Source organism: Acidovorax sp. FW305-C-20-28 (genome assembly GCF_058783375.1).
The window spans coordinates 1-219,312 of sequence record NZ_JBYSYM010000006.1 but is presented as its reverse complement, the minus strand read 5'-3'; the positions used below and the strand labels follow the sequence as shown (position 1 = coordinate 219,312).

Annotated in this window: 216 protein-coding genes and 6 tRNA genes (1 of these 222 only partly in view); 119 read left to right on the top strand and 103 right to left on the bottom strand. The window is 68.3% G+C overall.

What is annotated here, in order from left to right; genetic code table 11:
• On the top strand, window positions 1-245 hold the 3' portion of the coding sequence (locus tag AC3WOH_RS10030) for an ABC transporter ATP-binding protein (protein WP_492229210.1). The gene continues 490 nt to the left of window position 1, outside the view; 245 of the gene's 735 nt are visible here — the last part of the coding sequence; its start codon lies off the left edge, out of view; the stop codon is at window positions 243-245.
• On the top strand, window positions 242-898 hold the full coding sequence (locus AC3WOH_RS10025) for an ATP-binding cassette domain-containing protein (RefSeq protein WP_492229209.1): 657 nt from the start codon (window positions 242-244) through the stop codon (window positions 896-898). The genes AC3WOH_RS10030 and AC3WOH_RS10025 overlap by 4 nt, the downstream gene beginning before the upstream one ends.
• 4 nt (window positions 899-902) lie before the next feature.
• Here AC3WOH_RS10025 and AC3WOH_RS10020 read toward each other — a convergent pair whose 3' ends face one another.
• The 3 genes from AC3WOH_RS10020 to AC3WOH_RS10010 are packed head-to-tail and all read right to left on the bottom strand — an operon-like array spanning window position 903 to window position 3,507.
• Window positions 903-1,328 (bottom strand): RNA-binding S4 domain-containing protein, encoded by a 426-nt coding sequence (locus AC3WOH_RS10020; RefSeq protein WP_184861335.1) that lies wholly within the window; start codon window positions 1,326-1,328, stop codon window positions 903-905.
• Window positions 1,325-2,812 (bottom strand): sensor histidine kinase, encoded by a 1,488-nt coding sequence (locus tag AC3WOH_RS10015; RefSeq protein ID WP_492229208.1) that lies wholly within the window; start codon window positions 2,810-2,812, stop codon window positions 1,325-1,327. Before AC3WOH_RS10015 ends, AC3WOH_RS10020 begins: the two co-directional genes overlap by 4 nt.
• On the bottom strand, window positions 2,809-3,507 hold the full coding sequence (locus AC3WOH_RS10010; RefSeq protein WP_492229207.1) for a response regulator: 699 nt from the start codon (window positions 3,505-3,507) through the stop codon (window positions 2,809-2,811). Before AC3WOH_RS10010 ends, AC3WOH_RS10015 begins: the two co-directional genes overlap by 4 nt.
• 342 nt (window positions 3,508-3,849) lie before the next feature.
• Between AC3WOH_RS10010 and AC3WOH_RS10005 the strand changes: the two genes are divergently transcribed.
• From AC3WOH_RS10005 to AC3WOH_RS09995, 3 genes are all read left to right on the top strand, one after another.
• The gene (locus AC3WOH_RS10005; protein ID WP_492229206.1) at window positions 3,850-4,809 is read left to right on the top strand and encodes a Bug family tripartite tricarboxylate transporter substrate binding protein; all 960 of its coding nucleotides are present in this window, start codon (window positions 3,850-3,852) and stop codon (window positions 4,807-4,809) included.
• Between the two features lie 113 nt (window positions 4,810-4,922).
• Window positions 4,923-5,441 carry a tripartite tricarboxylate transporter TctB family protein gene (locus AC3WOH_RS10000; protein WP_492229205.1) on the top strand — a complete coding sequence of 173 codons (519 nt, stop codon included), beginning with the start codon at window positions 4,923-4,925 and terminating at the stop codon, window positions 5,439-5,441.
• 15 nt (window positions 5,442-5,456) lie between these two features.
• Window positions 5,457-6,974 (top strand): tripartite tricarboxylate transporter permease, encoded by a 1,518-nt coding sequence (locus tag AC3WOH_RS09995; protein ID WP_492229204.1) that lies wholly within the window; start codon window positions 5,457-5,459, stop codon window positions 6,972-6,974.
• Between the two features lie 81 nt (window positions 6,975-7,055).
• Here AC3WOH_RS09995 and AC3WOH_RS09990 read toward each other — a convergent pair whose 3' ends face one another.
• Window positions 7,056-7,934, bottom strand: a complete 879-nt coding sequence (locus AC3WOH_RS09990) for a LysR family transcriptional regulator (protein WP_492229203.1) — start codon at window positions 7,932-7,934, stop codon at window positions 7,056-7,058.
• Between the two features lie 100 nt (window positions 7,935-8,034).
• Between AC3WOH_RS09990 and AC3WOH_RS09985 the strand changes: the two genes are divergently transcribed.
• Entirely contained in the window at window positions 8,035-8,817 is a 783-nt protein-coding gene (locus AC3WOH_RS09985) for a class I SAM-dependent methyltransferase (RefSeq protein WP_492229202.1), read from the top strand.
• Between the two features lie 54 nt (window positions 8,818-8,871).
• Here AC3WOH_RS09985 and AC3WOH_RS09980 read toward each other — a convergent pair whose 3' ends face one another.
• Window positions 8,872-9,354 carry a MarR family winged helix-turn-helix transcriptional regulator gene (locus AC3WOH_RS09980; protein WP_492229201.1) on the bottom strand — a complete coding sequence of 161 codons (483 nt, stop codon included), beginning with the start codon at window positions 9,352-9,354 and terminating at the stop codon, window positions 8,872-8,874.
• Window positions 9,355-9,459: 105 nt separating this feature from the next.
• On the opposite strand from AC3WOH_RS09980, the gene AC3WOH_RS09975 reads away from it, so the two are divergent.
• Both AC3WOH_RS09975 and AC3WOH_RS09970 read left to right on the top strand, forming a co-directional pair.
• Window positions 9,460-9,876 (top strand): nuclear transport factor 2 family protein, encoded by a 417-nt coding sequence (locus AC3WOH_RS09975; RefSeq protein ID WP_492229200.1) that lies wholly within the window; start codon window positions 9,460-9,462, stop codon window positions 9,874-9,876.
• Entirely contained in the window at window positions 9,869-10,279 is a 411-nt protein-coding gene (locus tag AC3WOH_RS09970; protein ID WP_492229199.1) for a hypothetical protein, read from the top strand. Before AC3WOH_RS09975 ends, AC3WOH_RS09970 begins: the two co-directional genes overlap by 8 nt.
• A gap of 21 nt (window positions 10,280-10,300) precedes the next feature.
• Here AC3WOH_RS09970 and AC3WOH_RS09965 read toward each other — a convergent pair whose 3' ends face one another.
• On the bottom strand, window positions 10,301-11,047 hold the full coding sequence (locus AC3WOH_RS09965) for a DAPG hydrolase family protein (protein WP_492229198.1): 747 nt from the start codon (window positions 11,045-11,047) through the stop codon (window positions 10,301-10,303).
• A gap of 81 nt (window positions 11,048-11,128) precedes the next feature.
• Between AC3WOH_RS09965 and AC3WOH_RS09960 the strand changes: the two genes are divergently transcribed.
• Entirely contained in the window at window positions 11,129-11,773 is a 645-nt protein-coding gene (locus AC3WOH_RS09960) for a TetR/AcrR family transcriptional regulator (RefSeq protein WP_492229197.1), read from the top strand.
• Between the two features lie 47 nt (window positions 11,774-11,820).
• Here AC3WOH_RS09960 and AC3WOH_RS09955 read toward each other — a convergent pair whose 3' ends face one another.
• Window positions 11,821-12,126, bottom strand: a complete 306-nt coding sequence (locus AC3WOH_RS09955; RefSeq protein ID WP_492229196.1) for a hypothetical protein — start codon at window positions 12,124-12,126, stop codon at window positions 11,821-11,823.
• Between the two features lie 298 nt (window positions 12,127-12,424).
• Here AC3WOH_RS09955 and AC3WOH_RS09950 point away from each other — a divergent pair, with 298 nt between their 5' ends.
• The 13 genes from AC3WOH_RS09950 to AC3WOH_RS09890 all read left to right on the top strand — a co-directional run bounded on the left by AC3WOH_RS09950 (window position 12,425) and on the right by AC3WOH_RS09890 (window position 26,815).
• Entirely contained in the window at window positions 12,425-12,790 is a 366-nt protein-coding gene (locus AC3WOH_RS09950) for a VOC family protein (protein WP_492229195.1), read from the top strand.
• 221 nt (window positions 12,791-13,011) lie between these two features.
• The gene (locus tag AC3WOH_RS09945; RefSeq protein WP_492229194.1) at window positions 13,012-13,620 is read left to right on the top strand and encodes a DUF2325 domain-containing protein; all 609 of its coding nucleotides are present in this window, start codon (window positions 13,012-13,014) and stop codon (window positions 13,618-13,620) included.
• Window positions 13,621-13,656: 36 nt separating this feature from the next.
• A complete protein-coding gene (locus AC3WOH_RS09940; RefSeq protein WP_492229193.1) occupies window positions 13,657-15,174 on the top strand; it encodes a sigma-54 interaction domain-containing protein in 1,518 nt (505 codons plus the stop codon).
• A gap of 152 nt (window positions 15,175-15,326) precedes the next feature.
• Window positions 15,327-16,523, top strand: a complete 1,197-nt coding sequence (locus AC3WOH_RS09935) for a substrate-binding domain-containing protein (protein WP_492229192.1) — start codon at window positions 15,327-15,329, stop codon at window positions 16,521-16,523.
• Between the two features lie 162 nt (window positions 16,524-16,685).
• The gene (locus tag AC3WOH_RS09930; protein ID WP_492229191.1) at window positions 16,686-18,167 is read left to right on the top strand and encodes an extracellular catalytic domain type 2 short-chain-length polyhydroxyalkanoate depolymerase; all 1,482 of its coding nucleotides are present in this window, start codon (window positions 16,686-16,688) and stop codon (window positions 18,165-18,167) included.
• Between the two features lie 90 nt (window positions 18,168-18,257).
• Complete coding sequence (locus AC3WOH_RS09925) at window positions 18,258-19,031, top strand: ABC transporter ATP-binding protein (protein WP_492229190.1); 774 nt, start codon at window positions 18,258-18,260, stop codon at window positions 19,029-19,031.
• Entirely contained in the window at window positions 19,028-19,762 is a 735-nt protein-coding gene (locus AC3WOH_RS09920) for an ABC transporter ATP-binding protein (RefSeq protein ID WP_492229189.1), read from the top strand. Before AC3WOH_RS09925 ends, AC3WOH_RS09920 begins: the two co-directional genes overlap by 4 nt.
• A complete protein-coding gene (locus AC3WOH_RS09915) occupies window positions 19,759-20,793 on the top strand; it encodes a branched-chain amino acid ABC transporter permease (RefSeq protein WP_492229188.1) in 1,035 nt (344 codons plus the stop codon). The genes AC3WOH_RS09920 and AC3WOH_RS09915 overlap by 4 nt, the downstream gene beginning before the upstream one ends.
• 16 nt (window positions 20,794-20,809) lie before the next feature.
• Window positions 20,810-21,883 carry a branched-chain amino acid ABC transporter permease gene (locus tag AC3WOH_RS09910; RefSeq protein ID WP_492229187.1) on the top strand — a complete coding sequence of 358 codons (1,074 nt, stop codon included), beginning with the start codon at window positions 20,810-20,812 and terminating at the stop codon, window positions 21,881-21,883.
• Between the two features lie 76 nt (window positions 21,884-21,959).
• Window positions 21,960-24,116, top strand: coding sequence for a D-(-)-3-hydroxybutyrate oligomer hydrolase (locus AC3WOH_RS09905; RefSeq protein ID WP_492229186.1), 2,157 nt, complete (start codon window positions 21,960-21,962; stop codon window positions 24,114-24,116).
• Window positions 24,117-24,184: 68 nt separating this feature from the next.
• The gene (locus tag AC3WOH_RS09900; protein ID WP_492229185.1) at window positions 24,185-25,348 is read left to right on the top strand and encodes an ABC transporter substrate-binding protein; all 1,164 of its coding nucleotides are present in this window, start codon (window positions 24,185-24,187) and stop codon (window positions 25,346-25,348) included.
• A gap of 55 nt (window positions 25,349-25,403) precedes the next feature.
• Entirely contained in the window at window positions 25,404-26,381 is a 978-nt protein-coding gene (locus AC3WOH_RS09895; protein ID WP_492229184.1) for an alpha/beta fold hydrolase, read from the top strand.
• A 152-nt stretch (window positions 26,382-26,533) separates the two neighbouring features.
• On the top strand, window positions 26,534-26,815 hold the full coding sequence (locus AC3WOH_RS09890) for a hypothetical protein (protein ID WP_492229183.1): 282 nt from the start codon (window positions 26,534-26,536) through the stop codon (window positions 26,813-26,815).
• Between the two features lie 43 nt (window positions 26,816-26,858).
• Here the strand turns inward: AC3WOH_RS09890 and AC3WOH_RS09885 are convergent, their stop codons facing one another.
• Window positions 26,859-27,107: a hypothetical protein gene (locus AC3WOH_RS09885; RefSeq protein WP_492229182.1), complete on the bottom strand. Its 249-nt coding sequence runs from the start codon at window positions 27,105-27,107 to the stop codon at window positions 26,859-26,861.
• Window positions 27,108-27,309: 202 nt separating this feature from the next.
• On the opposite strand from AC3WOH_RS09885, the gene AC3WOH_RS09880 reads away from it, so the two are divergent.
• The 3 genes from AC3WOH_RS09880 to AC3WOH_RS09870 all read left to right on the top strand — a co-directional run bounded on the left by AC3WOH_RS09880 (window position 27,310) and on the right by AC3WOH_RS09870 (window position 29,897).
• Entirely contained in the window at window positions 27,310-28,221 is a 912-nt protein-coding gene (locus AC3WOH_RS09880; protein ID WP_492229181.1) for an alpha/beta fold hydrolase, read from the top strand.
• A gap of 175 nt (window positions 28,222-28,396) precedes the next feature.
• The gene (locus tag AC3WOH_RS09875; protein ID WP_492229180.1) at window positions 28,397-29,173 is read left to right on the top strand and encodes a hypothetical protein; all 777 of its coding nucleotides are present in this window, start codon (window positions 28,397-28,399) and stop codon (window positions 29,171-29,173) included.
• A gap of 61 nt (window positions 29,174-29,234) precedes the next feature.
• A complete protein-coding gene (locus tag AC3WOH_RS09870; RefSeq protein ID WP_492229179.1) occupies window positions 29,235-29,897 on the top strand; it encodes a glutathione S-transferase family protein in 663 nt (220 codons plus the stop codon).
• Window positions 29,898-30,098: 201 nt separating this feature from the next.
• Here AC3WOH_RS09870 and AC3WOH_RS09865 read toward each other — a convergent pair whose 3' ends face one another.
• Window positions 30,099-31,271, bottom strand: a complete 1,173-nt coding sequence (locus AC3WOH_RS09865; protein ID WP_492229178.1) for an ABC transporter substrate-binding protein — start codon at window positions 31,269-31,271, stop codon at window positions 30,099-30,101.
• Window positions 31,272-31,699: 428 nt separating this feature from the next.
• Between AC3WOH_RS09865 and AC3WOH_RS09860 the strand changes: the two genes are divergently transcribed.
• Both AC3WOH_RS09860 and AC3WOH_RS09855 read left to right on the top strand, forming a co-directional pair.
• Window positions 31,700-32,035, top strand: a complete 336-nt coding sequence (locus AC3WOH_RS09860) for a hypothetical protein (protein ID WP_492229177.1) — start codon at window positions 31,700-31,702, stop codon at window positions 32,033-32,035.
• A gap of 390 nt (window positions 32,036-32,425) precedes the next feature.
• Window positions 32,426-32,899, top strand: a complete 474-nt coding sequence (locus AC3WOH_RS09855) for a hypothetical protein (RefSeq protein ID WP_492229176.1) — start codon at window positions 32,426-32,428, stop codon at window positions 32,897-32,899.
• Window positions 32,900-32,920: 21 nt separating this feature from the next.
• Here the strand turns inward: AC3WOH_RS09855 and AC3WOH_RS09850 are convergent, their stop codons facing one another.
• A complete protein-coding gene (locus AC3WOH_RS09850) occupies window positions 32,921-35,386 on the bottom strand; it encodes a Lon protease family protein (RefSeq protein WP_492229175.1) in 2,466 nt (821 codons plus the stop codon).
• Between the two features lie 67 nt (window positions 35,387-35,453).
• A complete protein-coding gene (hemH, locus tag AC3WOH_RS09845) occupies window positions 35,454-36,563 on the bottom strand; it encodes a ferrochelatase (protein ID WP_492229174.1) in 1,110 nt (369 codons plus the stop codon).
• Window positions 36,564-36,666: 103 nt separating this feature from the next.
• On the opposite strand from hemH, the gene AC3WOH_RS09840 reads away from it, so the two are divergent.
• From AC3WOH_RS09840 to AC3WOH_RS09755, 18 genes are all read left to right on the top strand, one after another.
• Window positions 36,667-37,338, top strand: a complete 672-nt coding sequence (locus AC3WOH_RS09840) for an amino acid ABC transporter permease (protein ID WP_492229173.1) — start codon at window positions 36,667-36,669, stop codon at window positions 37,336-37,338.
• A gap of 12 nt (window positions 37,339-37,350) precedes the next feature.
• The gene (locus AC3WOH_RS09835) at window positions 37,351-38,004 is read left to right on the top strand and encodes an amino acid ABC transporter permease (RefSeq protein WP_492229172.1); all 654 of its coding nucleotides are present in this window, start codon (window positions 37,351-37,353) and stop codon (window positions 38,002-38,004) included.
• A 56-nt stretch (window positions 38,005-38,060) separates the two neighbouring features.
• Window positions 38,061-38,867: a transporter substrate-binding domain-containing protein gene (locus tag AC3WOH_RS09830; RefSeq protein ID WP_492229171.1), complete on the top strand. Its 807-nt coding sequence runs from the start codon at window positions 38,061-38,063 to the stop codon at window positions 38,865-38,867.
• 142 nt (window positions 38,868-39,009) lie between these two features.
• Window positions 39,010-39,786, top strand: coding sequence for an amino acid ABC transporter ATP-binding protein (locus AC3WOH_RS09825; protein ID WP_492229170.1), 777 nt, complete (start codon window positions 39,010-39,012; stop codon window positions 39,784-39,786).
• Window positions 39,783-40,526 (top strand): sugar phosphate isomerase/epimerase family protein, encoded by a 744-nt coding sequence (locus AC3WOH_RS09820; RefSeq protein WP_492229169.1) that lies wholly within the window; start codon window positions 39,783-39,785, stop codon window positions 40,524-40,526. The genes AC3WOH_RS09825 and AC3WOH_RS09820 overlap by 4 nt, the downstream gene beginning before the upstream one ends.
• Window positions 40,523-41,485 carry a sugar kinase gene (locus tag AC3WOH_RS09815; protein ID WP_492229168.1) on the top strand — a complete coding sequence of 321 codons (963 nt, stop codon included), beginning with the start codon at window positions 40,523-40,525 and terminating at the stop codon, window positions 41,483-41,485. The genes AC3WOH_RS09820 and AC3WOH_RS09815 overlap by 4 nt, the downstream gene beginning before the upstream one ends.
• Window positions 41,482-42,471: a 2-hydroxyacid dehydrogenase gene (locus AC3WOH_RS09810; RefSeq protein WP_492229167.1), complete on the top strand. Its 990-nt coding sequence runs from the start codon at window positions 41,482-41,484 to the stop codon at window positions 42,469-42,471. The genes AC3WOH_RS09815 and AC3WOH_RS09810 overlap by 4 nt, the downstream gene beginning before the upstream one ends.
• Complete coding sequence (locus AC3WOH_RS09805) at window positions 42,468-43,580, top strand: LacI family DNA-binding transcriptional regulator (protein WP_492229166.1); 1,113 nt, start codon at window positions 42,468-42,470, stop codon at window positions 43,578-43,580. The genes AC3WOH_RS09810 and AC3WOH_RS09805 overlap by 4 nt, the downstream gene beginning before the upstream one ends.
• Before the next feature lie 83 nt (window positions 43,581-43,663).
• Window positions 43,664-44,416 (top strand): HAD-IA family hydrolase, encoded by a 753-nt coding sequence (locus AC3WOH_RS09800; RefSeq protein ID WP_492229165.1) that lies wholly within the window; start codon window positions 43,664-43,666, stop codon window positions 44,414-44,416.
• 76 nt (window positions 44,417-44,492) lie between these two features.
• Window positions 44,493-45,338 carry a DUF2189 domain-containing protein gene (locus tag AC3WOH_RS09795; protein WP_492229164.1) on the top strand — a complete coding sequence of 282 codons (846 nt, stop codon included), beginning with the start codon at window positions 44,493-44,495 and terminating at the stop codon, window positions 45,336-45,338.
• A complete protein-coding gene (locus AC3WOH_RS09790; RefSeq protein WP_184861399.1) occupies window positions 45,335-45,547 on the top strand; it encodes a DUF2788 domain-containing protein in 213 nt (70 codons plus the stop codon). The genes AC3WOH_RS09795 and AC3WOH_RS09790 overlap by 4 nt, the downstream gene beginning before the upstream one ends.
• A gap of 60 nt (window positions 45,548-45,607) precedes the next feature.
• The gene (locus tag AC3WOH_RS09785) at window positions 45,608-47,119 is read left to right on the top strand and encodes a M14 family metallopeptidase (RefSeq protein WP_492229163.1); all 1,512 of its coding nucleotides are present in this window, start codon (window positions 45,608-45,610) and stop codon (window positions 47,117-47,119) included.
• Between the two features lies 1 nt (window position 47,120).
• Complete coding sequence (locus tag AC3WOH_RS09780; RefSeq protein ID WP_492229162.1) at window positions 47,121-47,447, top strand: hypothetical protein; 327 nt, start codon at window positions 47,121-47,123, stop codon at window positions 47,445-47,447.
• 46 nt (window positions 47,448-47,493) lie between these two features.
• On the top strand, window positions 47,494-47,745 hold the full coding sequence (locus tag AC3WOH_RS09775) for a hypothetical protein (RefSeq protein ID WP_492229161.1): 252 nt from the start codon (window positions 47,494-47,496) through the stop codon (window positions 47,743-47,745).
• 85 nt (window positions 47,746-47,830) lie between these two features.
• Window positions 47,831-49,012: a P-loop NTPase family protein gene (locus tag AC3WOH_RS09770; RefSeq protein WP_492229160.1), complete on the top strand. Its 1,182-nt coding sequence runs from the start codon at window positions 47,831-47,833 to the stop codon at window positions 49,010-49,012.
• Between the two features lie 28 nt (window positions 49,013-49,040).
• Window positions 49,041-49,451, top strand: coding sequence for a DUF6896 domain-containing protein (locus tag AC3WOH_RS09765; protein ID WP_492229159.1), 411 nt, complete (start codon window positions 49,041-49,043; stop codon window positions 49,449-49,451).
• On the top strand, window positions 49,448-50,164 hold the full coding sequence (locus AC3WOH_RS09760) for a hypothetical protein (protein ID WP_492229158.1): 717 nt from the start codon (window positions 49,448-49,450) through the stop codon (window positions 50,162-50,164). The genes AC3WOH_RS09765 and AC3WOH_RS09760 overlap by 4 nt, the downstream gene beginning before the upstream one ends.
• Window positions 50,165-50,192: 28 nt before the next feature.
• Window positions 50,193-50,513, top strand: coding sequence for a hypothetical protein (locus AC3WOH_RS09755; RefSeq protein WP_492229157.1), 321 nt, complete (start codon window positions 50,193-50,195; stop codon window positions 50,511-50,513).
• Between the two features lie 58 nt (window positions 50,514-50,571).
• On the opposite strand, the gene AC3WOH_RS09750 is transcribed toward AC3WOH_RS09755, so the two are convergent.
• The gene (locus AC3WOH_RS09750; protein WP_492229156.1) at window positions 50,572-51,288 is read right to left on the bottom strand and encodes a DUF899 family protein; all 717 of its coding nucleotides are present in this window, start codon (window positions 51,286-51,288) and stop codon (window positions 50,572-50,574) included.
• A 311-nt stretch (window positions 51,289-51,599) separates the two neighbouring features.
• Between AC3WOH_RS09750 and AC3WOH_RS09745 the strand changes: the two genes are divergently transcribed.
• A complete protein-coding gene (locus AC3WOH_RS09745; RefSeq protein WP_492229155.1) occupies window positions 51,600-52,184 on the top strand; it encodes an ABC transporter substrate-binding protein in 585 nt (194 codons plus the stop codon).
• Between the two features lie 5 nt (window positions 52,185-52,189).
• Window positions 52,190-52,735, top strand: a complete 546-nt coding sequence (locus AC3WOH_RS09740; RefSeq protein ID WP_492229154.1) for an ABC transporter substrate-binding protein — start codon at window positions 52,190-52,192, stop codon at window positions 52,733-52,735.
• 90 nt (window positions 52,736-52,825) lie between these two features.
• Here the strand turns inward: AC3WOH_RS09740 and AC3WOH_RS09735 are convergent, their stop codons facing one another.
• Window positions 52,826-53,359: a hypothetical protein gene (locus AC3WOH_RS09735; RefSeq protein WP_184861411.1), complete on the bottom strand. Its 534-nt coding sequence runs from the start codon at window positions 53,357-53,359 to the stop codon at window positions 52,826-52,828.
• Between the two features lie 295 nt (window positions 53,360-53,654).
• On the opposite strand from AC3WOH_RS09735, the gene AC3WOH_RS09730 reads away from it, so the two are divergent.
• From AC3WOH_RS09730 to AC3WOH_RS09720, 3 genes are all read left to right on the top strand, one after another.
• Window positions 53,655-53,972 carry a hypothetical protein gene (locus AC3WOH_RS09730; protein WP_492229153.1) on the top strand — a complete coding sequence of 106 codons (318 nt, stop codon included), beginning with the start codon at window positions 53,655-53,657 and terminating at the stop codon, window positions 53,970-53,972.
• A 160-nt stretch (window positions 53,973-54,132) separates the two neighbouring features.
• Window positions 54,133-55,647, top strand: coding sequence for a S1 family peptidase (locus AC3WOH_RS09725; protein ID WP_492229152.1), 1,515 nt, complete (start codon window positions 54,133-54,135; stop codon window positions 55,645-55,647).
• Window positions 55,644-56,639: an FHA domain-containing protein gene (locus AC3WOH_RS09720; RefSeq protein WP_492229151.1), complete on the top strand. Its 996-nt coding sequence runs from the start codon at window positions 55,644-55,646 to the stop codon at window positions 56,637-56,639. The genes AC3WOH_RS09725 and AC3WOH_RS09720 overlap by 4 nt, the downstream gene beginning before the upstream one ends.
• Window positions 56,640-56,739: 100 nt before the next feature.
• Here AC3WOH_RS09720 and AC3WOH_RS09715 read toward each other — a convergent pair whose 3' ends face one another.
• The 9 genes from AC3WOH_RS09715 to AC3WOH_RS09675 all read right to left on the bottom strand — a co-directional run bounded on the left by AC3WOH_RS09715 (window position 56,740) and on the right by AC3WOH_RS09675 (window position 67,334).
• Window positions 56,740-57,756 carry a Bug family tripartite tricarboxylate transporter substrate binding protein gene (locus AC3WOH_RS09715; protein ID WP_492229150.1) on the bottom strand — a complete coding sequence of 339 codons (1,017 nt, stop codon included), beginning with the start codon at window positions 57,754-57,756 and terminating at the stop codon, window positions 56,740-56,742.
• 8 nt (window positions 57,757-57,764) lie between these two features.
• Entirely contained in the window at window positions 57,765-59,210 is a 1,446-nt protein-coding gene (locus tag AC3WOH_RS09710; protein ID WP_492229149.1) for a sensor histidine kinase, read from the bottom strand.
• An 818-nt stretch (window positions 59,211-60,028) separates the two neighbouring features.
• Window positions 60,029-60,694 (bottom strand): response regulator, encoded by a 666-nt coding sequence (locus tag AC3WOH_RS09705; RefSeq protein WP_184861424.1) that lies wholly within the window; start codon window positions 60,692-60,694, stop codon window positions 60,029-60,031.
• 47 nt (window positions 60,695-60,741) lie between these two features.
• On the bottom strand, window positions 60,742-61,767 hold the full coding sequence (locus tag AC3WOH_RS09700; protein ID WP_492229148.1) for a Bug family tripartite tricarboxylate transporter substrate binding protein: 1,026 nt from the start codon (window positions 61,765-61,767) through the stop codon (window positions 60,742-60,744).
• 129 nt (window positions 61,768-61,896) lie between these two features.
• Complete coding sequence (gene hpnE / locus AC3WOH_RS09695; RefSeq protein ID WP_492229147.1) at window positions 61,897-63,210, bottom strand: hydroxysqualene dehydroxylase HpnE; 1,314 nt, start codon at window positions 63,208-63,210, stop codon at window positions 61,897-61,899.
• A complete protein-coding gene (locus tag AC3WOH_RS09690; RefSeq protein WP_492229146.1) occupies window positions 63,207-64,034 on the bottom strand; it encodes a hypothetical protein in 828 nt (275 codons plus the stop codon). Before AC3WOH_RS09690 ends, hpnE begins: the two co-directional genes overlap by 4 nt.
• 19 nt (window positions 64,035-64,053) lie before the next feature.
• The gene (gene hpnD, locus AC3WOH_RS09685) at window positions 64,054-64,893 is read right to left on the bottom strand and encodes a presqualene diphosphate synthase HpnD (protein WP_184861665.1); all 840 of its coding nucleotides are present in this window, start codon (window positions 64,891-64,893) and stop codon (window positions 64,054-64,056) included.
• A 111-nt stretch (window positions 64,894-65,004) separates the two neighbouring features.
• Window positions 65,005-66,318, bottom strand: coding sequence for an HD-GYP domain-containing protein (locus AC3WOH_RS09680; protein WP_492229145.1), 1,314 nt, complete (start codon window positions 66,316-66,318; stop codon window positions 65,005-65,007).
• A 119-nt stretch (window positions 66,319-66,437) separates the two neighbouring features.
• Complete coding sequence (locus tag AC3WOH_RS09675) at window positions 66,438-67,334, bottom strand: amino acid ABC transporter substrate-binding protein (RefSeq protein WP_492229144.1); 897 nt, start codon at window positions 67,332-67,334, stop codon at window positions 66,438-66,440.
• Window positions 67,335-67,545: 211 nt separating this feature from the next.
• On the opposite strand from AC3WOH_RS09675, the gene AC3WOH_RS09670 reads away from it, so the two are divergent.
• The 3 genes from AC3WOH_RS09670 to pdxR all read left to right on the top strand — a co-directional run bounded on the left by AC3WOH_RS09670 (window position 67,546) and on the right by pdxR (window position 71,577).
• Window positions 67,546-67,620 (top strand) — tRNA-Arg (locus AC3WOH_RS09670).
• A gap of 20 nt (window positions 67,621-67,640) precedes the next feature.
• Window positions 67,641-70,058, top strand: a complete 2,418-nt coding sequence (locus AC3WOH_RS09665) for a hypothetical protein (protein ID WP_492229143.1) — start codon at window positions 67,641-67,643, stop codon at window positions 70,056-70,058.
• A 79-nt stretch (window positions 70,059-70,137) separates the two neighbouring features.
• Window positions 70,138-71,577: a MocR-like pyridoxine biosynthesis transcription factor PdxR gene (pdxR, locus tag AC3WOH_RS09660; protein ID WP_492229142.1), complete on the top strand. Its 1,440-nt coding sequence runs from the start codon at window positions 70,138-70,140 to the stop codon at window positions 71,575-71,577.
• A 4-nt stretch (window positions 71,578-71,581) separates the two neighbouring features.
• Here the strand turns inward: pdxR and AC3WOH_RS09655 are convergent, their stop codons facing one another.
• The 3 genes from AC3WOH_RS09655 to AC3WOH_RS09645 are packed head-to-tail and all read right to left on the bottom strand — an operon-like array spanning window position 71,582 to window position 73,224.
• Window positions 71,582-72,043 carry a carboxymuconolactone decarboxylase family protein gene (locus AC3WOH_RS09655; RefSeq protein ID WP_492229141.1) on the bottom strand — a complete coding sequence of 154 codons (462 nt, stop codon included), beginning with the start codon at window positions 72,041-72,043 and terminating at the stop codon, window positions 71,582-71,584.
• Between the two features lie 39 nt (window positions 72,044-72,082).
• On the bottom strand, window positions 72,083-72,718 hold the full coding sequence (locus AC3WOH_RS09650) for an FMN-dependent NADH-azoreductase (protein ID WP_492229140.1): 636 nt from the start codon (window positions 72,716-72,718) through the stop codon (window positions 72,083-72,085).
• Entirely contained in the window at window positions 72,715-73,224 is a 510-nt protein-coding gene (locus AC3WOH_RS09645) for a GNAT family N-acetyltransferase (protein WP_492229139.1), read from the bottom strand. Before AC3WOH_RS09645 ends, AC3WOH_RS09650 begins: the two co-directional genes overlap by 4 nt.
• Before the next feature lie 400 nt (window positions 73,225-73,624).
• On the opposite strand from AC3WOH_RS09645, the gene AC3WOH_RS09640 reads away from it, so the two are divergent.
• Entirely contained in the window at window positions 73,625-77,065 is a 3,441-nt protein-coding gene (locus tag AC3WOH_RS09640) for a DEAD/DEAH box helicase (protein ID WP_492229138.1), read from the top strand.
• 51 nt (window positions 77,066-77,116) lie between these two features.
• Here the strand turns inward: AC3WOH_RS09640 and AC3WOH_RS09635 are convergent, their stop codons facing one another.
• On the bottom strand, window positions 77,117-77,548 hold the full coding sequence (locus AC3WOH_RS09635) for a hypothetical protein (RefSeq protein ID WP_492229137.1): 432 nt from the start codon (window positions 77,546-77,548) through the stop codon (window positions 77,117-77,119).
• Between the two features lie 146 nt (window positions 77,549-77,694).
• On the opposite strand from AC3WOH_RS09635, the gene AC3WOH_RS09630 reads away from it, so the two are divergent.
• Window positions 77,695-78,156, top strand: coding sequence for an SRPBCC domain-containing protein (locus AC3WOH_RS09630; RefSeq protein WP_492229136.1), 462 nt, complete (start codon window positions 77,695-77,697; stop codon window positions 78,154-78,156).
• Window positions 78,157-78,169: 13 nt separating this feature from the next.
• Here AC3WOH_RS09630 and AC3WOH_RS09625 read toward each other — a convergent pair whose 3' ends face one another.
• The 5 genes from AC3WOH_RS09625 to AC3WOH_RS09605 form a co-directional block, all read right to left on the bottom strand.
• Window positions 78,170-78,751 carry a hypothetical protein gene (locus AC3WOH_RS09625; RefSeq protein ID WP_492229135.1) on the bottom strand — a complete coding sequence of 194 codons (582 nt, stop codon included), beginning with the start codon at window positions 78,749-78,751 and terminating at the stop codon, window positions 78,170-78,172.
• A 67-nt stretch (window positions 78,752-78,818) separates the two neighbouring features.
• Window positions 78,819-80,219, bottom strand: a complete 1,401-nt coding sequence (locus tag AC3WOH_RS09620) for an L-serine ammonia-lyase (RefSeq protein ID WP_492229134.1) — start codon at window positions 80,217-80,219, stop codon at window positions 78,819-78,821.
• A 375-nt stretch (window positions 80,220-80,594) separates the two neighbouring features.
• Window positions 80,595-81,578, bottom strand: a complete 984-nt coding sequence (locus tag AC3WOH_RS09615; RefSeq protein ID WP_184861452.1) for an ABC transporter substrate-binding protein — start codon at window positions 81,576-81,578, stop codon at window positions 80,595-80,597.
• Window positions 81,579-81,613: 35 nt separating this feature from the next.
• Window positions 81,614-83,260 carry an ABC transporter permease gene (locus AC3WOH_RS09610; protein ID WP_492229133.1) on the bottom strand — a complete coding sequence of 549 codons (1,647 nt, stop codon included), beginning with the start codon at window positions 83,258-83,260 and terminating at the stop codon, window positions 81,614-81,616.
• Window positions 83,261-83,285: 25 nt separating this feature from the next.
• Entirely contained in the window at window positions 83,286-84,374 is a 1,089-nt protein-coding gene (locus AC3WOH_RS09605; protein ID WP_492229132.1) for an ABC transporter ATP-binding protein, read from the bottom strand.
• A 244-nt stretch (window positions 84,375-84,618) separates the two neighbouring features.
• On the opposite strand from AC3WOH_RS09605, the gene AC3WOH_RS09600 reads away from it, so the two are divergent.
• Together AC3WOH_RS09600 and serB are read left to right on the top strand one after the other, a co-directional pair.
• On the top strand, window positions 84,619-85,515 hold the full coding sequence (locus tag AC3WOH_RS09600; protein ID WP_492229131.1) for a LysR substrate-binding domain-containing protein: 897 nt from the start codon (window positions 84,619-84,621) through the stop codon (window positions 85,513-85,515).
• A 41-nt stretch (window positions 85,516-85,556) separates the two neighbouring features.
• Window positions 85,557-86,261, top strand: coding sequence for a phosphoserine phosphatase SerB (gene serB / locus AC3WOH_RS09595; protein ID WP_492229130.1), 705 nt, complete (start codon window positions 85,557-85,559; stop codon window positions 86,259-86,261).
• Window positions 86,262-86,309: 48 nt separating this feature from the next.
• On the opposite strand, the gene AC3WOH_RS09590 is transcribed toward serB, so the two are convergent.
• Window positions 86,310-86,783: a RidA family protein gene (locus tag AC3WOH_RS09590; protein ID WP_492229129.1), complete on the bottom strand. Its 474-nt coding sequence runs from the start codon at window positions 86,781-86,783 to the stop codon at window positions 86,310-86,312.
• Between the two features lie 34 nt (window positions 86,784-86,817).
• Window positions 86,818-87,975, bottom strand: coding sequence for an MFS transporter (locus AC3WOH_RS09585; RefSeq protein ID WP_492229128.1), 1,158 nt, complete (start codon window positions 87,973-87,975; stop codon window positions 86,818-86,820).
• A gap of 162 nt (window positions 87,976-88,137) precedes the next feature.
• Between AC3WOH_RS09585 and AC3WOH_RS09580 the strand changes: the two genes are divergently transcribed.
• Window positions 88,138-89,082, top strand: a complete 945-nt coding sequence (locus tag AC3WOH_RS09580; protein WP_492229127.1) for a LysR substrate-binding domain-containing protein — start codon at window positions 88,138-88,140, stop codon at window positions 89,080-89,082.
• Between the two features lie 7 nt (window positions 89,083-89,089).
• Here AC3WOH_RS09580 and hpnC read toward each other — a convergent pair whose 3' ends face one another.
• A complete protein-coding gene (hpnC, locus tag AC3WOH_RS09575) occupies window positions 89,090-90,001 on the bottom strand; it encodes a squalene synthase HpnC (protein ID WP_492229126.1) in 912 nt (303 codons plus the stop codon).
• Between the two features lie 162 nt (window positions 90,002-90,163).
• Between hpnC and AC3WOH_RS09570 the strand changes: the two genes are divergently transcribed.
• The 8 genes from AC3WOH_RS09570 (at window position 90,164) to AC3WOH_RS09535 (ending at window position 101,221) form a co-directional block, all read left to right on the top strand.
• Complete coding sequence (locus AC3WOH_RS09570) at window positions 90,164-91,372, top strand: efflux RND transporter periplasmic adaptor subunit (protein ID WP_492229125.1); 1,209 nt, start codon at window positions 90,164-90,166, stop codon at window positions 91,370-91,372.
• 9 nt (window positions 91,373-91,381) lie between these two features.
• On the top strand, window positions 91,382-94,567 hold the full coding sequence (locus AC3WOH_RS09565) for an efflux RND transporter permease subunit (RefSeq protein WP_492229124.1): 3,186 nt from the start codon (window positions 91,382-91,384) through the stop codon (window positions 94,565-94,567).
• 180 nt (window positions 94,568-94,747) lie between these two features.
• Window positions 94,748-94,834 (top strand) — tRNA-Leu (locus AC3WOH_RS09560).
• A gap of 72 nt (window positions 94,835-94,906) precedes the next feature.
• Window positions 94,907-96,220: a trigger factor gene (gene tig / locus AC3WOH_RS09555; protein WP_492229123.1), complete on the top strand. Its 1,314-nt coding sequence runs from the start codon at window positions 94,907-94,909 to the stop codon at window positions 96,218-96,220.
• Between the two features lie 119 nt (window positions 96,221-96,339).
• Window positions 96,340-96,948 carry an ATP-dependent Clp endopeptidase proteolytic subunit ClpP gene (clpP, locus tag AC3WOH_RS09550; protein WP_492229122.1) on the top strand — a complete coding sequence of 203 codons (609 nt, stop codon included), beginning with the start codon at window positions 96,340-96,342 and terminating at the stop codon, window positions 96,946-96,948.
• A gap of 205 nt (window positions 96,949-97,153) precedes the next feature.
• The gene (gene clpX / locus AC3WOH_RS09545) at window positions 97,154-98,419 is read left to right on the top strand and encodes an ATP-dependent Clp protease ATP-binding subunit ClpX (protein WP_492229121.1); all 1,266 of its coding nucleotides are present in this window, start codon (window positions 97,154-97,156) and stop codon (window positions 98,417-98,419) included.
• A 166-nt stretch (window positions 98,420-98,585) separates the two neighbouring features.
• Complete coding sequence (gene lon, locus AC3WOH_RS09540; RefSeq protein WP_492229120.1) at window positions 98,586-101,012, top strand: endopeptidase La; 2,427 nt, start codon at window positions 98,586-98,588, stop codon at window positions 101,010-101,012.
• A 133-nt stretch (window positions 101,013-101,145) separates the two neighbouring features.
• Window positions 101,146-101,221 (top strand) — tRNA-Gly (locus AC3WOH_RS09535).
• A 227-nt stretch (window positions 101,222-101,448) separates the two neighbouring features.
• Here AC3WOH_RS09535 and AC3WOH_RS09530 read toward each other — a convergent pair.
• The 3 genes from AC3WOH_RS09530 to AC3WOH_RS09520 all read right to left on the bottom strand — a co-directional run bounded on the left by AC3WOH_RS09530 (window position 101,449) and on the right by AC3WOH_RS09520 (window position 103,607).
• Entirely contained in the window at window positions 101,449-101,805 is a 357-nt protein-coding gene (locus AC3WOH_RS09530; protein WP_492229119.1) for a hypothetical protein, read from the bottom strand.
• Window positions 101,806-101,831: 26 nt separating this feature from the next.
• Window positions 101,832-102,488 (bottom strand): hypothetical protein, encoded by a 657-nt coding sequence (locus AC3WOH_RS09525; RefSeq protein WP_492229118.1) that lies wholly within the window; start codon window positions 102,486-102,488, stop codon window positions 101,832-101,834.
• Between the two features lie 102 nt (window positions 102,489-102,590).
• A complete protein-coding gene (locus AC3WOH_RS09520) occupies window positions 102,591-103,607 on the bottom strand; it encodes a GlxA family transcriptional regulator (RefSeq protein ID WP_492229117.1) in 1,017 nt (338 codons plus the stop codon).
• A 241-nt stretch (window positions 103,608-103,848) separates the two neighbouring features.
• On the opposite strand from AC3WOH_RS09520, the gene AC3WOH_RS09515 reads away from it, so the two are divergent.
• Window positions 103,849-104,946, top strand: a complete 1,098-nt coding sequence (locus AC3WOH_RS09515) for a DJ-1/PfpI family protein (RefSeq protein WP_492229116.1) — start codon at window positions 103,849-103,851, stop codon at window positions 104,944-104,946.
• Here AC3WOH_RS09515 and AC3WOH_RS09510 read toward each other — a convergent pair.
• The 5 genes from AC3WOH_RS09510 to AC3WOH_RS09490 form a co-directional block, all read right to left on the bottom strand.
• Window positions 104,939-105,526, bottom strand: coding sequence for a hypothetical protein (locus tag AC3WOH_RS09510; protein ID WP_492229115.1), 588 nt, complete (start codon window positions 105,524-105,526; stop codon window positions 104,939-104,941). The genes AC3WOH_RS09515 and AC3WOH_RS09510 overlap by 8 nt on opposite strands.
• Before the next feature lie 102 nt (window positions 105,527-105,628).
• Window positions 105,629-106,042, bottom strand: coding sequence for a hypothetical protein (locus tag AC3WOH_RS09505; protein ID WP_492229114.1), 414 nt, complete (start codon window positions 106,040-106,042; stop codon window positions 105,629-105,631).
• A 23-nt stretch (window positions 106,043-106,065) separates the two neighbouring features.
• The gene (locus AC3WOH_RS09500) at window positions 106,066-106,674 is read right to left on the bottom strand and encodes a hypothetical protein (RefSeq protein ID WP_492229113.1); all 609 of its coding nucleotides are present in this window, start codon (window positions 106,672-106,674) and stop codon (window positions 106,066-106,068) included.
• Between the two features lie 159 nt (window positions 106,675-106,833).
• Window positions 106,834-107,700, bottom strand: coding sequence for a helix-turn-helix domain-containing protein (locus AC3WOH_RS09495; protein ID WP_492229112.1), 867 nt, complete (start codon window positions 107,698-107,700; stop codon window positions 106,834-106,836).
• Between the two features lie 28 nt (window positions 107,701-107,728).
• Window positions 107,729-108,562: a helix-turn-helix domain-containing protein gene (locus tag AC3WOH_RS09490; protein ID WP_492229111.1), complete on the bottom strand. Its 834-nt coding sequence runs from the start codon at window positions 108,560-108,562 to the stop codon at window positions 107,729-107,731.
• On the opposite strand from AC3WOH_RS09490, the gene AC3WOH_RS09485 reads away from it, so the two are divergent.
• From AC3WOH_RS09485 to AC3WOH_RS09475, 3 genes are all read left to right on the top strand, one after another.
• A complete protein-coding gene (locus AC3WOH_RS09485; RefSeq protein WP_492229110.1) occupies window positions 108,561-109,280 on the top strand; it encodes an aspartate/glutamate racemase family protein in 720 nt (239 codons plus the stop codon). The genes AC3WOH_RS09490 and AC3WOH_RS09485 overlap by 2 nt on opposite strands.
• Window positions 109,281-109,328: 48 nt before the next feature.
• Window positions 109,329-109,402, top strand: a tRNA-Cys gene (locus AC3WOH_RS09480).
• A 171-nt stretch (window positions 109,403-109,573) separates the two neighbouring features.
• Window positions 109,574-110,089: a DUF1697 domain-containing protein gene (locus AC3WOH_RS09475; protein WP_492229109.1), complete on the top strand. Its 516-nt coding sequence runs from the start codon at window positions 109,574-109,576 to the stop codon at window positions 110,087-110,089.
• A 168-nt stretch (window positions 110,090-110,257) separates the two neighbouring features.
• Here AC3WOH_RS09475 and AC3WOH_RS09470 read toward each other — a convergent pair whose 3' ends face one another.
• Window positions 110,258-111,304, bottom strand: a complete 1,047-nt coding sequence (locus AC3WOH_RS09470) for a hypothetical protein (protein ID WP_492229108.1) — start codon at window positions 111,302-111,304, stop codon at window positions 110,258-110,260.
• Between the two features lie 441 nt (window positions 111,305-111,745).
• Here AC3WOH_RS09470 and AC3WOH_RS09465 point away from each other — a divergent pair.
• From AC3WOH_RS09465 to AC3WOH_RS09450, 4 genes are all read left to right on the top strand, one after another.
• Window positions 111,746-111,821 (top strand) — tRNA-Gly (locus AC3WOH_RS09465).
• Window positions 111,822-111,963: 142 nt separating this feature from the next.
• A tRNA-Leu gene (locus tag AC3WOH_RS09460) sits at window positions 111,964-112,056 on the top strand.
• 373 nt (window positions 112,057-112,429) lie between these two features.
• Window positions 112,430-113,020, top strand: coding sequence for a BspR family type III secretion system anti-sigma factor (locus AC3WOH_RS09455; protein WP_492229107.1), 591 nt, complete (start codon window positions 112,430-112,432; stop codon window positions 113,018-113,020).
• A gap of 122 nt (window positions 113,021-113,142) precedes the next feature.
• On the top strand, window positions 113,143-113,778 hold the full coding sequence (locus AC3WOH_RS09450; protein ID WP_492229106.1) for an RNA polymerase sigma factor: 636 nt from the start codon (window positions 113,143-113,145) through the stop codon (window positions 113,776-113,778).
• 591 nt (window positions 113,779-114,369) lie between these two features.
• Here the strand turns inward: AC3WOH_RS09450 and sctC are convergent.
• The 22 genes from sctC to AC3WOH_RS09340 all read right to left on the bottom strand — a co-directional run bounded on the left by sctC (window position 114,370) and on the right by AC3WOH_RS09340 (window position 130,928).
• Window positions 114,370-116,157 carry a type III secretion system outer membrane ring subunit SctC gene (gene sctC, locus AC3WOH_RS09445; RefSeq protein ID WP_492229105.1) on the bottom strand — a complete coding sequence of 596 codons (1,788 nt, stop codon included), beginning with the start codon at window positions 116,155-116,157 and terminating at the stop codon, window positions 114,370-114,372.
• A gap of 12 nt (window positions 116,158-116,169) precedes the next feature.
• A complete protein-coding gene (locus tag AC3WOH_RS09440; protein ID WP_492229104.1) occupies window positions 116,170-116,586 on the bottom strand; it encodes a type III secretion system chaperone family protein in 417 nt (138 codons plus the stop codon).
• Window positions 116,583-117,629, bottom strand: a complete 1,047-nt coding sequence (gene sctU, locus AC3WOH_RS09435; RefSeq protein WP_492229103.1) for a type III secretion system export apparatus subunit SctU — start codon at window positions 117,627-117,629, stop codon at window positions 116,583-116,585. The genes AC3WOH_RS09440 and sctU overlap by 4 nt, the downstream gene beginning before the upstream one ends.
• Before the next feature lie 15 nt (window positions 117,630-117,644).
• Entirely contained in the window at window positions 117,645-118,454 is an 810-nt protein-coding gene (gene sctT, locus AC3WOH_RS09430; protein ID WP_492229102.1) for a type III secretion system export apparatus subunit SctT, read from the bottom strand.
• Window positions 118,455-118,484: 30 nt separating this feature from the next.
• Window positions 118,485-118,754, bottom strand: a complete 270-nt coding sequence (gene sctS / locus AC3WOH_RS09425; RefSeq protein WP_184863353.1) for a type III secretion system export apparatus subunit SctS — start codon at window positions 118,752-118,754, stop codon at window positions 118,485-118,487.
• 15 nt (window positions 118,755-118,769) lie between these two features.
• On the bottom strand, window positions 118,770-119,417 hold the full coding sequence (gene sctR, locus AC3WOH_RS09420) for a type III secretion system export apparatus subunit SctR (RefSeq protein ID WP_492229101.1): 648 nt from the start codon (window positions 119,415-119,417) through the stop codon (window positions 118,770-118,772).
• Window positions 119,414-120,511: a type III secretion system cytoplasmic ring protein SctQ gene (gene sctQ / locus AC3WOH_RS09415; protein WP_492229100.1), complete on the bottom strand. Its 1,098-nt coding sequence runs from the start codon at window positions 120,509-120,511 to the stop codon at window positions 119,414-119,416. The genes sctR and sctQ overlap by 4 nt, the downstream gene beginning before the upstream one ends.
• Window positions 120,512-120,562: 51 nt before the next feature.
• A complete protein-coding gene (locus tag AC3WOH_RS09410) occupies window positions 120,563-121,168 on the bottom strand; it encodes a hypothetical protein (protein ID WP_492229099.1) in 606 nt (201 codons plus the stop codon).
• A gap of 22 nt (window positions 121,169-121,190) precedes the next feature.
• The gene (gene sctO, locus AC3WOH_RS09405) at window positions 121,191-121,697 is read right to left on the bottom strand and encodes a type III secretion system stalk subunit SctO (RefSeq protein ID WP_492229098.1); all 507 of its coding nucleotides are present in this window, start codon (window positions 121,695-121,697) and stop codon (window positions 121,191-121,193) included.
• Window positions 121,694-123,034: a type III secretion system ATPase SctN gene (sctN, locus tag AC3WOH_RS09400; protein ID WP_492229238.1), complete on the bottom strand. Its 1,341-nt coding sequence runs from the start codon at window positions 123,032-123,034 to the stop codon at window positions 121,694-121,696. The genes sctO and sctN overlap by 4 nt, the downstream gene beginning before the upstream one ends.
• A gap of 44 nt (window positions 123,035-123,078) precedes the next feature.
• Entirely contained in the window at window positions 123,079-123,720 is a 642-nt protein-coding gene (locus tag AC3WOH_RS09395; RefSeq protein WP_492229097.1) for an HrpE/YscL family type III secretion apparatus protein, read from the bottom strand.
• Complete coding sequence (locus tag AC3WOH_RS09390) at window positions 123,690-124,397, bottom strand: SctK family type III secretion system sorting platform protein (RefSeq protein ID WP_492229096.1); 708 nt, start codon at window positions 124,395-124,397, stop codon at window positions 123,690-123,692. Before AC3WOH_RS09390 ends, AC3WOH_RS09395 begins: the two co-directional genes overlap by 31 nt.
• A 22-nt stretch (window positions 124,398-124,419) precedes the next feature.
• Window positions 124,420-125,256 (bottom strand): type III secretion system inner membrane ring lipoprotein SctJ, encoded by an 837-nt coding sequence (gene sctJ, locus AC3WOH_RS09385; RefSeq protein WP_492229095.1) that lies wholly within the window; start codon window positions 125,254-125,256, stop codon window positions 124,420-124,422.
• Entirely contained in the window at window positions 125,253-125,690 is a 438-nt protein-coding gene (gene sctI, locus AC3WOH_RS09380) for a type III secretion system inner rod subunit SctI (RefSeq protein ID WP_492229094.1), read from the bottom strand. Before sctI ends, sctJ begins: the two co-directional genes overlap by 4 nt.
• A gap of 17 nt (window positions 125,691-125,707) precedes the next feature.
• Complete coding sequence (locus tag AC3WOH_RS09375) at window positions 125,708-125,980, bottom strand: hypothetical protein (RefSeq protein WP_492229093.1); 273 nt, start codon at window positions 125,978-125,980, stop codon at window positions 125,708-125,710.
• Window positions 125,981-126,110: 130 nt separating this feature from the next.
• Window positions 126,111-126,611, bottom strand: a complete 501-nt coding sequence (locus tag AC3WOH_RS09370) for a tetratricopeptide repeat protein (RefSeq protein ID WP_184863373.1) — start codon at window positions 126,609-126,611, stop codon at window positions 126,111-126,113.
• A gap of 25 nt (window positions 126,612-126,636) precedes the next feature.
• Window positions 126,637-127,500, bottom strand: a complete 864-nt coding sequence (gene sctB / locus AC3WOH_RS09365) for a type III secretion system translocon subunit SctB (RefSeq protein ID WP_492229092.1) — start codon at window positions 127,498-127,500, stop codon at window positions 126,637-126,639.
• A gap of 28 nt (window positions 127,501-127,528) precedes the next feature.
• Window positions 127,529-128,662, bottom strand: a complete 1,134-nt coding sequence (gene sctE, locus AC3WOH_RS09360) for a type III secretion system translocon subunit SseC family protein (protein ID WP_492229091.1) — start codon at window positions 128,660-128,662, stop codon at window positions 127,529-127,531.
• An 11-nt stretch (window positions 128,663-128,673) separates the two neighbouring features.
• Window positions 128,674-129,171: a SycD/LcrH family type III secretion system chaperone gene (locus AC3WOH_RS09355; protein WP_184863379.1), complete on the bottom strand. Its 498-nt coding sequence runs from the start codon at window positions 129,169-129,171 to the stop codon at window positions 128,674-128,676.
• Between the two features lie 46 nt (window positions 129,172-129,217).
• Entirely contained in the window at window positions 129,218-129,901 is a 684-nt protein-coding gene (locus AC3WOH_RS09350; RefSeq protein WP_492229090.1) for a hypothetical protein, read from the bottom strand.
• 34 nt (window positions 129,902-129,935) lie between these two features.
• A complete protein-coding gene (locus AC3WOH_RS09345) occupies window positions 129,936-130,592 on the bottom strand; it encodes a hypothetical protein (RefSeq protein WP_492229089.1) in 657 nt (218 codons plus the stop codon).
• A 36-nt stretch (window positions 130,593-130,628) separates the two neighbouring features.
• Window positions 130,629-130,928: a hypothetical protein gene (locus tag AC3WOH_RS09340; protein WP_492229088.1), complete on the bottom strand. Its 300-nt coding sequence runs from the start codon at window positions 130,926-130,928 to the stop codon at window positions 130,629-130,631.
• Between the two features lie 181 nt (window positions 130,929-131,109).
• On the opposite strand from AC3WOH_RS09340, the gene sctW reads away from it, so the two are divergent.
• The 5 genes from sctW (at window position 131,110) to sctV (ending at window position 135,660) form a co-directional block, all read left to right on the top strand.
• Window positions 131,110-132,216 carry a type III secretion system gatekeeper subunit SctW gene (gene sctW / locus AC3WOH_RS09335; RefSeq protein ID WP_492229087.1) on the top strand — a complete coding sequence of 369 codons (1,107 nt, stop codon included), beginning with the start codon at window positions 131,110-131,112 and terminating at the stop codon, window positions 132,214-132,216.
• Between the two features lies 1 nt (window position 132,217).
• Complete coding sequence (locus tag AC3WOH_RS09330; RefSeq protein ID WP_492229086.1) at window positions 132,218-132,598, top strand: CesT family type III secretion system chaperone; 381 nt, start codon at window positions 132,218-132,220, stop codon at window positions 132,596-132,598.
• 110 nt (window positions 132,599-132,708) lie between these two features.
• A complete protein-coding gene (sctX, locus tag AC3WOH_RS09325) occupies window positions 132,709-133,128 on the top strand; it encodes a type III secretion apparatus assembly protein SctX (RefSeq protein ID WP_492229085.1) in 420 nt (139 codons plus the stop codon).
• Window positions 133,129-133,134: 6 nt separating this feature from the next.
• A complete protein-coding gene (gene sctY / locus AC3WOH_RS09320; protein WP_492229084.1) occupies window positions 133,135-133,536 on the top strand; it encodes a type III secretion apparatus assembly chaperone SctY in 402 nt (133 codons plus the stop codon).
• 15 nt (window positions 133,537-133,551) lie between these two features.
• Entirely contained in the window at window positions 133,552-135,660 is a 2,109-nt protein-coding gene (gene sctV, locus AC3WOH_RS09315) for a type III secretion system export apparatus subunit SctV (protein ID WP_492229083.1), read from the top strand.
• Between the two features lie 74 nt (window positions 135,661-135,734).
• Here the strand turns inward: sctV and AC3WOH_RS09310 are convergent, their stop codons facing one another.
• Window positions 135,735-136,067 (bottom strand): STAS domain-containing protein, encoded by a 333-nt coding sequence (locus AC3WOH_RS09310; RefSeq protein WP_492229082.1) that lies wholly within the window; start codon window positions 136,065-136,067, stop codon window positions 135,735-135,737.
• A 113-nt stretch (window positions 136,068-136,180) separates the two neighbouring features.
• Here AC3WOH_RS09310 and sctD point away from each other — a divergent pair, with 113 nt between their 5' ends.
• From sctD to AC3WOH_RS09295, 3 genes are all read left to right on the top strand, one after another.
• The gene (gene sctD / locus AC3WOH_RS09305; RefSeq protein ID WP_492229081.1) at window positions 136,181-137,692 is read left to right on the top strand and encodes a type III secretion system inner membrane ring subunit SctD; all 1,512 of its coding nucleotides are present in this window, start codon (window positions 136,181-136,183) and stop codon (window positions 137,690-137,692) included.
• 14 nt (window positions 137,693-137,706) lie between these two features.
• Window positions 137,707-137,967, top strand: a complete 261-nt coding sequence (locus tag AC3WOH_RS09300) for a hypothetical protein (RefSeq protein WP_492229080.1) — start codon at window positions 137,707-137,709, stop codon at window positions 137,965-137,967.
• A 62-nt stretch (window positions 137,968-138,029) separates the two neighbouring features.
• Window positions 138,030-138,260, top strand: coding sequence for an EscF/YscF/HrpA family type III secretion system needle major subunit (locus AC3WOH_RS09295; RefSeq protein WP_492229079.1), 231 nt, complete (start codon window positions 138,030-138,032; stop codon window positions 138,258-138,260).
• Between the two features lie 107 nt (window positions 138,261-138,367).
• Here AC3WOH_RS09295 and AC3WOH_RS09290 read toward each other — a convergent pair whose 3' ends face one another.
• The gene (locus tag AC3WOH_RS09290; RefSeq protein ID WP_492229078.1) at window positions 138,368-140,467 is read right to left on the bottom strand and encodes a hypothetical protein; all 2,100 of its coding nucleotides are present in this window, start codon (window positions 140,465-140,467) and stop codon (window positions 138,368-138,370) included.
• 19 nt (window positions 140,468-140,486) lie between these two features.
• Window positions 140,487-140,939, bottom strand: a complete 453-nt coding sequence (locus AC3WOH_RS09285; protein ID WP_492229077.1) for a type III secretion system chaperone — start codon at window positions 140,937-140,939, stop codon at window positions 140,487-140,489.
• Window positions 140,940-141,199: 260 nt separating this feature from the next.
• On the opposite strand from AC3WOH_RS09285, the gene AC3WOH_RS09280 reads away from it, so the two are divergent.
• The gene (locus AC3WOH_RS09280) at window positions 141,200-141,649 is read left to right on the top strand and encodes a type III secretion system chaperone (protein WP_492229076.1); all 450 of its coding nucleotides are present in this window, start codon (window positions 141,200-141,202) and stop codon (window positions 141,647-141,649) included.
• Between the two features lie 156 nt (window positions 141,650-141,805).
• Here AC3WOH_RS09280 and AC3WOH_RS09275 read toward each other — a convergent pair whose 3' ends face one another.
• Entirely contained in the window at window positions 141,806-142,816 is a 1,011-nt protein-coding gene (locus AC3WOH_RS09275; RefSeq protein WP_492229075.1) for a Bug family tripartite tricarboxylate transporter substrate binding protein, read from the bottom strand.
• Complete coding sequence (locus tag AC3WOH_RS09270) at window positions 142,813-143,808, bottom strand: Bug family tripartite tricarboxylate transporter substrate binding protein (RefSeq protein WP_492229074.1); 996 nt, start codon at window positions 143,806-143,808, stop codon at window positions 142,813-142,815. The genes AC3WOH_RS09275 and AC3WOH_RS09270 overlap by 4 nt, the downstream gene beginning before the upstream one ends.
• A gap of 154 nt (window positions 143,809-143,962) precedes the next feature.
• Between AC3WOH_RS09270 and AC3WOH_RS09265 the strand changes: the two genes are divergently transcribed.
• The 7 genes from AC3WOH_RS09265 to AC3WOH_RS09235 all read left to right on the top strand — a co-directional run bounded on the left by AC3WOH_RS09265 (window position 143,963) and on the right by AC3WOH_RS09235 (window position 152,071).
• Window positions 143,963-145,414 (top strand): FAD-dependent oxidoreductase, encoded by a 1,452-nt coding sequence (locus AC3WOH_RS09265; protein ID WP_492229073.1) that lies wholly within the window; start codon window positions 143,963-143,965, stop codon window positions 145,412-145,414.
• Window positions 145,415-145,487: 73 nt separating this feature from the next.
• Window positions 145,488-146,330 (top strand): IclR family transcriptional regulator, encoded by an 843-nt coding sequence (locus tag AC3WOH_RS09260; RefSeq protein ID WP_492229072.1) that lies wholly within the window; start codon window positions 145,488-145,490, stop codon window positions 146,328-146,330.
• 51 nt (window positions 146,331-146,381) lie between these two features.
• Window positions 146,382-147,677, top strand: a complete 1,296-nt coding sequence (locus tag AC3WOH_RS09255; RefSeq protein ID WP_492229071.1) for an aconitase X — start codon at window positions 146,382-146,384, stop codon at window positions 147,675-147,677.
• Complete coding sequence (locus AC3WOH_RS09250) at window positions 147,674-148,135, top strand: aconitase X swivel domain-containing protein (protein WP_492229070.1); 462 nt, start codon at window positions 147,674-147,676, stop codon at window positions 148,133-148,135. The genes AC3WOH_RS09255 and AC3WOH_RS09250 overlap by 4 nt, the downstream gene beginning before the upstream one ends.
• The gene (ilvD, locus tag AC3WOH_RS09245) at window positions 148,132-149,832 is read left to right on the top strand and encodes a dihydroxy-acid dehydratase (protein WP_492229069.1); all 1,701 of its coding nucleotides are present in this window, start codon (window positions 148,132-148,134) and stop codon (window positions 149,830-149,832) included. The genes AC3WOH_RS09250 and ilvD (AC3WOH_RS09245) overlap by 4 nt, the downstream gene beginning before the upstream one ends.
• A gap of 131 nt (window positions 149,833-149,963) precedes the next feature.
• Complete coding sequence (locus tag AC3WOH_RS09240) at window positions 149,964-151,094, top strand: porin (protein WP_492229068.1); 1,131 nt, start codon at window positions 149,964-149,966, stop codon at window positions 151,092-151,094.
• A 14-nt stretch (window positions 151,095-151,108) separates the two neighbouring features.
• Window positions 151,109-152,071 carry a Bug family tripartite tricarboxylate transporter substrate binding protein gene (locus tag AC3WOH_RS09235; RefSeq protein ID WP_492229067.1) on the top strand — a complete coding sequence of 321 codons (963 nt, stop codon included), beginning with the start codon at window positions 151,109-151,111 and terminating at the stop codon, window positions 152,069-152,071.
• A gap of 30 nt (window positions 152,072-152,101) precedes the next feature.
• Here the strand turns inward: AC3WOH_RS09235 and AC3WOH_RS09230 are convergent, their stop codons facing one another.
• Window positions 152,102-152,692 carry an NADPH-dependent FMN reductase gene (locus AC3WOH_RS09230; protein ID WP_492229066.1) on the bottom strand — a complete coding sequence of 197 codons (591 nt, stop codon included), beginning with the start codon at window positions 152,690-152,692 and terminating at the stop codon, window positions 152,102-152,104.
• A 33-nt stretch (window positions 152,693-152,725) separates the two neighbouring features.
• On the opposite strand from AC3WOH_RS09230, the gene AC3WOH_RS09225 reads away from it, so the two are divergent.
• The 6 genes from AC3WOH_RS09225 to AC3WOH_RS09200 all read left to right on the top strand — a co-directional run bounded on the left by AC3WOH_RS09225 (window position 152,726) and on the right by AC3WOH_RS09200 (window position 157,856).
• On the top strand, window positions 152,726-153,448 hold the full coding sequence (locus AC3WOH_RS09225) for a GntR family transcriptional regulator (RefSeq protein WP_492229065.1): 723 nt from the start codon (window positions 152,726-152,728) through the stop codon (window positions 153,446-153,448).
• Window positions 153,449-153,739: 291 nt separating this feature from the next.
• The gene (locus tag AC3WOH_RS09220) at window positions 153,740-154,600 is read left to right on the top strand and encodes a fumarylacetoacetate hydrolase family protein (RefSeq protein WP_492229064.1); all 861 of its coding nucleotides are present in this window, start codon (window positions 153,740-153,742) and stop codon (window positions 154,598-154,600) included.
• An 83-nt stretch (window positions 154,601-154,683) separates the two neighbouring features.
• The gene (locus AC3WOH_RS09215; RefSeq protein WP_492229063.1) at window positions 154,684-155,655 is read left to right on the top strand and encodes a tripartite tricarboxylate transporter substrate binding protein; all 972 of its coding nucleotides are present in this window, start codon (window positions 154,684-154,686) and stop codon (window positions 155,653-155,655) included.
• Window positions 155,656-155,684: 29 nt separating this feature from the next.
• Entirely contained in the window at window positions 155,685-156,263 is a 579-nt protein-coding gene (locus tag AC3WOH_RS09210; RefSeq protein ID WP_492229062.1) for an amino acid synthesis family protein, read from the top strand.
• 2 nt (window positions 156,264-156,265) lie between these two features.
• Complete coding sequence (locus AC3WOH_RS09205) at window positions 156,266-157,276, top strand: zinc-dependent alcohol dehydrogenase family protein (protein WP_492229061.1); 1,011 nt, start codon at window positions 156,266-156,268, stop codon at window positions 157,274-157,276.
• Window positions 157,277-157,295: 19 nt separating this feature from the next.
• The gene (locus AC3WOH_RS09200; RefSeq protein ID WP_492229060.1) at window positions 157,296-157,856 is read left to right on the top strand and encodes a VOC family protein; all 561 of its coding nucleotides are present in this window, start codon (window positions 157,296-157,298) and stop codon (window positions 157,854-157,856) included.
• Window positions 157,857-157,866: 10 nt separating this feature from the next.
• Here AC3WOH_RS09200 and AC3WOH_RS09195 read toward each other — a convergent pair whose 3' ends face one another.
• Complete coding sequence (locus tag AC3WOH_RS09195; RefSeq protein WP_492229059.1) at window positions 157,867-159,336, bottom strand: sensor histidine kinase; 1,470 nt, start codon at window positions 159,334-159,336, stop codon at window positions 157,867-157,869.
• The gene (locus tag AC3WOH_RS09190; RefSeq protein WP_492229058.1) at window positions 159,320-160,018 is read right to left on the bottom strand and encodes a response regulator transcription factor; all 699 of its coding nucleotides are present in this window, start codon (window positions 160,016-160,018) and stop codon (window positions 159,320-159,322) included. Before AC3WOH_RS09190 ends, AC3WOH_RS09195 begins: the two co-directional genes overlap by 17 nt.
• A gap of 130 nt (window positions 160,019-160,148) precedes the next feature.
• On the opposite strand from AC3WOH_RS09190, the gene AC3WOH_RS09185 reads away from it, so the two are divergent.
• The 4 genes from AC3WOH_RS09185 to AC3WOH_RS09170 all read left to right on the top strand — a co-directional run bounded on the left by AC3WOH_RS09185 (window position 160,149) and on the right by AC3WOH_RS09170 (window position 163,624).
• Window positions 160,149-160,571 (top strand): tripartite tricarboxylate transporter TctB family protein, encoded by a 423-nt coding sequence (locus AC3WOH_RS09185; protein WP_492229057.1) that lies wholly within the window; start codon window positions 160,149-160,151, stop codon window positions 160,569-160,571.
• A gap of 7 nt (window positions 160,572-160,578) precedes the next feature.
• Window positions 160,579-162,093: a tripartite tricarboxylate transporter permease gene (locus AC3WOH_RS09180; protein WP_492229056.1), complete on the top strand. Its 1,515-nt coding sequence runs from the start codon at window positions 160,579-160,581 to the stop codon at window positions 162,091-162,093.
• 306 nt (window positions 162,094-162,399) lie between these two features.
• Window positions 162,400-163,038, top strand: coding sequence for a DUF6806 family protein (locus tag AC3WOH_RS09175; protein WP_184861553.1), 639 nt, complete (start codon window positions 162,400-162,402; stop codon window positions 163,036-163,038).
• A 49-nt stretch (window positions 163,039-163,087) separates the two neighbouring features.
• Entirely contained in the window at window positions 163,088-163,624 is a 537-nt protein-coding gene (locus tag AC3WOH_RS09170) for a M48 metallopeptidase family protein (RefSeq protein ID WP_492229055.1), read from the top strand.
• 18 nt (window positions 163,625-163,642) lie between these two features.
• Here AC3WOH_RS09170 and AC3WOH_RS09165 read toward each other — a convergent pair whose 3' ends face one another.
• The 4 genes from AC3WOH_RS09165 to AC3WOH_RS09150 form a co-directional block, all read right to left on the bottom strand.
• The gene (locus AC3WOH_RS09165) at window positions 163,643-164,302 is read right to left on the bottom strand and encodes a TonB family protein (protein WP_492229054.1); all 660 of its coding nucleotides are present in this window, start codon (window positions 164,300-164,302) and stop codon (window positions 163,643-163,645) included.
• A 1-nt stretch (window position 164,303) separates the two neighbouring features.
• A complete protein-coding gene (murI, locus tag AC3WOH_RS09160) occupies window positions 164,304-165,182 on the bottom strand; it encodes a glutamate racemase (RefSeq protein WP_492229053.1) in 879 nt (292 codons plus the stop codon).
• A 203-nt stretch (window positions 165,183-165,385) separates the two neighbouring features.
• Window positions 165,386-166,939, bottom strand: a complete 1,554-nt coding sequence (locus AC3WOH_RS09155; protein WP_492229052.1) for a fumarate hydratase — start codon at window positions 166,937-166,939, stop codon at window positions 165,386-165,388.
• A 134-nt stretch (window positions 166,940-167,073) separates the two neighbouring features.
• The gene (locus tag AC3WOH_RS09150) at window positions 167,074-167,961 is read right to left on the bottom strand and encodes a LysR substrate-binding domain-containing protein (protein WP_492229051.1); all 888 of its coding nucleotides are present in this window, start codon (window positions 167,959-167,961) and stop codon (window positions 167,074-167,076) included.
• Window positions 167,962-168,074: 113 nt separating this feature from the next.
• Here AC3WOH_RS09150 and AC3WOH_RS09145 point away from each other — a divergent pair, with 113 nt between their 5' ends.
• Genes AC3WOH_RS09145 through AC3WOH_RS09135 form a run of 3 tightly spaced genes read left to right on the top strand, consistent with a single transcriptional unit; the run spans window position 168,075 to window position 171,432 of the window.
• Window positions 168,075-169,490, top strand: coding sequence for an amidase family protein (locus AC3WOH_RS09145; protein WP_492229050.1), 1,416 nt, complete (start codon window positions 168,075-168,077; stop codon window positions 169,488-169,490).
• 47 nt (window positions 169,491-169,537) lie between these two features.
• Window positions 169,538-170,548, top strand: coding sequence for a tripartite tricarboxylate transporter substrate-binding protein (locus tag AC3WOH_RS09140; RefSeq protein ID WP_492229049.1), 1,011 nt, complete (start codon window positions 169,538-169,540; stop codon window positions 170,546-170,548).
• Window positions 170,549-170,595: 47 nt separating this feature from the next.
• Window positions 170,596-171,432, top strand: coding sequence for an inositol monophosphatase family protein (locus AC3WOH_RS09135; RefSeq protein ID WP_492229048.1), 837 nt, complete (start codon window positions 170,596-170,598; stop codon window positions 171,430-171,432).
• On the opposite strand, the gene AC3WOH_RS09130 is transcribed toward AC3WOH_RS09135, so the two are convergent.
• Window positions 171,429-171,785 carry a hypothetical protein gene (locus AC3WOH_RS09130; protein WP_492229047.1) on the bottom strand — a complete coding sequence of 119 codons (357 nt, stop codon included), beginning with the start codon at window positions 171,783-171,785 and terminating at the stop codon, window positions 171,429-171,431. The genes AC3WOH_RS09135 and AC3WOH_RS09130 overlap by 4 nt on opposite strands.
• A 168-nt stretch (window positions 171,786-171,953) precedes the next feature.
• On the bottom strand, window positions 171,954-174,107 hold the full coding sequence (locus AC3WOH_RS09125; RefSeq protein WP_492229046.1) for a putative bifunctional diguanylate cyclase/phosphodiesterase: 2,154 nt from the start codon (window positions 174,105-174,107) through the stop codon (window positions 171,954-171,956).
• A gap of 433 nt (window positions 174,108-174,540) precedes the next feature.
• Here AC3WOH_RS09125 and AC3WOH_RS09120 point away from each other — a divergent pair, with 433 nt between their 5' ends.
• Both AC3WOH_RS09120 and fumC read left to right on the top strand, forming a co-directional pair.
• A complete protein-coding gene (locus tag AC3WOH_RS09120) occupies window positions 174,541-175,176 on the top strand; it encodes a hypothetical protein (protein WP_492229045.1) in 636 nt (211 codons plus the stop codon).
• A gap of 205 nt (window positions 175,177-175,381) precedes the next feature.
• Entirely contained in the window at window positions 175,382-176,767 is a 1,386-nt protein-coding gene (gene fumC / locus AC3WOH_RS09115) for a class II fumarate hydratase (RefSeq protein ID WP_492229044.1), read from the top strand.
• Window positions 176,768-176,939: 172 nt separating this feature from the next.
• Here fumC and AC3WOH_RS09110 read toward each other — a convergent pair whose 3' ends face one another.
• Window positions 176,940-177,815, bottom strand: a complete 876-nt coding sequence (locus tag AC3WOH_RS09110) for an NAD(P)-dependent oxidoreductase (RefSeq protein ID WP_492229043.1) — start codon at window positions 177,813-177,815, stop codon at window positions 176,940-176,942.
• A 121-nt stretch (window positions 177,816-177,936) separates the two neighbouring features.
• Here AC3WOH_RS09110 and AC3WOH_RS09105 point away from each other — a divergent pair, with 121 nt between their 5' ends.
• Window positions 177,937-178,743 (top strand): helix-turn-helix domain-containing protein, encoded by an 807-nt coding sequence (locus tag AC3WOH_RS09105; RefSeq protein WP_492229042.1) that lies wholly within the window; start codon window positions 177,937-177,939, stop codon window positions 178,741-178,743.
• Here the strand turns inward: AC3WOH_RS09105 and AC3WOH_RS09100 are convergent.
• The 6 genes from AC3WOH_RS09100 to AC3WOH_RS09075 form a co-directional block, all read right to left on the bottom strand.
• A complete protein-coding gene (locus AC3WOH_RS09100; RefSeq protein ID WP_492229041.1) occupies window positions 178,740-179,627 on the bottom strand; it encodes an SMP-30/gluconolactonase/LRE family protein in 888 nt (295 codons plus the stop codon). The two genes, AC3WOH_RS09105 and AC3WOH_RS09100, sit on opposite strands and share 4 nt — an antisense overlap.
• On the bottom strand, window positions 179,605-180,417 hold the full coding sequence (locus AC3WOH_RS09095; RefSeq protein WP_492229040.1) for an NAD-dependent epimerase/dehydratase family protein: 813 nt from the start codon (window positions 180,415-180,417) through the stop codon (window positions 179,605-179,607). The genes AC3WOH_RS09100 and AC3WOH_RS09095 overlap by 23 nt, the downstream gene beginning before the upstream one ends.
• Window positions 180,410-181,141 carry a ribonuclease activity regulator RraA gene (locus AC3WOH_RS09090; protein ID WP_492229237.1) on the bottom strand — a complete coding sequence of 244 codons (732 nt, stop codon included), beginning with the start codon at window positions 181,139-181,141 and terminating at the stop codon, window positions 180,410-180,412. The genes AC3WOH_RS09095 and AC3WOH_RS09090 overlap by 8 nt, the downstream gene beginning before the upstream one ends.
• Window positions 181,142-181,149: 8 nt before the next feature.
• Window positions 181,150-182,349 carry a mandelate racemase/muconate lactonizing enzyme family protein gene (locus AC3WOH_RS09085; protein ID WP_492229039.1) on the bottom strand — a complete coding sequence of 400 codons (1,200 nt, stop codon included), beginning with the start codon at window positions 182,347-182,349 and terminating at the stop codon, window positions 181,150-181,152.
• Between the two features lie 15 nt (window positions 182,350-182,364).
• Entirely contained in the window at window positions 182,365-183,354 is a 990-nt protein-coding gene (locus AC3WOH_RS09080) for a Bug family tripartite tricarboxylate transporter substrate binding protein (RefSeq protein ID WP_492229038.1), read from the bottom strand.
• 94 nt (window positions 183,355-183,448) lie between these two features.
• Window positions 183,449-184,099 (bottom strand): GntR family transcriptional regulator, encoded by a 651-nt coding sequence (locus AC3WOH_RS09075; protein ID WP_492229037.1) that lies wholly within the window; start codon window positions 184,097-184,099, stop codon window positions 183,449-183,451.
• Window positions 184,100-184,201: 102 nt separating this feature from the next.
• On the opposite strand from AC3WOH_RS09075, the gene AC3WOH_RS09070 reads away from it, so the two are divergent.
• From AC3WOH_RS09070 to AC3WOH_RS09060, 3 genes are all read left to right on the top strand, one after another.
• Window positions 184,202-185,191, top strand: a complete 990-nt coding sequence (locus AC3WOH_RS09070) for a porin (protein WP_492229036.1) — start codon at window positions 184,202-184,204, stop codon at window positions 185,189-185,191.
• A 114-nt stretch (window positions 185,192-185,305) separates the two neighbouring features.
• The gene (locus AC3WOH_RS09065) at window positions 185,306-186,736 is read left to right on the top strand and encodes an aldehyde dehydrogenase family protein (protein WP_492229035.1); all 1,431 of its coding nucleotides are present in this window, start codon (window positions 185,306-185,308) and stop codon (window positions 186,734-186,736) included.
• Between the two features lie 79 nt (window positions 186,737-186,815).
• Window positions 186,816-188,372 (top strand): hypothetical protein, encoded by a 1,557-nt coding sequence (locus AC3WOH_RS09060; protein ID WP_492229034.1) that lies wholly within the window; start codon window positions 186,816-186,818, stop codon window positions 188,370-188,372.
• A gap of 119 nt (window positions 188,373-188,491) precedes the next feature.
• Here AC3WOH_RS09060 and AC3WOH_RS09055 read toward each other — a convergent pair whose 3' ends face one another.
• The 7 genes from AC3WOH_RS09055 to AC3WOH_RS09025 form a co-directional block, all read right to left on the bottom strand.
• Window positions 188,492-189,262 carry a Crp/Fnr family transcriptional regulator gene (locus AC3WOH_RS09055; protein WP_492229033.1) on the bottom strand — a complete coding sequence of 257 codons (771 nt, stop codon included), beginning with the start codon at window positions 189,260-189,262 and terminating at the stop codon, window positions 188,492-188,494.
• 117 nt (window positions 189,263-189,379) lie between these two features.
• Window positions 189,380-190,501 carry a DNA topoisomerase IB gene (locus tag AC3WOH_RS09050; RefSeq protein WP_492229032.1) on the bottom strand — a complete coding sequence of 374 codons (1,122 nt, stop codon included), beginning with the start codon at window positions 190,499-190,501 and terminating at the stop codon, window positions 189,380-189,382.
• Window positions 190,502-190,591: 90 nt separating this feature from the next.
• Window positions 190,592-191,728: an RDD family protein gene (locus AC3WOH_RS09045; protein ID WP_492229031.1), complete on the bottom strand. Its 1,137-nt coding sequence runs from the start codon at window positions 191,726-191,728 to the stop codon at window positions 190,592-190,594.
• Window positions 191,729-191,883: 155 nt separating this feature from the next.
• Window positions 191,884-192,891 (bottom strand): glycine betaine/L-proline ABC transporter substrate-binding protein ProX, encoded by a 1,008-nt coding sequence (gene proX / locus AC3WOH_RS09040; protein WP_492229030.1) that lies wholly within the window; start codon window positions 192,889-192,891, stop codon window positions 191,884-191,886.
• A gap of 31 nt (window positions 192,892-192,922) precedes the next feature.
• Window positions 192,923-194,137, bottom strand: a complete 1,215-nt coding sequence (gene proW / locus AC3WOH_RS09035) for a glycine betaine/L-proline ABC transporter permease ProW (RefSeq protein WP_492229029.1) — start codon at window positions 194,135-194,137, stop codon at window positions 192,923-192,925.
• A complete protein-coding gene (proV, locus tag AC3WOH_RS09030) occupies window positions 194,134-195,387 on the bottom strand; it encodes a glycine betaine/L-proline ABC transporter ATP-binding protein ProV (protein ID WP_492229028.1) in 1,254 nt (417 codons plus the stop codon). Before proV ends, proW begins: the two co-directional genes overlap by 4 nt.
• A gap of 568 nt (window positions 195,388-195,955) precedes the next feature.
• The gene (locus tag AC3WOH_RS09025) at window positions 195,956-196,528 is read right to left on the bottom strand and encodes a TIGR00645 family protein (RefSeq protein ID WP_492229027.1); all 573 of its coding nucleotides are present in this window, start codon (window positions 196,526-196,528) and stop codon (window positions 195,956-195,958) included.
• Between the two features lie 213 nt (window positions 196,529-196,741).
• Here AC3WOH_RS09025 and acs point away from each other — a divergent pair, with 213 nt between their 5' ends.
• The gene (gene acs / locus AC3WOH_RS09020; RefSeq protein WP_492229026.1) at window positions 196,742-198,736 is read left to right on the top strand and encodes an acetate--CoA ligase; all 1,995 of its coding nucleotides are present in this window, start codon (window positions 196,742-196,744) and stop codon (window positions 198,734-198,736) included.
• Between the two features lie 602 nt (window positions 198,737-199,338).
• Window positions 199,339-199,809 (top strand): LapA family protein, encoded by a 471-nt coding sequence (locus AC3WOH_RS09015; RefSeq protein ID WP_184861619.1) that lies wholly within the window; start codon window positions 199,339-199,341, stop codon window positions 199,807-199,809.
• 95 nt (window positions 199,810-199,904) lie between these two features.
• Here the strand turns inward: AC3WOH_RS09015 and AC3WOH_RS09010 are convergent, their stop codons facing one another.
• The gene (locus AC3WOH_RS09010) at window positions 199,905-200,210 is read right to left on the bottom strand and encodes a c-type cytochrome (protein ID WP_184861620.1); all 306 of its coding nucleotides are present in this window, start codon (window positions 200,208-200,210) and stop codon (window positions 199,905-199,907) included.
• 119 nt (window positions 200,211-200,329) lie between these two features.
• On the opposite strand from AC3WOH_RS09010, the gene AC3WOH_RS09005 reads away from it, so the two are divergent.
• Entirely contained in the window at window positions 200,330-200,572 is a 243-nt protein-coding gene (locus AC3WOH_RS09005; protein WP_492229025.1) for a TIGR04438 family Trp-rich protein, read from the top strand.
• Between the two features lie 130 nt (window positions 200,573-200,702).
• Here the strand turns inward: AC3WOH_RS09005 and AC3WOH_RS09000 are convergent, their stop codons facing one another.
• The 3 genes from AC3WOH_RS09000 to AC3WOH_RS08990 are packed head-to-tail and all read right to left on the bottom strand — an operon-like array spanning window position 200,703 to window position 203,881.
• The gene (locus tag AC3WOH_RS09000; protein ID WP_492229024.1) at window positions 200,703-201,575 is read right to left on the bottom strand and encodes a LysR family transcriptional regulator; all 873 of its coding nucleotides are present in this window, start codon (window positions 201,573-201,575) and stop codon (window positions 200,703-200,705) included.
• 51 nt (window positions 201,576-201,626) lie between these two features.
• The gene (locus tag AC3WOH_RS08995) at window positions 201,627-202,580 is read right to left on the bottom strand and encodes an ornithine cyclodeaminase family protein (RefSeq protein ID WP_492229023.1); all 954 of its coding nucleotides are present in this window, start codon (window positions 202,578-202,580) and stop codon (window positions 201,627-201,629) included.
• A complete protein-coding gene (locus AC3WOH_RS08990; RefSeq protein ID WP_492229022.1) occupies window positions 202,577-203,881 on the bottom strand; it encodes an FAD-dependent oxidoreductase in 1,305 nt (434 codons plus the stop codon). The genes AC3WOH_RS08995 and AC3WOH_RS08990 overlap by 4 nt, the downstream gene beginning before the upstream one ends.
• A 251-nt stretch (window positions 203,882-204,132) precedes the next feature.
• On the opposite strand from AC3WOH_RS08990, the gene AC3WOH_RS08985 reads away from it, so the two are divergent.
• Both AC3WOH_RS08985 and AC3WOH_RS08980 read left to right on the top strand, forming a co-directional pair.
• On the top strand, window positions 204,133-205,038 hold the full coding sequence (locus tag AC3WOH_RS08985) for an amino acid ABC transporter substrate-binding protein (protein ID WP_492229021.1): 906 nt from the start codon (window positions 204,133-204,135) through the stop codon (window positions 205,036-205,038).
• Window positions 205,039-205,131: 93 nt separating this feature from the next.
• Complete coding sequence (locus AC3WOH_RS08980) at window positions 205,132-206,811, top strand: N-acyl-D-amino-acid deacylase family protein (RefSeq protein ID WP_492229020.1); 1,680 nt, start codon at window positions 205,132-205,134, stop codon at window positions 206,809-206,811.
• A 90-nt stretch (window positions 206,812-206,901) separates the two neighbouring features.
• On the opposite strand, the gene ilvD (AC3WOH_RS08975) is transcribed toward AC3WOH_RS08980, so the two are convergent.
• Window positions 206,902-208,608 (bottom strand): dihydroxy-acid dehydratase, encoded by a 1,707-nt coding sequence (gene ilvD / locus AC3WOH_RS08975; protein WP_492229019.1) that lies wholly within the window; start codon window positions 208,606-208,608, stop codon window positions 206,902-206,904.
• Window positions 208,609-208,767: 159 nt separating this feature from the next.
• Between ilvD (AC3WOH_RS08975) and AC3WOH_RS08970 the strand changes: the two genes are divergently transcribed.
• A complete protein-coding gene (locus AC3WOH_RS08970) occupies window positions 208,768-209,724 on the top strand; it encodes a LysR family transcriptional regulator (protein WP_492229018.1) in 957 nt (318 codons plus the stop codon).
• Here the strand turns inward: AC3WOH_RS08970 and AC3WOH_RS08965 are convergent.
• A complete protein-coding gene (locus AC3WOH_RS08965) occupies window positions 209,721-210,890 on the bottom strand; it encodes an MFS transporter (protein WP_492229017.1) in 1,170 nt (389 codons plus the stop codon). The genes AC3WOH_RS08970 and AC3WOH_RS08965 overlap by 4 nt on opposite strands.
• Window positions 210,891-210,935: 45 nt before the next feature.
• Window positions 210,936-211,949: a GlxA family transcriptional regulator gene (locus AC3WOH_RS08960; RefSeq protein WP_492229016.1), complete on the bottom strand. Its 1,014-nt coding sequence runs from the start codon at window positions 211,947-211,949 to the stop codon at window positions 210,936-210,938.
• A gap of 259 nt (window positions 211,950-212,208) precedes the next feature.
• Between AC3WOH_RS08960 and AC3WOH_RS08955 the strand changes: the two genes are divergently transcribed.
• A complete protein-coding gene (locus tag AC3WOH_RS08955) occupies window positions 212,209-213,477 on the top strand; it encodes a hypothetical protein (RefSeq protein ID WP_492229015.1) in 1,269 nt (422 codons plus the stop codon).
• Between the two features lie 51 nt (window positions 213,478-213,528).
• Here the strand turns inward: AC3WOH_RS08955 and bfr are convergent, their stop codons facing one another.
• Window positions 213,529-213,996, bottom strand: a complete 468-nt coding sequence (gene bfr / locus AC3WOH_RS08950) for a bacterioferritin (RefSeq protein ID WP_492229014.1) — start codon at window positions 213,994-213,996, stop codon at window positions 213,529-213,531.
• A 236-nt stretch (window positions 213,997-214,232) separates the two neighbouring features.
• Here bfr and lgt point away from each other — a divergent pair, with 236 nt between their 5' ends.
• Together lgt and AC3WOH_RS08940 are read left to right on the top strand one after the other, a co-directional pair.
• A complete protein-coding gene (gene lgt, locus AC3WOH_RS08945) occupies window positions 214,233-215,072 on the top strand; it encodes a prolipoprotein diacylglyceryl transferase (RefSeq protein ID WP_492229013.1) in 840 nt (279 codons plus the stop codon).
• 7 nt (window positions 215,073-215,079) lie between these two features.
• A complete protein-coding gene (locus AC3WOH_RS08940; protein WP_492229012.1) occupies window positions 215,080-216,132 on the top strand; it encodes a serine hydrolase domain-containing protein in 1,053 nt (350 codons plus the stop codon).
• 49 nt (window positions 216,133-216,181) lie between these two features.
• On the opposite strand, the gene AC3WOH_RS08935 is transcribed toward AC3WOH_RS08940, so the two are convergent.
• Window positions 216,182-216,610, bottom strand: coding sequence for a GNAT family N-acetyltransferase (locus AC3WOH_RS08935; RefSeq protein ID WP_492229011.1), 429 nt, complete (start codon window positions 216,608-216,610; stop codon window positions 216,182-216,184).
• A 42-nt stretch (window positions 216,611-216,652) separates the two neighbouring features.
• Window positions 216,653-217,573, bottom strand: a complete 921-nt coding sequence (locus AC3WOH_RS08930; protein WP_492229010.1) for a LysR family transcriptional regulator — start codon at window positions 217,571-217,573, stop codon at window positions 216,653-216,655.
• Window positions 217,574-217,680: 107 nt separating this feature from the next.
• On the opposite strand from AC3WOH_RS08930, the gene AC3WOH_RS08925 reads away from it, so the two are divergent.
• Window positions 217,681-219,171, top strand: coding sequence for a M20 family peptidase (locus AC3WOH_RS08925; protein WP_492229009.1), 1,491 nt, complete (start codon window positions 217,681-217,683; stop codon window positions 219,169-219,171).
• Window positions 219,172-219,312: the final 141 nt, after the last annotated feature.

The following is a 219,312-nucleotide window of genomic DNA, read 5'->3' as shown; positions in this document are numbered from 1 at the left end:
GGCTGGTGCTGTTCGACGAGCCCAGCCAGGGCCTGGCGCCCAAGGTGGTGCAGGACGTGATGAAGACCATTGAGCGCTTGAAGCGCGAGGGCATCGCCGTGCTGGTGGTGGAGCAGAACGTGCAGAGCGCGCTGCAGGTGGCCGACCGGGCCTATGTGATGAACGCCGGCACCATCGTGCACGAAGGCCCGGCGCGCGAGTTGCTGGACAACACCACGCTGCGCATGCAGCTCCTGGGGGTATGACGATGGCCGCTGCTGCTGCAACAACAACGCCGCTTTTGCACGTGGACCAGCTGGCCAAGCACTACACGCGCGGCCTGTTGAACAAGGAGCGCACCTTCTCGCTGGCGGCCGACTTCGTGGTCGATGGCCCGCAGGTCGTGGGCGTGATGGGCCCCAACGGCTCGGGCAAGACCACGCTTTTCGAGCTCATCACGGGCAGCAACCTGCCCAGCGCGGGGCGGGTGCTGGTGAAGGGCCAGGACATACACCAGGTGCGCACGCGCGAGCGCGACCGCCTGGCCATCCACTACCACCAGTCCTACCAGGTGCGCTCGTTCCAGCGTGGCAAGCCCAATTTTCTGCTGCAGCATGCGGCCAGCGACTCACCGCTGGTGCACCTGTTCGACGAGCCGCAGTTCAACACGCAGGACGGCTACATCGGCTTCATGCTCGACTTCTTCGCCACGCTGCGCGGCAAGGGCAAGCTGGTCTTTCTGTGCCTGCACCCGAACGAGCCCTACCACGTGGACATCCTGCGCCAGAGCTGTGAGCGCTTCCTCTTCGTGAACAAGGGCGTGGTGAGCCACGCGCCGGACTTCGACACCCTGGCGCGCGACCCCGCGGTGCGCAGCTACCTGGGGGCGTTGGCACCCGCCCAGGCGATGGCCGCGTAGGGCATCACTCGTCGATCGACGCGCTCCAGCGGCTGTCCCAGTCCGGAGCGCTCACGCGCTCGATGTTGCGCCGGTCGCGCTTGGTCGGCCGGCCCTCCTGCAGTGTGGCGGCGGGCTCGGGCGCCAGGCGGCGCTGCTCGGCCGCGGCCTCACGGGCCGCAATGCTCTCGGCGGTCTCTTCGTACAGCAGCTGGGCCACGGGGGCGGGGCCGCGCATGCCGCTCAGGGCGCGCACGGTCACGGTGCGGGCCACGGGGCCCTGGCGCAGGGCCACGGTGTCGCCGGGGCGCACATCGCGCGCGGGCTTGGCGGCCTGGCCGTTGACGGTGACGCGGCCCTTGCCGATCTCTTCGGTGGCCAGGCCACGGGTCTTGTAAAAGCGGGCGCACCAGAGCCACTTGTCCAGGCGCATCGTCTCGGTGGGGGTCATGCGCCCGATTGTGCCCCTTCCGGCAAGCCCGCAGCGCCGGTGGTGGCGTCGGCCGAGGTGGCCAGTGGCAGCCGCACCACGGCGTCGAGCCCGAGCATGCGGCCGGCCTGGGTGCGGTTGGTCAATGCAATGCTGCCGCCGAGCGCCTGCACGATCTCCTGGCAGATGGCCAGGCCCAGGCCGCTGCCGGTGCGCACGTCGCCGGCCGAAAACGGCTGGAACAGGCGCAGCGCCAGCTCGTCGTCGATGCCGGGCCCGTGGTCGCTGACCGTGAGCGCGGCATGGCGGCCATCGGCGCGCAGCTCCACCGACAGCTCGCTGCCGGGCGGTGCGTGGCGCACGGCGTTGTGCAGCAGGTTGCGCGTGAGCTCGCGCAGCATCCACTCGTGCGCGACGATGGGGGCCGCATCGGTGTGGATGCCGAAGTCCAGGTCGCGCTGCGCGATCAGCGGCGAGATCTCCAGCGCCACGCCGCGCAGGATCTCGTCGAAGCGCGTCACGGGCGGGGCGCTCTGCTGGCGCAACTGCTCCACCTTGGCCAGGGCCAGCATCTGGTTGGCCAGTTGCGTGGCGCGGTCCACGGTGTCACGGATCTCGTGCAGCGCCTGCTCGGCCGGCATGTCGCCGCGCAGGGCCGACTGCACCTGGGTCTTGAGCACCGCCAGCGGCGTGCGCAGCTGGTGCGAGGCATCGCGCACGAAGCGCTTCTGGTGGCGCAGCAGGTGGCGCAGGCGCTGCAGGAACTCGTTCGTGCCCTCGATCAGGGGCTGCAGCTCGCGCGGTGCGGCCGGCGCGGTGATGGGGCTCAGGTCCCCCTCCTGGCGGGCCTGCAGCTCCTGGCTGAGCTGGCGCACGGGCTGGGTGGCACGCTGCACCACCAGCACCACGGTGATGCCGATCACGGCGATCAGGAGGGCCTGGCGCAGCAGGGTGTTGCGCAGGTTCTGCAGCGCCAGCGCCTCGCGCACCTCCAGCGTCTCGGCCACCTGGATCACGGCCATGGCGCGCCCGGTGGAACTGGCCACGGGTTGCAGCAGCACGGCCACGCGCACCGGCAGGCCGCGGAAGGTGTCGTCGTAGAAATCCACCAGTGCGGCGTACGGCGGGCGCGCGGGGATGGTGCCCTTCCACAGCGGCAGCTCGTCAAAGCCCGAGATCAGCTCGCCCTGCAGGTTGGAGACGCGGTAGTACATGCGGCTCTTGTTGTCCGCCTCGAAGGCCTCCAGCGCCGAGTAGGGCACGATGGCGCGCAGGTGCGCCGCCTCCTCGTAGCCCGTCACGTCCAGCTGCTCGCTGATGCTCTTGGCCGATGCCAGCAGCGTGCGGTCGTAGGCGGTGTTCAGCGAGGCCAGGGTCTGCTGGTAGGCGCTGATGGTGTTGTAGGTGATGAACACCACCACCGGCAGCAGAATGCCCAGCAGCAGCCGGCGGCGCAGCGAGTGGGGCCGCGGCGTGGGGGGGGCACCCGGGGGCTTTCGGGTCATGCATCCGTCCTGAGCAGGTAGCCCAGGCCGCGCAGCGTCATGAGCGTGAGGCCCGTGCCTGTGAGCTTCTTGCGCAGCCGGTACACCACGACCTCGATGGCCTCGTACTGCACGTCGAGCTGGCCAGGGAAGACCAGCTCGTACAGCCGCTCCTTGGTCACCGCGTGGCCGGGCTGGGCCAGCAGCGCGTGCATCAGCGCCAGCTCGCGCGGGGTGAACTCCATCACCTCGCCGTTCAGGTAGATGGCACCGCTGTTGGTGTCGTAGCGGATGGCGCCGATCTGCTGCACGCTCGGGGGCAGGGCGGTGCTGGCCACGGGGTCGGCGCTGCGGCGCACCAGGGCGCGCAGGCGGGCCTCGAGCTCGTCGAGGTCGAAGGGCTTGGGCAGGTAGTCGTCGGCCCCGGAGTTGAGGCCCATGATGCGGTCGCCCACCGTGCCGCGCGCGGTGAGGATGATGACCGGCGTGCGCAGCCCGCGGGTGCGCGCCTGCTGCAGCACCTGCAGCCCATCGAGGCCGGGCAGCGTGAGGTCCAGCACCACCGCGTCGGGCGGCTGGGCCGCCCACTGCGCCAGGGCCGCGCGGCCATCGCCCACGGGCGTCACCTCCATGCCCCGGCGGCTCAGCGCCCGGTGCAAGGTCGCCTGCATGGTGGGATCGTCTTCGACAAGCAGCAATTTCATGCGCGGGACCATATCACTCCGAGCGGGCTTTTGTGTGCTCTCGTGCAGGAACCCTTCGGGCAAACCTCGCGGCCACTGGTGGTGCGGATCGGGATGGGGCGCAAGGCGTCTTCTCGCCGCCAATAGCCCGGCTATTGGCAAGGGAAGCAACGCGGCGGACCGCCCGAGTCCGTGCCGCCAGTGGCCGCAGGGATTGGGCGGAGGGTTCCTGTGGCCGCCCCGCCGCAGGGGCGGCGTCCCCCTTGGGGGAAGACGCGAAGCGGCACAGGGGGTTTTCCCTAGGTTTATGGACAGCCGTTTGACAGGCACGGCGCGCATCATCGACAGGTTCGCCAATCATTCAAGGAGACAACGATGCGTCGCGATACCTTCCTCAAGTCCCTGGCCGCCATGGCGGCAGCCGGTGCCTTGCCGCTGACCGCCCAGGCCGCTGCAGCCATCAAGATGATGATCCCCGCCAACCCCGGTGGTGGCTGGGACACCACGGGCCGTGCCCTGGGCAAGGCCATGCAGGATGCAGGCGTGGCCAGCTCGGTGACCTATGACAACAAGGGCGGCGCCGCCGGTGCCATCGGCCTGGCGCAGTTCGCCAACGCCAGCAAGGGCGACCCCAATTCGCTGATGACCATGGGCGCCGTGATGCTGGGTGGCATCATCACCGGCAAGCCGCCCGTGGGCCTGGACAAGGTGACGCCGCTGGTGCGCCTGAGCAGCGAGTACAACGTGTTCGTGCTGCCCGCCAATTCGCCCTTCAAGACCATGAAGGATGTGGTCGACCAGCTCAAGAAGGACCCGGGCAGCGTGAAGTGGGGCGGCGGTTCGCGCGGCTCCACCGAGCACATCGCAGCCGCCATGATCGCCCGCGAAGTGGGTGTCGACCCGGCCAAGATCAACTACGTGGCCTTCCGTGGGGGCGGTGAGGCCACCGCCGCCATCCTGGGCGGCAACGTCACGGTGGGCGGCAGCGGCTACAGCGAGTTCGCCGAGTACATCGCCGCCGGCAAGATGCGCGCCGTGGGCGTGACCTCGGCCACGCGCCTGAAGGGCGTGAACGTGCCCACGCTCAAGGAGCAGGGCATCAACGTCGAGATCGGCAACTGGCGCGGTGTGTACGGCGCGGCCGGCATCACCGCCGAGCAGCGCAAGGACCTGATCGACGCGCTGTCCAAGACCTACAAGCACAAGTCCTGGCAGGACGCCATGGAGAAGAACGGCTGGACGCCGGCCTGGCTGGCGGGCGACGAGTTCTCCAACTTCGTCGACGCCGAGTTCGCCAGCCTGCGCGCCACGATGGTCAAGTCCGGGATGATCTGACCGGACCACGGCCGGGCTGCATGGCCTGGCCTGCTGTTTCCACCGTCGCACCCTCCTGCGGCGCGCAGTGCCTGCCACGGCCCTGCGCGCCGCGCTCCACGCGGGATAAAAACATGACACAACAACATTCCTCTCGCTCCACGGCCTTGCAGACGGCGGTGGGCGCGGGCACGCTGCTGCTGGGCTGCCTGCTGGCCTGGGGCGCCACCTCCATCAGCTCCGAGGCGGGCTATGGCGGCGTGGGCCCCAATTTCTTCCCCTGGGTGGTGGCCATCGTGCTCATCGTCTGCGGGGTGCTGGCCATCCTCCAGGCGCGCACGGGCGGCTTTCGCGACCTGGAAGAGGGCTCGGGCGACGAGACCGCCCACTGGAAGGGCTTCATCTGGGTCTCGGCCGGCCTGCTGCTCAATGCCATGCTGATCACCACGCTGGGCTTCATCCTGAGCTGCGCGCTGTGCTTCGTGCTTGCGGTGCGCGGCTTCAAGAGCTCCGAGGGCAAGCTCGATCTGCGCCCCATGGCCTGGCTCAAGGACCTCTTCATCGGTGTGGCCGTGGCCGCGCCGGTGTTCTGGATGTTTACCCAATTGCTGGCGATCAACCTGCCCGGCCTCACGAACACGGGGTGGCTGTAAAGCCAGCGCGATACCATGGATACCTGGAACCTCCTGCTGCAGGGCTTCATCACTGCAGCCACCCCCATCAACCTGATGTGGGCCTTCGTGGGCTGTGTCATCGGCACCGCCGTGGGCGTGCTGCCCGGCATCGGCCCGGCCGTGGCCGTGGCCATGCTGCTGCCCATCACCGTCAAGGTGGAAGCCACCGCGTCGATGATCTTCTTCGCGGGCATCTACTACGGCGCCATGTACGGTGGCTCGACCACCTCCATCCTGCTCAACACGCCCGGTGAGGCCGGCTCCATGGTGACCGCCATGGAAGGCAACAAGATGGCCAAGAACGGCCGCGCCGGTGCGGCGCTGGCCACGGCGGCCATCGGCTCCTTCGTGGCGGGCACCATCGCCACTGTGCTGGTGACCTTCTTCGCGCCCCTCGTGGCCGAGTACGCTGTGCGCCTGGGCCCGCCCGAGTACTTCATGCTCATGGTGCTGGCCTTCACCACGGTGAGCGCGGTGCTGGGCAAGAGCACGCTGCGCGGCATGCTGGCACTGTTCCTGGGCCTGGCCCTGGGGCTGATCGGCATCGACCAGCTCACCGCCCAGGCACGCTACACCTTCGGCGTGCCCGAACTGATGGACGGCATCGAGGTGGTGCTGATCGCTGTGGGCCTGTTCGCCGTGGGCGAGGCCCTGTACAACGTGATGTACGAGGGCAAGACCGACGAGACGCAGAACAAGCTGACCAGCACGCACATGACCAAGCAGGAATGGCGCCGCTCCTGGCCCGCCTGGCTGCGCGCCACGGCCATCGGCTTCCCCTTCGGCACCGTGCCCGCGGGCGGCAGCGAGATCCCGACCTTCCTGAGTTACGCGGCCGAGAAGAAGCTGAGCAAGCACAAGGAAGAGTTCGGCACTACCGGCGCCATCGAAGGCGTGGCCGGCCCCGAGGCGGCCAACAACGCGGCCATCACGGCCACGCTGATCCCGCTGCTCACGCTGGGCATTCCCACGTCGAACACCACGGCCATCCTGCTGGGCGCGTTCCAGAACTACGGCATCCAGCCGGGCCCGCAGCTGTTCAGCAGCAATGGGGCCCTGGTCTGGGCGCTGATCGCCTCGATGTACATCGGCAACGTGATGCTGCTGATCCTGAACCTGCCGCTGGTGGGCCTGTGGGTCAAGCTGCTCAAGATCCCCAAGTCGTACCTGTACGCGGGCATCCTGGTGTTCGCCACGCTGGGCGTGTACGGCATGCGCCAGAGCGCGTTCGACTTGGTGCTGCTGTACGCCATCGGCCTCCTGGGGGTGGTCATGCGCCGCTTCGACATCCCCTCGGCCCCGGTGGTCGTGGGCATGATCCTCGGCCCCCTGGCCGAAGCGCAAATGCGCAACGCCGTCGCCATCGGTGAAGGCAAGTGGACCATCTTCCTGGAGCGCCCCGGCTCGGTGACCCTGATCGTCATCGTGCTGGCCGTGCTGATCCTGCCGCGCCTGGCGCGCCGCTGGGCCGCCCGCAAGGCTGCGGCCGAAGGGATCACGGCTGCGGGCTGAGGCCCGACACTGTTTTGGGTAGTTGGGGCGGTATGGCAGGTTTCTGCCGTACCGCCCTTTTTTCTTTGGGGCGCGGGTGGCTCAGTCCCCCTGCAGCCCCTGGGCCAGTGCCTCGAATACCACCCGGATGCGCCGCGCCGTGCGCAGCTCGCGGTGGCTGACCAGCCAGATCGGAAAGCGCACGGGCGGCACCTCGTCCAGCACGCGGACCACGCCCGGCGTGTCCTGGGCGATCTCTTCCATCATGGCGCCTATGCCCATGCCCTGGCGCACCAGGGCCCAATGGGCCACCGTGTGGTCGGCATAGGCCGTGAAGTTCGCCTCGGTCACGGGCAGGCCGTGGCGCTGCAGGTAGGCCAGGTACTGGCCTGCGCGGTCCGAGCCCACGAAGGGCAGGTGCGCCGCTTCTCCGGCACGGCGCGGGTGGCCGTGGGCCTGCACCCAGTCTTCGGAGGCATAGAAATGGGCCGAGGCTTCGCGCACCAGCCGGGCGATCAGTTCGGGCTGCTCGGGTTTGGCGTGGCGCACGGCGATGTCGGCTTCGCGGCGCAGCAGGTCGCTGTAGGCATTGGACGGAATCACCTCGACCACGATGCCCGGCTCCTGTTCGCGCAGGCGCCGCACCAGCGGGGGCAGCAAGAAGCTAGCGACCGCATCGGTGGCCGAGACCGAAACGACGCCGCCGACTGCCTGCGAGCGGCCCGTGGCCGCCAGGCCCAGGGCCTCGGCGGCCGAGCCCATGGCGCGCACATGCTCCAGCAGATCGAGGCCGGTGGTGGTGAGCACCATGGACTTGCCCACGCGCTCGAACAGGGTCACGCCCATGCGCTGCTCGATGGCGGCGACCTGGCGGCTCAACGTGGGCTGGGTCAGGCCCAGCTTGCGGGCGGCGGCCGAGAGCGAGCCGGTCTCTGCGGTCTCCAGAAATGCCCTGAGCTGGTTCCAGTCCAATTTATCCATGCGTAAATGTATATGGCTACTGCAATTTCTGGCAGTTCTCGGGGTAACCATGCATGGATAGCATCTGTGGCTGTCCATCGCACCGCCCTTGTCCCGTCCCATGCCGACCCCTACCTCCACCGCAGCAGCCGCCAAGGCATCACCGCTCCCGCAAGCCAGTGCCTCTTCGGCCCGCAAGGCCTTGTTCTGGGACCGCATCGCGCCCAAGTACGCGGCCGACCCGGTGGCCGACGTGCCCGGCTACGAGGCCACACTGCGGCGCGTGCAGGGGCTGCTGTCTGCCGACCAGGAGGTGCTGGAGATCGGCTGCGGCACGGGTTCCACCGCGCTGCGCCTGGCACCGTTCACCCGGCGCATGCTGGCGACGGACGTCTCGGCCGGCATGATCGCCATTGCGCAGGCCAAGCTGGCGGCCCAGCCTGTGCCGCAACTGGGCTTCGCCGTGGCCGATGCCGAGGTGCCGGCCTTCGGGCGGGCCGCTTACGACGTGGTGCTGGCCTTCAACATGCTGCACCTGGTGAGCGACCTGGACCATACGCTGCAGCTGGCCATGCAGGCGCTGCGCCCGGGCGGCCTGCTGGTCTCCAAGACGCCCTGCATCGCCGAGATGAACCCGCTCATCCCCTGGCTGGCGATACCGCTGATGCGCGCCATCGGCAAGGCGCCTGCGGTGCTGAGCTTCGAAGGAACCGGGCTGCACGAGGCCATCGTCCGCCAGGGTATGGACATCGTTTCGGTCGAGCGGCACGGCACCCGGGGCAAGGACTTCAGGCTGTTCATCGTGGCGCGCAAGCCGCCGGAGCTTCCCCACTTCCTCGGCAAGCCCTTGCCCCGGCTGGAAGGCCGTGGCCCGGACAGCTTCATCAACCGCGAGAACCCCTGAACCCCGGGGTGGCCCTGGTGCCGCCGTGGCGCAGAGCAACCAGCAGCGGGGCACTCAGGCCGGCTTGGCACCGGGCCCCATGCGGCCGGCATCGGTGTCCAGCTGCGTGGCCAGCTCTTCCAGCAGGGCCCTGAGCTGGGCCATCTTGCGCTCGCCCAACAGGGTGCCGAAATGCGCCTCGTACTGGCGTGACAGTTCCAGTGCCAACTGCACCACCTCGTGGCCGCGCGGCGTGAGGCACACGGTGTTGGCGCGCCGGTCCTGCGCATCCGGCACCACCTGCACCAGGCCGGCTGCGGCCATCTGCTCCACCAGGTAGCCCATGCTCTGCTTGGCCATGCCGGCGCGCACGGCCAGCTCGCTCACGCGCGCGCCGCCGGCCGGCAGGTTGCGCAACACCGCACTGTAGGCCGGGCGCACGCCGTCATGGCCACGGCGGGCCAGTTCGGCGTAGAGCCAGGTGGACATCTGCTCGTAGGGCTGGCGCAGCAGGGCGCCCAGGCTCGCGCTGCTTTCGGTCAGGGATCGGTTCGTCATGGAACGCAGTGTATTGCAAAAGACAGAATAGCTGTCTATTATTGACAGACATTCTGTCTAAATGCGAATGCCAGTCCCACCCTTCGAATGAACCTGAAGCAATCCATGAACACCATCGAACACAACCTGGATATCGTCGACCGCCATATCCAGGGCGAGGCGCGCGACGTCGACTCCATCCTCGGCCTGTACACCGACGACATCGTGCTGGAGATCCCCGGGCGCGGCCTGCGCTTTGAGGGGCGCGAGGCCGTGCGGGCCAACTACCTGGCCATGTGGCCCGCGATGGCCGACGTGCGCATCACGCCGCTGGACCGCTTTGCCACCGAGCACCGCGTGGTCGATGACATGCTGGTGCACATGCATCTGGTGGGGCCAGGCATGGACAACGCGCCCCTGCCCATCGGTTCGCGCGTGGCGCTGCGCATCGTGCACCACTTCACCATGCAGGGTGGCCTGATCGCACGCGAGCAGGTGTTCGAGATGTGGCGTCTGCAGGGCGATGAAGGCGCTGGTGCGTAAGGCCTTGGCGGTCGCGGCGGTACCGCCCGGGGCCTGCGCGGGGCGCCTTGCTCGCCGTCTTTTCCTGGGCGCGGGGGTCTACGGGCTGATCGCGCTGCTACCCCAGTACTTCGTGGTGCTTCCGGCCCTCGGTACTGTGGCCGTGCTCACCCACCATGGCTTCGTGGGCGTGGCGCTGGCATGGCAGCTGGCTTTCCTGTTGATCGCCAGCGACGTGGTGCGCTACCGCCTGTTCATGCTGCCCGCCGTGGCCGAGAAGCTGGCCTTCGGCGTGCCGGCCGCGGTGCTTTGCCTGCAGGGCCGGGCCGATGGGGCCGTGGCCCTGGCGGGGGCGGTTGACCTTTTGCTCGCCGCGCTGTTCGCGCTGGCGTTTGCCGCCACGCGCAGCACCACCCGGGGGTGACACCCGGCGGTGGGGCCGGGCTCAGGCATCCAGCCCCGTCTCCTGCCGGTACAGGCCGGGCAGGAAATGCTCGAACAGGCCCACCTCCTCGATGTTGTGGCGCAGCCAGGCGGCGCCCTTGCCGCCGGGAAACGCCAGGCGCGAGAGCAGGGGATGCAGCCGGCGCGCGATGGCGCCTTGCCCGCCAAAGAGCAGGCAATTCTCGTACTGCGTGCCCTCGGCCACGGCCTTGAAGCGGTATTCCATGCGCGCCAGGCCGCGCAGGCCGTGGACCACAGGGTTGTGGATGAAGCCTTCTTCGTCGAGCTTTTCGATGTCGGTCACCACGTCCACGGTGTAGGCCGGGTTGGCGCCCAGCATCTCGCGCAGGTGGATGGCGGCGCCCGGGCCCACGCTGCCGTCGGGCAGGCGGCGCGCATAGCGGGCATGCACATGGTCGTAGGGGTGCCAGGCGCGGTAGCGGTCGATGCGCACGCCCCCCACTTCCACATCGCCCTCCAGGTGGGCGAACCACCAGGCCAGCATGCGCGGCGTCACGCCGCGCACCACCTCGTGGCGTATCCAGCAGCGCGTGCGGCCATCGGCCAGTGTGTCGATGCCGCTGGCGGCGCTGCCCAGGGGCTTGAGCGCCCAGGGCAGGCGCAGGGGCGCAGGCACGCCGCGAAAGCCCACAGGGTAGGCCGGCACACCGGCCAGGGGCTGGGGCGTGAGCAGTTGCGCGGGCAGCGGCAGGGCCTGGTAGCGGGCGGTGGGCAGGGCAAGGGCCATGGTTGGGGCTCCGAAAAATAGGTATAGCAATCACTTTACTAATTGCATTGTCAAAAGTAAAGCGATTGCTATACTTGACGCATGAATTCGCCAGAATTGCCATCCCGCGGCCGCCCGCGTTCCGACGCCCTGCATGCCGAGATCCTTTGGGCTGCCGCGCAGCTGTTCAGTGCCCAGGGCATCGACAGGACAACCACGCGCCAGGTGGCCGCCCATGCACAGACGACCGAGCGCACGCTGTTCAAGCACTTCGGCTCCAAAGAGGGGTTGGCGCAGGCGGTGATTGCCGAGGCGGTGCTGCCGCACTTGGCACCGGCCTCGCTGGCCGGTCTGACCGAGGCGATTGCGGCCTATGGCGGCAACCTGGTGGCTTGGCACCAGGCGCTGCTGGCCGCGCGGCTTGCGGCGCTGCAGGCCGCGCCCGAGCTCACGCGCCTGCTGCTCATCGAGCTGGTGCGCGACGAGGTGCTGCGCGCTCGCTTTGCCGCGCAGTGGCAGCCGGCGGTGTGGGGGCCGCTGGTGGCCCTTTTCGGCGGCTTGCAGCAGCAGGGTCTCTTGCGCAGTGACATCGCGGCGGAAGTGGCAGTCCGGCGGTTTCTGGCGCTCAATATCGGCTTCCTGGTCTCGCGGCTGGTGCTGGCCCCGGGGCTGGAACTGGACGACGATGCGGAGATCACCGCGATCGCGCAGGTATTCTTTGCCGGCATGTCCTCCGCGCGCGAATGAGGCCGCGCCGCCGGGGTCCACAGGCGGCCACGTGCGGGGCGTGGCGGCTAGTTGGGAGCGATGAGGTCCGTCGGTTCTTGCTGAGAGTCTACAGACATCCGCAGCGCGGAAGAGACGGAGATTCCCAGCCGGTGGCTCCAGAAGTCGAGATCGTCCCTGGAGCTGGCATCGTGCTGTTCGTCCCACGTGAGGGCGGCCACGAGAAGGTGGGGAAGGTCCAGCACCAGATCGAACGAACGGTCGCGGGCCATGGACCAATTGAGCAGCACCGCGTAGGCGTCGGTCGATGCCGTCACGCTGTGGGCAATCTGGTGTGTGCTGGCTCGCGTGAATTCAAACAGGGCAGTGATCACGAATCGGGTGTGGCAGCGGCTTCGGTGCATGGGCTGCACACAAGCCAGGTTGGAGGAGCGAGGGGCGACCCTTGTCCATGGACGGACTGGCGGAGCGCGTGCACCTTGCAGGAGTCGGGTGCATTGAAACGCAAGACGGTGGGGGCGGTACATCCCCCAAAAGCGGGAGTGGCTTGGCCGCCGTCTGCTGTGGCCATGTCCATCACACTGTATACCGGGGCGCTACAGTCAGTAGCGTTGCAGCGGTATCGCATGCGTGGGATACCTCTTGCCTCTTCGATTCCGATGGAATGGCCCGATGAATCCAGTGTCCTATTTTGAAATCCCGGTACGGAACATGGCTCGGGCCATCGGTTTCTACCGCGCTGTCTTTGGCGTCGAGTTCGAGCATGCGCAGGTGGACGGCAACGAGATGGCATTCTTTCCCTGGTCCGATGATGCCCGCGGTGCGAGCGGGGCGCTGGCCCAGGGCGACAGCTATGTGCCCGGCCGCTCCGGCGTCCGCATCTACTTCAGTGTGCCGGACATCCACGCCGCGCTGTCCAGGGCCGTCAATGCTGGGGGCGTGCTGCTCTATCCGGTGACCGCGGTGGGCAGCTTTGGGTTGGTCGCGGAAGTCGAGGACCTGGACGGCAATTGCATCGCCCTGCGTGCGGCCATGTAGAGTGGTGTGGCGATTGCTGTAATCCATGGTTTGCAGGGGTGGCGGGCAGGCCCTGGCGTACTTGGATGGTCCTGGGTACGCCCCGACCTTGCCCGCCCAGCAAACTTCGCAAGCCAGGCACCAGGGACTCGCCTCCCTGGGATGCCCCCCACCAGGCAGCTTGCTCAGACGGGTGAATTATACCATAGAATGCGAATCGTTCTTATTATCGAGGATGGTGCATGCATACCCTGTCCGAGGAGTTCCTGGTGCTGTGCCGCCAACTGGGCGAGGCGCAGACGCGTTGCAGCGAGGCGCTGGCCCGGCAGGCGGGTGAATTGGAGCAGCTGAGGGCCGAGGTGGTGCGCCTGCGTGGCGCCGTGGTGCTGCGCGACACGCGCCTGGCCATGGCGCAGGACGAACTGCAGCAACTGCAGGCCGCGCAGCCGGGGCTGAAGCGCCGGCGCGACATGGCACGCCACATCGCCACCCTGGTCGAGCGCATCGCCAGCCTCTCGCGCGAGTGCCTGCGCTGGCGCCTGCAGGCCGTGGCTGCGGCCACCGTGGCGCCGGCGCAGGCCGCCTCTGAGGTCGCTGCCCCGGCATCGCCGGCGCTGGACTCCAGCCTGGCCGCGGCCGACCTCGTGATCTGCCAGACCGGCTGCATCAGCCACGACGAATACTGGCGCGTGCAGGACCACTGCCGCCGCACGGGCAAGCCCTGCATCCTGGTGGACCAGCCGCTGGGCACAGGAGCTGCTGAAGCGGCCCAGCCCGTGGTGGTGCTGCGCATGGCGCGTGGGCTGCGTGCGGTGAGCGGGGTGCAGGCCGTGGAGTCCACGGCGGATTGACCCGCCGCGGGCGGCGGGCTTGCTACCATCGGCCCCATGCCCCCGCTCACCGAAGACGCCCCCGCACTGCCGCTGGATGCCCAGGGCATTCTGGAACTGGCGGCGCGGTCCATGTTCCACCTGTTCTCCAGTGTCAGCCAGGGCATGTTCCTGGTGGACCTGAGTGGGCGTATCGTTTGGGTGAACGAAGGCTACCAGCGCTTTCTGCCCGACCTGGGCTTTTCGTCGCTGGACCAGTTTCTGGGCCGCATGGTCGAGGAGGTGATCCCCAACACCGGCATGCGCCGCGTGCTGGAGACCGGCAACCCGGTGCTGATCGACCTGCTGACCAACAAGGCCGGTACCTTCGTGGTCAGCCGCATTCCGCTGCGCGACGATGGGGGCAGCGTCATCGGTGCCATCGGCATCGTGCTCTTCGACCACCCCGAGACCACCTTGCAGCCGCTGATCAGCAAGTTTGCGCTGCTGCAGCGCGACCTGGACGATGCGCGGCGCGAGCTGGCCAGTCAGCGCCGGCGCAGCCTGGTGGCGGCCGCGGCGGGCGATGGCGAGCGGCGCTCCAAGTACACCTTTGCCAGCTTCATCGGATCGAGCCCGGCCGCGGCCGAGGTCAAGCGCCAGGCGCGCCGCGCCGCGCAGTCCACCAGCCCGGTATTGCTGCTGGGCGAGACGGGCACGGGCAAGGAGCTGCTGGCCCATGCCATCCACGCCGCGTCGAGCCGCGCCAGCGGCCCCTTCGTGAGCGTGAATATCGCGGCCGTGCCCGACACGCTGCTGGAGGCCGAGTTCTTCGGCGTGGCGCCTGGCGCCTACACCGGCGCATCGGCCAAGGGGCGCGACGGCAAGTTCAAGCTGGCCGATGGCGGCACGCTGTTCCTCGACGAGATCGGCGACATGCCGCAGAGCCTGCAGGCCAAACTGCTGCGTGCGCTGCAGGAGGGCGAGATCGAGCCGCTGGGCTCGAACAAGCTGGTGCCGTTCAATGTGCGCATCCTCGCGGCCACCTCGCGCGACCTGGCGGCCCAGGTGCGCGAAGGGCGCTTTCGCGAGGACCTGTTCTACCGTCTGCACGTGCTGCCCGTGCGCGTGCCGCCGCTGCGCGCGCGGCGCAGCGACATCCCGGCGCTGGTCGAATCGCTGGGCGACGACCTGGCGCTGCGCAATGGCACGCCGCCGCCCGAGGTGCTGTCCGATGCCATGGCCCTGCTGGCGGGCCAGCCCTGGCGCGGCAATATCCGCGAGTTGCGCAACGTGATCGAGCAGGCCGTGATGCGCAGCGAGGGCCAGTCCATCGATGCCGCGCAGCTCGAACGCATCCTGCGCGAGGCCGGTGTGGAGCCCGCCGCGCCGGTGCAGGACACGAGCGCCGTGGTGGTGGCCGAGGCGGAGGACGAATCGCGCTACCTGCGCCCCCTGGCCGAGCAGGTGGCCGAGCTCGAACGCCGCGCCATCGCCGCCGCCATGAAGGCCCATGGCGGCAACAAGCTGGCCACGGCGCGGCAGCTGGGCATCTCGCGCGCCACGCTTTATGGACGTCTGGAAAACCCTGAATAAATTCCAGGCAAATGTCTGAAATTCAGACAAAATAGTTGTATTGAAATTGGACACACCATTCGAGGTGTCAGCAAAAGTTTCATAGAAATCAACGGTTTGTGCCTTGGCACGAACTGTGCACTGTTCAGGCATCACTACAAGGAGACATCGCCATGCACCGTCGCACCCTGGTCGCCCTCGCCACCGCTGCAGTCACCGCAGCCGCCACGCTTTCCGCCCCCGCGTTCGCCCAGTCCGGCGAGATCCGCATCGCCCACATCTACAGCAAGACCGGCCCGCTGGAGGCCTATGGCAAGCAGACCCAGACCGGCCTGCTGATGGGCCTGAACTACGCCACCGGCGGCAGCATGACCGTCAATGGCAAGAAGCTCGTCGTCATCGAGAAGGACGACCAGGGCAAGCCCGACCTGGGCAAGAGCCTGCTGGCCTCGGCCTACTCGGACGACAAGGCCGACATCGCCGTCGGCCCCACCTCCTCGGGCGTGGCCCTGGCCCTGCTGCCCGTGGCCGAGGAATACAAGAAGATCCTGCTGGTGGAGCCCGCCGTGGCCGACGCCATCACCGGCGACAAGTGGAACAAGTACATCTTCCGCACCGGCCGCAACAGCAGCCAGGACGCCATCTCCAACGCCGTGGCCATCGACAAGGCCGGCGTGACCGTGGCCACGCTGGCGCAGGACTATGCCTTCGGCCGCGATGGTGTGAAGGCCTTCAAGGACGCGCTCAAGAACGCCAAGCTGGTGCACGAGGAGTACCTGCCCACCACCACCACCGACTTCACCGCCGGTGCCCAGCGCCTGATCGACAAGCTCAAGGACGTGCCTGGCCGCAAGGTCATCTTCATCATCTGGGCCGGCGCCGGCAACCCCTTCAAGATCGCCGACCTGGACTTGAAGCGCTACGGCATCGAAATCGCCACGGGCGGCAACATCCTGCCGGCCATGGCCAGCTACAAGAACTTCCCCGGCATGGAAGGCGCCACCTACTACTACTTCGGCATCCCCAAGAACCCGGTGAACGAGGCCATGGTGGCCGCGCACTACAAGGAGTTCAAGACCCCGCCGGACTTCTTCACCGCGGGCGGCTTCAGCTCGGCCATGGCGCTGGTCACGGCCCTCAAGGCCACGAACGGCGACACCAACACCAACAAGCTCATCAAGACCATGGAGGGCATGAGCTTCGAGACGCCCAAGGGCAAGATGACCTTCCGCAAGGAAGACCACCAGGCCATGCAGAGCATGTACCACTTCAAGATCAAGGTGGACCCGGCTTTCGCCTGGGGCGTGCCCGAGCTGGTGCGCGAGATCAAGCCTGAAGAGATGCAAGTGCCGATTCGCAACAAGCGATAAACCGGTTCGCGTGGCCTTGGCGGAAGGGCAATCGCCCTCTCGCTGAGGATCCATCCCGCAGGGGCGGCCGCCCCTTTTTTTCCAGTGAATTGATGCATGAACCCCCGGATTTACACGGGGGCTGGGTCAGACTTTTTCAAAATTATTTGGAGACAAGACAACATGGCTTTCAATTTCATCCGGGCGGCCGCAGCAGGAGCTGCTTTTGCACTGTGCGTCGCAAGCGGCGCGTCTGCTGCCGTCAACCTCCCCGCGCTCAAGATCGACACCACGCAGACCACCGTGTCGGGCCTGTCGGCCGGCGGCTTCATGGCCGTGCAGCTGCACGTGGCCTACTCGGCCACCTTCGCCAAGGGCGCAGGCGTGGTCGCGGGTGGGCCGTTCTACTGCGCCGAGGGCTCCATCGTCAACGCCACCGGGCGCTGCATGGCCAGCCCTGCGGGCATTCCCACCAGCACGCTGGTGAGCACCACCAACACCTGGGCCAGCCAGGGCCTGATCGATCCGGTGGCCAACCTGCAGGCCTCCAAGGTCTACCTGTTTTCGGGCACGCTCGACAGCGTGGTCAAGCCCGGCGTGATGGATGCGCTGCGCACCTACTACAACAGCTTCGTGCCGGCTGCCAACGTGGTCTACAAGAAGGACATCGCTGCCGAGCACGCCATGGTCACCGATGACTACGGCAACGGCTGCTCCACCAAGGGCGCGCCCTACATCAGCGACTGCAACTTCGACCTGGCCGGCGCCATGCTGCAGCACCTGTACGGCACGCTGAGCGCGCGCAACAACGCCACGCTGCCCACGGGCAACTACATCGAGTTCAACCAGAGCCAGTTCATCACCAACCACGGCATGGCCACCACCGGCTGGGCCTACATCCCGCAGGCCTGCCAGGCCGGCGGCAGCGCCACCTGCCGCCTGCACGTGGTGCTGCACGGCTGCAAGCAGAACATCAGCGATGTGCAGCAGCAGTACGTGCGCAACACCGGCTACAACCGCTGGGCCGACACGAACAACATCGTGATGCTCTACCCGCAGACCAGCACGGCAGCCACCAACAGCTGCTTCGACTGGTGGGGCTACGACAATGCCAACTACGCCAAGAAGTCGGGCCCGCAGATGGTGGCCATCAAGGCCATGGTGGACCAGATCAGCAGCGGCGGCGGCACGACCAACCCGCCCACGAATCCCGCGCTGCCGGCCCCCACGGGTGTGAACACCTCGGGCGCCACGGCCAGCTCCATGGTGGTGGGCTGGGGTGCCGTCTCGGGTGCGGCCAGCTACAACGTGTACCGCAACGCCAACAAGGTCAACGCCCTGCCGGTGAGCAGCACCAGCTACACCGACACCGGCCTGGCTGCATCCACCAGCTACAGCTGGACGGTGCGCGCCGCTGACGCCAACGGGGCCGAGGGCGCCACCTCGGCCGCGGCCTCGGGCACCACGCTGGCGGGTTCGGGCGGCACCGCCACCTGCACCACGGCCACCAACTACGCCCATGTGCAGGCCGGCCGTGCCACGCAGACCGGTGGCTATGCCTATGCCAAGGGCTCCAACCAGAACATGGGCCTGTGGAACGTGTTCGTGACCACCACTTTGAAGCAGACGAGCCCGAACTATTACGTCATCGGCACCTGCCCATGACAATGCGCTGAACGCCGGGGCCCTGCCTGGAAACAGGGCAGGGCGCCCGGTACCCTGAAAGACGATACCCGTGAAAGTGACGCACCACCCATGAGCACCTTGGCCACCAAGGACTTGACCATCCGCTTCGGCGGCCACGTGGCGGTCAACGCCGTGACCTGCTCTTTCGAGCCGGGCACGCTGACCGCCATCGTGGGCCCGAACGGCGCGGGCAAGACCACCTACTTCAACCTCATCTCGGGGCAGCTGCGCGCCAGCGCGGGCAGCGTCACCCTGGGTGGGCAGGACCTCACGGGCCAGTCCGTCTCGGCGCGCACGCATGCGGGCCTGGGGCGTGCCTTCCAGCTCACCAACCTGTTCCCCAACCTCAGCGTGCTGGAGAACGTGCGCCTGGCCGTGCAGGCCACGCAGGAGGGCAAGCACCGCCGGGGGCTGAACCTGTGGAGCATCTGGAGCGACCACCGCGCTCTGACGGAGCGTGCGCGCGCCATCCTGCAGGCCGTGGCCATGCTGGAGCGGCAGGACACGCCCGTGGCCAGCCTGCCGCACGGCGACCAGCGCAAGCTCGAGGTGGCGCTGCTCATGGCGCTGGAGCCGCAGGTCTACATGTTCGACGAGCCCACGGCCGGCATGAGCCATGACGAGGCGCCCGTGATCCTGAACCTGATCCGCGAACTGAAGAAGGACAAGACCAAGATCATCCTCCTGGTGGAGCACAAGATGGACGTGGTGCGCGAGCTGGCCGACCGCATCATCGTGCTGACCAACGGCACCCTGGTGGCCGACGGCGTGCCCGCCGAGGTGATCGCCTCGCCCGTGGTGCAGGAAGCCTACCTGGGTGTGACCAAGGAAGCTGCCGCATGACCAACGCCACCAACAACCTGCTCGAACTTCGGGGTGTGCACACCCACATCGGGGCGTACCACATCCTGCACGGCGTGGATCTTGCCGTGCCCAAGGGCCAGCTCACCATGCTGCTGGGCCGCAACGGCGCGGGCAAAACCACCACGCTGCGCACCGTCATGGGCCTGTGGCATGCGTCGCAGGGCACCATCCACTTCGGTGGCAAGGACATCACGGCGCTGAACACGCCGCAGATCGCCGGCATGAACATCGCGTACGTGCCCGAGAACATGGGCATCTTCGCCGACCTCACGGTCAAGGAGAACATGCTGCTGGCCGCGCGCGGCGCCAAGAACGCGGCGCAGATGGACAGCTCGCGGCTCGAATGGATCTTCAAGCTCTTCCCGGCGGTGGAGAAGTTCTGGAACCACCCGGCCGGCAAGCTCTCGGGCGGGCAAAAGCAGATGGTGGCGGTGAGCCGCGCCATCGTGGAGCCGCGCGACCTGCTCATCGTGGACGAGCCCAGCAAGGGCCTGGCGCCGGCCATCATCAACAACATGATCGACGCCTTCGACCAGCTCAAGAAGAGCGGCGTGACCATCCTGCTCGTCGAGCAGAACATTAATTTCGCCAAGCGGCTCGGCGACACCGTGGCCGTGATGGACAACGGCAAGGTGGTGCATGCGGGCAGCATGGCCGCACTGGCCGAGGACGAGGCATTGCAGCGATCGCTGCTGGGGTTGGCACTATGAGCACCACGACGACAACGACGACGGCGGCGGCAAGCGCGGCCAGGACGTCCCTCCTGCGCGACTTCGACTGGAAGCCGCTGGCCCTGGTGCCGGCGCTGGCGCTGCTGGTGCTGCCCTTCATCGGCTCGCCCAGCACCTGGCTCACGCTCACGGTGGCGGGGCTGGCCATGGGCATGATCATCTTCATCATCGCCTCGGGCCTCACGCTCGTGTTCGGCCTGATGGACGTGCTCAACTTCGGCCATGGCGTGTTCATCGCGCTCGGTGCCTTCGTGGCCACCAGCGTGCTGGGTGCCATGGGCGACTGGACGGGCTCCGACCAGCTGTGGCGCAACCTGGTCGCCGTGCTGCCGGCCATGCTGGTGGCCATGGCCGTGGCGGGTGCCGTGGGCCTGGCGTTCGAGCGCTTCATCGTGCGGCCGGTGTACGGCCAGCACCTGAAGCAGATCCTCATCACCATGGGCGGCATGATCATCGGCGAGGAGCTGATCAAGGTCATCTGGGGCCCGCAGCAGATCCCGCTGCCGCTGCCCCAGGGCATGCGCGGCTCGCTGCTCATCGGCGACGCCGCCATCGAGAAGTACCGCCTGGTGGCGGTGGCCGTGGGCCTCCTGGTCTTTGCCGTGCTGGCCTGGACGCTGTCGCGCACCAAGGTGGGCCTGTTGATCCGCGCCGGCGTGCAAGACCGCGAGATGGTCGAGTCGCTGGGTTACCGCATCCGCCGCCTGTTCATCGGCGTGTTCGTGGTGGGCTCGGCCCTGGCCGGCCTGGGTGGCGTGATGTGGGGCCTGTACCAGCAGAACGTGGTGCCGCAGATGGGCGCGCAGGTCAACGTGCTGATCTTCATCGTGATCATCATCGGCGGCCTCGGGTCCACGGGCGGCGCCCTCATCGGCGCGCTGCTCGTGGGGCTGATGGCCAACTACACCGGCTTCCTGGTGCCTAAGGTGGCGCTGTTCTCCAACATTGCCCTCATGGTGGCGATCCTGCTCTGGCGCCCGCAAGGTGTCTATCCAGTGGCCAACCGTTGAAGAGGAGCCCAAAGACATGCTGAACCGACTTCTCTCCGGCGACTACCCGCGCAGCAAGGTGCTGGCGGCGATCCTCGTGGCCATCTTCCTGGGCCTGGCGTTCGCGCCCTTCCTGTTCCCTGGCGTCAAGGCGCTGTCCGTGGCGGCCAAGGTGCTGATCTTCGTGGTGCTGGTCGCCAGCTTCGACCTGCTGCTGGGCTACACCGGCATCGTGAGCTTCGCGCACACCATGTTCTTCGGCATCGGGGCCTATGGCATCGCAGTGGCCACCACGCGCATGGGGCCCACCTGGTCGGCGCTGGCCGTGGGCCTGGGTGGGGCGCTGGTGCTCTCGCTGCTGCTGTCGCTGGCGGTGGGGCTGTTCTCGCTGCGCGTGCGCGCCATCTTCTTCGCCATGATCACGCTGGCCGTGGCGGCCGCGTTCCAGACGCTGGCCTCGCAGCTGTCGGACATCACGGGCGGCGAAGATGGCCTGACCTTCAAGGTACCCGGCGTGCTGTCGCCGAGCTTCGAGCCCTTCGACGAGCCCTTCCTGGGCGTGACCATCGACGGGCGGCTGCTGTGCTACTACCTGCTGTTCGTCGTGGCCGTGGCGCTGGTGCTGGCGCTGCTGCGCATCGTGAACTCGCCCTTCGGCCGCGTGCTGCAGGCGATCCGCGAGAACGAGTTCCGCGCCGAGGCCATCGGCTACCGCGTGGTGATCTACCGCACCACGTCCAGCGTGCTGTCGGCGCTGTTCGCCTGCTGCGCGGGTGCCATGCTCGCGCTCTGGCTGCGCTACAACGGACCGGACACCTCGCTCAGTTTCGAGATCATGATGGACTGCCTGCTCATCGTCGTCATCGGCGGCATGGGCACCATCTACGGATCGGCCATCGGTGCCGTGCTGTTCCTGGTGGCGCAAAGCTACCTGCAGGACCTGCTGCGCCTTGGCAGCGAGGCCGCCTCGGGCCTGCCCTGGCTGTCGGCGCTGCTCTCGCCCGACCGCTGGCTGCTGTGGCTGGGCGTGCTGTTCGTCCTGTCCGTCTACTACTTCCCCACCGGTGTGGTGGGGCGCCTGCGCGCAGCAGCAGCGCGCAAGGTGGCGTGAGGGTCGGGCTCGCACGCCGGCCAGGGTAAAGCTGCGTTCCAGAAGTTCCAAAAAACACAACTCGGAGACAAACGCAATGAGAAGCCTGAAAGCAAAGACAACGCAAAGAACCGCGATGCTGGCCGTGTCCGCCGCAGTGCTCGCAGCCTGTGGCGGCGGGGGCGGTGACAGCGGATCGGGCGGCGGCACGAATGTGCGCCCGGCCTACCTGGGGCCCATCACCGAGACCCGCTACGACGGCACCGGCAACGACCTGCTCACGGCCGGACTGGGCGCGAGCGGCCTGGCCTCGGCCACGCCGCCGGCCTACGCCGATGCGACCAAACCTACGGGCGCCGAGCTGCGCCGCGCCGCCATCTACAACAACTACCGCGCCCTGCTGGACATGACGGCTGCCGGTGGTTACGGCACGCTCTACGGCCCCAACGTGGACGCCCAGGGCCGTGTGACCACGGGCGAGGGCAAGGTGCCCGGCACCGAGTACATCGCCTATGCCGACGACGGCAGCGGCCGCCAGAACGTGACCCTGATGGTGCAGGTTCCCGACAGCTTCAACCCCGCACGGCCCTGCATGATCACGGCCACCGCATCGGGTTCGCGCGGCGTGTATGGCGGCATCTCCACGGGCGAATGGGGCCTCAAGCGCGGCTGCGCCGTGGCCTATTCGGACAAGGGCACGGGCGCCGCCCCGCACGACCTGCAGAACGACACCGTGCCGCTGATCGACGGCACGCGCACCACGGCGGCTGTCGCCGGCAGGACCGCGGCCTTCAACGCCAACCTCACGCCCGCGCAGCTGGCGGCCTTCAACGCCGCCACGCCCAACCGTTTTGCCTTCAAGCACGCGCACTCGGGCCAGAACGCCGAGAAGGACTGGGGCACGACCACGCTGCAGGCGGTGGAGTTCGGCTACTACGTGCTCAATGAGCGCTACGGCGCGCTCACCAGCGCGGGCCAGCGCATCCGCACCATCACCCCGGCCAATGCCATCGTCATCGCGTCCAGCATCTCCAACGGCGGCGGCGCGGCGATTGCTGCGGCCGAACTCGATACCCAGGGCCTGATCAGCGGCGTGGCCGTGTCCGAGCCCGCGGTCGAGCTGCCCGCCAACCCCGGTGTCACGGTGCAGCGCGGTGCCACGCAGATCGCCGTCACGGGCCGCCCGCTGATCGACTACACCACCCAGGCGAATCTGTACCAGGCCTGCGCATCGCTTGCGCCCTCGGTCAGCACCAGCCCGTATGCGGCGGCCTTTGCCGCCGGCTTTGCCGGCGCGGCCTTGCCCATCGCCCCGGGGCGCTGTGCCGCCCTGCGTGCGCGCGGCCTGCTCACGGCCGACACCACGGCGGGCCAGGCCGAGGAGTCGCTGCAGAAGCTGCGTGCCTACGGCTGGGAGCCCGAGTCCAACGACCTGCACGCCTCGCTCGCCGCCTTCGAGGTGGCGCCCGCAGTGGCCGTGACCTTTGCCAACTCGCTCTCGCGCGCCAGCGTCCAGGACCACCTGTGCGGCTTCAGCTATGCGGGCGCCACGACGGCCGGTGCCGTCACGCCGCTGGCACCCCCAACGGCCCTGGCCGGCATGTTCGCCACGGGCAACGGTGTGCCTCCGGCCGGTGGCGTGCAGCTCATCAACAACCGCGCCAAGCAGGGGTCGGCGCGCGACTTCCTGTCGCTGGCCGACAGCGGCGCCTTCGACTGGAACACCGAGGGCGCGGTGTGCCTGCGCAACCTGGTCACCGGCAGTGATGCCGCGGCCCGCAAGCTGCAGGCCGGTGTCGATGAAACGCGCCGCAATGGCAACCTGCGCGGCAAGCCCGCCATCATCGTGCATGGCCGCGCCGATGCGTTGCTGCCCGTGAGCCACACCTCGCGCCCCTACACCGCGCTCAACAAGCGCGTGGAGGGCGCGGCCAGCAAGCTCAGCTATGTGGAAGTGGCCAACGCCCAGCACTTCGACAGCTTCATCGGCCTGCCCGCGGTGCTGCCCGGCTACGACACGCGCTATGTGCCGCTGCATGTGTACCTGAACCGCGCGCTCGATGCCGTGTACGAGAACCTCGCCAGCGGCAAGGCGCTGCCCGCCAGCCAGGTGGTGCGTACCGTGCCGCGCGGCGGCACGCCGGGCAGCGCGCCGGCCATCACCGCCGCCAACGTGCCGCCGCTGGCCGATGTGCCTGCCGCGGGCAACGCCATCGCCGTGACGGCAGCCGGAGCCATTGCCATCCCCGAATAAGAAGAACGACGACCCACCACAACAAAGCCGCCGGGCGCATGGCGCACCTGGCGGCACAAAGGACGGACATGAACACATGGATCACATGGGGCCGCCGCATGGGCGCGGCGCTCGCGATGCTGGGGGTGATGGGGCTGTTGGCGCTGCCGGCGGCGGCGCAGCTGCGCGGCGCCGAGCTGGTGGTGGGCCAGGTGGCACCGCTGTCGGGCGTGCTGGCCAGCACGGGCGCGCAGATGGTGCTGGGCGGCAAGGTCTATTTCGACGCCATCAACGCCCAAGGGGGCGTGCACGGCGCCACCATCCGCCAGTGGGTGGTGGACGACGGCTACAAGGTGCCCGACACCGTGCGCCTCACGCGCGAGATGCTGGCCCGGCCCGAGGTGGTGGCGCTCTACGGCTTTGCCGGCACGGCCAATATCACCCAGCTGCTGGCCGATGGGGTGCTGGAGCAGGGCGGGGCGGCGCTGGTGGCGCCCTACACGGGGGGCGAGTCGCTGCGCAGCCCGTTCAACCCCTGGATCTTCCACGTGCGCGCGGGCTACGGCGACGAGGCCGAGCACATGGTGCAGCAGCTCACCACGCTGGGCATGAACCGCGTGGCCGTGATGTACCAGGACGACGGCTTCGGCAAGGCCGGCCTGGCGGGCGTGGAGGCGGCGCTGGCGCGGCGCAACCTCAAGCTCGTCGTCTCGGCCGGCTACGAGCGCAACACCGACAAGGTGGACGATGCCGTCAAGGCTATCAAGGCCGCCGATGTGCATGCCGTGATCATGATCGCCATCAACAAGCCTGCGGCTGCCTTCATCCAGCGCTACCGCGAGCAGGGCGGCGGCGCGCAGCTGTACAACATCTCGGTGGTGGACCCCACCGAACTCGTGAAGCTCGCGGGCCTGAAGAACGCGCACGGCCTGGGCATCAGCCAGGTGGTGCCCTACCCCTTCCGCCCGCAATTGCCCGTGGTGCGCGAGTACCAGACCCTGCTCAAGAAGTACGCGCCCGAGGCCGAGGTCAGCTACACCAGCTTCGAGCAGTTCCTGGGCGCCAAGGTGCTGGTCGAGGCGCTGCGCCGCGCCGGCCCCGGGCCCACGCGCGCCAGGGTGGTCAAAGCCCTCGAATCGATGAACAACTACGACCTGGGCGGCATCAGCCTGGGCTATTCCCCCACCAACCGTGTCGGCTCGCGGTATGTCGAGGTCACCGTCATCGGCGCCAACGGGCGCCTCATGAAATGACCTGGCACGCCGCCATGCCGCCTTCCTTTCCACCTGACTCACAAGGTTGTCCACCATGACCCCGTTATCGCGCTATGCCACCTGCGCCGGCTATGAAATCCACTACACCGAATGGGGCGCGCCCGACGCCCCCGTGGTGGTGGCCTGGCATGGCCTGGCCCGCACCGGGCGCGACATGGACGAGCTGGCCGCCCACCTGGCGCCACGCTACCGCGTGATCTGCCCCGACACCATCGGCCGGGGCCTGAGCCAGTGGGCGCGCCAGCCGGCCGAGGAGTACCAGCTGCGCTTTTACGCGCGCATCGTGGCCGACCTGTTCGATGCCTTGGGCATCGCGCAGGCGCACTGGGTGGGCACCTCCATGGGCGGGGCCATCGGCACGGTGTGCGCGTCGGGCCTGTTCGAGCCCGGGCTCAAGGGCCGCATCCGCAGCCTGCTGCTCAACGACAACGCGCCGCGCCTGGCCGACGAGGCCCTGGGGCGCATCAAGGCCTACGCGGGCAGCCCCCCGGCGTTCGACACCGTGGCCGAACTCGAGGCCTTCTTCCGACAGGTCTACCAGCCCTATGGCTGGCTCAGCGACGCGCAATGGCGGCGCCTGACCGAGACCAGCACGCGCCGCCTGCCCGATGGCCGCGTGACGCCGCATTACGACCCGGCCATGGTGCAGCAGTTCACCCACCATGCCAACGACTACCTGATCTGGGACCACTACGATGCGCTCGACATCCCCGTGCTGTGCCTGCGCGGCGAGGACTCCGACCTGGTGCTGCGCGAGACCACCATCGAGATGCTGACCCGCGGCCCCGGCGCGCGCGGCCAGGCCCGCGTGGTCGAGGTGCCCGGCTGTGGTCATGCGCCCGCGCTCAACGTGCCCGAGCACTATGCGCTGGTGGACCGCTTTTTCGTGCACGGCGTGCAGGATCCCGGGCAGGAGGAACAGCCGGCGCTGGTGCGCACCGCGGGCGGGCCGGCTGCGAATGCGCTGCCCCGCTCGCAGTATCGCGCCCCCACCCGCTTGCAGTGGCCCTGACACGCTGAACGGGCAGCTCCGGAACGCTCCACCAGGGGGCAGCGGCCGATCCGCACAGCTTGCGGTGTTGGCCTACACGGCGCCGGGCCCAAGCTGGACATGATGCGAAGGCTTGCACCTATCGCCATCCCACCGACCAGCTCCCACTGCCGATGCGTACCCGATCCGAAACCCTCAAGTTCACCCGCGCTCGCAAGGTTTCCCACGGCCGCTTTGCCCACCCGCATACCGATGCCATCGGCGCCCTCCAGTTGTGGACGGCGCTCGGTGTGGGTCGGTCGGGCGAAATCCTGTCGGAGCAGGAAAGCGAGTGCCTGGTGGTCCGCGTCACCTACCCCCTGCAGCAGGGCATGCTGGCCACCAGTGAGTTGCAGCAGTGCTGCATGTCGCGCGGGATCGAGCGTGAAGCGGTGGACGACTGGGCCGGGCGCTGATACGAAAGTGGGATGCGGTGTGGCAGCGCCACGCTAGCGCCGCTCATTGCGCGGCGAAGATATCCACCGGCGAGGGTGCCAGGTGCTCCCTGAGTTTTTGCTCTGCGGTGTAGAGCGCTTCGGGGTAGCTGGCCCACTCGCGCCGCACGGTCAGCACGGGCGATCCGTCTTCTTCGAAGATGAAGACCCGGTCCGGCACATTGGCCGGTGCCGCCAGCGTTAGCGGCCTGACCAGGTAAGTCGATCCGGCGATTTGAAGGTTGGGTGGCCAGGGCAGACCGGTCGCGCGCATAGGTCAATTCAGGAGAGTTGAAACAATAGGTTCCATCCTAATGACGCCTGCGCCCAATACCGCAGGGCCAGGGCCAACACGCGGCAATGTCCTACGCAGGTGGTTGCGCCGAGGTGTGGATGAGGGATTGGCGGTGGCCTTGTGCTGCCGGCGCCGCCTGCCCGGGGTACCCATTCCGTAGAATGGACGCAAGGAGAGTGCTATGAACCGCATGGAACCCTTGCGCACGGTGCAGGCCGGTGTGCTGGATATCGCCTACGCCGAACAGGGGCCTGCCGAAGGACCCCCGGTGGTGCTGATGCATGGCTTTCCCTACGACATCCACAGCTACCAGGAGGTGGCTCCTCTGCTGGCCGCCGCGGGCTGCCGGGTGCTGGTGCCTTACCTGCGCGGCTATGGCGCCACCCGGTTTGTGGATGCGGCCACGCTGCGCTCGGGAGAGCAGGCCGCCCTTGGTGCGGACCTGCTGGCCTTTCTCGACGCGCTGCGCGTCGGGCGGGCGGTGCTCGCTGGGTACGACTGGGGCGGCCGGGCCGCCTGCGTGGTGGCGGCGCTGTGGCCCGAGCGCTGTGCGGGACTGGTCTCGGTGAACAGCTACAACATCCAGGATATCGCCAAGGCGATGCAGCCCGAGGCACCCGAGAAGGAACTGCGCCTGTGGTACCAGTACTACCTGCACGGCGAGCGCGGCCGCGCCGGGCTGGAGCAGAACCGCGCGGCGTTTTCAAAGCTGCTGTGGCAGCTGTGGTCGCCGACCTGGCGCTTCGAGGACGCGACCTTCGACCGCAGTGCTGCGGCCTTCGACAACCCGGACTTCGTGGACGTGGTGGTCCATTCGTACCGGCACCGCTATGGGCTGGTGCCAGGCGACCCGGCCTATGCCGGCATCGAGGCGCGCCTGGCTGCCCAGCCGGTGATCACGGTGCCCAGCATCACCCTGGATGGCATGGACGATGGCGTGCGCCCACCCGCCGACGCCAGCGCCCATGCCGCGCGCTTTGCACAGCTGCGTGCGCACCGCGCCATCGCCGGGGTGTGCCACAACCTGCCGCAGGAGGCGCCCGGGGAATTCGCCCAGGCGGTGCTGGAGCTGGTGCAGGGCCAGGGCCAGTGACCTTGGGGGCGAGAGGCGGCGCATCGCCAGGGTTGTTGCACTTTGAGCAAACTTCCTACAAATGGACATGTTTGGCCGGGGCACCCTTGGGGGTGATGACCATCGCCACCGATACACACCGTGCACCGGGTCGAAAGCCCATTGGAGGCTTTCCAACCCGGGACATCCCCTCTGTATGAACGCCAGGGACCCGGCAGTCCGTGCGCTTCTTCCTCAGTGGCCGTGGTCCGGTTCCCGCGCGTGGTGGCTGGCGGCCGCGGCCCTGGCCAGCGGGGCCGCCTGTGCGGACCCGGGCTACTACGTGGTCACCACCTACAGCAACCCTGGCACGAGGACCGTGGATTTCCGCTACTGGACCGTGTCCTCGCGCGGCTCGGCGCTGGCCAAGTGGCCCGAGGTCGGCCTGGGCTGGAACGTCAACAGCCGCTGGTACACCGCGGTGTTCGCCAGCTGGATCACCGCGTCGGACATGCCCACCACCCTGTCGAGCTGGAACTGGCAGAACGACCTGTTGCTGACCCAGGGCCAACTGCCGTTCGACCTGGCGCTGCACACCATGGTGTCGGCACCCCGGCACCTGGGGGAGGGCCACACGGTGGAGTTCGGCCCGGCGCTGCAGACCGACATCGACCGCACGCAGCTCAACTTCAACGTCTTCTTCGAGAAGGGCTACGGCGGCTTCAAGGCCCAGGGTACCCAGCTCAAGTACCAGTGGCAGGTGCGCCACCGCTGGAAGCCAGCGCTGCACTTCGGCGCACAGGGCTTTGGCGAGCTCGGCCGGTGGGACCGCTGGGCACCGAGCGAGCGGCAGTCGCACCGTGCGGGACCGGCGCTGTTCGGCAGCATGGCGCTGGCATCGGGCCAGATCGGCTGGCAGGCCGCATACCTCTGGGGCCAGACCTATGGGGCGCGTGGCAACATGTTCACCGCGCGCATCACCTACGATTTCTGACGGGGGTACAGCGGGCGGGCCGCCCGCACCTTGCGCCCACGCCCTTTGCAGGAGTGCCCGGATGCCACAAACCACCATCACCGCCTTCGAAAAGTCGCCCGACCGGGGCCGGGGCCTGGCGCGCGACATGCGCGTGCGCTGGGCACTGGAGGAGGTGGGGCAGCCCTACGGCGTGCGCCTGGTCTCCTTCGCCGCGATGAAGGCGCCCGCGCACCGTGCACTGCACCCCTTCGGGCAGATCCCCACCTACGAGGAAGACGGCCTGGCGCTGTTCGAGACCGGGGCCATCGTGCTGCACATCGCCGAGACGCACGCCGGCCTGCTGCCTGCCGATGCGCACGCGCGCTCACGCGCCATCATGTGGATGTTCGCGGCGCTCAACACGGTGGAGCCACCCATCGTCGAGTGGGGCGCGGCGAGGATCCTGGAGCAGGACAAGCCCTGGTACGCCCAGCGCCAGCCCATGCTGGACGACCGGGTGCGCACCCGGCTGGCCGATCTGGCGCAGCGCCTGGGCGACGCCGACTGGCTCGATGGCGATGCCTTCGGCGCGGGCGACCTGCTGATGGTGACGGTGCTGCGCCGCCTGGGCGACCCGTCGCCCCTGCTGCAGGAGCAGCCCAGCCTGCTCGCCTACATCGCGCGCGGCGAGGCCCGCCCGGCCTACCAACGCGCGTTTGCGGACCAGCTGGCCGTGTTCGCGGCCAGCCAGTCGGCCGGCTGATCCGTATCGGCTTTTCACTCCGCGTTCGTGGCGCCCACGGCGTATGAAACTGGCACGGCCAAGGCCAGTGCCCCCGTGCAAGGGCCGCCAAGCCGCATAGGCGGCGCTTCTCTTGTGTGCACCGGGGGCGTCCCCCTCCCGACTCGCGCAGCGAGTCGGGAGAGGGGTGAAGGCGCGAAGCGACTCAGGGGGTGCTTCACTTCAGCGCCGGAACCGCTCGCCGTTGAAGTACGACAGCTCGACGAAGTCCGTGCCGTTGTGGTCCTGCGGGCCATAGCGCAGCTCGAAGCCGCCCATGTCGTAGGGGCGCATGCTGTGCAGGGCCTCGACGAGCTTCTCGCGCGATGCGGTGCGGCCGGCGCGGCGCAGGGCCTCGATCATCAGACGTGCGCTCAGGTAGCCCTCCAGCGAAGAATAGCCCGGCTCGGCGCCGGCCGCGTGGGCCTTGAGCGCATCGCGGTAGGCCTTGACGATGGGCTTGGCGATGTTGTCGGGGTTTGGCGCCACCTGCGCCACGGTGATGCCGCGCGCCGACTCGCCGAGCGCCGCCAGCAGCGGCCGTGAACCCAGGAAGGAGATCGAGAACGCGGGCGCCTTCACGCGCTGGCGCAGCGCCTTGTAGAAGGGGATGCCGACCGCACCCACGGCCAGCGAGATCAGCGCCGTGGGCTGCCAGGCCGTGATCTCGTCCACCGTGCGTGCCACGCCCTCCTCGGTCTCGGGCAGCAGGAAGGCCTTCCAGTCCTTGTTGTTGTGCACCTTGGCCGCCGCGTCAAAGGCCGCCAGGGTGGCCTTGCCGAAGGGGTTGTCGATGTAGGCCACCGCGCATTTGGTGAAGCCGGTGGAGCCGAGCTGCTGCACGATCTTGTTCAGTTCCTGCGCATAGCTCGCGCGCGCATGGAACACGAGCGGGTTGAAGGGGCGCAGCGCGTCCGAGCCCGTGCCCGGCGCGATCACCGGCACCTTCGCCGCCATGGCCACGGGCAGGGCGCCCATCACGCTGGTGGTGCCACCGCAGGACAGCAGGGCGAAGACCTTGTCCTCCTCCACCAGCTTCTTCGCGTTGGCACCGGCCTTGGCCGGGTCGCCACCATCGTCGGCACTGGCGAACTGCAGCCGCCGCCCATCGATGCCGCCGCGCTCGTTCACCTCCTGGAAGGCCGCGGCAATGCCCTTGTTCATCTCCACGAAGGGGAAGGCCAGCGGCCCCGTGAGCGCGGCCGTCTGGCCGATGCGCCAGGGCTCGGCCTGCTGGGCCAGCGCCCAGCCGGGCAGCGCCACAGTGGTGGCCGCGGCGGCGCAGGACAGCACGCGGCGGCGTGTGGGTGCAAGGGACGGTGGTCGCGCCAGCGGCGCGCTGTGGTGGATGGGCATGCGGCGTTGTCTCCTGTCGGTCTTGTCGGTATGTGCCTCGACGGGCCTGCTGTGCAGCAAACGACCAGCCAACGAACAAGCAGGCAAGCAACCAACCAGACAGCATGCATGCGCGCGCACGGCTCCATCAACGGCAGGGCCAGTATCCAGCGCAGGCCGGCCTGGGGTTTGCGGGAAAACACGGGCAGGCGGTCACAAATCGTCACATTGGAGACTGTTCGCTGACCTGCCACGGCGTATGGGCCACTGGCGTATGCGGGCGCCCGAGCGCTGCTCCGTTCAAGCAAACAGACATCCCAGGGGCCACCAGACACTGATTTACGGCGCCATCGAAGTCCACCTCTCTGCGTCTCGAAGCCGATGCGCGCACCGCCCGTGCCCTGGATGCGTTGCCCAAAATGGATGAATGGCCGTTTCTGGTGCGCTCCATGTTCAGCCTGACCGCGAGCGAGCAGGGCACTGCGGCCTACCGCTGCCGCGTCATCCACTTTGGCGCATCTCTCAAGGCCGTTGAGCGGGAATGGGCCGAATGGTTCGCCAAGTTCGAGCAGCTGCTGTCGGGGCTCGACGGCATGACCGCCACCGTGCATCTGCAGACGGAACCGGTGGGCGGCCATACCTATGGGTGGCGGCGAACGAACGACGCGCCGGAGGGGGCTGGCCGCCGGTCTGGGCATTCCAGCGCGGGATGCGGTTCTCTAACTTTCTTTCAATCGCCGCCGAGATCCTTGGCGCCTGTTGGATCCCCGCCCTGGGTCCAGTAGAACCGCCACCCCCGGCTTTCCAGGTCCGCTGCGCGGGAGGCCATGAAGCGCATGCCCAGAGCCACTGCCTGCCATCCATCCTCTCCGAAAATCTTGTGCGGCGGTCCATCCACAGGGCTCAGTTCCACGAAGACGCCCCACTCGCCACCTGGCTCCTGGCGGGGCATGCCCACACGAAGGATCACCAGGCCTTCGCCAGCACCATCGGGTGCGACGGCGTACCACATGCGTTCGATTGCCGGCTCTGGGATGGACATATGCGATGGTCTTGCCAGACTCTCTTGAAGGTCTGCGTGGCTTGATGATGGCCTGAATCTACCGCACCGGTGCTCGATATGCAGCAGCGTGGCAAGCTATAAGACGGCCTTCGACCTTCTAAAGTGCGCCAGCATGCACATCACCCCCAACCTGTTTCCCGCCGCCAACCGCGCCATGGCTTCGGTGCTGCTGCTCTACTACCACCTGCTGCGCGAGGGAGGCTTCACGCACGACCAGACGGTGTACCTGGACCCGGCGCACTTCAACGCGCTGGACCATGTGGACGTGACGGTGGACGAGTCCGGGGCTGGTGAGATTGACGCGCTGCTGCTGCGCGAGGGCTCCGTGGTCTGTCTGCTCTGCGATCTGGACGACATGGTGGCCGAGCATGAGAACGACTACCTGCAGTGGCCCCTGACCCAGGCCATTCTGCGGGCGAATGCCCTGGGCCGGCTGGTGGCCGTGCCCGAGGCGGCGCTGGTGATCGCGCAGGTGGAGCGGGGCATCGCGCACCTGGACATGGCGCGCTACCGCGCGCTGCTGCAAGGCATCTATGAGAAGTATGTGGTGGGGCGCTGGCAGGCGCTGGGCCGCCTGCCGGGATAGGCCACCGCCTAGCCTGGCGCTTCAGCCGCGCCTACGGCCTCTGCCCGAGCGCCCCGCGCGCGTATGCCCCGCGCTCTGGCAGGCGCGGCGGTAGGCGCGCAGGGTCTGCTCCGCGCGGCCAAGCACCGTGTCGGCCACGTCGTCAGCGTCACCGGCCATGCCCGACGCCTGCCCCGTGAGCAGGGCGATGCCCTCGGCCACATGCTCTGCCGTGTAGACATGGAACAGGCCGCGCTCCACCGCATCGAGGATGGGGCGTGCCAGCATCAGGTGGCGCTTGTTGCGCGCGGGGATCAGCACGCCCTGCGTGCCGTCGAGCCCGGCGGCGGCGCAGGCCTGGAACCAGCCTTCGATCTTCTCGTTGATGCCGCCCACGGGCAGCACTTCGCCATGCTGGTTGAGCGCACCGGTCACGGCGATGCCCTGGCGCAGCGGCAGGCCCGACAGGCTGGACAGCAGCGCATACAGCTCGGCGCACGAGGCCGAGTCGCCCTCCACGCCGCTGTACTCTTGCTCGAACACGATGGAGGCATTCAGCGCCAGCGGGGCCACGTGGCTGAACAGGGCCGTGAGGTAGGCGTGCAGGATGAGCACGCCCTTGTCGTGGATGGGGCCGGACAGGCGGACCTCGCGGTCGATGTTGAGCAGCCCTTCCTGCCCGGCGAAGCTGCGCGCCGTGATGCGCACCGGAAAGCCGAAGCGGTAGTCCGTGAGGTCGATCTGCGACAGCGCGTTGACCTGGCCCACGGCCTCGCCCTGCAGGGTGATGAGGCATTCACCCTCGGCCAGGGTCTGGTGCAGCTCTTCTTCGGTCTGGTTGTGGCGCAGGCGCTGCGCGGCCAGGGCGGCCTGCACGTCGCAGGCCTGCACCAAGGCGCCGGCAGGGCTGCGCATGCTGCACTGGGCTGCAGCTTCGATCACCAGGGCCTCGGCCTGCGCGAAGCGGGCACTCTGGCGGCCCTGGTCGTCGGCCTCGCGGTGGCTCTGCTCGATCAGCAGGGCCACGGCCTCGGGGCCGAAGTGCGGCAGGCCGCGCTGCGTGCAGCACTGCGCCACGAAGAGCGCGGTGGCGCGGTGCGTGGCTGGTGTGGCGATGAAGCGGTCGGCAAAGTCCACCTTCACGCGAAAGCGCCGCGCGGCCTCGGGGTCGTTGTCCTGCAGGGCGTAGTACTCCTCCACCGAGCCGACGAGCACGATCTTCACATCCACCTCCACCGGCTCGGGCTGCAGGCCAGCCGGGGCACCGCCGCCACCGCCAGGGCCGCCGTTGCCGGCATCGTCGCTGATCTGCAGCCGGCGGCTGCGCAGGAAGCGGCGCACGCGCGGCCACAGGCCCTCTTCGGCGGCCAGGTCCTGCAGGTGCAGCAGGATGAAACCGCCATGCGCACGCAGCAGGCTGCCCGCGTGGATGGCCGACACGTCGGCCTGCCCCGGGTCGGCATCGTCGGCATTGGCGCCGTGGTCAATGCTGCCCATCAGCGTGCGCTGCTGCGGGTTGTCCTCCACGATCACCGGGGCGCCGCTGCGCCCGCCGTTGTCCACCGCCAGGTTCACGCGGCAGCGCGCGAGCAGGTCATCGAGGTCGTCCTTGCGGTCGGCTTCGGCATCGGCCTCGTTCTCGCCGTAGTAGGGCTCCAGCAGGTCGATGCTGTCCAGCATCGCGCGCTCCACCTGGTCCAGCCACTGGGCCAGGCGCGCGGCCTGCGGAGCGAGCTGGCGCGCGCCATGCAATGCCTGCTGCACCAGCGGCTGCACGACGGCACGGCGCAGCGCGGCCAGGGCGGCGTCGCGCTCGCGCTCCAGCGGGCGCATGGCCTGGGCAAAACGGTCGATCTCGGCGCGCAGGGCGTCCTCGTCGCGCGCGATGGCGGCGCGGCGCTCGGGGGGCAGCACGCGCGCTTCGGCCTCATTGAGCGGTTGGCCGCGCGGGCCCAGCGGGGTGATGGTCATCTGCCCGTTGGTGCGCACCAGGCGCAGCTGGCGCGCCAGCGCAAACGCGTCGAGCGCGGCCAGGGCGTCGTTCTCCTGCGCCTGCCAGCGCTGCTCCACGCGCGCCGCATCGGCCAGGAAGGCGGGGTTGGCCAGGTGCTGGGGCACTTCGGCCTCGAGCCGCGTGCCCATGTCCAGCAGGGCCTGGCGCAGCAGCCGGCCCTGGCCGGCGGGCAGGCGCAGGGCGCGCGGGCGCTCGGGGGCGTCGAAGTCGTGCAGGTAGCACAGGTCGGGCGGCACGGGGCGGCGGGCGGCCTCGGCCAGCATGGCCTGGTGCAGCAGCGAGGCGCGGCCGCTGCCCACGTCGCCCAGCACAAAGAGGTGGTAGTCGGGCTGCTGCATGGCCAGACCGAAGCGTGCAGCGGCCTCGGCGCGTTCCTGGCCGATCCAGGGCAAGGGCTGGCCCGCGAGTTCGGCCGTGCTGGCAAAACCCAGCGTGGCGGGGTCGACGGTGAGCCGCAGTTGGTGGGCAGGCAGGGCGCGGGCGGATGCGGACATGGGGGACGGCAATTCGGACAAACGGGGCAGGGGAGTTGTTAGGGACGTAAGGTGGTGTGGGCGCGCGTCAGCGGCCTGGCGGCACAGGGCCCTTGGGCGCACCGCCGGCCAGTGCGCGCTCGCGCGCATCAGCCTGGGCAGCCGTGTCGTCCAGCTCGGTGGGCCAGCCTGCCAGGTGCTGCTGCGCGATGCGGCTCAGCGCGGTGATCCAGTGGCTGCTGTCGTTCAGGCAGGGGATGTAGTGGAACTCCTGGCCGCCCGCATGCAGGAAGGCCTCGCGCACTTCCATGTTGATCTCTTCGAGCGTCTCCAGGCAATCGCTGGTGAAGCCGGGGCAGACCACATCCACCCGGCGCGTGCCGGCCTTGCCCAGGGCTTCGACCGTGGGCTGGGTGTAGGGCTCGAGCCACTTGGCCTTGCCAAAGCGCGACTGGAAGGTGAGCACATAGCGCTCGTCGCGCAGGCCCAGGCGCTCGGCCAGCAGGCGGCCGGTTTTCATGCTTTCGCAGAAATACGGGTCGCCCAGCGTGCGCGTGCGTTCGGGTACGCCGTGGAAGCTCATCACCAGCTTCTCGGGCTGGCCGTTGGCCTTCCAGTAGGCCTCGATGCTGCGCGCCAGCGCATCGATGTAACCCGGGTGGTCGTGGTAGCGGTTCACGAAGCGCAGCTCGGGCACGTGGCGTGTGCGTGCGGCCCAGTCGTAGACCGCGTCGAACACGCTGGCCGTGGTGGTGCCCGAGTACTGCGGGTACAGCGGCAGGATGAGGATGCGCGTGACGCCTTCGGCCTTGAGGGCGTCGAGCTGGCTGGCGATGGACGGGTTGCCGTAGCGCATGGCATGGCGCACCGCCACCTGGTGGCCGGCTTCGCCGAGCCAGCCGCGCAAGAGCGTGGCCTGCTTGGCCGTCCACAGCGCCAGGGGCGAGCCGTCTTTGGTCCAGATGCTGGCGTACTTGGCGGCAGATTGCTTGGGGCGCGTGCGCAGGATGATGCCGTGCAGGATGGGCAGCCACACGGGCTTGGGGATCTCCACCACGCGGTGGTCCGACAGGAACTGCCCCAGGTAACGGCGAACGGCCGGGGCCGTGGCCTCGTCGGGCGTGCCCAGGTTGCACAGCAGGATGGCGGTGCGTTCGGGCTGGCCGTGGGTGAAAGGGGGTTCGGTTTGGAAACGCATGCGGCATTGTGGCCCAGGCACCCCGGCCTATCTCCGAAAGCCGCTGGCTGTTCTCCGGGAAACCCCTCGTGCGCGCCTGAAACCGGTTTCATAGACTGGCGCCGTGAACTACCAATTCCAGTTCGAATCCGTTTTTGCCGCCTGGCCCCTGCTGCTCAAGGGCACCTGGATCACCGTGCAGCTCTCGCTCACGGCCACGGTGCTGGGGCTGGTGGTGGCCATTGCCTGCGCCTGGGGCAAGACCTCGGGGCCGGCCTGGCTGCGCTTTCTGATCAATGCCTACATCGAGCTGATCCGCAACACGCCGTTCATCGTCCAGCTGTTCTTCTTTTTCTTCGCGCTGCCGGCGGTGGGCCTGCGCTGGTCGCCCTACACGGCGGCGCTGACGGCGATGGTGGTGAACCTGGGTGCGTATGCGGCCGAGATCGTGCGCGCGGGCATCGAGTCGATTCCCAAGGGGCAGATCGAGGCGGGCCGGGCGCTCAACCTCAAGCCCTGGGACATCTTTCGCTTCATCGTGCTCAAGCCCGCGCTCAAGGCCATCTACCCGGCGCTCACCAGCCAGTTCATTTTGCTGATGCTCAGCTCCGCTGTGGTGTCGGTGATCTCTGCCGATGACCTGACCTCGGTGGCGGCTAACCTGCAGTCGCAGACCTTCCGCAGCTTCGAGATCTACATCGTCGTGGCGGCCATCTACCTGGCGCTGGCCGTGTCCTTCTCTGCGCTGTTCAAGCTGATCTACCGGCGCACGCTGCACTACCCCGACCGCCGCTGAGGACAGGCCACCATGCGCACCTTTGGAGTTTCCGAGTTCTGGTTCATCGTGCAGGCCGCGCAGTGGACGCTGGCGCTGTCGGCCATGGCCTTCGTGGGCGGCTCGCTGCTGGGCCTGCTGGTGGCGCTGGCACGCACGTCGGAGAACGCCGCCGCGCGCTGGTGTGCCAGCCTGTTCATCCAGGTGTTCCAGGGCACGCCGCTGCTGCTGCAACTCTTCTTGATCTTCTTCGGCGCGCCGGTGCTGGGCCTGGACATCAACCCCTGGCTGGCCGCAGGCATTGCGCTGGTGCTCAACAGTGCGGCTTTTCTGGGCGAGATCTGGCGTGGCTGCATCGAGGCCATTCCGCGCGGGCAGTGGGAGGCGGCGCAGGCGCTGAACCTCAACTACGTATCGCGCATGCGTTTCGTGGTGCTGCCCCAGGCCTTCAAGATCGCGCTGCCCCCCACCGTGGGCTATGTGGTGCAGATCATCAAGGGCACCTCGCTGGCCGCCATCATCGGCTTCACCGAGATCACGCGCGCCGGCCAGATCATCAACAACGCCACCTTCCAGCCCCTGCAGGTGTTCACCACCGTGGCGGCGCTGTATTTCATCATCTGCTGGCCGCTGTCGCTGCTGGCCGCGCGCATGGAGCGCAAGCGCGCCCGGGCGCTGGCGCGGTGATGGCCCCCATTTCTTCGTCGAGCGCGCATCCCACACCAACCTACAGGAGACATGCCATGACTTTCTCGCTCTACCGCCGCACCACCACCGCCGCCCTCGCGGCCCTGGGCCTCGGCGCCCTGCTCACCGCCTTCGCGCCGCTGGCGTCCGCGCAGAGCGTGGCCGACCTCAAGAAGAAGGGCGAGATCACCATCGGCATGCTGGTGGACTTTCCGCCCTACGGCACGACCAACGCGCAGAACCAGCCTGATGGTTACGACGCCGACGTGGCCAAGCTGCTGGCCAAGGACCTGGGCGTCAAGGTCAACCTCGTGCCCGTCACCGGCCCCAACCGCATTCCCTTTCTGCTGACCAACAAGGTGGATGTGCTGGTGGCTTCGCTGGCCATCACGCCCGAGCGCGCCAAGCAGGTGCAGTTCTCGCAGCCCTATGCGGCCGCCACCATCGTGCTGTACGGCAAGACCGGCACCAACATCAAGAGCGCGGCCGACCTCAAGGGCGTGCGCGTGGGCGTGGCCCGCGCCAGCACCCAGGACGTGGCCGTGACCAAGGCCGCGCCCGAGGGCACGGAGATCCGCCGCTTCGACGACGACGCATCGGCCATGCAGGCGCTGATCTCGGGCCAGGTCGATGCCATCGGCTGCTCGGTCACCGTGGCGGCCCAGATCGCCAAGCGCGTGCCCGCCAACACCTTCGAGAACAAGTTCAACCTGTTGCAGCAGGCCATGGGCATCGCCATGCGCCCCGGCCAGGAAGAGCTGCACAAGTCCATGGACGAGTTCGTGGCGCGCAACACGGCCAATGGCGAGCTGAACAAGCTGTACCGCAAGTGGCTCGAAACCGACCTGCCCAAGCTGCAGTAAGAGCGGCCAACAAATCTCTTCTGGCGTCGTTGCCGCGTCTTGTCGTACTACTCGTACTGCCTGCGACGCAGCGCCTAGCCAGAACCGCTTCGCTGAGCTTTGTTATCCGCTCTACCTACCAGGACCCCGGAGATTCATTCCCATGACGGACGCAGTCACGAGCACCCCCGGCACGCCGCCGATCATCCGCATGGAGGGGGTCAACAAGTGGTTCGACAGCTTCCAGGTGCTGACAGACATCGACCTGTCGGTGCGCGCCGGTGAGCGCATTGTGATCTGCGGCCCCTCGGGCTCGGGCAAGTCCACCCTGATCCGTTGCATCAACCGGCTGGAGACGGTGCAAAAGGGCCGCATCGAGGTGGATGGCATCGAGCTCACGGCCGGGGGCAAGAACGTGGACGCCGTGCGTGCCGAGGTGGGCATGGTGTTCCAGCAGTTCAACCTGTTCCCGCACCTGACCATTCTGGAGAACTGCACGCTGGCGCCCATGCGCTCGCGCGGCATGGGCCGGGCCGAGGCCGAAGAGGTGGCGATGAAGTACCTCACGCGCGTGCGCATTCCCGAGCAGGCGCACAAGCACCCGAGCCAGCTGTCGGGCGGGCAGCAGCAGCGCGTGGCGATTGCGCGCGCGCTGTGCATGGCCCCCAAGGTGATGCTGTTCGATGAACCCACCTCGGCCCTGGACCCGGAAATGGTCAAGGAAGTGCTGGACACCATGATAGCCCTGGCCGAGGACGGCATGACCATGCTGTGCGTGACGCACGAGATGGGCTTTGCCCGCAGCGTGGCAGACCGCGTGATCTTCATGGCCGACGGGAAGATCCTGGAGCAGGCGCCACCGGCCGAGTTCTTCGGCAGCCCGCAGCACGAGAAAACGCGCCAGTTCCTGGGGCAGATCCTCACATCCCACAACGCATGAAGCTCCTTATTTCCTTGTCTTCCTTCGGCGCGGCCGAAGTGGGGCGCCATGGCCAGCTGTGGTGCACCGAGCTCGCCCGCATGGCCGGTGCCGATGGCGTCGAGGTGCGCGGCGAGATGCTGCGCGACCCGGTGAACGAACTGGCCGCGCTGGCGGGCCGGGCGGCGGTGTTCTCCAGCCCCGAGGGGCTGTGGACGGCGGACGGCGCACTCGACGAAGCCGCCCTGGGGCGCGGCATGTCGGCGGCCCGCGTGCTCGGTGCGCCGCGGCTGAAGATGGCCATTGGCGGCTTCGGCGCGGCATCGCATGGCTCGCTGGCGCGGCTCAGGGAGCTGCTGGTGGGGGGGCCGGTCGAACTGGTGATCGAGAACGACCAGACCGCCACGGCCGGCACGCTGGCGGCGATGCAGGCCTTTTTCGACGCGCAGGAGCGTGCCGGGCTGGACCTGGGCATGACCTTCGACATGGGCAACTGGCACTGGCAGGGCGAATGCCCGCTGCAGGCCGCGCAGGCCATGGCGCACCGCGTGCGCTATGTGCACTGCAAGGGTGTGCAGCGCCTGCCGGGCAAATGGGTGGCGGTGCCGCTGGCCGATTCGGTGGCGCCCTGGCGCGCCATCCTGCGGGCCCTGCCGGCGGATGTGCCGCACGCCATCGAGTACCCGCTGGTCGGTGACGACCTGGTGGCGGTGACGCGCGCGCAACTGGCCGTGATCCGCGATGCACGGAGGCAGGCATGAGCAGCGCCGCACAGGAAACCGCCTTCGACGTGGCGCTGTTCGGCGAGGCCATGCTGCTGCTGGTGGCCAACGAGCCCGGGCCGCTGGAGCATGCCACGGGCTTTCACAAGCGCACGGCCGGGGCCGAGACCAATGTCGCCATCGGCCTGGCGCGCCTGGGCCTGAAAGTGGGCTGGGCCAGCCGCCTGGGCACCGATTCCATGGGCCGATCGCTGCTGGCCACCATGCAGGCCGAGGGCATCGACTGCTCCCACGTGACCTGCGACGCCACGCAGCGCACGGGGTTTCAGTTCAAGGAGCGCGTGACGGATGGGCGCGACCCCAAGGTGGAGTACCACCGCAAGGGATCGGCCGCGAGCCAGATGGGCCCGGCCGATGTGGATGAGCCCTGGCTGCGCAGTGCGCGCCACCTGCATGCCACGGGCGTGTTCGCGGCCATTTCCGAGACCAGCCTGCAGGCGGCCCTGCGCACGCTGGAGGTGATGCGCGCCGCGGGCCGCACGATCTCGTTCGACCCCAACCTGCGGCCTACGCTGTGGTCCTCGCCCGAGGTGATGCGGCACTGGATCAACGAGCTTTCGCGCTCTGCCGACTGGGTGCTGCCGGGCATGGAAGAGGGCGTGTTCCTCACGGGCGAGACCACCCCGGAGGGCGTGACCAGGTTCTACCGGGAACGGGGCGCCAAGCTCGTCGTTGTGAAGCTTGGCGCACAGGGCGCGTACTTCGATGGCGACGTGGCCGGCACCGGCCATGTCGCCGGCTTCCCCGTGGCCGAGGTGGTGGACACCGTGGGCGCGGGCGATGGCTTTGCCGTGGGTGTGGTCAGCGCCCTGCTGGCCGGCCGCAGCGTGCCCGACGCGGTGCGCCGCGGTGCCTGGATCGGCGCGCGCGCCGTGCAGGTGCTGGGCGATACCGAGGGGCTGCCCACGCGCGCAGAGCTGGAGCAGGCCGGCCTATGACGACCCGCAAGCAGGTGCTGGTGTTCCGCGACCTGCCGCCGGACCAGCTGGCCCGCCTGCAGGCTGTGCACGAGGTGACCGTGGCCGACCCGCGCAAGCCGGCGCAGCGCGCGGCCTTCGATGCCGCGCTGGCCGGAGCCCATGGCCTGATCGGCGCGAGCTTTCCCATCACTACGGAGCTGCTGGCGCGTGCGCCGCAGCTGCAGGCCATCTCCAGCATCTCGGTGGGGGTGGACAACTACGACCTGCAGGCCCTGCAGGCGCGCGGTATCGTGCTGTGCCATACGCCGGGCGTGCTCGACGAAACCGTGGCGGACACCGTTTTCGCGCTGATCCTGGCCACCTGCCGCCGGGTGGTGGAGCTGTCGCAGATGGTGCGCGAGGGCCGCTGGGACCGCAACATCGGTGAGGACCTGTTCGGCCACGACGTGCATGGCAAGACCCTGGGTCTGCTGGGCTTTGGCCGCATCGGCCAGGCCGTGGCGCGCCGCGCGGCCCTGGGCTTTGGCATGCCGGTGCTGTACCACGCGCGCCGCCCGGTGGACCTGGCGGTGCAGGCCCCCGCGCTGCAGGGCCGGGCCGAGCACGTGCCGCTCGGTGACCTGCTGGCGCGCGCGGACATCGTGGTGGCCATGCTGCCACTGTCGGACAGCACGCGCGGCCTGGTGGATGCGCGGGCCTTTGCGGCCATGAAGCCGGGCGCCATCTTCATCAACGGCGGGCGCGGCGCCACGGTGGTCGAGGACGACCTGCTGGCCGCACTCGACCACGGCACGCTGCGTGCCGCCGGGCTCGATGTGTTCGCCACCGAGCCGCTGCCGCTGGCATCGCCCCTGCGCACCCACCCGCGCGTGACACCGCTGCCGCACATCGGCTCGGCCACGCACGGCACGCGCCATGCCATGGCCCGGCTGGCGGTGACCAACCTGCTGCAGGCGCTGGCCGGTGAACAACCCACCGCGGTGTACCGGACAATCGGCGCATGAGCAGCAGTCGCAGCAAGCCACGCGCATCCACCGCCAAGGCGCCCGCCGCCGCCCCTGTCGAGACGCCTGGACGTGACCGGCCCACCATTGCTGATGTAGCGGCCGCGGCCGGCGTGTCCAAGGCGACGGTCTCGCGCTTTTTCAACCACCGCGAGCGCCTGCTCAGCCCCGACATCGCGGCCCGGGTGGAGGCCGCCATCGCCCAGCTCGGCTATGTGCCCAGCCCCATGGCCCAGGCACTCAGCCTCGGGCGCTCGCGCTTGATCGGCCTGGTGGTGGCGGACATCACCAACCCCTTCTCGGTAGCGGTGCTGCGCGGGGCCGAAGAGGCCTGCCAGGAGGCGGGCTACCTGGTGATGCTGTTCAATCTGGGCAATGACCGCCAGCGCGAGCGCAACGCCATCGACGCGCTGGCGAGTTACCAGGTCGATGGCTTCATCCTCAACACCCAGGGGCAGGACGAGGGGCACGCCGAACTCAGCTCCCTGCACGGCCGGCCGGCGGTGCTGGTGGACCGCAGGCATGCGGGCCTGGAGGCCGACTTCGTGTCATTGGACAACCAGGATGCCATGCGCGGCGCCTGCACGCATTTGATCGACCGTGGCTGGAGCGAGCTGCTCTACATCACCCAGCCTCCGGCCGGCGTGAGCTCGCGCCTGGAGCGGGCGGCCGCGTTCTCGCAGTGCGTGGCCTCGCACGGGCCGGGCGTGCAGGGCCGGGTGGTGGAATTGCTGGATGCGTCGGACGAGGTGCTGGATGCTGCGCTGCGCGCGCTGGGAAAGAAGCGGGCGAAGGGTGCACGCGGCGCCGTGGTCTCTGGCAATTCCGTGGTCACCCTGCGGGTGGCGGCTGCCATGGCACGGCTTGGCTGGTCTTTTGGCGCCGACATCGGCTTCGTGGGTTTCGACGACCCGGAATGGGCACCCCTGATCGGGCCGGGCCTGAGCACGGTGGCGCAGCCCACGGGCGACATCGGCCGCTGCGCCGCGCAGTGCCTCATCGAGCGCATGCAGGGCCTGCAGGCGCCTGCGCGCGAGCGGCTGCTGCCCGGCAGGCTGGTGGTGCGGGGCTCGTCCGTGGCGGTGGCCGCCGGCAAGAAACCCGCCTGACGCTGCAGCCGGGCCGCTGCAGTATCCTTGGCTGCGGGCCGGGTCGCTGGCCACGAATTTCTGTGTGCTTTGCCCTGCTTGCCATGCCTGCTTCTGCCCTTTCCCTGGATACCTCGCGCATCCGTGCCATCACCATCGACCTGGACGACACGCTGTGGCCCATCTGGCCCACCATCGCCCGGGCCGAGGCCGTGCTGCTGCAGTGGCTGACCGACCATGCGCCTGCCACGGCCACGCTGTTCTCGAGCACCGAATCGCTGCGCGCCATCCGCAACCAGATGGTGGAGCTCAGGCCCGACCTGGTGCACGACCTGAGCGCGCTGCGCCGCGAGTCCATCCGCCTGGCGCTCACCCAGGCGGGCGATGAGCCCGACCTGGCCGAGCCCGCCTTCGACCTGTTCTTTGCCGAGCGCCAGCGCGTGGAGCTGTTCGCCGACGCGCACGATACGCTGGCCTTTCTGGCCGCGCGCTACCCGGTGGTGGCCCTGTCCAACGGCAATGCCGATGTGCACCGCATCGGCATCGGCCACTATTTCAAGGCCAGCCTCAGCGCCACGGTGCTGGGTATCGCCAAGCCCGATGTGCGCATCTTCCACGCTGCGGCCAGCGCTGCCCAGGTGCAGCCGCACGAGGTGCTGCATGTGGGCGACGATGCCGCGCTGGACGTGCAGGGCGCACTGGCCGCCGGCATGCAGGCCATCTGGCTCAACACGCCCAACCACCCCTGGGCGCACGACCAGCATGGCGCGCCGCCGCATGCCACGGTAGCCAGCCTCACGGCCATCCGTGAGCTGCTCCAGGCCATCCCCGAGGCGCTGGCGCAGCCCCCACGCTGAGCATCGGCTGCGTTGCGGCGTTTTCTTGCCGTAGATCAAGGCGCGCACTGCGCTGGCGCGCGAGACTTGGGCCACCATGCGCCCCACGCCCCTTCCCACCCTGCCGCCCGTGCGCACCATCGGGCTGATGCAGCCCCTGGCCTGGCTGGCCCTGGCCTGGCGCGACATGGTGCGCACCGGCGGGCTCAGCTTTGCGCATGGCCTGGCGGTGGCGCTGTTCGGCGGCGTGTTGCTGGCCGTGGCGCACCACCGCTTCGGGCTGCTCGTGGGGGCCCTGTCGGGCTTTCTGGTGGTGGCGCCGGTGCTGGCCACCAGCCTGTATGCGCTGAGCCGTGCGCTGGAGCGTGGCGAGCCCGCCAATGCGGCCCTGGTGCGCCGCACCTGGCTCGACTGGCAGAACAGCCACCCCGCGAAGTGGGGCGACCACGATTACTGGTGCCTGGTGCAGTTCGGCGCGCTGCTGGCGCTGGCGGCCACGGGCTGGGTGCTCACTTCGGCGGCACTCATCACCTTGCTGGCGCCGCTGCCCGTGCGCACCCCGCTCGACTTCGTGCACCACGTGGTGCTGGCGCCCGATGGCCGGTTGTTCGCACTGTGGCTGGCGCTGGGCAGCCTGCTGGCCGCGCCCATCTTCGCCTCCAGCGTGGTGGCCATGCCGCTGCTGCTTGACCGCCGCGCCACGCTGCGCCAGGCGGTGCTGACCAGTTGGCAGGCGGTGCTGGCCAACCCGCTGCCCATGGCGCTGTGGGCGGCTCTGATCCTGGGCTTCACCTTACTGGGCCTGGCCTCGCTGCTGCTCGGGCTGATCGCCGTGCTGCCCATGCTGGGCCATGCGAGCTGGCATGCCTACCGGGATCTGGTCGATGCCTCGGGCCTGCCGGAGCGCGGCCGTGGCACGGGCGGGGTGGGGCGGCGGCCATGATCTTCGGCTTTACCGAGGCGCAGCTCTCGGGCTTTTTCCTCACCTGGGGCGTGGGCGCCTTCATCGTCTACATGCTGTTCATCATCGGCCAGCTGGCCTGGGAGTCCAAGGCCGGGCGCTTTGGCACCTTTGTGCTGTTCCTGGGGCTGGGCGTGGGCTTCATCGGCTTCATCGCCAAGGTGCTGATCCAATGGTGGCTGGAGCGGTGAGACCGTTTGCGACAAAGTGGTGATGGTGCAGTGGGTCGAACAGGTTCTAAGATCCGGCCCATGTCCTTACCCACGACCACCCCATTGCTCACCCGTGCCGAAACCAGCGGCTACACCGAGACTTCTACCCATGCCGATGTGATGGCCTATGTCCAGGGCCTGGCGGCCCTGGGCGATCCGCGCCTGCACATCACCGACTTTGGCAGCTCGCCCGAAGGGCGCAAGCTGCCATTGCTCGTGCTGTCGGCCCAGGGCCACCACACGCCCGAGGCCGCGCAGGCCAGCGGCCTGCCCGTGGTGCTGATGCTGTGCGGCATCCATGCCGGCGAGGTGGAAGGCAAGGAGGGCGTGCTGATGCTGGTGCGCAACCTGCTGCGCGGCGACCATGGCGACGACTTGCTGGCGCGCACCGTGCTGCTGGTGGTGCCGCTCTTCAACCCCGATGGCAACGACCGCATGAGCGCCGACAACCGCCCGCTGGACATCGCCCACCTGCGCGGGCAGGACGGCCCGGCCCTGGTGGGCACGCGCACCAACGCCGCGGGCGTGAACCTCAACCGCGACTACATGCGCCAGCAGGCGAACGAGATGCGCCTGTTGCAGCAGCGCGTGTGTCAGCCCTGGAACCCGCATCTCACGCTGGACTGCCATGCCACCAATGGCTCCATCCACCGCTTTGCGCTGACCTACGACATCCCCCACACCGAGCACACAGGCCGTGCCGAACCCGTGGCCTACATGCGCGAACGCATGATGCCGGCCGTGCAGGCCGCAGTGAAGCGCACCGAGGGGCTGGATACCTTCTGGTACGGCAACTTCGTGCGCGACGAGGGCGGCCAGGGCCAGGGCTGGATCACCTACACCCACCACCCGCGCTTCGGCTGCAACTACCGCGGCCTGACCAACCGGCTCGATGTGCTGCTGGAAGCGTATTCGTACATCAGCTACGAGGAGCGTGTTCAGGTCACCTACGCCGTGCTGCGCGAGGCCCTGGTCTATGCCGCCGCCAACGGCCAGGAGATCGTCGACCTGCTCGCCAATTGCGCCGAGCCGCCGCAGCAGGTCGCCATCCGCTACGCACTGGAGGCGGCCCCTGGCACCACGGTGGAAGTGCTCACGCGCGAGCCCTACACCCTGAGCGGCGACCCCGTGAGCGTGCAGGTGCCGCACTATGCCCACTTCGTGCCCACGGCCACGGTGCAGCGCCCCTGGGCCTACGCCATGCCCCAGGCCGTGGCCGACTGGCTGCAGGGCCATGGCCTGCAGGCCACGCCCGTGGCAGCCGGTACGCGGCTGGAGGTGGAAGTGCCCGTGATGCAGCAGCCCGTGGCCGAGCCCGGCCCCGCCATTCTCGAAGCCCAGGCCAGCACCCACTGGACCGCCACCCACCAGCGCACTCAGCGGGCCCTGCCCGAGGGCTGGTGCGTGGTGACCACCAGCCAGCGCTACGGCGCCATCGCCGTGGTGGCCTGCGAGGCCGAGAGCGATGACGGCGTGATTGCCAATGGCATCGTGGCCGAGCCGGTGGCGGGGGCGGAGTTGCCGGTGTGGCGGGTGGTACAGGCGGTGTGAGATGGCTGATTCCAGTCCACGCACATTGGGATGGAATTCGGCACAGTCGCTCGTGCTTGCTGCTGTGGCCTGTCTGATTGGTTTTGGTGCCGGAGTCGGCGTGACCCACCATCAGGCCAAGCAGTCTTATTGGGCCCAAGGATTCAATGACGGGTCCATCGAGGCGAGGTACCAGTTGATGCTGCGATTTGCCGAAGTAGCGGGCCCTCTCCCGGTGTGCTCGCCGGAACAACTGGGCCGCGAGGAGGAGGTGATTTCAGTCAAGGCGGACGCTGTGTTTGCAATCTCTCGCGGGAACGGCGTTGTGGCGATGTGCCGCGCGCAATGACCTGAAATCTCGGTGTTGGTTGTTCGGTCAGTGAGGACAGGGCAGCATGCTTTTTGAAGATTACCCTTTGGCTGCCAGCTTGCTGGTGTCACTTGGCTCACTCGGGGTGGGGGCGATAGAGGCCGAAGTCGTTAAATCGAAGGCGCCCGCTGCCTTGACATGGGGTCTCGGAGGATTTGCGTCGGTGCTGCCCATTGCTGAATCGAGCTATCCCTTGTCGATGAAGCTGATTCTCTTGACTGTGTTGATTCTGGGCTATGTCGGTGCGATTGTGTTTATTTGGAACAAAGCGCGTTAGCACGGACCTGGCTTGAGGAGCGGCTTCCCGATTTGGTTGATTTAGTCATTTGTGCTAATTATTTGATTTGACTAAAATAACCTAAATGGACCTTTTTCACCGCCCCGCACTGGCCGAGCAGATGGCCAGGCAATTGCTGGAACCCGGCCTGCTCGACCAGGGGTTGCGCTCGGGGCTCTTCCTGTCGGGCCTGCGCCGCACGGGCAAGACGACCTTTCTGCGCCAGGACCTGATCCCCGCGCTGGAGGCCAAGGGCGCCATCGTCATCTATGTCGACCTATGGGCCGACACCAAGGCCGACCCGGCCACGCTCGTGCATGCGGCCATCCGCCGTGCGCTGGCGGATCTGCAGTCGCCAGGCTCCGGCGTGCTGGGCCGCCTGGCGCGGCTCAAGGGGATCGACGTGGGGGCGGCGGGCTTCAAGTTCGGCTTTCAGCTCAGCGATGTAGGAGCCAAGGGCGGGGTCACGCTGGCCGAGGCGCTCACCGAGGTGATCGAGCTGGCGCAGACCGACCTGGTGCTGATCGTCGACGAGGTGCAGCAGGCCCTGGCTGGCGACGATGGCGCGCAGATGCTGCTGGCCATCAAGGCCGCGCGCGATGCCATCAACCCGCGGCCCGATACGCCCGGACATTTTCTCTTCATCGGCACGGGCTCGCACCGTGCCCAGGTGGTGGGCATGACGCTGCAGGGCAAGCATGCCTTTGCCGGCGCCACCTCGGTCGAATACCCCACGCTCGACGGCGACTACGTGGCCTATGTGCTGCAGGGCATTGCCGAGGAGGGCGCCCCCGTGCTGCCCAGCCTGCCCGTGGCGACCGCCGCCTTCAACCTGCTGGGCCGCCGGCCCGAAGAACTGATCCGCGCGCTGCGCCAGCTGCAGCGCGAAGACCCGGCCGAGGCCGACCGCCTGCTGCCCGTGATCGCCGCGACCCTCAAGGGCGCGGCGGCCGACGTGGAGCTGCGCAAGCTCGAAGACCTGGGCGTGCTGGCCGGCGCCATCTTCGACCGCGTGGCGCGCGTGGAGGGCGATGCCAGCGGCCTGTTCACTGCCGACGCCCTGGCCGAGTACACCACCACCGTGGGCCGCGAGGTCACGGCCGACCAGGTGCAGCGCGTGTCGGAAGAACTGCGCGATGCCAACCTCATCGTGCGCAAGGGGCATGGCACTTATGCTGTGACGGATCCGTTTGTGCAGCAGGCATGGCGGGAGCGCAAGGCTCTGGCAGGGCCAGTGTCCAAGCCCGATGGGATTGGGCAGGGCTGATTGCCAGACCAGTGCATATCGGCCGGACATGAACAAGCATTTTGAGGCGCTTCGCCTGCTGGCCACTTTGCAACGTCGACTCGTTGCGCGTCTTGCAGACGTTTATCCCGAGTACTTGAGGGGAGATCCTCTACTTTTTGGTGTGCCGTCCAAGTCTTCAATGGGTGTTGATGGCGTTCAGTGGAGTATTGCCAAGCACGGGGTCGGCGCATGTTTGACGCGCAATGCTCCATCGCCATCCCTCGTCGTGGATATGCATGTGGACATAGCGAATGCCTGCCGTGTGGATGCCTGGAGGCTGCAGCAGTTCATAGAGTCGCAGGGAGGCGAAATCACCTACGAGGAGGCTCAATCCGTGATTCACCATGCAGTTGAAGAGGGCCTTGTCGCATTTCGCGGTAGCGACCTGTTTGAGATAGTGGAGGTCGACACTCCATGACAACTTCAGACTTGATAGCCAGGATGCGCGCTGAAGGCCACACTATCGTCGAAACCATCAAGGCGGTGCGAAAGCAATTCAACCTGTCGCTCGGAGAAGCCAAGATCCAGGTGTCGAACCATCCCGCCTGGGCCGACGTCGTGAGGGCTGCGGAACCCTTGCATGATGCGCTTGAACGTGCGGCGGCCTGGGACGCATTCCGCGGGCTCCGCTTGGCTGAGATGGAAATCCACAGAATCCCATGGAGCACGCTGCGGCAGGCAGGCGGTACTGCAGAACAGGTGCCCCATGCCTTGATGGAACTGCTGCATGCACCCACCCCGGAACTGGCGACCCAAGCCTATTGGAGGCTGGAGAACCATGTGGTGGTCCAGGGACAGCTTTACCAGGCCGCAGAGCCGGCGGTGTCTGTTTTGATGGCGGCGTTGCTCGCTGAAGAGAGCCCTCGGCACGTGAGGCTTGGTGTGCTGGAATTGCTTTTCCAGATTCTGTCGGGCTCAGCGCACGACAGTGAAATTGCGCAGGGCAACAGGCGCTTGGACGAAGTCTGCCGTGACAGGGCCAGGGAAGGCCTGTGGATTCTGTACAGGGAATGGGTGTGTGGTGAGCGTGACGCTGCCGGGGAGGTCATCAAGTTGATCGAAGCCGATGGGACGCGGCTTGACGCCATCCGCAAGGTCGTCGAGGCATCGGATCACGAAAACCAACAATGACCTGCTCGCGGTCTGCCAAGAAAAGGACATGAACACCGTAAAGCCGCCTCGTTGGCCCAGCGGCGATTGCTGTGCGGTGCTCGCAAGCAAGCTGACAATGGACGAATTGCATCGGCGACAGCCCTTGCAATTGTTTCGTGCTCAAGACGATCTGGACTGGTTCACTGGCGCCCTGTTAGATGCGCCTTCCTTGGGTCCGTTGCTCTTGATGAGATATGACGGGAATCCCGATGGACTGATGGCCTTCTATGTGGATGCTCTGTGCGACGTAAAGGCTGCGCAAGCGTTTGTCATGGATCTATTTTGCTTGCGCGACGGAGAGATCGCCTGGGCTTTGGCATTGCGCTAAACATTGGCCCAGGCGGCTTGGCTGCCGACAGAGGCGGGTTCTGCCACGCTATGGCAATTCAGTACTTCAGCTTCGGGTACCAGCCCGCAGGCCGCCCCTCGGGCGTCAGATCCAGGATGGACCATAGCGATGCAATGTCCGGTGCATCGCGCGGGTCCTGCCCTGGGTCGGCCATGTCCTTGGTCATCTCGCTGGCCCAGAACAGGCGTACCTGGCCCTCGCCGTCGCGCTGGAACACCACCAGCGCCGGGTACTCGCTGCCGTCGTCCATGAGGATGCCCAGGTCCTTGGCGTAGTCGTCGCCGATGGTCTGCACGAAATTGAGGTCGCGCCAGCCGCGTTCCTGCGCGAAAGCGTACTGGCGCTCCACGGGCGAGCGGCCCAGGATCTTCAAGGCCACGCGCTGCTGGATGTCTGCGGCATTGCCCTCGACCGAGCCGAGCCAGTTGGTACACATGGGGCAGGGGCGCTCGCGCTTGGGGCCGTACATCCAGAAGTAGGTGACCAGGGTGTGCTTGTCGCCGAACAGGTCGGCCAGGCCGACCTCGAAGCCCTGCTCGTCCTTGAACCGGTAGTTCTTGGCGATCACCGGCCCGGGCGGCAGGGCCTGGCGCTGCGCGACCAGGCGCGTCATGTGGCGGCGGAACTCGATCTCCTCGGCCAGCAGGGCCTTGCGCGCGGCCTCGTACTCGGCGGAGGCGCCGGGGAAGGGGGTCTTGGCGTGCCCAGCCAGTTGACTGGCTGGCTTCAAGGCCTGGTCGGCATGGGTTGACATCCTAGGTCTCCTGGGGCCAGCGGCTGGCAATGAAAGCCTGACTGTGCCGCAACGCAAGGCCGCTGTGGGTAGGAGAAATGCCTGCTTTGCAAGGAGGCGCCGAGGGCGGCGGACCGGCTGCTCCAAGCTGCATGTGGGGGCACTGCAGCAGCCCGTGCGGTACTCCTGCTGGGGCGGTATGCGAGACAGGCGGTGATGCCGGACCCGGCGCGCCATGCCGTGAAAGCGAATTGACAGCCTCCCTTCCCTAGAGTGCGCTTCTGAAACAACGCCCATAGAAGGCGCATCAGCAGACGGGATGAGGAGACGATATGAATCGACGTATTTTGATGTGCGTGGTCTTGTTCCTGCAGGTCTTGGCCTGGCCCCACCTGGCCCGTGCCGAGACGGGGGTCGAGAAGTCCAGGATACTGATCGGCATGTCCAGCGAGCTGAGCGGCCAGGCGATCGCCCGGGAAGGGCTGGACAGTGCGCAGGCCTACTTTGCGCATGTCAACAAGCGCGGCGGCGTGTTCGGCCGGCAGATCGAACTCAAGGCCTACGATGATGGCCGCGATACGGAGAAAACCGCAGAGAACACGGTGAGGCTGATCACCCAGGACAAGGTCTTTGCCTTGTTCGGCTACCGGTCCACCCCCAACATCGAGGCAGCAATACCCATAGCGACCCGCCACGGGGTGCCGTTCATGGGCTTGTTCAGCGGAGCGTCATCGATACGTACGCCCTTCAGTCCAGTGGTTTTCCACCTGCGTGCCAGCTACCAGCGCGAGGTCGCGGCCATCATCGATCACCTTGCCGTGATGCGGATAGGGCGTGTGGCCGTGCTCTACCAGGACGACAGTTTCGGCAAGGATGTGCTGGAGGGGGTCAAGAATGCCCTGGCACGCACCAGCTGACGGCCGTGGCGGCCGCAAGCTACAGCCGCAAGGACCTCCAGGTCGAGGCCGCAAGCAAGGCCCTTGCCGACGCCTCTCCGGCTGCCATCATCATGGCGTGCACACCCAAAGCTTGCACCGATTTCATCCAAAAGACCAAGGCGCGGTTGAAGGGGGCCCAGTACTACCTTCTGTCCAACGTCAATTCCAAGGAGTTCGCAGCCAGCCTGGCCCGGGACCGGGATGGGGTCGTGGTTGCGCAGGTCGTGCCCTCGCCATCCAACGCCATACTGCCGCTGGCCCGGGAGTACCGGGAGGTGATGGCGCAGGCGGGTAACGCCCTGGCCACCGGCTATGCGGGGTTCGAAGCCTTCATCGCGGCAAAATTGCTGGTTGCCGCGCTGGAACGGACCGGCCCGGATGTGACCCGCAGCAGGTTCCTCACCACCCTGGAGTCGATGCGCGAAGTCGATCTGGGCGGCATGTTCATCCGGTTCACGCCATCCAATCACCAGGGCTCTTCGCTGGTCGAACTGACCATGATCAACCGCGATGGTAAGTACGTGCGCTAGGGCTGCGGTCCCGTAAGGACGCGGCTTTTTGGTACCACCTGTCTGTGGGAGCGCGCGCTGGGAGGCCCCTCTGGGGCGGTGCCGGCCTGGCTATTCGCCCGCGACCGCAATCGTCTCCAGGCTCTTTCTCAGCTCTTTCTCCACCGCTGGAAAGTCGCCCTTGGTGGAGTTGAGGTTGAGCACCAGCATCCGGCCCCGGTGCGGGGTGACCAGCATGATGTTGTAGATGTCGGCCTCGCTGGCGCGCGAGGTCATCTCCAGGTAGATCCACTGCTGGCCCTGCATGTCGATGAGCTTCTTCTGCTTCCAGTCGATGCGGGGGATGACGCGGTCGAACAGGGTTTCGAAGGAGGCCTTGACCTGGGGCAGCTTGTCCTTGGTGAGGGCCTGGGGTTTGAGTTCCAGGGCAATGGTGGTGGTGCGCTGCGCGTTGCCGGCCACAAAGGTCGGCGCGCGCCCGGAGGCGTACTTGGCGCCGATTTCTTCGCTCGTCAGTTCGGTGAATCCTTCGGGCGCCTTGAACGAGACGCCTGCGTCGGGAATCTCGAAGGTGGCGGCCCAGGCCATGGGTGCTGTGGCTGCAGCACCGGCAGCCAGGCACAGGGTGGCGATCCAGTTTTTCATGGCGGTCTGGTGCATCACGAGCATTCAAGCCCAAGGCCTGTAGGCCTCTGGCCTCCCTCCTCGTTGCACCGGTTTTTGTGGAGACGCCAGTATCCACATGCATCGGAGTTTTGGTGGGTGGTTGCAGACTTTTACTATTTGGTAAGTGCGCAGTAGTTCACACAAATGGGGGATTGCATTAGCCCGCAGTGTCAACCAAAAGGTCGTCGGTCAGCGTGGCCAGGTGCTCAGGCCCAGATGTGCGGCACTCCGGGTTGCAGGTGGGCCGTATGCGTTTTGCGATACAAACGCTCCCATGTCCCTGAGTCCGACCCAGCCGCCTGTCTTCCAACCCACCTTCGTCCACGTGCCGCCCGGCCCTGTGGCGGGCCCTTTGCGGTTGTTGCCCATCAACGCCGCCGTGGTGGCCGTGCACACGGCCACTGGTGCACATGTGGGCTCGCTCAAAAAGGTGGGTGGGACCTGGAAGTTCAAGGCCATGGGCTACGGCGCTGCCGGAGGCATGGAGCCGGGCCACGGCCCGCTGACGGACCAGCACAACATGCAGTTCGACGCGCCCGATGCCGCCGAGGTGAGCGCCAGGTTGCTGGGCGCGCTGGGGAGCACCTTGTAAGGGCGGGTGCGCCACTGGCCGCGCCGTGCCGTGCCCCAGGCCTGGCCTGCGGTGCCGATGGGGATGCCTGGGTGTCTGGCATGGCTGACTTGCGCGACGGGGTGCGGGTGAGCTGCCCATACGGCGTGGGTGCGGTGCAGGGCGTTCATAGAATACCGCGATGCCTTTCCTTCTGACCCGACCGCTGCGGCTTGCCGCGGCACCCTTTCTCGTGCTGGCCTGTGCCCTGGCCCACGCACAGAATGCACCCCACTCTGCGACGCTCCTCAAGGCCGTGGCTGCCACCGCCAGCACGCCCGCCATTCGCGCCACAGGCGCAGCATTGCCAACGGCACCGGCATCCCAGGCGATGCCGACCGCTGCCGCGGGCGTCGAACCGGTGGGCAGTAGTGCGGCTGCATCGGCCGCACCAGCGACGGCGGCAGCGGCCGGTGCAGCGGCTGTGCCCGCTGCACCCCTGTCCCGCGATGCCCGGCGCATCTATGAACTGTCGCGCGAGAAACTGGTGCAGATCCGCACACTGCTGCGCAATGCGGGCACCCAGGCGTCGATCGGATCGGGCTTCTTTGTCTCAGCGGACGGCCTGATCGTCACCAACTTCCATGTGGCCAGCCAGCTGGCGCTGGAGCCCGAGCGCTACCGCGGCGTGTACGTCACGATGGAGGGGCAGGAAGGCGAGGTCGAGCTGCTGGCCTTCGACGTGCAGCGCGACCTGGCGGTGCTGCGCGCCAAGGCCCGCACCGCAGCGGCGCCGGTGCTGGGCTTTCGGTCCGCAGCAGAGCCCCTGGCACAGGGCGAGCGCATCTACTCGCTGGGCAACCCGCTGGACATCGGCTTTGCCGTTACGGAGGGCACCTACAACGGCCTGGTGCGGCGCAGCTTCTACCCGCGGATCTTCTTTGGCGGCACGCTCAACCCCGGCATGAGCGGGGGCCCCTCGGTGGACGATTCCGGGCGGGTGCTGGGCGTCAACGTGGCCAAGCGGCTCGATGGAGAGCAGGTCAGCTTTCTGATCCCTGCCGAGTTTGCGCAGGTGCTGGTGCAGCGTGCGGCCAGCGCTGAGCCCATCACGCAGCCCGCCTACGCGGAGTTGACGAGGCAACTGACAGGGCACCAGCAGGTGCTGACCGAGCGGTTTCTGAAAGATCCGTTTCGTGAGCAGCGCCACGGCAACTACCGGGTGCCGGTGCCCGACGATGCGTTGGCGCGGTGCTGGGGATCGGGGCGCGACCCGAACTTCCCGGGTTTGAACCTGGAACGCACGCAATGCCAGGCCGACAGCGATGTCGTGGCCGGCGACTACAGCACCGGTACGGTGCGCCTGTCCTATGAGGCCTACAACGCTCCCACCATGGGTGCGGCACGGTTTGCCCGGGTGTTCTCGCAAAGCTTTGCCAACGAGCGGTTCCAGACGCGTGGCAATCGCCACCAGACGGCCGTCGAATGCAGCGAGCGTTTTGTCGACTCCGGCAGCCTGACGCTGCGGGCGGTGGTCTGCATGTCGGCCTACCGCAAGCTGCCCGGCCTGTACAACATGACTGTGCTGACGGCCTCGGTCAACCAGCCTACGCAAGGCATCCTGGGCCGCCTGGATGTGCAGGGCATCGCTTTTGACAACGGCATGAAGCTGGCCAGTCACTACCTCAAGGCGTTTCGCTGGGAGGCCGCACCATGATGCCCACCCTCGGTCTCATCGAAGCCTTTGACCGCCACGGCGCGCTGCTGGCACGCGCTCCCATCACCCGCTGGCCCGTGACGGTGGGCAGGGGCCTGGACTGTGACCTGGTGCTGGACGATCCGTTCGTCGCGCCCGCGCACCTGCGCATCGGCCGCCTGGAAGAGGCCCCGCGCACGGTACAGGTGGAGGTTCTGCACACCCGCAATGGCGCGCGCCTGCAGCGCAAGCATTACGCCCAGGGCGAGCGCTTCGACTGGCCGGGCGGCACGCCCATCGACCTGGGCCACACCCATGTCGCGCTGCGCCTGGCCGATGCCCCCATCGCCGACGAACAGGCGCTGCCCCAGTTTCCGTGGAGCACGGTGGCCACCACGGCAGCGCTCATGGTGCTGGTGTTGGCGGCGGCCTTGGGGTCGGCGTGGCTGGAGGCCCGGGACGCGTCGCAGTATCTGAAGTCGGTTCCTGGCCTGCTGCTTGGCCTGCTGGCCAGCCTGGGTGTCTGGTCGGGCGCATGGGCGGTGGCCAGCAAGGTGTTCGGCGGCCAGCTTCGGTTCTGGCGCCATGTGCGCATCGCCTGCACTGCCGCGTTGGCGGTGGATGCGGTGCACCTGGTGGCGAACTTCGTGGCGTTCAGTTTCTCGTTGGAGTCCTTTTCGCGGTTTGCCAATGTGCTGGTGGCGCTGCTGGTGGCGGCGGCGTTGTATGCCCACCTGTCAACGGTGCTGCCGCGCCGCCGCGTGGGCTTGGCCTGGACGCTGGCTGCGCTGGTGGCATTGGGATTGCCGTCGTGGCTGGGTGCGCAGTGGCTGAACAACATGCGCCTGTCGAACAAGCTGTACATGAGCAGCCTGTTCCCGCCAGGCCTGCGCGTGGCCCCCGCCGTGCCCGTGGACCAGTTCCTGAAAGACACCGAGTCGCTGCGTGGCAAGCTGGATCGCCGGCTGCGTGATGATGGCCAGGCGGATGACAGCAAGGCCGACGATGAATGAGCGCGGGTAAAACAACCCAGCGAAGCGGTATGGGTGTCCAGCAGCAGCCGGCATGCGCGCACGCAAACCGGCGCCAGCTGCAGCCCGCGCTGTCAACGGATCAACGCGGCCAGGTGCGCAGGCCCAGGTCCTGCGCCATGCGCCGGTAGTCCTGCAGGCTGCGCTGCACGAAGTCGTCGAGCGCTGCGCCCGTGCGGGCAAAGGGGTACAGGCCATAGCGGCTGCACAGGGCTGCGTAGCCTGGTGCGGCGAGGGCCTGCTCGAAGGCGTTGGTCCAGGCGCGCACGGCGGCTTCGGGCGCGGTGGCGGCCATGTACAGGCCGCGCACGGTGGGCCAGACCAGGTCTACGCCCTGCTCGCGTGCCGTGGGCAGGCCGGCGAGCTGGCCCTGCAGGCGCTCGTGTGCGAGCACGGCCAGGATGCGCAGCGGCAGGCCCTGGGCCGCGGCCTGCAGGGCCTCGGCTGCATCGCCGGTGAAGATGTCGAGGTGACCGCCTTTCAGGGCCTTGAGTGCCTCGCCTCCGCCCTCGAAGGCGACAAAGCGCATCTTGCGGTGGTCCTGCCCGGCCGCACGCACCAGTTGCGCGGCCTTGATCCAGTCCTGGCTGCCGATGGTGCCGCCCGCGCCGAAGACCACGCGCGCCGAGTCGCGCTGCAGCGCAGCGGTCACCTGCGCCAGGGTCTGCCAGCGCGCATCGCGGTGCACGGCGATCACGCCGTAGTCCGTGCCCAGCGTGGCGATGAAGCGAACGGCAGTCACCGGGTGCGGGCCGAAGCGGCCCTGGGCGATGTTGAGCAGCGAGCCGCTGGAGAACGCCACCAGCGTGCCCGGCCCGCCCAGGCGCCCCGTGGCCACCTGGTCGAAGGCCACAGCGCCGATGCCGCCGGGCAGGAAGCGCGTGGGCAGCGGCGCGCGGCCCGGCCGCACAGCCTGGATGGCGTCGGCCGCGAGCCCGCAGGTCAGCCCGAAGCCGCCGCCGGGTTTGGACGGAGCGATGCACTCGCCGGGTTCGGTGCTGGCATCGGCCGGTGCCGTGGCCTGCGCACCGGTGGCCAGGCCGCCGAGCAGGGCCATCAGGGCATGGCGGCGCGAGAGCGAGTTGATGAATGGGGGCATGGGGACCGTCATGGTTTGGGCCACCAGAATATGGCCAACAGGCCCGGCCCGTGGGGCCGCGCCTCCAGCCGCAGCGCGCCCCGGTGCCGCTCGGCGATGGAACGCGCAATCGCCAGCCCCAGGCCCGAGCCCCCGGCTGCCGCCTGCGAGCCGCGCCGGTAGCGCTGGCCCAGCGCGGCGCGTTCCTCGGGCGCCATGCCGGGGCCGTTGTCCTCGACGTTCACGCTCCAGCCCAGGGCATCGCCTGCGGCCGACAGGGTGATGGTGCCGTGCGCGGGCGTGTAGGCAATGGCGTTGGCCGCGAGGTTGGTGACGGCCTCGCGCAGCAGGCCGCTGTCGGCCACGGCCATGAATTCCGGCGCGGTGGCGGCGTTGGGGGTGTGGATGCCGAAGTCGATTTGCTTGGCGCGCGCCTGGGGCAGCAGCTCCAGCGCCACGCTGCGCAGCAGGGCCGCCAGGTCGAACGGTGCGTATTCCACGGCGGCCGTATCGCTGCGGCCCAGGGCCAGCAGCTGCTGTGTGCTGCGCGTGGCGCGTGCGATCTCGCCGCCGATGGCGGCGAGGGCGTCCTGCACCTGCACGGGGTCGGGTTCGCGGCGTGCGTAGTCGATCTGCATCTGCAGCGTGGTCAGGTGCGTGCGCAACTGGTGCGAGGCATCGTCGAGGAACTGCCGCTGCTGCGCCACCAGGGCCTGGGTGCGCGCCATCTGTTCGTTGACGGCGGCTACCAGGGGGCGGATGTCGGCGGGCAGGTCGGTGTCGGCAATGGGCGTCATGTCATCGGGGCTGCGCTCCTGCACGCCGCGCGCCAGGCGCGACAGCGGGCGCAGCGCAATGGCCAGCGTGGCCGCTGCGCCCAGCACCATGAGGGCCAGCACCAGGCCATCGCGCAGGGCCGCGCGCTGCACGAAGCGGCGCGTGAATTCCTGGCGCGACTGCGTGCTCTCGGCCACCTGCACGAGCACGCTGCCGGGTTGTCCTTCGGCCGTGGCCGGTATGGCGCGGTCGGCGATATCGACGGTGCGCCGATAGGCGGCCAGCCGGACGGATTCACCGAAATACTCCGCATCGTAGAAGCGCGGCACGCCGGGCTCCAGCGTGCCCGGGGGCAGGGGCAGGTCGGCGTTGCCCAGTTCCACAAGGCCATCGGAAGACGCGACGCGGAAGTACACGTGGCCGCTGGCGGTGAGCTCGAAGAATTCGAGCATGGTGTAGGGGAGCTCGGCGGACAGGCCACCGGAGGCGGTGGAGATGTTGGCGTCTATGGATTTGAGGGCTCCCAGGAGGGAGCGGTCGTAGGCGGCGTTGGCGGCTTCGAGGGCGTCGTGGCGGGTCATCCAGAGTTCTACGCTGGTGACCAGGGTGAGGGTGGGGAGGAGGAGGAGGGCCAGGAGGCGCCAGAGGCTGGTGCGGCGCAGGTTCTTCCATGGGTTGTTGCGAATGTGTGAGGCCATTCAGTCGGGCCTCGAATGGTGTTGGGGCACTGTGCTGTGGTGGCTTCTGTTCTTGCTTTTAGGGCGGGAGCCGGGATGTGCGCCCGGCGGCGCACCTACTTTCTTTTGCGTCGCCAAAAGAAAGTAGGCAAAGAAAAGGCGACCCCCAGTCTGCGTCCCTCCGCTTCGCTGCGGGCAACCTGCGATGCTCGATCCTGGGGTGGCGTCGCAGAACTCACTGCGTTTGGCCGGCGGCCAAACTCCGTTCAAACATCTGCGACGAGCTAGATCACGAAGTGCGTGTGTCCTGCGGCACACGCACCCACCCCAGGCCCTGCGCTTCTCGGCGCAGCCAGAAGGGGTGGGGAGCGGGTACCACACGGCTGCTGCTGCGCAGCTACGCCGGGTGTCGGTCACGCGCGGCGCGCTGCCGACGGGCGGCGCAGCCGCCCTGCCCAGGCCGAGCGCAGCGACGGCACCCCGGGCCGAGCGAAGCAATGGCCCGTATGGGGCCCGATCCCCACCCCTTCTGACCGTGCCGAGAAGCGCAGGGCCTGGGGTGAGCGCGTGCCGAAGGACACGCGCATCGTTGTCTAGCTTGCCGCAGCTGTCTGAGCGGAGTTCGAAGAACGCAGCGAGTTCTGCGGCACACCCCAGGACCGAGCATCGCAGGCTGCCCCCTCGCCCCCGGGCGAGGGGGACGCGGGCAGCGGGGTCGCCTTTTCTTTGCCTTCTTTCTTTTGGCGACGCAAAAGAAAGAAGGTGCGCCGCCGGGCGCACATCCCGGCCTCCGCCCTCAATCAAGGCAAGCAGCAACCACAGAGAACGAGCCGAAGCCATCACTCCTGCTCCAACGCATACCCGAGCCCGCGCAGCGTAGTGATCCTCACCCCACTCCCATCCAACCGCTTCCTCAACCGATGCACAAACACCTCAACCGCTTCAGGATGCACATCCTCCTCATCCGAAAACACCCGGTCCAGTATCTGCTGCTTAGAAAACGGTTCCCCACTGCGCTGCACCAGCACCCGCAGCACCGCCTGCTCCCGTGGCGAGAGGGCCAGCGGCTCGCCGTGCAGCACGAACTGCTTGCGCGCCCCGTCGTACACCAAGGGCCCGCACGCCAGGCGCGGGTGCTCGGTGCCGCGCGCGCGGCGCACCAGGGCATGCAGGCGGGCTTCGAGCTCGGCCAGCTCGAAGGGCTTGGCGAGGAAGTCGTCGGCACCGGCGTTGAGCGAGCGCACGCGCTCGTCGAGCGAGTCGCGCGCGGTCAGGATCAGCGCGGGCAGGCGCTGGTCGCGCTCGCGCAGGCGCTGCAGCACGGCGTGGCCGTCCAGGCCGGGCAGGCCCAGGTCGAGCACCAGGGCGTCGTGGTCGCGCTGCTGCAGCGCGCGGTCGGCCAGGCGGCCGTCGGTCACCCATTCCACCTGGATGCCGGCGTGCTCCAGCGCGCGGCTCAGCCAGGTGCCCAGGGTGTGTTCGTCTTCGGCCAGGAGGATGCGCATAGTCGTAGTGGCCTGATGCTACCTGCCTCGCACGCAGGCGCGGCGCTTCAGTCCGGTTTCACCTTGGCGCGGAGCAGCACCTTCTTCCAGCGCGCCTGCTCGGCCGCGATGAACTGCGCGAACTGCGCGGGCGTGTCGCCGATGGCCTCGGCCGCATCGGCATTCAGCCGCTCCAGCGAGCCTTGCGACTTGACGGCCTTGGCGGTCTCGGCGGCCAGCTTGTCCAGGTTGGCGGGTGCCAGGTTGGCCGGGGCCAGCATGCCGTACCACTGCGTCATCTCAAAACCAGGGAAGCCCTGCTCGGCCACGGTGCCCACGTCGGGCAGCTGGGGCAGGCGCTTGGCCGATCCGGTGGCGATGCAGCGCACCTTGCCCGACTTGATGAAGGGCAGGATGGCCGCGGCACCTACGGCCGAGGCATCCACGCGGCCCGAGAGCAGGTCAGTCAGCATCGGGCCGGTGCCGCGATAGGGCACGTGCAGCATGAACACGTCGGCCGTCATCTTCAGGTACTCGAAGGCCAGGTGGCCGGCGCTGCCGTTGCCGGCCGAACCGTAGCTGAGCTTGCCGGGCTTGCTCTTCACGTAGGCGATGAACTCGCGCAGGTTCTTGGCCGGCACGTCGGGGTGCACCACGTACAGGCTGGGTACCTTGGCCAGCAGGCTCACGGGCTTGAAGTCCTTGTTGGGGTCGTAGGGCAGCTTGTCGAAGATGAAGGGGTTCACCGCCAGTGTGCCGATGTGGCCCAGGATCAGGGTGTGCTGGTCTTCCGCACGCGCCACTTCCGACATGGCGATGTTGCCGGCCGCGCCGGGCTTGTTGTCCACGAACACGCTCTGGCCCAGGGTCTTGGTCAGCTCGGCCGCGGTGGAACGCGCCACGATCTCCGAGCTGCCGCCGGGCGCGAAGGGCACCACGAAGCGCACGGACTTGGCGGGCCAGACAGCCTGGGCCTGGGCCATGCCGGGCAGCAGGCCCGCGAGGGCGGCGGCGCCGCCGGCGGACAGCAGCTGGCGGCGGCGCGCGTTCAGCGGAGAAAAAGCGGGGTCGTGGGGGGCGAGGAATGCATGCATGGGGTTGTCTCCGTCAGAAGCGGCTCGAAAGGAAAAAATGGCCTGCGCCAATGGTGGCGCGGGCCTGCTTTCGGAATGCTGTCAGTCGGCCCCCATCCTCAGCGTTTGGGGTGCTTGAATGCTCGGGGTTTACCCTGGTTCGGCAGCCAGCGCCGCCGCGGCCGTGCCACACAGCACGGCGCCTTCCAGCGTGGCGGGGTAGGGCCCGTCCACATAGTCGCCACAGGCCACCAGGCCGGGCGCCACGGCCATGCCGGGGCGCACCAGGCCGGGCGTGCAGGCAAAGGTGGCGCGCTTTTCCACCACGGTCTGCAGCGCCTGCAGGCCGGGCAGGCCCAGTTGCTTGCCAGCCTGGCGCAGCACCTGGTCCGTGACCACGGAGCGCTCGCCGGTGCTGGCACTCACCACGAAGGCCAGCACACCGTGCAGGCCATCGAGCTGCCCGCGGTCAAAAACGAACTGGGCAGGCAGTTCGGCGCTGTTGCGCAGTGCCACCATGGGCTGCGCCAGCCGCGCACCGGTGCCATGGGCGTACACCGTGGTGATGGCTTCGAAGCGCAAGCCATCGGCCGCGCTGCACCACTGCTGGCGCGCGGCATCGTGCGCCGCCGGCACACCCGTGGCTGCGGCGACCAGACGGCTTGCCTCCCAGGGCGGGCAGGCCAGGTTGATGTGGTCATAGGGGCCGTGGAAGTCCGTGCCCTGCAGTCCCCAGCGCCCATCGGGCTGCTGCGCGATGCCTTGCACGCGCTGCCCCGCATGCACGGCGCCGCCATGCTGCGCGGCCAGCCAGCGTGCCGCCGCCTCGGGGAACAGGGCGCCCAGGTTCTCGCGCGGCAGCAGCAGGTTGGAACCGCCCCGGCCGCTGAACAGGCTGTCGCGCAGCACGCGTAGGAAGACCTGGCCGCTGGCCTCGTGGGCGGGGGTGTTCAGGGCCGACACGCACAGCGGGTCGATGAACTCGGCCACCAGCCGCTTCGGCAGGCCGGCGCACAGCTGCGCCACCGAGGTTTCGGGCGCGCAGCGGAAACCGCCCAGTTGCCAGCCGCTGGCCGCGCGCAGCAGCGCGAGCTTGTCGCGCCAGCCCCAGCCGCGCGCGCGGGCAATGCCCAGCACGGCGTCGAAGGGCGGTGGCAGGTCGGGCAGGGCCAGGCCTGTGCCGTCGGGGAACCGCAGCGCCAACGGCAGGCGCAGCAGCGCTTTCTCGGCGTCCACGCCCACCAGGCGCATCAGGCGCAGGCTTTCGGTGTAGGCGCCAATCAGGATGTGCTGGCCGTTGTCCAGTGTGGCGGGTGTGCCGTCGGGCAGGGTCGCCGGCACCGCGCGGGCACGGCCGCCCACGGTGCGCGCAGACTCCAGCACGGTGACGGCATGGCCGGCCTGCGCGTGGGCGATGGCCGCGGCCATGCCGGCCCAGCCGGCGCCGATGACCGCGACCTTCATGTGGCCGCGGGCCGGGGCTTGGCGGGGGCTGCCGTGGCGCTGGCAGCCGCGGCCTTGCAGGCGGCCTGCACGTCGGCCGGCGCGGTGCGCAGCACGGCGGGGTCGGTGCAGCGATCGCGCAATTCCTTCTGCGCCGCGCGGTGGCCGGCCGATGCGGCATGCGCCAGCAGGCGCAGCCCGGCCAGGCTCATCTCGGCTGCGGCTGATGGCGAAGGGCCCGCTGCGGCCGGCGATGGCTGGGCTGTGGCGCCGGCCTTGACCGGCACCGGCACGGGCGGGGCGGGTTGCGGCAGCGTCTTGGCGCCGTGCACCTGGGGCATGCGCTCGATCACGCTGAAATCGCCGGTCTTGCCCGCTTGCGCCACCATGCGCTGGTACAGGCCCATCATGGCGGCCGTGTCGCTGCCCGTGAGGCTGGCAGCGGGCTTGGCCAGGTACACGGCCACCTCGGGCGGCAGCGCGGCATTGACGGCGCTGAACCCGTGCGCTGCGCCGCCAGCGGCGTCGGCTGTGCCGGCCGCCTTGCCACCGGCACGGGCCGCGTCATCGGCCAGCGTGGCGGCCCCGGCACCTGCGGCGGCTGCTTTTCCGGCCGTGCCTGCCGCGGTGGCCGCCTCGCCGGCGCCACCCGCGGCCCCGGCCGCACCCGCAGCCCCTGCCGCCTTGCCCGCGGTACCACCGGCCGCCTTGCCAGCACCACCGGCGGCCTTGCCGAGCAGGCCCCAGAAGGCGTGCGCGGGAGGGGGCAGCACGGTGGCGCCCAGGGCTATTGCGAGCAGGGCGGCGCCGGCCAAATGCGTGCGTATGGGGGCGTGGCGGTTCATGGCGGCTTTCCGTGGGGGACTACATGCGGCCCAGTGCCTGCACCTTCCAGGCCAGCCAGAACTTGCGCAGCGGTGTCAGGCGGATGCGCTGGTGCAGCACCTGGAAGTTGTCGCGTTCGATCTCGCGCAGCAGGGTGCGGTAGATGCTGGCCATCATCAGTCCGGGCTTTTGCGCGCGGCGGTCGGCGTCGGGCAGCAGGGCCAGGGCCTCGTCGTAGGTGCGGTGCGCGCGCTCGGCCTGGAACTTCATGAGCGCGGTGAAACGGTCCGAGTACTGGCGCTTGAGGATCTCGTGCGCCTTCACGTCGAACTGCTGCAGCTCGGCCACGGGCAGGTAGATGCGGCCCATCATCGCGTCCTCGCCCACGTCGCGGATGATGTTGGTCAGCTGGAAGGCGCGGCCCAGGGTGTGGGCGTACTGCGTGGTGCGCTCGTCGGTCTGGCCGAAGATGCGTGCCGTGACTTCGCCCACGATGCCCGCCACCAGGTGGCAGTACTGGGTGAGGCCGGCGAAATCCAGGTAGCGCGTCTGCTCCAGGTCCATCTGGCAGCCGTCGATCACGGCCTGCAGGTGGCGCTGCTCGATGCCGTAATCGGCCGCGAGCGGCATCAGCGCCTGCATCACGGGGTGGGTGGGCTGGCCTGCATAGGCCTTGGCCACCTCGGCCTGCCACCAGGCCAGCTTGGTGCGGGCCACCCCAGGGTCGCTCACCTCGTCGACCACATCGTCCACTTCGCGGCAGAACGCATAGAAGGCCGTGATGGCCGCACGGCGCGGCGCCGGCAGGAACAGGAAGGCGTAGTAGAAGCTGCTTCCGGAGGCGACGGCTTTTTGTTGTACGTACTGCTGCGGTGTCATGGGGTGTGATTGTCCCATGTCCGGGCGACTGCCCGGTGGCGGGCGGGATTTGGTGGCAGGGCAGTCAGCCGCCTGTCACAAAAGGATGGGCAGCTATGTTTTTGATACCGTTTACAGCCGCTCGCTTGCCCAGTCGCACCAGTTGGCCACGGCCGCGTCGCCCGGCGTGGCGCGCTTTCCCAGGTCGGGCCAGCGGCGGTGGCAGGCGTTGAGCACGCTTTGCAGCTGGAAGATGGCTTCGCGCCCCACCAGGGCCACCTCGGCCAGGCCCACGGCATCGCCCTGCAGCTGGGCCATCAGGTCGGCCTGGTGCTGCGGGTGCGAGCCGGCCTCCACCAGGGCCTTTTGCAATGCCATCAGCCGGGCATCGGTGAACGCGAAGGCGCTGGCGGGGGGCATGGCCTTGAGCATGGCCGGGGGCAGGGCGGTCTTGAGTTCGTCCCATTTCATGAAGGCATCGGCCAGCAGTTCGGCCTGGCGCGGGGCATCGTTGCCCAGCGGCATCAGGGCCGATTCGCGTGCCACCTCTTCCTGCAACAGCGGCAGGATGTGCCCCACCAGTGCCGACGGAAACTTGCGGTGGTTCAGGCGCAGCACCAGCGACAGGCGCTGCGCCGGCATGTCGTCGTATTTCTCGAAGAAGGCGGCCACCACCTCGGCCAGCATCAGGATGCGGCCCATGGACGAGATGCCCGCGCCCGCGAGGCCGCGTGGGTAACCTGTGCCGTCCATGCGCTCGTGGTGTTCCAGCACCGCGTCGGCCACGGCCTGGGGGTAGGCCTTGCTGTCGCGCACCATCAGCATGGAGGTGATGGGGTGGGCCACCAGGTGCTTGCGTTGCACGCCCACCACCTTGAAATCGGGGTCGTTCCAGGCCGGGTCCATGTGCAGCACGCCCAGGTCGTGCAGCAGGGCCGCGGCCGCCAGTGCGCCCAGGTCGCGCTCGGCGGTCTTGAGGCCCAGAAACACCGACACCATCATCATGCGCACGCTGTGCAGGTACAGCGCGGGGCGCTTGTCGCGCATCACCGTGAGCTTGCAGGCAATCGGCATGGGCAGGGCGACGGCGCGCAGCGGTGCCAGCAGCCGGGCGCCGGAGCCTATGGCCTCGGAGAGCAGGCTGCACAGGACATCCTGCTCGGCCAGGTCCTGCCCGGTGGCCACCAGGGCTTCCGCGTTCACGGGGTTTTCCACCGATAGGTGGCTGTCGATGGGCTCGCGCAGCTTGTGCTGCACCAGTCGGTCGTACAGGCGGCTGTCGATGCGCGCGCCCTTTTCCACCAGTTTGATGCCGTTGTCGGTGTAGATGGCCGCACCGGCCACCACCGTGCGCTCATCGGCCATGTCCGTCAGCGCGCGCAGGTAGTGGGGGCTGTCGCCCGCGTCCACACCGTCCGGCAAAGATGCGTCTGTCGTGCTCGTCATTCGATAGTTACAAATTATTGCTATCGACTATAAAGCGACCCAGGCCCGCCGCGCCCTGAATTTTGGCCGGTTGTCAGCAAGTGAAAGGAGGCTTGATCCGGATCAAGCCCCCAAGGCCACTAGAACGCGATCTGCTCGACCCCGATGTCGCTGGGCCGGCGCAGGGCTTCCTTCATGAAGATGCTCATCGGCAGCGTGCCCTGATCGGCGCTGAACCACTTCTTGTACAGAGCCGTCATCTCTCCGCCCTGGATCATGCGGCGCGTGACGCGGTCCACCAGTTCCTTGAACTTGGGGTCGCCGCGGCGCAGGCCGATGCTGTAGGGCTCCACCGAAAGGCGCTTTTCCAGGAAGACGTAGTCGTCCATGGACTTGCCCAGGCGGGTGAGCGGGATCCAGATGCCGGCGTCGTCGGCAAAGGCCGCATCGGCCTGGCCCTTGGCCAGCGCGTTCACGGCGTCCAGCGTGCTCTCCACCGGCACATACTCGAACTTGCGGTTGAAGGTACGCTCGTTGGCCTTGAGCAGGTTTTCGTTGGTGGTCTTGGCCTGCACGGCGATCTTCTTGTTCTGCAGGTCGTCCAGCGTCTTGATGCCCGAGTTCTTGCGCACCAGGAAGGCCGAGGACGCCACGAAGATGTGGTGGCTGAAGGAAATCTCCTTTTGCCGCGCCGCCGTGTTGGCCGTGCCGCCGCACTCCAGGTCCACCACGTTGTCCTTCACGTCGCTGATGCGGTTCTTGCCGTCCACCAGCAGGTACTTGAGCTTGAGGTCCGGGCGCTTGAGCTCCTTCTTGATCTCTTCATAGATCTGCAGGCAGATGTCCACCGTGTAGCCCTGCACCTTGCCGCTGGTGGCGTCCTTGTACGAGAAGGGCAGCGATTTCTCACGGTGCCCCAGGCGCAGCTCGCCCGCGCTGGCAATGCGCGCCAGCGTGTCTTCGGCCCAGGCGGGTGCATTGGCCAGCAACAGCGCCGCCATCAGCGCCCCATGGCGCAGCATCGAAACAGATTTCATGGAAGGAAGAAAAGAAAAGGAACCAGGCGGATACCCGAGGAAAAAGCGCCAGGGAACCTTGTGGGCCACCAGGCGGTGGGCGGATTGTGAAGCGGCTGTGGCCGCTTTGCCACTTTCTCGCCCCGGGGGCGTCGGCATTCCGCCACATCGGGGGTGCCGGACCGCCCATGGCCCTGTGATAAAAAGCAGGCGATTGCATGCCACCGATTGTTCCGGGGTAGTTCATCGGTAGAACGCTTGGCTCCGGACCGAGAGGGAGCTGGTTCGACTCCAGCCCCCGGATCCAGCCACACACCACCCACCGGAATGACACCAGAGCACCAGGGGCCGCCCGGCGCCGAACCACCTGCCGTCGGTACCGGCTACGCCACGGCGCAACTGGCCCGCGCCTTGTCGCGCGCCCAGCGCGAAACCGACCCCTCAGCCCAGCTCCAGGCCCAGGGGCATGTGGAGCGCTGGACGGCCGCGCTGCTGGGCCAGGTCGCGGGCACCCTGCAGCCAGGCGAGCGCACCCCTGTCAAGGACATGCCTGCCTGGGCCACGCTCGAGGTGGTGCGCGGCGGCTTTGTTACCGGCGCCGTGCTTTCTGGCGGACCGTTGCAGCCCCACGAGCACGATCTGCTGCTGGCGCTGGGCATGCAGCCCGCCACCGATGCCGATGCGCGCGAGGCCCTGAACGTGTGGTTCCTCACCGAGCCGGGCCAGGCACGCCTTGGGCAATGGCTGCAATCGGGCTGCTATGCCATCGACGTGCCCGAGGAGGGCGCGTTGCTCGCCGTGGCGCAGTTGCTGCGGCAAGGGCACGGGGATGCGGCGCGCCAGGTGGTGGATGCGCTGGCGCCGTACTTCAGCCGCCTGCGCTTTTATCCCCGCCCGGTGGCCACAGCGCCACCTGCCCAGGGCCGGCGCGTGCATCTGCAGGACGCGGGCACGACGGTGGGGCAATTGCAGGACACGCCTGCCAATCCGCGGGTGGATCGGCAAAAGGAATCCGTCACCGTCTGGACACCGCTGTACGACGAAATTGTGGCGCTCTTTCTGGACACCGTGGTGGGCGATCCACCCCGCGCGCGGCGCCAGGCCGATGGGGGCTGGCAGCGCACACCTGCCGGTGGCTTTGTCATCGATGGCGGCTGGCCCGCAGAGCACTACCCCGAGGGATGGGAGGTGCGTGCCCACGCGCTGCTGCAGCGCTTCGAGCAGTTGCAGCAGCACACGCTGTGCAGCCGACCGCATCGCAGCAAGACCAGCCTGGGTTCGCTGCTGGTGCTGCTCGCCCAGCGCCTGCGCACACCCGAGCGCTTTGCGCGCCGCGAGGCCGGGCGGGTGCGCCTGGTGCTGGCGCGCTACGTGTCCACCCATGGCTTGCCGGCTTCGCGAACCTGCCAGCACCAGCGCGCCTTGCAGTGGGGCCATGCCAATGCGCCCAGCCACCGCCAGATCGCCCGGCAGGTGGCTGCGCGCCTGCATGCCCACCCCGCGGATGAGGGCCTGGACGACATGGGCGGTGTGCTCTTGCCGGTGCAACCGGAAGAGACCCGGGCCAGCGGCCTGCCGGAGGGCCCCCTCGTGCCTGCGTCGGTGCACAGGAAGGTGCAACGCTGCCTGGCGGCCCCGCTGCAGGAGCTGGTACGCCTGGGGGTCGTCACTTCGGCCGAAGTGCTGGCCACCTTGGTTCCGCAGATCACGGCGCGCCTGCGTGCAGAGGCCATGGTCGACGAAGCCTGCGGCCGGCTCTACGCGGCGATCTATGCGGCGTTTCGCCAGCGGCGCTCCCTGCTGCTGCTCAACCTCGCCCGGCAGGTGCAACTGGAGGAGTTGCCCTGGCTGGCGGCACTTGGCCGGCATTCCAGCCGCAAGGCCGATGCCCATGGCGAAACGGACCCTGCTGCGCTCCAGGTACTGCGCGAGGTGGTGGTGCTGTCGCTGACGGCGTTTCCCTTTGCCATCCTGCCCAACAAGCTGGTTCGAGAGCTGGATGCCCTGGCCCGCACCGCCGGCCTGGGGGACTTGCCCCTGACCGAGGAAGTGGCCGCCGACATCTTCATGGGCCGCTTTTCTGCCAAGTACGCCAGCGCCGCATTGCAAGCCTGGCGCGTGGTGCAAGGCACCATCTATGCGCGCTACTACGGTATCGAGCTCGATGCCGAGCTGGTCACCTCCAGCTGGCTTGGTCGTTTGAAAACGGGCAAGGTGCAGCCGCCTTCCCTGGATGAGCAGTTTTCCGACCTTTGCACCCGGCGTGCGGGCACGGCGCCCGGCAAGGGGTTCAGCGTGGCCCGCAACGGCACCATCATTGAGCAGCAGCAGGTGCTCACCACGCACAACCTGGCGGTGCTGGTGGGGCAGTTGGGCCTTCAGCAGCCAATGGCGGCACACTTCATGTCCATGGCGCAGGAGTGCTTTGCCTGGGTCTTGCAGCGGCTGCAGGTGCGGGTGCATGCATCGGACTGGCACAGCCGCCTGGTGCATACCAAGAACGCGGCCTATGCCTGGCGGCAGATGGTGTTCTTTCTGGCCATGTTGGAGCCGTTGGAGCGCAAGGGCGAAGCGGTCGAGGACTTCTTGCGCTGGGCCCACGAGCAACTGGCCGCCCAGCCCCGGGCTTTTGCGGCGCGGCTGCGTCCCGCCCTGGTGGGGCTGGCGCAGTCCGCGTCCGGCCCCGTGCGCGAGGATGGGCGTGTCTTTCTGGGCTGGAGCCAGGGCGTGCACTGGCTGGGGTGATGCCCGGTCGCTGGCATGATCGACGGCCAGCCGTTGCCTCAGTGCCCTTGCCCGGCGTGCGCGCTCCCGCTCCATGACCATGCCCCACACCGTTTCTGCCCCACCCGCACCTGCCCTGCACCTGGCGCTGGACCGCAGCGCGCGCGAGCCCGTCACCGAGCAGATCCGCAAGGCGCTGCATGCCGCCATTGCCCAGGGGCGGCTGGCGCCGGGCGCGCGCCTGCCGTCCTGGCGCGACCTGGCCTCGCAGCTGGGCGTGGCGCGCGGCACGGTGCGTGCGGCCTACGAGGCATTGATCGATGCGCAGCTCATCGTGGCCCTGGGCGCGGCGGGCACCTTCGTGGGGCGCCACGGGGTGTCTGCACCGCCGCCTGGGGCGGTGGCCTCTGCGACCGCCGTGCTGCGCGACCCGGTGGCCAACTACCCGCGCAGCGTGAGCGGCGTGTTCCAGATGGGGGTGCCCGCGCAGGACGCCTTTCCGGCCAAGGTGTGGGAGCGCACCGTGGCCCGCGCTGCCCGGGAATCGGCCCATGCCCCGCTGCGCTACCCCGACCCGCGCGGCGAGGCGCTGTTGCGCGCGGCCATTGCTGCCTACCTGGCGGTGGCACGCGGCATGGCCTGCAGCGCGGCGCAGGTGTACATCACCAGCGGGCACACGGCAGCCATTGCCCTGGCGGTGCAGGCCCTGGGCCTGAGCGGCCAGGCCTGGAGCGAAGACCCCGGCTACCCGCTCACGCGCCGCACGCTGGCGGCCCTGGGCCTGGCCTGCGTGCCGGTGCCGGTGGATGCGCAGGGCCTGGATGTGGCGGCCGGAATGGCCGTTGCGCCCCAGGCGGCGCTGGCGGTGGTTACCCCGGGGCAGCAGGCGCCGCTCGGGGCTGCGCTGTCGGTGGAGCGCCGGCAGGCCTTGCTGGGCTGGGCGGCGCAGGCCGGCGCCTGGGTGCTGGAAGACGATTACCTGGGCGAGCTGCAGCTGCCGCCCGGCCGGGCCCTGTCGGCGCTGGCCGCGCGGGACCCGGCAGGGCGTGTGCTGCATGTCGGCACTTTCAGCAAGACCATCAACCCGTCGCTGCGCCTCGGATTTCTCGTTGTGCCGGCCGCCCAGGTGGCGCGCTTCGATGAAGCGGCGGCGCTGTTCGGTTCGGCGCCGGGGCCGCTGCTGCAGCACGCGGTGGCGCAGTTTCTGCAGGGCGGCCACCTGTTGCGCCACCTGCGCCGCATGAAGCAGCTCTATGCCGGGCGGCGCGATGCCATTCTCTGCAGCCTGCGGGCCGAGGGGGCGACCTGCCGTGCGGCAGGGCTCGCGGTGCTGCTGCGCCTGCCCCCGGGCATGGACGATGTGGCGCTGACCCTGCAGGCCCGCCAGCAGGGTCTGGCACCGGTGCCGCTGTCGCCCTGGTATGCCGACCCGCAGCCCCACCACGCCGGCCTGGTGCTGGGCGTGGCCAATGTGCCCGAGGGCGAGGCCGCCGCGCACTGCCGGCAGCTGTTGGGCTTGGTTGGGGGCAGCCAGCCCTGATCGCTCAGGCGGCCGCTGCAGCCGCCGCCTGCGGTACCAGGCGCATTCCCACGCCCAGGCGGTTGAAGGCGCTCATCAAACAGATGGCCATGGTCAGGTCCACCACTTCGCGCTCGCTGAAGACGCGGGAGACCGCGGCAAAGTCTTCGTCGGGGGCTCCCGTCTGGTCCACGCGCGCCAGCACCTCGGCCCAGGCCAGCGCAGCGCTCTCGCGGGCGTCGAACAGGGCACCGGCCTCGCGCCAGGCAGGCACCAGCACGAGCTTGTCCACGCTGACACCGTGCTTGAGCAGATCGCGCGAGTGCATGTCAATGCAGTACGCGCAGCCATTGATCTGGGACACGCGCAGGTAGACCAGGTCGATCAACACGGTGGGAAGGCCGCACTGGGACACATAGGCGCTGGCGGCATAGAAGCCCTTGGCGGCGTTGGGGGCGATCTTGGAATGGTCAAGGCGTTGGGTCATGGAAATTTCTGGAAGAAAAGGGACAAAAAATGGGGCTGCTCAGGCAGCCAATGCATTGGCGCCTTGGGGCGCCAGCACGGCATCCAGCACCGCCGTGGCTTCGCTCCAGGCCTGGGCCACGCGCTCGGGGCCGAAGACCAGGCCCTGCAGGGGAAAGAAGTGCAGCGTGCGCAGGCCCATGGTGTTGAGCGCCGCCTGCAGGTAGGGCGTGACGAAGTCGGGCTGGTTGGCGCGTGCGCCGGTGTAGAAGCCGCCCGAGGCCACGGCGATGTACACCGGCCGGTCGCGCAGCAGGCCGCGCTTGCCCTCGGGCGAGGGGACGAAGGTGTGGTGGATGCGCAGCACATGGTCCACCCAGGCCTTCAGGCACGAGGGGATGGTGTAGTTGTGCATGGGCAGGCCGATCACGATGGCGGTGGCCGCGTCCAGCTCGGCAATCAACTGTTCCGACCGGGCCAGGCTGTCCAGGGAACCCGCGTTGCGGGTGTCGGCCGGCCTGCCCGCCAGTGCGTGGGCGTATGGACCGTCTACATGCGGCAGAGGGGCCCAGGCCAGGTCGCGCAGGGTGACTTCGGCCGGCTGCAGGCGCTCCACGATGCGGTAGGAGAAGCGGGTGCTCTGCGAAGCCTCGGCGCGCGCGCTGCAGGTGATGTGCAGGATGTTCCGCGCGGTCATGCGGCCGCCTTTCCCAGCGGACGTCCAAAGCGCATGGCCTGTGTCAGCAGCCCCTGGCGGAAGTAAAAGCGCTGGGCCAGTGCATTGGACAGGCCGGTGTCCAGCACCAGGCAGGTGCAGCCCTCCTGCTCGCCAATGCGCGCCATGGCGTCCATCAGCGCCTGGCCCCAGCGCGCGCCGCGCGCCGTGTCCAGCGTGACCAGGTCATCCACGTACAGATAGCGCCCATAGATCAGGTTCTCTGCCAGGCGGTAGCCGCCCAGCGCCACGGCGGTGTGGCGGTCCTGCCATGCGGCCAGGATGCGGTAGTGGTCGGCGCGCATGCGGTGCACGCGCGCGATGAAGTCCTCGGCATTCGGCAGCCGGGGGCGCAACTGCTGCACTACGGGCCAGCAGGCCAGGAGGTCGGCGTCGCTGTCGGCATGGCGCAGCGCCGGGCCGGGAGATGCTTCGCCGGCCTCAGGCGGTGCCAGGCGGCTCGGGGGAGGGGGTGTGTGAAGGTCCATGGGGTGGACTGTAAGCAGGCACCCGGCCCGGCGGTAGCACCAAGAATTGGCGTTGGGCATGGACCATGCGGTGCCTGCCGCCGGTCTGCGCGGCGCTGCGTGCCAGGCTTTTTTGTGGTGTGGCGGCACCAGGTGCAGGCCCCTGCTTCGGCAGGGGGGCTGGGAGCGGCGCCCAGTCGCATGTAACATGCTTGGCTGCGCGCATTTTTGGATAGCCATGCCCTCCCTCCCAGCCAACCGCCCTGACGCCGGGGAGGGCACCGCCGATCTGTCCATGCCGCACGAAGCCACACAGGGTACGAGGGAGGTCGCCCATGCCATTGCCGCAGATCAGGAACATCGCCCGCCGGCCCATGCCGGTCCACACCCGCCGCCTGCGCTGAACGGGCTGCCTGCTTCCGTGGACCGCGCTCCGTTTTCCCTCTCGCTCCCCGCCGTGGCGCCCCGGCCGGCGGGCGCACGTGCGGGCCAGCCGGCGCCTGCGGCACCCGCCGGGCAGGTGTCGGTGCCCGTGCCGGCCGCGGTGCAGGCCCAGGCACAGGCGGGTGATGGCGAGGCCCGGGACGCCCTGGCCGCGCTGGAGTCGGCTTCCTCCGCGAGCCTGCATGCCGCGCCGGACTCGGCCCACGCCATCCTGTCCGCCTGGTTGTCGCTCGAGGTGCTGGCCCCGCTGGCCTACACCGATCCGGCAACCCTGGTCGGTGGCGACCGTGCCTCCATCGCCCGGGTCGATGGCGAACCTCTGCCGTGGCAGCGCGGTGAGCAGTCCTACAAGCCGCCCTTCCGGCTGTTCTACCTGGTGGTGCTGGGCGAGGTCAGCATGGAAATGTGCATGACCGACCTGCTGTCCTCGTTCGGCAAGGACGAGGAGACGCGCACCTACCAGCGGCACCGGGCGCCGATCGCCATGGCCATCGTGGACCAGGACGGCCAGCTCGCGGGGCCCGATACGGTGTCCATCTCCAGCTTCGCGTGGGGCGTGCCGGCGGTGTTGCGCGGCAAGGCCGGCGCGCTGGCGCGCTGGCCCGAGGCCGAGAAGCTGCTGCGCGAGCAGCTGCAGCGGCGCCTGGCCCGCGTGGACGGCGAGGGCCGGCCCCTGCCGCTCGACCTGAGGACCATCAACGACAGCCATGGCTGGTTGTGCGCCACCCTGGGCCTGCGCCCCGACCATGTGCTGCCGCCCAGCTTCGTGGCGCGGCTGTACCGCCACCCCAAGCTGGAGGGCGCGCCGGACTCGCCGCCCATCAACTCCTTCTACCTCGACGACCTGGCCAAGGCGCGCGCCATGGTGGATGGCGGGGCCGCGCCCGAAGCCCTGCTGCGCTACCTGTCCGTGCTGAAACCCGCGGCCGTGGGCGATCTGCTCAAGGACACGGCCGGCATTGCCGAGCTGATCGCCCCCGCGCGCTTTCCGCCCGCACGCTGGCCCAGCCGGGGCAGCCACCCGGTGGTGACGCTGCAGCAGGCGGCCGTGAACGCGGCGCGTGCGGAGTTCGCTGGCGACAGGCAGGGCATTCTGGCGGTGAATGGACCGCCCGGCACCGGCAAGATGACCTTGCTGCGCGACCTGGTGGCCCACTGCGTGGAGAGCCGCGCGGCCCGGCTGGCGGAGTTCGACGATCCGAACAAGGCCTTCATCCCCACGGGCCAGAAGTTCCAGCTGGGCGATGGCGAATTTCTCCACCTGCACGGGCTGGATCCCCGGATCAAGGGCTTCGAGGTGCTGGTCGCGTCGAGCAACAACAAGGCGGTGGAAAACGTCAGCCGCGAGCTGCCTTCCGGCCGCAGCATCGAGCCCGGCCCGCGCTACTTTGCCGCCACCGCGCGGGCCCTGCTGTATGGCGAGGAGCGCAACTTCCCTGCCGACCCTGCCGACCATCCCTGGGGGCTGATGGCTGCGGCCCTGGGCAACAGCCGCAACCGCCGGGATTTTCGCCAGCGCTTCTGGCTGCACGAGGATTTCGGTTTTTCCACTTACCTCAAGGCGGCGCGCGGGCTGGACGTGTCGCGGCCGGAGCCCGCCGCCGAAGGCCAGCCGCCGCGCATGGTGGCCCCCCGCATCGTCGCTGCCGAACGGCCGCTGAGCGGCGATGCTGCAATGCAGCAATGGAAGCGCACCCGCAAGTCCTTCATCGACCTCAAGCACTCGGTCGAAGGCATCCTGGCCCGGCTGGAAGAGGCGCGCACCCTGGCGCCCCGCCTGACCCGGCTGCGCGATGAGGTCAACCAGCTGTACACCCGGCACAAGACCGTCGCCCGGTCCCTGAGCACGGCGGCGGCGGCCTATGCCCTGGCCATCGAGGGATCGAGCAAGGCCCGCGCTGCTGTCCTGGCGGCCGAGCGCGAGCTGCAGGCCCTGCAGGCGGCCCGCCCCGGTGTCTCGGCGCGGGTGTTCGTCTCGGAGGCGTTCCGGCGCTGGATGTCGGAGGCCTCCGCGCGCGAGGGCGTGCACCGCGAGGCCGTGCGCGCCGAAGCGCAGGCCCAGTCCGAGCTGGAAGCCGCCGCGCAGCGACAAAAGAGCTTTGCCGAGGACCTGGGGCTCACCAACGCCCAGCTCGAGACCGCGCAGCGGGAGGTCGAGAGCCTGGGCGCCCAGCTCCGGGAGGCCTATGCCCGCATCGGCGACCGCTTCGTCGACGAATCCTTCTTCGAGCGTGGCCACGAGGCCTGGAACCTGGCCGTGCCCTGGCTCGACGACCAGATCCACCAGCAGCGTGAAAAACTGTTCGTCGCCGCGCTCGACGTGCACAAGGCCTTCGTCACCGTGGCCGCGCACAAGATGGAGCACAACTTGGGGGTGCTCATGGCGGCCCTGCAGTCGGGCACCTTCCCGGATGCGGCGCGGCGCCAGCTGCTGCCGGACCTGTGGTCCAGCCTGTTCCTGGTGGTACCCGTGGTGTCCACCACCTTTGCCTCCGTCCACCGCATGCTGGGGGATCTGCCCGCGGCATCGTTCGGCTGGCTGCTGGTCGACGAGGCCGGGCAGGCCACGCCCCAGGCGGCCGTGGGCGCGATCCTGCGGGCGCGGCGCGCGGTCATCGTGGGCGACACGCTGCAGATTCCTCCCGTGGTCACCATTCCCGAGAACCTGGTCAACCAGATCTCGCTGCAGCAGCGCGTGGACCGCAGCCTCTGGTGTGCACCGCAGGCCTCCGTGCAGACCCTGGCCGACAGCGCCAGCACCATCCAGGCCTGTTTCCGCACGCCCGAGGGCACGCGCACCGTGGGCCTGCCGCTGCTGGTGCGCCGCCGCTTCCAGGAGCCCATGTTCGGCGTCTCCAATGCCATTGCCTATGACAACCGCATGGTGCCGGCCATGGGGCCCGACAGCGTGGGCGATGTCGCCGACATCCTGGGCCCCTCGGCCTGGTTCGACCCCGACACCAGTTCCACCGCCAGCGCCCCCAAGTGGAGCGCCGAAGAAGGCCAGGTGGTCATGCGCATGCTGCGCAAGCTGGCCCGCGCGGGCGTGCAGAACCCCGACATCTACGTGATCTGCCCCTTCCGCGTGGTGGCGCAGGAGATGCGCCTGCTGCTGCGCGCCGAACCCCAGCTGTTCGAGCTCTTCGGGGTCGATGCGCGCAAGTGGCTCGACGAGCGCGTGGGCACCATCCATACCTTCCAGGGCAAGGAAGCCGAAGCCGTGATCGCTGTGCTGGGCGCCCCCATGGCGGGCGAAAAGAATGCCCGCCAGTGGGCGGGCGGCGTGCCCAATATCCTCAACGTCATGGCCTCGCGCGCCAAGTCACGGCTGTACGTGGTGGGCTCGCGCACCGCCTGGGGCAGCGTGGGCCATTTCGCGGAACTGGCACGGCAGGTGCCCAAGCGGACGTTCGGGTGAGTGCAGCAGGTGCGGGTCCGCACCTGCAACTGCAATGGGCGGACCGCCTGGCTATTTCTCTTTCGCCCCCTCCTTGAGCGCCACCTGCACCGTGTGCAGCATGTCCTCCAGCGGCTGGGGCTCTTCGCCTTCATACGACACCACCGCGCCGAAGTCCTGCGCCAGTGCGCAGCTGACCATCATCACGCAGGCCAGGTCCTTCATGCGTCCACCCCAGGTCATGGTGATGCAGTAGTCGCGTCCATCGGCCATGGCGGCGAAGCCGTCGTCGTCGCCCACCACGTCCTGCGCCGGGCTGTAGTGGATCTCGAAGCCCGGTCCTTCCACGCCATGGAGCGTGAAGGGCAGAAACCCCGAGTCGTCGAAGCGGGTGAAGTCCGGGTGCAGCGTGAGGTCGAAGCCGAGCCGGTCCAGCGAAGCCTGCAGCGCCGCGCGGTCGGGAACGGAGCTGCGTGGGAGAAAGGCGAACTGGCTGTTGGACATGGGGTTTCCTGGACAGTGGGGGGCGGTGTTCGACCGGGGTGGCGGCCCGTGGGAGTCTAGCTTCCCTGCCTTGGGCCGTACCCATGCCAGAAGCATGGGGTGGTGGCCGCTTGCCGCCGACAGGGTACCCCGCTACCCTTGGACCCATGGGTTCCACCCGTATCTCCCTGAAAATCCCCGCCCCGCGCCCGCGCGTCTATGCCGCATTGGTCGATGCCGACGCCATTGCGCAATGGAAAGTGCCCGACGGCATGGCCATGGTGGTGCATGCCTTCGATGCGCGCGAGGGCGGGCGCTTTCGGATCTCGCTCATCTACCAAGAGCCCGGCCTGGCCGGCAAGACCTCGGCACACACCGACACCTACCACGGTCATTTCCAGGAACTGGCCGTGAACGAGCGGGTGGTCGAAGTGATGGAATTCGAGACCGCCAACCCCGCCATGCAGGGCCGCATGACCTCCACGGTGGAGCTCTCGGACGAGCCGGGTGGCGGTACCCGGCTGGTCGCGCTGCACGAGGGCCTGCCGCCTGGAGTGGCGCCCGAAGACAACGAGGCAGGCTGGCGCATGTCGTTGGCCAAGCTGGCCGGGCTGGTCGCGGCGGGTTGATGGGGCAGGCTGTCTAGGCGGGCACGCGCGTGTAACAGGCCCTGCGCTGCAGCATCTCGTCGGTCTGGCGTGTGGCGATTTCCAGGTCGTAGGAGGTGTGCGGCGGTGGCGACGGTGGTGGGGGGAAGATGGCCAGCACGACAGCGTAGAACGCTGGGCACATGAAATCTCCCTTGAGCGCCCAGCGGCCATAGGGTTTGCTGTCGGCCGAATCCTGCGTCCAGTGCCCCCAGAAGACGGCAAAGGAACCGGTGGAGGCCGTACGCCGTACCACGAGTGAGGTGGCCGTCTCCGGCGGGAGGAGCCGCACCGTGCCGCTGCCTGTGCAGTCGCCGCTGGCATAGCTCACTGCACCATAGGACTGGGTAAACAGCGTGGCGTCCTGGCGCACCACGCGCAAAAGGCCGCGTTCACTCAGGCGGCTGCCGATCACCGTGCAGCCCTGGGACTGCCAGTCGCCCACTAGCAGGGCCACGTCCTGCGGGGGCGGGGCGTCACTGCTGCCACCGCAGCCGGCCAGTGCGGCGGCGAGGGCGAGCAGCGAGAGTCGGGTGAGGGGGGCAGTCGGTGAAATGGCAGACAACAGTGTGGTCATGGCAAAAAACCCGATTCTGTGGGCCTGTCCGGTCCATGAGAACCCTACCGGAGTAGGGGCGGTCTCCTCAGCACTCGACGACGTTCACCGCCAGCCCGCCGCGCGAGGTTTCCTTGTACTTGATCTTCATGTCGGCACCGGTCTGCATCATGGTCTTGATCACCTTGTCGAGCGAGACCACGTGCTGGCCATCGCCGCGCAGCGCCATGCGGGCGGCGTTGATGGCCTTGATGGCGCCCATGGCGTTGCGCTCGATGCAGGGGATCTGCACCAGGCCGCCCACGGGGTCGCAGGTCATCCCGAGGTTGTGCTCCATGCCGATCTCGGCGGCGTTCTCCACCTGCTCGGGCGTGCCGCCCATCACGGCGGCCAGGGCACCGGCGGCCATGGAGCAGGCCACGCCGACCTCGCCCTGGCAGCCCACCTCGGCGCCCGAGAGCGAGGCGTTTTCCTTGTAGATGATGCCGATGGCGCCCGCGGTGAGCAGGAAGGTGGCGATGCCGTCCTCGTTCGCGCCGGGCAGGAAGTTCACGTAGTAGTGCAGCACGGCGGGGATCACGCCGGCCGCGCCGTTGGTGGGGGCGGTCACCACGCGGCCGCCAGCGGCGTTCTCCTCGTTCACGGCCATGGCGTAGAGGTTCACCCAGTCCAGCATGGACAACGGGTCGCGCAGCGCGGCCTCGGGCTGGGCCTTGAGGTTCTTGTGCAGCTCGGCCGCGCGGCGCCGCACGTGCATGGGGCCGGGCAGGGTGCCGGTGGCCGCGCAGCCACGCTGCACGGCGCCCGCCATGGTCTGCCAGATGGCCAGGAGCCGGCGGCGCAGCTCGGCCGCGCTGTGCCAGTGCTGCTCGTTGGCGGCCATGAGGGCGGCGACCGACAGGCCGGTGGCCTGGCACTGGGCCAGCAGTTCGGCGCCGGTGTGAAAGGGGTGGGGCAGGCCCTGGCCGTGGCCTGCGGTGTCGGCTGCGGCGCCGGCGCTGGCGTTGAGCACGCGCTCGCCCGCCGCATCGGTCACGAAGCCGCCACCCACCGAGTAGTACTCGCGCTCGGCGAGCTTCGCGCCGTGGGCGTCCAGCGCATGGAAGGCCATGCCGTTGGGGTGCAGCGGCAGGCTCTTGCGGCGGAACAGCAGGTGTTCTTTTTCCACGAAGGGCACGCTGTGCACCCCCAGCAGGGCCAGGCTGCGGCTGGTGCGGATGCCCGCCATGGTGGGCGCGATCTGGTCGGGGTCGATGCGATCGGGCTCGTGCCCGGCCAGGCCCAGCAGCACGGCGGTGTCGGTGCCGTGGCCCACACCGGTGGCCGAGAGTGAGCCGAACAGCTCCACCACCACGCCGTGCACGGCCGCCAGGCCCACCGTGGCCTGCAGGTGGCAGGCGAACTGGCGCGCCGCGATCATGGGGCCCACGGTGTGCGAGCTGGAGGGGCCGATGCCGATCTTGAAGAGGTCGAAAACGCTGACGGACATGGATGCTGTGCCTTCAATGGGATGCCGGTGGGTTCGGTCAACAGCGAAGGCCGCATGCCGACGGCCTGCGCAAGGCAGCGATGGCGCGGGTGGCGCCATCGCTGGCTGGGCGATCATGGTCTAGGCAGCATGCGTCTTCGCACTGCCTGCATTCTTGGTGCGGGCGTGATGCCAAGGCTAACCCCGCGGCCGGGTCCCGGTACGGGCGTTATCCCTGAGAGCCCTCGCCAGACCGCCGGTCTGGCGCCTTCAAGACTTTGATTGCTATTGATTGGATAGCAATCAGGCTTTATGAGGCGGTCACCTTCGCCATGGGGTCACGAGTCGCTGGCCGGGCTTGCCGCCCATGAATGTTTCTTACATTCGCACGCGCCTTCAGCGCGCCTTGGTGACCGCGAGGTTCCACAGCGCCACGAGCTGTTCGTATTCCTGCGAGGCCTTGTCCTGGTCCAGCGGGAAGATCTTGATCGCCTTGAGGTCGGGCAGCGCGGTGAGCTTGGAGACCGCGATGTCCGTGCGCGTGGGGCGGCGGAAGTTCTTCACCAGCAGGGCTTCCTGCACCTCCTTGCTCAGGAGGCCGTTGTACAGCGTCTTGGCGGCTTCCATGTTCTTGGCGCCCTTGACGATGAACATGCCCTCGGGCGCCAGGTAGCTGCCTTCGGCGGGATAGACCAGCTTGATCTCCTTCTGCCCGCCGGCCACGTACTCCTGTGCGGCGTACTCGATGGTCAGGCCCACGGGGTACTCGCCCGCGGCCACGCCCTTGTAGGTGGTGCCCGAGGACGAGGTGACCACGGCGTTGGCCGCGATCTTCTCCAGCCCGTCCTTGCCGAACTGCTTGAGCAGGCCGTACACCAGCATGTAGGCGGTGGCGCTCTTGCTCGGGTCGGTGATGGCGAACTTGCCCTTCCACTCGGGCTTCATCAGGTCCGACCAGGTCTTGGGCGCGGCCAGGCCCTTGAGCTGGCGTTCGTTGACCATGAGCACCATCACGTGCAGGTTGGTGCCCACCCACAGGTTGCCGGGGCCGCGGAATTCGGCCGGAATGGCGGCCAGGTCGGGCGACTTGTAGGGCTCCAGCAGGTCCTTGTAGGCGCCCATGGTGCCGAAGCCGCCGCTCCACAGCACATCGCCGCGCGGGTTCTTGGCCTCGGCCTGGATGCGCTTCATGAGCGAGCCTGTGCCGCCGGTGACCTGCTGCACATTGAGCGAGCCGGCCTTTTGCTTGACCACGTTGAGCGCGGTCTCGATGGTCTCGGTGTTGTTGGAGGAGTACAGCACCACGGTCTGCGCCTGGGCCAGGCTGGCGGCCAGGCCGATGGCGGCCAGCGTGCATTGCAACAGGGTCTTGATCTTCATGGGAGGCCTCTCGGTGGTGAAAAGATGGATGGGGCTTACTTGCTGGAAAACAGGTTGATGCGAAAGACCTTGATGGCGACCACGATGGGCAGCAGGATCACGCTGACCAGCGCCGCCCCATAGGCCGAGGCCAGTCCCAGCCGCCCGCCATCGACCTGGCGGAAGATGGCGATGGGCATGGTCTCCAGGCCGCCGGTGTAGACCACCACCGAGGCCGAGAGCTCGGAGATGGTGGTCACCCACATCAGGATGGCGGCCGAGATCAGCGAGGCCTTCATGGCCGGCAGGATGACCTTGAAGAAGGTCATGAAGGGCGACACCCCGAGGCTGATGGAGGCCTCCTCGATCGAGTCCGGAATGTTGAACAGCGTGGACGATGCATTGCGCACCGCAAAGGGCAGTCGGCGCACCGTGTAGGCCAGCACCATGATGCCCGAGCTGCCCGCCAGGATGAGCCAGCCGGTGTTGAAGGTCTGCACCAGCGCGATGCCGAGCACCGTGCCCGAGATGGTGAGCGGCAGCACCACGATGTAGTCGAGCGCCTGGGTGAAGGTGTTGCGCTTCTTGATGGTGAGGTAGCTCACCAGCAGCGCGAAGGACACCCCTGCCAGCGTGGCGATGGACGAGAACTTGATGGAGTTGATGATGGGCTCGGGTGCGCCCTGCAGCGCGCGCTGCAGGCTGCCCAGCGACCAGCTGCCCCAGCGCATCACCGGGCCGCTGGTCTCGGTGAAGGCGCCCACGAACACGATCACCAGCGGCAGCATGGAGGCCAGGATGACCAGGCCCACGGTGACGGTGAACAGCAGCGCCGCGCCCGAGCGCACGCGCACCGGCGCCGGTGCGCGGCCCTGGGTCATGGTGTACATCTTGCGCTCCACCACGCGCTTCTGGAAGAACAGCACGATGGCCACGATGGCGATGGACACCACCGACATGGCGCTCTGCAGTGCGGGGCTGCCGCCCATCTCGCTCACGAAGGTGTTGTAGGTCATCACCGACAGCAGCGGCACGCGGCTGCCCAGCAGCATGGACAGCGCGAAGTTGCCCACCACCAGGGTGAACACCACCAGTGCGTTGACCAGCACGGCGGGCAGCATCACCGGCACCAGCACGCGCATCTTGGTCACGAAGGGCGAGGTGCCCAGGCTCAGGCCCGCTTCTTCGAGCGCGCCGTCGAAGCCGCGCAGCGCCGCCAGCACGCCCAGGTAGATGTAGGTGTAGTACACCAGCGTCATCGAGAAGACCATGCCCGTCCAGCCGTAGAACGAGGGCAGCTCGATCCCCAGGTCGGCGAAGAAATTGGTGAGCAGGCCGTTGTTGCCCAGGATCAAGAGCCACGACTGGCCGACGATGATCTCGGGGATCACGATGGTCATGATGGGCAGCACGGCCACCAGGTTCTTGAGCGGGAACTCGTAGCGCGCCACCATGTAGGCGAAGGGCACGCCCACCAGCACGGTGCAGGCGGTGACGGAAAAGCCCAGCACCAGCGTGTTCCTGAAGGCCAGCAGGTACTGGCTGTCGCGGGCCAGCGTGGCGAAGGCGGCCAGTGAATAGCCGCCGCCGTCGTCCACCACACTGTTGCCGAACAGCACCGCCAGCGGGTACAGCACGAAGAAGCAGAGCAGGACCAGGCTGACCAGCGTCAGCACGCCCCAGGGCCACCAGTTGATTTTCATGGCTTGCTTTCGGGGGATGCGGCGCTCACGCGCCCACCACGCGGCTGTCGGCGGGCACCAGCACCTGCACGGCATCGCCGGCCTGGAAGTCGGCCACGGTGTTGCCGGCATGCAGCTCGACGCGGATCTCGGGGCCGCCCTGCAGCGCAATGCGGTAGGCCGTCTTGAAGCCCAGGTACTGGCGGCGCAGCACCTGGCCGTGCAGGGCATTGGGCACATGCGGGGCCGGGGCCATGAGCGACAGGTCCTCGGGCCGGGCGATGAGCACGCTGTCGCCGGCAAGCTGCGGACTGCCCTGCACGCCGTCGAGCTCCTGGCCCGCCAGCTGGTAGCGCACGTGGGCGGGCGCGCCGGCGGCGCTGCTGCCCTCGTCCATGCGCCGGGCCGCGACGGGGATCACGTTGGCCGAGCCGATGAAGTCGGCCACATAGGCATTCACGGGCGTGCCGTAGAGCTCCTCAGGCGTGCCCAGTTGCGCGATGGAGCCGCGGTCCATGATGGCGATGCGGTCGGACATGGCCAGGGCTTCCTCCTGGTCGTGGGTCACGAAGACGGTGGTGATGCCGGCCTCGCGCACCAGGTCCAGGATCACATCGCGCATCTGCAGGCGCATTTTGGCGTCCAGGTTGGACAGGGGCTCGTCCATCAGCAGCACGCGCGGGCGTATCACCAGGGCGCGGGCCAGGGCCACTCGCTGGCGCTGGCCGCCGCTCATCTGCGCGGGGTAGCGCTCGGCCAGGGCCGACAGGCCCACCTTCTCCAGCGCCTCGCCCACGCGCCGCGCGATCTCGGGCTTGGTCACCTTGCGCGCGCGCAGGCCGTAGGCCACGTTGTCGAAGGCCGACTTGTCGGGGAACAGCGCGTAGTCCTGGAACACCATGCCGATGTCGCGGTGGTGGGTGGAGACGCGGGTCACGTCGTCCTTGTCGAACAGCAGGCGCCCACCATCGGGTTCGTAGAAGCCGGCAATGCAGCGCAGCAGCGTGGTCTTGCCGCAGCCGCTGGGGCCCAGCAGGGTGTAGAAGGCGCCGTCGGGGATGTGCAGGGAGAGGTTTTGCAGCACGGTCTGGCCGCTGAACTGCTTGACGATGCCGTCGATGGTGATGGATGCCATGGCGTGTGGGGGAGGGGCGGTGACCGCTGGTGGGCCATGATAGGCAGCGGGGTGCCACAGCCACCAGCGGTTTTTTATGGGGCATGCGGTTAGTTTTTCTAATGGGGACCTCCCCTAAGATGCAAGAGATTGTTTTGTCTTCCTGCGTTGAAAGCCGCCCCGCTGCCCATGCCCCGCCTTGTCGTTTGCCAGATGGTTTTGCGCATGCGCCGCACAGCGCCCGGGCAGGGCTGAGGGCGGCCGCATGGCGACGCGCGTGCTCCCGCCGCTCAAGGCCCTGCGTGCCTTCGAGGCGGCTGCGCGCCATGCCAACTTCACCGCGGCGGCCGAGGAGCTGAGCATCACCCACAGCGCGGTGAGCCAGCAGATACGCATCCTCGAGGACTACCTGGGCCAGCCGCTGTTCACGCGCGAGGCGCGCGGCGTGGTGCTGCTGCCCCATGCGCGCGAGTACTTCACCGAGGTGCAGGCCAGCCTGGACCGCATTGCCGCGGCCACCAGCGCCGTCAAGTCGCCGGGGGCACGGCGCACGCTGCGCGTGTGCACCTCGCCCTCGCTGGCCATGAAGTGGCTGATACCGCGGCTCGGCGGCTTCCAGGCCCTGGTGCCGGGGGTGGATGTGCAGCTGTCCACCATGGGGCGCCAGTTCATCGAGCGCGCCGACGCCAGCAACGACGTGGTGATACAGCGCATGCCCATGCAGCGGCCCGAGCACACCTGCGTGCGCGTGCTCGACGACTACCTGCTGCCCGTGGCTTCGCCGCGCTTCATCCAGAACAACCGCCTGCACACCGTGGCCGATTGTCTGGGCCACCCGCTGCTGCAGGTCAGCGGCGGCATGGACGCGTGGCCGCAGTGGTTCGGCCTGGCCGGGCTGCAGGTGCCGGCGCAGCTGCCGGGCCCGGTGTTCGATCACCAGTTCCTGTGCATGCAGGCGGCCATGAACGACCTGGGCATTGCCCTGGTGCCCTGGTGCCTGCTGCAGGAGGATGTGCACGCCGACCGGCTGCGCCCGCTGTTCGCGCGCCCGCGCCTGCAAGGCCCGGGCGTGTATGCGCAGTACCGCACGGACAGCCCGCTGGCCGCCCTGGCGCGCCAGTTCATCGACTGGCTGGGCCTGCAAGGGCATGCAGGTGCGTGACCCCTTGGCCGTTTTCCCCGCATTTCTGGAGACCTGAGCCCATGCTTGACTTTGCCCCCGGCCTGCAAGTGCGCAGCATGGCGCTGCCGCAGCGCCTGTCCGACTACCGCCTGATCGCGTTCGACATGGACTCCACGCTGATCGCCATCGAAACCGTGGACGAGCTGGCCGATCTGGCCGGCTGCCGCGCGGCCGTGGAGGCCATCACCGAGGCCGCGATGCGTGGCGAGATCAGCGACTACAAGGAGAGCCTGCGCCAGCGCGTGGCCCTGCTCGCGGGCCTGCCTGAGGCGGCGCTCGATGAGGTGTACGAGCGCCGGCTGCGCCTGAACCCGGGTGTGCAGGCGCTCATCGGTGCCTGCAAGGCGGCGCGGCTGCGTTGCATCCTGGTGACGGGCGGCTTCACCTGCTTCACCGACCGGCTGCAGACGCGCCTGGGCCTGGACGAGGTGCGCGCCAATGTGCTGGAGGTGGTGCAGGGCCGCGTCACGGGCCGCCTGCTGCCCCAGCCCTGGGGCGACATCGTCGATGGTGAGGAGAAGAAACGCAAGCTGCTCGCGGTGTGCGCCGAGATGGGCATTGCGCCCGCGCAGGCCATTGCCATGGGCGATGGCGCCAACGACCTGCCCATGATGGGCGCAGCCGGCCTGGCCGTGGCCTACCGGGCCAAGCCCGTGGTGCGCGCGCAGGCCCATGTGGCGATCAACGAAGGTGGGCTCGACCGCCTGCTCGAAGTGCTGGGCTGAAGCCCGGCCGGGCGCCGGGGCGGGCCCGCAGGCCCTTGGAGCAGGCGCTTACAGCGCCGTGCCTGCGCCGGCCCTGTGGGCCACCACCAGCGCCACTTCCACCAAAGGCGTGGCCACGGCGCCCGTGGCACCGGGCAGGGGCCGCGCCGGCGCATGGGCATGCACGGCCGGTGGTATCACCTGGGGACGGGACAGGCCGCCGGCCATCCAGCCGCTCAGCATGCGCCGGGCGTCCGCCATGTGCATGGGCTCGCGCACGAACAGCTCGCACGAGAGCACCCGGTGCCGGTGGCTGCCGGCCTCGCGCAGCAGGCGGTCGGCGGCGGCCAGCACCTGGGCCAGGGTGTGTTCCAGGTCCTGGGCGGGCGGCGGGATGGCGGCCGTGCCCAGGCCGGCGATGCGCAGGCACAGCGAGTTGGCCGCATGCCGCACGCCCACACGCAAGCGCACCGCCACACGCGGTGCGGCGGCCCTGGCCGGTGCGGCGGCGGGCGGGGCGGTGGTGCTGCCATCGGTGGCCATGGGGGTGTGACTCCGGTCCTGCCGCGGGGTTCCGTCAATGCACGGCGCCCAGGCGCCGGGCACTGGCGGCCACACCCGCCAGCAGCGCCACCAACACCAGCATGGCGGCCACCAGGCTGGTGCCATGGGCGACGAAGCCGATCAGCGCAGGCCCCATGAGCACCCCGGCATAGCCCATGGTGGCGATGGCCGGCACCGCCAGGCTTTCGGGTATGGCGCGCTGCCGGCCTGCCAGGGAGAACAGCACGGGCACGATGTTCGAGCAGCCCAGGCCCACCAGGGCGTAGCCGGGCAGGGCCAGCGGCCAATGGGGCGCCAGCGTGGCCAGCGCCAGGCCGGCGGCCGCCAGTGCTGCCCCTGCGAGCACGGCGCGCCGTGGGCCGACGCGCTGCACCCAGTGGTCGCCCGCAAGGCGCCCCCCGGTCATGGCCGTGGCAAAGACGGCATAGCCCAGGCCGGCGCGCTCGGCGGGCAGGCCCTGCACGTGCGAGAGGAACACGGCGCTCCAGTCCAGCATGGCGCCCTCGGTCAGAAAGAGGATGAAACACAGCGTGCCGATGAACAGCACCACACCCGTGGGACGCGCGAAGGCCGGGCCCCTGGGTGCGCTGCCTTGTGCGCTGCCCTGTGCGCTGCCCCGGGTCAGAAAATGCGGCCCCGCGGCCGCCAGCAGCACCAGCACCAGGGCCGCCACGGCGCTGGTGGCCTGCCACAGCGATGCACCGAGCAGGCCCAGCAGTGCGGTCATGCCGCCGGCCCCCGCGACACCGCCCAGGCTGAACAGGCCATGGAAGCCCGACATCATGGGCCGGCCGCAGGCCCGCTCCACCAGAACGGCCTGGATGTTGCCCGCACAGCCCAGCCCGCCGATGCCGGCGCCGAACAGGAACAGCGCCACCCCCAGCCAAGGCGCGCTGGGCACCAGGGCCAGCAGCGGCAGGGCCAGGCTGGCCAGCAGGGCGGCTGCCACCAGCACGGGCCGGCAGCCCCAGCGTGCGCTGAAGGCGCCGGCCAGCGGCATGGAGACGATGGAGCCGGCGCCCATGCACAGCAGCAGCAGGCCCAGCGTGGCCTCGCTGATGGACAGGCGGGTCCGGGTGAACGGCACCAGCGGCGCCCATGCGGCCATGGCCAGGCCGCTGATGAAGAAGGCCACGCGCGTGGCATGCGCCGCCGCCTGGCCGGTGACCACGGTGGGAGGCGCAGATGGGGGCGGGCATTCTCGAAAGGGGCGCGGCCCCGCCAGGTCGCCGGCCCGGCACACAATGAGCAAATCTAACCAGTTGTGACCTTGCATGGTGCCGATGCTACGCATTGGCGGTGCCGGCGACTATCGATAATAATTTGCACACCCATGAAATCAGCTCATGCCAAGTCGGGATCCGCCGGCGTGCCGCGCCGTCTGCCGCCGCTGAACATGCTGCGCGCCTTCGAGGCGGCGGGCCGCCTGCTCAGCGTGACGCAGGCCGCGCGCGAACTCAGCGTGACGCAAAGCGCGGTCAGCCACCAGATCAAGGCGCTGGAGGAGTGGCTGGGGGTGGCCCTGGTGCAGCGCGAGGGGCGGGGCCTGGCGCTCACTCCACCGGGGGCGGCCTACCTGCCGGGGCTGAGCAGCGCACTGGACCTGATGGCCCAGGCCACCGCCGGCATCGAGCGGCCCACGCGGCGCAACACCCTGGCGGTGAATGCCACCTCCACCTTCGCCACACAGTGGCTGATTCCGCGCCTGGCGGCCTTTTGCGCGCAGATGCCCGGGCTGGACGTGCAGCTCGTCACGACAGTGGGTCATCTCGATTTCGAGCCGGCGGACTACGACGTCTCCATCCGCTGCTTTGCCGATGGCGAGCTGGCCCTGCTGCAGCAGCGCACGCCCTGGCGCGGCACCAGTGCCGGCATCTTTCTGCCCGATGTACTCACACCCGTGTGCAGCCCCGCGCTGCTGGCGGGCGGCAAGGCGGTGCACCAGCCCGGCGACCTGGCGCGCCACACGCTGCTGCACAGCCGCTCCACCCCGCTGGTGTGGCAGCAGTGGTTGCAGGAGGCAGGCATCCAGGGCATCGAGCCCGCCGGCGACCTGGTGTTCGACCATGCCCACCTGAGCGTGCAGGCCGCCATCCAGGGCCTGGGCGTGGCGCTGGGCAACCCGCGTTTCCTGAGCGAGGCGCTGGCCAGCGGCCTGCTGGCCATGCCCTTCCCGGGACTGCTCTCGGGCGACAAGCAGTACTACTGGATGTTGTCGCCGCGCGCCGCGCAGGATGCAGCTTCGGTGGCGTTCTGCAATTGGCTGGCTGTGGCCTGACCGGTGCTCACATCACCAGCGCCCGGCCCAGCATCACGCACCAGTCCCAGGGGTTGAGCCGGGGGCGCGTGTGCAGGCTGGCGCCCTTCAAGGCCAGCACCTTGTCCAGGATGCGCAGGCCGCCCTGCACCACCAGGCGCAGCTCCCAGCCGGCGCGGCCGGGCAGGCGGTGCACCAGCGGGGCGCCGCGCAGCATGCTGGCGCGGGCCCAGGCGGCCAGGTCGAGGATGAGGCGGGCATTCTGCGGGTTGCTGCGCAATTCCAGCAGCTCGGCCTGGCAGGCGCCATGGGCGGCGCAGTCTTCGCGCGGCAGGTAGTGGCGCCCGCGCGGAATGTCCACGCTCAGGTCCTGCCAGAAGTTGGCCAGTTGCAGGGCGGTGCAGATGTCGTCGCTCTGTGCCAGGGCCTGGTCGCCGTCCACACCGTACAGGTGCAGCAGCAGCCGGCCCACGGGGTTGGCCGAGCGGCGGCAGTAGTCCAACAGCTCGGTGCGGTCGGCGTAGCCGTCGGCATCACGCGTCTTCTCCACATCCTGGGCGAAGGCGCTCAGCAGGTCGGCCAGCAGGGGCACGGGCAGGCGGTGGCTCACGAGCACGGCCTGCAGCGGCATGAACACATCGGCCCAGCGCGGCGAGGGGGCGTGGCCCTGGGCAACGGCATGCAGGTCGGCGTCAAAGGCGGCCAGGTCGGCCAGGCGCTGGGCGGGCATGGCATCACCCTCGTCGGCGATGTCGTCGGCCGTGCGCGCGAAGGCGTAGATGGCTGTGATCACCGGACGCAGGTGCGGCGGACACAGCAGCGAGGCAACCGGGAAGTTCTCGTAGTGTGTGACCGGCGGCGCCAGCGCGGGCGTGCCCTGCGAGGCGGGGGCGGCCGGGGGCGCGGTGGCGGCGGACGGAGAGGGCGGGTTAGGGTTCACGGCCGTGATTGTCGCTTGACAAGGCGGGGGCGTTTCTCATAGATTACTAACCAGTCAGTCAGTAACTTGTTGGTGCCAGTGTTTACCCTGACGCAGCCTGGGGGCTGTGGGGCGGTGCGCTGGCTGTTTTCCGTGTCGGCTTTTTCATTCACCGGATTTTCCATGCGCACACCCTCCGCCTCGCGGCCCGTTCACCGGCCATCCAGGTTTTTGTTGCTGGCGGCCTCGGCCCTGGTGCTGGCTGCCTGCTCCCGGCCGGCCCCGCCCGAGGAGCCGGTGCGCGCCGTCAAGCTGATGACGGTGGGCGTGGGCGCCCTGCAGTCGCAGGTGGAGTATGCGGGCGAGGTGCGGGCCCGGGTCGAATCGCGCCTGGGCTTTCGGGTGGCCGGCAAGATCGTGCAGCGCCAGGCCGAGCTGGGCCAGCGTGTGAAGGCTGGCGAGGTGCTGGCCCAGCTGGACCCGCGCGACTACCAGTTGGCGGCCGATTCGGCCCGCGCGCAGCTGGCCTCGGCCACCACCCAGCGTGATCTGGCCGCAGCCGACTACAAGCGCTACCAGACACTCAAGGACCAGAACTTCATCAGCGGTGCCGAGCTGGAGCGCCGCGATGCCACCCTGAAGGCCGCGCAGGCCACGCTGGACCAGGCGCGCGCCCAACTGTCGTCGCAGGGCAACCAGGCCACCTACACGCGCCTGGTGGCCGATGTGTCGGGCGTGGTCACCGGCATCGAGGCCGAGCCGGGCCAGGTCGTTGCGGCCGGCACGCCCGTGGTGCGCATTGCGCAGGATGGGCCGCGCGACGTGGTGTTCGCGGTGCCCGAGGACAAGGTGGCCCAGATCGCCGTGGGTTCCGATGTGGCCGTGCGCGGATGGTCGGGCGGCGCCGAGCTGGCCGGCAAGGTGCGCGAGGTGGCGGCCAGCGCCGATGCGGCCACGCGCACCTTCCAGGTCAAGGTGGCCATCGAGGGCAGTGAAGTGCCCCCGCTGGGCGCCACGGTCTATGCCCGGCCCAAGGCCCTGAGCCATGCCGGCGTGTCCGCCATCAAGCTGCCCACCAGCGCGCTGCGCCAGGAGGGCCAGGCCACGGCGGTGTGGGTGTACGACGCGGCCAGCAGCACGGTGAAGTCCCAGGTGGTGCAGATCGCCACGGCCGACGGCAACGATGCCGTGGTGGCCGGCGGCCTGGCGCCCGGCATGCAGGTGGTGTCCACCGGCGTGCATGTGCTCTCGCCAGGGCAGAAGGTCACGGTGTACCAGCCCAAGACGGGAGGGGCCGCCGCGGCCAAGGCGCAGACGGCGCCGGGCAATGTCGCCCTGCCGGCGGCTCCCACCGATGCGCCCGCGGCCGCAGCCCCTGCGGCGGCGAAGTAAGGGGGCGCCATGAGCCAGATCCAACCGAAAGAGGGGTTCAACCTCTCCAAGTGGGCGCTCGACCACCCCGCGCTCACGCGCTACCTGATGGTGGTGCTGATGTTGCTGGGCTTTGCCGCCTATTTCCAGCTGGGGCAGGACGAAGACCCGCCCTTCACCTTCCGCGCCATGGTGGTGCGCACCTACTGGCCCGGCGCCACGGCGCAGCAGGTGGCCGAGCAGGTCACCGACAAGCTCGAACGCACCTTGCAGGAGGTGCCCTACGCCGACAAGATCCGCAGCTACTCCAAGCCCGGCGAATCGCAGATCATCTTCCAGATCAAGGACTCGTCCAAACCCGGCGAGGTGGCCAACGTCTGGTACACCGTGCGCAAGAAGATCGGCGACATGCGCTACACGCTGCCTGCCGGCATCCAGGGACCGTTCTTCAACGACGACTTTGGCGACGTGTACGGCGTTATCTATGCGCTCGAATCCGAAGGCTTCAGCTATGCCGAACTCAAGAGCTTTGCCGACGACGTGCGCCAGCAGCTGCTGCGCGTGCCCGACGTGGCCAAGGTGGAGCAGTTCGGCGTGCAGGACGAGAAGCTGTTCATCGAGATCTCGCAAAAGCGCCTGTCGCAGCTGGGCCTGGACATGAACCAGGTGCTGGCCCAGCTGGGCCAGCAGAACGCCGTGGAAGGTGCGGGCGCCGTGCAGACCCCGCTGGACCAGGTGCAGGTGCGCGTGGCCGGCCAGTTCAGCGCGGTCGAAGACCTTGCGGCCATGCCCATCCGCGGCCCCTCGGGCGCGCAGCTGCGCCTGGGCGATATCGCCGAGATCAAGCGCGGCTATGTGGACCCGGTCGCCGTGAAGGTGCGCCACCAGGGCAAGGAAGTGATCGCCCTGGGCGTTTCCATGACCAAGGGCGGCGACATCATCGCCCTGGGCAAGGCGCTGCATGCCGCCACTGACCGCATCGGCAGCTCGCTGCCCGCGGGCGTGAAGCTGGTCAACGTGCAGGACCAGCCCAAGGCCGTGGCCACCTCGGTCAATGAGTTCGTGAAGGTGCTGATCGAGGCCGTGGTCATCGTGCTGGCCGTGAGCTTCATCAGCCTGGGCTTTCACAAGCGACCGGGCAAGAACCCGCTGTGGAAGCGCTGGTACATCGACCCGCGCCCCGGCCTGGTGGTGGGCATCACCATCCCCATGGTGCTGGCCGTGACCTTCCTGGGCATGTGGTACTGGAACATCGGCCTGCACAAGATCTCGCTGGGTTCGCTGATCATCGCCCTGGGCCTGCTGGTGGACGACGCCATCATCGCGGTGGAGATGATGGTGCTCAAGCTCGAAGAGGGCTATGACAAGGTGCGCGCCGCCACCTTCGCCTACGAGCTCACGGCCATGCCCATGCTCACGGGCACGCTGATCACGGCGGTGGGCTTTCTGCCCATCGGCATCGCCAAGTCGACCACCGGTGAATACACCTTCGCGATCTTCGCGGTGACGGTGATCGCGCTGGTGCTCAGCTGGATCGTCTCGGTCTACTTCGTGCCCTACCTGGGCACCCTGCTGCTCAAGGTGCCGGCCCACGTGGCCCATGCCCAGGAGCACCATGGCGTGGAGGCGGGCGGGCACGAGGTGTTCGACAGCCCGTTCTACAACCTGTTCCGTCGCCTGGTGACCTGGTGCGTGCGCCACCGCTGGATCACCATTGCCTTGACCGTGGGCACGTTTGCCCTGGGCATCTTCGGCATGGGCAAGGTGCAGCAGCAGTTCTTCCCCGATTCGAGCCGCCCCGAGATCATCGTGGACGTGTGGTTCCCCGAAGGCACTTCCTTCGCGGGCAACGAAGAGGTCACCAAGCGCGTGGAGGCGCGCCTCCTGGCCGAGCCGGGCGTGACCACTGTGAGCACCTGGGTGGGTTCGGGCGTGCCGCGTTTCTACCTGCCGCTGGACCAGGTGTTCCCGCAGAGCAACGTGTCTCAGTTCATCGTGGTGCCGCAGGACCTGAAGCTGCGCGAGAGCCTGCGCATCAAGCTGCCGGCGCTACTGGCCCAGGAGTTCCCCGAGGTGCGCGGCCGCGTCAAGCTGCTGCCCAACGGGCCGCCTGTGCCCTACCCGGTGCAGTTCCGCGTGGTCGGGCCCGATCCGCTGGCGCTGCGCGCGCATGCCGACGAGGTCAAGGCCGCGCTGCGCGAGAACTCGCAGATGCGCGGTGTGAACGACAACTGGAACGAGTCCGTGAAGGTGCTGCGCCTGGAAGTGGACCAGGCCAAGGCGCGCGCCCTGGGCGTGACCAGCCAGTCCATCGCCCAGGCGAGCAAGACCATCCTGTCGGGCACCACCGTGGGCCAGTTCCGCGAGGGCGACAAGCTCATCGACATCCAGCTGCGCCAGCCGCTCGATGAGCGCAACGCCATCACCGACATCGCCAACGCCTACCTGCCCACGGCCTCGGGCAAGTCGATTCCGCTCACGCAGATCGCCAAGCCCGTCTTCACTTGGGAGCCGGGCGTGATGTGGCGCGAGAACCGCGACTACGCCATCACCGTGCAGGGTGACGTGAGCGAGGGCGTGCAGGGTGCCACCGTGACTGCGCAGCTGCTGCCGGGCCTGCAAGCCATCGAGAAGAAATGGCGCGATGCAGGGCAGGGCGCCTACCGCATCGAGGTGGCGGGTGCCGTGGAGGAAAGCTCCAAGGGCTCGGCCTCCATCGCGGCCGGCCTGCCCATCATGCTGTTCATCACCTTCACGTTGCTCATGCTGCAACTGCACAGCTTCAGCCGTGCGATGCTGGTCTTCCTGACTGGGCCGCTGGGCCTGGCCGGTGTGGCGGGCGCGCTGATTCTGCTCAACCGCCCCTTCGGCTTCGTGGCGCTGCTCGGCGTGATCGCGCTGATGGGCATGATCCAGCGCAACTCGGTGATCCTGATCGACCAGATCGAGCAGGACCGTGCCAAGGGCGTGCCTGCATGGGACGCCATCGTCGAGTCCGCCGTGCGCCGCCTGCGCCCCATCGTGCTCACAGCGGCCGCCGCTGTGCTGGCCATGATCCCGCTGTCGCGCAGCGTGTTCTGGGGCCCGATGGCCGTCGCCATCATGGGTGGGCTGATCGTGGCCACGGTGCTCACGCTGCTGGCCCTGCCGGCGATGTATGCGGCCTGGTTCCGCGTGAAGCGGCCGGAGGACGAGCGGCGCCTCGCCGCAACCTGATGCCGGGGCTTGGGCAATCCCCTGCCTGTGGCAGGGGTTATGCCTGGGGGCAGGGTAGATCCCAGCACGCCATGTGTATGCGGAAATTGGAGCACCCTGCTTTACAGGTTAAAATCAAAGGTTGACCGATTTCACACAGGCGGCGGGCATACCTGCCGCCTGTTTGTTTGTTGTTGAATCGCGCGGGTGGCGAAATTGGTAGACGCACCAGGTTTAGGTCCTGACGCCAGCAATGGTGTGGGGGTTCGAGTCCCCCCCCGCGCACCACCATGTGAAACCTTGCGGAACACTGCGCTGCAGCGAGCACGATCACATTCTTAGAGTCTTAGAGGAATAGCCATGTCCGTTACTGTTGAAACCCTTGAGAAGCTCGAGCGCAAGATCACGCTGAGCGTGCCCCTGACCGTGATCCAGACCGAAGTCGACACGCGTCTGAAGCGCCTGGCGCGCACCGTGAAGATGGACGGCTTCCGTCCCGGCAAGGTGCCCATGAACGTGGTCGCCCAGCGCTACGGTTACTCCGTGCAGTACGAAGTGCTCAACGACAAGGTCGGTGAAGCCTTTGCCGTGGCCGCCAACGAAGCCAAGCTGCGCGTGGCCGGCCAGCCCCGCATCACCGAGAAGGAAGGCGCTCCCGAAGGCCAGGTGACCTTCGATGCCATCTTCGAAGTGTTCCCCGAAGTGAAGATCGGTGACCTGTCGAGCGCCGAAGTCGAGAAGCTGTCGGCCGACGTGACCGATTCGGCCATCGACAAGACCGTGGACATCCTGCGCAAGCAGCGCCGCACCTTCGCCCAGCGCGCCCAGGGCGCCGCTGCCGAAGACGGTGACCGCGTGTCCGTGGACTTCGAAGGCAAGATCGACGGCGAACCCTTCGACGGCGGCAAGGCCGAAGACTTCCAGTTCCTGGTCGGCGAAGGCCAGATGCTCAAGGAATTCGAAGAAGCCGTGCGCGGCATGAAGACCGGCGAAAGCAAGACCTTCCCGCTGGCCTTCCCTGCCGACTACCATGGCAAGGACGTGGCCGGCAAGACGGCTGACTTCCTGGTCACGGTCAAGAAGATCGAAGCCGCCAACCTGCCCGAAGTGAACGACGCCCTGGCCAAGTCGCTGGGCATCGCCGACGGTTCGGTGGAAGGCCTGCGCGCCGACATCAAGAAGAACCTGGAGCGTGAAGTCAAGTTCCGCCTGCTGTCCCGCAACAAGCAGGCCGTGATGGACGCCCTGGTGGCCAAGGCCGAACTGGACCTGCCCAACGCCAGCGTGCAGGCCGAGATCGCCCGCCTGCTGGAAGGCGCCCGTGCCGACCTCAAGCAGCGCGGCCTGAAGGATGCCGACAAGGCCGAGATCCCTGAGGACGTGTTCCGTCCTCAGGCCGAGCGCCGCGTGCGCCTGGGTCTGGTGGTGGCCGAGCTGGTGCGCGCCAATGAACTGCAGGCCAAGCCCGAGCAGCTCAAGGCCCACATCGACGAGCTGGCCGCCAGCTACGAGAAGCCTGAAGACGTGGTGCGCTGGTATTTCGGCGACCGCCAACGCCTGGCCGAAGTGGAAGCCGTGGTCATCGAGAACAATGTGACCGACTTCGTGCTGGGCAAGGCCAAGGTGGTCGACAAGGCCGTCTCGTTCGACGAACTGATGGGCCAGCAGGGCTAAGATTTGTGCATGAACCATCCCTTGCGGAGGGTTCGGCATCGGTCTGACACAGGGGCTTGTGCTTTCGTGCGCAAGCCCCAATTCATTTCTGGGTACAGTACGCCCTGACTGGAGAAAAAATGAGTTCACTGGATACACAAGCCCTGGGCATGGTCCCCATGGTCATCGAGCAGTCCGGACGCGGTGAGCGCTCCTACGACATCTATTCGCGCCTGCTCAAGGAGCGCATCATCTTCCTGGTGGGCGAGGTCAACGACCAGACCGCCAACCTGGTGGTGGCGCAGTTGCTCTTCCTGGAGAGCGAGAACCCCGACAAGGACATCTCGTTCTACATCAACTCGCCCGGCGGTAGCGTGACGGCCGGCATGGCGATCTACGACACCATGCAGTTCATCAAGCCCGACGTGTCGACCATGTGCGTGGGCTTCGCGGCCTCCATGGGCGCCTTCCTGCTGGCGGCCGGCGCCAAGGGCAAGCGCTTCTCGCTGCCCAACTCCAAGATCATGATCCACCAGGTGCTGGGCGGCGCACGCGGCCAGGCGACGGACATCGAGATCCACGCCCGCGACATCCTGCGCACCAAGGACCAGATGAACCGCATCATGGCCGAGCGCACCGGCCAGCCCCTGGAAAAGGTCAAGAGCGACACCGAGCGCGACTACTTCATGACGGCCGACGAGGCCAAGGAGTACGGCCTGGTGGACCAGGTGATCGCCCAGCGCCCCTGACCGGGGCTGCGTGATCGCGCGGCGGCGCTCGTTTCCCTGACTTGCCTTGGCGCTGTGCCGGGGGTAAGTTATGAAAACTGTCCGAGGCCTGGAGTGGGTGCACGGCATTCACCCCTGGCTGGCGGGGCGGTTTCCCCGGGAAAGAGCGCCGCTTTTTATTTGGTTATCATCTGTCGACAACTTTCCGTAACAAGGCATTGCCCCCATGGCCGAGAAAAAAGGCTCCTCCAGCGAGAAAACCCTCTACTGCTCTTTCTGCGGCAAAAGCCAGCACGAAGTGAAGAAGCTGATCGCCGGACCGTCCGTCTTTATCTGCGACGAGTGCATTGACCTGTGCAACGAAATCATCCGTGACGAACTGCCTGCGGGCGAGCTCGCCAAGGACGCCAAGAGCGATCTGCCCACGCCGCTGGAGATCAAGTCCAACCTGGACAACTACGTCATCGGCCAGGACCTGGCCAAGCGCACGCTGGCCGTCGCGGTGTACAACCACTACAAGCGCCTGCGCCACAAGGACAAGGCGCACAAGGACGATGTCGAGCTCTCCAAGAGCAACATCCTCTTGATCGGGCCCACGGGCTCGGGCAAGACGCTCTTGGCCCAGACCCTGGCGCGCATGCTGGACGTGCCCTTCGTGATGGCCGACGCCACCACGCTGACCGAGGCCGGCTACGTGGGCGAGGACGTGGAGAACATCGTCCAGAAGCTCCTGCAAAGCTGCAACTACGAGGTCGAGCGTGCCCAGCGCGGCATTGTCTACATCGACGAGATCGACAAGATCTCGCGCAAGTCGGACAACCCCTCCATCACGCGCGACGTGTCGGGCGAGGGCGTGCAGCAGGCGCTGCTCAAGCTGATCGAAGGCACCATGGCCAGCGTGCCGCCCCAGGGCGGGCGCAAGCACCCGAACCAGGACTTTTTGCAGATCGACACGACCAACATTTTGTTCATCTGCGGCGGCGCGTTCGCGGGCCTGGAGAAGGTGATCGAGAACCGCACCGAGGCTTCGGGCATCGGCTTCGGTGCATCGGTCAAGAGCAAGAAGCAGCGCTCGCTGACCGAGGTGTTCACCGAGATCGAGCCCGAAGACCTGATCAAGTTCGGCATCATTCCCGAACTGGTGGGCCGCATGCCCGTGGTGACGGCGCTGGCCGAGCTCAGCGAAGACGCCCTGGTGCAGATCCTGACCGAGCCCAAGAACGCCTTGGTCAAGCAGTACAGCAAGCTGTTGGCCATGGAAGGTGTGGACTTGGAGATCCGCCCCGCGGCGCTCAAGGCCATCGCCCGCAAGGCGCTGGCGCGCAAGACCGGTGCGCGCGGACTGCGTTCCATCCTGGAGCAGTCGCTGATCGGCACGATGTTCGACCTGCCCAACCAGAGCAATGTCGAGAAGGTCGTGGTGGACGAGTCCACCATCGAAGAGAGCAAGCCGCCGCTTCTCGTCTATCGGGAAGCGGCCAAAAAGGCCTGAGGCCCCTGAGGTCTGAGATGTCCTGGCGGTGCGCACAACTGACTGCATGCACCGCTCCGGGCGGCCGTCTGCGCTGCCCCTCAACCCTTCTTCCGGTACGGCTGGAAAAAGGGGTTGAAAATCCCCGCTTGTGGACCATATGCCACAGAGTTAACTGAGGATTTCCATGTCCGGACATACCCCCCTGCCAGCCACCCCCATCGACCTGCCGCTGTTGCCCCTGCGCGACGTGGTGGTGTTCCCCCACATGGTGATTCCGCTCTTCGTGGGCCGCCCCAAGAGCATCAAGGCGCTGGAGCTGGCCATGGAGGCCGACCGCCGCATCATGCTGGTGGCCCAGAAGGCCGCCGCCAAGGACGAACCCTCGGTCGCTGACATGTTCGATGTCGGCTGCGTCTCCACCATCCTGCAGATGCTCAAGCTGCCCGACGGCACCGTGAAGGTGCTGGTCGAGGGCCAGCAGCGCGCACTGGTGACCTCCATCGAGGACGCCGAATCGCACTTCACGGCCACCGTGACGCCCGTGGAGCTGGCCGCCGACGCGAACAAGCCCAGCGAGATCGAGGCCCTGCGCCGCGCGGTGATGCAGCAGTTCGACCAGTACGTCAAGCTCAACAAGAAGATCCCGCCCGAGATCCTCACCAGCATCTCCAGCATCGACGACCCGGGCCGCCTGGCCGACACGATTGCCGCGCACCTGCCGCTCAAGCTCGAGAACAAGCAGATCGTGCTCGACCTCTCGGACGTGAAGGCGCGCCTCGAGAACCTGTTCGAGCAGCTCGACCGCGAGGTCGACATCCTCAACGTCGACAAGAAGATCCGTGGCCGCGTCAAGCGCCAGATGGAGAAGAACCAGCGCGACTTCTACCTCAACGAGCAGGTCAAGGCCATCCAGAAGGAACTGGGCGAAGGCGAAGACGGCGCGGACATGGAGGAGATCGAGAAGAAGATCAAGCTCGCCAAGATGCCCGCCGAGGCGCGCAAGAAGGCCGATGCCGAGTTCAAGAAGCTCAAGCTCATGTCGCCCATGTCGGCCGAGGCCACCGTGGTGCGCAACTACATCGATGTGCTCACGGGCCTGCCCTGGAGCAAGAAGACCAAGATCAAGCACGACCTCATGAACGCCGAGGGCGTGCTCAACGAAGACCACTACGGCCTGGACAAGGTCAAGGACCGCATTCTCGAGTACCTCGCGGTGCAGCAGCGTGTGGACAAGGTGAAGGCACCCATCCTGTGCCTGGTGGGGCCACCGGGCGTGGGCAAGACCTCGCTGGGCCAGTCGATCGCCAAGGCCACGGGGCGCAAGTACGTGCGCATGGCCCTGGGCGGCATGCGCGACGAGGCCGAGATCCGCGGGCACCGCCGCACCTACATCGGCGCGCTGCCGGGCAAGGTGCTGCAAAGCCTGTCGAAGGTGGGCACGCGCAACCCGCTGTTCCTGCTCGACGAGATCGACAAGCTCGGGACGGACTTCCGCGGCGACCCTTCGAGTGCGCTGCTGGAGGTGCTGGACCCCGAGCAGAACCACACCTTCGGCGACCACTATGTGGAGGTGGACTTCGACCTGTCCGACGTGATGTTCGTCGCCACGTCGAACTCGATGAACATTCCGCCCGCCCTGCTCGACCGCATGGAAGTGATCCGCCTGTCGGGTTACACCGAGGACGAGAAGACCAGCATCGCCATGAAGTACCTGCTGCCCAAGCAGCTCAAGAACAATGGCGTGAAGGACGAGGAACTCGAGGTGACCGAGGCCGCCGTGCGCGACCTGGTGCGCTACTACACCCGCGAGGCGGGCGTGCGCTCACTCGAGCGCGAGCTCTCCAAGATCTGCCGCAAGGTGGTCAAGGGCCTGCAGCTCAAGAAGCTCGAACCCAAGGTCGTGGTCACGGCCGACAACCTGCCGGACTTCCTGGGCGTGCGCAAGTACACCTACGGCCGTGCCGAGGCGCAGAACCAGGTGGGCCAGGTGGTCGGCCTGGCGTGGACCGAGGTGGGCGGTGATCTGCTGACCATCGAGGCCGCGGCCATGCCCGGCAAGGGCGTGATCACGCGCACCGGCTCGCTGGGCGATGTGATGAAGGAATCGGTCGAGGCCGCGCGCACCGTGGTGCGCAGCCGCTCGCGCATCCTGGGCATCAAGGACGAGGCCTTCGAGAAGCGCGACATCCACATCCACGTGCCCGATGGCGCCACGCCCAAGGACGGCCCGAGCGCGGGTGCCGCCATGACCACGGCCTTCGTCTCTGCGCTCACGGGCATCCCCGTGCGCGCCGATGTGGCCATGACCGGCGAAATCACGCTGCGCGGCGAGGTGACTGCCATCGGCGGCCTCAAGGAAAAGCTGCTGGCGGCCCTGCGCGGCGGCATCAAGACGGTGCTGATCCCCGAAGAGAACGTGAAGGACCTGGCCGAGATTCCGGACAACGTGAAGAGCGGCCTGGAGATCGTGCCCGTGCGCTGGATCGACAAGGTGCTGGAAGTGGCGCTGGCCAGCCGGCCCGTGCCGCTGACGGACGAAGAGGTCGCGGCCTCCGTGGCGCCGGCGCCCGAGAAGGCCGGTGCCCCGGCAGCCGACGGGCTCAAGCACTGAGCGGCGAAGAAAAAATGGCGATGGAATGAAGAAATTGCACTTTTTTCTGGAGACCCCCAAAAAGTGCGCTACAATTCATTCCATCGCAGCACACAACGTACTAAACGATGTACAATGTAAGGCTTCGGTAAATGCGGGAATAGCTCAGTTGGTAGAGCGCAACCTTGCCAAGGTTGAGGTCGAGAGTTCGAGACTCTTTTCCCGCTCCATACATCGCAGGCTGCACACAAGTTGATGTGCAGCAGGCAAACGAAAAGGATCCTTCGGGATCCTTTTTTGTTTTCAGCGCCTGCGCTTTCCTTCGCGCCTGCCCCTGTCAGGGGCCATCGCGCAGCTGCTGTGCCAGCAAGGCAGCGCGGCGCTCGCGCGTGCTGGTGCTTTTGCCCGTGCGGATGTGCTCCATGGCGGCACGGCGCAAGGCATCGCTGCGCTTCTTTCATGCAGCAGCCAACTCCGGTGCCTGCGCTAGCAGTGCCTGCAGTTCATCGGGCACCTTGGTGTCCGCCCGAGTCAGCGCCAGTTGCAGCGCATCGCCCACGGCCACGCCGGCGCTCTTGCACCAGGGTGCGGTGAACTCCAGGAACCAGGGGGATTGGGGGGAGGCGTCCCAGCGCTTGAGCGTGCGCCGCCCCAGTGCATGGCCGTTGGCCGAGCCTTCCACCACCGTGGTGGCCTGCAGCTCCCAGGGCGCGACGACCGCATGCGGAATGACCACGTACACAGGCAGGCGCGGGTCCTTGCGGGCCAGGGTGGCGGTGCAGCACAGAACCGGGGCGGCAGGAGGCTGGGGCATGGCGGTCAATGGCAGATGGGGCAATGTCAGGGCCCGCCCCAGGTGCATGCAGTGAAGCCATGGAAGGCGGTGATGCGCGCACGCTGCGGGTAGGTGCCAGCTGCGGAGGTGTCGCCGACCAGCACCGAGAAATCGGACAGCTCGGCCGTGGCCTGGGCCTGCCAGCAGTCGGCCTTGGCCAGGCGCCGCGGTGGGGTAATGCCCACTGGGGGCTGGGCCGCGTCGAGCTTGATGCGCTCAAAGCGCGCGCGAAAGAACGGGCCGGTGCCGTGGAAGACTGCGCGGGCCGGGCGGAACTCCAGTGCCCCGCCATCGTTGGGCTCGAAGCGCAGCGTGCCCGGGACCTGAAGCCGGCCCGCGATCTGTACCGACCCATACAGGCTGGCCTGGTCGAGCGAAAGGGTTCGGGGCAGCTGCTGCACGGGCTGGCATACCGCAGAGCCGGCGTCGCCTTGGGTGGCGATGGCGCTGTGGCCGCGGATGGAGGTGATGGCAAAGCCCGCGGGCATGCGTGCCGTCAGCCGGGCGGGGCGGATGCTGCACTGCCCGTCGGGGCCGCAGTCCAGGCGCACGCAGTCCTGGGCCGATGCCGGGCTCGCCAGCACCGGCAGCAGTGCGGCCATGGCGAACGGCAACGCCATGCGCAATGCGCGGGCTGCCATGGTGGGCTGGGCGCCTGGCATGGTGTGGACTGCTCCCTCCGATCCTTCAAGCTGGTGGGCGGACTATAGACCACCGATTCCCATGCGGGGAGCGTGCGGCATGGTGCCCTGGTTGCACCGTGCTCAGCGGCCCGATGCCGGCGGACCGAAGCGCTCCCGATACTGCCCCGGGGTGATGCGCACGCGCTTCACGAAGGCGCGCTGCAGCGCGTCCACGCTGGCAAAGCCTGCGCGCTGGGCCACGCGGGCCAGCGGCCAGGCGGAACTCTCCAGCAAGGCCTTGGCACGTTCCACGCGCGCAGCCTCCACGAACTGCGCGGGGGTGAGCCCGGTCTCTGCGCGAAAGGCGCGCGCCAGGGTGCGTTCGGACATGCCCGCCCGCCCGGCCAGCGCTGCGGCGCTGCAATCGCCCGTGGGGTCGGCGAGCAAGGAGGCGACCAGGGCCTTGATGGGCGGGGCCGCTGCAGCCTGCACCTGCAGCCCCGCGCTGAACTGCGACTGCCCGCCCGGGCGGCGCAGGAACAGCACCAGCTCACGCGCCACCGCGAGCGCCGTGGCGGCGCCATGGTCGGCCTCCACCAGTGCCAGGCACAGGTCGATGCCGGCGGTGACGCCAGCCGAGGTGTAGACCGGGTGGCTGGCGACAAAGATGGCGTCGGGCTCCACCGCGATGCCCTGGCCCAGCGACTGCAGAAGGGCGCAGCGGTTCCAGTGCGTGGTGGCGCGGCGCCCGTCCAGCAGGCCGGCGGCGGCCAGCACCAGCGCGCCGGTGCAGACGCCCACCACGCGGCGGGCCGCCTGCGCGCGGGCCTGGATCCAGGGCTTCACCACGGGGTCGGCCGCGGCGGCCAGCAGGGCCTGCTCGCTGCCGCCCGTGACGACCAGCGTATCGGTGCCCGGCAGCAGGTCCTGCAAGGCCACCACCGGGCCCAGCTGCAGTCCCGCGTGGGTGCCCAGGGGGCGGCCGGTGGGCGAACCCAGCGTGAGCCGGTAGGGCCGCGCGTCGGGCGGCAGGTGCTCGTTGGCCACGGCGAACACTTCCATGGGCCCGGCCACGTCGAGCATCTGCACGCCATCGAAGGCGATGAACACCAAGTCGACAAAGGGCGGCGGTGGGCGGTAGTCGGTGTCAGAGGGCATGGGTGCGCATGCTATCGCGCCCCGGGGGGCGGAGGGCGGGGCCGGCAGCGCGGCATGTGGCAGGAACTGCAGGTGATTTGTCCAACGGCGCGGCGCCGGCCTGCCTATCGTCGCCGCATTGCATCTTCCTCGCAGACATCTGCCCTCGCCCATGCCTTTTGCTTCCCTTCTCAATCGTCGCCAGGCCTTGGCAGGCTGCCTGGCCCTGGCTGGCACCGCCTGCGGCTGCAGCACCGCCGATATGCCCGCCAGCCCTGCTGTGCCCGCGCAGCCGCTACAGGCCTTTGCCGATGCATTGCGGCAGGTGCTCCGTCCAGCGGGCGCATCGCGCCCTCCCGTGGTCGCGGTGCTTGCGCACAACGCAGGCACCGAGATCACGGACTTTCTCGTGCCCCATGCACTGCTCGCCCGCTCGGGCGTGGCCCGGGTGCAGGCCGTGGCGCTGCGCGGCGGGGTGGTGCAACTGGTCCCTGCGCTGCAGGTGCAGGTGCAGGTGCCGTGCAGCCTGGACGATTTCGATGCACAGCACCCCCAGGGCGCCGACTGCGTGGTGGTGCCCGCCATGCTGGTGGACGATGAGCCCGTGCTGCTGGCATGGCTGCGCCGCCAGGCTGCGCGGGGCGCGGCCATCGTCGGTGTGTGCTCCGGTGCGCAGGTGCTGGGCCAGGCTGGACTGCTCGATGGACGCCGCTTCACCGGCCACTGGCACGACCGCGCCACTCTGCTGGCGCGCCACCCCACGGCCATGCATGTCCCCAGCCAGCGCTACCTGATCGACAAGGGCGTGGCCACCACCACGGGGGTCTCGGCCTCCATTCCCGTGTCGCTGGCGTTGGTGGAGGCGCTGGGCGACACGGCGGCGGCGCAGGCCCTGGCGCAGCAGATCGGCATGGTGGATTGGGCACCGCACCACACAGGCCAGGCCTTTGGCCTCACGCCGCCGCGGGTGGCCGTGTACCTGGCCAACCGCCTGCGGGGCTGGGCCGGCGGGCAGATGGTGGTGCGCATCGCCGACGGCATGGACGACCTGCGCCTGGCCCTGGCCATGGATGCATGGAGCCGCACCCACCGCCTCGCCGGCCTGGTGGTCGAGCCGATGGCGGCAAGCCCAGGGCAGGGTGTGCGCCTGGCCAGCGGCCTGGCCGTGGCGGGGCCACCTGCAAGCGCGGGGGGTGCGCTGCTGCCCGCGCTGCCCCTGTACGCCGATGTGCCCCCGGCCCGGGTGCTCGATGCCGCATTGTGCGACATCGGCCAGCGCTATGGCGCGGGCACGCGCGACTGGGTGGCGCTGGAGATGGAGTACGCGCCGGTGCACACCTCGCGGTGCCGCGTCACTTGAAGGTGCTGCTCAGGATCACCCATTCGATGCCATCGCCATCGCCGCCCACGTCCTCGCGCGTGGCGATGTTGATGCCCAGCTCCGGGCAGTCCTTGCCATCGCCCAGCCACTGTGTATCGCGCAGTTGCAGTTTGGCTGCCTTGAAGCGCTTCTTCACGTCGGCAAAGGTGGTGCCGCCGTGCAGCGGCGCGCCCTGGTAGGCCAGCGCGCCACCCAGGAACTCGATGTCCTGCACCTTGTCGCCGGCGTCGTAGCGCACGCGGATGAAGGTGGCCTGGTCGGCGCTCTGGAAATCGTCTTCGTCCTGGTAGCGCTCGGGCTTGGGCGGCACGAAGCCGGCGGCCACCATGGCGCCGCGCAACGCCGCACGTGGCTGGCCGAAGTCGATCTTCAGGGCGCCGCAGGAGATGCCTTGGCGGGGCAGGAGTTGCCAGGTGGAAGGGCTCATGTGCTTGCTGCAGGGAACGGCCGGGCCGGTGGCGGTGGTGGTGCGGGTGGTGCCTTGCGCCTGTGCCCCGGTGCTGCACAGCACCAGGGCAACACAGCACAGCAGCGGGGCAGACAGGCGGAATGGGAGCACGATGCAGGCCTCTTGATCGGCGTTGGGGGATGGTGGTGGGCTGCAAGCATAGCCTTGCAGCGTGATGGCATGCACTGCCAAAGGGGTTTTACGGCGCAACGCTCAACCCGCGTGGCTGGCAAAGCGCACGATGCGCCACTGGCCCGGTTCTGTTTGCCGCAAGGTGATGCCGAACAGGCAGGGGCTGCCCTGGAACTCCACGGTGACCTGGGGCTCGTCCACATCGCGCCCCGCAAGCCAGCGCCGCAGGCGGTTGCCATGGGACTGGAAGGGCAGGGTGTGGCGCACCTGTGCGGGCGGGCACAGCTGGCGCGCTGCATGGGCTCGGAACTCTTCCGGCGTGGTACCGGTGGCCGCGTTGCGTGCCGTGCGCGCGTGGGCGGCCGCCAAGCGGCCTTGCTCTACATCGCGCACAAAAGCCTGGGCCTCGGCGATGGCACTGGCGGGTGTGTACGGCTGGTGTGCCAGCCACCAGGGCGCACCTGCCAGGGCCGGCACGGCCAAGGCCAGTGCCACAGAAGCGCGAAATCGCGTCCCTGTCAGGACGCCCACCAGTCCGCCACCAGGAAGGGCCGCGGCTGCCCCGGCACGGACACCATGATGTGGCCCCGCCCGCAGGTGGGGCCGCAGCGCTGGGCCAGGTAGCGGATGGCGACAGCGGGCACAGGCTGCCGGCTGCCCGCGGGCAGCACGGTGGCGGCGCCGCGCTCCAGGTGGGCGAGCACCACGAACTGGTCTTCGCCGTCCAGCGTCTGCATGACCTGGTGGCAGGTGCTCGGGCCGTCCTTGGCGGGCGTGGCGGCCTGCAGCAGTGCCGCGGCGCGGCGCCCCTCGATCAGGGCCATGCGCTCGGCCTCGGTCTTCCACGCGGTGGGCTTGGCGCTGGCCTGGCGGCTGAGTTCGCCGCGGTCCAGCAGCACGGTGACGCCCTCGAGCACCACCGACAGGCAGTCCACCGGTGCGCGGCTGCGCTGCACCACGCTGCGGGTTTCATCCACGTCGCCGCCGGCGGCCGGGCGCTCTGGTGCGGCGCTGGCGCCGTGGCCTGTCATGCTGCTGCCCAGGCCGATGGCCAGCACGCAAAGGGCCAGCCCACGGCGGAGCCTGCGGGCGGCGGGAGGCGGTGTCGTGGTGGATGGCGGCCGCATGGTGGGGCTGTCCTCGCGTGGTGGTGGGTGGTTGTCGTGGGTCCGTGCATCACAGCGCTCTGCGGGGCATTTGCGTGGCGTGGAAGAAGGCAGCGGGGCTTCCAGCATGGGGGATCTTAATGTGCCAGCGCCAGGCGATCCGGCAGTGCAGTCCCCGCATCAGTGGCCCACCAACGACGCCGGCTTGCCCGGCACATCGCCCAGGTTGGCCCGCGCGTAGGCCGCGGGGGAGCAGGCGGCAAAGTAGCGAAACTCCCGTGTGAAATGGCTTTGGTCGCTGTAGCCGCACCGGGCCGCCAGATCGGCAAGCCCGGCCGTGGGTGTGGCCAGCAGCAAGGCATGGGCGCGCGCAAAGCGCTGGCGCATGGCCGCGGCCTTGGGGGCCAGGCCGAAGTGGGCGGCAAAACGCTGGGCAAAGTGCCGTGCGCTCCAGCCGGTGTGTTCGCGCAGGGCTGCCATGGGCACCTGGCCGTGTTGCAGCGCCATCTGCGCCCAGGCCTGCTGCAGCCGCGCATCCACCTGCCGGCGGGGTGCCTGCAGGCGCCCGGCCAGGAAGTGCTCCACGCGCGCAAAGCGGGCCTCCCAGCTGGGCAGGCTGTTGAGCTCATCGGCCAGCGATCCTATCTGTGCCCCCCAGAGCTCGGACAGGTCCAGCAGGCCCGCGCCCACCGCGGCCCCGTCGCCCTGCAGCAGGCTGAAGGCGGACCAGGGCGGCAGGTCCACTTCGATGCAGGACTGCATCGCCGGGTGCTCCGTCGTCATCGCACTGCCGGCCATGCCGATCAGGAAGGCCTGGCAACTGCGTGCCGCGTCCGACGCACCGGGCGCGCCCGCGGGGGCCAGCCGGTAGCGGGCCTCGAAGCCGATCACCAGCCGCACGCGTGCACTGGCGACCTCCAGCCGCTGCACGGGCTGGCCCAGGTCCTCGCTGAACCCGGCCAGCCGGCAGTCCCAGTGCGAGAGCAAGGCGCTGTGGGGCGCCGGCAGGTATTGCCAGGTGGGCAAGGGCGTGGAAGGCCGAGCCATGGTGTGGCAAGCAGGCCGGTCAGGCGGGTCAGATGGGCGCAAGGCCCGCCAGGGCCCGCGCCCGGTAGCCTGCCGGCGTGAGGTGCAGTGCGCGCCGCATGGCGGTGCCCATGTGCGACTGGCTGGCATAGCCCGCCAGCGCCGCCACGTCGGCCAGCACGGCCTGCGGTGCTTGCAGTTCGCGACGCGCGCGCTGGAGCCGCCGTTCGTTGACATAGGCGTGCGGCGTCATGCCGGTCAACTGCTTGAAGTGCCGCAAGAAGGCCAGAGGTGCTTCGCCCACCTGGGCGCTCAGGGCGGCCAGGCTGAGGTCTTCCGCGGGGTGGCCGATTTCATCGTCGATGCGCTCCAGCACCTGCGCATAGGCCGGCCGCAGCGCGGCCCAAGGGGTGCGCGTGGGATCGGGCCTTTGCAGCAGGGCATCCACCCCTGCCAGCACCTGTTGCACCCGTGCCTCGATCTGCGAAGGTGGGGCCTGGCCCACGAGCAGCCGGCGCAAGGCCAGGGCCTGCTGCAGCAAGACCGCTGGCGCCGTCCGCTGGGGCCGTGACAGCGCGCGATGGCCGCCCTGGTCTCCCCCTTCGTCCCAGCGGATCGCCAGGTACTCACCCCCGGTGGCGGATTCCGAGAACACGTCCAGGCCCGGCGGGGTGAGGGACATGGTGCCCATCCAGGTGTCGAAGTCCTCGCGCCGGTCGCCGCCGATGGCGTGCACGCCGAGCTGGCGCTCCAGCGCGATGCCGAAGGTGGCCTGCAGCACATCGTCCCGTGCGCTGTAGGGCGCCCGCGCGAGCAGTTCCACGGTGACACAGCCGGGACCTGAAATTCCGTGATAGACGATGGAGTGCACGCTGCGGATCATGGCAGCTTTCCAGCAGGAGATCCATGTGAAGACCATTGGCCTGATCGGCGGCATGAGTGCAGAATCCACCGCCGAGTACTACCGCCTCATGAACCAGGCGGTGCGCAATCGCCTGGGGCCCTTGCGCTCGGCGCAGTTGCTCTTGCACAGCGTGGACTTCGGCCCCATTGCCCAGGCCCAGCACGAGGGCCGCTGGGACGATGCCGGCGCCCTGCTGGCCGACAGCGCGCGCCGCCTGCATGCCGCCGGGGCCGATGCCATCGTGCTGTGCACCAACACCATGCACAAGCTGGCCGGCACCATTGCCGCAGCCACGCCGCTGCCCTTTCTGCACATTGCCGACCCGGTGGGCGAGGCGGCGCGTGCGCGCGGCCTGCGCCGGCTGGGCCTGCTGGCCACGGCCTTCACCATGGAGCAGCCTTTCCTCAAGGACCGCCTGGCGCAGGCGCATGGCCTGGAAATCCTCACCCCGGACGCCGCCACGCGCGCCGAGGTGCACCGCGTGATCTACGAAGAGCTGTGCCAGGGCACCGTGCGCGAGGCCTCGCGCACCTTCTACCAGCAGGCCATCGCGGCGCTGCAGAGCCAAGGCTGCGAGGCCATCGTGCTCGGCTGCACCGAGATCTCGCTGCTGGTGCAGCAGGTGCACAGCCCCCTGCCGCTGCTCGATACCACCGCACTGCACGCCAAGGCGGCCGTGGACTTTGCACTGGCGTAAGTGCATTTTTCAGAACTGCCCCAAATTCGGTTAGAATCTAAGGCTCACGGCGCGATAGCAAAGCGGTTATGCCCCGGATTGCAAATCCGGTTAGACCAGTTCGACTCTGGTTCGCGCCTCCAGAATTTACCAAGCCAGTACTGAAAAGCCTGCTATCGAATCGGTAGCAGGCTTTTTCGCTTTTGGATCACTGGAGGGTCGGCTGGTCATGCCTGTCCCTGTGTTTTGACAGCCACCACCACCGGTGGGCGCTCCGACGGCAGTAGACTTTTGGCAAACCACCCGGAGTGATTGTGGAACGCTATGTCGCCTTTCTGCGGGGTGTCAGCCCCATGAACTGCAAAATGCCAGCGCTCAAGCGTTGCTTCGAGGCCGCCGGCTTTTGCGAGGTCAAAACGCTTCTGTCCAGCGGCAACGTGGCTTTTTCGGCGCAGCCCCAGATAGTTCCCATCCTGGAAAGCGCAGCGGAAGCCGCGATGGAAGAACACCTGGGGCGGATTTTTCAAACCATTGTCCGCCCGTCTTCATTCCTTCAGCGGCTTGTGGCGCGAGATCCGTTCGCGGGCTGCAAGCTCTTTCCCAAAGCGAAACCGGTCATCACCTTTCTTCGCAGACCTCATGAGGGAGAGATCGCGCTTCCGATAGAGCAGGCGCCAGCCTCCATCTTCAGGCTGGAGCGCACAGAAGTATTTTCGGCCTATGTTCCGGATGAGAAGGGCACTGCGCTCGGCGCTCTGTTGGAGAAGAAATTCGGCAAAGCCATCACCACGAGAACGCTGGAAACCGTGCGCAAGTGCGCTGCGTCTTAGGGGGCTGTGCCGCCTTCCGCAGCCGCCTGCCCGCACGCCCTGAACTTCGCGCCCAGGCGACCCACCGCAGCCAGGCCGCAGCAGGCAGGAGGTCGTGTGCCCTGCCTTTGCCCGCCGCGACCCGGGTGTCCAGGCGCCCACCAGACGGTGCGCGCTGGCATGGGCGTCTTACAGCCGCGTGTAGCAGCCCTTGCCCGCGATCGAAAGGTCGGCCGTGCGCTCGACGATGGCCGCGTCCGGCAGCACCGATGGCGTGCTGTCGGCCAGGATGCACAGCGATGCGCCCTTGCGCGCCCAGACTGCGGGTGTGACCACGGGGACAGCGGCCGGCACCGTCCAGGTGCCCCAGAAGGCGGTGGCTGTGGCGGTGCTGCCAGTGCGCGCGAGCACGAAGCTGCCGCCGCCGCCGGCCGGGCCGGGTGCCGCGGAGCCCGTGCCCGTGCAGTTGGCGCCGCTGTACATCACCAGGCCGAGTGTCACGTTCACGCGGGTCTCGCTCTCGCGCGTGATGCGCCAGAGGTTGCGGCCCCATTGGTTTGGCCGCACCTGGCTGCACAGGTCCTGCTGCCAGTCGCCGTCGGGCAGTGCGACGCTCGTGGCGCAGGCCACTTCCACCGCGCCGACATTCGCGCTGCCCACGGTGCCGCTGCCGTTGCGCACGGTGCAGCCCTGGCCGGAGGGCTGGGTGCGGATGGTGACGGCATAGGCCGCGCCGCCGGCCAGCGCCGTCTGGAAGGTGAAGCCCCCGTTGCTGCCCACGGCCAGGTCGTCGCCACCGTTGTTCTGCAGGGTGAGGCTGGTGCCTGCGGCCAGGCCGCTCACATTGCCGCCCACGGTGAAGCGCGCGGTCGGCAGGTTGCCGCACTGCACGGCGATGTTGCCCACGTTGCCGCTGGCCGTGCCGCTGCCCTGGGCCACGGTGCAGGTCTGGCCGGCCGGCTGGCTGCTCACCGTCACCGCGTAGGCGCTGCCGGCAGCGATGCGGCGGTCGAAGGTGAAGCCGCCATTGGCACTGACGGCGAGATCGGCGGTGCCGTTGTTCTGCAGCACCAGGCGGCCGTTCGCGGCCAGGCCGCTGACGCTGCCACCGAGCGTGTAGCCGTCGCCGACCGGGGGTGTGCCGTTGTCGTCATCGCTGCCGCCGCCGCAGCCTGCGAGGGCGAGTGCCATCGCCGTGGCGGCAAAAAGGGCAACAGGCTGTGTGCTGATGTGCATGGTCATTCCTTTGCAGATAGAAGAAGAACAACCGGCAATTGGAACGGCCCGCGGCTTGCCTGTGTTTGTCAGTTCTGACAGTAGACGAGGGCCTGTGTGCAGCGGGCGGGGGGCGCTCTTTCCGCGCCGACGCAGCGCAAACCCGTGGGGGTTGCTTCGTGAGCGAGCCTGCACACTGCACACCGGTTCCGTAGTAGCATGGAAGCGCCGCAGCACCAGCGGCTTCCTCCCTCGTGCCCGGCACGAGTTCAAGCCCGTCTCCATACGGGCTTTTTTCCGTGCGGAGCACGCCCAACCCGTGAGAAGCGCAGAGGGCTGGATGGGGGCAACACACCTCGTGCGCAAATTTTTTTGCGCCGAAGTTTGCAAGCCAGAAAAATGGCGCTATAATTTGAGTCTTGCTGATGCAGACTGACGGTAACGAAAGCGGCACAGTAAAATGCGGGAATAGCTCAGTTGGTAGAGCGCAACCTTGCCAAGGTTGAGGTCGAGAGTTCGAGACTCTTTTCCCGCTCCAGATTCAAAAGGGAAGCTTAGGCTTCCCTTTTTTCTTGGCGTTGCAAGGTGGCACCCGTGGCGCCGCCTTGTGACCGGATGCGACAGGGCACGACAGGCCTGCATGTGCGTGCCCACGCTGTGCTGCAGTGTCTGCAGCCAGCGCCCCGATGGTGAAATTGGTAGACACTGCGGACTTAAAATCCGCCGCTTTCCTTAAAAGGGGCGTGCCGGTTCGACCCCGGCTCGGGGCACCAACACACGTATTTCAATCTCTCTGATCTTCCCTGCAATGGGGAAAAACGATTGAAATCGAAGGGCTGCATCAGGCACGATGCGCTGCAATTCCGCAAAGTTCGGAATTGTTTGGCAGTGGCCCCCCGTTCTCCCCCCTGCAATCCCCCCCAATCGTGGCAACCCCTACCGAAGTCGTGTGAGCCACTCTCAATGGTGGTCTTTGATTCGGCTTGGCGGCCAAGAGAGGAGGCCTTCCTGAGAGACTCAGGCGTCTCCAGGTCTTGCCGTTTCGAGGTGCAATTCGACATTGCAGAAGTTTGACAATCCAGTTGGAACCGAACTCGGGCAAGCGTTACTAAACTGGCGAAATAACAGGTTGCCAACGCTCGCGTCGTGACGATTTCGAACTCCTTCCCTCTCCCTGGTGCTGCCGGTTCCGCCGAGCTGCCCTCGCTGGATGCATTCCAGTCGGCAGCCGAGCAGGGTAACTGGGTCCACGTGAGCCAAGACGGCTCGCAGTGGCAGGTTCGTGCGACCGGAACCACGCCATCCCAGCGATCGGTGGCCTGGGTTGAGCCGCAGTCCGATACCACCTCCACCTTCGTCGGAGCGCTCGGCCAATCCTTCTCCCGCGGCATACAGGCTGCGGTGGCACGCGAGCTGGGCCTGCAGCCTGCCCCAGGGCGCCCCCTGTCTGCCCGTACGGTGCTGCAGGCCATCGACATGGCGCAAACCAGCCAAACGGCGATGAGTGGCGTTGATTTCCTCACCCGGCTCAACGTCTCAGCCGCCAGCGGTTCGGCGGCATTCACCGAGGTCTGCCGCTTGGCGGGGCTGGACCCGGCCGCCTTCGATCCCCAGCAGCGCGCCGCTATCGACGCGCGCATGCAGCAACGTTTCGACGCCGCCTCCGCCCAGGGCCTTTCGCCGGTTTCCGAGCCACTGGCTCGCCAGTGGCTGGCAGAAGAACTCCGCCAAGGCTGAGATGCCCTTTTGGGGGATTGCGCGTAGCGCACTTTTGACTGTACAGCGTCGCAAGCGTCTGTAAAAATCTGCTGTAATTGTGCGCTGGAAGGCGCACGCATGCACCACGCAGCCAGATATCCGTGACTTTTCCCCTTCCTCTTTGTGATGCTTCGATCGCGGATGCCGACGCCCTGGCAAACGCCACCGCCTTGTCGCTCGAAGAGTGCGTGCCACTGGGGGAAGAAGACTCGGCCGAGCGCGATGCACTGTTCCGGACTCTGGTGCAAGCCCATGGCGTGCGTCTGCACCGGTTCATCATCAAGAACATCGGCCATTCCACCGACGCGGAGGATCTGGCACAGCAAGCCTTCCTCGAGGCCGTGCGCTCCTACCAGAGTTTCAAGGGCCAGTCGGAACTGTCCACCTGGCTGTACGGCATTGCGATGAACCTGGTGCGCAACCACCTGTCTCGCGCGCCGCACCGCCGCTACGACTTCGGCTCTGACGACGAACTGGCCGAGATGGCCACCGAATCGCCCACCCCCGCACAGAGGCTGGAGCAGACGCAGCACATGAACCACCTTCAGTCCGCGCTGGCCGAATTGCCCCAGGCCATGCGGGAAATCCTGCTCATGGTGGGGGTGGACGAGCTGTCCTATGAAGACGCAGCCGCCATGCTCACCGTACCCGTGGGCACGGTCCGCAGCCGGCTGTCGCGCGCCCGCACAGCGCTGCGAACCAAGCTGCAGGCGCGCGGCGTGGTCCTGGATTTCTGAAGTGAAGCACCCCCTGAGGCGCTTCGCGCCTCGGTGCCACCGCCGGAGGCGGCGGCTCTTCGGGCACGTCCAAGCCTGCGCAGGCAGGCTTGGAGCCGCGGCCCTCAGCCCCTCTCTCATATTGCTTCGCCATCTGGGAAGGGGACGCCCCCAGCGCAAGCGCTGGATACGCCGCCTTCGCGGCGGGGCGGCCCTTGCGCGGGGGCGCTGGCCTCAGAACCTGTTTACGATCTCGCAGGGGATCGCGTTGGAGCGCAATCGGGATGAGTGGATGCTTCGGATGCGCCGCATGGGCTCGTGCCCATGCAAGCAACCGGGGCGTCAAACATTCCGAGTTCATCGGCCCGATTTCGCTCCAACCCTTCAGGCAGTGGCCTTGGCGGGCGGTCTGCGGCGTTGCGGCGCTTGGTTGTGCCGGGCTATCAACTGCGCACCGCGCCTTGCATACCACCCGCCAAGGCCGCTGCGCGATCCCTGGGAGATCGTAAACAGGTTCTAAGGCGCGCCAGTTTCATGCGCCGCGGGTGGCGCTGCGCGATGAACGACTGGTACTCCGCGGCGCTGCCGCGCCCCGTCGATCCCGCCCTGCGCTTACTGGGGGCTCGGGCGCAGGGCCTCGACCGCATTGGCGGTGGATGCGGGCAGAGACACCAGGCGCGGCTTGATCATGAACAGGCGCTCGCGCGTCTGATAGTTGTTGGTCTTGTGCGAGAACAGCAGCCCCAGCAGCGGCACCTGGCCCACGATGGGCACGCGGTTGCTGTCATTGGTCTGCTGGGTGCTCTTGTAGCCTCCGATCAGCAGGGTCTGGCCTTCCCCAACGATAGCCTGGGTGCTCACCACGCTGCGCCGCACCGTGGGAATGGCGTCGACCCGGGTCTCCTGGATCTGGCCGTCTTCGATATCTACATCGAGCTGGATCACCGGGCCTTCGGCGCGCTGCACGAAGTGAGGCGTCACTCGCAGCGTGGTGCCTGCCGTGATGGGAGTGACGGTGGCCACGCGCTCGCCGACGCTGCGGATGTAGAAGGTCTCGGACAGGTCGAGCAAGGCGCCGATGTTGTCGATGGTCAGGATGGATGGGCGCGACTGGATGGATGCGTCACCCGTGCCTTCGAGCGCACGGATGCGGTTGACCAGGAAGTTGCCCGAGCTCACCACCAGGCTGCTTGGGTCGATAGAGGCGCCGCGCTGCAGCGCGCCGAGCACCAGATCGTTGCCGTCGCCCGTGGGTGCCATGTTGCCAAAGCCACCCACGGTGCCGCCCCTGCGGCCGGTCCAGGAGATGCCCAGCTCATCGAGCTTGGTGGAGTTGACGTCGATGATCATCGCCTCGATCTCGATCAGCGGTGTGGGCACGTCCAACTGATCGATCAGCGCCTTGTACAGCGGAATGCGCTCGGGCGTGTCCTGCACGATCAGGGCGTTCAGGCGCGAGTCGGCCTGGATGGAGGGCGCCAGGCGCCGCGGGTTGTTCACGCTGCTGCCCGTGTTGCCGGCCGCACCCCGTGCGCCTGCGCCCGCGGTGCTGGACGGCTGCGTGCGGGCCCCGGTGGCCGAGGCCGTGCCATTGGGCGATGCCGCCAGCGCCGCAGCCTGGCCGGAGCTGGCGGCGTCGAACGACAGGCCCGCCGTGTTGGCCGCCGAGGGCATGCCCTCGACCAGCGGCGCGGCGATGGACGAGATCAACGCGTTGTTCACGCCGGACGAACCGGTGCCGCCGGTGATCAGGTTGCGCAGCACCTGGGCCAGGCCCGGCGTGGTGATCTGCCGGTCGCGGTAGAGGATGGTGCGGTCGTCCACGGAGGCGTGCTTGAGGCGAAACACCGCCACCTGCTGCCCGCCTGCGGTGAGCGGCAGTGTGGCCATGGTGCGTTCGACCAAGGCCACGTAGGCCGGCGGACCCGACACCAGGGCAACGCCCTGCTCGGGTAGTTCGCCCCAGCCAAAGCGTGCATCGAGCACGCCCAGGCTGGTCAGCGCCTGGCGCACCGCAGCAATGCTGCTGCCGCCCGAGGTGATGCTGCGCGTGCTCATCTCTGTGGTGCGCGCGACGAACAGTGTGCCCGCATGGGTGAACCAGGTCAGCCCATAGACGCTGGCCATGCGGTCCATGAATTCGGTGGGGCTCTGCGCATTGAAGCGCCCGCTGACCTTGCCCTCGACCAGGGGCGAGAGCTCGAGCGACAAGCTGAAGCTGGCCGCAAAGTCGCGCAGCACATTGGCGATGGGGGCGTTGTCGGCGTAGTAGCTGTAGGGGGCGTCGGTCCATGGCACCGGGCCGGCGTGGGCGCCGGGCACGGTGGCCAGGGCCAGGGCGCAGGCCAGTGTGGTGGCCAGGCGGGACAAGAGCGGGCGGGTGGGGATGGTGCGGTGCATGGGGCTGCGGCGTCAGACGTTGGCGATGGCCTTGCTCCAGAAGGCCAGGCAGTTCACGAAACTTCCCACGGCATCGTCGATGTCCTGGGTGGAATTGGCGGAGGCGGCCTGCTGCAGCCAGATGGCGCGGTCGCGCTCGTCCACAGCGCAGGCGGCGGCGTGTTCTTTCATCGTGCCGCAGGCCAGGCGGGCCACGCCCAGCAGCAGGTCGTCGCGTGCGGGCCCTGGCTCGGGCAGGCTGCGCAGGCGTGAGCGCACGGCAATGCCGCCCTGCGGCAAGGCCTGCAGGCGGATGCGGTACTGCCCGTCCACCGTGAGCGTGACCGGTGCGCTGCTGCTGCCCGGGGCTGTATCGCCAGCACCGAACTGGGCGGCATAGGCCTGGAGCAGGCGGGCGGAGGCGGGATCGGCCGGGGCGGAGGTCATCATGGCGTAGGGCCTTCCATCTGTTGCAGCAGCCGCAGCACCTCGGCCACGGGTTCGACGAGTTCGGAGGGAATGTACTGGCCGGCCTGCGCGTGCTCGGTGAGCGCGCGCGCCAGCGGAATGTTCTGCATCACCGGCACGCCGGCTTCGCGCGCGGCCTGCATCATGCGTTCGGCCAGAGCGCCTTCGCCCATGGCCAACACCACGGGCAGCGGGGTTTCATCGGCGTCGTAGCGCAGGGCCACGGCCAGGTGGGTGGGGTTGGTGACGACCACGGTCGCCTTGCGCGAATGCTCCACGGCGCCGTGCTGCATCATTTCCTGGTGCAGGTGCTTGCGCTGGTGCTTGATGTGGGGGTCGCCCTCCATCTCCTTGTATTCCTGCTTGACCTCGTCCTTGCTCATCATCAGCCCCTTGCGGTACTGGTAGCGTTGCCAGGCGAAGTCGGCCAGGGATATGGCACCGTAGGCCAGGCCGACATTGATCAGCATGGTCTTCATGAGCTCGCCCACCACATGGCCCAGGCCCGCCATGCCGGCTTGCGGGATGCTGGTCATGATGGGCAGGGCGTCGGCGATGAGGATCCACAGCAGCGCCGAAAGAAAGCCGATCTTGAGCACCGACTTGAGGAACTCCATCAGGTTCTTCTTGGAGAAGACGTTCTTGAGGTTGTCCAGCACGTTGAGCTTCTTGGCCGAGGGCTTGAGCTTCTCGAACGCGAACAGGATGCCCACCTGCATGGTGTCGCCGAAGATGCCGGCCGCCAGCACGATACCGATGAAGGGCAGCACCACCAGTGCCATTTCACGCAGCACGGCGTCGATCAGGGCGTTGGCCGCGTCGTTGAAGCCCATGTGCAGCAAGGTGGCGGGCAGCAGGATCATCTGCCCCAGGCCTTCGACGATGCGCCCGGCACTGGCCAGCAGGTAGCCGAAGATGGCCAGGATGAGGAGCGTCTGCGTGAAGTCCTTGCTGTAGGCGACGTCGCCTTTCTGGCGCGAATCGCGCAGGCGCTTGCCGGTGGGTTGTTCGGTTTTTTCGCTCATGCGTGCTCCTTTGCGCTAGCGGTTGCCGAATGGGCCCCACTGCTCGCGCAGCAGGGTCAGGATGCGGCCCACGGCGTCCACCTGATCGGCACCGTAGTCGAACAGCGAGGCGGCGTACAGCATCAGCACCAGCATGGCCAGCGCACTCTTGATGGGCATGGCCATGAAGAACACCTGCAACTGCGGTGCAAAGCGGCTGACCAGGGCCAGGCCGATTTCTGCCAGGAACATGGCTACCAGCACCGGCGCGGCGAAGAGCACGGCCAATCGCACCAGGCGGTCGAGCTGGGACAGCATCACCGGCACCGACTCGGGCTGCAGCACCGGCATCCACTGCGTGATGCTCCACAGCGCGAAGCTGTCGTACAGCGTGCTCAGCAGCAGCGAAAAGCCGCCCGTGAGCAGAAAGAAGACGATGAAGGCCTGGTTGAACATCAGGCCCAGGGGCGACGAGTCGTTGCCGGTGAGCGGGTTCAGGGTGGAGGCGATGCTGGCGCCGCGCTGGTTGTCCACGAGAAAGCCCACGGCCTCGAAGATCCAGAATGGGATGGCTGCCAGGTAGCCGATGACGAAGCCGATGAAGGCCTCCTTGACGATGGTGCCCAGCACCTGTGCCGTGCCCCAGTCGGCGGCCGTGATCTGCGGCTGCAGTGCTGGCACCATCACCAGGCCCAGCGACCCGGCAATGGCAAAGCGCACCAGGCCGGGTACGAGCTGGGTGTTGAAAAGCGGCAGGACGAGGAACATGGCCAGGATGCGCGGCTGCGTCAAAGCCAGCGTCGCGACGAACGACTTGGCTTGATCGTAAGTAACCGGCAGGTCCATGGGGTTCCAGCGCAGGCAGGGCGGGCCGCGTTATTTTCCGAGCAAGGGCATCACGTCGAAGATCTGCAACGTGAAATTGAACAGCTCGCCCCCCACCCAGCGCGCCGTGAGCAAGAGGGTAATGGAGACGGAGATCAGCTTGACGCCGAACGACAGCGTCTGCTCCTGGATCTGGGTGAGCGCCTGGAACAGCGAGAACAGCGTGCCGACGATGGAGCCCACGATGATGGGCGGCAGCGACAGCCAGAGCACCAGGTACAGGGCCTGGGTGAAGAAGGAGACGACGTCGACGGTCTGCATGGCGGGCTCCGTATGTCAGGCGTAGGTCAGGACCAGGCCCTGGATCAGGCGCGACCATCCGTCCACCATCACGAACAGGAAGAGCTTGAGCGGCAGCGAGATGGTCACCGGCGACACCATCATCATGCCCATGGCCAGCAGGATGTTGGAGACGATCAGGTCGATCACCACGAAGGGCAGGTAGAGCAGGAAACCGATCTGGAAGGCCGCTGTCAGCTCCGACACCACGAAGGCCGGCATCAGCACGATGAAGTCGCGCTCGGTGACGTCCGCTGACAGCTTGGGGCCCCACATGCGCTTGGCCGTGCGCACGAAGAAGTCGCGTTGCTCGGGCCGGCTGTTCCTGGTCATGAACTCGCGCAGCGGCTCGGCGCCTTCGCGCACCCCGCCGATCAGCGCGGGCACGCTCTTGAGGGTGTCGGGCTGGGCGGTGAGCCGGTCGAACATGTTCACGCCCACGGGCGCCATCACGTAGACCGACAGGATGAGCGCCATGCCGTACAGCGCCAGGTTGGGCGGCATCTGCTGCACCCCGAGGGCATTGCGCAGCAGCGACATCACCACCACGATCTTGAGAAAGCAGGTGCAGACCACGATCAGGGTGGGCATCAGCGCCATCAGCGCCAGCAGTATCGCCAGCGTGATCGGATCGAAACTCGTCATCGCGCTGCGCCGTCGCCAAACAGGTGGCGGATGGACACGCCCAGCTGGCCATCGATCTCGACCAGGTCACCCTCGCCCACCAGGGCGCCGTTGGCCCGGATGCGCACGGCGCCGGCAAGCGGGTGGCCCAGGTCCAGCGTCTGGCCGGGTTGCAGTGCGCGCAGTTGCGCCAGGGTCAGGGACACCTCGCCCAGGTCGAAGGACAGGCGCACGGGCAGGGCGTCGAGCGCAGCGGCGGCAGCGCCGTTGGCGGGCGCTTCGTCAGCGGAAGAAACAGCGGGCATGGTATCGGTCCATGGGTGCAGAACGGTGAAGGAGGGCGGGGTCGCTGCGTTGCCGGCCGTCGGGGCCTGGGCTTGCGCATACGCCACGTGCAGGCCGGCCCGGGCCCCGGCGTTCAGCCAGAGCGTGCCCTGGCCGCCCAGGAAGCAGGTGTCCATCAGGACCACATCGCCCGGGGCCAGGCCCGACACCTCGTCCAGCGTGAGGCGGCAAAAGCCGAACTCGGCGCGCAGCGTGATCGGCACCTGGTCCTGCTCCAGGCCGGGGGCGGGGGGGCGCCGCGCCACCAGGCCCGCCAGCAGCAGCAGGCCCAGGCCGTCGGCATGCAGGGTCGCGGCGATGGCTTCGGGGCCGGCGTCTGCGCGCAGCACCAGATCGAAGGCATGGGGCGGCAGTGCCGTGGCGGGTGCCTCGTCAGCGGTCCAGTCCACCAGCTGCGGCGCGCCGCGGCCCAGGGTTTGCAGGGTGGCGAGCAGGTCGGCAAGGGCGGCTTCCAGAAGGGCCTGCGCCACGCCATCGGGCACGGCCGGCAGGGCGGCGCTGCCCAGGCTGGCGGCGAGCGTCTGCTCGATGGCCAGTGCCGGCAGGCGCAGGGTGAACTGGGCGCCGGCCCATTCGAAGCGCAGGGTGGTGCTGGGTGCCGGCACGGCGGCCGGGGTGGTGGCAGGGACCAGGCGTGCCTGCCAGGCGGCGGTGCCCAGGCGCAGCGGCAGGCCGGCGGCACGCTGCGCGATGGTTGTGCGCGCCTGCGCTTCATTGCGCGAGAGGCGCTGCGGCTGCAGGGGCTTGGCGTATGCGGGCTGGGCGGACATCGTTGCGGTGCAGAGGGCGGGCGGTGGGGTGGGGCGGGGCGGCAGGGGCGCTCAGGCGCCGGCGCGCGCCTCCACGGGGCAGGGGTCTTCGGGGTCGTCGGCGAGCACGCGCACGCAGACCGGCCGCCCCAGGCGCCCGGCCAGGCCGTCGGCCAGCCACTGTGCATTGCGCGCCAGGCGCTCGCGCGCGCCTTCGTGCGAACAGGTGAAGCAGGTCACGAGCAGGCCTTCTTCCTCGAACACGTCGAGCACCACTCCAGGCAGGTTGTCGTCGGCCAGCTGGATCTGCACGGCGCGGCGACCACTGCTGCCATCGCTGACCAGCAGGCGCTTTGCCATGCTCGCCAGGGTGTCGTCGATGCCGCCCGGCAGGTCCTGCGCGGTGGCCGGTGCCGTGGCTGGGGATGGTGCCGCAGGCTGGGCGAGAGGGCCGCCGAACAGGTCGAAGGGCCGCTGCGCCACGGTGGCCGGCGAGGCCGGTGCGGCGGGCGGGGCCTGGCGGCCGGCATCGAGCAGGGCGCGCAGCGCCTGGGCGTCGTCGTCCATCTGCTGCTGGCCGCGGGTATCGGTGGGGGGCTGCTCCCCCTTGCCGGCATGGACGTCGAAGGGTGTCGACGCGGGCATGCCCAGATCGAGGTGGATGGGGCGGTCGGTCACCGGAGCTGCTCCTGTGTCATGCTCATGCGATGGCCTCCGGGTCGTGGGCTTCCCAGTCTTCGCGGTCGCGCCTGACGTTGGCAGCCTCTTCCATCTCCAGGTCTTCCTTGCGTTCCACTTCGCGCAGTTGCGCGTCGGCGTAGTTGCGTGCGAGGTCGACGAACTTGGACTTCTGGCGCGAGGCCTCCTTGTGCGCGGCGCGGGCCGCGTCAAGCTTTTGGTTCTGCGCCTCCTGCGCGCGCAGGGCCGCATCCACGGCGTCCTGCTGCGCGGCCTCGCGCTGGCGCAGGCCCGCCACGGACAGTTGCACATCCTCGATCTCGCGCAGCCTCACGATGCGCGAGCACAGGTCGCGGTAGAGCGCGGTTTCGGTTTCCAGACCTTCCCGCACCAGGCGCGCGAGCAGTGCCTGGGCCGCCTCGCGGGCCGCCTGCGCATCGGCCAGCGCCTGGCGCTGTACGCGCACGGCACTTTCGGCCTGGCCTTCGCGGAAGGCCTTGATGGCGAGCAGGTCGCGGAAGATGCTCACTGGCGCACTCCCGATCCCACCAGGGCGGCCAGTTTTTCCAGCGTCTGCGGCATGCTGGAATGTTCGTCGGTGCGCTGGCGCAGAAAGGCGCGAATGGCCTCGACCTTGTCGATGGCCTCGTCCGTGGTCGGGTCGCCGCCACGCTTGTACTCGCCAATCTTCACCAGCAGTTCGACCTCTTCGTACTTGGCCATCAACTCGCGCAGGCGGCCGGCCAGCTTCTTGTGCTCGGGTGTGACGACGGCGTTCATCACGCGCGAGGCCGAGGCCAGCACGTCGATGGCCGGGTAGTGGTTGGCCGCGCCCAGCTTGCGCGAGAGCACGATGTGGCCATCCAGGATGGAGCGGGTCTCGTCGGCGATGGGCTCGGTCATGTCGTCGCCCTCGACCAGCACGGTGTAGAGCGCAGTGATCGAGCCCTTGTCATTCATGCCCACGCGTTCCATGAGCTTGGGCAGGGTGGCGAACACGCTGGGGGGGTAGCCGCGCCGCGTGGGCGGCTCGCCCGCGGCCAGGCCGATCTCGCGCTGCGCACGCGCGAAACGGGTGACCGAATCCATGAGGAACAGCACCTTCTTGCCCTGGTCGCGGAAGTACTCGGCGATGGCCGTGGCCACGTAGGCGGCCTTGGCGCGCTCCATCGACGATTTGTCGCTGGTCGCGCAGACGATCACGCTCTTGCGCCGGCCTTCCTCGCCCAGTTCATGCTCAAGGAATTCGCGCACCTCGCGGCCACGCTCGCCGATCAGCGCGACCACGGTCACGTCCACGTCCGCGCCCTTGACCAGCATGCCCATGAGGGTGGATTTGCCGCCGCCGGCCGCTGCGAAGATGCCCATGCGCTGGCCTTCGCCGCAGGTCAGCACCGAGTCGAGCGCGCGCACGCCCAGCTCCAGCGGCTCCTGGATGATGCGGCGCTTGAGCGGGTCGGGCGCCTCGGCGAACACGGGGTAGAACTTGCTCGCCTCCAGCGGGCCGCGCTCGGCCTCGTCGAGGGGGCGCCCCAGGCCGTCGAGCACGCGGCCCAGCAGGCCGAAGCCCACGGGCACCATGTGCGCGCGGCCGGTGGGAATCACCTCGGTGGCCGACGAGATGCCGTACATGTCGCCGATGGGGGTGAGCAGGGCCGCGTCGCGCGCAAAGCCCACCACCTCGGCCTTCATCTCGAAGTCTTCGCCGGGGTTGCGCAGCACGCAGACCTCGCCCACCTTCACCGTGGGGACCACGGCCTTGATGATGGTGCCGATCACCTGCGTGACGCGGCCCTTGATCTGCAGCACCGGCGTGTCGTCCAGCGCCAGCTGCATCATTTCGGCGATGTAGTCGAACTGGCGCACCGAGCGGGTGCTGCCCTGGGGCTGTGCCTTGGCGATGGCGGCGTTCATATGCGGCTGCCCAGCACTTTCTGGAAGGCGCCCTGCAGAGCGGCGATCTGGCCTTCGATACTGGCCTCGACCAGGCCGATCTCGCTGTCCAGGATGCAGGACTCGCCTTGCAGGCGCGCGTCGGGCACGATGTCCAGGTAACCGACCCCGGGGTAGGCCGCCAGCAGCTCGGTGACGCGCGCGCGCACGCCGTCCACGCGGGCGGGCGGCAGACGCAGCGTCATCTGCTTTTGGTTGCGCACCACGGCCAGCGCATTCTTCACGACCAGCAGCACGCGCTCTTCGTCGTCGTAGCCGTCGATGATCTTGCGCACCGCGTTCATCACCAGGGCGACCATGTCGGTCTCGACCTTGGCGAAATAGTCCACCGTGCGGCTCACGGTCTCGATCATCTTCTCAGCCTGCTCCAGCTGCGCTTCGGCCATGCCTTCGGCAAAGCCACGCTGGCGTTCCTCCTCGAACGCGGCCTGGGCCCCGGCGACGATGGCGTCGGCCTGCGCCAGGGCTGCGGCGAGCAGGCCCTCGGCATCCGCCCAGGCGGCCATTTCGGCCGCCTTGACGACGCGCACGCCCGGCGCGATGCGTGCGTGCAATGTGCGGGCGGGGGTCAACGGGTTGCGGGGAACGAGGAAAGCCATGGCGGGTCCAGTCGGGCCAGGAGTTGCAGGCACAGGCTGCGCGCATGCGCGGCATCGAGCCTGCTGGCCGCGCGCACGGGCGTCGCGTCGGCGTCGGGAGAGAGTTTCCAGTCGGCACGGCGGCGCAGCGGCGCCGGTGCATCGTGCCAGGCCTGGGCCAGCAGGCCGGCGCCCAAGTGGTCGGCCGCCTGGGCGTAGTCGGCAGCGCCGTGGCCCTTCAGCCAGGGGCTGGCGTCGTCGAGGCCAGGGTGCAGGCCGGCTGCTTCGGTGCGGGCCCAGTGCAATGCCTCGCTCCCCAGGCCTTCGCGCGCTGCCAGCACCTGCTCGCGCACGATGGCCTGGCGTAGTTGCCGGCCCAACAGCAGCACGCCGGCATCGCGCACCAGGCGCTGCAGCAGCGCGGGCGCCGCCAGCGCCAGCGGCAGTGCGGGGTGCATGAGGTCGGCCACGGGGCGTGCATCATCGCCCAACTGGTCCAGCAGGTGCTGCGACCAGCGCTTGTGCAGGCTGCGCTGCGCCGCCGGGTGATCGGCCAGCGGGCCGAGCGTGGCCGCCTCCGGAAACCACGCAGCGGTGCGAAGCGGGTGCAGCGTGTGGCTGGGCAGCAGATTGAACGCTTGCAGCCGCACGAACAATGCAGCCGTGGCGGGTGAGGAAGGCGTGGGCAGGGCGGCCATCAGGGTGGGGCAGCTCAGTCCGTCACACCGGGCGGGCGGTGGTGGCCACCGCGCCCAGCGGCTTGTTGCCGCGCGCGGGCAGCAGGTAGCGCCAGACCACGTAGCCCAGCCCTGCCAAGGCCAGCACGAGCAGTGCGACCAGGCTCCACAGCAGGGCCGAAAGACCGCCGACCGCGCTGCGCGACACGTCGAAGCCCCAGACGCTGGCGGTCTGTGCGGCGGCGGCTGCGGCCGGGGTGGCGCGCGGCTGGGCACCGACGAAGATGACCGACACCCGGTCGGCCGTGAGGCCGGGAATGCTGTTGGTCACCAGGCGGCGGATCTGCGGCTGGATGATGTCGAGGTTGTAGCCGTCCTGGTGCTTGATGAACACCGCCGCGGTGGAGGGCACGCCGGCTTCGCCTGCGGTGCCGCGCTCGGGCAGCACCACGTGCACGCGCGCGGCAAGCACGCCGTCGATCTTGGACAAGGTGTTGGACAGCTCCTGCGACAGCGCATAGATGTAGCGGGCGCGCTCTTCCAGGGGCGAGGAGATCAGGCCTTCCTTCTTGAACACCTGGCCCATGCCGGCGAAGCGCTCGCGCGGCAGGCCGTTCTCGCGCAGTATTTCGAGAGCGCGGCCCACCTGGCCCGAGTCGACCTGCACACCCACCTGGCCGTCCTTGCCGGGTGTTTTCTGCGCCGGAATGTCGGCCTTGAGGAGGGCTGCGAGCACATCGTTGGCCTCGTCCTCGGGCACGGCACCGAGAAGGTCGACACGCGCGCCGCAGGCGGCCAGCAGCAGCGCGCACAGCACCACCACCAGGCTCTGCCAAAGGCGCCGGGCAACCGGGAAGGAAGGCAGGGCGGGAGCGTTCATTGCAGGCGCAGCAGTTGGTCGAGGTTCTGGGTGGAGCGGCTCACGGCCTTGCCCACGAGGTCGTATTGCACCGACACCTGCACGAGCTGCAACTGCAGCTTGAGCAGGTCCTGCATGTTCATGTTCTTGTCGCTGGCGTCGAGCACCGTGGACACGGACTTCCAGGCCGACTGGAAGTCGCTGGAGACATTGTTCATGCCCGCCAGGATGCGCTCGCCCATGGAGCCCGGCGTGGTGGCGGCAACGCCGCTGCCCGCCGCGGCCGGTGCCAGCGCCGCCTGCACCGCTTCCGCCACCGGTGTGGGCTGGTGGCCCAGGATGGCGGAAAAGCGCGCTGCCGCAAGGCTGTCGGGCGCCGCCATGGGGGCAGGGGCAGCGCCCAGTACCGGCGTGGCAGAGGAAAGTGCGGCGAGGGGGCCAGTGATGGGGTCCATGGCAGGTGTCCTTGGCGTCAGGGCGAGAGAGGTGCGTGGCTGGCGGGAGCCTGGGGTTCGCCCAGCATGCGGCGTGCCAACCGCAGTCCGTCATTGTCGGCGTCTGGCGGGGCATTGTGCAGCAACTCGCGCAGCAATCTGGTGCTTTCGCTGGTGCGGCCCTCCAGCTGAAGCGCCAGCGCGCACAGCGCCGACGCGGTGTCGGCATCCTCGCCGGGGGCGAGCTGCGGCAGGGCGCGCTGGAGCTGCTGCGCGGCCTCGGCCGCGCGCCCGGCATTGAGCAGGGCCATGGCCGGCCCCACATGTGCGAAAGCGCGGTCAGGCCGCACGTGCGCAAGCGCGCCGAAGATGCGTTCGGCGCGTGGCACGTCGGCCTGGCCCGCGGCAAGAAAGCCGATCTGGGTCAGCAGACGGATGTCGTCAGGCTCCAGCAGGGACGGCTCCTTGGGCCGGGCCGCGCAGCAGGTCCATCAGTACCTGGGCGCGTTCGCCGGCCTTGGTGTTGGTGGTGGCGTTTTCCTTGCAGTACTGCAGCACCAGCTCGACGTTCTGCCGGGCTTCGTCGAACTCGCGTTTGAGCAGCAGGCATTCGACGATGGCGATGGTGTGGTCGACGTTGGCGGTGTCGATGGTGGCGAGGAACGAGTAGACGTTCAGTGCCTCGTCGTAGCGCTCCAGCATGCGGTAGCACAGGGCCAGGCCCTGCAGGTAGGTGACGTGGGTGGGCTTGTACAGCGTGAGCAGCGAGAAGTAACGGTAAGCCGTTTCGTAGCGGCCCTGCACCACCAACTGGTGGGCCAGGGCGTAGATCGCCTCGGTGTCGCTGTTGGACAGGCGCGAGCTGGATGGCAGCGATTCGAGTGCGTCCTTGAGGTCGAGGATCGACTGGACGGTGCTGCTGTCGTGGATGGGGTTCGACATGGCGGCGGGTTCCCTCGTTCGTTGGTCAGATATTGCGGGAGATGCCGCGGTTGGTCTCGATGGCGGACTGCTGGATCGATTGCAGCTTGTCGCGCACGTCGCGGATCACGTCCATCATCTGCTGCATCATGTCGTTGGCATGCTGTACCGCAGTTTCCTGGACCTTGGCCTGGGTTTCCAGCTGCATCTTTGCCGCGTCGGCCTTGTCGGCCGCCAGGGTGAAGCTGGCGCCGATCATGCCGCCCATGCCTGCGCTGATGCCGCTCATGGCCTGGCCGTAGTTCATCTGGGCCTGGCCCGTGGCAGTGAGCTTGGCCGCGTCGACCTTGATCCCCGTCAGCTGTACCGCCTTGGGGCTCATGCCATCTGCCTGGTTCTGCATCTGCGCACCTTTCACGGTGTTGTTGACCGAGGCGGCCGACATGCCTGCCTGCATGAGACCGCCTGCAATCTGCATGGCGCCTTGCGCAATGGCCGCCGAGAAGCGTTCTGCGGCCGCTGTCTTCATTTGTTCGGCGGCGTTCTGCAGCGAGGTGATCTGGGCCTGCATTTCGGTGGTGCGCTGGGTGCGGGCCGTGTCGCGCATCTGCTGGGCCATCTGCTGGAACAGCGCCATGAAGGCGTAGATATCGGCGCTCACCTGGTTGTCCCCCAGGCTGCCCAGCACCGACATCGCGCCGGTGATGGAGCCGCCATCGGGCTGCTTGAGGCCGTCGGCAGGGTTGCTGCGATTGTCGCCCAGCAGCTTGGATGCGTTCAGCAGCGCGGTGAGGTCGGTCTGCTGGTTGGTGCCTGCACCTTGGGCGCCGATCGGGCCGCCGGCCTGGCCGGCGTCGCCGACGCCGTAGAAGTTGGCGGCGCCGCCGCGGTTGATTCCGTCAATGCTCATGGGATGCTCCTTGTGCGCCGGCTGCGCGTCAAATGGTCTGCGTGCGGCCGGACAGATTGGCCGAGATCTGGGCACGGCTCTCGCCGGCCGAGTTGATCATCTGGCTCACGATGTTCATGCCTTCCATCATCTGGTCCATCACCTTCTTGATCTCTTCGCGGTCTTCTTCCATCTGCTTTTGCATCTTGGCGAGAACGGCGTCGATGCCTTTCTTGTCGGCCTGGATCAGGGAGGCCTGCTTTTCGTCGTAGGCGACGGCGATGTCCACGCCACCCTTGGCGGCCTGGGTGACGCCGCCAGCGATGCCGGCCACGGCCTGGCCGATGCGGCTGGCCGTGAGAACAAGCTTCTGCATGTCGCTCATGGCCGAGGCACCGCCGGTGAGCGCGACGGATGCCGCCACGAGGGCGATGGTGGCGACCACCGCGAACGTGGCCGAGACGATGGCGGCCTGCTGCTCGTCGGCGCCGAAGGCCTTGGCCAATTCGCCGAAGCCCTTGCCGATCAGCGAGGCGGGGTCCATCCAGCCGGCCACATCGTCAAAGCCCTTGCCGCCATTGGCCTTGTCGATCTCGCTGGCAATGCTCACGATCGACGTGGCCAGGCCAAGCACCGCCAGGGCGAGCAGGGGAGCTGCGGCGCCACCCGTGGCGGCTGTCGCCACGGCGGCGGCGACCACGGCGAACACGGCGGCAACGGCGGTGAAGATCTTCTGGAACCATCCGAGGATGCCGCCGGCCTTCTGCTTGGATGCGGCGTCCTCGCACTTCTTGATCCAGTCGTTGATCTTGTCCATCGCCTGCTTGTTTTTCTCCTCCATCTTCTTCTTGTTGGTCGTGATGCCTTCCTTGGCCGTGGACAGCTGGGCTTCCTGGGTCTTGCCTTGCAGCACCAGCAGAGCGGCGGCCATGTCCTCGGCCGAGAAGTTCATGGTGACGCCGTCGATCTGCGGCGCGCCGTTGGCGTTGGTGATGCTGTTGCCACCGCTGGTGCTGCCGGGCTGGCTCGTCTGCAGCACGCTGGCCAGTTTGGTGAGCTCCTTCAGCGCCTGCGTGGTATCGAGGTTGGCCTGCTGCAGCCGATCGGTCATCGCGGTGCTCAGGTCGCCTCCCTGGGAAGGGGTATAGGTCGGGGCGCCTTGGATTCTGGTGATGTCGGTCATGGAAACCCCCTTCAGTGCGTAGCGGTCTTGCCTGGGGCGCCGAGCAGATCCAGCATGGTCTGGGCGCGGGACTTGAGTTCGGCGCGCTCGGGCTCGTCGCTCTGCAGGAGCACGTAGTGCAGCGCTTCCTTGGCCTCGGTGGTGTAGCCCAGGGCGATCATGCATTCGGCCGTGTGGTAGGTGGGCAGGGGGTCACCCATGTCCATCAGCGAGGCCATCGAGTAGTACTTGATGGCTTCCTTGTAGCTCTTGAGCATCTGCAGGCTGGCCGCGAATGCATTCATGAACCGCTTTTCCATGTGGTTGTGGGTCACGAGGAACCCGAAGGTGCGCATGGCGTCCTGGTAGCGGGCCTGGCCGTACAGGCTGTGGCCCAGGGCGTACAGGACTTCGTAGTCGGTGTCGTCGTAGTTGTAGACGGAGCCGAGCGTCCCGCCGTGGGCCAGCAGCTCTGCGATCTGCTCGGGCAGGTTCTCGGGAATCGACGTGGGAAGCGTCTTGGTGGTCATGGTGTGCTCTCTCTCGATATAGGGGGCGGGCGCTTCGGCTCGGTCTTCAGCGCATGTTGCCGAGGATGGAGCTGCGGGCGTCCTGCATCTTCTTGATGAAGTTGGTCATCAGGTCGAAGGCCTCGTTGCGCTTGTTGGAGAGGCTTTGCAGGCGCAGCATGTCCATCTGCTGCGAATTGCTCATGCTGTCGATCTGCGACTTGACCTGCTGGATGTAGCCATCGAGCTGGCCCTTGTTCACCGTGGACGGGTTCTCGGTGATGGAGACGATGCCCTTCTTGCCGCTGTAGTCGCTGGAGCGGAACGCCCAGTTCTTGCTCTTGTAGTCGTCGGCTTCCTTCTTGCCGGCTTCGTCGACCTTGATGACGGAGCCGTCCACCAGCTTCACGTTCCAGGATTTGTCGAGGCCCTGCATGTCGGCAGGCAGGGTGATGCCGGCGCTCTGCGCGGCCGCCTTGATGTCGGCGGCGTTGGCCGAGGACAGGTTGACCGCATCGCCGGCCTTCGCATCGGTGGGCATGCTGGCCGCCGCCTTGTTGAGCGTGCCCAGGAGCTGGTTGAGCTTGGCGATCTGGTCGTTCTTGGCCTGCACCGAGGAAATCTGGTCCTTCAACTGCGCTTCCAACAGGTTGGCGCGGTTGCTCTGGACGGCCATCATCGCGCTTTCGAGGTCCATGCCCTGGATATTGATGGGCGTGGCACCTTGGACATTGTTGAGGTTGACTGACATGGGAGACTCCTCTGTGCAGGTGGTTGTATGTCGATCAACGCATGTTGCCGATGATGGAGCTGCGGTTTTCCTGCATCTTCTTGATGAAGTTGGTCATCAGGTCGAAGGCCTCGTTGCGCTTGTTGGAGAGGCTCTGCAGGCGCAGCATGTCCATCTGCTGCGAATTGCTCATGCTGTCGATCTGCGACTTCATCTGCTGGATGGCGCCGTCCAGCTCGCCCTTGGTCGTGCTGCCATTGATGCCGCCGGGGTACCAGGACGACTTCGTGACCGAGCCGTTGGCGTTCGTGACGTCTGCCGTGCTGTTCTTGTTGCTGTTGTTGTTCCAGGCCTCGGTGCGGCCGCCGCTGCCGTTGTTGCCGGTCATGGGGAACGGGCGGATGCCTGCAGCGTCCAGTGCACTATTGAGCTGCTTCTCGGCTGCGTAGTCGTTGGCGCTGATGGCGTTGGTGATCTTGTCGCCGGCCTTGGCGTCCGACGGCATCTTGGCCGCGATGGCGTTCATCAGGCCGAGCGCCTGGTTCAGCTTGGAGATCTGGTCGTTCTTGGCCTGGACCGAGGCGATCTGGTCCTTGAGCTGGGTTTCCAGCAGGTTGGCGCGGTTGCTTTGCACGGCCATCATGGCCGTTTCCAGGTCCATGCCCTGGATGTTCATTGGGGTGACGCCGCCGATGCCGCTGATGGATGACATGTTGTGCTCCTAGGTGAAAACGATAGCTTGTTGGGTTCAGATCATGGTGCGAGGGCGCTTCACGCCACCGGTGGGGGCGCCGTTGAACGACTGGCGCGCCTGCTCTTCGCGGACTTCCTGCTCCACGGCGGCCATGTCGGCATCGAAGGCCTTGCGGGCTTCGGCTTCCGTGTCGAAGGTGGCCTGGCCCTGGGATCGCAGCACCGAACGCACCTTCTCTGGGTTGAGGCCCTGGCTGCGGTAGAACTCGTCGCCGGCGGCGAGCTGGCCTTGCACTTCGTCGATCAGCGCCTGGGCGCGGGCCACGATGTTGTTTTGATCTTCTTGTCCTGGCATGTGAGCACTCCTTTGGGGTTTTGGGAGGGGAAGCTGGCGGTTGTCGGCCGCGACACCGGGTAAGTAACAGGCCTGTCGGGCCGGTTCCACGGGCATCGCAAATTTTTTGGTGTCCAGCCCAGGGAACCAAGTCGTCCGTGGCGTTACCCAGAGATACTTGCGTGCCGCACCGGATCCAGCCATGTCCCGAATAGATGCTTTCAACCCCGCCACGCCCTCCTTCGACACCGCCCTGCACCAGGGTGGAGCGCAGGGCGGGCAAAGCGCCGTGGGCCAGTTTGGCGGCCAGCAGGTGCAGGTGGACGATGCCAATTCGGTGCTGACCGACGCGGCCGAGGAAATCAGCCTGCACCACTCGGAGAAGGCCGAGTCCAAGCACTCGTCCGAGCGCCGGAAGGAAGCCACGCGCGCCATGGAGATGATGAGCCCCGAGGCCATCATGGCCTACATGGACGCCTCGCAGTCCCAGGGGGGGCCGGAGGAACTGGTGCAGCTTGCAAAGCGCATGCTGTCCGGCCAAGGCGACCCGGCCGCCCAGGCCAAGAAGGCCTTCGGCGAGCCGACGCAGCAGTTCATGGCGCTGCAATATGCGCTGCAGCAGGGCGAGCGCGAGGGGGCGGAGCCCGAGATCCTGGACGCCCTGCGCGAAGCGCTGGACGACCTGGAGATGGAGCACGGCCCGCGCATCCGGGCCGACATCAATACCATCGGCACGGCGGCCGAGGGTGCACAGGGGCACGCCGAGGTCAGCCAGTTCCAGGCCACCTACCGCGACGTGGTGCTGGGCAACAACAGCCTGTCCGGCACCCTGCGGCTGGCGCTCGAGCGCTTTGGCGACGGCGATTTCGCCGCGGGCCTGGCGCGCCTGATCAAGGCGCTGGGCAACGACCTGGCGGCGGCCCGGCCCTCGGGCGACGCCTCGCGCCTGCAAAGCCTGGTGCAGGACCTGTACCACCTGAGCGTGGCGGCCACCGTGCTGGACGACAGCCGGGCGCTGCTGGAGGGGCTGGCCGCCAAGCATGGTGTTGCCATGGGCTCAGCCTCCGGCCTGATGCAGGACCTGGTGGGCGTGAGTGCCGAAAAGTGGGTCGCGGGCACGCGTTTCACGGCCCTGGCCGAAAAGTTCGGTGCGGGCGGGGTCGAAGCGCAGATCCAGTTCCTGACCGGCGTGAAGCTGCTGCTGCGCGACATGCCGCCCAAGGTGTTCATCGACGCGGACCAGCGTCAGACCGTATTCCAGGCGGTGCAAGATGCACTGGACGCCGCCATCGACCGGGAGGATTATTGATATGGCCGATCTGCGGCAGGCATTGGCCGAACTGGGCCACGACATCGGCATTCCCGAACTGGCACCGGGCCCCCAGGGTGAGCTGCAGTTGCGTTTTCCCGACACGGGCGCCCTGCTCGGCGTGGCGCAGCACGAGGACACAGTCGTCGTGCATTACGCCGAGCCGGTGCGCTACGATATCGCCGCTCTGGTGCTGCGCGCCATGCGCCAGGCGGCCAAGGTGCCCGAGGCGTCGCAGGCCGTGCAGGTCGGCCTTCGCAGCACCACCTCGGGCGACTGGCTGGTACTGGCCACGCGGTTTCCCGTGCAGGAGGCGGGTGCGCGGCGCATCCGCCAGGCGGCGGACTTTCTGCGCCAGTGGCTGGCGACGCTCGAACCATGAATTTGCCCCCCGGCGTGCCCGCGGCATGGAACTTCCGGCGCACCACGGTTACCCACTGCACAGGCGCGGTGCGGTCCGGCGCGCTGCCCCCTTAGTTGCAAGGAAACACCATGTCCAACGTCTCTCTCGGCCACCTGGCCTTCGACCGGGGCATCGACAGCATCACCTACGCCCGCCAGGAAGGGCTGCAGGCCCTGCCCGAGCGCGAGGAGGCCCCGCCGCCCGATCTGGGTGCCCGGCCCCAGGTGGAAACCCTGCTGTCCCTGCTGACGCTCGACGATGCGCTGGAGTCGGCGATCCGCCCCCAGCTCGAAAACCGCGACCTGATGGTGCCTGCACGCTTTCGCCAGGCACTGGACGATGCGCTGGCGCGCCTGACCGATGCCGCCGAGCAGGCGCAGCTAGCCGGTGGGGACAACAGTGCAGGCGATGGCGCGCGCGTGCTCAACCGCGCCGTGCGCCTGCTCAAGGAGGAGTGCGGCCTGCGCGACCTGCTGCAGATGTACCGCAGCGCCCTGTACCAGGGTTGAGGGCGGATGGCTGACCTGACAACCGCCGCCGCGCCCGCCCTGGGCGCCGACATCGAGCTGATGGACCTGCTGGCCTACGTCTATCTGCAGAACAACCGGCCCGACAAGGCGGCCGTGTTGCTGGCTGCCCGTGACGTGCTGGCGCCCGACCACCCACGCGCCCTGCTGACCCTGGCGCTGGCCCAGGTGCGCGCGGCCAAGCCAGCCCGCGCACTCGATACACTCGACCGGCTGGCCCTGCTGGGTGCCATGGACGGCGCCTTCCACCTCGTGCGTGCCCAGGCGCTGCAGGCCCTGGGCCGTGCCGACGAGGCAGCCGGTGCCATGCGTGCCTTCATCTCCCTGCGCGGCGCCGAGGCCGCTATGGCCCCAGGCGCCGTCTCCCCTGCGACCCGCCATTCCGCATAAGAACAACCCCACTCCATGTCGCAGACCGCCACCGCCAACCGCCTGCAGCGCATTGTCCAGGTCGCCACCAGCCGCAACGACCTGGTGCTGGCCTTCTTCCTGGTGGCCGTCATCTTCATGATGATCCTGCCGCTGCCCACCTGGCTGGTGGACACGCTGATCGGCATCAACATGACCGTCTCGGCCATCTTGCTGATGGTGGCCATGTACCTGCCCTCGCCGCTGGCGTTCTCGTCCTTTCCCTCGGTGCTGCTGGTCACCACGCTGTTCCGGCTGGGCATCTCCATCGCCACCACGCGCCTGATCCTGCTGCAGGGCGATGCCGGGCACATCATCTTCACCTTCGGCAACTTCGTCGTGGGCGGCAACCTCGTGGTCGGCCTGGTGGTGTTCCTGATCCTGACCATCGTGCAGTTCGTCGTCATCACCAAGGGCGCGGAGCGCGTGGCCGAAGTGGCGGCGCGCTTTTCGCTCGATGCCATGCCGGGCAAGCAGATGTCGATCGATGGCGACATGCGCGCCGGCACCATCGATATGGAGGAGGCCAAGCGCCGGCGCACCATCGTCGAGAAGGAAAGCCAGCTCTACGGCGCCATGGACGGCGCCATGAAGTTCGTCAAGGGCGATGCCATTGCCGGCCTGATCATCGTGGCCGTGAACCTGCTGGGTGGCATCGTCATCGGTGTGATGCAGCGCGGCATGACGGCCGGCGAGGCGGCGAAGACCTATTCGGTGCTGACCATCGGTGACGGCCTGATCGCCCAGATCCCGGCGCTGTTCATCGCCATCTGCGCGGGCATGATCGTCACGCGCGTGCAGTCGGGTGACGGCCCGTCCAACGTCGGCAAGGACATCGGCCAGCAGGTGCTGGCCCAGCCGCGCGCGCTGCTGATCGCCGCCGCCGTGGCCCTGGGCATGGGCCTGATTCCCGGCATGCCGCTGCCGGTGTTCCTGATCCTCGCGGTTGTCATCGGCACCGTGGGCATCGTCATCATGCGCGGCACGCGCCGTGTGGTCGACGAGAAGACCGGCGAAGTCACCGAGGTGCCGGCCATGCAGCCCGCGGGCGAGAAGCCCAAGAAGAAGGCCACCGATGGCAGCGAGGAATTCGCGCCCACCGTGCCCCTGCTCATGGACGTGGCCGCGGGGCTGCAACAGGCTTTCGACGCCGATGTGCTCAACGAGGAATTGCTCAAGATCCGCCGGGCCCTGTATTTCGACCTGGGCGTGCCGTTCCCCGGCATCCAGCTGCGCTTCAACGACGCCCTGCCGCCCGAGAGCTACAACATCCTGCTGTCCGAGGTGCCGGTGTCGCAGGGGCGGCTGCGGCCGGGCTGGCTGCTGGTGCGCGAAAGCACGGCCAACCTGGATGCGCTGCAGATCGCCTACGAGAGCGACCGCAAGTTCCTGCCGCACATTCCCACGCTGTGGGTGTCGGCCGAACTGCGCGATACGCTGGGCCGCGCGGGCATTCCGTTCATGGACCCGAGCCAGGTGCTGACCTACCACCTGGCCTTCGTGCTCAAGAAGTACTCGGCCGATTTCATCGGCATCCAGGAGACGCGCTTCCTGCTCAGCGCCATGGAAGGGCGTTTCCCCGACCTGGTCAAGGAGTCGACGCGGGTGCTGCCGATCCAGAAGATCGCCGAGATCCTGCAGCGCCTGGTGTCCGAGGACATCTCGGTGCGCAATCTGCGCGCCATCCTGGAGTCACTGATCGAATGGGGCCAGAAGGAGAAGGATTCGGTGCTGCTGACCGAGTACGTGCGCTCCACCCTCAAGCGCCACATCAGCTACAAGTATTCGAGCGGGCAGAACATCTTGCCGGCCTACCTGCTTGCACCCAACATCGAGGACACGGTGCGCGGCGCCATCCGCCAGACCTCGGCGGGCAGCTACCTGGCGCTCGATCCGACGGTGAGCAAGCGCCTGGTGGACAACATCAAGAAGACCGTGGGCGACCTCGGGGCGAGCGCGCAGAGGCCGGTGCTGCTCACGTCCATGGACATCCGCCGCTACCTGCGCAAGATGATCGAGCAGGATCTGTACGAATTGCCTGTGCTGAGCTACCAGGAGCTCACGCAGGAGATCAACATCCAGCCGCTGGCGCGTATCGACCTGTGATGCACCACGCTTTTTTCACAGCCCGGACCACCCGGGCCACCCTGGGCCCCGGTGGCAAGCGGGGCCGTGGCCGCTCAGACCTTGGCCAAGCCTTCGTCCAGCGTATCGGTGACGGCAAACAGGGTCAGGAAGCCGCTCATGTCGAACACCTCGCGCACCATGTCGCGCAGGCCGACCAGCACCAGCTTGCCCTTGCTGGCGCGCAGCTTCTTGCCCGCAAGCAGCACCACGCGCAGGCCGGCGGAACTGATGTAGTCCAGTGCGGAGAGGTCGAACACCACGCGCTGCGTGCCCGCTTCGAGCTGCTCGGTGATCAGGCGCTCGAGTTCGGGCGAGCTGCTGCTGTCGAGGCGGCCGCGCGGGCGCAGGATCAAGATATCGTCGCGGCGCTCCTGTTCGAGGTTCATGGGCGCAATCCTTTGGGGCGGGGATGGAGGAAAGAAGTCCTGGGACTTCGGCTCTTTCCATTGTATGGGCCGCGCTGCGGTTCTTTGCGTGTGCTGCGCGCAGGAGCCTCGCAATGAGCGCGCAGCCCGACGACCTGGGCCAGGACACCGAGCTGCGCGTGCTCAGTGGCTGCCATGCCGGCGCCCGCGTGCCGCTGGCTGCGGCCCTGCGCATCGGCGCGGGTGACGATTGCGACCTGATCGTGAGCGACATGGCCCTGCCGCCCGGCGCGCAGGCCTGGTTGCTGGCCGCCGCAGGCCATTGGAAGGTGCTGGCCCAGCCGCGGCAGGCCGGCGCGGCCAACGACGCCACCGGCCCCGATGCTGCGGATGACGCCTGGGTGCCGCCCACCGCCTGGGGCGGTGTCGCACGGCTGGGCGGTGTGGCCATCACCGTGAGTGCGCCCCATGCCTCCTGGCAGGCGGTGCCTTCGGATGAGGCCGTGGCCATGGCCCCCGTACCGGCTCCCGTGGCGATGGCCGATGGGCCGGCGCCGTTGCCGGACGCCTCGGTGCAGGGCGCTGCGGCCCCGGCGCCCGCTCCAGGGGAGCCGCCCACACCCTCAACCGTGGACGCAGCAGCGCCTGCGGTCCTGGTGCAGACGCCGGTGGTGGCGCGGGCGCGCAACTGGCACCCCGCCTGGGTGGTGGGCGCCGCCCTGTGCGTGCTGCTGCTGGGCGTGTTCACTTCCCTGCTCACCGGGCGCGGCCCTGGACCCGCGGCGCCGTCCGCCGCAGCGCTTGCGGCAGGCGCTGCCTCTGTGGATGCGGCGCGCCAGCAACAGATGCTGCGCGACATTCAGCGCGCCATCGCGGTGGTGGATCCGGCCTTGCGCCTGCAGACCGACGTGCTGCCCGATGGCCGGGCGCGCGTGAGTGGATGGGTGGCAGGCATCGAGCAGTTCGACCGGCTGGCCGAAGGCCTGGCCGGTATCCGGCCCACGCCAGCACTGGCCGTGCGCACTGCGTCCGACCTGCTCGATGACCTGATGGCAGTGGGAAGCACCACGGGCGCATCGTTGCGCTTTGAACTGCTGGGCGCTGGCCGGGTCAAGGTCTTGGGTCCGGTGCTCACGACTGTGGAGCGCGACCGCGTGCTGGCGCAGTTGCGCGAGCGCCTGCCGGCGGGCATCGAGATGGTCGACGCGCTGCGCGTGGCCGAGCAGCAGGGCCCGGCCATACAGGACTGGCTGCGCCTGGCAGGATTCGGGGCGGCCGCTGCCCGCTGGGACGCCACATCGCAGCAGATGGCGCTGGCGCTGGACATTGCGCCTGGGCGACGCCCCGCGCTGGAGTCGCTGCTGGCACGCGAGGGCACACCGCTGTCGGGCATTGCGTTCACCTTGCTCGTGCGCGAGACCGCGCAGGCGGCCGCCAATGCGGCCGGCGCGCCACTGGTGCACGCCAGCGTGGCACCGCTGCCTTTTCGCATCCGTGGCGTGGTCGGCGGTCCAGCCCCCTACGTGGTGCTTGCCGATGGCAGCAAGCTGCAGCCCGGTGGCCAGCGTGCTGGCTGGCGCCTGGCCGAGATCGAGCCCGACCGCCTCGTTTTCGAGGGGCCGCGCCGCCTGGTGGTGCTGAGATGAACGGCGGTGGCAGCATGAAACTTCTGGTCCCCGGGGTCGACCGGTCCCTGCAGGCGTCGCCCGGGCCGCTGAGTGATCTCGAGCACGCCTTGCAGGGCGAGCATGCCGCGCAGGCGCGCGAACAGGCACTCGCCGCCCTGGATGCCATGGAGGCCCGGCTGCGCGGCGCCGCCGCCGCCGGCCTGCCGCCGGCCGACTATGCGGTGCTCAGGGCATTGCAGGACGCTTGTCAGGCGGCACGTGAAACGCTCACAATGCCAGTGCGCCGTCTGTAGAAAGCCTTTTTCCGCGTTTTACCCCGCGTTGTTCACCCCACCCCATCCTTCAGGAGTTCACTATGGCCGGTATCAACTTCAACACCCTCAACAGCACCCTGGGCAAGGTCTCCCAGACCCGCGAAGCCGAGCTGCAGACCACCATCACCGGCATGGACGACTCGGCAACGACCACGGATCTGCTCAGGCTGCAACAGCAGATCCAGCAGTGGACCATGTTCACGCAGATCCAGAGCACCGTGGTCAAGGAAGTGGCCGACGCCATGAAAGGTGTGATCCAGAAGGCTGCCTGAGCCCGGGCTGTACCGCCGCCGCAAAAAAAAAGAAGCCGCGCATTGCGCGGCTTTTTGTTGCCAGTCGCCGCAGCCCGGAGGCTGCGGCGCTGCCTGCGCTGTGGGCCTCAGCTGCGCAGCTGCACGTTGAAGCGCAGCGGATCGGCCACGCTGACGCTGTAGTCGGGTGCGATGCGCAGGCTGAAGGAGAAGGTCGCGTGGCTTTGCGCCGGGTCGACCGGCACGGAGGGAGAGCCGTCGAGCGGGCTCACGCTATCGACATTGGGGCGCGAATAGTCGAGGGTGAGCCGGATGCCTCCGGCAGGGTCGGCCTCCATCCGGTAGCCTGATACGCCCTGGCCTTCGGGCATACCGGGAGAGCCGTCGGGTGCCTGTATGCCCAGGTCGCCGCGCATCATGCTGGCCACCAGCGGTGCCATCGTCTGCTGGTTGGCGTACTGGCTCACCAGCATCTTCATGCGGTCGTCGCCACCGGTGAGGGTGTGCAGCAGGGCGGCCGACTGGGCAGCGTCGCCCTGGTGGACCGTCTGGCCGCCGATGGTCACCGTGGCGCGCGGCCAGTCCTTGCCGGCCTGCTCGCAGATGCCGTCCTGTGTGGCGGTGACCAGGCCGTGGCCCGAGGGCGGGGTCAAAACGTCCTGGTTGAAGGCCTGGGCGGCCGCGCCCGTGAGCGAGCCGGGCAGGTCCTGGGGCTGGTTGTCACGCGGGTCGATGGAGATGTGCACCTCGGCGCCGCGCCGTTCGATGCCGAACTTGTCCGACTGACCGCCCAGCTTGGCCGTGGCCTCGGCGATCTGCTGGCGCACGGCCATCACCTCGCGCAGGGTGCCCGCGTCGTTTTTCTCGGTCGCTGCATCCTGGATGCGGTTGAGGGCTTCTTCGATGAAGGGCAGGCCGAACTTGTGCACCGACTGGCCCACGGCCTTGGCCGAAGCGTCGATGGTGCCGGCGGCAATGGCGTTGTCCACCAGTTGGGCAAAAGGCCTGGCCACGTCGTTCTTGAGCGTGCCTTTGTAGATGTGCTCCTGGCGGCGCATCTCGTCCGACTTGCCCTGGAACATGCTGCCCAGGAAATTGGTGGCATGGCCGATATTGCGGTCCAGCGCCGAGAAGAAGCGCGCGATGCCCTGGCCCACGCCCTGGTGCGGTTCGGTGCGGAAGTAGGGCGGGCAGCCCACCGACTCGAACTTGACGAACAGGTCCTGCGTGCCATCCTTGGCGGCGAGCTTGTCGAACAGGATGGTGCCGCCCTGGCCGGGAAGCATGTTGCGGAAGTCCTCGATGCCGCGTTGGCTGGGCTTGCCGCTGGGGATCAGGCCGGCGATCTTGTGCTTTTCATTGTGGTCCACGCGCTCGCCGAAGTGGGTGGACATGCGCGAATCCGCCGTCGGGGCCGCCGCCAGGAAGCCGTAGATCTTGTTGCCCGGGTCTTTCATGACGAAGGAGCCCGAGGACGACATGTCGGTGACCTTCTGGCTGCCGATGGTGGCATGGTCCTGGCTCTGCTCGCGCTGCACGTCCTGCTGCGCGGCGGCGGCCATCATGTACCAGCTCAGGGCCCGTGTGGTGTGCACGCTGCTGTCCACCTGCACCGGTTGGCCGCCGACCTGCACCGTCACGGGCGAACCGCCGGCCGGGCTGTCGCGCAGCGCCTCGGCCAGGCGCTCGCCGGTGGCGACCATGTCCTGTATCTGTTGCGCGCTCATGGGCGTGCCCTGCGACTGGGCATGCGCCGTGAGCTTCTCCATCACGCCTGGATTGCTCAGAATGCCGCCCGGCAGGGGCTGGCGCATCTGCATGAGCTGCGGGTTGGCGTTTTCGAAGCGCCTGTCGGCGGCGGGCTCCAGCAGCTTTTCGTTGATCAGGCGCGGTACCTGCAGCAGCAGGCGCGTCGTGCCCACCAGGGCCAGCGCCGCCAGGCCCACCGGCAGGGCGATGGGGGCCAGGACGATGCCAGCCAGCACCTTGCCGGCGGTCTTGAAAAAGCCCTTGGCCTTGTCGGCCAGGCCCACGGACTGCTCACGGGGCTGGCCGTCGCCGACCTGGATCTGGCGGCCGGCCAGAGCGCCCGCGCCCATGCGTGCCGGGCCGACGCCCTGCGGCGCCTGGCCCTGGCCTTGGGGGGCTTGTACATGCCCCTGGAGACCCAGGGGGCCGATCCCGCCGAGGTTCGGCGGGGGAAGTGCGTGACCGATGGGACTGCTCATGGCGTGCTCCTCGGGCGGATCAGGCGCGAAGCCCCATGTGCGGGGGCATCAGCGGTGTGGTGCCGCCATCGGCCGGCGTGCCTTCGACGAAGGCCTTCCAGAACGCCGCGGTGTCGACGAAGCCGCTGAGCAGGGCGGCCAGGCTCTCGCCGGTCAGGGCCGCGTCGATGGCGATGCGGCCGCACAGCGTCACTGCGTTGGTTTCCTGCTGCAGGCCGATGGTGCAGCCGCCGGTGCCGACCCAGAAGTTGTTGGCTTGCAGCAGGGTGCGCGCGATGCGGTCCAGGTGCTCGGATGTGGGCGTGCCCAGGGTGGTGAAGAACAGCACGTCGCCGCTGACCGGGCTGCCTTCGAGCTGCAGGCCGATAGGGAAACCGTCGATGAGCACCTCCTCGGTGCGCAGCAGCGCTTCGCTGTCCAGCCCCACATGGTGCGCGAATTCCTTCAAGACGTCTTCGTAGCTCAGGCTCATGGGCACTCCAGTTCGGTTGGGGGTATCGTGGCGCAGGGCAGGCCCCATCGGGGACCCCGCGCTTTTCGCGTAAGTAACGGCAGCAGGGTGAAAGTTCCATGGCCTGTCGCCCCTCAGCGACCGGCGTCCGAAGATGGCGGCGTCCGGTCGGGACGAGGTGACCACCTCGACCTCCTTCACGGAGCACTGGCAAAGCGTGGAAGCGCAGTTTGAGCGCATCGAATGGCCGTCCTTTCGGCGCTTCGCCTTATACTTTTGCCATGTCCGAAGATGCTGTAGCCGCTGTGATTTCTGCGCTGGGGGAGTCAATCGGCATCCCTGGACTGCGGCCCGACGCCCATGGCTGCTGTCGGTTGCTGTTCGACGGCAATCAGGTGGTGGAGATCCATCCCTCCTCGGCGCAGGGACGCTGGCTGCTATCGTGCGTGCTGCGCGGTCGGCGCGCCGACGGCCCATCGGAGCTTCAGCTGCTGATGCAAGGCAACCATATGGGGGCGGGCTTCGGGGGCGGATGGGCTGCGCTGGATGGTCAGGGCCAGGCCGTGCTGCATCTGCCTGTACCGTGGGCGGAGGCCACTGCGTCGGTCCTTCTGCAAGCGATAGAAATGCTGCTGCAAAATGCTGAGCGCTGGATTCAGCGTCTTTCCGAAGGAGTGACAGGGGCGGTCTCGCTCTCTCACTCCCTGCGGGGCTTGCAACTGCGCGTGTGATTCACTGCCAGTGTGCTGTCCCGCAAATGGGTGGCAGAACTGGAACCGATGGATTTCGCGCCATGGCAAGGCGCAAACCGCAGCGATAGCCGGTGCCATCGCGAGGATTTGCAACGCAGCCATGGTGTGAAAGACCAGGGCAGGTTCTTCGCTTTGCTACTGCTTCGTGAGCCCGAGCTTGCGGATCGTTGCGCCCCATTGGTCGTAGGTCGCGCGGGTGAGCGCGGCGAGTGCGGCGGGGCTCGAGGATTCGGCCTCGTAGGCACCCTGGCGGAAAAAGTCGCGCGTGGCCGGCATGGCCAGCACCTGGGCCAGTGCCGCGTTGAGTTTGTCGAGCACCGGTGCCGGCATGTGGGCCGGCCCGTAGAAGCCGAGCCAGCTCGCCATGTCGATGCCGCTCACTCCCTGCTCGCCCATGGTGGGCACATCGGGCAGCAGGGGGCTGCGTTGGGGAGCGGCCACGGCCAGCATGCGCACCTTGCCGGTGGCAGTGTTCTGGATGGCGTTGGGCGCCGCATCGAAGTAGAACTGCACGCGGCCCGCAAGAAAATCCTTGGCCGCGTCGGCGCCGCCCTTGTAGGGCACGTGCACCGCATCCAGCCCGGCCTGGCGCACAAAGGCCTCGCCGTAGATGTGCGATGAGGTGCCGGTGCCGAAGGAGGCATAGCCGATCTTGCCCGGGTTGGCCCGGATGTAGTCCACCAGCTCGCGCACCGAGCGCGCGGGCACGCTCGTGTGCACGGTCAGCACCAGCGGCCCGCGTGCGCCCAGCGAGATCGGCGTCAGGTCCTTGAACGGGTCGTAGCGCACATTGGCCAGGGTCTGCGGGTTCTGCGCGACCACGGAAGAGGGCGCATACATCATGGTGTAGCCGTCGGGCGCGGCGCGTATTACCTCCTCGGTCGCGAGGATGAAGCTCGCGCCGGGGCGGTTTTCCACGATCACCGGGGTCTGCAGCACCTCGCCGAGTTTGGTGGCGACAAAGCGCGCCTGCGCATCCGAGGCGCCGCCCGCCGCCAGGCCCAGCACGATGCGGATGGTGCGGCCTTTGGCAGGAAAGGGCTCGGCGGCCAGGGCGCCCAGTGGCGGCAGGGCCGCACCGAGTGCACCGAGCGCCAGCGCGGTGGCCAGGCGGCGGCGGGCAAGGTCGTGGGGCAGGGTGCTCATTGCTTGGTCAACCCCACTTGTTGCACCATCGCGCCCCATTGCTCGTAGGTGCTGCGGGTGATGCTGGCGAACTCCTGTGGCGTGGTGCTGCCGGCCTCGTAACCGCCGTTGCGGTAGAAGTCGCGCACCTGCGGCATGGCCAGTACCTGGGCCAGCGCGGCATTGAGCCTGTCGACTACGGGCTGCGGCATGCGCGCCGGCCCGTAGAAGCCCAGCCAGCTGGGCAGGTCCAGGCCCGCATAGCCTTGTTCGGCGAAGGTCGGCACCTCGGGCAGCGCCGGGATGCGCGCATTGGCCGCCACGGCCAGGATCTTTACCTTGCCAGTGCCGGCCGTGATGATGGCCGACGAGGCCGAGTCGAACATGTACTGCACGCGCCCGCCGATCAGGTCCTTGGCCGCATCGGAGCCGCCCTTGTAGGGGATGTGCACCGCGTCAATGCCGGTTTTCTTCACGAAAGCCTCTCCATAGATGTGCGACGAGGTGCCCGCGCCAAACGATGCATAGCTGACCTTGCCGGGGTTGGCCTTCACGTAGGCAACCAGTTCCTTCACGTTGTTCACCGGCACGCTGGTGCTCAGCGACAGCACCAGCGGCCCGCGCCCACCCATCGAGATGGCCGTGAAGTCCTTGAACGGGTCGTAGGGCACCTGGGCGAAGGTGTGGGGATTCTGCGCCATCGTGGACGAGGGCGCATACATCAGGGTGTAGCCATCGGCAGGTGCGCGCGCCACCTCGCTGGCGGCCAGCATGGTGCTGGCGCCGGGCCGGTTGTCCACGATCACGCTGGTGCCCAGCACCTCACCGAGCTTCTGCGCCACGATGCGCGCCTGCGCATCGGTGCCGCCCCCGGCCGTGAAGCCCACGACGATGCGGATCGGCTTGCCGCGTGCCGGAAAGTCCTGTGCCATGGCCTGCGGCGCGATGCCCAGAAGGGCCGCGGCGCCGACGGCCAGGCCGAAGGCACGGCGGGTGCCGTGAAGTTGCTTCATCGATGTCTCCTTGGTTGTTGTTTATATTTTGATCTTTGAAATCACAAAAAGTCCATATATGTCCGGGAATACCCTGAATTTCGGCCTTTTTGTTTTGACAAAATGGAAGATGAAATCATAATTCAACGAAATAGACCACCAAGGCAGCTATTCCATGAAAACAGTCGTCCGCACCGACGAGCGCATCCTGAGCTCTGACATCTTCGACCGCGACAGCCGCACCAAGCGCCCTGACCACGGCAGCTGGGCCGAGCCCGGCAAGAACATCCCGGTCTACCACCGCTGCGGCGTGCTGGTGGTCGGCGGCGGCCCTTCGGGTACCGCCGCAGCGGCGGCGGCCGCACGCGCTGGTGCCGATGTGGCGCTGCTCGAGCGCTACAACCACCTGGGCGGCCTGTCCACCGGTGGCCTGGTGATCTGGATCGACCGCATGACCGACTGGGAAGGCCAGCTCGTGATCCGCGGCTTCGCCGAGGAGCTGTTCGACCGCCTGCCGGCCGACGCCATTGCCGGCCCGCTGCGCGAGGACTGGGGCTCGCAGGATGCGGACAAGGCCGCGCACTGGTCGCAGCGCACGGCCGCCTACCATGGCGTGGTCACCTGGTCGCCCACCGTGGACCCCGAGCGCCTGAAGCTGCTGAGCCAGGAGATCGTGCTGGAGCGCAAGGTCAAGCTCATCTACCACTCGTGGGCCGCCATCCCCATCGTGCAGGACGGCGCCGTCAAGGGCGTGGTGTTCGAGAGCAAGGAAGGCCGCATGGCCATCATGGCCGACGTGGTGGTGGACGCCACGGGCGACGGCGACCTGTTCGCCCGTGCGGGCGCGGCCTTCGTGAACGACATCGAAGAGGCCGATGTGCACCACTGTATGAACACCTCCTGGCTGTTCGGCGGCGTGGACATGAACCGCTGGATCGACTTCAAGGCCGGCCAGCCCGAGGCGTTCTCGGGCTTCATGGCGCGGGGGCGCGCGCAGCTCGGCCTGTTCGAGCGGCCCTTCGTCTCCTGGCGCAACGACGTGGCGCTGTTCATGGGGCCGCGCCAGTCGGGCTACTCGGCCCTGGACGTGGACGACCTCACCGCTGTGGAGGTGCGCTCGCACCGCGCCATGGCCGCGCACCTCGACTACTTCCGCGCCCATGCGCCCGGCTTCGAGGACGCCTTCCTGATGCTCAGCGCCCCGCAGATCGGCGTGCGCCATGCGCGGCGCCTGACCGGCGTGGGGGCGGTGCTGCGCAGCCAGTGGCCCGATGGCGTGGCGCTGCCCGACGAAATTGGCGTGACGCCTGCGGTGTCGCCCAAGTTCCCGAACATCTCCATCCCCTACGGCGCGCTGGTGCCGCAGCAGCTCGATGGGCTGCTCGCCTGCGGGCGCCACATCTCGTGCGACCGCAATTCGCACGGCTTCATGCGCGAGATCCCGCAGTGCTGGATCACCGGCCAGGCGGCCGGCGTGGCGGCGGCCCTGGCCTCGCAGGGTGGCATCGAGCCGCGCTTTGTCGATGTGGGGGCGCTGCAGTCCGCGCTGCTGGCGCAGGGTGTGTACCTGCGCCCCGGTGCCGGGCAGGGCGCCCAGGTGCCCGTGGCGGCCGAAGCCAGTGCGTGAGTGATTTGCCGTGCACCTGACCGATTCTCTTTCGCCAGCCTCTACAGTGCAGAGTCTTGCAAAGGGTTCCTCCATGTCCACTGACAAAAACGACGCCTCCTTTTCTTCCGCCGAATCGGCCGACGCGCGCGGTGACCGCTCCGACACCGTGAGCGCGCTGGAGCGCGGCATCTCGGTGCTGCGCTGCTTCAGCGAGGACCGCCCGGTGCTCGGCCATGCCGACATCGCGCGCATGACCGGCATCCCGCGGCCCACCGTCAACCGGCTCGTTGCCACGCTGCTCTCGCTGGGCATGCTCAAGCCCGCGCAGGCGGCCGACCGCTTCATGCTCGGGCCGGGCGTGGTGTCGCTGTCGCGCGTGTTCCTGGGCAGCCTGGACGTGCGCGCCGCGGCGCGCCCCAGCATGCAGGCCATGGCAGAGGAGGTGGGCGCATCGGTCTACCTGGCGATACGCGACGGCATGGAGATGGTGCTGATCGAGGCCTGCCGGCCGCGCTCGTCGATGCTCTCGGCGCGGCTGGACGTGGGCTCGCGCGCGCCGCTGGCCAACTCGGCCCTGGGCCGGGCCTACCTGTCGGCCTTGCCCGAGGCGCAGCGCAACCAATTGGTCGATTCCATGCGCCTGCTGCGCGGCCCCGAGTGGGACAGCATTGCCCCCGGCATGAACCGGGCCATCGGCGAAGCCCGGCGCCTGGGCTACTGCCTGTCGCTCGGCGAATTCCACCGCGAGATCAATTCGGTGTCGGTGCCCCTGATCGGGCCCGACGGCGAGGTGATGGCGCTCAACGGCGGCGGGGCGGGCTTCGTCTTCACCGAAGAGCGCCTGCGCAGCGAACTGGCACCGCGCCTGCATGACATCGCGCTCTCCATAGCGCGCGACATCGGCGGCCATGTGCCGTCACCCTCACCGGGCTAGCGGCCCGGCGGGGCCCCTTCCCCACGAACAGAAAAACGGAGACAACAGGCCATGTACCTGAGCGATGAAGAACAAGCCATGCTGGACGGCCGCGACGGGCCGGCCCTGCAGAAGGCGATGGACCTGCTGGTGCGCTATGGCGAGGCCCTGGGCGCCGAGCGCCTGGTGGAGACGCGCAACGTCTGCGCCAGCATCACCTCGACCACGCCCTTCCAGCGCGATTTCGCGCTCGCCAAGGGCGGCGGCATGGACGCGGTGTTCTCCGAATTCAGCCTGGACAGCCAGGAGACCGTGCAGATCCCCAAGTTCAAGGTCTTCACCAGCCACCTGCAGCTGGGCTTCGACCCCGGCCAGCCCGAGCGCATGGGCGTGAGCGAGGCGGTCGTGAACTTCTACCACGAGAGCGAGCGCCACGCGGCCTGCCTGGGCGCGCAGATCATGAACACCTGCACGCCCTACCAGGTGGGCAACATCCCGACGCGCGGCGAGCACTGCGCGTGGATGGAGTCGTCGGCCGTGGTGTACTGCAACTCGGTACTGGGCGCGCGCACCAACACCGAAGGCCGCGAGAGCACCGGCGCCGCCATGCTCACGGGCCGCATCCCCTACTGGGGCTACCACCTGGACGAAAACCGCCATGCCACGCATGTGGTGGAGCTCGACATCGAGGTGGAGTCGGTGCAGGACTGGGGCCTGCTCGGCTACTTCATGGGCGAGCATGTGCAGGAGCGCGTGCCCGTGGTGCACCGCAAGGGCGGCATCGGCCGCGTGCCCAACCTGCCGCGGCTCAAGCACTTCGGTGCGGCGGCTTCGTCCTCGGGCGGGGTGGAGATGTACCACATCGTCGGCGTCACGCCCGAGGCGCTGACGCTGGAGCAGGCCCTGGGCGGCCGCAAGCCGATGCAGGTGCTGCGCTACGGCGCCGCCGAGCGCCGCGCCACCTACGAGAAGATCAACGCCACGGGCAAGGACGCCGAGATCCAGTACGTGATGCTCGGCTGCCCGCACTACACCATCGAGCAGATCTGGGAGGCTGCGCAGCTCATCGAAGGCCGCAAGGTGCACCCCGATTGCGAGCTGTGGATCTTCACGCCGCGCGCCATCAAGTCGCTGGCCGACCGCAATGGCTACACGAAGACCATCGAGGACGCGGGCGGCATCCTCATGACCGACAGCTGCTCGGCCATGAGCCGCGCCGTGCCCAGGGGCACGAAGACCGTGGCGCTCGACTCGGCCAAGCAGGCGCACTACCTGCCCGCCATCCTCGGCGTGCAGGCCTGGTTCGGCAGCACGGCCGAATGCATCGACGCGGCCTGCACCGGCCGCTGGAACGGGGGCCGGGCATGAGCGGCAGCACCATCGTGATCGAACGCGCGCTGGTGATCCGTGGGCGCAAGGTGGTGGGTGGCGTGGCCGAAGGTGAGGCCCTGGTCACGCGCGACCGCATTTCGGGCTGGGGCGGCATCGACCCGCGCACCGGCACCGTCGTCGAGACGCGGCATGAATTGCGGGGCCAGAGCTTTGCCGGCAAGGTGCTGGTGTTCCCTGGCGCCAAGGGCTCGTCGGGCTGGTCGGCCATGTTCCACATGACACGGCTCATGAACGTGGCGCCCGCGGCCTTTCTGTTCAACGAGATGACGACCAAGATGGCGCTGGGCGCCGTGGTCACGCACGCGCCGGCCATGACCGACTTCGACCGCGACCCGCTGGCCTGCATTGAAACAGGCGACTGGGTGCGCGTGGACGCCGACCGCGGCCTGATCGAGATCACCAAGCAACGCCCCACCTCTGGAGACCGCCCATGACCCGCCCCCTGCGCAGCAATTTCCCGCGCGGCTCCTACCTCTGGTCGGTGCGCAACGCGCACTGGCGTGCCCTGGGCATCCCTGAAGAGGACTGCGAGAAGCCCAAGATCGCCATCGTCAACAGCTCCTCGGAACTGGCGGCCTGCTTCAGCCACCTGGACCAGGTGGCGGTCGAGATCAAGACCGCCATCCGTGCAGCGGGCGGCGTGCCCTTCGAGATCCGCACCGCCGCGCCCAGCGACTTCATCACCGGCGCAGGCGCACGCGGCGCCTACATGCTGGGCGCGCGCGACCTGGTGACCAACGACATCGAGGTCGCGGTCGAAGGTGCGCAGCTCGACGGCATGGTCTGCCTCACGTCCTGCGACAAGACCGTGCCGGGCCAGCTCATGGCGGCGGCCCGGCTCAACATCCCCACCCTGCTCGTGCCCTGCGGCTACCAGCCCAGCGGCGAGTACCGCGGCAAGCACATGGACATCGAGGAGGTGTTCATCGGCGCCATGCATGCGGTGACCGGCCACCTGCCGGTGGAAGAGCTGGTGGGCATGAGCCGCGAGGCCATCCGCGGGCCGGGCGTGTGCTCGGGCCTGGGCACGGCCAATTCCATGCACATCGTCTGCGAAGCGCTGGGCCTGGCCCTGCCCGGCAGCGCGCCGGTGGCCGCGCTCAGCAGCAAGATGATGGCCGATGTGCGCGCGGCCGGTGCACGCATCGTGCAGATGGTGCTCGACGACCTCAAGCCGCGCGACATCCTCACCCCCGGCGCCTTCGCCAACGCGGTGCGCGCGGTGCTGTCCATCGGCGGCTCGCTCAACACGGCCAAGCACCTGCAGGCCGTGGCGACCGAGGGCGAGACCGGGGTCGACGTGTACGGCCTGTTCGAAAGCCTGGGCCCGAGCACGCCGGTGCTGGCGGGCGTGCGCCCCATCGGCGAGCATTCCATCGAGGCCTTCGAGGCCGCGGGGGGCTGCCGTGCGCTCATGAAGCAGCTCGCACCCCTGCTCGACACCCGCGCCCTCACCGTGACCGGCGGCACTGTGGCCGACAACCTGCGCGATGCGCAGGTGCATGACGCCGAGGTGATCCGTCCCATCGGCAACCCCGTGGCGCCGCTGCCGGCCATCGTGCTGCTGCGCGGCAATCTCGCGCCCGAGTCGGGGCTCATCAAGACCGGCATCGTGGAGCGCAAGGTGCGCCGCTTCTCCGGCCCGGCGGTGTGCTTCTGGACCTCGGACGCGGCCATTGCGGCGCTCAAGAACGGTGACATCTTGCCCGGCCAGGTCGTGGTGATGCGCGGTGCCGGCGCCTGCGGCGGCCCGGCCATGGGCGGCGGCGCATCGCGCGTGGTGTTTGCGGTCGACGGTGCGGGCCTGGGCGACCAGGTCGCGATCCTGACCGACGGCCACCTCTCGGGCCTGGTCTGCAAGGGCCTGGTCGTTGCCGAGGTCTCGCCCGAGGCGGCGCTGGGCGGGCCGCTCGGCCTTGTGCGCGATGGCGACGTGATCACCATCGACCTCGATGCGCGGCGCCTTGATATCGCACTCAGCGACGCCGAGCTGCAGGCACGCCGCGCCGACTGGCAGGCGCCTGCGCCGGCGTTCGACACCGGCTGGCTGCAGCAGTACCGGCGCAACGTGAGCCCGCTGTCCAAGGGCGCAGTGCTGGTGCGCACCGAACGCACCGAGCTCTCGGGCTAAGCCCCCTTTCCCCCCGGCCATCGCCAACCGGTGCGGACCCGCGTCCGCCCCCGGTGGCGCAGCCATGCGCGATTTTCGAGTGAGTGAGTAGTTGTTCAACCAGAGAAGAAAGAAGCAGGAGACAAAGCACCATGAAGACAAAGCAACTGTGGATCTGTTCGGCCATTGCACTGGCCTCAAGCGCGGGGCACGCGCAATCGAGCGTCACCCTGTTCGGTGTGGTGGACCTGGGGGTCCAGTACACCAAGGGCGCGGGCGCCGGCTCGGTCAGGGCGCTGTCCAACGGCGGGCTGTCGACCAGCCGCATCGGCTTTCGCGGCACCGAGGACCTGGGCGGCGGCCTGCGCGCGGGCTTCTGGCTCGAAGGCAGCCTGAACCCCGACAGCGGCACCGGCCGCGCGACCAACACCAACAACCAGACCACGGGCGCGACCACGGCGGGGGGGCTTACCTTCGACCGCATGTCCTACGTGAGCCTGTCGCACGACAGCTGGGGCGAGGTCCGCCTGGGCCATGACTTCATTCCCACGCACTACAACAGCATCTATTTCGACCCCTTCAACGCCAACGGCGTGGCCCGGGCCGGCAACCTCACCTTCGCGGGCGTGGGCACCGGCCCCTTGCCCACCGCCATCACCGGCAGCAACACGGTGAGCTACTGGTTGCCGGGCAAACTCGGTGGCGTCTACGGCATGGCGATGGTGGGCACCGGCGAGAACGACTCCAGCGTGGCCAACAGCGACGACGGCAACTTCGCCGGGGCGCGCCTGGGCTATGCCTCGGGCCCGTTCGACATCGCGGCGGCCTTCACGCGCTCGCAGTTCAGCAGCACCGCCGCCATCGGCAACTACACGCATGCCAACATCGGCGGTACCTGGGATGCGGGCTTTGCCAAGTTCTTTGCGCTCTACAACCGGGTCACGGTCAAGCTCGCGGCCGGCACGGTGCGCAAGAACACGGCCGAGATCGGTGCGCACATCCCGGCCGGCGAGGTGGGCCGCATCCGGCTGAGCTATGCCATTCTGGACGACCGCAGCGGCAGCAGCCTGCGCACCGCGGGCGGCCAGGCGCGCAGCGGCGACGACGCGCGCCAGTTCGGTATCGGCTATGTGCACAACCTGTCCAAGCGCACAGCGCTCTACGGCACCTATGCCCGGATTTCGAACAAGGGCGAGGCGCGCTACGTGGTCAGCGGCGGCGCCGCACCGGCCAGCGGGCGCAGTTCGTCGGGCTGGGAATTCGGCGTGCGCCACCTTTTCTGAGAAAGGGGCGGCACATGCAACGCAGACACCTCATCACCCTGGCGGCCGGCGCAGCGCTGCCGGCGGTGCAGGTCTTCGGGGCCGAGCCATTTCCGGACAAGCCCCTGCGCATGATCGTGGGCTTTGCGGCCGGCGGTGGGGCGGACTCGCTCACGCGCATCATCGCCGAAGGCCTGTCCAAACAGCTGGGCCAGCAGGTGATCGTGGAGAACCGCCCCGGCGCCGATGGCGTGCTGGCCGCGCAGGCCGTGTCGTCCGCCAAGCCGGACGGCTACACCCTGCTCATGGGCACCAACACCGCCATGGTGGCGGCGCCCACCTTGCGGCCCACGCCGCCGTACGACCCGTTCAAGGCCTTCGCGCCCATCAGCTCGGCCGGGCAGTTCTCGATGTTCCTGGTGGTGCCTTCCAGCCTGCCGGCCAAAAGCGTGAACGAGTTGCTGGCCCTGGTGGCGGCCAAGCCCGGGGCCTACAACTCGGCGTCGAGCAACAGCGCCTCGGAGCTGGCCATGCTGCAGTTGCTGGGCGAGCAGCGCAAGGTGGTCAATGCACGTTACAAGGGCGACATGCAGGCCATGACCGACCTGCTGGGCGGGCAGATCCACATGATGTTCACCACCGGCACGCTGGCGCCGGGCTTTGTGAAGGAGGGGCGCATCCGTGCGCTGGCCACGCTGCTGCCGCAGCGCAGCGGCCTGCTGCCCGAGGTGCCCACGGGCGCCGAGCTCGGGCTGGGCTCGCTCACCATCACGCCCTGGGCTGGCTTCTTCGGGCCGCCGGGGCTGCCGCAGGCCATCACCGACAAGCTGTCGCGCGAGCTGCAGAACACCTTGAAGCGCCCCGAGGTGCATGCGCAACTGGTGCAGCAGGGCTTCGAGGGCTATGGCATGAACCCCGCGAAGTTCGCTGAGTTCTTCCGCACGCAGTACGACGCCTTTGGCGCCACGGTGCGCCAGCACAACGTGAAGTTCGAGTAGCGGGCCTGGCGGCATACCGGCGGCTGCGGGTCAACCCGGTGCGGCCTGGCGCCGCGCCAGCCAGTGGATCTCATCGATCAGCTCCAGCAGGCCGGCCTGGACGATTGCCCGCGTGGCTTCGTCCACCAGCCTGCCGTCCTGCATGCGCGTGGCCACGCTGGCAATGGCGATGTGCTGGCGCACCAGGGGCCGTGCCAACGTGGCGGCCAGGGCATCGCGGATCTGGGCCTGGGCGCGCACGCCGCCGGCCGTGCCGGGCGATGCGGTCATGACCAGTGCCGGCTTGCCCTTGAGGGGCGACGCGAACCCGGGGCGCGAAGCCCAGTCGATGGCGTTCTTGAGCACGCCCGGCATGCCGTAGTTGTACTCGGGCGAGCACAGCACCAGCCCATCCGCAGCGGCGATGGCGGCCTTGAGCTGCGCGACGGCGGCGGGAGGGTTGTCACCGTCGAGGTCGGCGTTGTACATGGGCACCTCGTCCAGCGGGAACAGCTCCAGCGTGGCGCCGGTGGGGAGCAGCGGTGCCAGGCTGCGCAGCACGGCCGTGCAGTGCGAGGCGCGGCGGAGGCTGCCGGAGATGGCCAAAAGGCGGACGGGGGTGGTTTGCGGGTCGGCGGTCACGGGGTCGGCTCCTTCTTTCAATGGTTTGAGTTTATGCATAAAATTCAAACCATGTACAAAAATGACACGCCCGCGCGCACGCCCCCCTTGGTGGACCAGGCCTTTGCGCAACTGCGCCGGGATGTGTTGAACGGCACCTACAGCGCGGGCGCCAAGCTCAAGCTCGACGAGTTGCAGACCGCCTACGGCTTTTCCAGCAGCCCCTTGCGCGAGGCACTCAGCCGCCTGGCGCAGGAGGGCCTAGTCCGCGCCGACGAGCGGCGCGGCTTTCGCGTGACGGCCATCTCGGCCGAGGACCTGGCCGACATCACGCGCATGCGTGTCATGCTGGACGTGCAGGCGCTGCGCGAATCCATCGCCCATGGCGACGATGCCTGGGAAGCCCTGGTGGTGGGCGCCTTCCACCGGCTGGAGAAGGTGGAGGGCCGGCTCAGCGAAGGGCCGGTGGTGCTGGACCCGGGGTGGACCGATGTGCACACCGCCTTCCACATGGCGCTGATCTCCGCCAGCCCGTCCGAGCGCCTGCGCAGCTGGAGCGCCAGCCTGTTCGACCAGGCTGAACGCTACCGCCGCTATTCGGCCCGCTTTCGCAAGACCTTCAAGCACAAGTCCAGCGAGCACCGCAAGCTCATGGACGCCACCTTGCGGCGTGACGCGGATACCGCCTGTGCGCTGCTCGAAGAGCACATTCTGAGCACCCAACGCAACGTGCTGGCCGTGCTCGACCAGGTGGAGCACCGCCAGCAGACGGGCTGAACCCGCTTTTCGCCACCTCGCGCTGCCCAACGCAGCGCTGCCCTCCCAAAGCCCCGCCGACGCGGGGCTTTGTCGTTCCGGGGCTCTCTGTCGCGTTTCTTCGCGCTGCCCAGGCCAAGGGCAGGGGCGATCCCCTCCCCACGGGTTGGTTCCAATTTTTGTGCTCGGTGTAAACCACTATGCATGAAGTAATTTTTATGCATAAAAATTACTTCATGCACTGAATGGACTGTGTCGGCAGATTGCCGGGCAGCGTGCGTCCGATCACTCCCATCCCCTTGAAGGAAAACCATGAAGCTGATGTCCTATTCGATCTCCGGCCGCGACACCTGGGGTGCCGTTGTCGGCAACGGCGTGGCCGAACTGGCCGCGCGCACCGGCCATGCCACGCTGGCCGACTTCATCGCTAGCCCCGACTTCGCGCGCCGCGATGCGCTGGTGGCGGGCCTGGCTGCCGACGCGCAGCTGTCCGATGTGGTCTTCCTGCCCGTGATCCCGCGGCCCGAAAAGATCGTCTGCGCCGTGCGCAACTACATGGACCACCACCAGGAGGTGCTGGCCGCTGGCATGCAGCGCGAGCTGTCGGAGCAGCCGCCGATCTTTCTGCGCGTGTGGCGCTCGCAGACGCCGCACCAGGGCCCCATCGTGCGCCCGCATGTGTCGGAGTCGCTGGATTGGGAGGGCGAGCTGGCCGTCATCATCGGCAAGCCTGGACGCGACATCGCCGAGGCCGATGCCTGGGACCACGTTGCCGGCTACAGCTGCTACAACGACGCCAGCGTGCGCGAGTGGCAGTTCCATGCCAAGCAGATCGCATCGGGCAAGAACTTCGAGTCCACCGGTGCCTTCGGTCCGTGGATGGTGACGGCCGATGAGATCGCCCCCGGCCGCGAGCTCAAGCTGGAGACACGCCTGAACGGCGCCGTGGTGCAGTCCAGCCACACCGGGCACATGATCTTCTCCATCCCGCGCCTGATCGCCTACGCCTCCACCATCTTCACGCTGGTGCCGGGCGATGTGCTCATCACCGGCACGCCGGCCGGCGTGGGCTGGAGCAAGAAGCCGCCGCAGTTCATGAAGCCCGGCGACGTGGTGGAGGTGGAGATCGAAGCCATCGGCCTGTTGCGCAACCCGGTGGTGGCGCAGGCCTGAACCTGCCGGTCCCCGCGTCCTATCTTCCACCACCTGGGCAGAGCCAGGCCCCACGCGGCCGCCGCCCCCTGGAGACAAGCACCATGCACAGAAGACAGATCCTGGCCGCCTGCGGTGCGGCTGCCCTGGGGTGGCCTGCGCTGCCGGCCCTGGCCCAAGGCTATCCGGAGCGGACCATCAAGCTCTACCAGGGCTTTGCGCCCGGCGGCAATGCCGACGCCATTGCCCGCGCCGTGGGCCTGGAGATGGGCAAGGCCCTGGGCCAGCCGGTGGTGGTGGAGGCGCAGTCCGGCGCGGGCGGCACCATCGCGGCCACCACGGTGGCGCGCGCCAGGCCCGACGGCTACACCCTGCTGCTGGCCACGGGCGGGCATGCGGTGGCGGGGGCGCTGTACAACACGCTGCCCTACAAATCGGTGGCCGACTTCGAGATGGTCTCCACCGTCACCTTCTTCCCCTTTCTGGTGGTGGTCAACGCTGCCTCCAAGGTGCAGGGCCTGCGCGAGGTGCTGGCCAGCGCGCAGGCCGCGCCCGGTACCATGGCCTACGGTACGGCCGGGGTCGGTTCCACCCACCACCTGGCGGGCGAGCTGCTGGCCAAGATGGCGCGTGTGAACCTGATGCATGTGCCCTACCGGGGCGATGCGGCATCGCTCACCGCGCTGCTCGGTGGCGAGGTGCCCTTCATCATCGCCCCGCCCACGGCCGTGATGTCCAACATCCAGGCAGGCAAGCTGCGTGCCATCGCCACCACCGGCCCGCAGCGCTGGCCGGGCCTGCCCAACGTGCCCACCGTGGCCGAACAGGGCGTGGCGGGTTACGACGTGCGCTCCTGGGCCGGCCTGCTGGCGCCGGCCGGCACGCCCCGGCCGGTGGTGGACCGCTTGAACGCCGAGGTGCTGCGCGCGCTGCAGGCACCGGTCGTGCGCCAGCGCCTGGAGGACATGGGCGGCGATGCGCGCGGCAGCACGCCCGAGGAGATGAAGGCCATGGTGAGCCACGAGATCGACAAGTGGCAGCAGGTCGTGGCCGACGCCAAGATACCGAAACAATGAAGCACCGATTTGACTGAAAGACTTTTCGCATGAGCCTGATCGCCATCCGCAAACGCAGCCTGAGCATCGAAACCGTGCACCACGAGGGCGGGCCCCCGGCCGACACGCCGCTGCGCGTGGCCTCGGCCTGCGCCGTGGTCCGCAACCCCTATGCCGGCCGCTACGAGCCGGACCTGCTGCCCTTCATGGCCGAACTGCGCAGCCTGGGCACCCTGCTGGCCGAGGAACTGGTGGCCACGCTGGGCAAGGACAACGTGCAGGCCTACAGCAAGGCCGCCATCGTCGGTGTGAACGGTGAGCTGGAGCACGGCGCCGTCTGGCACGAGGCCGGTGGCTGGGCCATGCGCCAGGTGCTGGGCGAGCCCAAGGCCATCGTGCCCTCGGCCAAGGCCGTGGCGGCCACGGGCTACCGGCTCATGGTGCCGCTGCACTACATCCACGCGGCCTATGTGCGCAGCCACTTCAACAGCGCCGAGGTGGGTATCCAGGACGCACCGCGCCCCGACGAGATCCTGTTCGCGCTGGTGATGGCCGATGGCGGTCGCATCCACGCGCGCCTGGGCGGGCTCACGCGCGAGCAGGTCTCAGTGCATGACGGGCAGCGCTGAACATGGCTGAACACACCACCATGCAGGCCGTGCAACTGCAGGCCACCGGCGGCCCCGAGGTTCTGTCCCTGGTCGACTTGCCCCTGCCCCAGCCCGGCCCGGGCCAGGTGCGCGTGCGCGCCCATGCCATTGGCGCAGGCGGGCCCGACGTGCTGATCCGCAACGGCACCTACAAATGGATGCCCCCGCTGCCTGCCGTGCCCGGCAACGAGCTGGCCGGCGTGGTGGACGCTGTGGGCCCCGGCGTGGATCGACTGGCCGTGGGCGAGCGGGTGCTGGTGAGCGCGCGCGAACTGCCCCAGCGCGGCGGCTGCTATGTGCAGGCCATCTGCGTGGACCAGGCCGTGCCCTTCGTGCTGCCCGCCAGCATCGCCTTCGATGATGCGGTGAGCCTGGGCAACTTCCAGCTGGCACTGGCGCTGTTGGCCAGCAACGGCAACCTGCCGGCCCAGGCCATCCTGGTGCCAGGGGCCGCCGGCGGCGTGGCCACGGCGCTGGCCCAGGTGGCGCGCTCGCGCGAGCTGCGCGTGATTGGCACGGCATCCAGCGCGGAAAAACAGGCCTTCGCGCTGGAGAACGGTGTCACCGACCTGGTCGATGGCGGCGATCTGCAGGCGCTGCCGCAGCGCGTGATGGAGCTCACGGGCGGGCGCGGCGTGGACTTGGCCTTCGACCACGTAGGCGCGCAGCTCTTCATCGCCTGCCTGCGTTCGCTCGCGCCCTCGGGCATGGCGGTGTCGTACAACATCCTGGCCGGCCCACCCTCGGCCGACGTGTTCGACGAGCTGCGCAAGCTCCTCGCCAAAAGCCTGGCGATTCGCACCTTCTCCATCCACGCGGTGGATGCCGACATCGTGCAGCGCCGCGGCCTGATGGAGCAGGCCATTGCGCTCATGGCCAGCGGCCAGGTGCGCGCACCCCGTGCCATGCGCCTGCCCCTGGCCCAGGCACGCCGGGCCCACGAGCTGCTGGACAGCGGCGGCACGCTGGGCAAGCTGGTTCTCGTCCCTTGATCTCTCGGAGCTTGTCCGTATGAACCCACCCTATACCGCCAACCTGTCGCACTGCGGCATCTTCTGCCGCGACCTGGAGGTGATGAAGCGCTTTTACACCGGCGTGTTCGACATGCAGGAGACCGACCGCGGCGAGGGCGTGACCTTCCGCTTCGAGATCGTGTTCCTGAGTGGTCGCGGCGACCAGCACCACCAGCTGGTGCTGGCCGGCGGGCGCGGCGCGGACTCGCCGAGCACGGTGATGCAGCTGTCCTTCAAGGTGCAGACCCTGGACCACCTGCGCGAGGCGCGCCGCCGTGCACTGGCCCTGGGCGCGACGAAGATGCGCGGGCTGAACCACGGCAACGCCATCTCCATCTACTGCATGGACCCCGAGGACAACACTGTGGAGGTGTACTTGGACACGCCCTGGTACGTGAGCCAGCCCCATGGCGACCCGCTGGACCTGGACCAGGACGACGCAGCCATCTGGGCCCAGACCGAGCGCGTGGTGCGCACCGACCCGAGCTTCATGCCGGTATCGGAATGGGCTGCGCGGTTCGCACAGCGCAGTGCCGCCTCGAAGCAGGCAGCACCGTAGAACGGGTTCTTCACGCGCCGGCCGCACCCGGGCCATCGGTGGGCCCAGTGATCGGCAGCCATGCGCTGGCGACCAGGCCCGGCCCGAGCGGCGCCGGCTCCAGCGTCAGCCGCCCGCCCATCAGCTGCGCGTAGCGGGCCACGATGGACAGGCCCAGCCCCGCGCCCTGGCCCAGGCGCACGCCATGGTCGCCCTGCGCCCAGCGCTGTTGCAGCTGCAGGGCCAGCGCGGCATCCACGCCCGGGCCGTTGTCGGCCACGCTCAGCACGGCTTGGCCCTCGCGCACCTGCAGTGCCACGGTAATGCGCGGCGGCTGGCCGCGCCCGTAGCGCAGGGCGTTGTCCAGCAGGTTGTTCAGAATACCTTCGATGAGTGCGGCGTGGGCGCGCACCTGCACGGCCTGTTCCAGGCCGTCGGCGCCCAGGTCCACCCCCAGGGCATCCGCGCGCGGCAGAAAGCGCAGCAGCACATCGCGCACCAGGGTGTGCAGCGGCATGGCCTGCAGGGCCAGCGCGGTGCCGCCCTCGGCCGCGCGGGCCAGCGCGAGCAACTGGTCCACCGTGCGGCTGGCGCGCTGCTCGGATTCGGCGATGCCTTGGAGTTCGCTGCGCCAGACTGCGGGATCACTCTGCGCCAGCGCGTGGGCGGCCTGCGCACGAATGCCGGCGAGTGGCGTGCGCAGTTCGTGCGCCACATTGCCCGCGAACTCGCGCTGGGCGTGCAGGCTGTGCTGCACCCGCGCGAGCAGGCCATCGAGGGCTTCGCCCAGGCGCTGCACGTCGCTGCTGCCGGCCTGCTGCGTCAGCGCCGGTGGCAGCGGCGTGAGATCGGCCGCGTCGCGCCGGTCCATGGCATCCTGCAAGGTGGTCAGCGGGCGCAACTCGCGATCGATGCCGCGCAGCAGCCAGGAGCCCAGCACCACCAATAGCCACAGCTGGGCCAGCCCCGCGTACACCAGCAGGCGGCGCAGCAGGTGCGTGCGCTCGGTCGTGGTCTGCGCCATGACCACGGTGAAGGAGGGGGTGCCTGCCGTGTGCAGGCTCACGCGGCGCAGGTCCTGGCCCGCGCGCAGCAACTGCGAGAACGCATGGCTGCTGCCCGGGGCGATGGTGCCGGGGGCCAGATCGTGGTCGCCCGCGATGAAGCGGCCATCGGGCCCGTAGACGGCGAACCACACGGTCTCGCTCTGGTCGAAGCGCAGCAGGTCCACCTCGCGTGGCGTCAGGTCCAGCCGCAGCGCGCTGGCGCCCGGGCCGTGGCGCTCGTCCAGGCCACCGCTGCGCACCAGGGCCGCCAGTGCATGGGCGTCGTCGAGCAGGGCCCGGTCGAAGGCCTGCGCCACGAAGTGGTTGCCCACGCCCAGCACGACGGCACTGCCCAGCCCCCAGATCAGGAGCAGCGAGAGCAGCACGCGCCGCCCTATGCGCTGGCGCAGTGCCGCAGGGCGCTGGTGCGCCGGGGTGCTAGGTGCTGGAGGCATCGTCCTCGAGCACATAGCCCAGCCCGCGCAGGGTGCGTATGCCGGCGCCGCTGCCCGCTATCTTGCGGCGCAGGCGCGAGAACGAGGCCTCCAGCGCGTTGTCGGCCACCGCCTCGCCCGCGTCCGACAGGCGCGCCGAGAGGTCGCCCTTGCTCAGTACACGGCCGGGCGGCGTCATCAGCTCCCACAGCAGATCGAACTCGCGCGCGGGCAGCTCCAGCGGCTGCCCGGCAATGCTCACGCGGCGTGCCTGCCGGTCCAGCGCCAGACGGCCCACGGTGACCCGGTCGGCCGTGCCGCTGGCACGGCGCAGCAGCGCGCGCAGGCGCGCTTCCACCTCTTTGAGCTCATAGGGCTTGCCCAGGTAGTCGTCGGCCCCGGCATCGAGCCCGGCGATGCGCTCCTCGGTGCTGTCGCGTGCGCTGAGCACCAGCACGGGTGTGCGGTCGCCGCGTGCGCGCGCCGTGCGCAGGGCGGTGAGCCCGCTGCCCAGGCCGCTGCGCGCATGGGCCGCATGGGGCAGGTTCAGGTCCAGCAGCACGGCATCGAAGGCCTGCACGGCCCACCAGTGCTGGGCCTCCTCGACGGTGTGGGCCAGCTCGACGCGGTGACCGGCGTTCTCAAGGCCCCGGGCCATGGTGCGGCTGAGCACGGGGTCGTCTTCCACCAACAGGAGGCGCATGGGAGAGTGCTACGTGGAATTACGCATGGCCGAGATCAGCCTGCGATCAGGTTCGATGGGAATAGTCGCCACGCCAGCATACCCCAGCCATGGGCGTGCTTCCTCAAACCTTCATGGAGACAACATTTTCATGGTCAACCGCAATATGGTCCGGGGCTTCGCCCTGATGGCCCTGGCGCTGGGCTTCGGCCTGCCGTCGATGGGCTACTCGCTGGGATCGCTCGGGCGCGCCGGCCCGGGGCTCTTCCCGTTCATCGTCAGCTGCATGCTGTTCGGCATCGGTGTCATCACCGTGGTGCGCGCGCGCCTGGTGGCGCCGGTGCCGATGGACTTCCACTTCCGCAACATCGCCATCATCCTCGCCAGCCTGTGCGGCTTTGCCGCGCTGTCGCACTTCGTGAACATGATCGCGGGCATCGTCTTCCTGGTGTTCTGCGCGGGCTTTGCGGGCACCTCGTACTCGGTGGTGCGCAACCTCAAGATCGCGGCGGTGCTGCTGTGCATCGCCTTCATGTTCCAGAAGCTTCTGGGCGTCAACCTGCCGCTTTACTGAGGTCGCCATGGACGTTCTTCACAACCTTGCGTTCGGCTTCAGCCACGCACTGACACTGCAGAACCTGATGTTCTGCGCCCTGGGCTGCACCGTGGGCACCCTGGTGGGCCTGCTGCCGGGCCTGGGCCCGCTGGCCACCATCAGCCTGCTGCTGCCGCTGACCTATTCCATCGACACCACCGGCGCACTCATCATGCTGGCCGGCATCTACTACGGGGCGCAGTACGGCGACAGCGTGAGCGCCATCACCATGAAGATCCCGCACGCCAGCTCCATCGTGGCGTGCATCGACGGTTACCAGATGACCTTGAAGGGCAAGACGGGCCTGGCGCTGTTCACGGCGGGGGTTTCCAGCTTCATCGGCGGCACGGTGGCCATCGTGGTGCTGGCCTTCCTGGCGCCCAGCCTGGGCGAGGTGGCCTTCCTGTTCGGCCCTGCGGACTACTGCGCGCTGATGCTGGTGGGTTTTGTGTGCGTGAGCTTCGTCACCACCGGCAGCCTGCTCAACGGCCTGGCCATGTGCATGGTGGGCGTGCTGCTGGGCTCGGTGGGCACCGACGTCAACAGCGGCCTGGCACGTTTCACCTTCGACATGCCCTTCCTGGCCGACGGCGTGGGCATCGTGAGCATTGCGCTGGGCTGCTTCGGCATTGCCGAGATCGCCAAGAACCTCGATTCGCGTGAGGAGCGCTCGCCCTTCAACGGCAAGATCAAGCTCATCCCCACCTGGCCCGAGTTCAAGCGCATCATCCCCAGCGCGCTGCGCGGCAGCGTGGTCGGCTCCATCCTGGGCATTTTGCCCGGTGGCGGCCCGGTGATCGCCCAGTTCGCGGCCTATGCCCTGGACAAGAAGGTCAGCAAGTACAAGCACGAGATCGGCAATGGCTCCATCGAGGGCGTGGCCGGCCAGGCTGCAGCCGACGAGGCCGCCGCACGCACCAGCTTCATCCCGCTGATGAGCATCGGCATTCCCGAGAACGCCGTCATGGCGCTGATGATGGCCGCCTTCATCATCAAGGGCATCCAGCCCGGCCCGAACATGATCGCCGGCCACCCCGAGCTCTTCTGGGGCCTGGTCGCCAGCATGTGGATCGGCAACTGCTTCCTGCTGATCCTGAACGTGCCGCTGGTGCGCTACTGGCTGTCGGTGTTCAAGATCCCGTACAACGTGCTCTTCCCGGCGATCCTGTTCTTCTGCTGCATCGGCACCTACAGCATCAACAACAACCTGGACGATGTGTTCATCACCGTGGCCTTCGGCGCCCTGGGCTATTTGTTCATGCGGCTGGAGATGGACCCCTCGCCGCTGATGCTGGGGTTCATTCTGGGCCCCATGCTGGAGGAGAACTTCCGCCGCTCCATGCTGCTGTCGCGCGGCAGCTTCGAGGTGTTCGTGAACCGCCCCATCAGCGGCACGCTGATCGGCCTGATCGCGCTGTTCATCCTGTGGCAGACGGTGTCGTTCTTCCGCCAACGCGGGGGCAGTGCCAAGGTGCTGGAGGCGGAGCCGGCGGCGACCTGAGACTTCGGTTTCGGTCGACGATGGAGATAAAAGGGCTGGCTGCCATAGCGGCCAGCCCTTTTGCCTTGCACGGGTGCCGGCCCTGCCGAAGGCGGCCTTGGCGGCGCCGGCCATGTCGTGCCGAGGTGTGGGGGGCCGTGCTTTGTTCCGGGTGCCCTTGGCGCCATGAGAAAATAGCGCTATCGTGGTGCTGAAAGGATGCGCCAACGCAGTCAACGCCCCCAGTTTCCTTGAGAATCCAGGGCAAGCCAGTAGGCATGGGGCTTGCCGATCCCGGCTCCGGGCACCATTACGATTCGAAAAATCATGTCAAGTTACAACGCACCCTTCGAAATCCACGTCCACGGACAGGTCCAGCTGCGCGCCGATGCCAGCTTCGAGCAGATCCAGGAGGCCCTGAAGCCCTTGTGGAAGTATGCGGGCGCGCGCTCGCTGGCCGATGGCGCCGCCAGCGCCTACGAAGAAGAGCCCGGCATCAAGTACGATGCCCAGGAGCACCTGCTGCAGATGTGCTGGACGGTGCGCGGCGACGAGGACTTTCGCCAGTCGCTCGACGAGATGTGCATGAGCCTCAACGAGCTGTCCGAACTGGGCGCGGCCATCGAGGTCACCTTCTACGACGCGGACTTCGACGAAGAGGACGAGGGAGCCGAAGGCGCCGAGTCGCGCGACGACTTCCTGATGCTCTTCGTGGGCCCCACGCCCGCCGCCATCATGCAGGTGCAGCGCGACCTGCTGGTGCAGGACGTGGTGAACATGATGGAACGCCATTTCGACGGCGCCGAGCTCGGCGGCGTGGTGGCCGAGATCGACAAGCTGTTCAGCCAGCGCTTCGACGCGCTGGTGAACTCGCTGGAGATCGGCAAGCCGCCACGCGGCGGCAGTGGCGGCGCGGGCGGCAGCGGCCATGGCGGTGGTGGCCGCCGGCCACGCCACCTGCACTGATTTCGATGGCCTGCCGCAGCCCCCTGCGCGGGCACCAGGGGCGTGGCGCGTGACGACGACCGTTCCCGCACAGCTGCCCTACCTGCAGTCCTACCCCGCGCCCCTGCAGCAGCAGGCGCGCGACCTGCTCGCCCAGGGCCGCCTGGGCGCAGCGCTGCTGAGGAAGTACCCCGACGCCCATGCCGTGCGCAGCGACAAGGCGCTGTACGACTACGCGCAGGAGCTGAAAAACCGCCACCTGCGCAATGCCGGCACCATCAACAAGGTGCTTTTCGACAACAAGATCCATGTGGTGCGGCATGCCCTGGGCCTGCACACCACCGTCTCGCGCGTGCAGGGCAACAGGCTCGCAACCAAGCACGAGATCCGCATCGCCGCGATGTTCAAGCAGGGCCCTGATGAGTTCCTGCGCATGATCGTCGTGCACGAACTCGCGCACCTGCGCGAGAAGGACCATGGCAAGGCCTTCTACCAGCTGTGCCAGCACATGGAGCCGCAGTACCACCAGTACGAGTTCGACCTGCGCATGTACCTGACCCATGTGGAGCACACGGGTGAGCGGCTTTGGGGTGGCGAGCCGGCGTGAAGATCCGCGCGCGCTAGCTCATTCCCACTTGCAGCGTTCCTGGGGTGGTACTGGCTCGGGGGCGGGTTTGTCGCTGTCGCGGTTGAAGTCGAAGCCCGTGATGACGACCAGGCGGCGGTAGCGTTGCGAGCCGTCGGCCATGGGCTTGGCGGGCGGCGTGCCGAAGGGGGCCGATGCCTGCACGACCTTGAGCATGTGCGCGTCCAGCGTGCGGTCTTGCGATGACTGCAGCACATCGGCCTGGATCACCGCGCCGTTGTTGGCCAGGGTGATGCCCACGATGCCCTGGCCATACAGCCGCTTCCCGTCTTTGCTCGGAAAATGGCGCGTGCCGCAGTCCTCGATGCGCTGCTTCATGCGCGCGTAGTAGGTCTTCATCGGCGCACTCATCTTGGCGCTGGGCGAGATGTACAGGTCCCGGGGCGGGTTGGCGCGGCCCTCGATCTCGGCAATGCGTGCGCGCAGCCGCTGCTTGCGCACGGTCTCGGGCATTTCCGCCAGCTGGCGCTTGAGCTCCTTGAGCAGTTCGCGCTGGGCCTGTTCCAGGTCCGCGAGTTGTTGGGCTTGTTCCGCAGGTGTGGCAGCCGGGGCCGCGGTGGCAGGGGCTTCGGTCTGCGCCGTGGCGCAGGCGGCTGCCAGCACCGCCGCCAGGGCCATGAGGGTCTGTCGGATCCGCATGCTAGGCAGCGCTGGGCTCGGTGGCCGGCGAGGGAATCGCCACCGTCTGGCATGACGCCGCGGGCAGCTCCAGCCAGCGCTGCGCGGCCGATTGCAACTGGGGCAGGCCGCCGGTGGTGAACAGCTGTACCTCAGGTGGTTGCGCTTGCGGCCCGGCCAGCAGGCCGGCCCCTTCGAGCAGGCGCCGCGTCTGGCGCGCCACGGCCTCGCCGGTCTCGATGAAGCGCACCTCGGGCCCGACCAAGGCGCGCAGGTCGCGCTCGGCAAAGATGTAGTGCGTGCAGCCCAGCACCAGGGTGTCCATCTGGCCTGCGGCGGTGCCGAAGGCACCCATGGCCTCGATGTAGCGTTCGCACAGTTCCCAGGTCTCGGTGCCTTCGGGGCTTGCAGGCACGGGACGGTCCACGCTGCGCTCGATGGCATGGGCCAGGCCGTCGCAGGGCTGCACCACGAACTCGGTGCTGCCCTGCAGGCTGGCCAGCAGCTTGCCGAACTTGGCGCTGGTGAGGGTACCGCGCGTGCCGATCACGCCCACCCGGCCGGTCTGCGTGGCCGCCAGCGCGGGCTTGATGGCCGGCTCCAGGCCCACCAGCGGCAGCGCCGGGTAGCGGCTGCGCACTTCGTGGATGGCCGCCGCCGTGGCCGTGTTGCAGGCCACCACCAGGGCCTTGATGCCATGCTGCTCCAGCAGGTGGCGCGTGATGGCATGGGTGCGTGCGCCCACATAGGTATCGCCGCGCTCGCCGTAGGGGGCATGGGCGCTGTCGGCCAGGTAGACAAAGCGCTCGTGCGGCAGCTCGGCGCGCAGGGCGCGCAGCACGCTCAGGCCGCCCACACCGCTGTCAAACACACCGATGGGCTGGGAATTCGGGGAGGTCATGGGAGAAAGGAATAGGGCGGGGCAGGCATGCGATCGATGCCCCGCACTGTAACGCTGCCGGGCCCTCCATGCACGGAAGGCGGCGCGAAAACCTGTGAGCGCTGCTGGACTCGCGCAGGGATGAGGGAGGCCTAAAAAAAATCCCCCGGCAGCGCTTGGTGCGCGACCGGGGGACCGTGGTTTCAGCCGGGGCTGTCAGCCGTTCAGGCCGCCGCTACCTCGATGCCGCGGAATTCACCGGTGGCAATGCGCTTTTGCCACTCGGCCGGCCCCGTGATGTGGGCGCTGGTGCCGCCTGCATCCACCGCCACCGTCACCGGCATGTCAACCACGTCGAATTCGTAGATGGCCTCCATGCCCAGGTCGGCAAAGCCCAGTACCTTGGCCTTCTTGATGGCCTTGCTCACCAGGTAGGCGGCGCCGCCCACGGCCATCAGGTAGGCGCTCTGGTGCTTCTTGATCGCCTCGATGGCCACCGGGCCGCGCTCGGACTTGCCGATCATGGCGATCAAACCCGTCTCGGCCAGCATCATCTCGGTGAAGCCGTCCATGCGCGTGGCCGTGGTCGGGCCGGCCGGGCCCACGGCCTCGTCCTTGACCGGGTCCACCGGGCCCACGTAGTAGATCACGCGGTTGGTGAAGTCCACGGGCAGCTTCTCGCCCCGGGCCAGCATGTCCTGGATGCGCTTGTGCGCAGCGTCGCGGCCGGTCAGCATCTTGCCGTTGAGCAAGAGGGTGTCGCCGGGCTTCCAGCTGGCCACTTCTTCCTTGGTCAGGGTGTCCAGGTTGACCTTCTTGCTCTTGTTGTAGTCGGGCGCCCAGTTCACGTTGGGCCACAGGTCCAGCGAGGGCGGGGTGATGTACACCGGGCCCGAGCCATCCATCACGAAGTGGGCGTGGCGCGTGGCCGCGCAGTTGGGGATCATGGCCACGGGCTTGCTGGCCGCATGGGTGGGGTACATCTTGATCTTGACGTCCAGCACCGTGGTCAGGCCGCCCAGGCCTTGGGCGCCGATGCCCAGGGCGTTGACCTTCTCGTACAGCTCCAGGCGCATTTCCTCGACCTTGTCGAGCTTCTCGCCGCGCGAGGACTTGGCCTGCAACTCGTACATGTTCAGGTCGTCCATCAGGCTTTCCTTGGCCAGCAGCACCGCCTTCTCGGCCGTGCCGCCGATGCCGATCCCGAGCATGCCCGGCGGGCACCAGCCGGCACCCATGGTGGGCACGGTCTTGAGCACCCAGTCGATGACGTTGTCGCCGGGGTTGAGCATGATCATCTTGCTCTTGTTCTCGCTGCCACCGCCCTTGGCGGCAACGGTGATGTCCACCGTGTTGCCGGGCACGATCTGGGCGAAGATCACCGCGGGCGTGTTGTCCTTGGTGTTCTTGCGATCGAACTGCGGGTCGGCCACCACGCTGGCGCGCAGCGTGTTGTCAGGGTGGTTGTAGCCGCGGCGCACGCCTTCGTTGATGGCGTCTTCGAGGCCGGCGGGGAAGCCTTCCCAGCGCACGTCCATGCCCACCTTGAGGAAGACGTTGACGATACCGGTGTCCTGGCAGATGGGGCGCTGGCCGGTGGCGCTCATCTTGCTGTTGGTCAGGATCTGGGCGATCGCGTCCTTGGCTGCAGCGCTCTGCTCGCGCTCGTAGGCGCGCGCCAGGTGGGCGATGTAGTCGGTGGGGTGGTAGTAGGAGATGTACTGCAGCGCAGCAGCAACGGACTCGACGAGATCGTCGTACTTGATCGTGGTGGTCATCGTGTTTCTGTCGTGGGCGGAGAGGAGCGCGTCTGTGCGCGCTGCTGGCTGTCCGGGGAAGACGCCAGACAGCGATTATCCCACCCGCGCGCTTACACCGTGCTGGCGCTTCGGCAAGCCCCCTGGAGATTGGCCTATCGGCAGTACCGCTGGAATAGCGTGGCCAGCTTGCCCGCAGCAAGCGACAGCGGCGAGGCCCTGAGCTTCAGGATGCCCAGCGTGAGCGCCGGCAGCTCCATGCGCAGGGGCACGCGCACGATCTGGCGGCAGTAGGGCTCGATGGACAAAAACCGCTCGGGCAGCATCAGCAGCAGGTCGCTGCGCGTCATCAGGCTCCACGACACGCCGAAGGTGTTGGCCTCGATCAGCCGCTGGGGCACGGGCAGGCCTTGGCGCACGAAGCGCTCGAACAGCACCGTGTGGTGGCTGCCCGGCGCGCGGTGCACCAGCCATTCGGCATCGACCAATTCTTCCCAGGTGGTGGCGCCCGCCAGGGGATGGCCGGGGCGGCAGGCCACCATCATCGGGATGGGGGCGATGGGCTCCAGCTCCAGGTCGGAGTCCAGCGAGTCTTCGACGGCGGCGGCCACGGCGAAGTCCACAAAACCCTCGCGCAGCTGCGGCAGGGCCAGCGGCATCAGGCCTTCGAACAGCCGCACCTGGGCCTGGGGCATTGCACGCTGGAATTCGCGCAACACCTCGGGCAGCGCGCCCATGAACACCACGGGCGTCACGGACACCGCCACCGAGGCCTGCTGGCCGCCCTGCAGCTGGCGGATGTCCTGGCGCGCCATGGCCAGCTGCGCCTGCACCAGGCGCGCGCGGATGGTCAATTGCCGACCGCATTCGGTCAGCTCCACGCCGCGGGAGCTGCGGTGCACCAGCGGCGCATCGACCTCGGCCTCCAGCTCGCGGATGGCCTTGGTCACGGCGGGCTGGCTCACGCCGAGTGCGCGCGCCGCGGCGCGGATGCTGCCGGCATCGACCACCTGCAGCAGGGCCTTGAGCTGGTAATCCTTCATCCTGGGTGACAACCTGTGGTTATTGCCAACGTGTTCAAGGCATCTTACGCGAGAGCCTGGGGCCTCGTACGCTGCGTCCATTCCACCCACATCCGACCAGAAGGACCTTGTTCATGTACGACACCTCCCAGGAACTCTGGCGCCTTGGCGCCGCGGAAACCGCCGCTGCGATCCGGCGCAAGGAGCTGTCGTGCCGGGAGGTGACCACCAGCGTGCTGGCGCGCATCCAGGCCGCCAACCCCGGGGTCAACGCCCTGACCGAGGTGCTGGAGCAGGCGGCGCTGGCTGCGGCCGATACCGCCGACCGCCAGGTGGCCGCGGGCGGGCCGCTGGGTGTGTTGCACGGCGTGCCGGTCACCACCAAGGTCAATGTGGACCAGGCGGGGCTGGCCACGACGAATGGCTCCGTGGCCCAGCGCGGGCTCATCGCGCAGGAGGACGCGCCCGTGGTGGCCAACCTGCGCCGTGCCGGCGCCATCCTCGTGGGCCGCACGAACACGGCCACCTACTCGGTGCGCTGGTTCACCGACAACGCGGTGCATGGCCGCACCCTCAACCCCTGGGATGCAGGCACCACGCCCGGGGGCTCCAGCGGCGGGGCGGCGGCGGCCGTGGCCTGCGGCATGGGCGCCATCGCCCATGGCAACGACATGGGTGGATCGATCCGCTACCCGGCCTACTGCTGCGGCGTGGCCGGCCTGCGCCCCACCGTGGGCCGCATCCCGGCCTACAACCCGAGTACGGCGGCAGAGCGTGGCATCACCGCGCAGCTGATGTCGGCCCAAGGGCCGCTGGCGCGGTCGGTGGCCGACCTGCGGCTGGCCATGCAGGCCATGGCGGTTTTCGACGCGCGCGACCCGAACTGCCTGCCCTGGCCGCTGGCTTCGGAGCCAGCGGCCCAGCAAGGCCTGCGCGTGGCGCTGTGCCGCTCCTACCCGGGCATTGCCACCCACCCCGCCGTGGTGCAGGCGCTCGACGAGGCCGCGCACTGGCTGGCCGATGCGGGCTATGCGGTCGAAGAGGTTCAGCCACCCGCGCTGCTGGACGCGGCCGAGCTGTGGCGCGTGCTCGGCGTCGAGGACGGCCGCCGCGGCATCAGCGCCGCCATCCGCGACCATGGGGACGAGGCCATGCGCGCGAGTCAGGGGTTCATGGAGCACGGCATTGCCGAGGGCGGGCGTGATGCCTTCCAGGATGCCCTGGCCCAGCGCGCCGGGCTGGCGCGGCAGTGGTCGGTGTTCCTGGACCGCTTCCCGCTGCTGCTCATGCCCGTGTCCTGGCAGCCCCCTGCGCCGCAGGACGAAGACACGCAGTCCTGGCCGCGCTTTCGCGCGCTGCTCGATGCGCAAAGCCCCCTGCTGGCCACGGCCTGCCTGGGCCTGCCGGGCATTGCCGTGCCCACCGGCACGCACGGGGCAGTGCCCATGGGCGTGCAACTGGTGGCGGGGCGTTTCCGCGACGATCTGCTGCTCGATGCTGCACAGGTCATCGAAGAACGCGCCGGGTTCGTTGCGCTGCTGAACCGTTGAATGCTTGTCTCCCCGTCTGTCCCATCCCCCACCCTGTGAGGTACCCCATGTCTGCTGACGATCTCTCCGTTTCCCCCGCCTTTGCCGCGCAGCGGCGCAAGCTGGCTCTGCTGGGCGGCATGCTGGCCGCGGCCGGCCTGCCGATGGGCGCTGGCGCGCAGTCCAGGGACTACGCCACCATGCTGATGCCGTTTCCGCCCGGCGGCGCGGGCGATTTTCTGGCGCGGGTGCTGGCCGACAAGCTCAAGGCCGAGCTGGGCCGCAATGTCGTCGTGGACAACCGGCCCGGCGGTGCGACGCGGATTGCCGGTGAGGCGCTGCGCAACGCCCCGGCCGATGGTGGTACGGTACTGCTCTCGCCCGTGGACCCGATGTTCATCGGCCCGGCGATCTACTCCGGCATGCGCTACGACCCGATGAAGGACTTTCGCCCCATCACCGACGTCGCCACGCTGCAGTTCGGCATTGCCGTGGGGGCCAATTCTCCCCACAAGACCCTGGCGCAGTACCTGCAGGCCGCGCGCACCCAGCCCGCGCAGGCCGACATCGGCATCTCGCTGATCGGCTCGCTGCTGCACTTCCTGGCCATGGACTTCATCGCCCAGTCTGCCACCAAGGGGCAGATCGTGCCCTACAAGGGCGGCACCCCCATGCTCAACGACCTGCTGGCCGGGCAGATTCCCGCAGGCATGGACGCCACCACCACCTTCATGGAGTTCCACCGGGCCGGCAAGATCCGCGTGCTGGCGGTGTCGGGCAGCCGCCGCGCGGCCAGCCTTCCCGACGTGCCCACGTTCGCGGAATCGGGCTTTCCCGACCTGGTGGCCACCTCGGGCTATGTGGTCTATGCGCGTGCCGACACCCCGCCCGCCGCCATTGCCCAATGGAACCAGGCGCTGCGCAAGGTGCTGGCCCAGGACGAGGTGCGCAGCAAGCTGCTGCACACGGGCTACGACGCGGTGCCGGGGTCCGAGCCCGCCGAGGTGGCCGCTGCCACCGAGCGCGCGGCGGCGCGCTGGCTGCCGGTCATCAGGAAGTCGGGCTTCAAGGGCGATTGAGGGACTTGCACCGTGGCGGCGGCCGGTTCCCGGTGACACTACCGGGCATGACCTTTCCCGCCACCGAACTCGCGTTTCTGGGGAGCGTGCTCGCCGACGCCGCCCACACGGAAATCATGCCCCGCTTCGCGCGCCTGTCCGGCGTGGACCGCAGACAAAAAACCTCGGCCTTCGACATCGTGACGGAGGCCGATGAGGCCGATGAGGCGGCGGAGGCGGCCATCCTCTCGGCCTTGCGTGCACGCCACGGCACCGGGGCCGCCTGCATCGGCGAGGAATCCGCCGGACGCGACCCTTCGCTGCTGCCGTCCATCGCCACGGCGGACCTGGCCTTCATCATCGATCCTTTGGACGGCACGAAGAATTTCGCCTCGGGCCTGCCGCTGTTCGGGGTGATGGCGGCGGTGACTGTGGCGGGCGAGGTGGTGGCTGCGGCGATCCACGACCCGGTGCGTGCGGACACGGCGTATGCGATCCGGGGTGGCGGGGCCTGGATGGAGTCGGCCGCTGGCGAGCGCACGGCGCTGCAGGTGGCGCCGCCGGTGCCGGTGGGCGAGATGGAATGCGTGGTCGGCACCAACTTCCTGCCCGAGCCCTTGCGCACCGAGGTCAACTCGCGGCTGTCGCGCCTGGGCATGAGCACCTGGTTCCGCTGCGCGGCGCACGAGTACCGGCTGGCGGCAGCCGGCCATGTGCATGCGCTGTTCTACAACAAGCTCATGCCCTGGGACCATGCGGCCGGCTGGCTGCTGCACCGCGAGGCGGGTGGGTGTTCGGGCCACTTCGATGGCAGCGGCTACCTGCCGTCCCACTCGACCGGCGGGCTGGTCTGCGCGCCCGACCAGCGCAGCTTCGACGCGGTGCGCGAGGCCTTGCTGGCTTAGGCGGGCTCGTCCTCGGCCCCGGGCTCTTCGGTTTCCTCTTCGGGGTACAGGTCCGCATCCACGTCCACGGGGGGCTCGGCCACCAACTCGCCGTCTCCATCGGCGTCGGGCGAGAAGGCCTCCATGTGGTCGGGCAGGATGTCGCGCGCCTCGCGGTGCAGGCCGGGTTCCACGCTGGCGCGCTCGCCGGTGCCGTAGCGGTCGGTGTCCATCTCGGGGTCGGCGCTGTACACGCCCGCGCTGTCGCTGCCCGAATCGGAGGCATCGCTGGGGCCCATGCTGTCGTTGCCGGTGGCGCTGTGCAAGGGCGGAAGGTTGTCGGCGTCGATGCCGAGCAGGCTGCTGGTGGCCATGGGAGTCTCCGTAATGGCTGGGTGCGCACCGGTCAACGTGAGTCGGCACGTCAATGGCGGTGCGGCCACTGTGGTGCCATGGTGCGCGCGTTGGGCCATGCGCACTGTAAGAACATGCCGATGATTTGCTACGGATGGTCACAGGGGCCCGGCATGGGCCTGCAGGGCTTACAAACTCCCGATGACGGAGGGGGTGAAGTCCACGGCGCCCTCGGGTTTTTCGCCCTGCGACCAGGCGAACAGCGAATCCGCCGGCATGGGGCGGGCAAAGAAGAAGCCTTGCAGTTCGTCACAGTCCATGGCCAGCAGGATGTCGCGCTGGCCCTCGGTCTCCACACCCTCGGCCACCACGCGCAGGCCCAGGGCGTGCGCCAGGCTCACCACTGCGCTGACCACGGCACGGGCGTCTTCGCTGTTTTCCAGGTCATTGACGAAGCTGCGGTCGATCTTGAGCTGCTGCGCAGGCAGTTGGCGCAGGTAGTTCAGGCTCGAATAGCCGGTGCCGAAGTCGTCGATGGACAGGAACACGCCGATGCGCGCCAGCCCGTCGAAGGTGCGCTGCGTGGCCTTGATGTCTTCCATGGCCACCGACTCGGTGATCTCGCACAGCAGCTGCGAGGCGTCGAGGCCATGGAACCTCAAGGCATGCCCGATGCGGTCGGCCAGGCCGCTCTCGCGCAGTTGGTGCACCGACAGGTTGATGGCCACGCGCATGCGCATGCCATTGCGAGCCCACTCGGCGGTCTGGCGGCAGGCCTCGTTGATGACCCAGTTGCCCAGCTTGTTGATCAGGCCGAAACGTTCGGCCAGCGCGATGAACACCATGGGGCTGACCATGCCGTGCTTGGGGTGGTTCCAGCGCAGCAGGGCTTCCACGCCGCTGATCTGGCCGCGTGTGCCGTCGATCTTGGGCTGGTAGTGCAGTGCCAGCTCGCCGCGCTCGATGGCCTGGCGCAGGTCGTTCTGCAGCTCCAGCTGTTCCGAGGCGTCCGAGCCCATGTGGGGCTCGAACAGGGCATAACAGCCGCCCCCGGCGCGTTTGGCGGCGTACATGGCGGCATCGGCATTGGCCACCAGCTTGGTGCGCTCGCCATGGTCGGGGTGCACCACGATGCCGATGGAGCAGGCGATCTGCACCTTCTTGCCCGACACCTCGAAGGGCCGCGACAGCGACTCCAGCACCCGGTTGGCCATGGTGACGCAGGCGGCCACGTCGCTCACGTCCTCCAGCAGGATCAGGAACTCGTCACCCCCCACGCGCGCCACGGTGTCGCATTCGCGTGCCTCCTTGCGCAGTCGGTCGGCGGCGCCGCGCAGGATCACGTCGCCCGCCGCATGGCCAAAGGAGTCGTTGATGGGCTTGAAGCCGTCAAGGTCCACGAACAGCACGGCCAGCCGGTCTTCCACGCGCAGGTGGTTGGTGCGGTCCAGGCGCAGCAGGGCGTGGATGAGCCGGTCTTCGAACAGCAGGCGGTTGGGCAGGCCGGTCAGGGCGTCGGCAAAGGCGCGCTTTTGTAGTTCGTCGTTGGCGGCCTGCAGGCGCGCATTGCTCTCCTGCAGTGAGCGCGTGAGGTGCTCGGCCGTAGTCTGCAGCCGTGCGTCCAGGATGGAGGTGAACAGCGTGCTCACCAGCAGCATGCCGGTGGCCATGAGCACCATGGCCGTGAGGCCCGGGCCGCCCAGCTCGCCCGCGCTCAGGCAGACCGAGCCCACGGCGAAGCGCGCCGCCGCCATGCCGGTGTAATGCATGCCGCAGATGGCAACGGCCATCACGAAGGAGGCGGCCAGCTGGTAGGGCAGGCGCTGGCGGGGCCGCACGCGGCGCAGCAGCTTGAAGATGAGCAGCGCCGAGGCCGAGGCCAGCACCGCGATCACCACCGACAGCACCACCACCCGGTGGTCCCAGACGATGCCGGGGTTCATGTCCATGGCGGCCATGCCGATGTAGTGCATGCCGCTGATGCCGGCGCCCATCACCAGCGCACCCATCACCAACTGGATGCTGCCGAACTGCTCGCGGCTGGCCAGTTCCAGCGCCACGGCCGATGCGGCCACGGCCGCCAGCCAGGACAGCAGGGTGGCACCGCCGGAGAACCCGATCTCGATGGGCAGCTTGAAGGCCTGCATGCCCAGAAAGTGCATGGACCAGATGCCCGTGCCCATGACGAGAGAACCCGCTGCCCACCAGGCCAGGCCCACGCGGCGCTGTGCCGTGCGCACGCGCCGGGCCAGGTCCAGCGTGACGTACGAGGCCAGCATGGCCATGGCAAAGGACGCTGCCACCACGAACAGGTTGTAGCTGAAGGGCATGAACGCGTTCATGGAGATGCTCAAGGTGTGTGCTGGTAGGCAGGTTGCGCCCGCGCACGCGCGCCGTCAAGAGGGGCGCGTGTGCGTGCGGGCAGGCAGGCGGTTGGACAATCCGGTTCGCGGTCTTTCGCGCGGCCGGGCCAAGGCCGCAGTGCGGCTTGGCGCGATGTACCAACACAAGATGGAGGGGACACGGGCAGGCACCGATGGCAGCGCCGGACGTCCGTGGAACGGTGTCCGGCCATGCCGAGGCACCGGGAGGGGATCGCGAACAGGATCTATGGGGTGAAAGTGTACCAATTTGTTGCGAGAAATGCTGGAGTGACGGCTCTAGCCCCGGTGGTCCCTGTCGCCCCGCTTGCGGCCTGGCCAGGCTGCTGAGACGATGCGCAGAGGAGGCGCAGGCGGCTTGCCTGCTCAGGGCATGGAAAACAGGTACTTCATCATGGCAATGGACGAGCGCCCGGGGTGTCCCACCGGGTTCTACCAATCCATTCTGGCCACCGCGGACTGCGGGCCCCATGGTGAATACGGGCTGCTGCCCTGGTATGCAGGCCCCAGGCGCTACGGGGGGCAGATCGCTGCGCTCCCAGAGGACGGGCTTGTCCTGACCGAGAAGCGCGACTATCTTTACGACGTGAGAGCCGGCTCGCCCTTTTTCTATGTGATCAGCCGGAAATTCAGCGATTGCCTGGGGCGGATCCGGCACAGCTTCTTTCAGCTGAAAGAGGTGGAGTGTGTGGATGCCGATGGCCGGCCAAGGCCGGATCGCCAGGTTGCGATCGCCGTGCCCCGGAAGTTCCTGCAGCGGGACTGCCTTGAGCCGGGCCCTGGCGCAAGCAGGGCAGCGGCGGGCCTGGAGGGCATGCAGGTGCGGCCCGGCTTCGGCTACGACCTGTTCGATTCCAGGGACATTCCCGTGGGCCAGGCCAGCCTGATCTGCTCGGAAAAAGCCCGGCGGGTCTTCGAGGAGGCCGGCGTCCATGGCATCCGATACATCGCGCTGCCCGATGCGAGTGCAGCCGGGGCTTTGGACATGGGCGAGTTGTACCGGCCCGTCGGGCTCTATGACCCTGTGTGATGCTGCCGGGACCATTCCCCCGCAGGCCCTGGCCGTTTGAAAGGTGGTAAATGAGAATTGTTCAATTTTGGCGTATGCTCCCGGGCGCGCCGGTTCTGCCCGGCCCGGATACTTCGCGTGAGCGGCACCATGGTGCCGCGGGCGCCCCGGTGGCTGCATGGCCCCATCTTCCTGTTCTGTTGTCTACCCTGGAGAACCGTTTCCCATGACCTCCCGTACCGAACGCGACACCTTTGGCCCCATCGAGGTGCCGGCCGACAAGCTGTGGGGCGCGCAGACGCAGCGCTCGCTGCAGAACTTCGACATCTCGGGCGAGCAGCAGCCGCGCGAAATCATCAAGGCGCTGGCCAGGGTCAAGCGCGCCTCGGCCGTGGTCAACCAGGCCCTGGGCCTGCAGGACGCGAAGAAGACCGAGGCCATCGTCGCCGCCGCCGATGAGGTCATCGCCGGCAAGCACCCGGGCGAGTTCCCGCTGGTGGTGTGGCAAACGGGCTCGGGCACGCAGACCAACATGAACGTCAACGAGGTGCTGGCCAACCGCGCCAGCGAGATCCTGGGCGGCGAGCGCGGCGAAGGCCGCCTGGTGCACCCCAATGATGACGTGAACCGCAGCCAGTCGAGCAACGACGTGTTCCCCACCGCCATGCACGTGGCGGCGGTGGAGGCGCTCACGCACAAGCTGCTGCCTGCCATTGCCAAGCTGCGCGCCACGTTGGACCAGAAGGCCAAGGACTTCGACGGCATCGTCAAGATCGGCCGCACCCATTTGCAGGACGCCACCCCGCTCACGCTGGGCCAGGAGTTCTCGGGCTACGTGGCCCAGCTCGACCATGGCGAGCGCCACGTGCGCGCAGCGCTGCCCCACCTGTACGAGCTGGCCCTGGGCGGCACCGCCGTGGGCACGGGCCTGAACGCCCCCAAGGGCTATGCAGAGCAGTCCGCCGCCGAACTGGCCCGCCTCACGGGCCTGCCCTTCGTCACCGCGCCCAACAAGTTCGAGGCCCTGGCCTCGGTGGACGGCCTGGTGCACGCCCATGGCGCCTTGAAGACCCTGGCGGCCAGCATGATGAAGATCGCCAACGACGTGCGCTGGCTGGCCAGCGGCCCGCGCAGCGGCATCGGCGAGCTCAGCATCCCCGAGAACGAGCCCGGCTCGTCCATCATGCCCGGCAAGGTCAACCCCACGCAGAGCGAGGCTGTGACCATGCTGGCGGCCCAGGTGTTCGGCAACGACGTGGCCATCAACTTCGGCGGTGCCTCGGGCAACTTCGAGCTCAACGTGTTCCGCCCCATGGTGGCGCACAACTTCCTGCAGAGCGTGCGCCTGCTGGCCGACGGCATGGTCAGCTTCAACGACCAGTGCGCCGTGGGCATCGAGCCCAACCGCGAGCGCATCACCGAGCTGGTGGACCGCTCGCTGATGCTGGTGACGGCGCTCAACACCCACATCGGCTACGACAAGGCGGCTTTCATTGCCAAGAAGGCGCACAAGGAAGGCACCAGCCTGCGCGAGGCCGCCGTGGCCTCGGGCCACGTCACGGGCGAGCAGTTCGACCAGTGGGTGGTGCCGGGCAACATGGTCGGGCGTTGAGAGGCTGACTATCTTTCGCCCATGCCCGCCTTGCACGCCAAAACACCCCGGCTCGTCGTTGCAAATGCTCGCCATAGCCCGCGCTATGGCTGTGCTTTGCGCCTAGATCCAGTGCGTTCTGGCGCGCCCCTCGGACACGGTCAAAAAATTCCCAGCCTCTGAATCCGTTCGCTCAGCGGTTCGCGCGCATCACCTTGACCACGGCGGCCGCTTCCTCGTCGGCATAGCCGGCTTCCTCGGCCTGGCGGAACAGCGTCTCTGCCAGTTCGGGCACGGCGGCGTGGATGCCGCTGTCGCGCGCGTGCTGCGCGATGCGGCGCGTGGCGTCGATGGAGATGCGCAGCGGGCTTTGCGTGATGGCGAAATCGCCGCTGTGGATCACCTGGCCCTCGTGCTGCAGGAATTCGCCGAACGAGGGCGCGATCTTGTTGATGATGGTGCCGTAGTGCGCGACGTCCAGGCCCTCGGTTTCCGCGATGCGGGCACCGTGGAAGAAGCCCAGGGTGGCGCCGTAGACATAGGACAGCGTGGCGAAGTCCATGGCCGAGGCGAGGGACGCGCGCTCACCGAGGTAGGCAATGCCGCCGCCGAAGACCTGGAGCACGGCCAGCGCGCTGTCGAAGGCCTGCCGTGCGCCCGACACCAGCACCGGGGTCGTGGGCGCACCCATCTGTTCGGGCGCGGCCTGGATGGCGCCGTCCAGGTACAGGGCGCCCTGGATGCGCACCCAGGCCTCCATCTCCAGCGCCTCCCGGGGGCTGCCGGTGGTCAGGTGGACCACGGTGCGGCCCTGGAGCGCCGCACCTGCGCCCGGTGACAGCAGGATGGCGTTGGCCACCTCGTAGTCCTTCACGCAGACCACCACCACCTCGCTGGCGGCGATGGCCTGGGCCACGTCCTGGTGCAGGGTGGCGCCCTGGCCGACCACCTCGGCGGCAGCGGCCGGCGAGCGGTTCCAGACGCTCACCGCATGGCCTGCCTGCAGCAGCAGCGCGGCCAGCTTCTTGCCCATCATGCCCATTCCGATCACGGTCGTTGTCTTCTTCATAGCAAAAGCCTTTCGTGGAGTAACGCCAAACCGCGGGCAAAAAGTGCGCTCGCGGCGACAAGCCAATAATCGGAAAAATCGCTGCGCCGGTCGCGCACGAACGGCTGTTTGGAGAGCACGGATGGACGAATCAGCTTTGGCGGTGGCACCCGGCCGCGCCGGCCTGCAGGTGGACCTGGTGGAGACACCGGGCGGTGTGGTCGAACTCAGGCCGCTGGCGGACCTGCGCATCCGCGTGCACTCGGGCGAGCCGGTGCAGGGCATCTGCGGCGCGCAGCGTTTTGTCTACACGCGTGGTGACGTGGACATCGTTGCCGCCGGGCAGGCCGACATCTGGCACGAAGACGGGCCCGGCCGCTCGGTGGTGCTGCGCTTTTCTCCGGCGCTGCTCGAGCGCACGGCGCAAGAGGCCGGCCTGCCCGCCGGCCGCGCCGCCCTGGCGCCACGCCACCAGTTCCAGGATGCGCACCTGGCCCACATCGCGTGGGCGCTGGAAGCCGAGCGCCAGGCCGGCTCCCCCAACGGCCGCCTGTATGCCGAGAGCCTGGGCACCGCCCTGGCCGTGCACCTGCTGGGCCGCTACACGCTCGCGAAGAAGGCACTGCCCAGCCTGTCCGCGGCGCAGCTGCGCCGGGTGGTGGACTACATCGAGAACCGGCTGGACGAAGACCTCTCGCTGCCGGTGCTGGCGAAGGTGGCGCACAGCAGCGTGTCGCACTTCAAGACCTTGTTCAAGCGCTCGCTGGGCGTGCCGGTGCACGAGTACGTGGTGCAGCGCCGGGTGGAGCGCGCCAGCGCGCTGCTGCGCCAGGGCCGGCTGCCGGCCAGCGAGGTAGCCCTGGCGGCGGGTTTTTCGCACCAGAGCCACATGGCGCGCAGCATGCGGCGCGTGCTGGGGGTATCGCCGAGCGCGCTGCGCGCGGCCTAGCGGGAAATCTGCAACCGGAGCAATGCGCCATCGTGCGCCGTGGGCTCCCAGCCGGGCCGCACCAGGCTCGTCACCCACAGGTCCTTGGCCGCGCCGAAGGCGCACATGGTGGGCGCGCGGCAGGGCAGGGCGATGCGACGGTGCCGCGTGCCATCGGGCGCCAGGATGTTGAGGGCCCCGGCCGACACACCGGCCGACCAGTAGCGCCCGGTGGCATCGACCTGCGCCCCATCGGGGCGGCCTTCGGCCTCGCCCAGGTCCGCGAAGGGGCGGGGCGCGCCCATCGTGCCCTCGGCCTCGTTCCACGCCGCCTGCCAGACCTGGCCGCGAAAGCTGTCCGAAAAGTACAGCGTGCGCGCGTCGGGGCTCCAGGCGATGCCGTTGGCCACCACCAGGCCGGCGTGCAGCTGGCGCACGGCGCCGCTGTCGCTCACGCAGTACAGGCCGCCGCTGGCCTGCTTGTCTGCCCGGTCGTCCATGGAGCCCACGACGAACCAGCGCCCACCGGGTGAGCGCTTGCCATCGTTGAGCCGGTTGCCTGGCGGCTCGTGCGGCGCCAGCGAGCACACCGTGCGGAATGCGCCCGTGTGCAGGTCCAGATCCACGATGCGCTGCTGCAAGGCCAGGCGCACGGTGCCGTCCCCCCACAGCGCCAGCGCGCCCACCACCTCGGGCAGCTGCCAGCGCGTGAGCCGCTGGCGCGCAGGTTCGAGCCGCAGCACCTGCTGGCCGCGCACGTCGATCCAGTACAGCGCCTGCTCGCCGGCGTGCCATGTTGGGGACTCGCCCACGCGGTTGCCCACGGGCCAGACCTCGATGGGGCCGCTGCCAGGGTGCTCCTGCACGCTGGGGGCGATGGGCTCAGAGGAATGGGGTGCGTGCATTGTCGAAGCCTGCGGCGGCAAAGCTGCCGCCCTGGAAATGCTCGGCGATGGGATCGCCCGAGCGAACAGACTCCAGCGCAGCGGTGTGCGGGTCGGCCGAATGGACCGGCCGGTAGCCCAGCGCACGGGCCCGCTCGTCGGCCCACCATGAACGGCTGTTGGCCGATGCGCCGTAGACGATCTCGTGCGTGTAGTCGGCCGTGAGGCCCACCTGCACCAGCTGGGCCAGGTCCTCCGGGTGGATCCAGTGGCTCAGCGCGCGGGCATCCGCAGGCGCGGCGCTGCAGTGGCCGATGCGCAGGCCGAAGCCGCGCACGCCGTGCTTGATGGCGTACATGGCGGCCAGCGCCTCCATGAAGACCTTGCTCACGCCGTAGCGGCTGTCGGGCAGCGGCGAGGCCGTGCCGTCGATTGTCTGGCTGCGCGGGTACAGGCCCACGGCGTGGTTGGAGCTGGCGTAGACGATGCGCTGCACGCCGGCGGCGTGGGCCGCCTCCCAGAGGTTGGCTACGCCCACGACATTGGCCGCCAGCAGCGTGTCCCAGCCGGCCTCGCGCGGGTAGCCCGCGAAGTGCACGACGGCATCGCAGCCCTGCAGGGCCTGCGCCAGCGCTTCGCGGTCCGCCAGGTCCAGCTGGTGCACCGTTTCGCGCGGGTCCTCGGCCTGCAGCGGGGCCATGTCCAGCAGGCGCAGCGCGCTGCACCCGGTCAGCAGGTGGGGTCGCAGGGCGCGGCCGATTCGGCCGGCCGCCCCGGTCAGGGCGATGGTGCGGGGCGGCGCATCAGTCATGGGCGAGCGGCCAGCGGTCGGCGTGCGCGGCCTTCCACGCTTCGTAGGCCTGGCGGCGCTCGGGGTCGATGAGCGGGTAGGTGCCGATCAGGCTGTCACCCGCGCCGATGCGCTCCTCCACCCAGGTTTCGTAGATGGTCTGCACATAGGCCTCGCGCGCCACGCCGTCCGCGATGTGGCGGGGGATGCACACCACGCCTTCGGCGTCGCCCACCAGCACGTCGCCCGGGTACACCGACACACCGCCGCAGGCGATCGGCAGGCCGATGTCGATGGCGTGGTGGCGGATCAGGTTGGTGGGAGCGGAGGGGCGCTGGTGGAAGGCCGGGAAGGGCATGGCGGCGATTTCCGGCGAGTCGCGGAAACCGCCGTCGGTCACCACGCCGGCCACGCCGCGGCGCATCAGGCGGGTGACGAGGATGTTGCCCGAGGACGCGGCCGTCGCATCGCCGCGGCTGTCCATCACCAGCACGTGGCCGGCGGGGCAGGTCTCCACGGCCACGCGCTGCGGGTGCGCCGGGTCGTCGAAGGCGTCGAGGCCGTCCAGGTCCTCGCGCGCCGGGATGTAGCGCAGCGTAAACGCCAGGCCCACCATGCGGGCGGTGGCCGGGTTCACGGGCCGCACTTCCTGCAGGAAGACGTTGCGAAAGCCGCGCTTGAACAGCACCGTGGTCAGGGTGGCGGTGGATACGAGCCCCAGGCGGGGCAGGGTGTGGGAGTGCAGTGCTTGCGTCATGGGTTCTTCAGGTCTCGTCCGATGCGTGCCCGGGGGCGACGCGCTTGCAGGTAAACAGATTCGTGGTCGGTGCCGGCATTCCAGCCGCCGGTGGCCAGGGCGACATTGCGCTGGCTCGGGTGTTCGGCAATGAAGTCTTCGCGCAGGCGCACATCCAGCCCTGGTGCCGCGCTGGCCTGCAGGAAACCGCGTTCCACGCGCAGGCCGCTGTCCATCACCTGGGGGCGCCCCTCCCAGTCCGGGTCCATGCGCTCCAGGATGAGCGCGTTGGGGATGGCGCTGAGCAGGTGCACCATGGCGACCTCGGCCACGGGCCCGAGCGAGCCCGAGTGGGGCGCCACCAGCACGGACAAGGCCTCGGCCATGCCGGCGAGCTTCTTTATCTGCGTGATGCCGCCGAAGCGCCCGCCATCGGGCTGGACCACATCGAGCAGGCCCTCGGCCAGGAAGGGCTGCATGTCCTGCAGCGTGGCCAGGCGCTCGCCCCCGGCCAGCGGCAGCGCGACCTTGTCGCGCACCAGCCGCCAGCCGCGCATGTCATCGGGCGCGACGGGCTCCTCCAGGAACAGCAGTTTTAACGGCTCCAGCTCGCGGCCGATGGCCACCGCGTCCGCCGGCGCCAGCCATGGCGGCCCGTGCAGGTCGCACATCAGGTCAATGTCGGGGCCGATGGCGGCGCGCACGGCATGGGCGCGCTCCACCACCTTGGCGATGCCGCCCACCTTGATGCCCTGCGCGCCCGCTGCCACGGCCGCGAGCGCCGCCTCGGGTGTGGCGGCATGTACGTAGAACGGCACCTTGCTGCGCGTGGCGCCGCCCAGCAGCTCATACAGGGGCACGCCCAACGCCTGGGCCTTCAAGTCCCACAGCGCCATGTCGATGGCGTTGATGGCGCCCATGCCGACCACGCCGGTCTGGCCATGGCCCATGCAGGCCACGCGCATGCGCTGCCACAGGCGTTCGATGCCACGCGCGTCCTCGCCCACCAGCACATGCGCGAGGTCCTGCACCGCTTCCGCCACGGCCCGAGGCCAGCCCGAGCCTTCGCCCGTGCCCACCAGTCCGTTGTCGGCCCGCACGGTCACGAACAGCCAGTTGCGCGAGGTTGCGAGGGCCGACTTGCCGGTACCCGTCCACCCCGTCTGCGGCGGGGCGCCCGCCTGCATCAGGTGGCAGCGTATTTCCTGGATCTTCATGGGTTTCCTTTGCTCTCACTCGGGCTTGATGCCCGCATCCTTGACGACCGTCTGCCAGCGCGCGAGCTCGCGCAGGTAGAAGGCCTGGAAGTCCTCGGGCTTGCCGCTGGTCACGACCTCGGAGCCGAGCTGCGCCACGCGGGCACGGAAGGGCTCGCTGGTGGCAGCGGCCACCACCGCGTCGTGCAGGCGCTTGACCACGGGGGCGGGCGTGCCGCCCTTGACGGCAATGCCCTGCCAGCTGCGGATGTGCGTGCCGCGCGGCAGCTTCAGTTCCTCGGCGCTGGGCACGTTGGGCAGGGACGGGATGCGGCTGGCCTGCATCACCGCCACCGGGGTGACCCGGCCCGAATCGATGGTGGCCTTGAGCGAGCCGGACATGAGGTCGAACATCAGGTCCACCTGGCCTGCCATCAGGTCCTGGTTGGCCGGGGCACCGCCCTTGTAGGGGATGTGCAGCATGTCGACCTTCATCTCGCGCTTGAACAGCTCCATGGCCAGGTGCGAAGAGGTGGCCACGCCACCCGACGCGGCCTTGGCGCCGCCCGGCGTGCGCTTGGCCAGGGCCACGGCGTCCGCCGGTGTCTTGATGCCGCTTTCGGTCGAGGCCACCATGAGCACCGGCACGCTGGTGATCTGCGAGACCATCTGCAAGTCCTTGGCGGGGTCGTACTTCACGCCGCCGATCCAGGGGTTGGTGGCGAAGTGGATGGCCGCGAAGACCAGCGAGTAGCCGTCCGCAGGGTTGTTCAGCAGCGTCTGCGTGGCGATGTTGCCCGAGGCGCCACCCTTGTTGTCCACGATGACGCGCTGGCCCAGGTTCTTGCCCATTTCTTCGGCCAGGGCCCGCGCCACCGTGTCTGCGCCACCGCCGGGTGCGAAGCCGATGTACAGCGTGATCGGCTTGTCCGGGAATTTCTGCGCCAGCGCGGGTCCGGCGCCTGCCAGCGTACCCAGTGCCGCCAGGGCGGCCAGCGTCAGGCGGCGGGAGTATCGGGGTGTCATGGTGGTGTCTCCTTCAGGTTTTTTGGGCGTAGGCAATCCCGCTCCCTGTCTGGCAGGGAGTGCAGCATTGCAGTTCTGGGGAAAAAAAGGGGCGCTACGGGGCGGGCAGCATGGCCAGCAGGTCCTTGCGCGACATCTCGGCGTGTTCGAGCGCGATCGCGGCGGCGGCCTTGCCATCGCTGGCGCGCAGGGCATCGATCATCTGGGCGTGTTGCAGCGTGACCATCTCCAGGCGCTCACCGCCATAACCCTTGCTGCGGCGCACGGCGTCGACCAGCGCTGAGCGGCCTTCCAGCATCTCCACCGCCATGCGGTTGCCCGAGATGCCGTCCATGTAGCGGTGGAACTCGCGGTTGGCGATCACGCAGGCGGCGATGTCCGAACGCTCGGCTGCGCTTCGGCGCGTCTCCTCCAGGTGCACCAGCGTGTCGATGTCGGCCGGCTTGGCCGCCGCAGCCGCGTCGGCGGCCAGCATGGACTGGATGGCCCCACGGATCTTGTAGAGCTGGTTGATGTAGAGCGCATCCACCGTGGGGATCACGGCGCCGCGGTTCATGCGCATGGCCACCACGCCCTCGCCCTGCAGCTGCAGCAGCGCCTCGCGCACCGGGTTCTGGCTCACCTGGTAGTGCCGGGCCAGTTCCGTCAGCGTGATGTGGGCGCCCAGGGCCCAGAGGCCTTCGACGATGTCATTGCGCAACTGTTCACGCAAACGAATGTAGGTGGGGGTGTTGAGTGCGTCCATGTTGCCAGTATATACTCCATTTCAGATTTTATAAAATCTAAAATCCACAATCCAGAACATCGGGATAGCAGCCCGGTTCACAACCCCAAGGAGACTTGAGACATGAAGAAGAAAACCACCGTTGTCCGCCACGGCGTGCTGGCCTGTGCCGCCCTGGCCTGCCTGCCCGCCCTGGCCCAGTCGTCCGTGACCATCTATGGCCGCGTCGACTTGGGTGTGTTCCACCAGAACGGCGGCACCACCCCCACCAATGGCGGCATCAGCCCCGCCGGCCCTGCCGCCAACATGTGGCAGGTGCGCCAGGGCTCGGCCGGGCGCATCGGTTTTCGCGGGGTGGAGGACCTGGGCGGCGGCCTGGAGGCGGGCTTCCAGATGGAGCACCGCTTCGATGCCGACACGGGCCTGGCGCACAACCCCTTCTTCGAGGCGCGCTCCTATGTGTATGTGGGCGCTCCCAAGGCCTGGGGCACGGTGTATGCGGGGCGCGAGTACATCCCGGCGTTCTGGGTGGCGCTCAAGGCCGACCCCTGGGGTTTCGACACGGTGGCCACGCCGGGCCAGCGCCATCTGCTGGCCAACTACGGCGTGCCGGTGAGCGGCATCCGCAGCGACAACACCATCGGCCTGCGCAGCGCCACCTGGGGCGGCTTCTCGACCAACGTCGCCTGGAGTGCGGGCGAGGGCACGCGCTCGAACAGCGCGGGCGCCAACATCGAGTACAGCGCGGGCCCGCTCTATGTGGGTACGGCCTACGACAGCACCACGGACCAGCAGAAGATGTGGATGGCCGCCGCGTCGTACGACTTCGGCATTGTGCGCCCGGCCCTGCTGTACGCACGCTCCAAGGTGAACAACGTGGACAGCAGCAACGTTTCGTTGACGGCACGGGTGCCGGTGTCCACCCACCTGGTGAAGCTGGCCGTCTCGCGCCTGGACCCGCAAGGCCCCGGCAACGCGAACACCAAGCTGTCGGTGGGTTATGAGCATTTCCTGAGCAAGCGCACGTCCATCCTGGCCAACATCGGCAGCGCCAAGCAGGACAAGCTCACGCGCACCACCTTGTTCGACCTGAGCCTCAAGCACAACTTCTGACACCCCAGGCGCCGCTGCGCGCTTGCCAAGGCCTTGCGCGCGCACCGTTGAGGGTGCGCGTGCTGCCCGTTGCCGACCGTTCCATTCCACACCGCTACCGCCACCGTCTCCGCCATGCATTGCGAATCGCCCATCTTCTCCCATGATCCTGCCGCCGACGCGGCGCTCGCCGCCCCGCTCTGGGCGGCCAGCGATCTACCGACCCGGGCCGCGCTCCTGCAGGCGCTGGCCCTGGCGCTCGAACAGCACCGCGAGCCCCTGGTGGCGCTGGCGCATGAGGAAACCCATCTGGGCGCCGCACGGCTGAACGGGGAGCTGGACCGCACCTGCTTTCAGCTGCGCGCCTTTGCAGACCTGGTGCTCGCGGGGCGCCTGCACGCGGTGGAGCACGACGGCGCGCTGGACGGGGCGCCGCCGCGCGGCCGGCCGGACATGGCCCGCGTCCTCGTCCCCCTGGGGCCGGTGGCCATGTTTGCGGCCAGCAACTTTCCCTTCGCGTTCTCGGTGCTGGGGGGCGACACCGCGTCGGCGCTGGCCGCCGGCTGCCCGGTGGTGGTGCGTGCCCACCCAGCCCACCCGCGCCTGTCGCGCGCCGTGTTCCACCGGGTGCAGCAGGTGCTGCAGGCGCAACGTCTGCCCAGCGGCCTGGTGGGGCTGGTGGACGGTGCTTCGGTGGAGCACGGCGCCGCGCTGGTTCGCCACCCTGCCATCCAGGCCGTGGCGTTCACGGGGTCCCAGCGCGGCGGACTGGCACTGCAGGCCCTGGCCGCGCAGCGGGCCGTGCCGATTCCCTTCTTTGGCGAGCTGGGTTCGGTCAATCCCCTGGCGGTATTGCCCGCAGCCTTTGCCGCCCAGGCGCCCGAGGCGCTGGCGGCCCAGCTGGCGGCGTCGGTGGCGCTGGGCATGGGGCAGTTCTGCACACGCCCCGGCGTAGTGGTGCTGGCCGATGGCGAGGCGCCGCGCCGTTTCATCGGTGAACTCGCCCGGCAGCTGGCGGCGGCGCCCACGCACCCCATGCTCACCCCGGCCATCGCCCAGGCCTACTTGGCTTCGGCGCAGGCCCTGCGCCGCAACGCCGCCGTGCATGTGCTGGTGGAACCCGCACCCGAGCACATGGGCCCGCTGCTTGCCACCGTGCAGGCCGAACATTTCATGCGCCAGGCGGACCAGGCAGCGCTGCGCCACGAAATCTTCGGGCCGGCGGTGCTGGTCGTCGTCTGCGAGGACGAAAGCGCACTGGCCCCCGTGCTCGCGTCCATGGCGGGCGCGCTGGTCACCACCCTCTGGGGGGCCGAGGCGGATTCCGCCCTGGCCCGGCAACTCGTTGCCGTGGCAACGGCCCGGTCCGGCCGTGTGCTCTTCGGTGGCGTGCCCACCGGGGTCGCGGTCACGCGCGCTCAGCAGCACGGCGGCCCCTGGCCTTCGTCCACCCAGCCGGCCTCCACCTCGGTGGGGCTGCACGCCTGCGAACGTTTTCTGCGGCCCGTGGCCTACCAGAGTGCACCCGCCTGGGTGCTGGCGGGCTTTCCACCGGAAAGGAGTTGACCCACCCAGAGCACTTCCCGCAACCACCCCTGGCCTTGCACACCCGCGGGCCACCCAAGAACGACTACAGGAGACAAGAATGATCTGGAATTTGAAAACCACCGCCCAGGCGCTCGCCCTCGCCGCCTGCGCCAGCACCGCCTTCGCCCAGCCGGGGCCCGGCTTCGGCCTCATCGGCGAGGTCAAGCCCCGCAGCACGGCCGACATGGTGGCTGCCGGCATCACCAGCCCCTTCGGCATCGGCGGCGAGACCACCGACCGGGGCTACAGCACCTTCGAGAACTGGAAGGACTACCTGGGGCCACTGGGCGCCTCCAAGGTGCGCATCCAGTCGGGCTGGCATTTCATCGAGCCGGTGATCACCAGCCCCGCGACCTACGACTTCAGCAAGCTCGACACCATCGTCAACGGCGTGCGCGCGCAGGGCGTCAAGCCCTTCGTGTTCCTGGGCTACGGCAACGAGCAGGCGGGTTGCACCAACTGCGGCACCAAAGGCCTGGGCGGTGTGCTGCCCACGGGCACCGGGCGGCAGAAGTGGCTGGACTTCGTGCGCGCCACCGTCACACGCTACAACCAGCCCACGGTCAAGGTCACGGACTGGGAGATCTGGAACGAGCCCGATGGCCATGTGCCCGCAGCCGACTACGCCCAACTGGCAGTGCAGACCGCGCAGCTGATCAAGAGCATCCAGCCGGGCGCCAAGATCACCATCGGCTCCTTCACCACCGGCGTGCTGGGCGGGGCCACGTCCGACGGCTACCTGTATGCGAAGTCGGTGGTGGACTATTTTGCCGACAACAAGGGCGCCACCGTGCCGGCGGCCGACGTCTCGGTGGGTTTCCACCCCTATTGGGGCCTGCCGGACTACGACTCCTACCCATCCCAGCTCACCAAGTTCGATGCGCTGCGCACGCTGGTCGAAGGCCGAGGCTTCAAGCTGCGCCAGGGCGAAAACGGTGCACCCTCCACCGCGTGCCAGTACTTCGCGCTGTGCGAGGGCGCGGCCTTCGACGAGACGAACCAGGCCAAGTACATGCTGCGGCGCATGCTGGGCGACTTCTGGCGCGGCATGGAGACCAACATCTTCACCATCGTGGACCTGCACTACGACTCGACCAAGAACACCAAGGGGCTGCTGCGCACGGGCACCTGGCAGTACAACCCCAACCCGGCCTCGGGCCCGAAGAACGGCGACCAGACGGTGCAGGCCCGCAAGATCGCTTATGGCTCCTACCAGAACGTGACGGCCATCTTCGACAACCGCCTGCAGCGCATAGCCAACCACGGCTGCACCGCGCCCTACGGCCACACGGTGCATGCCTACACCCGCAACGATGCGGGCGTGGTGCGCAACCTGCTGGTGGTGTGGAAGAAAACCACCGAGCTGCCCACGGCGACGGCGGGCACCGCGCCCATCACCATCAACTGCTCGGGCTTCCACTTTGCGCGCTATGCGCAGAGCAGCACGCTGCGCCCGCGCTTTGCCGACCTGCTCGACGGCAGTGTCTACCAGCTCACGGACACCAGCGTGGTGCTGAACAACAACGCGGGTGCCAACAGTGTGCAGGTGAAGAACCTGCCCGTGGGTGACTACCCAGTGGTGATCGCCGACCAGGGTCTGGTGATCTTCCAGTAAGAGCGGCTGACAAAACTCTTCTGGCGTCGTTGCTGCGTCTTGTCGTACTACCCGTACTGCCTGCGACGCAGCGCCTGGCCAGAACCGCTTCGCTGAGTTTTGTGATCCGCTCTGAGGCCTCAATCCTGGGCCAGCGACTCCTGCTGCGCCAGCGCTTCGAGCTGGGGCAGGTTGTGCACCACGATGTCGCGCTGGTGGATTCCGATGATGCCCTCGCGCTCCATCCACTTGAGCTCCATGTTGATGCGCTGGCGCGAGCCGCCCAGCAGTTGGGCCAGTTCGTCCTGCACCAGCGACAGGCCGATGGCGCCGCGCGTGCCGGGCACTGCGGCGCGCTCGCCGAAGCGGCGCAGCATGTGCAGCAGTTGCTTGGCCAGCCGTGCGCGCAGGGGCAGGGTGGCCATGTCCTCCATCATCCAGTACAGGTAGCGCATGCGCCGCGCCTGCAGGGTGAGCAGGGCTTCGCCGAACGAAGGGTGTTCGCGCAGCAGCTGGCGGAACACGGCCTCGGCCACGCTGAGCACGGTGGTCGGGCCGTGCGCATGGGCATCGTAGGTGTTGGCCCCCTGGTGCAGCACCTCGGCCTCGCCCACCCAGATGCCGGGCTCCACATAGGCCAGCGTGACCTGCTTGCCCGAGGGCGTGGTGCGCCGGAAACGGATCGCGCCGCTGGCGCAGGTGAACCAGTCGGTCGCGAGCTTGCCTTGCTCGACGATGACCTTGCCGTGCGCATAGCGTGTGATGCGGCCTAGGCGGAAGATGTCGTGCCGCAGAGAAGGCGTGAGCGCCGCGAACCAGCGGCCGCGGTTGATGGCGTCGCGCTCCTCCAGGCTCAGGAAGGGGCGCTGCTGTGCATTGCGGTCAATGCCGTGGCTCAGGGAATCCAGCATGGTGGGTGGCTGCTCTCGGGGCAAGTCGAAAGAAAGGCCCGGCGTTTGCCGCGCTGCAGCATTTTAGCGATGCTCCCAGGGCACCTGCGGCCCATGGGGCACCTTGGCGACAGGGGCTCAGTGGGTGCCGGCCTGCGGGCGGCGCGGATTGCGCAGAAAGGCCAGCAGCCGCCGCTCGGCCGCGCTCAGGCCCCGGGGCGCGGCGGCGCCGCCGATGCGCTCCCATACCGACTGCATGCCCGGGCCCGCATCGGACGCCAGGCGCGCGCCCAGCTCCAGCACCGCCGGGTGCACATACGACTTCCTGCACACGGCGGGGGTGTTGCCGAGCTGGCGCGCGACCTCGGCCAGGATGTCCTTGGCGCGGTAGGCGGGCTCGCCGGGCTCCCCGGTGCAGGCCAGCCGCGTGAGCTCCAGCGCCTGCACCGTGCCGTGCCAGGTGCGGAAATCCTTGGCGGTAAAGCGCAGGGCAGCGTCGCCCGCCTTGTCGGCACCCGTGATCTCGGCCAGGTAGTCGTTCACGTCGCCCGAGCCCACGGCATGGGGCTGGCCGTCATCGCCCTCGTACTGGAACAGCTCCTGCCCCGGCAACTGCTGGCAGCGGCGCACCACGCGCGCCACGCGCGGGTCGTCCAGCGCGGCCTGCTGCGGCACGCCGCTCTTGCCGCGAAAACTCAGGGTCAGTTTGCTTCCGTGCAGTTGCGCATGGCGCGTGCGCAGCGTGGTCAGGCCGAAGGAGTTGTTGGTGTTCGCATACTCCTCATTGCCCACACGTACATAGGTGGTGTCCAGCAGGCGCAACAGGGTGGCCAGCACCAGCTCGCGCGTGAGTGCCTTGCTGCGCGTGCCGGCCTGGAGCTCGCGCGCCACGCGGGCGCGGATACGCGGCAGCGCCCGGCCAAAGGCCTGCATGCGGTCGAACTTGCTCTCGTCGCGCTGGGCACGCCATTCGGGGTGGTAGCGGTACTGCAGCCGGCCGCGCGCGTCCAGGCCCGTGGCCTGCAGGTGGCCGTTGGGCAGCGGGCAGATCCACACGCTGGTGTAGGCCGGCGGTATGGCCAGTTTGTTGATGCGGGCGACCTCCTCGGGGTCCACCACCCAATGGCCGTCGGGGCTGCGGTAGCGGAAGGCCTTGCCGCGCTTCACACGCGTGAGGCCCGGCATGGCGGTGGTCACATAGCGCAGCCCGCCGGGCAGGCGGGGGCGGGTCTTGTGTGGGGTCGAAGGGGTCGATGCCATGCCCCGATCACACCGCGGCCCGCACCCCCTGACCGTAGGAGCCCGCTCGGCACGCGCGTGGGACGGCGCCGCAGCGCAGGCCGTGCTGGGCTACTTCGCCGCGCCCGCCACCGCGTGGCGGCAGCCGAAGGACAGGTTCTCGCGCGCGATGTCATCGCTGCCGCACTGCCACTTGCCCAGGTCGCTCTGGCCCTTGCGCTTCTTCATCGTGGGCATGTAGACCAGGTGCTTGCCATCCAGTGGCTCACCCGTGCCATCGGCAATGGTCAGCCGCACCACACCGTTGGCGGGCTCGATGGCCAGCGCCTTGAAGCCTGCCGGCAACTGCCCGGCCTGCGTGATGCCGATGGCCGCCGCATTGGCAGGGAAGCCGCCGCTGCTGCGATAGTGGTTTTCCACCAACTGCAGCACGGGGCGCGCGGACTTGTCCAGCTGGCGCACCTGTTCGCGGTGCGGGTTGGCCGGCTCGTCGCCCTGGTTCCACAGCGCCACGGCCACCATGACCGCAAAGCTGAAGGCCGACAGTGCGCCCAGCACCACCATGGTCTTGAGGAACCAGCCCGGTCCGCGCTCCAGCGCCACGGCCTTCTGGATGGCGGTATGGCTGGCGCGATTGGAGACCACGAAGGTGCCCGTCATCGAGCTGTGCAGGCCGCGCTCGCCGAACAGGGCGGTGAGCACGCGGTGCAGCAGGATGGGCACGGCCAGCGTGAGCCCCAGGGTCAGCGTGTACTTGAGGAAATGCCGCAGCATGGACCGCACGACGCCAGGGCGTTCGCCCGTGCCCGTGGCGACGCGCTGGCCCAGCAGGCGCTTGCCCAGCGAGCCAGGGCCCATGGCATCCATCAGCGCGGGAGAGAACAGGCCCAGTACCGCCAGTGCCAAGGCAGCGGGGTAGGCCGCGTTGGGTGCCGCGTCGAAGGCCGGGCGGGCAAACACCCAGGCCAGCACCATGGCGATGGGCACAAGCAGCATGAGCAGCCCGTCGATCAGCGTGGCGCCCAGGCGCGCCAGGGTGCCGGGAAACACCTCGACCAGTTCGGCCTGGTGCGATGGCGCAGGCGCGGGCCGGGGGGCTGGCGCGGGCGCCTTGGCCGTGGGGAAGCCGAACGGGGCGGGGGCTGGAGCTGCGCCCGCCTGCGCACCCGCCACCGGCAACGGCGCCTGGCAGCTGAAGCATTGGGTGTAGGAGGCGTGGTTCTGCCAGTTGCAGCGCGGGCATTGCATGGTGTGGTGGGCCACAAGGCGATGGCCGGGAAAGGTGGGTTGAAGCGGCCGGATTATGTGGCGCTTGCCCGGCAGTCTGCAGCCTGTGAACCCGCTTTGTGGCCTGTGCAAGACACACTCACCCGAAAGAGTGAGACTTTTTGCACACCGGCCGCCTACCGCGCTGCCGCCAGCGCCTGGGCGATCCAGCTGTCGAATGTGGCCTGGTGTGCCCGTATCCAGCCATCGGCATGGCGCGCCAGGTCAGCCTGCGTGTTCTGGCCATCGCGCATGGCCAGGTTCTGGGCATTGATGTCGCCCACGGGCAACTGCATCACTTCGAACAGCCTGGCGGCAGCCGGATTGGCATCAGTGAACTGCTTGTTGGCCACGATGCGCTGGTGGTTGGGGATGAAGCCGTAGTTCCTGCCATTGGGCAATTGCGTGTCCACCCCGGCCTGCTCACCCGGCAGCGCGGTGTGCGGCACCTGCAGCCACACGACTTCCTGTCCGGGGCGCAGCACGCCGCTGACCCAGTAGGGCGTCCAGGTGTAGTAGAGGATGGGTTGGCCCTGCTTGAAGCGGGCCATCGTGTCGGCGATCAGCGCCGAGTAGCTGCCCTGCACGTGGGTTACCGTGACGGTGAGGCCGTAGGCCGTGAGCTGGTGCTCGATCACGCCTTCGCAGCCCCAGCCGGGTGTGCAGCCGGTCAGGTCTGCCTTGCCGTCGCCGTTGGTGTCGAACAGCTTGGCAATCTGCGGGTCCTTGAGCTGGTCGATGCGGGTAATGCCGTATTGGTCGGCCGTCTTCTTGTCGATCAGGTAGCCCTGCACGGCGTTCTGCGAGTAGCTGCCGGTGCGCGAGAGCTTGGCGTCGCCGCCCGCGTTCCTGTAGAAGTCGGCGTGCAGCGGGTCCCAGTGGTTGGCCATGTAGGTGGCATCGCCCTGGGCGATGGCCACGTGCGCCGTGGGGTACTCCACCTCCTTGATGGGCTGCACGGTGTAGCCGAGCTTTTCGAGCGCGCGGCCCACCAGCAGGGTCTGGAAGCTCTCTTCGGCAATGGAGCTTTGCAGTGGCTGCACGGTGATGCCCTTGCCGGGCAGCTCGCCCTGGGCCTGTGCGCCGCCTGCCAGGGCGAGGGCGGCCAGCAGGGCTGCGATGCGATGGTTCTTGAAGAATTCCATGGTTCGGTGCTCCTTGTTCGTGAAAAGGCGTTCAGCGCCCGGCACGTGCCAGGGCCGCCTGGGCGGGCGATGCCTGGCCCGGCTGCGTTGAGTGGGCAGGTCGCAGCAGGCGCGCCAGCAGGCGCAGCGCCAGCCCTGCGGGGCCCCGGTGCCACCAGCGGCGCACGCCGCGGCGCGGCCGGCCCAGCGACTGGGTGATGCGGTCCAGCGTGATGGCCAGCAGCACGATGCCCAGGCCACCCACGGTGGCCAGGCCCATGTCCAGCCGGCCGATGCCGCGCAGCACCATCTGGCCCAGGCCGCCCACGGCGATCATGGAGGCGATGACCACCATGGACAGCGACAGCATCAGCGCCTGGTTGATGCCGGCCAGGATGGACGGCATGGCCAGCGGCAACTGCACCTTCACCAGCATCTGCAGCGGCGATGCGCCATAGGCGCGCGAGGCCTCGATCAGATCGGGCCGCACCTGGCGCAGGCCCAGGTTGGTCAGGCGCACCAGCGGTGGCAGCGCAAAGACGATGGTCACCACCACGCCGGGCACGTTGCCGATGCCGAACAGCATCACCACCGGCACCAGGTAGACGAAGGCAGGCGTGGTCTGCATGGCGTCGAGCACCGGGCGCATGAAGCGCTGGGCCCGGTCGCTGCTGGCCAGCATGATGCCCAGGGGCAGGCCGATCAGCACGCAGAAGGCCAGCGAGGTCAGCACCAGCGACAGCGTGACCATGGCCTCGGGCCAGATGCCCAGCAGCGCCACCAGCGCCAGCGACACCACGGTGCCCAGCGCCAGCGCACGGCCCGCGAACTGCCAGGCCAGCAGGCCGGCCAACACGATCATGGCGGGTGCGGGCAGGCTGGTGAGCAGGCCCTCCACCCAGCCGAGCGTGCCGTCGATGGGCGCGCGCACGCTCTGGAAGAAGGGGCGGAAATGCGCCACCGCCCAGGTCAGGCCCTGGTTGATCCAGGCTTCCACCGGCAGCGAGCCATCGAACAGCTGGTTCAGGTGCAGGCCGTCGGCGGCCGAGGGGTCCACGGCGGTGGCCAGATCAGCGGATGGTGCGGGGGCGTTGAGCCAGTCGGTGGACGCTGCAGTGCCGTCGCCGGTCTGCATGGATGCCTCCCACGGGTCGACGTAGGCGGCCGGTGCAGTGTCTGCACCCGGCAAGGTTTGCGCTGCGGTGGCCTCGCCGGCCCAGGGGCTGGCATCGGGCTGGGTGTTCTGGAGCAGGGTGGTTTCGTTCATGCGGGGCTCCCGGTGGTGGCGTTCGATGGGGTGGGGGCGGTGGCCGGGATGGGCGGCGTGTCCCGGTCCAGAAAGCGCAGCAGTGTGGTCTTGCTGATGGCGCCTTGCAGGCGCCCGTCGGCATCCACCACAGGCAGGGCGCAGGGCGCCTGGGCCACCTGGCCGAACAGCTCGGCCACCGGCGCCTGCGCGGTTATGGGCTCCACGCCGCCGATGTAGGCATGGTGCAGCCCCAGCGGCCCGGTGTGGCCGCACAGGGCCGTGCGCAGCGAGTCGGCCGACACGGTGCCCAGGTACTGTTTGGTGGGGCTCACCACATAGGCGAAGTCGTCGTCATGCCCCTCGATCAGCTGCAGCGCCGCGCGCGCGCCGCGGTCGCTGTGCTCGTTGACCACCGTCAGGCGCTGGCGCGCGATGTCGCCGGCCTTGAACACGGCGGCCGCGTCCACCCCGCGCACGAAGCTGCGCACGTAGCCGTTGGCCGGGGTGCGCAGGATCTCGTCGGGCGTGCCCACCTGCACCACCTCGCCGTCCTTCATGATGGCGATGCGGTCGCCGATGCGCATGGCCTCGTCCAGGTCGTGCGAGATGAAGACGATGGTGCGCCGGCGCACCTGCTGCAGGCGCAAGAGCTCGCTCTGCATCTCGGTGCGGATGATGGGGTCCAGCGCCGAGAAGGCTTCGTCCATCAGCAAAATGGACGGGTCGCTGGCCAGTGCCCGGGCCAGGCCCACGCGCTGCTGCATGCCGCCCGAGAGTTCGTCGGGGTAGCTCGCGCCCCAGCCCGCCAGGCCCACCTGGTCCAATGCCAGGGCGGCCTGGCGCTGGCGCTCGGCGCGGCCCACACCGGCCAGCTCCAGCCCGAAGGCGACATTGTCCAGCACCGTCAGGTGCGGCATCAGCGCGAAGGACTGGAAGACCATGCTGATGTCTTTGCGGCGCAGGGCGCGCAGTTCGCGGTCGCCCAGGGCGTTGATGTCCTGGCCGTCCACCAGGATGCGGCCGGCCGTGGGCTCGACCAGGCGGTTGAGCATGCGCACCAGGGTGGACTTGCCCGAGCCCGACAGGCCCATGACGACGAAGATCTCGCCCGCGGCAATGGTGAAGCTGGCGTCGAAGACGCCGATGGACTGGCCGGTCTGCGCCAGGATGTCCTTCTTGTCCAGGCCCTGGCGGGCGAGGTCCAGGGCGGTCTGCGGCGCGTCGCCGAAAACCTTGAAGACATGGTCGATGGTGATTTGCTTGGCCATAGGATGAGGCCTCCCTCGGTGAATGACGGTTCGTTCAACAGGCCCGGCCACCCGAAGGCGGCCCAGGCGCGGGGGCTGGAAAAGCAAAACCCTGATGCGGCAGCCGACCCGGCAGGCACGCGCAATGCAGTGCGTGCAGGGTCACGGAAACGGGGCTGGAAGAGATCGGCCCGAATGGCACGCGAAAGTGGTGCGCAAGGGCCTGGGTGCGCGCCGGAAGAGGTCTGGGCAGAGGACTTCCGGGGGCGCGGGCACTGGGCTGCCGCCAAGGGCGGCCCAGTGCGGCAAAGGGCATCAGGGCCGCAGATCCGGCCGAGGCGTCAGGGGCTGTCCATCACGGCGACAGCGGCCCGACAGGGCGATCCACCCAGCAGGCGACATGAATCGGGGGGTGGATTACCTGCGTTGCAGGTTGTAAAACACCCGTAAATTATATGTATTCAGTGCTTTTATGTCCAGAAAGCGGGCTTTCACGGCCATGGTATACGCGGGCGCGGCGCGCCCGGGGATTCTTTCGGGCATGAAAAAGGCCGCTCGAAAGCGGCCTGGGAACGGAGCGGGGCGGTGCTCAGTGGTGAGCGGATGGCGCACTGTGCGACATCAGGCGGTCCGTAGCGGCAATGGCCAGCGCGCTCAGCAGGAACACCACGTGGATGATGGTCTGCCACATCAGCACCTTGAGGTCGTAGTTGGCGGCGTTGATGAAGGTCTTGAGCAGGTGGATGGAGCTGATGCCGATGATGGCGGTGGCCAGCTTGACCTTGAGCACCGAGGCGTTCACATGGCTCAGCCACTCGGGCTGGTCGGGGTGGTCTTCCAGGTGCAGGCGCGAGACGAAGGTCTCGTACCCGCCCACGATCACCATGATGAGCAGGTTGGAGATCATCACCACGTCGATCAGCGCCAGCACCACCAGCATGATGATGGTCTCGTTGAGCGCGGTCACGTCGACGTCGCTCTTGTAGCCGATGCTGGAGACCAGCGACTTGAGCGCGGCCGTGTTGCCGAAGGCGGCCTCGATCAGGTGCACCAACTCCACCCAGAAGTGGAACACATACACCGCCTGCGCCAGGATCAGGCCCAGGTACAGGGGCAGCTGCAGCCAGCGGCTGGCAAAGATCAGCGAGGGCAGAGGGCGCATGGGGGCGGGCGTCAGGGGCGGCTTGGGAGCGGACATAAAGCGGGTGGAGTGGGGAAGACGCGCAATTTTAGGGGGTGGCGCGTGACAGGTATTCGACCGGCCCGCGGGGACTTGTCCGCCAGTTCTGTAAGCTTCGTGCCAGTCAGTGGCCTGTAAGTGCTGCGCAGGACAGTACCGGCCAAATCAATTCCATCAGACCCAGGAGACAAGAAGATGAGTGCATCCACATCCGCAATCGAGTCCGTGCTGGTCGAGAACCGCGTGTTCCCGCCCTCGGATGCCGTTGTGCGCGCCGCCCGCGTGTCCGGCATGGCCGGCTACGATGCCCTGTGCGCCGAGGCCGACCAGGACTTCGAAGGCTTCTGGGCCCGCCTGGCGCGCGAGAACGTGCGCTGGACCAAGCCCTTCACGCGCACGCTGGACCAGTCCAACGCCCCGTTCTTCAAGTGGTTCGACGACGGTGAGCTCAACGCCAGCGCCAACTGCCTGGACCGCCACATCGGCACCCCCACCGAGAACAAGGACGCGATCATCTTCGAGGCCGACGACGGCAGCGTGACCCGCGTGACCTACAAGGAGCTGCTGGCCCGCGTCAGCCAGTTCGCCAACGCGCTCAAGGCCCATGGCGTGCAAAAGGGCGACCGTGTGCTGATCTACATGCCCATGACGGTGGAGGGCGTGATCGCCATGCAGGCCTGCGCGCGCATCGGCGCCACGCACAGCGTGGTGTTCGGCGGCTTCAGCGCCAAGGCGGTGCAGGAGCGCATCATCGACGCGGGCGCCGTGGCCGTAATCACCGCCAACTTCCAGATGCGCGGCGGTAAGGAGCTGCCGCTCAAGGCCATCATCGACGAGGCCCTGGCCATGGGTGGCTGCGACACCATCCGCAACGTCTTTGTCTTCCAGCGCACGCCCACGGCCTGCAACATGGTCGCCGGCCGGGACAAGACCTTTGGCGAGATCCTCGAGGGCCAGAGCAGCGACTGCCCGCCCGTGGCCGTGGGCGCCGAGCACCCGCTGTTCATCCTGTACACCAGCGGTTCCACCGGCAAGCCCAAGGGCGTGCAGCATTCCACTGGCGGCTACCTGCTGTGGGCCAAGCTCACCATGGACTGGACCTTCGACCTGCGCCCCGACGACATCTTCTGGTGCACGGCCGACATCGGCTGGATCACCGGCCACACCTACGTGGCCTACGGCCCGCTGGCCGCGGGCGCCACGCAGATCATCTTCGAGGGCATTCCCACCTTCCCGAACGCCGGGCGCTTCTGGCAGATGATCGAAAAGCACAAGTGCACCATCTTCTACACCGCGCCCACGGCTATCCGCTCGCTCATCAAGGCCGCCGAGGGCGATGCCGCCGTGCACCCCGCGCGCTCGGACCTGTCGAGCCTGCGCATCCTGGGCAGCGTGGGCGAGCCCATCAACCCCGAAGCCTGGATGTGGTACCACAAGAACGTGGGCGGCGAGCGCTGCCCCATCGTGGACACCTTCTGGCAGACCGAGACCGGCGGCCACGTCATCACCCCGCTGCCCGGCGCCACGCCGCTGGTGCCCGGAAGCTGCACGCTGCCGCTGCCCGGCATCGCCGCCGCCATCGTCGATGAGGTGGGCAACGACATCGCCAACGGCACCGGTGGCATCCTGGTCATCAAGCGCCCCTGGCCCAGCATGATCCGCACCATCTGGAACGACCCCGAGCGCTTCAAGAAGGCCTACTTCCCCGAAGAGCTCAAGGGCTACTACCTGGCCGGCGACGGCGCCGTGCGCAGCGCCGACCGCGGCTACTTCCGCATCACCGGCCGCATCGATGACGTGCTCAACGTCTCGGGCCACCGCATGGGCACCATGGAGATCGAATCCGCCCTGGTCTCCAAGACCGACCTGGTGGCCGAAGCCGCGGTGGTGGGCCGCCCCGACGACGTGACCGGCGAGGCCATCTGCGCCTTCGTCGTGCTCAAGCGCGCCCGCCCCACGGGCGAGGAAGCCAAGCAGATCGCCAACGAACTGCGCAACTGGGTGGCCAAGGAAATCGGCCCCATCGCCAAGCCCAAGGACATCCGCTTCGGCGACAACCTGCCCAAGACCCGCAGCGGCAAGATCATGCGCCGGCTGCTGCGCAGCATTGCCAAGGGGGAGACCATCACGCAGGACACGAGCACGCTGGAAAACCCCGCAATCCTGGATCAGTTGGCCAAGGCCAACTGATCCAGGAGGCGCCGCGCACGCGGCGCCAGCGCGAAGCGCTTGCGGGGTTTGGGGACACTCATATCGCCGCAGGCGATGTGATGTGGCCACAGAATCCGGCAATCCTGGATCAATTGGCCCAGACCAATTGACCTAGGAGGGCGCCGCGCAAGCGGCGCTTGCCGGATTCGGGGCCACGTCGTTTGCTCACTGGGCGTGATCGACGCTGCGGGCCCATGGATCAAGAAGGGCGCCGCGCACACAGTGCCTGATTGCGCTCACCCGGGTCCGGCTCCCTTACAATTGGACTTGTTCGTTCGCGCCTGGCGCGAACCTTCCTGGTTTTGACGTTGCGAAGCCTTTCGGTTCCCTGGGGCCAACTGCCCTCCCGAAGCGCTGTATCTCCCTCCCTCTCTTTTTTCGTTTCGGGATGCTTCGCAACATTTTTCTACCGGCTGCCGGCCTGCATTTCGCGGGCCGGCTGCCTCCCTTGTAGGACAGCTTCGGCAAAGCGCTGCAAAGGCTGTGTTTGCCGCACCGCATGGGTTACAACCCGTTCAATCCACGCGCCAGTGCCCACCGCGGCCCTGGCGCCACGACGCAACGAACGAACGGAGGTTTCCATGCAATTGCGATCCATCGTGCTGGTGCTGACCATGCTGGCCATTGCCGCCCTCGCGGTGCTCAACTGGGGTGCGCTGTCCGCCCCTGTGGCCGTGTCCCTGGGGGTGACTACCCTGGAGGCGCCCCTGGGCCTGGTGATGCTGGGCCTCACCGCGCTGCTGGCCATCGTGGGCGTGGCCTATGTGCTGTCGCTGCAGGGTTCGGTGCTGCTGGAAACGCGCCGCCACACCAAGGAGCTGCAGGCCCAGCGCGAACTGGCCGACAAGGCCGAAGCCTCGCGCTTCACCGAGCTGCGCAGTTTTCTGGAAGCGCAGCACCAGCAGATGCATGCCGCATTGCTGGCGCGCATCGACCACCTCGAAACCCGCCTGGCCGCGCGCGCCCAGGAGTCGGACAACACCACGGCCGCCTACGTGGGCCAGTTGGAGCAGCAGCTGCGCGCACGCGGGGCGGACATGCACCTCGTGTAGAAACAACAACGGCACGGGCCCTGCGGCCTGGCCCCAAAATGCAACAGCCGCCCCTTGTGCAAGGGGCGGCTGTTCTTTAGGTGGATCGCAGCAGATTACTTGACCGTCAGCACCCAGGCGGCCAGCTTCTTCGCATCGGCTTCGCTGACCTGGGCGTTGGCGGGCATGGGCACGGGGCCCCACACGCCGCCGCCGCCCTTCATGATCTTGCCCGCGAGCTTGTCCACGGCGTCTTTCTGGCCGGCGTACTTGGCTGCCACTTCCTTGTAGGAGGGGCCCACCACCTTCTTGTCCATGGCATGGCAGGCCATGCAGCTCTTGGCCGTGGCCAGCGCCAGATCGGCCATGGCGGGGCCTGCCACCGACAGAGAAAGAGCCAATGTGATCAGAGTGCGCTTCATGGTGGGGATTTTCCTGTGGGTTGGGTTACAGTTCTTTTAACGGAATTGTAGTGACTTGGGTTGACCCCGGCCCCGCAGGCCGCCAAGCCCCTGCGCCACCGTATTGATTGGAGAATGCCATGTACCTGCTCGCCATCGCCGTCATCCTGTCGGCCCTCAAATACCTGGAAATCGGACCCGTGGCCAATATGTCGTGGTGGGTGATCCTGGGCTTCTATGGCGCCACCATCGTCTGGTGGGCCTGGGCCGATGGCACCGGCTACACCAAGCGCAAGGCCATGGAGCGCATGGAAGAGAAAAAGCAGGCGCGCATCAACAAGCACAAGGAAGCGCTTGGCATGGCGCCGCGCAAGCCGCGCTGAGGAGTCTTCGCAGTCGGCGGGGCTGTCTGGGGCCAGGCCCTGTGCGGCTGGCGACTGGCGCCCCTCGCACCATGACAAAAGCCCGTGCCACTGGGGTACGGGCTTTTTCATGCCTGCCGCCTGGCGGAAGTTACCCCAGCGCCCGCCCCATCTCCTCCACCAGCGCCCCGGCTGCCGCACTCCAGGGCAGGTCGCGCGAGCGCAGCGCATAGGCCACCGTGCCCACCTCGGGCGCCAGGGGCTGCACCTGCAGGCCCGGGTGGCGCCGGGCGTGCCAGGCCGACCAGCTGTCCACCAGGGCCCAGCCCAGGCCCTGGGCGGCCATCTCGATGGCGGCGTGGTAACTGGCGGTGGTGATGCGTGCAGCGGGCGTTACGCCGTGGGCGTCGTAGGCCATGTGCAGCTGGCGGCCGATGGGGTCGGCCGGGTCCAGGTCGATCAGTGGGTGGTGCTCCAGCGCTTGCAGGGGGATAGGGCCTTCGGGCAGGTCCCGGCCCACGCAGACCACGCGGCCGCGGCCGATGGGCAGGTCCACCGCGGCGGGGTGGTTCGAGGGCTCCAGCGCAAAGCCCAGGTCGGCTTCGCGGCGCACGATGGCATCGGCGATCTGGCGCGAATGCAGGGTGCGGAAGGTCAGGCGCACGCCAGGGTAGGAGCGGTTCCAGCGGCCCAGGGCCTGGGGCAGCACCTCCATCGACAGGCCGGGCACGCACAGCAGGCGCAGCACGGTGTCGGAGCCGGGGCCCAGGTTGGCGGCGCTGCGGCGCACGGCATCGAGCTGGCCGAAGAGCTGTTCCACATCGGGGAACAGGCGCTGGGCCTCCACCGTGGGCGTGAGCCGGCCGCGCACGCGCTGGAACAGCGTGACGCCGATGCTCTGTTCGGCCTGCTGCAGCAGGCGCGAGGCCGCGGGCTGGGTGATGTGCAGTGTGTCGGCGGCGCCCTTGACGGTGCCCGCGCGCATCACGGCATAGAAGATCTCGATGTGGCGGATGCGGAACATGGGCACCAAGCGTAACAGGCGCGCGGCGCCCGTGCCGGAGAACGGGGCGCGTCAGGCGCCGCCGTGCTCCGCCTGCCAGGCCTTCCAGACCAGGGCGGCGGCGGCCAGGTCGGTGAGGCCCACGCCCACCGACTTGAAGACCACGATCTCGCTGTCGGACTGGCGCCAGCGCGCGTCGGCCGCACCCAACTCCACCAGATCGACGATGCGCTCGGGCGGCAGTACGCCATGGGCCTGGCCGGTCACCACCTCGCCGGCCTCGACCAGGCTCTGGGGCTTCCACTCCACGATGAGGCGTGCTGCGCGTGCCAGGGTGGCATCGTCGAGCTCGCTGCCCGTAGGCAGGCTGGTGCCCACGGCGATCACGGTGGCGCCGGGCTTCAGGCTGCTGCCATCGAACACCGGCGTCTTGGAGCGCGTGGCGGTGACGATGACGTCGGCCCCGTCGACAGCGGCATCGGCCGCCATGGCGTGCACCGGCCGCTGCCAGCGCTGGGCTGCGGCAGCGCAGAACCCGCTGATGTCGCCCACGCCGACCACGCGCACTTCGTCGAAGGGCTGCTCGGCCATCAGCGCGTCCAGGTGGGCCGCGCCCTGCACGCCGGTGCCGAACAGGGCCAGCACGCGGCGGCCCGTGGCCAGGCGCGATACGGCGTGCACCGACAGCGCTGGCGTGCGAAAGCGCGTGATCTCGTTGCCCTGCACGGTGGCCAGGGGCCGGCCGGTGGCGGTGTCGAACAGGTTGCAGACGAAATCGAAGCGGCCCGCCACGGTGCCATAGGTCTTGACGGCAGCCAGGCCTTCGTCGAGCCACACCGCACCCATGGTGCTCAGCCGGAAGGCGCCGCACTCGATGCGCGTGCGCGCCTGGATCTGCGCACTGCCGGCCGCCAGGCTGGCAAAGGCGCGGGCGATGGCATCGCGCACCGCGGGCACCGTCAGGTGTGCGGCCACGAAGGCGTCGTCGATGAAGGGGAGGGCGGTGGGTGGGGTCGGGTTGCTCATGCGTTGCCTGCCGCCAGCGCGGCCGAAGAAGAGGAAAAACGGGAGACCGGTGCACTGCCCTCGAAATCAGCGGCCAGCCGGTCGGCCGAGCCAAAGGCCAGCGTGAAGCCCAGGGCCCCCTGGCCCGAGTTCACGAACAGGTTGCGCATGGCACCGGCGCGGCCGATGCAGGGCAGCCCGGTGGGGGTTGCGGGGCGCAGGCCGGCCCAGGGGTGCAGGTCGGTCGGCGCGCTGCGCAGGCCGAACAGCGTGCGCACGCTCTCCAGCAGCAGGGCAATGCGGCCGTGGTCGATGCGCGTGTCCTGCCCCACCAGCTCGGCAAAGCCGGCCACGCGCAGCCGGCGCGTAGGGCCTGCGCCCAGCGGGGCGAACACGGTCTTGGTGGCCGTGTCGGTCAGGCTGGTGGCGGGCATGCGCACGATGTGCTCGGCCGCCACGTCGATGCTGTAGCCCTTGAGGGGCTGGATGGGCACGCTGCCGCCCAAGCCCAGCGGGCGCAGCAGCCCGGGGGTCTGCGCACCAGCCGCGACCACACAGGCATCGAAGGCGATGCGCTGCTGCACGCCTTCGTGCTCGGCGAACAGGCCCGTGAGGGCATTGCCCTGGCGCTCCCAGCTCAGGAAGCGGTGGCCCCACAGCGCCGTGAAGGCCGGCCCGCTGGCCAGTTCATCGGCCAGCGCGGCGCACACCTTGGCGCAGTCGGCCACCTCTTCGCTCGGGGTCCAGATGCCGCCCGCCAGGGGGGCTGCGGGGTCCAGGGCGGGCTCGCGGGCACAGCACTCCGCGCCCGTCAGCACCTGCTGCAGCGGCCCGTGCATGGTCTGCTGCAACTGCACCTGGCGGCCCGCCGCCGCGAGGCCTGCGGCACTGCGGTAGAGCACCAGCTTGCCCTGGGTGGCATGTTCGATGCGCGCCGCCGGGACGTTGGCGCGCCAGCGCTGGAAGGCGCGGTGGCTGTCGCCGGCCAGGCGCAGCAACTGGCGCGTGGTGGCGTCGGCGCGCGCCTGGGTGCAGGCGGCCGTGAACTGCAGGCACCAGCTCCAGGCCGCTGGATCGAGGCCCGGGCGCAGGCGCAGTGGCGAGGTCGGCGAGAGCAGCAGCGAGGGCAACTGCGCGAAGATGGACGGCGCCGCCAGCGGCGCCACATAGGCATAGCTCAATTGCGCGCCGTTCTGGGCACTGGCACCGGCGGCCGGGCCGGGGGCCTGGTCCAGCAGCACCACTTCGTGGCCCTTGCCAATGAGGGCCCGTGCCGTCGCCAGGCCCACGATACCGCCACCGATCACTGCAATACGCAACAACGCCTGCTCCTTGGTATGAAAAGAGGGCGCATCATCGGCGTGGATGGCCGCGGCGTCGATTGCCGGAATGCCGATGGCCCATGCCCTGGCGGCATACACACCCGAGGGGAGGGCTTTGCACCAGAAAGGTGCCATCAGGCCCATGCCGCCAAGGCATACACCATGGCGAAATTGCTACTCGCGGCAAGGCAGCCGGGCCCGTACATTGCGAGTGTTCGCTGACCCCTTTACAACATTTCCGGAGAGCACCCATGAACCGCTGGACCCGCACCGCCCTTGGCGCCGCCCTGTCGCTGGCCGCCCTGTCTTCCTCCTTCGCCCAGCCGCAGCCCACGCTGGCCAAGATGGCGCAGACCGGGGTGATCAACCTGAGCTACCGTGATTCGTCGGTGCCGTTCAGCTACCTGAACGATGCCAAGCCCATCGGCTTCAGCATCGAGATCTGCGACCGCATCGTGGAGATGCTCAAGGCCAAGGTGAAGCGGCCAGACCTCAAGATCGAGCGCCAGCCCGTCACCTCGCAGAACCGCATCCCGCTGGTGATGAACGGCACGGTGGACCTGGAGTGCGGCTCCACCACCAACAACGTGGCGCGGCGCGAGCAGGTGGAGTTTGCGGTGAACTACTTCTACACCGGCACGCGCATGATGGTGAAGAAGACCTCGGGCATCGGCTCGCTGGCCGACCTCAAGGGCAAGAAGCTGGCCACCACCAGCGGCACGACCAATGTGCAGGTGCTGCGCAAGTACCTCAAGGACAACAGCCAGGACACCGAGATGCTGCTGGCCAAGGACCATGCCGACGGCGCCCTGCTGGCCGAAAGCGGCCGGGCCGATGCCTATGCCATGGACGACATCCTGCTCTACGGCCTGGTGGCCAATGCCAAGAACCCGGCCGAATGGACCATCGTGGGCGAGGCGCTGCAGGTCGAGCCCTACGCCATCATGCTGCGCAAGAACGACCCCGAGTTCAAGAAGGAAGTCGACGCTGCGCTGGTCTCGCTGATGAAGAGCGGCGAGTTCGAGAAGCTCTATGACAAGTGGTTCCTGCAGCCCATCCCGCCGCGCAATGTGCCGCTGAACGTGCCCATGAGCGCCGAGTTGAAGAAGAACCTCAAGGAATTCAGCGACCGCCCGGCAGCACCTGCCCCTCAGTGATTCCGGGCGGCCTGCCCGCACTTCCTTTTGATGCGCAAGTGCGGCCCATGGGGGCCGTGCGGCCTCTCTCTTTCTAACGATTGCGTGATCTCCATGACCCCATCCAAACCCCGACACCGGCTGACCGTGATCCTGGGCGCCCTCCTAAGCGCCGGTGTCCTGAGCAGTTGCAGCAGCCCCGGCGGCCCGACCGCCGTGCCCCCCGTGGTCGACTACCTGATCCGCGGCGCAGCGGTCTACACCGGTGACGGTGTGGAACCCCTCTCAGGCGATGTGGGTGTGGCGGGCGAGCGCATCGTCTTCGTCGGCAAGGCCCCGGCCGGCACGGTGGCGCGCCAGACCATCGATGCGCCGGGCATGGTGGTGGCGCCGGGGTTCATCGACGCCCACACCCATGCCGATGGGGACCTGCTGTCCGACTCGGCCGACAAGCGGATGAACCTGCCTTTCCTCACGCAGGGCGTGACCACGGCCGTGATCGGCAACGACGGTTTCGGCGGCTACGACATCGCCGGCCAGGCCCAGCGCCTGCGCACCCATCCGCCGGGCACCAACGTCGCCATGTTCGTGGGCTTCGGCCCCGTGCGCCAGAGCCAGTTGGCCAATGCCAACGCGGCGCCCACGGCCGCGCAGCTGGCGACCATGAAGCAACTGGTCGATGCGGCCATGTGCCAGGGGGCCCTCGGCCTGTCCACCGGGCTGTACTACACGCCGCAGAACTTCTCGACCACCGAAGAGGTGATCGAGCTGGCCAAGGTGGCTGCCGCGCACGGAGGCCTGTACGACAGCCATATCCGCAACGAGCAGACCAGGCAGGGCCTGCCCGCTGCGGTCGCCGAGGCCCTGCGCATCGGCCGCGAAACCGGGATCGCCGTGCACATCGCCCACATCAAGGCCCTGGGCGTGGACACGCAGGGCATGGCCGGCGAGCTGATCCGCATGGTCGAGGCCGCGCAGCAAAGCGGCCAGAAAGTCACGGCCGACCAGTACCCCTGGCTGGCGTCGAGCACCAACCTTTCGGCGGCGGTGATGCCGCCCTGGGCCAATGCGGGAGGGCGCGAGGCGCTGCTCAAGCGTTTTGACGATGCCACGGTGCAGGAGCGCCTGCGCAAGGATGTCACCGAGAACATGCGCCTGCGCAACGGGCCCGAGGCGATCCTGGTCTCCGCGGGCAACCCGAAATACGTGGGCAAGACGCTGCAACAGATCGCCAGTGCCAACGGCACCGATGCCGTGGCAGCCGTGGTGCAGGTGCTGCGCGAAAGCGAGGTCAAGATCGCCAACTTCAACCAGAGCGACGCCGACGTCCGCGCCTTCATGACGCGCCCCTGGGTGGTGACCTCGTCGGACTCGTCAGCAGGGCATCCACGTGCTGTAGGCTCCTTCGCGCAGAAGTACGCCGAGTATGTGGTGCGGCAAAAGCACATCTCCATCGGCCAGTTCGTGCGCAGCAGCACGGCGCTCACGGCCGACCTGCTGGGCATCGCCGAGCGCGGCCGCCTCAAGGCCGGGCATTTCGCCGACATCGTGGTGTTTGACCCCGCACGCTTCAAGGCCCGATCCACCTACATCGCGCCGACCCTGCTGTCCGAAGGCGTGGTGCTGACCATGGTCAACGGCAAGCCCGTGGTGCAGAACGACCAGGCCACGGGCGTGGCGGCAGGGCAGGTGCTGCTGCGCAAGACACGCGATGGCCTGTGCAGCGCGCAGTCGATGAAGACGGCCCTGGTACCTGCGGGTGGCCTGGCGGTGGCCCACGACCACGCGCATTGAGCCGGCAGTCGCCGCGCCAAGCAAAAAAGCCCGCGGCCGGAAGAGGCCGCGGGCTTTTTTTATGGAGGGTCGATTGGATCGACCTGGGCGTCAATACGCGTCCAGCACCGCACCCTTGCTCGCGCTCGATGCGTTGAAGGCGAACTTGGCCTGTACGCCGCGCGTGTAGCGCGGTGCGGGTGCCGTCCAGCCGGCGCGACGCTTGGCGATCTCTTCTTCAGGCACGTTCAGCTCCAGCAGCAGCTGGCGCGCATCGATGGTGATGCTGTCGCCCTCGTTGACGAAGGCGATGGTGCCGCCGGCAGCGGCTTCGGGTGCCACGTGGCCCACCACCATGCCCCAGGTGCCGCCGGAGAAGCGGCCGTCGGTGATCAGGCCCACGCTTTCGCCCAGGCCGGCGCCGATCAGCGCGCCGGTGGGGGCCAGCATTTCGGGCATGCCGGGGCCTCCCTTGGGGCCCAGGTAGCGCAGCACCATCACGTCGCCGGCCTTGATCTTGCCGGCCAGGATGGCTTCGAGGGCCGACTGCTCGTCGTCGAACACGCGGGCCGGGCCGGTGATCACGGGGTTCTTCAGGCCCGTGATCTTGGCCACGGCGCCTTCGGGGCTGAGGTTGCCCTTGAGGATGGCCAAGTGGCCCTGCTCGTACATGGGGTTGTCGATGTTGCGGATCACGTCCTGGTCGGCACGCGGCACATCGGGCACGTCCTTGAGCACTTCGGCCACCGTCTTGCCGCTGATGGTGATGCAGTCGCCGTGCAGCAGGCCGGCCTTGAGCAGCACCTTCATGACCTGCGGGATGCCGCCTGCGCGGTGCAGGTCCACGGCCAGGTACTTGCCGCTGGGTTTCAGGTCGCAGATCACGGGGGTCTTCTTGCGGATGCGCTCGAAGTCGTCGATGTCCCACTCCACGCCCGCGGCGTGCGCGATGGCCAGGAAGTGCAGCACGGCGTTGGTCGAGCCGCCGGTGGCCATGATCACGGCCACGGCGTTCTCGATGGCCTTCTTGGTCACGATGTCGCGGGGCTTGAGGTCCATCTTGATGGCCTCGATCAGCACCTTGGCCGATTCCTTGGCCGAGTTCATCTTCTCGTCATGGGGGTTGGCCATGGTGGACGAATACGGCAGGCTGATGCCCAGGGCCTCGAAGGCGCTGGACATGGTGTTGGCGGTGTACATGCCGCCGCACGAGCCGGTGCCGGGGATGGCGCGCTTTTCGATTTCCTTGAGGTCGAAGTCGCTCAGCTTGCCGGCGGCGTTCTCGCCCACGGCCTCGAACACGCTCACGATGTTCAGGTCCTTGCCCTGGTAGCTGCCGGGCAGGATGGTGCCGCCATACACGTAGATGGCGGGCACGTTGGCGCGCAGCATGCCCATGAGGCCGCCGGGCATGTTCTTGTCGCAGCCGCCGACCACCAGCACGCCGTCCATCCACTGGCCGCCCACGCAGGTCTCGATGCAGTCGCTGATGACTTCGCGGCTCACCAGGCTGTACTTCATGCCTTCGGTGCCCATGGCCATGCCGTCCGAGATGGTGGGCGTGCCGAACACCTGGGCGTTGCCGCCGGCTTCCTCGATGCCGGCAATCGCCGCGTCGGCCAGCTTCTGCAGGCCGCTGTTGCAGGGGGTGATGGTGCTGTGGCCGTTGGCCACGCCGACCATGGGCTTGACGAAGTCGCCTTCCTCGTAGCCCATGGCGTAGTACATGGAGCGGTTGGGCGCGCGCGACTTGCCCTGGGTGATGTTGGCGCTGCGGCGGTTGATGGGCTGGATCGGGATGGTCTTGCTGTCTGCCATGGTGTCGTCTTCCTCGTGAGGGGGCTCGTTGTGGTGGGCAACCCGGGTGCGCCGGGGCCAAGCTGTCGGGGTGCAAGTATGCGGGGTTTGGCGCTGCGTTTCCAATCCCTTTCATCGCGTCGATTAATATGCAAAACATATTACAGAGTCACCCGCGCCATGAAGGAAATCCTGATCGACGTCCGCGCCTGGCGCCAGTTCGTGGCCGTGGCCGAGGAGCTGCACTTCGGCCGCGCCGCCATCCGCCTGCACATGACGCAGCCGCCGCTGACCCAGGCGATTGCGCAGATGGAGCGCTCGCTGGGCGTGGTGCTGTTCGACCGCACGCGCCGGCGCGTGGCGCTGACCCCGGCGGGCGAGGCCCTGCTGCCCGATGTGCGCGATTTTCTGGAGCGCGCGCAGGCGCTGCCCGTGCGGGCGCGCGCCGCGGCGGCGGGCGAGGTGGGGCGGGTGCGGCTGGCCTTTGTCTCTACCATCGGTTTCGAGCGGCTGCCCGAGTGGGTGCGCGACTTTCGCGTGCTGTGCCCCCAGGTGGCGCTGGAGCTGGTGGAGGCCACGGGCGACGTGCAGCGCGCCATGTTCGCGCGCGGCGAGCTCGATGCCGGGCTGGTGCTGCATTCGCCCGGCGCGGCGCCGCCCGAGCTGGCGCGCCTGCCCGTGGCCGAGGAGCCGCTGGTGCTGGCCCTGGCCGAGCGCCACCCGCTGGCCCAGGCGCCGCGCCTCGACCTGGCCGCTGTGTTGGCCGAGCCGCTGGTGATCTTTCCGCGGCGCATCGTGCCCTCGCTGCACGACGCCATTTTTGCGCTGTACCACGCCGCCGGGCGGGTGCCCGTGGTGGCGCAGGAGGCGATCCAGATGCAGACCATCGTCAACCTGGTCTGGGGCGGCCTGGGCGTGGCCTGGGTGCCCGAGAGCGTGACCCAGTTCCGCCGCGAGGGCGTGGTGTACCGGGCGGCGAATGCGTTCGGCCCCAAGGCTGCCAAGGTGAAGGCCAAGGCCGCCGCCGCGCCGTTGCTGCCCGTGTGCGAGACCAGCCTGGTCTGGCCCGCCGGGTTGAACAACCCGGCGCTGGCGCGCTTTGTCGATTTCGTGCGTGAGCGTTCGGCAGCGGCTTAGGCCGCGGCCGCTGCGCGCCCGCGCACGAACAGCAGCCCCGCGGCGATGGCCAGCAGCGGCAGCGCCACGGCGTTGATGGCCGTCCAGCCCACGCCGGTGAGCAGGGCGCCCGAGGCGAAGGACATGGCCGCCGCCACGCTGCCATTGGCCAACTGCATCAGCGCCTGGGCCTGGCCGCGCTCTTCGGGCGCATGCGACTCGGCCAGCAGCGTGGTGCCGGCGATCACCATCAGGTTCCAGCCCGTGCCCAGCAGCAGCGAGCTGGCCAGGAATTCGGTGAACGAAATGCCCGACAGCGCCACCACCGCGCTGGCGGCCAGGCAGGCGGCCCCCACGGCGGCCACGGGGCGGCTGCCGAAGCGGTCCACCAGCGCGCCCGAGAACAGGGCGGGGAAGAACATGCCGATCACATGCCACTGGATGACATAGGCCGCCGACGCGGCCGAGAAGCCGCAGACCTCCATGGCCAGCGGGGTGGCGTTCATCACCAAAATCATCAGCCCATGGCCGATGGCCGCCATGACCACGGCGGCGCGCAGGCCGGGGCGCGCCAGCAGGGCGCGCATGGCCGCGATGCCGCCCGCAGCGGGCTTGGGCGCCACGCCCTCGCGCAGCCGCGCCATCACCAACCAGCCCAGCAGGGCTAGCGCCGCAATCGCCAGGTAGGCGCCGGCCAGCGGCGTGGCCAGCAGGTTGCGCGACCACAGCGCCAATGGCGGCGCAAAGACGGCCGCACACAGGCCTCCGGCCACCACGCAGGCCGCAGCGCGGCCTTTCTGCGCGGGGTCCACGGCCTCCAGTGCCGCATAGGTGTAGTAGCCCGACGATGCCTGGTAGGCCCCAATGGCCAGGGTGCCCAGGCAGAAGACGGCAAAGCTGCCCCACTGCACGCCCAGCATGCTGACGAGGCCGCCCGCCACACCGAACAGGGCCCCTGCCTGCAGCCCCGCGCGCCGGCCCCGGCGCTGCATGAACAGCGACAGCGGCTGCACCGACAGCAGGTTGCCCAGCACCAGCAGTGCCAGCGGCAATGTGGCCAGCGCAGGCCAGGGCGCCAGCCGCGCGCCCACGATGGAGGTGAGCGTGATGCCGATGATGGAGCAGCCCCAGTACAGGGCCTGGCCCGCGAACAACAGGCGAACGGAAGCATTGCGCACAAGCAGCATGGTGGTGGCTTTCGGTGGGGCGCCGCTCGGGCGCCAAAGAGGGAATCAGTCGGCCAGCACGCCTGTGCCAAAGCGCTGCGCATAGGCCTGCGGGCTCACCGCGCGGTGCTTGTGGAAGCTGCGGCGCAGGTTCTCGGGGTGCTCGAAGCCGCACAGCCGCGCCACGGTGGCCACCGAGGCCTGGGCCTGGGCGAGCAGGGCCGAGGCGGCCTCCACGCGCACCCGCTCCACATAGCGGCCGGGCGTGGTGCCCAGCTCGCGCTGGAACACGCGGGCCAGCGTGCGCGGCGGCATGCAGGCGCGCTCGGCCAGGGCATCGAGCGACAGGTCGCTGCCCAACTGAGTGGGTATCCATTCCAGCAGGGCCGCCAGCCGCGGCGCATGCCGCGTTTCGGGTGCCAGCAGCGCACTGAACTGCGCCTGCCCGCCCGGGCGGCGCATGAACATCACAAGCCGCCGTGCCACGGCCAGCGCCATGGGCCGGCCCAGGTCGGCCTCCACCAGTGCCAGGGCCAGGTCGATGCCGGCCGTCACGCCGGCCGAGGTGAAGAGGTGGCTGTAGACGGGGTGGGCCGCGTCGTAGGTGTGCAGGCAGTCCTCGTCGACCTGCACCCTGGGGTAGTCCCGGCGCATGCGCTCCATGCGGCACCAGTGCGTGGTGGCGCGCAGGCCGTCGAGCAGGCCGGCCTGGGCCAGCAGCAGGGCGCCCGAGCAGACCGAACCCAGGCGCCGCACCCGGGGTTCCGCATGGCGCAGCCACTGCAGCATGCCGGTGTGGCCGAGCTGCTCGGCCACGCCATCGCCGCCCGCCACCAGCACCGTGTCCAGGCCGGCGGGGTCGGTGGCGGCCCAGCTGCCATCGGCCACCAGCGCAAACCCTGCCGAAGTGGTGACCGGCCCCGCCGCCTCGGCCAGCAGGCGCAGCGCATAGGCGGGCGCCAGCCCGTGGCCCGTGCGCTCGGCGTTGGCGGAGCCGAAGACCTGCATCGGGCCGACGGCGTCCAGGCTCATCACGCCGGGGTAGAGCAGGCAGGCAATGGTGCGGGTGGGTTGGGGCATGGCGCCAGTGTCGGCGTTTGCGGGTGTGGCCGCAATGACAATCAGCCCACAGATATGGCCAGTGCGCCAGGAGGCCGCTGGCGGGGAAAAGGACGGCCCCGGCGGTGCCGCCAGCCTCGCTGCGGGGCGGATTGTCAAATATCCATAATTTGCTGGTCAGTGCCGGGGCTCAGGCGCTATCCTGCAACAAATAGGGTCGGCAAGCCGGGGCCCGCAACCCGGCCGGGACCTGTCCACTGCACGCTTTAGGAGACTGTGAATGCCTTTCCCCTTGCGGTTTCCCCGAGAGATGGAGTGCTTCCTTCAGGCGGCGCAGCTGCTGGGCACCATCCAGGGCGACCCTGGGCGGGTTGGGCCGGTCCTTGAATTGCAGAAACTGCTGCTCCGCCGCATCGCCAGGTCGGAGCTGAGCCACAGCCGCCTGCAGGATGCCCGGTTGCGCCTGAAGCAGCGCCTGGTGCGCGAGCGCCTGATCGGGGAGAAGGCGCGCGAGACGCGGGACCTGGTGCTAAAGATCCAGGAGCGCTGTGATGCGCTCGAACAGCTGCGTTTTCTGTACCGCTGCTTCGGGGATGGCATCGCCGCGACCTACCAGGCTCCCCTGCGCCACCGGTACTTCTACTTCGCGCAAAAGGCCCATGCCAAGGAGCGCTCCGGATTGCTTGCGCGCAAGGACAGCTTTCGCAGTCGCTACCGGGCCTTGAAGCTGGGCATCGGCATGGGCATCCCGGTGCTCCTGGCCGATGTGACGAATATGCTGGGGCAGGGCGATCTCTGCGTCCTGGCGGGTGGCGAACCCCAGCCCCTGGACCTGAAGTCCTTCATGCACCGGGGCCCTCCGGGCAGGCTGCAGCAGGAGGCTCTGCGGCGCACCATTGCGCTCCTGGCGCGCCAGGGCACCACGAGCGTGCCCGAGGGCAGCGCTCACGACAAGGCGCACAAGGCGCACCTGAACGACTGCGTGCGCCAGGCCATGGAGTCCGGAATTGCCCAGGCCTCGCCCGAGCCGGGCCTGCGCTATGTGGTCGTGCGCAATGACCACTACCGCAGCCACCCGGACTGCCTGCAGGTGCTGCACAAGCGGGTGCCCAAGTCGACCATGTCGGTGCAGGTGACGCCCGAAACCGCCTGGATACCGATGCAGCCCTTCACCCTGTCCATGAGCGCCGGCCATGCCGTGCTGTTCATGCAGGGGGTCTTCCAGCTGCTGGTCTATGTCGACATGAAGGTGCTGGTGTCGCACTTCGCGTCGCTGGGCATCCATGCCGTGGCCCTGATGGACGGCGTGACCGCGCTGCAGCTGTCCAACGACGTCGAAGACCTGGAACACGGGGTCTACCGGGTCAGCGAAGCCCTGTTTCAGCGCATTCCCTGCGAGTTCATGTCGCTGCGCAGCTTTGCGCAGGAGATGGCTGGCCTGCTGGAGCCGGCGCAGGCCCACAGCGACCAGGGCCAGCTTTTCGCGCCCCCGGGGGATTGGGGCGAGGCCCGGCACTACTACGAAGACGAGGGGCCGGCCCTTCATTGAGGCCCCGCTTGCGCCGCACGGTGGTGGCGCTGGCAAGGCCTGGCCCGCAACTCAGGCGGTCTGGGACTGCAGGTAGTTTTCAAGGCCGATCTTGTCGATCAGGCCGATCTGCTTTTCGAGCCAGTAGGCGTGGTCTTCCTCGGTGTCGCGCAGCTGGGCCAGCAGCAGGTCGCGGCTCACATAGTCGCCCACGCTCTCGCACAAGGCCATGCCATCGCGCAGGGCGGTGCGCACCTCGTACTCGGTGGCCAGGTCCTTGCGCAGCATTTCGGGCACGGTTTCGCCGGGGGTGAACTCCTTGGGGCGCATGTCGGGGCGGCCGCCCAGGAAGAGGATGCGGCGCAGCAGCGCATCGGCGTGCTGGGTTTCCTCCTGCATCTCGTGGTCCAGGCGGGTGTAGAGCTTGATGAAGCCCTGGTCCTCGTAGATGCGCGAGTGCGCAAAATACTGGTCGCGCGCAGCCAGTTCGCCGCGCAGCAGATCCTTGAAATAGTCGATGACTTGTGGGTTGCCCTGCATGTTCTTGTCCTTGTTACAGGCAGAAGTATCGCGCGCCCAAGGGGCTTTGTGGGGGAAAACCCCGGGGTGGCGCTCTGCATGCGTACAGGGATCAGAAGCGTTCTCATCGAGGCAGGGCGCCCACCGCCCGGGCATGGCCCTGCGCTGGTGCCGGTGCATCGCCGCGAGCAGCCTGGCCCGTACCGTAACAGGGCTTTCACGGGAGCCTGCAGCGGGTTGGGCACAATACCGCCCAAATGCTGACCTACCCCCAAATCGACCCCATCGCCCTGCAAGTGGGCCCGCTGGCCATCCACTGGTACGGCCTGACCTACCTGGCGGCCTTTGGCCTGTTCATGCTGCTGGGCATTGCGCGGCTGCGGCACCAGCCCTTTGCCTCCCTCACCGGCCCGGGCGCCTGGACGCGCAAGGACGTGGAGGACATCCTGTTCCTGGGCGTGGCCGGGGTGGTGATCGGCGGGCGGGTGGGCTATTGCCTGTTCTACAAGCCCGCCTACTACCTGAGCCACCCGCTGGAGATCTTCTATGTGTGGCAGGGCGGCATGGCCTTCCATGGTGGGCTGCTGGGCGTGATCGTGGCCATGCTCTGGTTCGCGCATTCGCGCCAGCGCCCCTGGCTGCAGGTGGCCGACTTCGTGGCACCCTGCGTGCCCACGGGCCTGGCGGCAGGCCGGGTGGGCAATTTCATCAACGGCGAGCTCTGGGGCCGTTTTGCCAGCCCCGACCTGCCCTGGGGCATGGTGTTTCCGCAAAGTGGCTCGATGCTGCCGCGCCACCCCTCGCAGGTCTACCAGTTCCTGCTCGAAGGGCTGCTGCTCTTTGTGCTGCTGTGGCTGTACGCGCGCCGTGAGCGCCGCCAGGGCCAGGTGGCGGCGGCCTTCCTGATCGGCTATGGCGCCTTCCGCTTCATTGCCGAGTACTTCCGCGAGCCCGATGCGCACCTGGGCATCCTCTCGCTGGGCATGAGCATGGGCCAGTGGCTGTGCGTGCCCATGATCGTGGCCGGCATCGCCATGTGGCTCTGGGCCGCCAGGCGCGAGGGCGGCGCGCCGGCGCTCACCACCTCCAAGTCCTGATCGGCCAGTGGCCATCACCCGCCGCCACCTCCTGCTGACCGGTGCCGCGGCCTCGCCGCTGCTGGCATCGTGTGCGGCGGACCTCACGCGCCACCAGGGCCGGCCCGTGGCTGAGGTGGCCGCCAGCCTGGGTGTCTGCGCCGCGGCGTTTGCCACGCTGCGCGCCGGGCAGGTGCAGACGGCCGCAGTGGCCGGCCATTGCAATGCAGCCCCCGACGCCATCTTCCAGGCCGCCTCGCTGACCAAGCCCGCCGTCGCCTATGGGGCACTGCGCCTGGTGCTCGCGGGCCAGCTGGACCTGCAGGCGCCGGTTGCGCACTACCTGCCGCGAGGCTATGTGCACTACCAGCATGCGCTGCGGCGTGCGCCGGGCGACGCCAGCGATACCGTGCCCGCCAGCACCCTGGCCCGCATCCCTGTGGCCAGCCTGCTCAACCACACCTCGGGCCTGCCCAACTGGACCAGCGGTACGCTTGCGCCCGCCTTCGACCCTGGCCAGCGCTGGCGCTATTCCGGCGAGGGCTATGTGCTGTTGCAGGCTGTGATGGAAGCCATCACCGGCACGCCCATCGGGCCATGGATGCAGGCGCAGGTGTTCGAGCCCCTGGGCATGCGCGATTCCAGCCTGGTCTGGCAACGCGCCTACGAAGGCCGGGCCGTGCATGGCAACGGTGCGGCTGCTGGCAGCCTGCGCTGGAATGCTCCTGTGGCTGCTGCCTCGCTCTACACCACGGCCGGTGACTTTGCGCGCCTGCTGGTGGCCTTCGTGTCCGATGAGCGGCTGCTGGCGCTGGTGCAATCGGCCCCCGTGGTGGCGGACAAGGCGCTGGGGCTGGAATGGGGCTACGGCTGGGGCATCGAACGCACCGCCGCCGGCCCCATGTTCTGGCAATGGGGCAACAACCCGGGCTTCCGCAACTTCGCCATGCTCTCGCCCGCGTCGCGCGACGGCTTTGTGCTGCTGACCAACAGCGATCAGGGCATGGCCCTGGCCGCGCCGCTGGCGCAGCAGGTGCTGCCCGGGGAGCATCCGGTGTTCAGGTCGCCGTTGCTGGGCTGAAGTTCCTTGTAGCCTGTTCACGATCCCCTGCGAGATCGCAAACAGGTTCTTATTCCAGGGATTTGCGCATCAGGGCCAGGTATTGGTCCTGGATGTAGTCGTCGATGCGCGCATATTCGCCGTACCCTTGCTTGAGATAGAAGTCGCGTGCCTGCCACTCGAATGTTTCGAGCTTGGCGTTCCTCGCACCCAGCGCTTTGCCCTGGGCCTCGGCCATGCCCAGCAGGCGTGCGCCCAGGCCTTTGCCACGCTGGTCCTCGGCCACCCAGAGCACATCGGTCTGCAGCCAGTAGACGAACACGTAGGAGCGTATGCCGGCTACCAGGCGGCCGTGGCGGTCGCGCACGTCCAGGCGCACGGGCTGCACCTGCGGATACTCGCCCACAGCGCGGTAATTGAACTCCCGCATGTGCTTGCCCAGCGTGCCGGCCTGCAGGTCTTCCAGGGTGGGTGGAGCAAAGGTGAACGAGAAGGCCATGGATGCGAGGGCGGAGCGGGATGGGGCGGCGATGATACCGGCTCAGCCGGGCGAACCCGCCTCCTGCAACCAGCCCAGCACCTGCTGGCGCAGGCCGTCCAGCACCGGATTGGGGGCCCGCGCCACGCGCTGTACCCAGGCGATGTGCGACTCCAGCCCCTGGGTGGGAATGTCGAGCGGCACCAGCCGCCCCTGGGCCAGCAGGGCCGCCGCTGGGGCCATGACGCCCATGTAGAGCGCATCCGTGTGGCAGGCCACGTCCAGCAGATCGGGCACGGACTCGCTGGCCAGGCTGATCAGCACCTCGGGGTGGGCCTGCATGCCCAGGCGCTGCACCAGCAGCCGCCCGACGGCCGCGCTCATGCCCGTGCAGGCCACGGGAAACTCCGTGAGCTCGGCAAACGCCAGCGGGCGGCGCCGGGCCAGCGGGTGCCCGGGGCGCACCAGCACCCCGGTGGGCAGTTGCACCAGCCGGTGCACTTCGAGGTCGGCGTGGGAGCCGGGCAGGGAGTGGTAGTCCGTCACCAGGGCATCCAGGGTGCGGTCGCGTAGCGCCTGGATCTGGTGGGACTGGGGGCCACCGCTCAACTGCAGTCGCATGCGGCCCGCGTCGCGCGCTGCCAGGCGCAGCAGGCGCGGGGCCAGCAGGGCGTGCGGCGTGGCGCTCATGGCCAGGCGCACGGAGCCGGCTTCCCCGCTGACCTGGTGGCGCACCACCTGGTGCAGTTCATCGGCCTGGGCCACCACTTGGCGCGCATGCTCCAGCACCGTGCGGCCTATGGGGGTGAGGGCATTGCGGTGGCCGCTGCGCTCCACCAGCTCTGCGCCCAGGTGCGCCTCCAGCATGGCGATGCTGCGGCTGAAGGCGGCCTGCGAGCGGCGCGTGCTGTCGGCCGCGCGCGTGAAGCTGCCGCTATCGGCCAGGGCGATGAAGTGGCGCAACTGGGCGATGGTGGTGCTCATGCGGAAAATCGAACAAAACGACTTAAATTATGCATTGGACCAACATTTGGTTACCGATTTAGCATGCGCCCCAGACCCCTCACCAACAAGAAAGAGACGCGAGCGACATGATCAAGAAACTTCTGCTCGGGCTGCTGGCCCTGGTGCTGCTGCTGGCCGTGGCCCTGGGCATCAACACCGCGCGCAAGGGCTCGCGCCAGCTGGCGGTGGCGCCCATTGCCAAACTGCCCGTGGACGATGCCGCCGTGGCCGGCCGCTTGGCCGAGGCCGTGCGCCTGCGCACCGAGTCGTCGCGCGACGATGCCAGCTTCAGTGCCGGCCAGTTCCTGCAGTTCCACGCCCTGTTGCAGCAGCGCTTTCCGCTGGTGCACGCGAAATTGAAGCGCGAGGTGGTGGGCGAGCTGAGCCTGCTCTACACCTGGCCCGGCAGCGATGCCAACGCCGCGCCCGTGATGCTCATGGCCCACCAGGACGTGGTGCCCGTGGCCCCCGGCACCGAGGGCGACTGGGCCCAGCCCCCGTACTCGGGCGCTATCGAGGGCGGCTTTGTCTGGGGCCGCGGCTCCTGGGACGACAAGGGCAACCTCATGAGCCAGCTCGAAGCGGTGGAAATGCTGCTGGCCGGCGGCTTTGTGCCCCAGCGCACCATCTACCTGGCCTTTGGCGCCGACGAGGAGGTGGGCGGCCTGCGCGGCGCCGCCAAGATCGCCGCGCTGCTGCAGGAGCGCAAGGTGCGCCTGGATTTCGTGATCGACGAGGGCCTGCTGATCCTGGACGGCGTGATGCCCGGCCTCTCCAAGCCCGCCGCCGTCATCGGTGTGGCCGAGAAGGGTTACATGTCGGTGGTGATGAAGATGTCGGGCACGCCCGGCCACTCGTCGATGCCGCCGCACAAGGGCAGCAGCGCCATCGCGATGATGAGCGACGCGCTCAGCCGGCTGGACGCGGAGCAGATGCCCGGCGGCATCCGCGGTGTGGCGGGTGAGCTGTTCGACACGCTCGCCCCCGAGATGGGCGGCGTGAATCGGGTCGTGCTGTCCAACCTGTGGCTGTTCCGCCCGGTGGTGCAAAAGCAGCTCGAAGGCGCGGCCAGCACCAATGCCATGCTGCGCACCACCACGGCGCTGACCATCGTGAACGCCGGAAACCGCGACAACGTGGTGCCCGGCCGCGCCGAGGCGACCGTGAACTTCCGCCTGCTGCCCGGCGACAGCAAGGAACAGGTGATCGAGCACATGCGCAGCAAGATCAGCGCGCCCACTGCGCAGTACGAGCTGAGCACGCTGCCCGGTGCGGTGGACGCCTCCAAGGTCGCGCCCACCGACTCCACCCAGTACCGCCTGCTCAACCAGACCATCCGAGAGATCTTCCCCGACGTGCTGGTGGCGCCGGGCCTGATGGTGGCGGGCACCGACTCGCAGCACTATGGCGCCATCAGCGACCACATCTTCAAGTTCTCGCCCGTGCGTGCTGACTCTGAAGACCTGAAGCGTTTCCACGGTACCAACGAGCGTTTGCAGATCGCCAACTACGCGGATGCGATCCGGTTCTACCACCGGCTGATCGGGCAGGTCAGCCAGGTGGGCATCAAGCCTTGAAGGGGTTGCTTCCTGGTTTTTGTGCTTGTGTTTGTGGGCATAGTTGCTGCGTGCTTTGGCTGTGGGCGGAGGCCGGGATGTGCGCCCGGCGGCGCAGTAACTTTCTCTTGGGCCGCCAAGAGAAAGTCACCAAAGAGAAGG

Coding starts and splice junctions, on each gene's coding strand:
- AC3WOH_RS10025 (WP_492229209.1), top strand. CDS start 242: ATGACGATGGCCGCTGCTGCTGCAACAACAACGCCGCTTTTGCACGTG.
- AC3WOH_RS10020 (WP_184861335.1), bottom strand. CDS start 1,328: ATGACCCCCACCGAGACGATGCGCCTGGACAAGTGGCTCTGGTGCGCC.
- AC3WOH_RS10015 (WP_492229208.1), bottom strand. CDS start 2,812: ATGACCCGAAAGCCCCCGGGTGCCCCCCCCACGCCGCGGCCCCACTCG.
- AC3WOH_RS10010 (WP_492229207.1), bottom strand. CDS start 3,507: ATGGTCCCGCGCATGAAATTGCTGCTTGTCGAAGACGATCCCACCATG.
- AC3WOH_RS10005 (WP_492229206.1), top strand. CDS start 3,850: ATGCGTCGCGATACCTTCCTCAAGTCCCTGGCCGCCATGGCGGCAGCC.
- AC3WOH_RS10000 (WP_492229205.1), top strand. CDS start 4,923: ATGACACAACAACATTCCTCTCGCTCCACGGCCTTGCAGACGGCGGTG.
- AC3WOH_RS09995 (WP_492229204.1), top strand. CDS start 5,457: ATGGATACCTGGAACCTCCTGCTGCAGGGCTTCATCACTGCAGCCACC.
- AC3WOH_RS09990 (WP_492229203.1), bottom strand. CDS start 7,934: ATGGATAAATTGGACTGGAACCAGCTCAGGGCATTTCTGGAGACCGCA.
- AC3WOH_RS09985 (WP_492229202.1), top strand. CDS start 8,035: ATGCCGACCCCTACCTCCACCGCAGCAGCCGCCAAGGCATCACCGCTC.
- AC3WOH_RS09980 (WP_492229201.1), bottom strand. CDS start 9,354: ATGACGAACCGATCCCTGACCGAAAGCAGCGCGAGCCTGGGCGCCCTG.
- AC3WOH_RS09975 (WP_492229200.1), top strand. CDS start 9,460: ATGAACACCATCGAACACAACCTGGATATCGTCGACCGCCATATCCAG.
- AC3WOH_RS09965 (WP_492229198.1), bottom strand. CDS start 11,047: ATGGCCCTTGCCCTGCCCACCGCCCGCTACCAGGCCCTGCCGCTGCCC.
- AC3WOH_RS09960 (WP_492229197.1), top strand. CDS start 11,129: ATGAATTCGCCAGAATTGCCATCCCGCGGCCGCCCGCGTTCCGACGCC.
- AC3WOH_RS09950 (WP_492229195.1), top strand. CDS start 12,425: ATGAATCCAGTGTCCTATTTTGAAATCCCGGTACGGAACATGGCTCGG.
- AC3WOH_RS09945 (WP_492229194.1), top strand. CDS start 13,012: ATGCATACCCTGTCCGAGGAGTTCCTGGTGCTGTGCCGCCAACTGGGC.
- AC3WOH_RS09940 (WP_492229193.1), top strand. CDS start 13,657: ATGCCCCCGCTCACCGAAGACGCCCCCGCACTGCCGCTGGATGCCCAG.
- AC3WOH_RS09935 (WP_492229192.1), top strand. CDS start 15,327: ATGCACCGTCGCACCCTGGTCGCCCTCGCCACCGCTGCAGTCACCGCA.
- AC3WOH_RS09930 (WP_492229191.1), top strand. CDS start 16,686: ATGGCTTTCAATTTCATCCGGGCGGCCGCAGCAGGAGCTGCTTTTGCA.
- AC3WOH_RS09925 (WP_492229190.1), top strand. CDS start 18,258: ATGAGCACCTTGGCCACCAAGGACTTGACCATCCGCTTCGGCGGCCAC.
- AC3WOH_RS09920 (WP_492229189.1), top strand. CDS start 19,028: ATGACCAACGCCACCAACAACCTGCTCGAACTTCGGGGTGTGCACACC.
- AC3WOH_RS09915 (WP_492229188.1), top strand. CDS start 19,759: ATGAGCACCACGACGACAACGACGACGGCGGCGGCAAGCGCGGCCAGG.
- AC3WOH_RS09910 (WP_492229187.1), top strand. CDS start 20,810: ATGCTGAACCGACTTCTCTCCGGCGACTACCCGCGCAGCAAGGTGCTG.
- AC3WOH_RS09905 (WP_492229186.1), top strand. CDS start 21,960: ATGAGAAGCCTGAAAGCAAAGACAACGCAAAGAACCGCGATGCTGGCC.
- AC3WOH_RS09900 (WP_492229185.1), top strand. CDS start 24,185: ATGAACACATGGATCACATGGGGCCGCCGCATGGGCGCGGCGCTCGCG.
- AC3WOH_RS09895 (WP_492229184.1), top strand. CDS start 25,404: ATGACCCCGTTATCGCGCTATGCCACCTGCGCCGGCTATGAAATCCAC.
- AC3WOH_RS09890 (WP_492229183.1), top strand. CDS start 26,534: ATGCGTACCCGATCCGAAACCCTCAAGTTCACCCGCGCTCGCAAGGTT.
- AC3WOH_RS09885 (WP_492229182.1), bottom strand. CDS start 27,107: ATGCGCGCGACCGGTCTGCCCTGGCCACCCAACCTTCAAATCGCCGGA.
- AC3WOH_RS09880 (WP_492229181.1), top strand. CDS start 27,310: ATGAACCGCATGGAACCCTTGCGCACGGTGCAGGCCGGTGTGCTGGAT.
- AC3WOH_RS09875 (WP_492229180.1), top strand. CDS start 28,397: ATGAACGCCAGGGACCCGGCAGTCCGTGCGCTTCTTCCTCAGTGGCCG.
- AC3WOH_RS09870 (WP_492229179.1), top strand. CDS start 29,235: ATGCCACAAACCACCATCACCGCCTTCGAAAAGTCGCCCGACCGGGGC.
- AC3WOH_RS09865 (WP_492229178.1), bottom strand. CDS start 31,271: ATGCCCATCCACCACAGCGCGCCGCTGGCGCGACCACCGTCCCTTGCA.
- AC3WOH_RS09860 (WP_492229177.1), top strand. CDS start 31,700: ATGTTCAGCCTGACCGCGAGCGAGCAGGGCACTGCGGCCTACCGCTGC.
- AC3WOH_RS09855 (WP_492229176.1), top strand. CDS start 32,426: ATGCACATCACCCCCAACCTGTTTCCCGCCGCCAACCGCGCCATGGCT.
- AC3WOH_RS09850 (WP_492229175.1), bottom strand. CDS start 35,386: ATGTCCGCATCCGCCCGCGCCCTGCCTGCCCACCAACTGCGGCTCACC.
- hemH (WP_492229174.1), bottom strand. CDS start 36,563: ATGCGTTTCCAAACCGAACCCCCTTTCACCCACGGCCAGCCCGAACGC.
- AC3WOH_RS09835 (WP_492229172.1), top strand. CDS start 37,351: ATGCGCACCTTTGGAGTTTCCGAGTTCTGGTTCATCGTGCAGGCCGCG.
- AC3WOH_RS09830 (WP_492229171.1), top strand. CDS start 38,061: ATGACTTTCTCGCTCTACCGCCGCACCACCACCGCCGCCCTCGCGGCC.
- AC3WOH_RS09825 (WP_492229170.1), top strand. CDS start 39,010: ATGACGGACGCAGTCACGAGCACCCCCGGCACGCCGCCGATCATCCGC.
- AC3WOH_RS09820 (WP_492229169.1), top strand. CDS start 39,783: ATGAAGCTCCTTATTTCCTTGTCTTCCTTCGGCGCGGCCGAAGTGGGG.
- AC3WOH_RS09815 (WP_492229168.1), top strand. CDS start 40,523: ATGAGCAGCGCCGCACAGGAAACCGCCTTCGACGTGGCGCTGTTCGGC.
- AC3WOH_RS09810 (WP_492229167.1), top strand. CDS start 41,482: ATGACGACCCGCAAGCAGGTGCTGGTGTTCCGCGACCTGCCGCCGGAC.
- AC3WOH_RS09805 (WP_492229166.1), top strand. CDS start 42,468: ATGAGCAGCAGTCGCAGCAAGCCACGCGCATCCACCGCCAAGGCGCCC.
- AC3WOH_RS09800 (WP_492229165.1), top strand. CDS start 43,664: ATGCCTGCTTCTGCCCTTTCCCTGGATACCTCGCGCATCCGTGCCATC.
- AC3WOH_RS09795 (WP_492229164.1), top strand. CDS start 44,493: ATGCGCCCCACGCCCCTTCCCACCCTGCCGCCCGTGCGCACCATCGGG.
- AC3WOH_RS09790 (WP_184861399.1), top strand. CDS start 45,335: ATGATCTTCGGCTTTACCGAGGCGCAGCTCTCGGGCTTTTTCCTCACC.
- AC3WOH_RS09785 (WP_492229163.1), top strand. CDS start 45,608: ATGTCCTTACCCACGACCACCCCATTGCTCACCCGTGCCGAAACCAGC.
- AC3WOH_RS09780 (WP_492229162.1), top strand. CDS start 47,121: ATGGCTGATTCCAGTCCACGCACATTGGGATGGAATTCGGCACAGTCG.
- AC3WOH_RS09775 (WP_492229161.1), top strand. CDS start 47,494: ATGCTTTTTGAAGATTACCCTTTGGCTGCCAGCTTGCTGGTGTCACTT.
- AC3WOH_RS09770 (WP_492229160.1), top strand. CDS start 47,831: ATGGACCTTTTTCACCGCCCCGCACTGGCCGAGCAGATGGCCAGGCAA.
- AC3WOH_RS09765 (WP_492229159.1), top strand. CDS start 49,041: ATGAACAAGCATTTTGAGGCGCTTCGCCTGCTGGCCACTTTGCAACGT.
- AC3WOH_RS09760 (WP_492229158.1), top strand. CDS start 49,448: ATGACAACTTCAGACTTGATAGCCAGGATGCGCGCTGAAGGCCACACT.
- AC3WOH_RS09755 (WP_492229157.1), top strand. CDS start 50,193: ATGAACACCGTAAAGCCGCCTCGTTGGCCCAGCGGCGATTGCTGTGCG.
- AC3WOH_RS09750 (WP_492229156.1), bottom strand. CDS start 51,288: ATGTCAACCCATGCCGACCAGGCCTTGAAGCCAGCCAGTCAACTGGCT.
- AC3WOH_RS09745 (WP_492229155.1), top strand. CDS start 51,600: ATGAATCGACGTATTTTGATGTGCGTGGTCTTGTTCCTGCAGGTCTTG.
- AC3WOH_RS09735 (WP_184861411.1), bottom strand. CDS start 53,359: ATGAAAAACTGGATCGCCACCCTGTGCCTGGCTGCCGGTGCTGCAGCC.
- AC3WOH_RS09730 (WP_492229153.1), top strand. CDS start 53,655: ATGTCCCTGAGTCCGACCCAGCCGCCTGTCTTCCAACCCACCTTCGTC.
- AC3WOH_RS09725 (WP_492229152.1), top strand. CDS start 54,133: ATGCCTTTCCTTCTGACCCGACCGCTGCGGCTTGCCGCGGCACCCTTT.
- AC3WOH_RS09720 (WP_492229151.1), top strand. CDS start 55,644: ATGATGCCCACCCTCGGTCTCATCGAAGCCTTTGACCGCCACGGCGCG.
- AC3WOH_RS09715 (WP_492229150.1), bottom strand. CDS start 57,756: ATGCCCCCATTCATCAACTCGCTCTCGCGCCGCCATGCCCTGATGGCC.
- AC3WOH_RS09710 (WP_492229149.1), bottom strand. CDS start 59,210: ATGGCCTCACACATTCGCAACAACCCATGGAAGAACCTGCGCCGCACC.
- AC3WOH_RS09705 (WP_184861424.1), bottom strand. CDS start 60,694: ATGCGCATCCTCCTGGCCGAAGACGAACACACCCTGGGCACCTGGCTG.
- AC3WOH_RS09700 (WP_492229148.1), bottom strand. CDS start 61,767: ATGCATGCATTCCTCGCCCCCCACGACCCCGCTTTTTCTCCGCTGAAC.
- hpnE (WP_492229147.1), bottom strand. CDS start 63,210: ATGAAGGTCGCGGTCATCGGCGCCGGCTGGGCCGGCATGGCCGCGGCC.
- AC3WOH_RS09690 (WP_492229146.1), bottom strand. CDS start 64,034: ATGAACCGCCACGCCCCCATACGCACGCATTTGGCCGGCGCCGCCCTG.
- hpnD (WP_184861665.1), bottom strand. CDS start 64,893: ATGACACCGCAGCAGTACGTACAACAAAAAGCCGTCGCCTCCGGAAGC.
- AC3WOH_RS09680 (WP_492229145.1), bottom strand. CDS start 66,318: ATGACGAGCACGACAGACGCATCTTTGCCGGACGGTGTGGACGCGGGC.
- AC3WOH_RS09675 (WP_492229144.1), bottom strand. CDS start 67,334: ATGAAATCTGTTTCGATGCTGCGCCATGGGGCGCTGATGGCGGCGCTG.
- AC3WOH_RS09665 (WP_492229143.1), top strand. CDS start 67,641: ATGACACCAGAGCACCAGGGGCCGCCCGGCGCCGAACCACCTGCCGTC.
- pdxR (WP_492229142.1), top strand. CDS start 70,138: ATGCCCCACACCGTTTCTGCCCCACCCGCACCTGCCCTGCACCTGGCG.
- AC3WOH_RS09655 (WP_492229141.1), bottom strand. CDS start 72,043: ATGACCCAACGCCTTGACCATTCCAAGATCGCCCCCAACGCCGCCAAG.
- AC3WOH_RS09650 (WP_492229140.1), bottom strand. CDS start 72,718: ATGACCGCGCGGAACATCCTGCACATCACCTGCAGCGCGCGCGCCGAG.
- AC3WOH_RS09645 (WP_492229139.1), bottom strand. CDS start 73,224: ATGGACCTTCACACACCCCCTCCCCCGAGCCGCCTGGCACCGCCTGAG.
- AC3WOH_RS09635 (WP_492229137.1), bottom strand. CDS start 77,548: ATGTCCAACAGCCAGTTCGCCTTTCTCCCACGCAGCTCCGTTCCCGAC.
- AC3WOH_RS09630 (WP_492229136.1), top strand. CDS start 77,695: ATGGGTTCCACCCGTATCTCCCTGAAAATCCCCGCCCCGCGCCCGCGC.
- AC3WOH_RS09625 (WP_492229135.1), bottom strand. CDS start 78,751: ATGACCACACTGTTGTCTGCCATTTCACCGACTGCCCCCCTCACCCGA.
- AC3WOH_RS09620 (WP_492229134.1), bottom strand. CDS start 80,219: ATGTCCGTCAGCGTTTTCGACCTCTTCAAGATCGGCATCGGCCCCTCC.
- AC3WOH_RS09615 (WP_184861452.1), bottom strand. CDS start 81,578: ATGAAGATCAAGACCCTGTTGCAATGCACGCTGGCCGCCATCGGCCTG.
- AC3WOH_RS09610 (WP_492229133.1), bottom strand. CDS start 83,260: ATGAAAATCAACTGGTGGCCCTGGGGCGTGCTGACGCTGGTCAGCCTG.
- AC3WOH_RS09605 (WP_492229132.1), bottom strand. CDS start 84,374: ATGGCATCCATCACCATCGACGGCATCGTCAAGCAGTTCAGCGGCCAG.
- AC3WOH_RS09600 (WP_492229131.1), top strand. CDS start 84,619: ATGGCGACGCGCGTGCTCCCGCCGCTCAAGGCCCTGCGTGCCTTCGAG.
- serB (WP_492229130.1), top strand. CDS start 85,557: ATGCTTGACTTTGCCCCCGGCCTGCAAGTGCGCAGCATGGCGCTGCCG.
- AC3WOH_RS09590 (WP_492229129.1), bottom strand. CDS start 86,783: ATGGCCACCGATGGCAGCACCACCGCCCCGCCCGCCGCCGCACCGGCC.
- AC3WOH_RS09580 (WP_492229127.1), top strand. CDS start 88,138: ATGAAATCAGCTCATGCCAAGTCGGGATCCGCCGGCGTGCCGCGCCGT.
- AC3WOH_RS09570 (WP_492229125.1), top strand. CDS start 90,164: ATGCGCACACCCTCCGCCTCGCGGCCCGTTCACCGGCCATCCAGGTTT.
- AC3WOH_RS09565 (WP_492229124.1), top strand. CDS start 91,382: ATGAGCCAGATCCAACCGAAAGAGGGGTTCAACCTCTCCAAGTGGGCG.
- tig (WP_492229123.1), top strand. CDS start 94,907: ATGTCCGTTACTGTTGAAACCCTTGAGAAGCTCGAGCGCAAGATCACG.
- clpP (WP_492229122.1), top strand. CDS start 96,340: ATGAGTTCACTGGATACACAAGCCCTGGGCATGGTCCCCATGGTCATC.
- clpX (WP_492229121.1), top strand. CDS start 97,154: ATGGCCGAGAAAAAAGGCTCCTCCAGCGAGAAAACCCTCTACTGCTCT.
- lon (WP_492229120.1), top strand. CDS start 98,586: ATGTCCGGACATACCCCCCTGCCAGCCACCCCCATCGACCTGCCGCTG.
- AC3WOH_RS09530 (WP_492229119.1), bottom strand. CDS start 101,805: ATGCCCCAGCCTCCTGCCGCCCCGGTTCTGTGCTGCACCGCCACCCTG.
- AC3WOH_RS09525 (WP_492229118.1), bottom strand. CDS start 102,488: ATGCCAGGCGCCCAGCCCACCATGGCAGCCCGCGCATTGCGCATGGCG.
- AC3WOH_RS09520 (WP_492229117.1), bottom strand. CDS start 103,607: ATGCCCTCTGACACCGACTACCGCCCACCGCCGCCCTTTGTCGACTTG.
- AC3WOH_RS09515 (WP_492229116.1), top strand. CDS start 103,849: ATGCCCGCCAGCCCTGCTGTGCCCGCGCAGCCGCTACAGGCCTTTGCC.
- AC3WOH_RS09500 (WP_492229113.1), bottom strand. CDS start 106,674: ATGCGGCCGCCATCCACCACGACACCGCCTCCCGCCGCCCGCAGGCTC.
- AC3WOH_RS09495 (WP_492229112.1), bottom strand. CDS start 107,700: ATGGCTCGGCCTTCCACGCCCTTGCCCACCTGGCAATACCTGCCGGCG.
- AC3WOH_RS09485 (WP_492229110.1), top strand. CDS start 108,561: ATGGCAGCTTTCCAGCAGGAGATCCATGTGAAGACCATTGGCCTGATC.
- AC3WOH_RS09490 (WP_492229111.1), bottom strand. CDS start 108,562: ATGATCCGCAGCGTGCACTCCATCGTCTATCACGGAATTTCAGGTCCC.
- AC3WOH_RS09470 (WP_492229108.1), bottom strand. CDS start 111,304: ATGCACATCAGCACACAGCCTGTTGCCCTTTTTGCCGCCACGGCGATG.
- sctC (WP_492229105.1), bottom strand. CDS start 116,157: ATGCACCGCACCATCCCCACCCGCCCGCTCTTGTCCCGCCTGGCCACC.
- AC3WOH_RS09440 (WP_492229104.1), bottom strand. CDS start 116,586: ATGATGACCTCCGCCCCGGCCGATCCCGCCTCCGCCCGCCTGCTCCAG.
- sctU (WP_492229103.1), bottom strand. CDS start 117,629: ATGAGCGAAAAAACCGAACAACCCACCGGCAAGCGCCTGCGCGATTCG.
- sctT (WP_492229102.1), bottom strand. CDS start 118,454: ATGGACCTGCCGGTTACTTACGATCAAGCCAAGTCGTTCGTCGCGACG.
- sctS (WP_184863353.1), bottom strand. CDS start 118,754: ATGCAGACCGTCGACGTCGTCTCCTTCTTCACCCAGGCCCTGTACCTG.
- sctR (WP_492229101.1), bottom strand. CDS start 119,417: ATGACGAGTTTCGATCCGATCACGCTGGCGATACTGCTGGCGCTGATG.
- sctQ (WP_492229100.1), bottom strand. CDS start 120,511: ATGTCCGCCCAGCCCGCATACGCCAAGCCCCTGCAGCCGCAGCGCCTC.
- AC3WOH_RS09395 (WP_492229097.1), bottom strand. CDS start 123,720: ATGGCTTTCCTCGTTCCCCGCAACCCGTTGACCCCCGCCCGCACATTG.
- AC3WOH_RS09390 (WP_492229096.1), bottom strand. CDS start 124,397: ATGGCCGCCCTGCCCACGCCTTCCTCACCCGCCACGGCTGCATTGTTC.
- sctJ (WP_492229095.1), bottom strand. CDS start 125,256: ATGAACGCTCCCGCCCTGCCTTCCTTCCCGGTTGCCCGGCGCCTTTGG.
- sctI (WP_492229094.1), bottom strand. CDS start 125,690: ATGGACCCCATCACTGGCCCCCTCGCCGCACTTTCCTCTGCCACGCCG.
- AC3WOH_RS09375 (WP_492229093.1), bottom strand. CDS start 125,980: ATGGCCCTGCTCAATGCCGGGCGCGCGGCCGAGGCCGCGCAGCAGCTC.
- AC3WOH_RS09370 (WP_184863373.1), bottom strand. CDS start 126,611: ATGTCGAACCCCATCCACGACAGCAGCACCGTCCAGTCGATCCTCGAC.
- sctB (WP_492229092.1), bottom strand. CDS start 127,500: ATGAGCATTGACGGAATCAACCGCGGCGGCGCCGCCAACTTCTACGGC.
- sctE (WP_492229091.1), bottom strand. CDS start 128,662: ATGACCGACATCACCAGAATCCAAGGCGCCCCGACCTATACCCCTTCC.
- AC3WOH_RS09355 (WP_184863379.1), bottom strand. CDS start 129,171: ATGACCACCAAGACGCTTCCCACGTCGATTCCCGAGAACCTGCCCGAG.
- AC3WOH_RS09350 (WP_492229090.1), bottom strand. CDS start 129,901: ATGTCAGTCAACCTCAACAATGTCCAAGGTGCCACGCCCATCAATATC.
- AC3WOH_RS09345 (WP_492229089.1), bottom strand. CDS start 130,592: ATGTCATCCATCAGCGGCATCGGCGGCGTCACCCCAATGAACATCCAG.
- AC3WOH_RS09340 (WP_492229088.1), bottom strand. CDS start 130,928: ATGCCAGGACAAGAAGATCAAAACAACATCGTGGCCCGCGCCCAGGCG.
- sctW (WP_492229087.1), top strand. CDS start 131,110: ATGTCCCGAATAGATGCTTTCAACCCCGCCACGCCCTCCTTCGACACC.
- AC3WOH_RS09330 (WP_492229086.1), top strand. CDS start 132,218: ATGGCCGATCTGCGGCAGGCATTGGCCGAACTGGGCCACGACATCGGC.
- sctX (WP_492229085.1), top strand. CDS start 132,709: ATGTCCAACGTCTCTCTCGGCCACCTGGCCTTCGACCGGGGCATCGAC.
- sctY (WP_492229084.1), top strand. CDS start 133,135: ATGGCTGACCTGACAACCGCCGCCGCGCCCGCCCTGGGCGCCGACATC.
- sctV (WP_492229083.1), top strand. CDS start 133,552: ATGTCGCAGACCGCCACCGCCAACCGCCTGCAGCGCATTGTCCAGGTC.
- AC3WOH_RS09310 (WP_492229082.1), bottom strand. CDS start 136,067: ATGAACCTCGAACAGGAGCGCCGCGACGATATCTTGATCCTGCGCCCG.
- sctD (WP_492229081.1), top strand. CDS start 136,181: ATGAGCGCGCAGCCCGACGACCTGGGCCAGGACACCGAGCTGCGCGTG.
- AC3WOH_RS09300 (WP_492229080.1), top strand. CDS start 137,707: ATGAAACTTCTGGTCCCCGGGGTCGACCGGTCCCTGCAGGCGTCGCCC.
- AC3WOH_RS09295 (WP_492229079.1), top strand. CDS start 138,030: ATGGCCGGTATCAACTTCAACACCCTCAACAGCACCCTGGGCAAGGTC.
- AC3WOH_RS09290 (WP_492229078.1), bottom strand. CDS start 140,467: ATGAGCAGTCCCATCGGTCACGCACTTCCCCCGCCGAACCTCGGCGGG.
- AC3WOH_RS09285 (WP_492229077.1), bottom strand. CDS start 140,939: ATGAGCCTGAGCTACGAAGACGTCTTGAAGGAATTCGCGCACCATGTG.
- AC3WOH_RS09280 (WP_492229076.1), top strand. CDS start 141,200: ATGTCCGAAGATGCTGTAGCCGCTGTGATTTCTGCGCTGGGGGAGTCA.
- AC3WOH_RS09275 (WP_492229075.1), bottom strand. CDS start 142,816: ATGAGCACCCTGCCCCACGACCTTGCCCGCCGCCGCCTGGCCACCGCG.
- AC3WOH_RS09270 (WP_492229074.1), bottom strand. CDS start 143,808: ATGAAGCAACTTCACGGCACCCGCCGTGCCTTCGGCCTGGCCGTCGGC.
- AC3WOH_RS09265 (WP_492229073.1), top strand. CDS start 143,963: ATGAAAACAGTCGTCCGCACCGACGAGCGCATCCTGAGCTCTGACATC.
- AC3WOH_RS09260 (WP_492229072.1), top strand. CDS start 145,488: ATGTCCACTGACAAAAACGACGCCTCCTTTTCTTCCGCCGAATCGGCC.
- AC3WOH_RS09255 (WP_492229071.1), top strand. CDS start 146,382: ATGTACCTGAGCGATGAAGAACAAGCCATGCTGGACGGCCGCGACGGG.
- AC3WOH_RS09250 (WP_492229070.1), top strand. CDS start 147,674: ATGAGCGGCAGCACCATCGTGATCGAACGCGCGCTGGTGATCCGTGGG.
- ilvD (WP_492229069.1), top strand. CDS start 148,132: ATGACCCGCCCCCTGCGCAGCAATTTCCCGCGCGGCTCCTACCTCTGG.
- AC3WOH_RS09240 (WP_492229068.1), top strand. CDS start 149,964: ATGAAGACAAAGCAACTGTGGATCTGTTCGGCCATTGCACTGGCCTCA.
- AC3WOH_RS09235 (WP_492229067.1), top strand. CDS start 151,109: ATGCAACGCAGACACCTCATCACCCTGGCGGCCGGCGCAGCGCTGCCG.
- AC3WOH_RS09225 (WP_492229065.1), top strand. CDS start 152,726: ATGCATAAAATTCAAACCATGTACAAAAATGACACGCCCGCGCGCACG.
- AC3WOH_RS09220 (WP_492229064.1), top strand. CDS start 153,740: ATGAAGCTGATGTCCTATTCGATCTCCGGCCGCGACACCTGGGGTGCC.
- AC3WOH_RS09215 (WP_492229063.1), top strand. CDS start 154,684: ATGCACAGAAGACAGATCCTGGCCGCCTGCGGTGCGGCTGCCCTGGGG.
- AC3WOH_RS09210 (WP_492229062.1), top strand. CDS start 155,685: ATGAGCCTGATCGCCATCCGCAAACGCAGCCTGAGCATCGAAACCGTG.
- AC3WOH_RS09205 (WP_492229061.1), top strand. CDS start 156,266: ATGGCTGAACACACCACCATGCAGGCCGTGCAACTGCAGGCCACCGGC.
- AC3WOH_RS09200 (WP_492229060.1), top strand. CDS start 157,296: ATGAACCCACCCTATACCGCCAACCTGTCGCACTGCGGCATCTTCTGC.
- AC3WOH_RS09195 (WP_492229059.1), bottom strand. CDS start 159,336: ATGCCTCCAGCACCTAGCACCCCGGCGCACCAGCGCCCTGCGGCACTG.
- AC3WOH_RS09190 (WP_492229058.1), bottom strand. CDS start 160,018: ATGCGCCTCCTGTTGGTGGAAGACGACCCCGTGCTCAGCCGCACCATG.
- AC3WOH_RS09185 (WP_492229057.1), top strand. CDS start 160,149: ATGGTCAACCGCAATATGGTCCGGGGCTTCGCCCTGATGGCCCTGGCG.
- AC3WOH_RS09180 (WP_492229056.1), top strand. CDS start 160,579: ATGGACGTTCTTCACAACCTTGCGTTCGGCTTCAGCCACGCACTGACA.
- AC3WOH_RS09175 (WP_184861553.1), top strand. CDS start 162,400: ATGTCAAGTTACAACGCACCCTTCGAAATCCACGTCCACGGACAGGTC.
- AC3WOH_RS09165 (WP_492229054.1), bottom strand. CDS start 164,302: ATGCGGATCCGACAGACCCTCATGGCCCTGGCGGCGGTGCTGGCAGCC.
- murI (WP_492229053.1), bottom strand. CDS start 165,182: ATGACCTCCCCGAATTCCCAGCCCATCGGTGTGTTTGACAGCGGTGTG.
- AC3WOH_RS09155 (WP_492229052.1), bottom strand. CDS start 166,939: ATGACCACCACGATCAAGTACGACGATCTCGTCGAGTCCGTTGCTGCT.
- AC3WOH_RS09150 (WP_492229051.1), bottom strand. CDS start 167,961: ATGAAGGATTACCAGCTCAAGGCCCTGCTGCAGGTGGTCGATGCCGGC.
- AC3WOH_RS09145 (WP_492229050.1), top strand. CDS start 168,075: ATGTACGACACCTCCCAGGAACTCTGGCGCCTTGGCGCCGCGGAAACC.
- AC3WOH_RS09140 (WP_492229049.1), top strand. CDS start 169,538: ATGTCTGCTGACGATCTCTCCGTTTCCCCCGCCTTTGCCGCGCAGCGG.
- AC3WOH_RS09135 (WP_492229048.1), top strand. CDS start 170,596: ATGACCTTTCCCGCCACCGAACTCGCGTTTCTGGGGAGCGTGCTCGCC.
- AC3WOH_RS09130 (WP_492229047.1), bottom strand. CDS start 171,785: ATGGCCACCAGCAGCCTGCTCGGCATCGACGCCGACAACCTTCCGCCC.
- AC3WOH_RS09125 (WP_492229046.1), bottom strand. CDS start 174,107: ATGAACGCGTTCATGCCCTTCAGCTACAACCTGTTCGTGGTGGCAGCG.
- AC3WOH_RS09120 (WP_492229045.1), top strand. CDS start 174,541: ATGGCAATGGACGAGCGCCCGGGGTGTCCCACCGGGTTCTACCAATCC.
- fumC (WP_492229044.1), top strand. CDS start 175,382: ATGACCTCCCGTACCGAACGCGACACCTTTGGCCCCATCGAGGTGCCG.
- AC3WOH_RS09110 (WP_492229043.1), bottom strand. CDS start 177,815: ATGAAGAAGACAACGACCGTGATCGGAATGGGCATGATGGGCAAGAAG.
- AC3WOH_RS09105 (WP_492229042.1), top strand. CDS start 177,937: ATGGACGAATCAGCTTTGGCGGTGGCACCCGGCCGCGCCGGCCTGCAG.
- AC3WOH_RS09100 (WP_492229041.1), bottom strand. CDS start 179,627: ATGCACGCACCCCATTCCTCTGAGCCCATCGCCCCCAGCGTGCAGGAG.
- AC3WOH_RS09095 (WP_492229040.1), bottom strand. CDS start 180,417: ATGACTGATGCGCCGCCCCGCACCATCGCCCTGACCGGGGCGGCCGGC.
- AC3WOH_RS09085 (WP_492229039.1), bottom strand. CDS start 182,349: ATGAAGATCCAGGAAATACGCTGCCACCTGATGCAGGCGGGCGCCCCG.
- AC3WOH_RS09080 (WP_492229038.1), bottom strand. CDS start 183,354: ATGACACCCCGATACTCCCGCCGCCTGACGCTGGCCGCCCTGGCGGCA.
- AC3WOH_RS09075 (WP_492229037.1), bottom strand. CDS start 184,099: ATGGACGCACTCAACACCCCCACCTACATTCGTTTGCGTGAACAGTTG.
- AC3WOH_RS09070 (WP_492229036.1), top strand. CDS start 184,202: ATGAAGAAGAAAACCACCGTTGTCCGCCACGGCGTGCTGGCCTGTGCC.
- AC3WOH_RS09065 (WP_492229035.1), top strand. CDS start 185,306: ATGCATTGCGAATCGCCCATCTTCTCCCATGATCCTGCCGCCGACGCG.
- AC3WOH_RS09060 (WP_492229034.1), top strand. CDS start 186,816: ATGATCTGGAATTTGAAAACCACCGCCCAGGCGCTCGCCCTCGCCGCC.
- AC3WOH_RS09055 (WP_492229033.1), bottom strand. CDS start 189,262: ATGCTGGATTCCCTGAGCCACGGCATTGACCGCAATGCACAGCAGCGC.
- AC3WOH_RS09050 (WP_492229032.1), bottom strand. CDS start 190,501: ATGGCATCGACCCCTTCGACCCCACACAAGACCCGCCCCCGCCTGCCC.
- AC3WOH_RS09045 (WP_492229031.1), bottom strand. CDS start 191,728: ATGCAATGCCCGCGCTGCAACTGGCAGAACCACGCCTCCTACACCCAA.
- proX (WP_492229030.1), bottom strand. CDS start 192,891: ATGGAATTCTTCAAGAACCATCGCATCGCAGCCCTGCTGGCCGCCCTC.
- proW (WP_492229029.1), bottom strand. CDS start 194,137: ATGAACGAAACCACCCTGCTCCAGAACACCCAGCCCGATGCCAGCCCC.
- proV (WP_492229028.1), bottom strand. CDS start 195,387: ATGGCCAAGCAAATCACCATCGACCATGTCTTCAAGGTTTTCGGCGAC.
- AC3WOH_RS09025 (WP_492229027.1), bottom strand. CDS start 196,528: ATGCGCCCTCTGCCCTCGCTGATCTTTGCCAGCCGCTGGCTGCAGCTG.
- acs (WP_492229026.1), top strand. CDS start 196,742: ATGAGTGCATCCACATCCGCAATCGAGTCCGTGCTGGTCGAGAACCGC.
- AC3WOH_RS09015 (WP_184861619.1), top strand. CDS start 199,339: ATGCAATTGCGATCCATCGTGCTGGTGCTGACCATGCTGGCCATTGCC.
- AC3WOH_RS09010 (WP_184861620.1), bottom strand. CDS start 200,210: ATGAAGCGCACTCTGATCACATTGGCTCTTTCTCTGTCGGTGGCAGGC.
- AC3WOH_RS09005 (WP_492229025.1), top strand. CDS start 200,330: ATGTACCTGCTCGCCATCGCCGTCATCCTGTCGGCCCTCAAATACCTG.
- AC3WOH_RS09000 (WP_492229024.1), bottom strand. CDS start 201,575: ATGTTCCGCATCCGCCACATCGAGATCTTCTATGCCGTGATGCGCGCG.
- AC3WOH_RS08995 (WP_492229023.1), bottom strand. CDS start 202,580: ATGAGCAACCCGACCCCACCCACCGCCCTCCCCTTCATCGACGACGCC.
- AC3WOH_RS08985 (WP_492229021.1), top strand. CDS start 204,133: ATGAACCGCTGGACCCGCACCGCCCTTGGCGCCGCCCTGTCGCTGGCC.
- AC3WOH_RS08980 (WP_492229020.1), top strand. CDS start 205,132: ATGACCCCATCCAAACCCCGACACCGGCTGACCGTGATCCTGGGCGCC.
- ilvD (WP_492229019.1), bottom strand. CDS start 208,608: ATGGCAGACAGCAAGACCATCCCGATCCAGCCCATCAACCGCCGCAGC.
- AC3WOH_RS08970 (WP_492229018.1), top strand. CDS start 208,768: ATGAAGGAAATCCTGATCGACGTCCGCGCCTGGCGCCAGTTCGTGGCC.
- AC3WOH_RS08965 (WP_492229017.1), bottom strand. CDS start 210,890: ATGCTGCTTGTGCGCAATGCTTCCGTTCGCCTGTTGTTCGCGGGCCAG.
- AC3WOH_RS08960 (WP_492229016.1), bottom strand. CDS start 211,949: ATGCCCCAACCCACCCGCACCATTGCCTGCCTGCTCTACCCCGGCGTG.
- AC3WOH_RS08955 (WP_492229015.1), top strand. CDS start 212,209: ATGCCTTTCCCCTTGCGGTTTCCCCGAGAGATGGAGTGCTTCCTTCAG.
- bfr (WP_492229014.1), bottom strand. CDS start 213,996: ATGCAGGGCAACCCACAAGTCATCGACTATTTCAAGGATCTGCTGCGC.
- lgt (WP_492229013.1), top strand. CDS start 214,233: ATGCTGACCTACCCCCAAATCGACCCCATCGCCCTGCAAGTGGGCCCG.
- AC3WOH_RS08935 (WP_492229011.1), bottom strand. CDS start 216,610: ATGGCCTTCTCGTTCACCTTTGCTCCACCCACCCTGGAAGACCTGCAG.
- AC3WOH_RS08930 (WP_492229010.1), bottom strand. CDS start 217,573: ATGAGCACCACCATCGCCCAGTTGCGCCACTTCATCGCCCTGGCCGAT.
- AC3WOH_RS08925 (WP_492229009.1), top strand. CDS start 217,681: ATGATCAAGAAACTTCTGCTCGGGCTGCTGGCCCTGGTGCTGCTGCTG.